The 230,686-nt window shown below is 57.3% G+C and carries 211 protein-coding genes, 1 tRNA gene and 1 riboswitch (2 of these 213 cut by a window edge); of the genes, 172 read left to right on the forward strand and 40 right to left on the reverse strand.

The window, feature by feature from the left end; all coding sequences use genetic code 11:
• Positions 1–315 carry the 5' end (the start) of a rod shape-determining protein MreC gene (gene mreC, locus K8I01_00355; GenBank protein MBZ0218871.1) on the reverse strand. 537 nt of this gene lie to the left of the window's left edge, so only the first 315 of its 852 coding nucleotides appear in the window; the start codon lies at positions 313–315; its stop codon lies off the left edge, out of view.
• Between the two features lie 57 nt (positions 316–372).
• Positions 373–1,404 carry a rod shape-determining protein gene (locus tag K8I01_00360; GenBank protein MBZ0218872.1) on the reverse strand — a complete coding sequence of 344 codons (1,032 nt, stop codon included), beginning with the start codon at positions 1,402–1,404 and terminating at the stop codon, positions 373–375.
• 168 nt (positions 1,405–1,572) lie between these two features.
• Between K8I01_00360 and K8I01_00365 the strand changes: the two genes are divergently transcribed.
• Entirely contained in the window at positions 1,573–3,492 is a 1,920-nt protein-coding gene (locus tag K8I01_00365) for a SurA N-terminal domain-containing protein (GenBank protein MBZ0218873.1), read from the forward strand.
• A 124-nt stretch (positions 3,493–3,616) separates the two neighbouring features.
• Positions 3,617–5,314 carry a proline--tRNA ligase gene (locus K8I01_00370; protein MBZ0218874.1) on the forward strand — a complete coding sequence of 566 codons (1,698 nt, stop codon included), beginning with the start codon at positions 3,617–3,619 and terminating at the stop codon, positions 5,312–5,314.
• 74 nt (positions 5,315–5,388) lie between these two features.
• On the opposite strand, the gene K8I01_00375 is transcribed toward K8I01_00370, so the two are convergent.
• On the reverse strand, positions 5,389–5,802 hold the full coding sequence (locus K8I01_00375) for a PEP-CTERM sorting domain-containing protein (GenBank protein ID MBZ0218875.1): 414 nt from the start codon (positions 5,800–5,802) through the stop codon (positions 5,389–5,391).
• A gap of 295 nt (positions 5,803–6,097) precedes the next feature.
• On the opposite strand from K8I01_00375, the gene K8I01_00380 reads away from it, so the two are divergent.
• The 3 genes from K8I01_00380 to K8I01_00390 all read left to right on the forward strand — a co-directional run bounded on the left by K8I01_00380 (position 6,098) and on the right by K8I01_00390 (position 9,166).
• Positions 6,098–6,568, forward strand: coding sequence for a DUF3015 domain-containing protein (locus K8I01_00380; GenBank protein MBZ0218876.1), 471 nt, complete (start codon positions 6,098–6,100; stop codon positions 6,566–6,568).
• A gap of 176 nt (positions 6,569–6,744) precedes the next feature.
• Entirely contained in the window at positions 6,745–7,230 is a 486-nt protein-coding gene (locus tag K8I01_00385) for a DUF3015 domain-containing protein (GenBank protein ID MBZ0218877.1), read from the forward strand.
• A 64-nt stretch (positions 7,231–7,294) separates the two neighbouring features.
• Positions 7,295–9,166 carry a DUF4105 domain-containing protein gene (locus K8I01_00390; protein ID MBZ0218878.1) on the forward strand — a complete coding sequence of 624 codons (1,872 nt, stop codon included), beginning with the start codon at positions 7,295–7,297 and terminating at the stop codon, positions 9,164–9,166.
• Between the two features lie 27 nt (positions 9,167–9,193).
• Here K8I01_00390 and K8I01_00395 read toward each other — a convergent pair whose 3' ends face one another.
• Genes K8I01_00395 through K8I01_00410 form a run of 4 tightly spaced genes read right to left on the reverse strand, consistent with a single transcriptional unit; the run spans position 9,194 to position 11,494 of the window.
• Entirely contained in the window at positions 9,194–9,562 is a 369-nt protein-coding gene (locus tag K8I01_00395; GenBank protein ID MBZ0218879.1) for a hypothetical protein, read from the reverse strand.
• 9 nt (positions 9,563–9,571) lie between these two features.
• Positions 9,572–10,396 carry an NAD(P)-dependent oxidoreductase gene (locus tag K8I01_00400; GenBank protein ID MBZ0218880.1) on the reverse strand — a complete coding sequence of 275 codons (825 nt, stop codon included), beginning with the start codon at positions 10,394–10,396 and terminating at the stop codon, positions 9,572–9,574.
• A 39-nt stretch (positions 10,397–10,435) separates the two neighbouring features.
• Positions 10,436–10,948: a nitroreductase family protein gene (locus tag K8I01_00405; GenBank protein MBZ0218881.1), complete on the reverse strand. Its 513-nt coding sequence runs from the start codon at positions 10,946–10,948 to the stop codon at positions 10,436–10,438.
• 9 nt (positions 10,949–10,957) lie between these two features.
• Positions 10,958–11,494: a TlpA family protein disulfide reductase gene (locus tag K8I01_00410; protein MBZ0218882.1), complete on the reverse strand. Its 537-nt coding sequence runs from the start codon at positions 11,492–11,494 to the stop codon at positions 10,958–10,960.
• 191 nt (positions 11,495–11,685) lie between these two features.
• Here K8I01_00410 and leuS point away from each other — a divergent pair, with 191 nt between their 5' ends.
• From leuS to holA, 3 genes are read left to right on the forward strand one after another with little or no spacing between them, the layout of a single operon-like run.
• A complete protein-coding gene (gene leuS / locus K8I01_00415) occupies positions 11,686–14,283 on the forward strand; it encodes a leucine--tRNA ligase (GenBank protein MBZ0218883.1) in 2,598 nt (865 codons plus the stop codon).
• Positions 14,280–14,780 (forward strand): hypothetical protein, encoded by a 501-nt coding sequence (locus K8I01_00420; GenBank protein ID MBZ0218884.1) that lies wholly within the window; start codon positions 14,280–14,282, stop codon positions 14,778–14,780. Before leuS ends, K8I01_00420 begins: the two co-directional genes overlap by 4 nt.
• On the forward strand, positions 14,781–15,746 hold the full coding sequence (gene holA / locus K8I01_00425) for a DNA polymerase III subunit delta (protein MBZ0218885.1): 966 nt from the start codon (positions 14,781–14,783) through the stop codon (positions 15,744–15,746).
• 74 nt (positions 15,747–15,820) lie between these two features.
• Here holA and K8I01_00430 read toward each other — a convergent pair whose 3' ends face one another.
• Together K8I01_00430 and K8I01_00435 are read right to left on the reverse strand one after the other, a co-directional pair.
• Positions 15,821–17,713, reverse strand: coding sequence for a hypothetical protein (locus K8I01_00430; protein ID MBZ0218886.1), 1,893 nt, complete (start codon positions 17,711–17,713; stop codon positions 15,821–15,823).
• Positions 17,700–19,283, reverse strand: coding sequence for an NAD(P)/FAD-dependent oxidoreductase (locus K8I01_00435; GenBank protein ID MBZ0218887.1), 1,584 nt, complete (start codon positions 19,281–19,283; stop codon positions 17,700–17,702). The genes K8I01_00430 and K8I01_00435 overlap by 14 nt, the downstream gene beginning before the upstream one ends.
• Before the next feature lie 357 nt (positions 19,284–19,640).
• Between K8I01_00435 and K8I01_00440 the strand changes: the two genes are divergently transcribed.
• The 27 genes from K8I01_00440 to K8I01_00570 all read left to right on the forward strand — a co-directional run bounded on the left by K8I01_00440 (position 19,641) and on the right by K8I01_00570 (position 47,215).
• On the forward strand, positions 19,641–21,224 hold the full coding sequence (locus tag K8I01_00440; GenBank protein ID MBZ0218888.1) for a peptide chain release factor 3: 1,584 nt from the start codon (positions 19,641–19,643) through the stop codon (positions 21,222–21,224).
• Positions 21,225–21,256: 32 nt separating this feature from the next.
• A complete protein-coding gene (locus K8I01_00445) occupies positions 21,257–22,231 on the forward strand; it encodes a deoxyhypusine synthase family protein (protein ID MBZ0218889.1) in 975 nt (324 codons plus the stop codon).
• 101 nt (positions 22,232–22,332) lie between these two features.
• Positions 22,333–23,970, forward strand: a complete 1,638-nt coding sequence (locus K8I01_00450; GenBank protein ID MBZ0218890.1) for a putative manganese-dependent inorganic diphosphatase — start codon at positions 22,333–22,335, stop codon at positions 23,968–23,970.
• Positions 23,971–24,274: 304 nt separating this feature from the next.
• A complete protein-coding gene (locus K8I01_00455) occupies positions 24,275–24,583 on the forward strand; it encodes a transcriptional regulator (protein MBZ0218891.1) in 309 nt (102 codons plus the stop codon).
• A 52-nt stretch (positions 24,584–24,635) separates the two neighbouring features.
• The gene (locus K8I01_00460; GenBank protein ID MBZ0218892.1) at positions 24,636–25,550 is read left to right on the forward strand and encodes an outer membrane beta-barrel protein; all 915 of its coding nucleotides are present in this window, start codon (positions 24,636–24,638) and stop codon (positions 25,548–25,550) included.
• A 235-nt stretch (positions 25,551–25,785) separates the two neighbouring features.
• Positions 25,786–25,903: riboswitch (SAM riboswitch) on the forward strand.
• Positions 25,904–26,003: 100 nt separating this feature from the next.
• Complete coding sequence (locus tag K8I01_00465) at positions 26,004–27,257, forward strand: threonine synthase (protein ID MBZ0218893.1); 1,254 nt, start codon at positions 26,004–26,006, stop codon at positions 27,255–27,257.
• A 133-nt stretch (positions 27,258–27,390) separates the two neighbouring features.
• Positions 27,391–28,341 (forward strand): 4Fe-4S binding protein, encoded by a 951-nt coding sequence (locus K8I01_00470; protein MBZ0218894.1) that lies wholly within the window; start codon positions 27,391–27,393, stop codon positions 28,339–28,341.
• A gap of 9 nt (positions 28,342–28,350) precedes the next feature.
• The gene (locus K8I01_00475; protein MBZ0218895.1) at positions 28,351–28,587 is read left to right on the forward strand and encodes a sulfurtransferase TusA family protein; all 237 of its coding nucleotides are present in this window, start codon (positions 28,351–28,353) and stop codon (positions 28,585–28,587) included.
• 98 nt (positions 28,588–28,685) lie between these two features.
• On the forward strand, positions 28,686–28,967 hold the full coding sequence (locus tag K8I01_00480; GenBank protein MBZ0218896.1) for a MoaD/ThiS family protein: 282 nt from the start codon (positions 28,686–28,688) through the stop codon (positions 28,965–28,967).
• On the forward strand, positions 28,964–29,200 hold the full coding sequence (locus tag K8I01_00485) for an NIL domain-containing protein (GenBank protein MBZ0218897.1): 237 nt from the start codon (positions 28,964–28,966) through the stop codon (positions 29,198–29,200). The genes K8I01_00480 and K8I01_00485 overlap by 4 nt, the downstream gene beginning before the upstream one ends.
• A 265-nt stretch (positions 29,201–29,465) precedes the next feature.
• On the forward strand, positions 29,466–30,419 hold the full coding sequence (locus tag K8I01_00490) for a cysteine synthase (GenBank protein ID MBZ0218898.1): 954 nt from the start codon (positions 29,466–29,468) through the stop codon (positions 30,417–30,419).
• Positions 30,420–30,488: 69 nt separating this feature from the next.
• Positions 30,489–30,944: a M67 family metallopeptidase gene (locus tag K8I01_00495; GenBank protein ID MBZ0218899.1), complete on the forward strand. Its 456-nt coding sequence runs from the start codon at positions 30,489–30,491 to the stop codon at positions 30,942–30,944.
• A gap of 188 nt (positions 30,945–31,132) precedes the next feature.
• Complete coding sequence (gene moeB / locus K8I01_00500; protein ID MBZ0218900.1) at positions 31,133–31,957, forward strand: molybdopterin-synthase adenylyltransferase MoeB; 825 nt, start codon at positions 31,133–31,135, stop codon at positions 31,955–31,957.
• Positions 31,958–31,985: 28 nt separating this feature from the next.
• Positions 31,986–33,176, forward strand: a complete 1,191-nt coding sequence (locus K8I01_00505) for a radical SAM protein (protein MBZ0218901.1) — start codon at positions 31,986–31,988, stop codon at positions 33,174–33,176.
• 24 nt (positions 33,177–33,200) lie between these two features.
• Positions 33,201–34,628 (forward strand): DASS family sodium-coupled anion symporter, encoded by a 1,428-nt coding sequence (locus tag K8I01_00510; protein ID MBZ0218902.1) that lies wholly within the window; start codon positions 33,201–33,203, stop codon positions 34,626–34,628.
• A gap of 1 nt (position 34,629) precedes the next feature.
• Positions 34,630–35,154, forward strand: coding sequence for a universal stress protein (locus tag K8I01_00515; protein ID MBZ0218903.1), 525 nt, complete (start codon positions 34,630–34,632; stop codon positions 35,152–35,154).
• A complete protein-coding gene (locus tag K8I01_00520) occupies positions 35,123–35,821 on the forward strand; it encodes a phosphoadenylyl-sulfate reductase (GenBank protein ID MBZ0218904.1) in 699 nt (232 codons plus the stop codon). Before K8I01_00515 ends, K8I01_00520 begins: the two co-directional genes overlap by 32 nt.
• Positions 35,822–36,010: 189 nt before the next feature.
• The gene (sat, locus tag K8I01_00525) at positions 36,011–37,174 is read left to right on the forward strand and encodes a sulfate adenylyltransferase (protein ID MBZ0218905.1); all 1,164 of its coding nucleotides are present in this window, start codon (positions 36,011–36,013) and stop codon (positions 37,172–37,174) included.
• A gap of 150 nt (positions 37,175–37,324) precedes the next feature.
• On the forward strand, positions 37,325–38,500 hold the full coding sequence (locus K8I01_00530) for a M20 family metallopeptidase (protein ID MBZ0218906.1): 1,176 nt from the start codon (positions 37,325–37,327) through the stop codon (positions 38,498–38,500).
• Positions 38,501–38,722: 222 nt separating this feature from the next.
• Complete coding sequence (locus tag K8I01_00535; protein MBZ0218907.1) at positions 38,723–39,871, forward strand: flagellar assembly protein T N-terminal domain-containing protein; 1,149 nt, start codon at positions 38,723–38,725, stop codon at positions 39,869–39,871.
• 119 nt (positions 39,872–39,990) lie between these two features.
• The gene (locus K8I01_00540) at positions 39,991–40,668 is read left to right on the forward strand and encodes a DUF799 family lipoprotein (protein MBZ0218908.1); all 678 of its coding nucleotides are present in this window, start codon (positions 39,991–39,993) and stop codon (positions 40,666–40,668) included.
• Positions 40,665–41,636 carry a hypothetical protein gene (locus tag K8I01_00545; GenBank protein MBZ0218909.1) on the forward strand — a complete coding sequence of 324 codons (972 nt, stop codon included), beginning with the start codon at positions 40,665–40,667 and terminating at the stop codon, positions 41,634–41,636. Before K8I01_00540 ends, K8I01_00545 begins: the two co-directional genes overlap by 4 nt.
• Positions 41,637–41,782: 146 nt before the next feature.
• Positions 41,783–42,979: an S-layer homology domain-containing protein gene (locus K8I01_00550; protein ID MBZ0218910.1), complete on the forward strand. Its 1,197-nt coding sequence runs from the start codon at positions 41,783–41,785 to the stop codon at positions 42,977–42,979.
• A 164-nt stretch (positions 42,980–43,143) separates the two neighbouring features.
• Positions 43,144–43,992: a hypothetical protein gene (locus K8I01_00555; GenBank protein ID MBZ0218911.1), complete on the forward strand. Its 849-nt coding sequence runs from the start codon at positions 43,144–43,146 to the stop codon at positions 43,990–43,992.
• Positions 43,993–44,220: 228 nt separating this feature from the next.
• Positions 44,221–44,967, forward strand: coding sequence for a hypothetical protein (locus tag K8I01_00560; GenBank protein ID MBZ0218912.1), 747 nt, complete (start codon positions 44,221–44,223; stop codon positions 44,965–44,967).
• Positions 44,968–45,413: 446 nt separating this feature from the next.
• On the forward strand, positions 45,414–46,154 hold the full coding sequence (locus tag K8I01_00565) for a tetratricopeptide repeat protein (GenBank protein MBZ0218913.1): 741 nt from the start codon (positions 45,414–45,416) through the stop codon (positions 46,152–46,154).
• Positions 46,151–47,215, forward strand: coding sequence for a response regulator (locus K8I01_00570; protein ID MBZ0218914.1), 1,065 nt, complete (start codon positions 46,151–46,153; stop codon positions 47,213–47,215). Before K8I01_00565 ends, K8I01_00570 begins: the two co-directional genes overlap by 4 nt.
• 11 nt (positions 47,216–47,226) lie before the next feature.
• Here the strand turns inward: K8I01_00570 and K8I01_00575 are convergent, their stop codons facing one another.
• Positions 47,227–49,236: a copper-translocating P-type ATPase gene (locus K8I01_00575; GenBank protein ID MBZ0218915.1), complete on the reverse strand. Its 2,010-nt coding sequence runs from the start codon at positions 49,234–49,236 to the stop codon at positions 47,227–47,229.
• A gap of 93 nt (positions 49,237–49,329) precedes the next feature.
• Positions 49,330–50,922 (reverse strand): L-aspartate oxidase, encoded by a 1,593-nt coding sequence (gene nadB / locus K8I01_00580; GenBank protein ID MBZ0218916.1) that lies wholly within the window; start codon positions 50,920–50,922, stop codon positions 49,330–49,332.
• Positions 50,923–51,382: 460 nt separating this feature from the next.
• On the opposite strand from nadB, the gene K8I01_00585 reads away from it, so the two are divergent.
• The 15 genes from K8I01_00585 to K8I01_00655 all read left to right on the forward strand — a co-directional run bounded on the left by K8I01_00585 (position 51,383) and on the right by K8I01_00655 (position 70,961).
• Entirely contained in the window at positions 51,383–51,985 is a 603-nt protein-coding gene (locus K8I01_00585) for a lytic transglycosylase domain-containing protein (GenBank protein ID MBZ0218917.1), read from the forward strand.
• 12 nt (positions 51,986–51,997) lie between these two features.
• Complete coding sequence (gene pgsA, locus K8I01_00590) at positions 51,998–52,567, forward strand: CDP-diacylglycerol--glycerol-3-phosphate 3-phosphatidyltransferase (protein ID MBZ0218918.1); 570 nt, start codon at positions 51,998–52,000, stop codon at positions 52,565–52,567.
• Between the two features lie 273 nt (positions 52,568–52,840).
• Positions 52,841–54,826 carry a PAS domain S-box protein gene (locus K8I01_00595; GenBank protein MBZ0218919.1) on the forward strand — a complete coding sequence of 662 codons (1,986 nt, stop codon included), beginning with the start codon at positions 52,841–52,843 and terminating at the stop codon, positions 54,824–54,826.
• A gap of 103 nt (positions 54,827–54,929) precedes the next feature.
• Positions 54,930–55,301 carry a response regulator gene (locus tag K8I01_00600; GenBank protein MBZ0218920.1) on the forward strand — a complete coding sequence of 124 codons (372 nt, stop codon included), beginning with the start codon at positions 54,930–54,932 and terminating at the stop codon, positions 55,299–55,301.
• A gap of 102 nt (positions 55,302–55,403) precedes the next feature.
• Positions 55,404–57,101 (forward strand): type IV-A pilus assembly ATPase PilB, encoded by a 1,698-nt coding sequence (pilB, locus tag K8I01_00605; protein MBZ0218921.1) that lies wholly within the window; start codon positions 55,404–55,406, stop codon positions 57,099–57,101.
• Positions 57,102–57,241: 140 nt separating this feature from the next.
• The gene (locus tag K8I01_00610) at positions 57,242–58,363 is read left to right on the forward strand and encodes a type IV pilus twitching motility protein PilT (protein ID MBZ0218922.1); all 1,122 of its coding nucleotides are present in this window, start codon (positions 57,242–57,244) and stop codon (positions 58,361–58,363) included.
• A gap of 3 nt (positions 58,364–58,366) precedes the next feature.
• Entirely contained in the window at positions 58,367–59,587 is a 1,221-nt protein-coding gene (locus K8I01_00615) for a type II secretion system F family protein (GenBank protein MBZ0218923.1), read from the forward strand.
• Between the two features lie 12 nt (positions 59,588–59,599).
• Positions 59,600–61,264 carry a PAS domain S-box protein gene (locus tag K8I01_00620; protein MBZ0218924.1) on the forward strand — a complete coding sequence of 555 codons (1,665 nt, stop codon included), beginning with the start codon at positions 59,600–59,602 and terminating at the stop codon, positions 61,262–61,264.
• A gap of 180 nt (positions 61,265–61,444) precedes the next feature.
• Positions 61,445–62,851 carry a sigma-54 dependent transcriptional regulator gene (locus K8I01_00625; protein ID MBZ0218925.1) on the forward strand — a complete coding sequence of 469 codons (1,407 nt, stop codon included), beginning with the start codon at positions 61,445–61,447 and terminating at the stop codon, positions 62,849–62,851.
• 316 nt (positions 62,852–63,167) lie between these two features.
• A complete protein-coding gene (locus tag K8I01_00630) occupies positions 63,168–64,919 on the forward strand; it encodes a hypothetical protein (protein ID MBZ0218926.1) in 1,752 nt (583 codons plus the stop codon).
• A 21-nt stretch (positions 64,920–64,940) separates the two neighbouring features.
• Complete coding sequence (locus tag K8I01_00635; protein ID MBZ0218927.1) at positions 64,941–66,071, forward strand: hypothetical protein; 1,131 nt, start codon at positions 64,941–64,943, stop codon at positions 66,069–66,071.
• 37 nt (positions 66,072–66,108) lie between these two features.
• Positions 66,109–67,347 carry a glycosyltransferase family 4 protein gene (locus tag K8I01_00640; protein MBZ0218928.1) on the forward strand — a complete coding sequence of 413 codons (1,239 nt, stop codon included), beginning with the start codon at positions 66,109–66,111 and terminating at the stop codon, positions 67,345–67,347.
• On the forward strand, positions 67,344–68,786 hold the full coding sequence (locus K8I01_00645; GenBank protein MBZ0218929.1) for a B12-binding domain-containing radical SAM protein: 1,443 nt from the start codon (positions 67,344–67,346) through the stop codon (positions 68,784–68,786). The genes K8I01_00640 and K8I01_00645 overlap by 4 nt, the downstream gene beginning before the upstream one ends.
• 2 nt (positions 68,787–68,788) lie before the next feature.
• A complete protein-coding gene (locus K8I01_00650; GenBank protein MBZ0218930.1) occupies positions 68,789–69,775 on the forward strand; it encodes a radical SAM protein in 987 nt (328 codons plus the stop codon).
• A gap of 31 nt (positions 69,776–69,806) precedes the next feature.
• Positions 69,807–70,961, forward strand: a complete 1,155-nt coding sequence (locus tag K8I01_00655) for a glycosyltransferase family 4 protein (protein MBZ0218931.1) — start codon at positions 69,807–69,809, stop codon at positions 70,959–70,961.
• A gap of 9 nt (positions 70,962–70,970) precedes the next feature.
• On the opposite strand, the gene K8I01_00660 is transcribed toward K8I01_00655, so the two are convergent.
• Positions 70,971–72,098 carry a hypothetical protein gene (locus K8I01_00660; protein ID MBZ0218932.1) on the reverse strand — a complete coding sequence of 376 codons (1,128 nt, stop codon included), beginning with the start codon at positions 72,096–72,098 and terminating at the stop codon, positions 70,971–70,973.
• 286 nt (positions 72,099–72,384) lie between these two features.
• On the opposite strand from K8I01_00660, the gene K8I01_00665 reads away from it, so the two are divergent.
• From K8I01_00665 to K8I01_00760, 20 genes are all read left to right on the forward strand, one after another.
• Positions 72,385–73,086: a glycosyltransferase family 2 protein gene (locus K8I01_00665; GenBank protein MBZ0218933.1), complete on the forward strand. Its 702-nt coding sequence runs from the start codon at positions 72,385–72,387 to the stop codon at positions 73,084–73,086.
• A gap of 92 nt (positions 73,087–73,178) precedes the next feature.
• The gene (locus K8I01_00670; protein MBZ0218934.1) at positions 73,179–74,156 is read left to right on the forward strand and encodes a trypsin-like peptidase domain-containing protein; all 978 of its coding nucleotides are present in this window, start codon (positions 73,179–73,181) and stop codon (positions 74,154–74,156) included.
• Positions 74,156–74,851 carry a hypothetical protein gene (locus K8I01_00675; GenBank protein ID MBZ0218935.1) on the forward strand — a complete coding sequence of 232 codons (696 nt, stop codon included), beginning with the start codon at positions 74,156–74,158 and terminating at the stop codon, positions 74,849–74,851. The genes K8I01_00670 and K8I01_00675 overlap by 1 nt, the downstream gene beginning before the upstream one ends.
• A gap of 342 nt (positions 74,852–75,193) precedes the next feature.
• Complete coding sequence (gene rsxC, locus K8I01_00680; GenBank protein MBZ0218936.1) at positions 75,194–76,528, forward strand: electron transport complex subunit RsxC; 1,335 nt, start codon at positions 75,194–75,196, stop codon at positions 76,526–76,528.
• A gap of 63 nt (positions 76,529–76,591) precedes the next feature.
• Complete coding sequence (locus K8I01_00685; protein ID MBZ0218937.1) at positions 76,592–77,647, forward strand: RnfABCDGE type electron transport complex subunit D; 1,056 nt, start codon at positions 76,592–76,594, stop codon at positions 77,645–77,647.
• 30 nt (positions 77,648–77,677) lie between these two features.
• Positions 77,678–78,310 (forward strand): RnfABCDGE type electron transport complex subunit G, encoded by a 633-nt coding sequence (locus K8I01_00690; GenBank protein ID MBZ0218938.1) that lies wholly within the window; start codon positions 77,678–77,680, stop codon positions 78,308–78,310.
• On the forward strand, positions 78,300–78,935 hold the full coding sequence (locus K8I01_00695; GenBank protein ID MBZ0218939.1) for an electron transport complex subunit E: 636 nt from the start codon (positions 78,300–78,302) through the stop codon (positions 78,933–78,935). Before K8I01_00690 ends, K8I01_00695 begins: the two co-directional genes overlap by 11 nt.
• A 10-nt stretch (positions 78,936–78,945) precedes the next feature.
• Complete coding sequence (gene rsxA / locus K8I01_00700) at positions 78,946–79,524, forward strand: electron transport complex subunit RsxA (GenBank protein ID MBZ0218940.1); 579 nt, start codon at positions 78,946–78,948, stop codon at positions 79,522–79,524.
• Between the two features lie 9 nt (positions 79,525–79,533).
• A complete protein-coding gene (locus K8I01_00705) occupies positions 79,534–80,379 on the forward strand; it encodes an RnfABCDGE type electron transport complex subunit B (protein ID MBZ0218941.1) in 846 nt (281 codons plus the stop codon).
• Between the two features lie 118 nt (positions 80,380–80,497).
• Entirely contained in the window at positions 80,498–80,917 is a 420-nt protein-coding gene (locus K8I01_00710; GenBank protein ID MBZ0218942.1) for a PCYCGC domain-containing protein, read from the forward strand.
• 26 nt (positions 80,918–80,943) lie between these two features.
• Positions 80,944–81,504: a tetratricopeptide repeat protein gene (locus K8I01_00715; GenBank protein MBZ0218943.1), complete on the forward strand. Its 561-nt coding sequence runs from the start codon at positions 80,944–80,946 to the stop codon at positions 81,502–81,504.
• Between the two features lie 21 nt (positions 81,505–81,525).
• The gene (locus K8I01_00720) at positions 81,526–82,941 is read left to right on the forward strand and encodes a cytochrome c biogenesis protein ResB (protein MBZ0218944.1); all 1,416 of its coding nucleotides are present in this window, start codon (positions 81,526–81,528) and stop codon (positions 82,939–82,941) included.
• Positions 82,942–82,960: 19 nt separating this feature from the next.
• Positions 82,961–83,848, forward strand: a complete 888-nt coding sequence (ccsB, locus tag K8I01_00725; protein ID MBZ0218945.1) for a c-type cytochrome biogenesis protein CcsB — start codon at positions 82,961–82,963, stop codon at positions 83,846–83,848.
• Between the two features lie 32 nt (positions 83,849–83,880).
• Positions 83,881–84,477, forward strand: a complete 597-nt coding sequence (locus K8I01_00730) for a TlpA family protein disulfide reductase (GenBank protein MBZ0218946.1) — start codon at positions 83,881–83,883, stop codon at positions 84,475–84,477.
• A gap of 33 nt (positions 84,478–84,510) precedes the next feature.
• Positions 84,511–85,248 (forward strand): cytochrome c biogenesis protein CcdA, encoded by a 738-nt coding sequence (locus K8I01_00735; protein MBZ0218947.1) that lies wholly within the window; start codon positions 84,511–84,513, stop codon positions 85,246–85,248.
• A gap of 29 nt (positions 85,249–85,277) precedes the next feature.
• Complete coding sequence (locus tag K8I01_00740; GenBank protein MBZ0218948.1) at positions 85,278–85,586, forward strand: glutaredoxin family protein; 309 nt, start codon at positions 85,278–85,280, stop codon at positions 85,584–85,586.
• A gap of 278 nt (positions 85,587–85,864) precedes the next feature.
• Positions 85,865–86,410, forward strand: a complete 546-nt coding sequence (locus K8I01_00745; GenBank protein ID MBZ0218949.1) for a DUF4390 domain-containing protein — start codon at positions 85,865–85,867, stop codon at positions 86,408–86,410.
• A gap of 6 nt (positions 86,411–86,416) precedes the next feature.
• Positions 86,417–88,654 (forward strand): PAS domain S-box protein, encoded by a 2,238-nt coding sequence (locus K8I01_00750; GenBank protein MBZ0218950.1) that lies wholly within the window; start codon positions 86,417–86,419, stop codon positions 88,652–88,654.
• Positions 88,651–90,024 carry a sigma-54 dependent transcriptional regulator gene (locus tag K8I01_00755; protein ID MBZ0218951.1) on the forward strand — a complete coding sequence of 458 codons (1,374 nt, stop codon included), beginning with the start codon at positions 88,651–88,653 and terminating at the stop codon, positions 90,022–90,024. The genes K8I01_00750 and K8I01_00755 overlap by 4 nt, the downstream gene beginning before the upstream one ends.
• A 186-nt stretch (positions 90,025–90,210) precedes the next feature.
• Positions 90,211–91,605 carry a sigma-54 dependent transcriptional regulator gene (locus K8I01_00760; GenBank protein ID MBZ0218952.1) on the forward strand — a complete coding sequence of 465 codons (1,395 nt, stop codon included), beginning with the start codon at positions 90,211–90,213 and terminating at the stop codon, positions 91,603–91,605.
• A gap of 16 nt (positions 91,606–91,621) precedes the next feature.
• Here K8I01_00760 and K8I01_00765 read toward each other — a convergent pair whose 3' ends face one another.
• Positions 91,622–93,073 carry a PAS domain S-box protein gene (locus tag K8I01_00765; GenBank protein ID MBZ0218953.1) on the reverse strand — a complete coding sequence of 484 codons (1,452 nt, stop codon included), beginning with the start codon at positions 93,071–93,073 and terminating at the stop codon, positions 91,622–91,624.
• A gap of 213 nt (positions 93,074–93,286) precedes the next feature.
• On the opposite strand from K8I01_00765, the gene K8I01_00770 reads away from it, so the two are divergent.
• The 36 genes from K8I01_00770 (at position 93,287) to leuB (ending at position 127,431) form a co-directional block, all read left to right on the forward strand.
• Positions 93,287–94,039 (forward strand): YebC/PmpR family DNA-binding transcriptional regulator, encoded by a 753-nt coding sequence (locus tag K8I01_00770; protein MBZ0218954.1) that lies wholly within the window; start codon positions 93,287–93,289, stop codon positions 94,037–94,039.
• Positions 94,040–94,204: 165 nt separating this feature from the next.
• A complete protein-coding gene (gene ruvC, locus K8I01_00775) occupies positions 94,205–94,726 on the forward strand; it encodes a crossover junction endodeoxyribonuclease RuvC (protein MBZ0218955.1) in 522 nt (173 codons plus the stop codon).
• Positions 94,723–95,334 (forward strand): Holliday junction branch migration protein RuvA, encoded by a 612-nt coding sequence (gene ruvA / locus K8I01_00780; protein MBZ0218956.1) that lies wholly within the window; start codon positions 94,723–94,725, stop codon positions 95,332–95,334. Before ruvC ends, ruvA begins: the two co-directional genes overlap by 4 nt.
• A gap of 4 nt (positions 95,335–95,338) precedes the next feature.
• Positions 95,339–96,370 (forward strand): Holliday junction branch migration DNA helicase RuvB, encoded by a 1,032-nt coding sequence (gene ruvB / locus K8I01_00785; protein MBZ0218957.1) that lies wholly within the window; start codon positions 95,339–95,341, stop codon positions 96,368–96,370.
• 34 nt (positions 96,371–96,404) lie between these two features.
• The gene (locus K8I01_00790) at positions 96,405–97,022 is read left to right on the forward strand and encodes an epoxyqueuosine reductase QueH (protein ID MBZ0218958.1); all 618 of its coding nucleotides are present in this window, start codon (positions 96,405–96,407) and stop codon (positions 97,020–97,022) included.
• A 45-nt stretch (positions 97,023–97,067) separates the two neighbouring features.
• Positions 97,068–98,270 (forward strand): methionine adenosyltransferase, encoded by a 1,203-nt coding sequence (locus tag K8I01_00795; protein ID MBZ0218959.1) that lies wholly within the window; start codon positions 97,068–97,070, stop codon positions 98,268–98,270.
• A 27-nt stretch (positions 98,271–98,297) separates the two neighbouring features.
• The gene (locus K8I01_00800; GenBank protein ID MBZ0218960.1) at positions 98,298–98,687 is read left to right on the forward strand and encodes a TraR/DksA family transcriptional regulator; all 390 of its coding nucleotides are present in this window, start codon (positions 98,298–98,300) and stop codon (positions 98,685–98,687) included.
• Positions 98,688–98,741: 54 nt separating this feature from the next.
• Complete coding sequence (locus K8I01_00805) at positions 98,742–99,656, forward strand: radical SAM protein (protein MBZ0218961.1); 915 nt, start codon at positions 98,742–98,744, stop codon at positions 99,654–99,656.
• 81 nt (positions 99,657–99,737) lie between these two features.
• Entirely contained in the window at positions 99,738–100,187 is a 450-nt protein-coding gene (locus K8I01_00810) for an NUDIX hydrolase (protein MBZ0218962.1), read from the forward strand.
• A 198-nt stretch (positions 100,188–100,385) separates the two neighbouring features.
• On the forward strand, positions 100,386–101,480 hold the full coding sequence (locus K8I01_00815) for a branched-chain amino acid aminotransferase (protein ID MBZ0218963.1): 1,095 nt from the start codon (positions 100,386–100,388) through the stop codon (positions 101,478–101,480).
• 4 nt (positions 101,481–101,484) lie between these two features.
• Complete coding sequence (gene purL / locus K8I01_00820) at positions 101,485–103,692, forward strand: phosphoribosylformylglycinamidine synthase subunit PurL (protein ID MBZ0218964.1); 2,208 nt, start codon at positions 101,485–101,487, stop codon at positions 103,690–103,692.
• 15 nt (positions 103,693–103,707) lie between these two features.
• Positions 103,708–105,114: an amidophosphoribosyltransferase gene (gene purF, locus K8I01_00825; GenBank protein ID MBZ0218965.1), complete on the forward strand. Its 1,407-nt coding sequence runs from the start codon at positions 103,708–103,710 to the stop codon at positions 105,112–105,114.
• A gap of 103 nt (positions 105,115–105,217) precedes the next feature.
• Positions 105,218–106,069, forward strand: a complete 852-nt coding sequence (locus tag K8I01_00830) for a formylglycine-generating enzyme family protein (GenBank protein ID MBZ0218966.1) — start codon at positions 105,218–105,220, stop codon at positions 106,067–106,069.
• Positions 106,070–106,077: 8 nt separating this feature from the next.
• The gene (locus K8I01_00835) at positions 106,078–106,728 is read left to right on the forward strand and encodes a hypothetical protein (GenBank protein ID MBZ0218967.1); all 651 of its coding nucleotides are present in this window, start codon (positions 106,078–106,080) and stop codon (positions 106,726–106,728) included.
• A 289-nt stretch (positions 106,729–107,017) separates the two neighbouring features.
• Positions 107,018–107,818: a 30S ribosomal protein S2 gene (gene rpsB, locus K8I01_00840; GenBank protein ID MBZ0218968.1), complete on the forward strand. Its 801-nt coding sequence runs from the start codon at positions 107,018–107,020 to the stop codon at positions 107,816–107,818.
• Positions 107,819–107,853: 35 nt separating this feature from the next.
• On the forward strand, positions 107,854–108,501 hold the full coding sequence (gene tsf / locus K8I01_00845; GenBank protein MBZ0218969.1) for a translation elongation factor Ts: 648 nt from the start codon (positions 107,854–107,856) through the stop codon (positions 108,499–108,501).
• A gap of 81 nt (positions 108,502–108,582) precedes the next feature.
• On the forward strand, positions 108,583–109,296 hold the full coding sequence (gene pyrH, locus K8I01_00850) for a UMP kinase (protein ID MBZ0218970.1): 714 nt from the start codon (positions 108,583–108,585) through the stop codon (positions 109,294–109,296).
• Positions 109,297–109,367: 71 nt separating this feature from the next.
• Positions 109,368–109,925, forward strand: a complete 558-nt coding sequence (gene frr / locus K8I01_00855; GenBank protein MBZ0218971.1) for a ribosome recycling factor — start codon at positions 109,368–109,370, stop codon at positions 109,923–109,925.
• 58 nt (positions 109,926–109,983) lie between these two features.
• The gene (locus K8I01_00860) at positions 109,984–110,733 is read left to right on the forward strand and encodes an isoprenyl transferase (protein ID MBZ0218972.1); all 750 of its coding nucleotides are present in this window, start codon (positions 109,984–109,986) and stop codon (positions 110,731–110,733) included.
• A gap of 18 nt (positions 110,734–110,751) precedes the next feature.
• Positions 110,752–111,567, forward strand: a complete 816-nt coding sequence (locus tag K8I01_00865) for a phosphatidate cytidylyltransferase (GenBank protein MBZ0218973.1) — start codon at positions 110,752–110,754, stop codon at positions 111,565–111,567.
• Complete coding sequence (locus K8I01_00870) at positions 111,564–112,718, forward strand: 1-deoxy-D-xylulose-5-phosphate reductoisomerase (GenBank protein MBZ0218974.1); 1,155 nt, start codon at positions 111,564–111,566, stop codon at positions 112,716–112,718. Before K8I01_00865 ends, K8I01_00870 begins: the two co-directional genes overlap by 4 nt.
• Positions 112,719–112,785: 67 nt before the next feature.
• Positions 112,786–114,087 (forward strand): RIP metalloprotease RseP, encoded by a 1,302-nt coding sequence (gene rseP / locus K8I01_00875; GenBank protein ID MBZ0218975.1) that lies wholly within the window; start codon positions 112,786–112,788, stop codon positions 114,085–114,087.
• A 3-nt stretch (positions 114,088–114,090) separates the two neighbouring features.
• A complete protein-coding gene (gene tsaB / locus K8I01_00880; GenBank protein ID MBZ0218976.1) occupies positions 114,091–114,780 on the forward strand; it encodes a tRNA (adenosine(37)-N6)-threonylcarbamoyltransferase complex dimerization subunit type 1 TsaB in 690 nt (229 codons plus the stop codon).
• 436 nt (positions 114,781–115,216) lie between these two features.
• The gene (locus K8I01_00885; GenBank protein MBZ0218977.1) at positions 115,217–115,447 is read left to right on the forward strand and encodes a DUF465 domain-containing protein; all 231 of its coding nucleotides are present in this window, start codon (positions 115,217–115,219) and stop codon (positions 115,445–115,447) included.
• A gap of 12 nt (positions 115,448–115,459) precedes the next feature.
• The gene (ilvD, locus tag K8I01_00890; protein ID MBZ0218978.1) at positions 115,460–117,121 is read left to right on the forward strand and encodes a dihydroxy-acid dehydratase; all 1,662 of its coding nucleotides are present in this window, start codon (positions 115,460–115,462) and stop codon (positions 117,119–117,121) included.
• 35 nt (positions 117,122–117,156) lie between these two features.
• On the forward strand, positions 117,157–118,851 hold the full coding sequence (gene ilvB / locus K8I01_00895; GenBank protein MBZ0218979.1) for a biosynthetic-type acetolactate synthase large subunit: 1,695 nt from the start codon (positions 117,157–117,159) through the stop codon (positions 118,849–118,851).
• 18 nt (positions 118,852–118,869) lie between these two features.
• Positions 118,870–119,355 (forward strand): acetolactate synthase small subunit, encoded by a 486-nt coding sequence (gene ilvN, locus K8I01_00900; GenBank protein MBZ0218980.1) that lies wholly within the window; start codon positions 118,870–118,872, stop codon positions 119,353–119,355.
• A gap of 55 nt (positions 119,356–119,410) precedes the next feature.
• A complete protein-coding gene (ilvC, locus tag K8I01_00905; GenBank protein MBZ0218981.1) occupies positions 119,411–120,427 on the forward strand; it encodes a ketol-acid reductoisomerase in 1,017 nt (338 codons plus the stop codon).
• A gap of 94 nt (positions 120,428–120,521) precedes the next feature.
• Positions 120,522–121,163 carry a phosphatidylserine decarboxylase family protein gene (locus K8I01_00910; protein MBZ0218982.1) on the forward strand — a complete coding sequence of 214 codons (642 nt, stop codon included), beginning with the start codon at positions 120,522–120,524 and terminating at the stop codon, positions 121,161–121,163.
• On the forward strand, positions 121,156–121,959 hold the full coding sequence (gene pssA / locus K8I01_00915) for a CDP-diacylglycerol--serine O-phosphatidyltransferase (GenBank protein ID MBZ0218983.1): 804 nt from the start codon (positions 121,156–121,158) through the stop codon (positions 121,957–121,959). The genes K8I01_00910 and pssA overlap by 8 nt, the downstream gene beginning before the upstream one ends.
• An 8-nt stretch (positions 121,960–121,967) precedes the next feature.
• Positions 121,968–123,509: a 2-isopropylmalate synthase gene (locus K8I01_00920; GenBank protein MBZ0218984.1), complete on the forward strand. Its 1,542-nt coding sequence runs from the start codon at positions 121,968–121,970 to the stop codon at positions 123,507–123,509.
• Positions 123,510–123,591: 82 nt separating this feature from the next.
• The gene (gene leuC, locus K8I01_00925; protein MBZ0218985.1) at positions 123,592–124,851 is read left to right on the forward strand and encodes a 3-isopropylmalate dehydratase large subunit; all 1,260 of its coding nucleotides are present in this window, start codon (positions 123,592–123,594) and stop codon (positions 124,849–124,851) included.
• A gap of 30 nt (positions 124,852–124,881) precedes the next feature.
• Positions 124,882–125,526, forward strand: a complete 645-nt coding sequence (locus K8I01_00930; GenBank protein MBZ0218986.1) for a methyltransferase domain-containing protein — start codon at positions 124,882–124,884, stop codon at positions 125,524–125,526.
• A gap of 52 nt (positions 125,527–125,578) precedes the next feature.
• Entirely contained in the window at positions 125,579–126,073 is a 495-nt protein-coding gene (locus tag K8I01_00935; GenBank protein MBZ0218987.1) for a 3-isopropylmalate dehydratase small subunit, read from the forward strand.
• Complete coding sequence (locus K8I01_00940; protein MBZ0218988.1) at positions 126,070–126,282, forward strand: DNA-binding protein; 213 nt, start codon at positions 126,070–126,072, stop codon at positions 126,280–126,282. Before K8I01_00935 ends, K8I01_00940 begins: the two co-directional genes overlap by 4 nt.
• Positions 126,283–126,351: 69 nt before the next feature.
• Positions 126,352–127,431: a 3-isopropylmalate dehydrogenase gene (gene leuB / locus K8I01_00945; protein MBZ0218989.1), complete on the forward strand. Its 1,080-nt coding sequence runs from the start codon at positions 126,352–126,354 to the stop codon at positions 127,429–127,431.
• A 225-nt stretch (positions 127,432–127,656) separates the two neighbouring features.
• On the opposite strand, the gene K8I01_00950 is transcribed toward leuB, so the two are convergent.
• Both K8I01_00950 and K8I01_00955 read right to left on the reverse strand, forming a co-directional pair.
• A complete protein-coding gene (locus tag K8I01_00950) occupies positions 127,657–129,945 on the reverse strand; it encodes a DEAD/DEAH box helicase (protein MBZ0218990.1) in 2,289 nt (762 codons plus the stop codon).
• Positions 129,946–130,001: 56 nt separating this feature from the next.
• The gene (locus K8I01_00955) at positions 130,002–131,099 is read right to left on the reverse strand and encodes a hypothetical protein (GenBank protein MBZ0218991.1); all 1,098 of its coding nucleotides are present in this window, start codon (positions 131,097–131,099) and stop codon (positions 130,002–130,004) included.
• 422 nt (positions 131,100–131,521) lie between these two features.
• Between K8I01_00955 and K8I01_00960 the strand changes: the two genes are divergently transcribed.
• The 3 genes from K8I01_00960 (at position 131,522) to K8I01_00970 (ending at position 134,076) form a co-directional block, all read left to right on the forward strand.
• Positions 131,522–131,830, forward strand: a complete 309-nt coding sequence (locus K8I01_00960; protein MBZ0218992.1) for a hypothetical protein — start codon at positions 131,522–131,524, stop codon at positions 131,828–131,830.
• A 57-nt stretch (positions 131,831–131,887) separates the two neighbouring features.
• The gene (locus K8I01_00965) at positions 131,888–132,622 is read left to right on the forward strand and encodes a metallophosphatase family protein (GenBank protein MBZ0218993.1); all 735 of its coding nucleotides are present in this window, start codon (positions 131,888–131,890) and stop codon (positions 132,620–132,622) included.
• A 239-nt stretch (positions 132,623–132,861) separates the two neighbouring features.
• Complete coding sequence (locus tag K8I01_00970) at positions 132,862–134,076, forward strand: HD-GYP domain-containing protein (GenBank protein ID MBZ0218994.1); 1,215 nt, start codon at positions 132,862–132,864, stop codon at positions 134,074–134,076.
• A gap of 34 nt (positions 134,077–134,110) precedes the next feature.
• On the opposite strand, the gene K8I01_00975 is transcribed toward K8I01_00970, so the two are convergent.
• The 3 genes from K8I01_00975 to K8I01_00985 form a co-directional block, all read right to left on the reverse strand.
• Positions 134,111–135,670 carry a tetratricopeptide repeat protein gene (locus K8I01_00975; GenBank protein MBZ0218995.1) on the reverse strand — a complete coding sequence of 520 codons (1,560 nt, stop codon included), beginning with the start codon at positions 135,668–135,670 and terminating at the stop codon, positions 134,111–134,113.
• A gap of 69 nt (positions 135,671–135,739) precedes the next feature.
• Complete coding sequence (moaA, locus tag K8I01_00980) at positions 135,740–136,732, reverse strand: GTP 3',8-cyclase MoaA (protein MBZ0218996.1); 993 nt, start codon at positions 136,730–136,732, stop codon at positions 135,740–135,742.
• A 9-nt stretch (positions 136,733–136,741) separates the two neighbouring features.
• Positions 136,742–139,120 (reverse strand): PBP1A family penicillin-binding protein, encoded by a 2,379-nt coding sequence (locus K8I01_00985; protein MBZ0218997.1) that lies wholly within the window; start codon positions 139,118–139,120, stop codon positions 136,742–136,744.
• Positions 139,121–139,259: 139 nt separating this feature from the next.
• On the opposite strand from K8I01_00985, the gene K8I01_00990 reads away from it, so the two are divergent.
• Together K8I01_00990 and K8I01_00995 are read left to right on the forward strand one after the other, a co-directional pair.
• Positions 139,260–141,443, forward strand: a complete 2,184-nt coding sequence (locus K8I01_00990; protein ID MBZ0218998.1) for a bifunctional (p)ppGpp synthetase/guanosine-3',5'-bis(diphosphate) 3'-pyrophosphohydrolase — start codon at positions 139,260–139,262, stop codon at positions 141,441–141,443.
• Between the two features lie 57 nt (positions 141,444–141,500).
• The gene (locus tag K8I01_00995) at positions 141,501–141,896 is read left to right on the forward strand and encodes a RidA family protein (GenBank protein MBZ0218999.1); all 396 of its coding nucleotides are present in this window, start codon (positions 141,501–141,503) and stop codon (positions 141,894–141,896) included.
• 49 nt (positions 141,897–141,945) lie between these two features.
• Here the strand turns inward: K8I01_00995 and rpmB are convergent, their stop codons facing one another.
• Positions 141,946–142,137 (reverse strand): 50S ribosomal protein L28, encoded by a 192-nt coding sequence (rpmB, locus tag K8I01_01000; GenBank protein ID MBZ0219000.1) that lies wholly within the window; start codon positions 142,135–142,137, stop codon positions 141,946–141,948.
• Between the two features lie 122 nt (positions 142,138–142,259).
• On the opposite strand from rpmB, the gene K8I01_01005 reads away from it, so the two are divergent.
• Both K8I01_01005 and K8I01_01010 read left to right on the forward strand, forming a co-directional pair.
• A complete protein-coding gene (locus K8I01_01005) occupies positions 142,260–142,871 on the forward strand; it encodes a YdcF family protein (GenBank protein MBZ0219001.1) in 612 nt (203 codons plus the stop codon).
• A gap of 280 nt (positions 142,872–143,151) precedes the next feature.
• On the forward strand, positions 143,152–143,511 hold the full coding sequence (locus tag K8I01_01010; protein ID MBZ0219002.1) for a VOC family protein: 360 nt from the start codon (positions 143,152–143,154) through the stop codon (positions 143,509–143,511).
• A 244-nt stretch (positions 143,512–143,755) separates the two neighbouring features.
• Here K8I01_01010 and K8I01_01015 read toward each other — a convergent pair whose 3' ends face one another.
• The 4 genes from K8I01_01015 to purM all read right to left on the reverse strand — a co-directional run bounded on the left by K8I01_01015 (position 143,756) and on the right by purM (position 146,673).
• Entirely contained in the window at positions 143,756–144,427 is a 672-nt protein-coding gene (locus tag K8I01_01015; protein ID MBZ0219003.1) for a metal-dependent hydrolase, read from the reverse strand.
• A 101-nt stretch (positions 144,428–144,528) separates the two neighbouring features.
• The gene (locus tag K8I01_01020) at positions 144,529–144,966 is read right to left on the reverse strand and encodes a DUF523 domain-containing protein (protein MBZ0219004.1); all 438 of its coding nucleotides are present in this window, start codon (positions 144,964–144,966) and stop codon (positions 144,529–144,531) included.
• Between the two features lie 4 nt (positions 144,967–144,970).
• On the reverse strand, positions 144,971–145,618 hold the full coding sequence (gene purN, locus K8I01_01025; protein MBZ0219005.1) for a phosphoribosylglycinamide formyltransferase: 648 nt from the start codon (positions 145,616–145,618) through the stop codon (positions 144,971–144,973).
• Complete coding sequence (purM, locus tag K8I01_01030) at positions 145,618–146,673, reverse strand: phosphoribosylformylglycinamidine cyclo-ligase (GenBank protein MBZ0219006.1); 1,056 nt, start codon at positions 146,671–146,673, stop codon at positions 145,618–145,620. Before purM ends, purN begins: the two co-directional genes overlap by 1 nt.
• Positions 146,674–147,024: 351 nt before the next feature.
• Here purM and spoVG point away from each other — a divergent pair, with 351 nt between their 5' ends.
• The 15 genes from spoVG to K8I01_01105 all read left to right on the forward strand — a co-directional run bounded on the left by spoVG (position 147,025) and on the right by K8I01_01105 (position 167,205).
• Positions 147,025–147,318 carry a septation regulator SpoVG gene (gene spoVG, locus K8I01_01035; GenBank protein ID MBZ0219007.1) on the forward strand — a complete coding sequence of 98 codons (294 nt, stop codon included), beginning with the start codon at positions 147,025–147,027 and terminating at the stop codon, positions 147,316–147,318.
• A 69-nt stretch (positions 147,319–147,387) separates the two neighbouring features.
• Positions 147,388–148,389 (forward strand): radical SAM protein, encoded by a 1,002-nt coding sequence (locus K8I01_01040; protein ID MBZ0219008.1) that lies wholly within the window; start codon positions 147,388–147,390, stop codon positions 148,387–148,389.
• A 293-nt stretch (positions 148,390–148,682) separates the two neighbouring features.
• A complete protein-coding gene (locus K8I01_01045) occupies positions 148,683–149,795 on the forward strand; it encodes a glycosyltransferase (GenBank protein MBZ0219009.1) in 1,113 nt (370 codons plus the stop codon).
• The gene (locus K8I01_01050; GenBank protein ID MBZ0219010.1) at positions 149,767–151,170 is read left to right on the forward strand and encodes an undecaprenyl-phosphate glucose phosphotransferase; all 1,404 of its coding nucleotides are present in this window, start codon (positions 149,767–149,769) and stop codon (positions 151,168–151,170) included. Before K8I01_01045 ends, K8I01_01050 begins: the two co-directional genes overlap by 29 nt.
• 162 nt (positions 151,171–151,332) lie before the next feature.
• Positions 151,333–152,697, forward strand: coding sequence for a UDP-glucose/GDP-mannose dehydrogenase family protein (locus tag K8I01_01055; GenBank protein MBZ0219011.1), 1,365 nt, complete (start codon positions 151,333–151,335; stop codon positions 152,695–152,697).
• A 53-nt stretch (positions 152,698–152,750) separates the two neighbouring features.
• Positions 152,751–153,140: a hypothetical protein gene (locus tag K8I01_01060; GenBank protein ID MBZ0219012.1), complete on the forward strand. Its 390-nt coding sequence runs from the start codon at positions 152,751–152,753 to the stop codon at positions 153,138–153,140.
• A 132-nt stretch (positions 153,141–153,272) separates the two neighbouring features.
• Entirely contained in the window at positions 153,273–153,806 is a 534-nt protein-coding gene (pyrR, locus tag K8I01_01065; GenBank protein MBZ0219013.1) for a bifunctional pyr operon transcriptional regulator/uracil phosphoribosyltransferase PyrR, read from the forward strand.
• A 13-nt stretch (positions 153,807–153,819) separates the two neighbouring features.
• Entirely contained in the window at positions 153,820–154,758 is a 939-nt protein-coding gene (locus tag K8I01_01070) for an aspartate carbamoyltransferase catalytic subunit (GenBank protein ID MBZ0219014.1), read from the forward strand.
• 12 nt (positions 154,759–154,770) lie between these two features.
• Entirely contained in the window at positions 154,771–156,063 is a 1,293-nt protein-coding gene (locus tag K8I01_01075) for a dihydroorotase (protein MBZ0219015.1), read from the forward strand.
• Positions 156,064–156,128: 65 nt separating this feature from the next.
• The gene (carA, locus tag K8I01_01080) at positions 156,129–157,256 is read left to right on the forward strand and encodes a glutamine-hydrolyzing carbamoyl-phosphate synthase small subunit (GenBank protein ID MBZ0219016.1); all 1,128 of its coding nucleotides are present in this window, start codon (positions 156,129–156,131) and stop codon (positions 157,254–157,256) included.
• A gap of 60 nt (positions 157,257–157,316) precedes the next feature.
• Complete coding sequence (gene carB, locus K8I01_01085; protein MBZ0219017.1) at positions 157,317–160,643, forward strand: carbamoyl-phosphate synthase large subunit; 3,327 nt, start codon at positions 157,317–157,319, stop codon at positions 160,641–160,643.
• 11 nt (positions 160,644–160,654) lie between these two features.
• Complete coding sequence (locus K8I01_01090; protein ID MBZ0219018.1) at positions 160,655–162,448, forward strand: KUP/HAK/KT family potassium transporter; 1,794 nt, start codon at positions 160,655–160,657, stop codon at positions 162,446–162,448.
• Positions 162,449–162,450: 2 nt separating this feature from the next.
• Positions 162,451–164,904 carry an ATP-dependent DNA helicase RecG gene (gene recG, locus K8I01_01095; protein ID MBZ0219019.1) on the forward strand — a complete coding sequence of 818 codons (2,454 nt, stop codon included), beginning with the start codon at positions 162,451–162,453 and terminating at the stop codon, positions 164,902–164,904.
• A gap of 262 nt (positions 164,905–165,166) precedes the next feature.
• Entirely contained in the window at positions 165,167–166,522 is a 1,356-nt protein-coding gene (locus tag K8I01_01100) for a DUF1015 domain-containing protein (GenBank protein MBZ0219020.1), read from the forward strand.
• Positions 166,523–166,527: 5 nt separating this feature from the next.
• The gene (locus tag K8I01_01105) at positions 166,528–167,205 is read left to right on the forward strand and encodes a methyltransferase (protein ID MBZ0219021.1); all 678 of its coding nucleotides are present in this window, start codon (positions 166,528–166,530) and stop codon (positions 167,203–167,205) included.
• Between the two features lie 24 nt (positions 167,206–167,229).
• On the opposite strand, the gene K8I01_01110 is transcribed toward K8I01_01105, so the two are convergent.
• Together K8I01_01110 and K8I01_01115 are read right to left on the reverse strand one after the other, a co-directional pair.
• Positions 167,230–167,718: a DUF721 domain-containing protein gene (locus K8I01_01110; protein ID MBZ0219022.1), complete on the reverse strand. Its 489-nt coding sequence runs from the start codon at positions 167,716–167,718 to the stop codon at positions 167,230–167,232.
• A gap of 1 nt (position 167,719) precedes the next feature.
• On the reverse strand, positions 167,720–167,959 hold the full coding sequence (locus K8I01_01115) for a hypothetical protein (protein ID MBZ0219023.1): 240 nt from the start codon (positions 167,957–167,959) through the stop codon (positions 167,720–167,722).
• Between the two features lie 310 nt (positions 167,960–168,269).
• On the opposite strand from K8I01_01115, the gene ffh reads away from it, so the two are divergent.
• From ffh to K8I01_01190, 15 genes are all read left to right on the forward strand, one after another.
• Complete coding sequence (gene ffh, locus K8I01_01120) at positions 168,270–169,601, forward strand: signal recognition particle protein (GenBank protein MBZ0219024.1); 1,332 nt, start codon at positions 168,270–168,272, stop codon at positions 169,599–169,601.
• Between the two features lie 48 nt (positions 169,602–169,649).
• Positions 169,650–169,895: a 30S ribosomal protein S16 gene (gene rpsP, locus K8I01_01125; protein ID MBZ0219025.1), complete on the forward strand. Its 246-nt coding sequence runs from the start codon at positions 169,650–169,652 to the stop codon at positions 169,893–169,895.
• A gap of 74 nt (positions 169,896–169,969) precedes the next feature.
• Entirely contained in the window at positions 169,970–170,200 is a 231-nt protein-coding gene (locus K8I01_01130; protein ID MBZ0219026.1) for a KH domain-containing protein, read from the forward strand.
• On the forward strand, positions 170,193–170,708 hold the full coding sequence (gene rimM / locus K8I01_01135) for a ribosome maturation factor RimM (protein ID MBZ0219027.1): 516 nt from the start codon (positions 170,193–170,195) through the stop codon (positions 170,706–170,708). The genes K8I01_01130 and rimM overlap by 8 nt, the downstream gene beginning before the upstream one ends.
• Before the next feature lie 185 nt (positions 170,709–170,893).
• Positions 170,894–171,640: a tRNA (guanosine(37)-N1)-methyltransferase TrmD gene (trmD, locus tag K8I01_01140; protein MBZ0219028.1), complete on the forward strand. Its 747-nt coding sequence runs from the start codon at positions 170,894–170,896 to the stop codon at positions 171,638–171,640.
• An 84-nt stretch (positions 171,641–171,724) separates the two neighbouring features.
• Positions 171,725–172,066 carry a 50S ribosomal protein L19 gene (gene rplS, locus K8I01_01145; GenBank protein MBZ0219029.1) on the forward strand — a complete coding sequence of 114 codons (342 nt, stop codon included), beginning with the start codon at positions 171,725–171,727 and terminating at the stop codon, positions 172,064–172,066.
• Between the two features lie 108 nt (positions 172,067–172,174).
• Positions 172,175–172,798: a ribonuclease HII gene (locus tag K8I01_01150; protein MBZ0219030.1), complete on the forward strand. Its 624-nt coding sequence runs from the start codon at positions 172,175–172,177 to the stop codon at positions 172,796–172,798.
• The gene (locus tag K8I01_01155) at positions 172,795–173,166 is read left to right on the forward strand and encodes a YraN family protein (protein ID MBZ0219031.1); all 372 of its coding nucleotides are present in this window, start codon (positions 172,795–172,797) and stop codon (positions 173,164–173,166) included. Before K8I01_01150 ends, K8I01_01155 begins: the two co-directional genes overlap by 4 nt.
• A gap of 149 nt (positions 173,167–173,315) precedes the next feature.
• Positions 173,316–176,000: a UPF0182 family protein gene (locus tag K8I01_01160; protein MBZ0219032.1), complete on the forward strand. Its 2,685-nt coding sequence runs from the start codon at positions 173,316–173,318 to the stop codon at positions 175,998–176,000.
• A gap of 33 nt (positions 176,001–176,033) precedes the next feature.
• The gene (gene cysQ, locus K8I01_01165) at positions 176,034–176,819 is read left to right on the forward strand and encodes a 3'(2'),5'-bisphosphate nucleotidase CysQ (protein ID MBZ0219033.1); all 786 of its coding nucleotides are present in this window, start codon (positions 176,034–176,036) and stop codon (positions 176,817–176,819) included.
• A 113-nt stretch (positions 176,820–176,932) separates the two neighbouring features.
• Positions 176,933–177,008 (forward strand) — tRNA-Gly (locus K8I01_01170).
• A 49-nt stretch (positions 177,009–177,057) separates the two neighbouring features.
• The gene (locus K8I01_01175; protein ID MBZ0219034.1) at positions 177,058–177,489 is read left to right on the forward strand and encodes a transcriptional repressor; all 432 of its coding nucleotides are present in this window, start codon (positions 177,058–177,060) and stop codon (positions 177,487–177,489) included.
• Between the two features lie 133 nt (positions 177,490–177,622).
• Positions 177,623–179,584 carry a ferrous iron transport protein B gene (gene feoB / locus K8I01_01180; protein MBZ0219035.1) on the forward strand — a complete coding sequence of 654 codons (1,962 nt, stop codon included), beginning with the start codon at positions 177,623–177,625 and terminating at the stop codon, positions 179,582–179,584.
• Positions 179,585–179,596: 12 nt separating this feature from the next.
• The gene (locus K8I01_01185) at positions 179,597–180,256 is read left to right on the forward strand and encodes a metal-dependent transcriptional regulator (GenBank protein MBZ0219036.1); all 660 of its coding nucleotides are present in this window, start codon (positions 179,597–179,599) and stop codon (positions 180,254–180,256) included.
• A gap of 64 nt (positions 180,257–180,320) precedes the next feature.
• Positions 180,321–181,937, forward strand: a complete 1,617-nt coding sequence (locus tag K8I01_01190) for a glycosyltransferase family 39 protein (GenBank protein ID MBZ0219037.1) — start codon at positions 180,321–180,323, stop codon at positions 181,935–181,937.
• Here K8I01_01190 and K8I01_01195 read toward each other — a convergent pair.
• Entirely contained in the window at positions 181,932–182,999 is a 1,068-nt protein-coding gene (locus K8I01_01195) for an NAD-dependent epimerase/dehydratase family protein (GenBank protein MBZ0219038.1), read from the reverse strand. The genes K8I01_01190 and K8I01_01195 overlap by 6 nt on opposite strands.
• A 171-nt stretch (positions 183,000–183,170) precedes the next feature.
• On the opposite strand from K8I01_01195, the gene K8I01_01200 reads away from it, so the two are divergent.
• From K8I01_01200 to K8I01_01340, 29 genes are all read left to right on the forward strand, one after another.
• Positions 183,171–186,647, forward strand: a complete 3,477-nt coding sequence (locus K8I01_01200; protein ID MBZ0219039.1) for a DNA polymerase III subunit alpha — start codon at positions 183,171–183,173, stop codon at positions 186,645–186,647.
• Between the two features lie 29 nt (positions 186,648–186,676).
• On the forward strand, positions 186,677–187,642 hold the full coding sequence (locus K8I01_01205) for an acetyl-CoA carboxylase carboxyltransferase subunit alpha (protein MBZ0219040.1): 966 nt from the start codon (positions 186,677–186,679) through the stop codon (positions 187,640–187,642).
• Positions 187,643–187,780: 138 nt separating this feature from the next.
• The gene (gene pheA, locus K8I01_01210; GenBank protein MBZ0219041.1) at positions 187,781–188,860 is read left to right on the forward strand and encodes a prephenate dehydratase; all 1,080 of its coding nucleotides are present in this window, start codon (positions 187,781–187,783) and stop codon (positions 188,858–188,860) included.
• 55 nt (positions 188,861–188,915) lie between these two features.
• On the forward strand, positions 188,916–190,013 hold the full coding sequence (gene hisC / locus K8I01_01215; GenBank protein MBZ0219042.1) for a histidinol-phosphate transaminase: 1,098 nt from the start codon (positions 188,916–188,918) through the stop codon (positions 190,011–190,013).
• A gap of 27 nt (positions 190,014–190,040) precedes the next feature.
• Positions 190,041–191,054 carry a 3-deoxy-7-phosphoheptulonate synthase gene (aroF, locus tag K8I01_01220; protein MBZ0219043.1) on the forward strand — a complete coding sequence of 338 codons (1,014 nt, stop codon included), beginning with the start codon at positions 190,041–190,043 and terminating at the stop codon, positions 191,052–191,054.
• A gap of 128 nt (positions 191,055–191,182) precedes the next feature.
• Positions 191,183–192,076, forward strand: a complete 894-nt coding sequence (locus tag K8I01_01225) for a prephenate dehydrogenase/arogenate dehydrogenase family protein (GenBank protein MBZ0219044.1) — start codon at positions 191,183–191,185, stop codon at positions 192,074–192,076.
• A gap of 14 nt (positions 192,077–192,090) precedes the next feature.
• Positions 192,091–193,392, forward strand: coding sequence for a 3-phosphoshikimate 1-carboxyvinyltransferase (gene aroA / locus K8I01_01230; protein ID MBZ0219045.1), 1,302 nt, complete (start codon positions 192,091–192,093; stop codon positions 193,390–193,392).
• Positions 193,389–194,072, forward strand: coding sequence for a (d)CMP kinase (cmk, locus tag K8I01_01235; protein MBZ0219046.1), 684 nt, complete (start codon positions 193,389–193,391; stop codon positions 194,070–194,072). The genes aroA and cmk overlap by 4 nt, the downstream gene beginning before the upstream one ends.
• Entirely contained in the window at positions 194,053–194,901 is an 849-nt protein-coding gene (gene ispH, locus K8I01_01240; GenBank protein ID MBZ0219047.1) for a 4-hydroxy-3-methylbut-2-enyl diphosphate reductase, read from the forward strand. Before cmk ends, ispH begins: the two co-directional genes overlap by 20 nt.
• Before the next feature lie 71 nt (positions 194,902–194,972).
• Positions 194,973–196,598 carry a 30S ribosomal protein S1 gene (locus K8I01_01245; protein MBZ0219048.1) on the forward strand — a complete coding sequence of 542 codons (1,626 nt, stop codon included), beginning with the start codon at positions 194,973–194,975 and terminating at the stop codon, positions 196,596–196,598.
• Positions 196,598–197,485 (forward strand): signal peptide peptidase SppA, encoded by an 888-nt coding sequence (gene sppA, locus K8I01_01250; protein MBZ0219049.1) that lies wholly within the window; start codon positions 196,598–196,600, stop codon positions 197,483–197,485. The genes K8I01_01245 and sppA overlap by 1 nt, the downstream gene beginning before the upstream one ends.
• 19 nt (positions 197,486–197,504) lie before the next feature.
• Complete coding sequence (locus K8I01_01255; protein MBZ0219050.1) at positions 197,505–197,789, forward strand: integration host factor subunit beta; 285 nt, start codon at positions 197,505–197,507, stop codon at positions 197,787–197,789.
• Positions 197,789–198,271, forward strand: a complete 483-nt coding sequence (locus K8I01_01260; GenBank protein MBZ0219051.1) for an HIT domain-containing protein — start codon at positions 197,789–197,791, stop codon at positions 198,269–198,271. Before K8I01_01255 ends, K8I01_01260 begins: the two co-directional genes overlap by 1 nt.
• A gap of 361 nt (positions 198,272–198,632) precedes the next feature.
• Positions 198,633–200,849, forward strand: a complete 2,217-nt coding sequence (locus K8I01_01265) for an NADP-dependent isocitrate dehydrogenase (GenBank protein ID MBZ0219052.1) — start codon at positions 198,633–198,635, stop codon at positions 200,847–200,849.
• A gap of 93 nt (positions 200,850–200,942) precedes the next feature.
• Positions 200,943–202,256 carry a carboxylate--amine ligase gene (locus K8I01_01270; GenBank protein MBZ0219053.1) on the forward strand — a complete coding sequence of 438 codons (1,314 nt, stop codon included), beginning with the start codon at positions 200,943–200,945 and terminating at the stop codon, positions 202,254–202,256.
• A 168-nt stretch (positions 202,257–202,424) separates the two neighbouring features.
• Positions 202,425–205,136 carry a CoA-binding protein gene (locus K8I01_01275; GenBank protein ID MBZ0219054.1) on the forward strand — a complete coding sequence of 904 codons (2,712 nt, stop codon included), beginning with the start codon at positions 202,425–202,427 and terminating at the stop codon, positions 205,134–205,136.
• 153 nt (positions 205,137–205,289) lie between these two features.
• Complete coding sequence (locus K8I01_01280; GenBank protein MBZ0219055.1) at positions 205,290–205,988, forward strand: SPOR domain-containing protein; 699 nt, start codon at positions 205,290–205,292, stop codon at positions 205,986–205,988.
• A gap of 204 nt (positions 205,989–206,192) precedes the next feature.
• Complete coding sequence (gene miaB / locus K8I01_01285) at positions 206,193–207,548, forward strand: tRNA (N6-isopentenyl adenosine(37)-C2)-methylthiotransferase MiaB (protein ID MBZ0219056.1); 1,356 nt, start codon at positions 206,193–206,195, stop codon at positions 207,546–207,548.
• A gap of 88 nt (positions 207,549–207,636) precedes the next feature.
• Positions 207,637–208,125 (forward strand): bifunctional nuclease family protein, encoded by a 489-nt coding sequence (locus K8I01_01290; GenBank protein MBZ0219057.1) that lies wholly within the window; start codon positions 207,637–207,639, stop codon positions 208,123–208,125.
• A 32-nt stretch (positions 208,126–208,157) separates the two neighbouring features.
• Entirely contained in the window at positions 208,158–209,126 is a 969-nt protein-coding gene (locus tag K8I01_01295) for a hypothetical protein (protein MBZ0219058.1), read from the forward strand.
• Positions 209,127–210,632 (forward strand): DUF4388 domain-containing protein, encoded by a 1,506-nt coding sequence (locus K8I01_01300; GenBank protein ID MBZ0219059.1) that lies wholly within the window; start codon positions 209,127–209,129, stop codon positions 210,630–210,632. It begins immediately after the preceding gene.
• 199 nt (positions 210,633–210,831) lie between these two features.
• A complete protein-coding gene (locus K8I01_01305) occupies positions 210,832–211,482 on the forward strand; it encodes a histidinol phosphate phosphatase domain-containing protein (protein MBZ0219060.1) in 651 nt (216 codons plus the stop codon).
• On the forward strand, positions 211,448–212,677 hold the full coding sequence (locus K8I01_01310; protein MBZ0219061.1) for a PQQ-binding-like beta-propeller repeat protein: 1,230 nt from the start codon (positions 211,448–211,450) through the stop codon (positions 212,675–212,677). The genes K8I01_01305 and K8I01_01310 overlap by 35 nt, the downstream gene beginning before the upstream one ends.
• Before the next feature lie 7 nt (positions 212,678–212,684).
• Complete coding sequence (locus K8I01_01315) at positions 212,685–214,901, forward strand: glycoside hydrolase (protein MBZ0219062.1); 2,217 nt, start codon at positions 212,685–212,687, stop codon at positions 214,899–214,901.
• Between the two features lie 213 nt (positions 214,902–215,114).
• Positions 215,115–217,694, forward strand: a complete 2,580-nt coding sequence (gene mutS, locus K8I01_01320; protein MBZ0219063.1) for a DNA mismatch repair protein MutS — start codon at positions 215,115–215,117, stop codon at positions 217,692–217,694.
• On the forward strand, positions 217,691–218,923 hold the full coding sequence (locus K8I01_01325) for an N-acetylmuramoyl-L-alanine amidase (GenBank protein ID MBZ0219064.1): 1,233 nt from the start codon (positions 217,691–217,693) through the stop codon (positions 218,921–218,923). Before mutS ends, K8I01_01325 begins: the two co-directional genes overlap by 4 nt.
• A gap of 20 nt (positions 218,924–218,943) precedes the next feature.
• The gene (glnD, locus tag K8I01_01330; protein ID MBZ0219065.1) at positions 218,944–221,583 is read left to right on the forward strand and encodes a [protein-PII] uridylyltransferase; all 2,640 of its coding nucleotides are present in this window, start codon (positions 218,944–218,946) and stop codon (positions 221,581–221,583) included.
• Positions 221,580–222,473, forward strand: a complete 894-nt coding sequence (gene xerD, locus K8I01_01335) for a site-specific tyrosine recombinase XerD (GenBank protein ID MBZ0219066.1) — start codon at positions 221,580–221,582, stop codon at positions 222,471–222,473. Before glnD ends, xerD begins: the two co-directional genes overlap by 4 nt.
• 486 nt (positions 222,474–222,959) lie before the next feature.
• Positions 222,960–223,448, forward strand: coding sequence for a hypothetical protein (locus K8I01_01340; GenBank protein ID MBZ0219067.1), 489 nt, complete (start codon positions 222,960–222,962; stop codon positions 223,446–223,448).
• Here the strand turns inward: K8I01_01340 and K8I01_01345 are convergent.
• The 14 genes from K8I01_01345 to K8I01_01410 all read right to left on the reverse strand — a co-directional run.
• On the reverse strand, positions 223,424–223,609 hold the full coding sequence (locus K8I01_01345) for a hypothetical protein (protein MBZ0219068.1): 186 nt from the start codon (positions 223,607–223,609) through the stop codon (positions 223,424–223,426). The genes K8I01_01340 and K8I01_01345 overlap by 25 nt on opposite strands.
• Positions 223,609–223,779: a hypothetical protein gene (locus K8I01_01350; protein MBZ0219069.1), complete on the reverse strand. Its 171-nt coding sequence runs from the start codon at positions 223,777–223,779 to the stop codon at positions 223,609–223,611. Before K8I01_01350 ends, K8I01_01345 begins: the two co-directional genes overlap by 1 nt.
• Positions 223,780–223,904: 125 nt before the next feature.
• Positions 223,905–224,384, reverse strand: coding sequence for a DUF882 domain-containing protein (locus tag K8I01_01355; protein ID MBZ0219070.1), 480 nt, complete (start codon positions 224,382–224,384; stop codon positions 223,905–223,907).
• Entirely contained in the window at positions 224,381–224,629 is a 249-nt protein-coding gene (locus tag K8I01_01360; protein MBZ0219071.1) for a hypothetical protein, read from the reverse strand. The genes K8I01_01355 and K8I01_01360 overlap by 4 nt, the downstream gene beginning before the upstream one ends.
• 9 nt (positions 224,630–224,638) lie before the next feature.
• Entirely contained in the window at positions 224,639–226,357 is a 1,719-nt protein-coding gene (locus tag K8I01_01365; GenBank protein ID MBZ0219072.1) for a glycoside hydrolase family 55 protein, read from the reverse strand.
• Positions 226,348–226,986 carry a hypothetical protein gene (locus K8I01_01370; GenBank protein ID MBZ0219073.1) on the reverse strand — a complete coding sequence of 213 codons (639 nt, stop codon included), beginning with the start codon at positions 226,984–226,986 and terminating at the stop codon, positions 226,348–226,350. Before K8I01_01370 ends, K8I01_01365 begins: the two co-directional genes overlap by 10 nt.
• The gene (locus tag K8I01_01375) at positions 226,983–227,522 is read right to left on the reverse strand and encodes a hypothetical protein (GenBank protein MBZ0219074.1); all 540 of its coding nucleotides are present in this window, start codon (positions 227,520–227,522) and stop codon (positions 226,983–226,985) included. The genes K8I01_01370 and K8I01_01375 overlap by 4 nt, the downstream gene beginning before the upstream one ends.
• Positions 227,515–228,078 (reverse strand): hypothetical protein, encoded by a 564-nt coding sequence (locus K8I01_01380; protein MBZ0219075.1) that lies wholly within the window; start codon positions 228,076–228,078, stop codon positions 227,515–227,517. Before K8I01_01380 ends, K8I01_01375 begins: the two co-directional genes overlap by 8 nt.
• 3 nt (positions 228,079–228,081) lie before the next feature.
• The gene (locus K8I01_01385) at positions 228,082–228,321 is read right to left on the reverse strand and encodes a hypothetical protein (GenBank protein MBZ0219076.1); all 240 of its coding nucleotides are present in this window, start codon (positions 228,319–228,321) and stop codon (positions 228,082–228,084) included.
• Positions 228,322–228,333: 12 nt separating this feature from the next.
• Positions 228,334–229,275 (reverse strand): hypothetical protein, encoded by a 942-nt coding sequence (locus tag K8I01_01390; protein MBZ0219077.1) that lies wholly within the window; start codon positions 229,273–229,275, stop codon positions 228,334–228,336.
• Positions 229,276–229,528: 253 nt separating this feature from the next.
• Positions 229,529–229,726: a hypothetical protein gene (locus K8I01_01395; protein MBZ0219078.1), complete on the reverse strand. Its 198-nt coding sequence runs from the start codon at positions 229,724–229,726 to the stop codon at positions 229,529–229,531.
• On the reverse strand, positions 229,704–230,303 hold the full coding sequence (locus tag K8I01_01400) for an ATP-binding protein (protein MBZ0219079.1): 600 nt from the start codon (positions 230,301–230,303) through the stop codon (positions 229,704–229,706). Before K8I01_01400 ends, K8I01_01395 begins: the two co-directional genes overlap by 23 nt.
• Positions 230,304–230,336: 33 nt before the next feature.
• Positions 230,337–230,684, reverse strand: coding sequence for a hypothetical protein (locus K8I01_01405; protein MBZ0219080.1), 348 nt, complete (start codon positions 230,682–230,684; stop codon positions 230,337–230,339).
• Positions 230,644–230,686, reverse strand: partial view of a hypothetical protein gene (locus tag K8I01_01410; protein ID MBZ0219081.1) — the 3' portion only. Its footprint extends 299 nt past the window's final position; the window shows 43 of its 342 coding nt (coding positions 300–342); the start codon falls outside the window, past its right edge — the gene reads right to left on this strand; the stop codon is at positions 230,644–230,646. Before K8I01_01410 ends, K8I01_01405 begins: the two co-directional genes overlap by 41 nt.

Here is a 230,686-nt window from a genome sequence, read left to right on the forward strand (position 1 = left end):
TATATCTTCACGTAGCCTGTTATTTTCCTCTTCGAGGAGCGAGACGGCATTTCTGAGCTCGCTGTTTTCCCGGTTCACGCCGACGAGGAGGACGTAGTCCGACCAGACGCCTTTTACGAGGGCCCCGGCGCCGAGGAGTGTTTCCTGGACGGGCGTCAGGGTATACGAGAGGGCCTCCTTCAGGATGTATCCCCGTTCGTATTCCTTCCTGTCAGTCAATGCGAGGTGAAGTGAAAAAAACGCCAGGACGGCGGAAATGAGAACAAGCTGGTGCCTTTTGAGAAATGAGTAGAAGTTACGTTCAGAGCCCCTCATTCAACCTGATTTCGCCTCCGTTAGCCGCGGCTGCCCGAAGCCAGGCAGCCGGCCGGGTCAGTTTGGTATTGTGACTTCCTTCAAAAGCCGTATCTCGTCGAGGACCTTCCCGGCGCCCTTCACGACGCAGGTGAGCGGGTCTTCGGCTATGGTGACCGGGAGCTGTGTCTCCTCGCGGAGTATGATGTCGAGGTTCTTAAGGAGCGCTCCGCCTCCGGCGAGCACGATGCCCTTGTCTACCAGGTCCGCGGCAAGCTCGGGGGGAGTCGTTTCGAGGACGTTCTTTACCGCCTCGACGAGCGCGTTTATGGGCTCGTTCAGGGCCTCACGAATCTCCCCGGATTCTATCTCAAGCGTCGTAGGGATGCCGGTTATGAGGTTCGAGCCCTTTATCTCGAGCTTCTGGGTCTTCTCGTCGGGCATTGGAAGGCCGAGCGTCATCTTTATTATCTCTGCGACCCCGGTGCCTATGGCGAGGTTGTACTTCCTCTTTATGTACTGGACTATGACCTCGTCGAGTTTGTCTCCGCCTATCCTTATGGACTTGGACTGGACTATGCCCGCGAGCGATATGACGGCTATCTCGGAGGTGCCGCCGCCTATGTCGACTATCATGTTGCCCGAGGGCTCGGTTATGGGGAGGCCCGCGCCTATTGCGGCGGCCATGGGCTCCTCGATGAGATAGACCTCGGCTGCGCCCGCCGAGTAGGCGGATTCCCTTACGGCCCTTTTTTCGACCTGGGTTATGCCCGAGGGGACGCCGACTATTATCCGGGGGCGGACAAGCAATCTCCTATTGTGCACCTTGGCGATGAAGTACTTGAGCATCTCCTCGGTGACCTCGAAATCGGCTATGACGCCGTCCTTCAACGGCCTTATGGCCGCGATGTTGCCGGGGGTGCGGCCCAGCATGGCCTTGGCCTCCCTGCCGACCGCGAGAACCCGTTTGCCCTTGCCGTCCTTCTTTACGGCCACGACCGAAGGCTCGTTGCAGATGATGCCCTTGCCCTTAACGTATATGAGCGTGCTGGCGGTGCCGAGGTCTATGGCCAGGTCGTTCGAGAAAAGGCCCAATAGGTAGTTAAGCATGGGATTTCCGTACTCCTTTGGAATTAATACCTAATTTAAAGAATTTTAACAGAAAACATTTCGCATAAGCAAGGAAAAAAGTTGAATTTACATGCGAATTTCATTATGATAGCTGTTTAATACACATTTCAGTGACCGGGAGCACACACCCGGGCCTTTCAAGGAGGCATGATGCTCGAAAGTATCAGGAAAAGGCGGAATTCCGCCGTCATACTCGTAGCCTTCGCCGCGATAATCCTCGTTTTCATATTCTGGGGCGTCGGGCCAGGCGGAGGCGGCGGGGACGCAAACACGGTCGCCACGGTAAACGGGGAGTCCGTATCCGTAAAGGACTACATGAACCTCTATAAAAGGGAGGTCGATTATTACCGGAGCGTTTTCAAAGAGCAGTTTACCGACGAAATGGAGCGCGAGCTGAACCTGAAGCAGAGGTCGGTCGACATACTGATAAACAGGCTCCTCGCCGTGAAAGAGGCGAAAAAGCAGGGCATTGAAGTGTCCGAAAAGGAGGTCCAGGACACCATAAGGGCCATACCGGCCTTTCATAATAACGGCGCTTTCGACAAGGAACTTTACTTCAAAGTGCTGAGCTCAAATCGCGTGAGCCCGGCCGAATTCGAGGATAGCATCGAGACCGACCTCCTGACCGCCAAGATACGGGAGAAGGTGCTGAGGGACATATCAGTAACAGATGAGGAGGTCCGGGCCAGGTACCTTAGAGAGAACAGGAAGATAGACCTCGATTACGTATCGGTCAACGGCGAGTCGCTGAAAAAGGGCATCGACGTGTCCGATGAGGAGGCGCTTGCCTATTACAAGCAGAACGCCTCCCGGTTCATGGTGCCGAGGAGCGTAAACGCCTTTTACGCCTTCGCCTCGTTCGCGGAATTCGCGAAGACCGCGCCGGTCAACTCCGAGGAGGTAAGCGAGTTCTACGAGAGGAACAAGGGGCAGTTCGAGACCCCGGCCGCCATCAAGGCCAGGCACATACTCGTAAGGCCCGGGCCGGGCGCGGCCGATAGCGAAAAGGCCAGGGCCGACGCGAAGCAAAAGATCGAGGGGTTGCTCGATAAGGTCAGGTCCGGCGGCGATTTCGCGGCACTCGCTAAAAAGAATTCCGAGGACCCCGGGAGCGCTTCGCAGGGCGGGGAACTGGGCTGGTTCCAGAAAGGCGTAATGATAAAGGAGTTCGAGGACGCCGCCTTCGCGCTCGGCAAGGGCGAGGTGAGCGGGGTCGTTGAGACGGAATACGGCTTCCATATCATAAAGGTCGAGGACAGGAAAGACCCGGGGCACATGCCCCTCAAGGAAGTTGAGCCTGCCATAAGGAAGACGCTCGGCGAGAGCAAGGCCAGAAACGTCGCAAAAGAGGCCCTTGCGGCGCTCGACTCAAAAATCGCGAAGGCCGGGACCGTCGAGGAGATGAAGAAGGAGGCCTCCTCCATCAAGGGCGTAAGGACCGCCGTAACCGGCTTTTTCACCGAGAGCGCGCCTCCTCCGGAGCTTGCCGGAAAAGAGGACCTCAGGAATACGATGCTTACCCTGCCGCCGGGGCAGGGAAGGACCGTAGAGGCTGAGGACGGCGTCTATCTCGTGAGGGTCCTCGAAAGGAAAGAGGCCAATGTGCCCGAGTTCAAGGATTCCGCGCCTGAGGTGAAGGACATACTCGCTACCGAGAAGGCCCTTAAAGCGGCCCGGGAAAAGGCCCTTCAGATACTCGAGCGCCTTAAGAACGGCGAGGATTTCAAGGCAATCGCGGCCTCGGAGAAACTTAATATCGAATCAACCGGCTATTTCAGCCCGGTCGACGGCTTCATGCCGAAGACCGGCATTTTCACCGGGGACAAGGACGGCATATTCGAGCTGAGCGAAAGCGCCCCGAATTTCCCCGAGGTCCTCGTGAACGATGGAAAGCACTACGTCTTGAGGTTCGCAGGCGCAAAGGAAGCCCCCGAGTCCGGGCTCGAGTTCAAGAAGGAAGAGATCAGGTCAAGGGTCCTTGCCGAGAAGCAGGAAGAGGTCCTGGGCGAGTGGCTGAACGGCCTCCGGCAGAATTCGAAGATAACCGTAAACCAGGACCTTCTTTAAAGCTGCCTGTCAGGACCGGGCATATCCAAATCGAGAGGACCTAAGAGGTCCTCTCGTCAATTTCCACTATTGCCGGAGCGGTCCGGCTCGTTAAGCCAATAACGGTACACGGAGAATAAAAGAGATGCGCTATTCGAGGATGCTGCTGCCTACCTTGAAGGAATCTCCGGCAGACGCCGAGGTCATAAGCCAGAAGCTCATGATACGGGCCGGGATGATAAGGAAGGTGGCCGCAGGCATTTATAACCTCCTGCCGCTCGGCCACAGGGTGGTAAAGAAGGTGGAGGCCATAGTCAGGGAGGAGATGAACAGGGCAGGCGCCCAGGAGGTGCTCATGCCCATGGTCGTCCCCTCGGAGCTCTGGCAGGAGAGCGGCAGGTGGGAGGCGTACGGCAAGGAGCTCCTCCGGCTCAAGGACAGGCACGAGAGGGAGTTCTGCCTGGGGCCGACCCACGAGGAGGTAATAACCGACATGGTGAGGAGGGAGGTGCGCTCATACAGGGAGCTCCCGCTGAACCTTTACCAGATACAGACCAAGTTCAGGGACGAGATACGCCCGAGGTTCGGGCTCATGCGGGGCCGCGAATTCATAATGAAGGACGCGTATTCCTTCCATGCCACTCCCGAAAGCCTGGACCGGGAATACGAGAACATGCATCGCGCCTACACGAGGATATTCGAGAGGTGCGCGCTGCAGTTCAGGGCCGTCGAGGCCGAGACCGGGGCGATTGGCGGAAGGTTCTCGCACGAGTTCATGGTCCTTGCCGACAGCGGCGAGGATTCAATTGCGAGCTGCACGAGGTGCGGCTACGCCGCCAATATCGAAAGGGCCGAAGTGCGGGAGCCGCACCCCGAAAGGCCAATGGGCGAGCTTCCGGTGGAGAGGGTCTCGACACCGGGCATGAGGACCATAGAAGAGGTGAGCGCGTTCCTGAAGGCCAGCCCTTCCGCCATGATTAAGACGCTTATATACGAGACGGACAGGGGTGTGGTCGCAGCTCTCGTAAGGGGCGACCACCAGCTTAATGAATTCAAGTTCAGGAACGCCGCCGGGGCTGCATGGGTGAAGCTCGCGGACGAGGCGGAAGTAGAGAAGGCGACAGGCGCGCCATCAGGGTACGCCGGGCCGGTGAAGCTTAAAATACCCGTATACGCCGACCACGCAGTTAAGAGGATATTCGACGGCGTGACCGGCGCGAACGAGAAGGACGCGCACCTCGTCCACGTGAGCGCGGCTCGGGATTTCACCGGCGCGTCCTACGCCGACATAAGGAACGCGCTGGCCGGGGACATGTGCCCGAGGTGCGAGGGCGCCTTCGAGATACGGCGCGGAATAGAGGTGGGGCACATATTCAAGCTCGGGACCAAGTATTCCGAGGCCATGGGCGCGACCTTCCTCGACGAAGAAGGGAAGGAGCGCCCGGCGATAATGGGCTGCTACGGCATAGGCATCGGCAGGACCGCGGCCGCCGCCATAGAGCAGAACCATGACGAGGCCGGGATAGTATGGCCGGGTCCGCTCGCGCCGTTCGACTGCGAGGTCCTGCCAGTGAACGTGAACGACGAGGCCACGAAAAAGGCCGCGGAGACGCTTTATGAAACGCTCGGGGCCGAAATGGAGGTGCTCCTCGACGACAGAGACGAGAGGGCGGGGGTGAAGTTCAAGGACGCCGACCTCATAGGCATTCCTGTCCGGGTGGTCGTAGGCGAAAGAAACCTCAAGCAGGGCAAGGCGGAGCTTAAGATGAGAAAATCCGGCGAGACGAGGCTCATCGGGATCGAGGAAATACCCGGCGAGGTCAGAAAGGCCATCGGAAGATAGCGCGTAAGGATCGGTTCAATAAAAAAAGGCCGCTGCCATCGGCAGCGGCCTTTTTATTGCGGCTCTTTCGGCGATTACTTCGCGGACTGCCTCTTCCTTATGACTATCGCGCCCATTGCGGCTGCGAGGAGGGCCATGGTGCCGGGCTCGGGTACGGCGTGGTTGTTGTTGTTCTCCTTCTTGCACTTCTTGCCGTTGTAATGCTTGCCGCCGTTGTAGTTGCTGCCATTATTAGCCAGAGGGTCTTTGACGTTGTTCCTGACGGGCTTGAAATGCTTCTTGCCGCCGTTCACCTTGATGATGTTCTTGATCTTTACGATGGTCGTGTTGGTTGCGGTTGCGACTGCGACATTGGTGTTGGTGTTGCCGCCGTTCCCGTTGAAAGGGGGGGGCGTAGGACCATTGTTCGATGCGTTTGCGGAGCTTACGGCAGGAACGAGGGCGAGGCATCCGGCGAGTACGGCTGCGGAGAGTAGGCTTCTCTTCATTGCTATTCCTCCTTTGGGGTTTTTTGATTCCTTTTTACTTAGCAAGAGCCGTGCCAGCGTGAATTGCCTGTATTCGGGTATGTTTTCGGACGGGTCGGGACCTGCGAAGTAAAGCTTTTTTACAGACCGGAAGAGCTTCTTCGCGTAAGCGCGTGTTTTTCCTGATTAGCGGGCCTGCAGTTTTTTTTACTTCGCGGAAGACCTCATGCGGCGTGCGCGTTTTTTTTGTCCATTCGTTTGACAACCCGGTTTTTTGAGCTATTCTTTTTTAAAAAACAACTCTGGAGGTGCTGGCATGAAAAGGCTTACCATATCGGGATGCGCCCTTGCCTTATTTATGGGGTTTGCGGCGCTTCCAGCCGGGGCGCAGACCTTCGACCAGAACGTCGGTTGCGGCCTTGGTAGCGTGCTGATGAAAGAGAGGGACGCAACACTCTTTCAGGTGCTTGCGATAACCACGAACCAGATACTCTTCAACCAGACCATCGGCATCACCTTCGGCGTCTTCGGGTGCCAGCAGCCGGCCGTGTTCGTCGAGAACGAGAAGCTTAATACCTTCGTGGCCGCCAACATGGATTCTCTCGCCCAGGACATGGCAGCCGGGAACGGGGAATCCATCGCGACGGTTGCCGAGCTCATGGGCGTGCCCGCTGAGAAGAGGGCCGAGTTCTATGCCGCGCTCCAGTCGAATTTCAAGGAGATATACGCTTCTGGTAGCGTCCAGTCCGCGGATGTAATAGAGAACATCTCGAAGACTTCGCTATAGCCGGCCCGGTCCCACCGGCATGATTCGAGAGGCCATGAGGCCCTTTTGAGACCTCGTGGCCTTTTTGAAATTATGTCTGTGACTTTGGTGTTTAATTCCGGCGTGTTCATTAAATATTTCGTTTGACATCCAGGGGCATTAGTTATAAAAGAAGAAAAACTCTCAGGAGGCCCTGGATGAAAAGACTCGTTGGTTTTGGTTCCGCGCTTCTCCTTGCGGGAGCGTTCATGCTCCCGGCAACTGCCGCTGCCCAGTCGTACGATACCAATGTGGGATGCGGCCTCGGTAACATGCTCTTCAAGGAAATCGGCCAGGACAAGACTCTTTTCCAGATACTGGCTGTCACCACGAACGGGTTTTTAGGTAACCAGACCTTCGGCATCACCTCCGGCACCCTGGGATGCGCGCAGCCTTCGATGATTGTCGAGAACGAGAAAGTGCTGAGGTTCGTCGCGGACAACATGGACACCCTCGCGCAGGACATCGCTGCCGGTAACGGCGAGGCCCTCTCCACCCTGGCCGAGCTTATGGAAGTACCGGTCGAGCAGAGGCCGGTTTTCTTCTCGAAGCTCCAGGAGAACTTCAACGGCGTATACGGCTCTTCCGCCGTTGAGTCGGCCGACGTGATCGAGGGCATCTACAAGATTGCTTCCAACTCGTAGCCGACATCCAAAAGAGAGTCCCAGGCCATGCCGGCCTTTTTGGCCGGCATGGCCTCTCTTTTTATTGGCCCTCGCCTTTTTCGCGCTCTCGCCGCGTGAGGCGGCCGCTTCCAATGGAGAGTACGCCGAAGAGCTCGCGGAAAAGGCCGTCTCTACGGGTCTCCATGACAGGCGCGAGTGGCATGTGCTCATCCATTACAGGCCTGAGCTCCTCGGCGGGTACACGAGCCTCGTGGACGACCCCGCCTTCTTCAATTCGCGTTCTGGAAAGAACGACCCCAGGGCAGAGCTCAGGGAGACCATAAATGCGTTCTTCAGGGACGACCTCGACGGGGATGCCCACCCCCAGTGCAGGTTCATAGCAAGATATCGGTGGCTCTCGAAGGAGCTATCCATCGACCGCTCGAAGCTTCCCGCGCCCGAGTGCAAGGGGTATGACGAGCTGATGGAGAACATGAACCCCCGCTCGGCGGTCCTCGTTTTTCCGGTATCGCACATAAACAGCCCCGCCTCCATGTTCGGCCACACGCTCCTCCGCATCGACTCCGACAGGGAATCGACCATGTTCTCATTCGCGGTCAACTACTCGGCCGTCACCCCGGAGACCAGCGGCATTCTTTTCGCGGTAAAGGGGCTTACGGGCGCGTACAAGGGGTACTTCGGCGTGCTCCCGTATTACGAGAAGATAAAGGAGTACAGCTTCCTCGAGAACAGGGACATGTGGGAATACAGGCTGGATTTCACACCGGAAGAGGTCGAGAGGATGCTCCTCCACCTCTGGGAGCTCAAGGACATCTATTCGGATTATTACTTCTTCGACGAGAACTGCTCTTATAACCTGCTCCTTTCGCTCGAGGCGGCAAGGCCGGAAACGGACCTCCTTCGGCTCCTGCCGCCCTGGGTGATCCCGATGGACACGGTCCGGGCGATCAAAAAGACCGGTATTAGCTCAGTCGAGGCCCGGTACAGGCCTTCAAAGGCCTCGAGGATAAGGCACATCGAGGGACTATTGGACAAGGGCCTCCGCACCGCCGCTCTGGAGCTCGCTTCCGGCGCGCTGGACCCTAATGGACTCGCCAGTGACGAGGCTATTCCGAGGGAAAAGAGGGCGATGGTCCTGGACCTTGCCTCGGAGTACGTCCAGTACAGGTATGCGAAGAGGAAGCTCGCCAAGGAGGAATACACGTCGAGGTATATAGGCGTTCTAGGCGCAAGGAGCACGCTCGGGCTCATACCGCCTTACGACATAGGCGCCCCGGCCCCGCCGGATGACGGCCACGGCCCTGCAAGGCTCTCCATCGGGGCGGGCCTCCGTGGAAGTGGCGAGTTCGCTTCAGTAAAGCTCAGGCCCGCGAACCACGCCCTCATGGACCCGCAGGAAGGTTATCTCCCCGGAGCCGCAATAACCTTTCTTGAAGGCGAGGCGAGGTACAACTTCGACGGAAGGGGGCTTGAGCCGGAAAGGCTCACGCTTCTGGAGATAATATCCATCTCGCCCAGGGACAGGTTCTTTAAGCCCGTATCCTGGCGGGTTACGGCAAATGCGCTTCAAAAGGAGTATTCAGGCGATGAGCCTAGGACCGTGGCGGGCGTCTCCGCGGCCGTCGGCTTGAGTTACGGAAAATGGCCGGGCGCGCTCCTCTATGCCTTTGCCGGGCCAGAGGCCAAGGCCGGACAAAGGCTCGACAAGGGATACGCGCTCGGCGCCGGAGTAAAGGCGGGCGCAATAGGCCGGATTACGGAGAGGTGGAAGGCGCAGCTCGAATTCACTGCCCTGGCCTTCGGCCCTGGCGACAGCCATGACATACTCACAGCCGAGCTTAATCAGACCTTTACTACCGGGAAAGAGAGCGCCTTGATGCTTAACCTTAAGCGGGAGGACTTCGACGGCTTTTACTCGACGGAGACATCCATCTCCCTGAACCTATATTACTGAGCAGCAGATTGGGCTTTTTCGGCAGCTCTACACGCGCTTAAGGTGGTAGAATGCCCACTTCGCGCATTCGTGGTCAGGCTGCCAACGGTGCTGTATGGAGTAGATGTGCTTAAGAAGCGTGTGCTTAACGAACATCCAGTCGTCTTCAAGCTCGCCTGTTTCGCCGGCGAAAAGCCGGAGTTCCGTAAGCGCGGCCTCCTTCTCGGCGCTGCCAATGAGCCTCTTGAAATATATCTTCCTGGCTATCTTCTGGCATTTCGAGGCCCTTAGCGGCTCGTCGGGGAATCCGTCGGTGAATTCGAGATTCGCGGGCCCGAACCCGTAATTCTCAAGGAGAGCCTCCATCTCCTCCCTGTAATCCTCCGTCCTTATGACATCTTTTGCGGCTTCCGGCACTTTACACCCTTAAAGATTTTTTACGGCCCTGTAAACGGCCGAGAAGTCCTCTTCCCCGGCCCCTTTTGATACGGCCGCGGCAAAGAGCTCCTTTGCGATGCTCGCCGTGAACACGGGCGACTTAAGCGCCGCGGCAAGGTCTTGTAGATAATGGAGGTCCTTGTACATGAGCGAGCACTTGAAGTGCGCCTCGAAGTCCTCGTTCAGGAGCTTCTCCTTCTTCGCGGAAAGGATTGCGGAGCTTCCCGCGCCGTTAGAAAATATATCGAGCGCGGTCGCCCTGTCAAGCCCGGCCTTTTCGCCAAGGGCGGTCGCCTCTGCTATAGAGGCCATGAATGTTCCGAGAAGGAGGTTGTTTACGAGCTTTATCCTGGTCGCAAGCCCCGGCTCCTTGAGGAAGTATATGGCGCTCCCGAGCTTTTCGAGGTAGGGGAGGGCGGCCTTGTACGGGTCCTCCCCGCCGCTTGCGAGTATGGTGAGGCTTCCGCTCATCGCGGGTATTACGCTCCCGATGAGCGGGGCCTCCAGATAGGCCCCGCCCCTCTCAGCTAATATCGAGTGGAAGGCGAGGACCTCTTTGAAATGGTTGGTGGTCATGTCGACCACCAGCTTGCCCCTGAGCTCTCCGGAGAGGAGGCCGTTATTCATGCTCAGGACTTCCCTTACCGAAGCGCTGTCAAAGAGACTGACGAAGATGATATCGGCCCTGGATGCGAGCGCCGCAGGGGTGTCGCTCACTATGACATCGAGCTCCCTTGCCCTGGTGAGGGTCCTGTTCCATGCGTGGACCTCCACCCCCTGGCCTTTTAGCCTTGTCGCTATGGCCTTGCCCATGCGGCCGAGCCCGATAAGCCCTGCCCTTAATGGAGCCACTCAGAACCTCTCGTAATGGATTTTCCCGGGGTCGAACTCGTCGTCGGTGTGCTCTCCGGGCTCTCTTACGGCGTATCCCAGAGGCATCATGCACTGGATCCTGTATTCTTCGGGTATGCCCAGGAGCTTTTTTACAAAAGGCTCGGCGCTCCCAGGGGGCTCACCAGCGTCGGCAACCTGCACGAAGCAGGAGGCGAGTCCCTGGTTTACGGCTTCAAGGTGTATGTGTTCCGCGGCTATCGAAGAGTCCTCCCTGAAGCGCCTTCCTGTTTTAATATTATAACAGATGACCACAACGAGCGGCGCGTTCCTTACGAAGCGGGCGTGTGCGGTGGAATTTGAGAGCGCCTTTTTCGCCTCCGGGTCGCTCACTACCACGAACTCCCATGCCCTAGTCCCCCAGGAGGTGGGCGCGCACATGGCGGCCTTCAAGACCTCCTTTAATTTCCTTTCCTCGATCTCGCGCTTGAGGAAAACCCTTACGGACCTCCGCTTTCTGATTACGTTGAGCATCGTCCACCTCTACTCTGAAAGGAGTTTTTCGAGGAGAGCCGTCCTCTCCACGCCCGTCCAGTCGGACAGGCCCTTGACGACGAGGGCGATATTACCGTCCCTTCCGATAATATACGCCTCGGGGGCCCGCATGACCCTGTACGCCTCTGCCACGAAGCCGTCCTCGTCCCTTATGTTCGTGAAGCTGAACTTTTCCTTGTCGAGAAACTCGCGCACCTTGAAGACAGGTGCGCTGTGCATGGAGTCTGCCCCGATCGCGGCTACAAGGAGCCCGCGCTCCCGGTACTTCCTCTGGAGGCCGTCAAGAGACTTAAGCTCCTCCTTGCATTCCTCGCATTTCATCCTCCAGAAGTAGAGCACTACTACCTTGCCCTTCTCCTCTGAAAGCCTGAACGGGTTTCCGCCCATTTCTTTATGCAGGAAGTCAACTGCGGGGCTTCCTTGTACGAGCCTGGGCTCATAAAGGCTGCCGTCGACCTTGCCAGACTGGTCGTTGCAGGCCGTAGCGATAAACGCAAGGATGATAATTAGCATGATTTTTTTCACGGCCACCTCCGGGGTTGTAATATTACCAGAAGAAGCAGGGATAAAGGAAGGGCTTATGCCAGCTCCACTACCGTGAATAACAGGAGGCAGTCATATTCTCTATTTCTCTATAACCCTTTCCCGTTGAAAGATGCTATAATTTCATGTTAAAAAAGCCTATTTAAAACCTATTTTTACCTTAGAGAGGGCAGATGGCAGAGAAGTCCGAAAGGTATGACCACAAGTCGGTCGAGGCCAGGTGGCAGGCCGAATGGGAGAAGGGCGGAGCCTTCAGGAAGGCGGGCGCCGAAGGCGATAAATACTACGTCCTTGAGATGTTCCCGTATCCTTCCGGGAAGATACACATGGGCCATGTAAGGAACTACTCCATCGGAGACGTGGTCGCCAGGTTTCTCATGATGAAGGGGAGGAGCGTCCTTCATCCAATGGGCTGGGACGCCTTCGGCCTCCCTGCCGAGAACGCGGCCATCCAGCACGGCATACACCCCGCGAAGTGGACTTACGAGAACATAGCCAACATGCGGGTGCAGCTTAAGCGCATGGGCCTCTCCTATGATTGGGAAAGGGAGGTGGCGACCTGCTCTCCCGAGTATTACAGGTGGAACCAGTGGCTCTTTCTCAAGCTCTTCGAGAAAGGGCTCGCCTATAAGAGGCGCTCATCCGTAAACTGGTGCCCGGAGTGCTCGACCGTGCTTGCGAACGAGCAGGTAGAGGACGGAAGGTGCTGGCGGTGCGGCACGCTCGTCGAGACGAGGGAGCTCGAGCAGTGGTTCTTCAGGATAACCGCGTACGCCGAGGAGCTCCTTGAGCATACATATAAACTCCCTGGCTGGCCCGAGCGCGTGCTCGTCATGCAGAGGAACTGGATAGGCAAATCCGTCGGGGCAGAGGCCGATTTCAGGGTCGAGGGCTCTGACGAGACGATAAGGATATTCACGACGAGGCCCGATACCCTCTTCGGGGTCACCTTCATGTCGCTTGCGGCCGGGCATCCTTTGCTAGAAAAGATTACCGCTCCCGACAGAAAGGAAGAGGTAGGGAGGTTCTCCGCAAGGGCCAGGAACGAGGCAAAGCGCATGGCCCTCAACCCCGACGAGGTCGAGAAGGAGGGGGTCTTTACCGGCGCGTACTGCATTAACCCGCTCACGGGCGACAGGGTCCCTGTCTATGCCGCCAATTTCGTCCTGATGGAGTACGGCACAGGCGCGGTCATGGCCGTTCCTGCGCACGACCAGAGGGACTTCGAGTTCGCCAAGAAGTACGGCCTGCCCGTAAAGGTCGTCATAAACCCGCCCGATTCAGCTCTCGATCCGGCGACGATGGAAGCGGCCTATGTCGAGCCGGGGGTAATGGTAAACTCGGGCCCTGTGAACGGGATAAATAGCGATGAAGCCAAGGAGGCGATAACGCGTCTACTTGAGGAGAAAAGGGCGGGGAAAAAAGCCGTAACCTACAGGCTACGCGACTGGGGCATATCGAGGCAAAGATACTGGGGCTGCCCAATTCCGATTATCTATTGTGAAAAATGCGGCGCTGTCCCGGTCCCGTATGAGGAGCTCCCGGTGATACTGCCCGAGGACGTCTCGCTTACGGGGAAGGGCTTATCGCCGCTTGCCTCGTCCGAGGCGTTCGTGAACGCGACCTGCCCCTCATGCGGCGGGGCTGCAAGGCGCGAGACCGACACAATGGACACCTTCGTAGATTCGTCATGGTATTTCCTCCGGTACGTGTCGCCAAGGGAAACCGGGGTCCCTTTCAGGGAAGAGGACGCCGCGTACTGGATGCCGGTGGACCAGTACATAGGGGGCATTGAGCACGCGGTAATGCACCTCCTTTACGCCCGCTTTTTTACAAAGGCGCTACGCGACCTCGGGCTCCACGGCTTTGACGAGCCCTTCAAAAACCTCCTTACCCAGGGCATGGTCTGCAAGGAGATAACGAGGTGCCCGGAGCACGGATATCTCTACCCCGAGGAGGCGGCGGGAGGGGTGTGCAAGTTCTGCTCAAAGCCGGTCATGACCGGGGCGGTCGAGAAGATGTCCAAGTCAAAGAAGAACGTGATAGACCCTGACGGCATAATAGGGAGATACGGGGCCGATACAACGAGGCTCTTCACGCTTTTCGCGGCCCCGCCCGAGAAAGACCTCGACTGGAACGAGGAAGGGGTCGAGGGCTCGTACAGGTTCCTCGGCAGGGTGTGGAGGCTCGTTACCGAGAATATCGAGTTTTTGAAGGAGGCCCGGCCCATGCAGCCCGGCTCCAACGCCGAAGGTGCGGCAAGGGAGCTCCACGCAGTAACCCACAGGACCATAAGGAAGGTCACCCAGGACATAGAGGAGAGGTTCCATTTCAATACGGCCATAAGCTCTATTATGGAGCTCGTGAACGCGCTTTACCAGTTTCAGGCCGCGCTCAATGGAAAGGGGCGGCCGGATTCCACTGAAGCAAGGGTCTTCAGGGAGGCAGTAGAGGCCGTTATCCTTCTCCTCGCGCCCTTCGCCCCGCACATCTCCGAGGAGCTCTGGGAAAGGCTCGGGAACGGCGAGCCTGTGTACAGGACCAGGTGGCCGGAATGGAGCGAGGAGGCCGTGAAGGAAGAAGAGGTCGAGATACCCGTGCAGGTGAACGGCAAGGTGAGGGGGAGGGTCCGCATACCAGCCGGAGCCGGAGAGGAAGAGGTGAGGTCGCTTGTGATGCAGGACGGGAAGATAGCCGAGCTTACTTCGGGGAAGGCGGTCAAGAAGTTCGTTTACGTGAAGGACAAGATAGTCAACATGGTGGTCGCATGAGGCCTTTTTTCGCGTTCCTCGTATCCCTTCTCGTCCTTTCGGGCTGCGGCTACCACCTTACCGGCAAGGCAGGGGATATGCCCGGAGGCGTTGAGAGCCTCTCAATCCCGGTCTTCACCAATGTCACCCTCAAGCCGGACATCGAAGCGGGCGTGACCGCCGCGTTCGTAAACGAGTTCCTTACTACCGTAAGCATCGCCGAGGACGCCCCGTTTGTCATGGAAGGGTCCATAACGTCATATAATATCGCTCCTGTATCGTATTCAAAGAGCGACGTAGTCCAGGAATACAGGCTTACCGTCGTAATGGACCTCCGGATCCAGAAGAGGGCTACCGGAGAGATCGTCTGGCAGGCGGGCGGGGTCGCGGACTCCGAGGACTTTACCGTAAACACGGGCAGCCCGTCTGAGACCAGTGACAGGGAGGAAGCGGCCCTGTTGAAATTGGCCAGGGACACGGCGAGGCTCGTAAAGGAACGCATGCTGGTGAGGTTCTAAGTGCTTTTAAAGCCCGTCTACTATATCTACGGCACCGACGACTATCTAATCGAGGATAGCCTCGGCAAGATAAAGAAGGAGGCACTTTCAGGCCCCTTCGCCTCAATGAACTTCCACGCCTTCGAAGGCAAGGGGCTGGATGCCGGAGAAATCATCTCGACGGCCTCGACCTTGCCGGCCTTTGCCGAGTGGAGGCTTGTCATCGTGAAGGGGGCCGAAGCCATAAAGGCGGCCGAGGAAAAGAAGCTCGCATCTTACGTACAAGACCCGTCGCCCTCCACATGCCTCGTGTTCATATCGAACGCCGCAAAGCTTGATAAGGGGTCGGAGCTCGTAAAGGCGCTCGAAGAGAAAGGGTATTTAAAGGCGTGCAATCGCCTCCGCGACGCGGAGCTCCTGAAATGGATAAGGGACGAATCATCGAGGCAGGGAAAATCAATAAGCGGCGAGGCCGCCAAGAGGCTCCTTGAGATTGCCGGGAACAGCCTTCGTGACATAAAGGGGGAGCTCGATAAAATTGTCCTCTTTATCGGAGACAAGCCCGGGATAGACGAGAAAGACATAGAGGAATCAGGCCTTGAGTGCAGGGAAGAGTCGGTATTCGGCCTTTCGGACGCGATCGGCAGGAAGGACCTGAGGGAGGCCGTGAGGGCCTACCGGAAGCTCTCGGACGAGGAGCCGATAAAGGTGCTTGGCGCGATAGCGAGGCAGATGAGGACGCTTCTCAGGATAAAGGCGCTCTTGAGGAAAGGCACGCCCGCGGCGAGGATAGCATCAGTTGCCGGGCTTTTCCCCAGGCACGCCGAGGATTATGTAAAGAGGAGCAGGCTATTTAATGAAGCGGAGCTAAAGTCCGCCGTATTGAAGCTCCTGGCAGCTGATACCGACCTCAAGTCCGGGAGGGCCCCGTCGGCCACGGTGCTCCCCAGGCTCATAATGGAGCTTTGCGGGAAAGCGGGGAGGTAATATGTTTCCCGATTCGTGGGCGATAGCAGTATTCTGAGCAAATGCTTTATAGAGACCGGTTCACTGGTTTTTTTCTAGTAGGCCGGTTTTGCCTTAAATACCTCTTCCGAAGCATCCTTTCTGATCCATATCTCGTTGTCATCTATCCATCTGAGGAATCTGTATTCCTTTCGGATATGATCAGTCAATATGGGGAGCCTGGTTTTTGTGCTTATCCCGTCTATGTAGTTTGCTCCATTGAAATTGGAAAAAATTATGTATTTGACCTTTTTTCGTTCAAGGTCGTAGGCGACCTCCTTCTGATAAAACTCAGGCGCTGCGAACCATATGACCGGGAAGCGCGTCATTGAAGGCTGGTTCAGAAAGTAATACCAGATGGCCTCAGAGGTCATGTTGAAAAACGTCTCGCCCCCGCCAATTTCTTTTTCAAGGAACGAGATGGTCGCTTTGTAATTGGCAGGGATGAATTCTTCATCCTTGATACTTACGGGGAAATTTTGGTGAATAAGGCCGAGGGCGTATATGCGATAGGCCCCGAACAGGACGGCAAATACGAGCACTATGGCTGCAAACGCGCCGGCACCTCTGAAAAAGCGGAATTTTCGGGGGAGATAAGTGCCGTAATGCTTTGTCATGATGTAGACAAAAAGCAGGCTGGCAGGATATATGCTGGAAGCGATGTGATCGAGGTCGGAGCGGCCAAGGGCGCCCCTGAATATGAATATCGAAAGCATAAAAAGCATGAGTTCCGGAAAATAACCTTTCAGAAAAGTCCCTGGCGCGCCTATTCCATTTGAATTAAGTTCCCCAAAAAACCTCTTTGTAATCCAGAAAGCATTGAATGCGCAAAGTACGCATGCCAGGAATGCCGACCAGACGTTAAAAGGATAAACGAGGCCGTCCATAAGCTCCTTGTACTTCGGCATGGTGAAGAAAACATATCCGATAAACTCGGCCGTTCCTCCCCGAAGCAGGAGAACCAGAAGAACAATCGACGTGAGTGCGCCGAATATTAGCGAGGTCAGAAATACCTTGTTCCGCCGCAACAGGAAAATGTATGCCAAAGGGGCCAGTACGACGAAAGCCGTGAAAAGATAAAAACCCCTATCAACCGAATAGGCGAAAGAAGCAATGGGTATAAAAGAGAATGCAAGGCCTGAAATGAAAACGACTATAGGCCTGGGCTTTTCGGCGTGTGCGAGAGTATGTATTGAAAGGCCGGCGATCAGAAAGCCGAAAATAGTTAAGTCACGAGGCATGATGAATGGAATCAGAATATATCCCAATACCTGGGAAGGAATCAGATGTATCGTCCAGTAAAGGCCGGCAAACAGTACCATTGCGGATGCGGCCAGCAAGGAACCCCTGAAAAGTTTGAGGACCAGGACTCCCAGGAGGACAAATGCAAGGACATTTTGAATGTTATCAAGGGTCCTGGCCGAGCTGATGGACCTGCCAAAAAGCTTGAAAGCCAATATCGACCGCAAGGGGTCCTGGTACACGCCGTGCGCGAAAATGAAGTCCTTGTACGGCGCCAGCCCGGCTTCGTAAGAAATACTGGCTCCGAGGCTCTCTCCCTCGTGAAAAATATCGAGTTCGCCCATGATAGAAGGCGAGTTGAGGGCTACGATTACGGAAAGCGCCATCACTATGAGCACGGCCCTCTTTTCCGTTTTCGCGTAAGCGGCCGGCGGGAGCACAGGTGGGGTGAAGAGAAATCCTCTTAGCCGTTTGGAGATCAGAAAGGCGAGCGTCAGGACTAGAGCGGGGGAGATGACGAACACCACGAACCTGAGGATATTGTTGCCCGGATTATATCCGAGAAGCGTCATGGGTCCGACGACCTTCCAGGGATTACTGAAAGGCAGTACGATCTCATCCCATAGAACGGTGCCGATCGTGATTCCGAGGAGGAAAAGCGCAGCTATGATTGCCAGCCTGGCTGCCGTTCCCCTATTTGGACTCATGGTATTCTTCTTCCGCGTTTACAGACCAGATGTTTTCTTTCGTGCTGATCCCGTTCTTTATGTTCTCTACCGCGACCATGGCCGTAAGCATGGAGTGGTCCTGGTTGTTATATCTGTGCATCCCGTTACGTCCTATCAGGAAAAGGTTTTCAAGGGTATCGGTGAATTTTTTTATGACCTCGAACCGCTCGTAGGAGCCGAAATAGCAGGGGTACGCCTTCGGCATGCGTATGACGGTGCTGTCCAGAATATCCTTGCCGGCGATCATCCCCAGTTTCTCAAGCTCTTTTCCTGCAAACCCGGCAAGCTCCACGTCGGGCTTCAGCCATAGTTCGTCGCCCTCATTGCAGAAGTATTCAAGGCCGATCCAGACGGCGCCGTCGTCCCTTACCATATAAGGGCTCCAGTTGTTGAAGATCTGGATCCTCCCGAGCTTCACGTCTTTTTCCTGGACGTAGATCCAGTTGTCAGGAATGGTGCCGGTAGGGGTGTTTATCGGGAGTTTTCTGAGAAGCAGGCCTACAGTAATGAAATCCCGGTAAGCAAGGCCGCCTGCAACGTCTCGCACTTCCCGGGGCGCATCCTGGCCCATCGCGGCTATCAGGTCCTTTATTGGCATCGAGGATATGAAATAATCTCCCATGACCGTCGTTGATTCGCCGGTCGATCCGTCGATAACCACCGCCTCGGATATTTTCCCGTTATTTACCTTCAAGCCCTTGACGCGGTGGTTCAAACGCACCTCGCCGCCCCGCTCCCTTATTATGCGCGCCGCCTCTTCCCACATCTGGCCGGGGCCGAATTTAGGGTACATGAACCTCTCGATCAGGCTCGTCTCTACGTCCTTTTGTTCGAGGGAGCTGTGTTTGGAGACTATGCCCCTTGCCGCGTGAAATAGCGCCTTAGTCACGGAGAGCCCCTTGATCCTCTGGGCGCCCCAGCTCGGGTCTATGGCGCTGCACGGCACACCCCATACCTTCTCCGTATAATCCTTGAAAAAGGTCGCGTAAAGCTCTTTTCCGAACCGGTTTATGAAGAAGTCCTCAAGGGATTTTTCCTCAATCGGCGCGAGCCTGGCCCTTAAATAGCTCAAAAGGATCCTGACCGCTCGGAGGACCCCGAGGTTCCGTAGCGTCTTCATATTGGCTGATATCGGGTAATCGAAAAACTTCCGCATGAAAAGGATACGGGAGAGCCTGCTTCTTACGAGCATTACCAGGTCGTTTTTTTCAGGATCCGAGACCGTATCGCTGGAGGGAGTGGAAAATCGTTCAAGATTACTTTTGCCGGCCAGGAAATTCGCATTTTCGGGAGACTCGTCTTTTGCCGGAGAGGTTTGAAGGGGAAGGATTTTGAGCCACCATTCGACCACCCTGTCGGACTTGGAAAAGAACCGGTGGCCGCCGATGTCTATCCTGTTGCCCTTGTAATTGACTGTCTTCGAAATACCGCCTATGTCGGCGGTCTGTTCGAACACAATGGGCTTTATGTCCGTCTTTTCAAGCAGCTCGAAGGCCGCGGTAAGGCCGGCAGGTCCGGCCCCGATTATAACGGCGGTCTTCTGGGTCATTGAGGCGGCGATTTTCCGAATGAAATCATTTATTTTCATGGCGAGAAATATCATACCGACGCCTAAAAGTCAATCTGCGCGTTTATTGTTCCGGGAACTGGCTCGGTATAGGCTGCGCCGCCTGGAGCGCTTTTATTCGAGCAGTCGCCCGCGATTCTTGCCGGAGCCAGCACGCTTGTCCGCATTGTGGCTTCCATAACTCGCCATGCGCGGGGGCTCTTTATCCGTTGACCGGCGCACTCCGATATTGTATAATCCTTTTTCGAATGGGCCTTCTTCCCAGGCCCATTTTTTTATTTTTTACCGTAGCGGCCCGGACCACGTAAGCCGGGGGCTTTCAGCATAAGACAGGAAAAAATGTCCAGGAATCTTCAAAAGGAAATCGAGAGGCGGAGGACCTTCGGCATAATAAGCCACCCCGACGCGGGCAAGACCACGCTTACCGAAAAGCTCCTCCTTTACGGCGGCGCCATACAGCTTGCCGGGGCGGTAAAGGCCAGGAAGGCCTCGCGCCATGCGACAAGCGACTGGATGGCCATCGAGAGGGAGAGGGGCATCTCCGTCACCACCTCGGTCATGAAGTTCAACTACAGGGACTTCGAGGTGAACCTCCTAGACACCCCAGGCCACCAGGACTTCTCCGAGGACACCTACCGGGTGCTTACGGCTGTCGATAGCGCCCTCATGGTCATAGACTCCGCAAAGGGAGTCGAGACCCAGACCGAGAAGCTCATGGGCGTCTGCCGCATGAGGAACACGCCGGTCATGACCTTCATAAACAAGCTCGACAGGGAGGGGATGAACCCCCTTGACATACTCGCCCAGATTGAAGACAAGCTCCAGATAGAATGCGCGCCCCTTTCCTGGCCCATAGGCTCGGGCAAGGCGTTCAAGGGCGTCTACAGCCTCTACAGGAAGGAGCTTCAGCTCTTTACCCCCGGCGAGGAGACGAGGTCTTCCGTCGGCGTGGTCATATCCGACATAGGTGATAAGCGCCTTGACGAGCTTTTAGGCGGCCAGGCAAGGGAGCTACGTCACGATATAGAGCTCCTAGAAGGCGCGGCAAACCCCTTTGACGTGGATGACTATTTAAGGGGGAGCCAGTCGCCTGTCTTCTTCGGGAGCGCCATAAACAACTTCGGCGTACGGGAGCTCCTCGACGCCTTTGTCGAGCTTGCGCCGCCGCCGGGGCCGCGGGCAGCCGTCGAGAGGATAGTTTATCCGCAAGAGGAGGCCTTCACCGGTTTCGCTTTCAAGATACAGGCGAATATGGACCCGGCGCACAGGGACAGGATAGCTTTCATAAGGATATGCTCGGGGAGGTTCCAGAGGGGCATGAGGGTCATGCACCACAGGACCGGGAAGGAGCTTATCCTCTCGAACGCGACCATATTCATGGCCCAGGACAGGACCAATGTCGAAGAGGCCTACGCTGGCGACATTATAGGCATCCACAACCACGGAACAATAATGATAGGGGACACCTTTACCGAGAAGGAGCCCCTTAAGTTTACCGGCATCCCAAGCTTCGCGCCCGAGCATTTCAGGAGAGTGATCCTCAAGAACCCCATGAAGGTAAAGCAGCTGCAGAAGGGGCTTGAGCAGCTTACCGAAGAGGGGGCTGTGCAGGTCTTCAGGCCGGTTGCCGGGAACGACTACATACTCGGAGCGGTCGGGGCCCTCCAGTTCGATGTGACAATGGCGAGGCTCAGGGACGAGTACGGCGTGGACGCGGCCTACGAGCCGATTGAGGCGCAGCGCGCCAGGTGGATAGACGGGGAGAGAAAGAAGATAGAGGAGTTCGAGAAGAAGAATTCCATGCGCCTTGCCCGGGACACCGAAGGCAACCTTGCCTATCTCGCGCCGAGCGAGTGGCAGCTAAACTACACGATAGAACAGTGGCCGGACATAACGTTTTACAGGACGAGAGAGCATAATTGAGCGTTTATAAAGAAGCTGCAAAGGGGGTAGAGATGAAGAAAGGGGCCGTATCCAGGTTTATCGAGGAGCACTATCTGCATTTCAACGCGGCCGCGCTCCTCGACGCGGCAAAGGCCTACGAGGCCCACATGGACAAGGGCGGCAAGATGATGGTAACCCTTGCCGGGGCCATGAGCACGGCGGAGCTCGGAAAATCGCTTGCCGAGATGATCCGCAAGGACAAGGTGAGCATAATCTCCTGCACGGGCGCGAACCTCGAGGAGGACGTCTTCAACCTCGTGGCGCACGACCATTACAAGCGCGTGCCGGGCTACAGGGACCTTTCCCCTGCCGACGAATGGGAGCTCCTCGAGAAGGGCTTCAACAGGGTCACCGACACCTGCATACCCGAGGACGAGGCCATAAGAAGGATCGAGTCCCACATATTCGACCTCTGGAAGGCCGCGAACGGCAAGGGCGAGAGCCGCCTTCCACACGAGTTCTTCTACGAGCTCATAAAAAGCGGAGTGCTGAGGCAGTACTACCAGATAGACGAGAAGGACAGCTGGCTTGTCGCTGCCGCTGAAAAGAACCTTCCCATAATCGTCCCCGGATGGGAGGACTCGACCCTCGGCAACATCTTCGCCTCCTACTGCATAACAGGGGAGCTCAAGGCCACGACGGTCAAGTCCGGAATAGAGTACATGGTCGCGCTCGCGGACTGGTATAAGAAGAACAGCCCGGGACAGGGCGTGGGCTTTTTCCAGATAGGCGGGGGCATAGCCGGGGACTTCCCCATATGCGTCGTCCCCATGATGAGGCAGGACCTCCAGATGAAGGATATATCGTTCTGGACCTACTTCTGCCAGATATCCGATTCGACCACAAGCTACGGCTCGTACTCCGGGGCCGTGCCCAACGAGAAGATAACCTGGGGCAAGCTCTCTATCGACACCCCGAGGTTCGTAATCGAATCCGACGCGACCATCGTTGCCCCCCTGATATTCGCGTGGGTGCTCGGATGGTAGCTTCTTAAGGGCTTCGGGATTCCCGGTGCCTGTCAGGTTCCGTCAGTCCTGCAGAACGCGAGTTGAGAGATTAAACCGAATCCAGCCTGGAGATTGATGAAGTGAGCAAGGAAGCGATATACGTAATAGGGCACAAGAACCCGGATACAGATTCGATATGCTCGGCGATAGCGCTCGCGGAGCTTAAGAACGCGCTCGGGGAGGGCGACTTCCTCCCGGCCAGGGCAGGGGACCTTAATCCCCAGACCGAGTTCATTCTCAATTACTTTAACGTCCAGCCGCCTAAATACATATCCGACGTCCGCCCCAAGGCAAGTGACATCATGTCAACAGGCGTCGTAACAGTGAACGAGGATACCCCCTTCCACAGGGTCCTGGAATTGATGAGGGAAGAGGAGGTTCGGTTCATGCCGGTCCTCGACGGGAACGGGAGGCCCAAGGGGGTATTGACCCTCATGGAGCTCGCCAAGAGGTATCTCGAGGCCGAGCACTCGATAGAGGTGACCACGTCCCTCAGGAACATAGTCCAGACCCTCGGAGCCAGGGTCAGGAACGACTCGCTCGGTACGAGTGAGATCACATTCACCGTCTATATCGGCGCCATGTCCGAGGAGGCCTTCCTGTACATACTCGGACAGGAAGATCCAAAGAGGTGCGCGCTCATAGTGGGCGACAGGGTCGAGATACAGAAGAGGGCGGTAGAGAAGGGAGTAGGGCTCCTGATAATATCCGGAGGCTTCGACGTGGATGAAAGCCTCGCCCAGGAGGCGTCGAGGCGCGGCGTAAGCATAATAGTCTCGCCTTTCGACTCGGCCACTACTTCCATACTGGTGAGGGTCAGCACCCCGGCGTCCATGATATGCGAGACGAGCTTCGATACCGTCTCCCCCGACGACCTGGTCGATGATTTCAAGTTCAAGGCCGCCTCGGCCGCGGGCCTCATTGTGCTCGACTCCGAAGGCGTGATGCAGGGCGTCATAACGAAGACCGACATCCTGAAACCCCCGTCGACAAGCCTCGTACTCGTGGACCATAACGAGCTTTCGCAGGCCGTGGACGGCGCAGAGGCCGTTAACATAATGGAGGTCGTGGACCACCACAGGATAGGTAACTTCACCTGCACCCAGCCCATACCCTTCATTTGCGAGCCGGTCGGCTCAACCTCGACGCTCGTCTCCGAGCTATATAAAAGGACCGGGGCTCCGATAAAAAAAGAGACCGCAGGGCTGCTTCTTGGCGGCGTGCTCTCCGACACCGTTATGCTCAAATCCCCGACGACGACCGCCAGGGACAGGGAAATAATCAAATGGCTCGAGGAGAAGTCGGGACTCGACCACGCCGCATTCGGCTCCGAGGTCTTCGGCTCGAGCGCGAGCCTCAGGAAGAGGGGCGCGGAGGCAGTGGTTGCCGGCGACTTCAAGGTGTTCGAGGCCAAGGGCAGGAAGTTCGGCATAGGGCAGGTCGAGATAATCGGCTTCGACGAGTTCCACGAAGAGGCGGCAAGCCTTACAGGTGTGCTCTTGAGGAAGAGGGAGGAAAAGGACCTCAAGCTCGCGGGGCTCCTTGTTACCGACATATCCCTGGGCACGTCGCTCCTTCTGGCCGTGGGCGAAAACGAGGTGCTCTATAAGCTCAACTACCCGAAGGTAAAGGACGGGGTATTCGAGCTTAAGAACGTGATATCCAGGAAAAAGCAGGTGGTGCCGCATATACTGAGCGTCTTTAACGAGATATTCTGACACAGGCCGCTCAAGAAGCTCAATCTGCGGCGTACAAAAAAAGTACGCCTCATACCTCATTTTTCGACTCCTTGCATCTTGAACTTTTTGAGCAGCATGTGATTAGAGTTTTTCAGCAGCCTTTTCAAGACAGGGAGAAAGAAAGTCCCAAAGCGGTCCAGGCCCGGCCTGGACCGCTTTTTCTTTGCCGCTCTTCAGGGCGGCTGAATAATTTTGATTCATTTACCCGGCCTGTGCTATACTGCCTCCTAAGTGGAAGGTCTTTCTATTCAATGCGCCTCCTGAAGCATTTTCCCATTGCCCCGTGGACCGAAAAGACCTGACCATACGGCAACTGATAATCGAAGCGATAAGCGGACGAATGCTTACCTCGAAGGAGATATCCGGCGCGGTCGGCATCCGCGAGAAGGACGTCCTTGAGCACCTTGAGCATATCGCAAGGTCGTTCCATAAGGGAAAGCAGGGAGGACGTGAGTTCGTTGTCGAGCCTTCCGAGTGCCTTGACTGCGGCTTCGTCTTCAGGAAAAGGGAAAGGCTCAGGACTCCTTCAAGGTGTCCGGTATGCAAGTCCGAGGGGATAACCGAGACCAGGTTCGGCATAAAAGGCGGCTGACCTGTTATAACTTGCCATTTTTAATTAGCCCGTGCGGATTTCCGTTCATTTGATGAGAAAAATCTTTTTCGTAATAGCCGCCGTCCTCCTATGCAGCATCCCCCAGCCTGCGCTCGCCGCTAAAGAGGAAGTAAAAATTTCCTTCTCAGCCGGGAAGAGGGTAGATAACCTCGACTGGTCGATAGCCGGCGGCGGCGTCAATATCCTCTCAGAGCTTACCTGGAAGGACCTTGAGAGCTATCAACTCAAGGGCAGGGCCCGCATATACATCGGCCGTGTCTACCTGAGGGGGCAAGCAGCCTACGCCTTTATAGTCAGCGGGGAAAACCAGGATTCCGATTACGCCGGTAATAACAGGACCAATGAAATATCGCGCTCCGAGAACAGGTCGGACAGCGGCGACTTCTGGGACCTCTCGGGCGGGGTCGGGTATGTATTCAGGCCAGCTCTCACAGGCGGCAGGCTGGCCATCGCACCGATTGCCGGCCTTTCATATCATCGGCAGAACCTCACCATAACCGACGGCTTCCAGACCGTGACCTCGCCGGGCTTTCCCCCCCTGGGGCCTTTCCCCGGGCTCGACAGCACCTACTCCGCATCATGGGCCGGGCCGTGGGCCGGGGTCGATATCGAATACGCCTACAAGAGGCTTACGGTCTCGGGCTCGTTAGAGTACCATGTCGCCTACTACAACGCGGTCGCAAACTGGAACCTCCGGGCCGATTTCGCCCACCCGAATAGCTTCGAGCACTGGGCCGACGGCAGTGGGGTCGTAGTGAGCCTCGGCGCGGAATACGCCCTGGATGACAGGTGGTCGTTGGCAGGCTCCTTCGACCTCCAGGACTGGAGCACTTCATCGGGGACCGACAGGACTTATTTCGCCGCGGGCGGGGCCGCCGATACGCGGCTTAACGGGGTAAACTGGGATTCCAGGGCCTTCTCCCTCGGCCTGAACTACAGGTTTTGAAAAATAGCTGTGCTATAATCATATCAATAGGAGAGAGCTTTTGGCAGGGCGCGTTCGGTCATTTGCCCGCCCCCGCCCGGGCAAATAGCTCTTGACAAGGGAGAGTAGTTGTATTATAAGTCTGGACTGTAAAATTCCTTCCATCCGTCAAAAGCCGTCAAGCTGAGACCCTGGAGGAAAAGACCGGCATCAACCCGCGGACACAGCCACGCGGCCCAAAATTGAATATTCGATGCTCTTATCGAGAGTGGCAGAGGGACTGGCCCTGTGAAGCCACAGCAACCGGTTCCGTTTTCAAAAACGGAACGCCAGGTGCTAATTCCAGCAAGGCTTGAAGCCTTGGAAGATAAGAAAAGGTCATGAACGGCGCCTCTTCTTATCAACCAGAGAAGGGGTTTTTTTTTGGCCTGTTCAAACCGAACCGCTCGCACAGAGATTAAAGGAGGGTACCAGATGAGCTACATGAAGGCGTTGAAATGCAGAGAGTGCGGGAAGGAGTACCCCAAAGAGGCGCTCCACGTCTGCGAGCTGTGCTTCGGCCCGCTTGAGGTCGCATACGAGTACGACAGGATGAAAGGCGTTCTTACGAGGGAGACGATCGAGAAGCGCGCCCCGAACATGTGGAGGTACAAGGAGCTCCTCCCGATAGACGGCGAGCCCACGGTGGGCGGCCAGGTCGGGTACACGCCCCTCGTGCGCGCGTCGAACCTGGCCAAGGCGCTAGGCGTAAAGGAGCTCTACATCAAGAACGACGCGGTGAACTACCCGACCCTCTCGTTCAAGGACAGGGTCGTCTCTGTGGCCCTTTCCAGGGCCAGGGAATTGGGCTTCACCGTGGCCTCCTGCGCCTCGACAGGGAACCTCGCGAATTCGGTCGCCGCTAACGCCGCCGCCTGCGGCATGGAGAGCTTCGTCTTCATCCCGTACGACCTCGAGCAGACCAAGATACTCGGCACGCTCGTCTACGGCGCGACCGTCGTCAGCATAAAAGGGACCTACGACGAGGTGAACAGGCTCTGCAGCGAGATAGCGGGAAAATACGGCTGGGCATTCGTTAACATCAATATCAGGCCCTACTACGCCGAGGGCTCCAAGACATTCGGCTACGAGATAGCCGAGCAGCTCGGCTGGAGGACCCCGAAGCATGTTGTCGTGCCCATGGCGGGCGGGTCTCTCATAACCAAGATACACAAGGCCTTCAAGGAGTTCCACACCCTGGGCCTCATCCCGGAGAACACGGCCAGGATCTACGGGGCACAGGCCGCGGGGTGCTCCCCGATAGTGAACGCCGTAAAAGAGGGGAGCGAGCTCATCCGCCCGGTGCGCCCCAATACGATAGCCAAGTCGCTGGCCATCGGGAACCCTGCCGACGGCTACTACTCGGCCAAGGTCATGAGGGAGACGGGCGGCTGGGGCGAGAACGTGACCGACGAGGAGATTATAGAGGCCATGAAGCTCCTGGCTGAGACCGAGGGCATATTCGCCGAGACCGCCGGAGGGGTGACGCTCGGGGCCGCAAAGAAGCTCATCGAGTCCGGCAGGATCCCGAGGGACGAATCCATCGTCGTCTCCATAACCGGGAACGGCTTGAAGACCCAGGAGGCCCTCTACGGGAAGCTCAAGGAGCCCACGGTCATAAACGCCAGGCTCCAGGAGTTCGACGACCTCGTTAAGGCCGGGGGCAGGGAATACGCCGTAAAGGCATAGGATTTTTCGCTTCTATTTCCCGTGTTTTTTCTGGTATCATAGTACCTGTCGCGCCCGGATTGTCGCAAAGGGGTAGAGCCCCGTTCATGGGAACGGCCCCATACCAAGAGAAGGGAGAGTTCTTTTAACAGTCATGACCGACCATTTCATTCAGGATAAGACAACCAAGGTAACGGTAAACCTGGAAGGCGCCCAGCAGAAGATGGACTTTAACGACCTTAAGTCCGGCGGCTTCATAAAGCAGAGACAGAAGGACCTCTTTACGGTGCGTCTGCGCTGCCCGGGCGGCAAGCTCACCACCGAAAAGCTGATAGAGATATCGAAGATTGCCCACAAATACAGCAAAAAGGGCGTCGTCCACTTCAGCTTCCGCCAGTCCCTTGAGATACTCTATGTTGACTACAAGGAGTTCAACGCGATAGTCGCGGAGCTTGAGAAGATAGGGCAGAAGGTCGCCTCCTGCGGCCCGAGGGTCAGGGTCCCTACGGCCTGCGGCGGGTGCGAGTACAACCCGAACGGCCTTACTGACACGCAGAAGATGGCGGAGATGGTCGACCAGACCTTCTTTGGCACTCCGACCCCGCACAAGTTCAAGACCTCTTTTTCTGGCTGCCCGATAGACTGCGCCAGGACCAAGGAGATGGACCTGGGCTTCCAGGGCGTGGTCGACCCGAAATGGGAAGAGGAGGCCTGCACCGGTTGCACCATCTGCTCGGAAGCCTGCAAGGAAGGGGCGATAGAGTCTGACCCGGACACCGGAAAACCCATATTCGACCCCTTGAAGTGCATCTACTGCGGCGATTGCATCAGGGCGTGCCCGACCGAGGCTTGGAGGCCCAAGAGGTACGGTCATATAGTCAGGATAGGCGGCAAGCACGGACGACACCCCATGGAAGCCGTGGAGGTATGCAGCTTCCTTCCGGACGAGAAGGTCGCGGACGCCATAAGGATGACCATAGAATGGTACAACGCGAACGGCAAAAGGGGCGAGAGAATAGGGAACACCCTTAAGAGGGTGGGGCTTGATAATTACCTCAAGTTCATGGAGCCGGTATTTCAGAATAACGAAGCCGTTAAGGCTTAAGGCGGGGTGATGGCTGAATCCAGGACAGACGCAACGATAGACTTGAGGGGTGTCATGTGCCCCATCAACTTCGTAAAGACCAAATTGAAGCTCGAGATGATGAACCCCGGCGAGGTCCTGGAAGTGATACTCGATTCCGGCGAACCCATACAGAACGTGCCCAAATCCATCAAGGAAGAGGGGCACAGGATAATTGAGGTCAAGAAGGAAGGGGACTTCTTCAGGCTCAAGGTCGAGAAGAGCTGAACGGGCGGGCCTTTCCGGAAGTCGCGGACGTCCTCTGCCCTTGACGCTTAAGCGGGAAGCCAATACAGCAAGGAATTCCGATAGGAGGATTGGAGAATATGGTTATCAAGGTCAGGATACCGACCCCGCTCCGCAAGCTCACCAACGGCTCGGATGAGGTCACCGCAACGGGCGCGAACATCGCAGAGATTATCGAGGACCTGGAAAGGAACTACCCCGGCCTTAAGGAGAGGATCTGCGAAGAGGACGGCAAGCTCAGGAGATTCGTGAACATCTACCTGAACGACGAGGACATCAGGTTCAAGGAGAACATGGACACCAGGCTCAAGGAGAATGACGAGCTGTCCATAATCCCAGCAATCGCCGGAGGCGCGCTTTGAAAAAGAGGGTCTATCTCACCTATCCCAAGGAACAGGTAAAGGAGCCACTCCTTTACCATGTCGGCAAGAAGTTCGAGGTAGTAACGAACATCAGGCAGGCGACCGTTTCCGACAAGATAGGGCTCGTCGCGCTCGAGCTGGAAGGAGAGCCGGAGGAGATAGAGAAGGCGATACAGTATTTAATCGAGAAGGGCGTCAAGGTAGAACCCATAGAGCTCGATATTATCGAATAGCGCGGGCGCTGGCCTTTTCCCCTGGACCGGGGCTGGCCCCGGTCTCATCGGCGAGCCTGAACGGCTTTTAAAAACCTGAACCCCGCCCCATGAGGACGGGGTTTTTTTTATGTCCTGATATGGTTTTTTTCAAGGTTTGCCGGCCTAAATATGTTGACAAATATACTAAGGTATTATAAACTTGAGAAGCTTACTAAGGTATTCACCGCTAGCCGTACCGGTTCATTTTGAGCGGAATTTCACCCCCCTTGGGGAGGTATAGTCAATGAGAGGACAACGGCTTCTGGAAGCGCTGCCGGAAAAGGCTTTCTCCATGGCAAAAAACTCGGTTCTTGACCTGGTCGGCAACACACCCCTTGTAAAAATCAACAATATCGCCAGGGACCTTCCTCCCGAGGTCGAGGTATACGCCAAGCTCGAGGGCTACAACCCCGGCGGCTCGGTAAAGGACAGGGCTGCCCTTAACATGATAGAGGACGCAGAGGCGAGCGGCAGGCTTACGAAAGACAAGGTCATCCTCGACTCGACCTCGGGGAATACCGGCATTGCCTATGCCTGGATAGGGGCCGTGAAGGGCTACAAGGTCGAGCTGGTCGTGCCCGCTAACGTGAGCGAGGAAAGGAAGAAGATACTCCACGCCTTCGGGGCCAAGGTCATCTTCTCGAACCCCCTCGAAGGCTCGGACGGCGCGATAAGGCTCGCCTGGAAGCTCTACGTGGACGACCCCGAAAAATATTGCAAGCTCGACCAGTACAACAACCCCTCGAACCCGCTCGCTCATTTCAACGGGACCGGCGTTGAGATATACGAGCAGACCGGCGGCAGGGTCACCCATTTCGTCGCCTCCATCGGCACCGGCGGCACGGTCATGGGCACCGGCAGGAGGCTAAAGGAGTACAGCAAAGACATAAGGGTCATAGCCGTCGAGCCCGCGACCCCTTTCCACGGCCTCGAAGGTTTGAAGCACATGGCCTCCTCGATAGTGCCGGGCATCTACCATGAAGAAGAGCTCGACGAGAAGATACCGGCCCCGACGGAAGAGTCTTATGAGATGGCAAAGAGGCTTGCCAGGGAAGAGGGCTTGCTCGTGGGCCAGTCCTCTGGCGCGGCCATGTGGGCCGCCCTGGAGGTCGCTAAAAAGCTTAAGAAGGGTGTCGTGGTAGCGATCTTCCCGGACGGAGGGGACAAGTACCTCTCAACGCGTCTCTGGGAAGCCTGATAGATAAGACAAGTCTAAAACAGTAGACTTTTTAATTAATTATAGGTAATACTTAAAGGAGAATCTCAAGTGCTTTCATTCCTCGGCATAGGGAAGAGCGTAATCCATATATCCAGGTCCGCCTACGACGAGATAATAAACCACGCCAAAGAATCCTACCCGCACGAGTGCTGCGGGGTGCTGGTGGGGACCACCTACACGGCCCGGAGGATATTCGAGGCGCAGAGGGCGTCTAACGTCAATACCGAGCGCGCCCATGACAGGTATATCATAGACCCCAAGGAGCTTAACCTCATAGATAAGATAGCAAGGACCCAGGGCATGGACGTGATGGGCTTCTATCACTCCCATCCCGACCACCCGGACAAGCCTTCCGAGACCGACAGGGAATGGGGCCAGCCCGGCTACTCGTATTTCATCATATCCGTCAAGGGCGGCAAGGACGTATCGGTAAGGAGCTGGATGATAGAGGACGAGAAAGGGCCTTTCAAGGAAGAAAGCATCAAGATAAACGAGAAAGGCTGAGGGCCGGTGGCGGATAAGGGTTTGGTTCCCGCCGCCGCGCCAATGAGTCGTCTGGGGTTTTTTCCTGTCGAGCCCTGAATTAGTCCTTACTGGATGATTAAGTCTAGCCGCCCGGCTTAAAAGGCGCACTCTGCCCCGCGAGGGGTTTTTTTGCATTACGGACATTGCAGAGGAGGGTTTTTGGGAAGATGGATTTCAACGAGGAACAGATAGAGCGGTACTCAAGGCATATCATACTTCCGGAGGTCGGCGGCAGGGGGCAGGCGAAGCTCCTTAAGAGCCGGGTCTTTGTGCTCGGCGCGGGCGGCCTCGGCTCCCCGGCACTTCTTTATCTCGCGGCCGCGGGCGTGGGCACTATCGGCATGGCCGACGGCGACTGCGTGGACCTGAGTAACCTCCAGCGCCAGGTCATCCACAATACCGAGCGCATAGGGAAGCCCAAGGTGCATTCGGCGAAGGAGACCATCGGGAAGCTCAACCCGGACGTCAAGGTCGTGCCTTTCCACGGTCGTCTTACCGAGGACAACATAAGGGAGATAATAAGGGAATACGATGTCGTCCTCGACGGGAGCGACAACTTCCCGACCAGGTTCCTCATGAACGACGCCTGCTTCTTCGAAGAGAAGCCGCTGGTCTCCGGCTCCATGTTCAGGTTCGACGGCCAGGTCTCGGTCTTCCATCCCGCGAAGGGCTTCCCGTGCTACAGGTGCCTCTATCCCGAGCCGCCGCCAAAGGGGCTCGTTCCGAGCTGCCAGGAGGCCGGGGTTCTCGGGGCGCTGGCTGGCGTAATAGGGGTCCTTCAGGCTGTCGAGGCCATTAAGCTCCTCCTCGGCATAGGCGACCCCCTGGAGGGGCACCTCATGGTATTCGACGCCCTCAAGATGACCTTCAGGAAGGTAAAGGTCAGGAAGGACCCGGAGTGCGCGCTCTGCGGGGAGCGGCCGACGATAACAACGCTCAAGGCCTATGAGGAACAGGCCTGCGAACTGAGGCCGGCCACCTGCGAGAAGTAATGGCTTCCGCCCCGAGACCGGATGGTGAATGGGAAAGTACCTGGATAAACCTGCGTCCCTCAAGATAGACCTCATGCTCCGGGGGATAAGGATAAACGACCCCGTGGTCCAGGCGTGGGCGTGCGGCTCCTCGGGCATTGACATACTGCTCCCGCAGGACACGCTGGTAAACATACCGTGCAGGGAGGTCTTTACCAGGAACTCGCCCTACACCATAAGGCGGTCGGGGGAGGACTATTTCATAACCGACGGCAAGGGCGAGGTCCCGGTTAAGCTCGTTCCGAAGCCGGCCTTTTGCGGCGGGAGCACCTCCACAGGCGTTCCCTTCCGGGACATAGCCGCCTCGCACGGGAGCTACACGGTAGTTACGCCTTCAAAGCGGTGCGACTTTTTCAACAGGAGCATAGAGTGCAGGTACTGCGCCGGAAACTTCAACGTGGCCGGCGGGCCGGACCGGGTATATACGGTCGACGAGGTCCTCGAGACAGTCGGCGCGATCTTGAATGAGAAGGCCTCCGGCATAATATACCTCTCCATAGGCTTCAGCCCCGGCGACGACGGCGGGATAGAGTTCCTCAGGCCCTATATAGCGGCAATAAAAAAGAGTTACAACTGCCTCGTGGCGGTAGAGGCGCTTCCCCCGAAGGAGAACCGCTGGATAGACGAGACATACGCCCTGGGTGCAGATTCGGTCCTCTATAACCTGGAGATATTCGACAAGGAGCTCTTTGAGATTATCTGCCCTGGCAGGGCGGCCCTCATCGGGAGGAAAAGGTACATGGAGGCCCTCGGGCACGCGGCGAAGATTTTCCCGAACGGGACCGTCGCCTCGCACCTCATCGTGGGGCTTGAACCGCCCGGGTCGACCTGCATGGGGATAGACTACCTGACCGACATGGGCGTCGTACCCGTGCTGCCCATATACAGGCCTTCATCCGAGAAGGACTTGAGGATAGAGCCGCTTACGACGGAGATAATACTCCCGGTCTACAAGCACCTCTACAGGGCGGTCAAGAAAAAGAAAGTAAACCTCAACTGGGTGAGGGACCTGAGCATGGTCACGACCCCGGCGGAGATACGGGACCTTGTCGATGACTCGAAAGGCGGCCTGATGGACAGCTTCTACAAATCCAGGCTCGGCATGAAGACCGCCTGGGGGCTATCGTCACTCAGAAGGAAGTTGAGGGTCGTGGACAAGGACCCTGATTCAGAGCACTGAAGTCTTTTTTTCCGGAGTTTTCCGTTGAGCGTCAAGATAGACACGCGGCCCATATGGCTGATACTGGCGCTTAGGGCCCTGAGGCCTCTTTTCTTCTCGGTCCTGGCCCTCCTTTTCGTCCTCTTTCTCCGGATGCCGGTGCCCGAGGGGCTTACCCCGGTCGGCCAGAGCGCCATAGCCGTTTTCCTCCTCTGCCTCGTACTATGGATAACCAACGCGATACCGCTTGCCGTGACCGGCATACTGGCCATGGTGCTTGTCCCCGTCCTCGGCGTGCTGTCGAGGAAGGAGACCTACTCGCTTTTCGGGAACGAGGCCGTCTTTTTCATACTCGGGGCCTTCATACTCGCCGGGGCCGTCATGCACTCCGGGATAGCCGCGAGAGTAGCGCTCTTCATGATGAGCAGGTTCGGGAGCTCGCCCAAGCGCCTTGTGCTGACCATATTCCTGTTGGCCGCGGGGCTCTCGTTCGTCATGTCCGAGCACGCCGTAGCGGCCATGCTCTTCCCCATAGTCCTCGAGATATCGAAGAGCCTGGGCCTTAAGCCGGGGAGGTCCAGCTACGGGAAGATACTCTTTTTCGCGCTCGCGTGGGGCTGCGTCATAGGCGGGGTTGCCACTTTCCTCGGCGGCGCGAGGGTGCCTCTCGCGGTCGGCATACTGCAAGAGACGACCGGGAGCCGGATAGGGTTCCTAGAATACTCGGTGGCGGTCTTCCCGCTGGTGATGGTAATGCTCCTGGCGGGCTACATCATACTCAAGTACTTCTTTCCCGTCGACATCGATAAGGTCGAGAGCGCGCAGGGCATCGTGACGAAGAGGCTCAAGGGACTCGGGAAGATGACCTACTCCGAGTACTCGGTGGGCACCGTGCTGCTCGTGACAATACTCGCATGGGCTTTCCTGGGCGAGTCCTTCGGCCTTTCGGCGGTCGCCCTTATCTCGGTGGTGGCCATGTTCGTCCTGAGGCTCGTCAGGTGGAAAGATGTAGAGGAAAACGTCAATTGGGGTATAATACTCATGTACGGCGGGGCCATAGTGCTCGGGTCGGCGCTCGACAAGAGCGGCGCGGCCAAGTGGATGGTCTCCTCGCTGGTCGCAAACTGGACGGGCGGGCCGTGGACTGTATTCGCGCTCTTCTCTTTCCTGTCCATACTGCTTACAGCCGCCATCAGCAACGCCGCGGTCATAGCCATACTGCTGCCGGTGAGCATCGGTATGGCCCAGTCCCTCTCTATCGACCCGGTGCTGCTGACCTACGCGATAGCCGTCCCAGCCGGACTCGATTTCATGTTCCCGATGGGCACGCCGGCCATAGCCATAGCCGCGTCCTCGAACTACATATCCATAAGGGACAGCGCGAAAGGCGGCTTCATAATGTTCGTGCTGGCATGGCTGGCCTTTAATCTCGTAGCGGCCCTTTGGTGGCCGCTCATAGGCATGGGGTATTGAGTTGAAGAGGCTGCTACTTGTGCTCCCGTCCAATGTGGCCTCTGAGGAGGCCGTAGAGTTCGCCGTCAGGAGGGCGAAGGAGGAGAGGTCCACGCTAGTGGTCCTCTACCTCATCGCCGCCGGCGCCGCTGACGACGTATTCGACACCTTCTCGGATATCGGTTTCATCGGCGACAGGCCTTCATCACAGGTCTCCGAGGCCATAATGAAGGAGTACAGGCAGAGGGGCTACGAAGAGCTCGGGAAAGTGCAGATAAGGACTATGGAGGAGGGGGTGGCTTTCGAGCCGCTCATGGAGGCCGGGGAGCCGGTCGAAAAGGTGCTATCCACGATAGAGGGGATGGGCATAACAACGGCAGTGCTCGTGAAGAGGAAAGAAAGGGCGATATTAAGGTACTTCCAGCGGAGCTATGCGGACGAAGTGGCCGAAAAAGCGCCGTGCGAGGTCATCGTCTTTACGGGCGGCCAGGGACCTATAAAGGAGGATAAAAAAGATGTCAAGGAAGTGGACAGAGGAAGAGCTTAAGAAAGTCAGCGACAGCCTCGAAGGCAAGTCGCCGGAAGAGGCGATCAGGTGGGCCGTCGAGAACTTCTCGACGAGCGAACTCTCGCTCGCCTGCAGCTTCGGGGCCGAGGACGTGGCCCTTGTCGACATGCTCGTGAAGATCAAGCCCGACGCGAGGATATTCTATCTGGATACCGATCTGCTCTTCAAGGAGTCCCTCGACGTAAAGGACAGGCTCATAGCCAAATATGGGATAAAACCCGAGAGGTACGGGGCCAAATCCACGCTTGAGGAGATGGCCGCCGAGCACGGGCCCGAGCTCTGGAAGAAGCAGCCGGACAAGTGCTGCGATATAAGGAAGATGATACCCCTGGCAGAGGCCCTTTCAGGCTTGAAGTGCTGGATAACCGGCATACGTAGGGACCAGGCCCCCACCAGGGCTAACGCGCCGGTCGTATCCTGGGACGCCAAGTTCGGGCTCGCGAAGGTCAACCCGCTCGTAAGGTGGACCTCGGAAGACGTCTGGAAATACATAAAGGCCAACGGCGTGCCTTATAACGTGCTCCATGACCAGAACTATCCTTCCATCGGATGCGAGCCCTGCACGAAGCCGGTCGCGCCGGGCGAGGACCCGAGGGCCGGAAGGTGGGCTGGGTTCCAGAAGACTGAATGCGGGCTGCACAAGTAACTGAATAGCGAGTTGACAAAGTCCGATATGCAGTGGTCACTGCTGTCCTGTTGAATTCCCCCTTTTCTAAAGGGGGGAAGGGGGGATTAGAGCAGAGCATTTGAAATCCCCATCTTATCCCCTTTTTCAAAGGGGGAGGACTTAATCAAGCAGGCTATAAGCGTAATTACTCCAAGGAGGTAGCAGGAAGTGGAAGGACTCATAAAGCCGCACGGCGGCGTTCTGGTGAACAGGGCGCTTGAAGGGAAGGAAAGGGAGGAGCTCGCCCGTAAGGCCGGGGGGCTTAAGAAGCTCACACTGAACGACAGGGAGATCTCCGACATAGAGATGATCGCCATAGGCGCGTTCAGCCCGCTCGAGGGCTTCATGTGCAGGGACGACTACCACTCTGTCATGGACACCATGCACCTTAAGAACGGGCTTCCCTGGACCATGCCGATAACCCTCTCGGCAACGAAGGATGAGGCGGCTTCACTCAAGCCGGGCATGGAAGTGGCCCTCGCAGCCGGGGACGGCGACATACTCGCCACCCTCAATATCGAGGAGATATTCCCGCACGACAAGGAGAAGGAGGCGCTCCAGGTCTACGGGACCGCGGAGGACAAGCACCCGGGCGTAAAAAAGGTCTACGAGATGGGCGACATGCTCCTTGGCGGAAAGGTCTCGCTTGTGAAGAGGCCCGTGCACACGCAGTTCATGGAAGAGAGGCTTGACCCGAAGGACACCAGGGCCCTTTTCAGGGAGAAGGGGTGGAAGAGGGTCGTGGGCTTCCAGACGCGGAACCCCATCCACAGGGCGCACGAGTACATACAGAAATGCGCCCTCGAGATAGTCGACGGCATCCTCATACACCCGCTCGTCGGGGAGACCAAGGGCGACGACATCCCGGCCGCGGTCCGCATGAAGTGCTACAAGGCGCTCATTGAGAACTACTACCCGAAGGACAGGGTCGCGCTGGTAGTGAACCCCGCGGCAATGCGGTACGCCGGACCCAAGGAGGCCGTCTTCCACGCGCTCATAAGGAAGAACTACGGCTGCACGCATTTCATAATCGGCAGGGACCACGCCGGGGTGGGCAACTACTACGGCACATTCGACGCGCACTACATCTTCGACAATTTCGACCCGCAGGCCATAGGCATAACACCGCTCTTTTTCGACCACACCTTCTACTGCAAGAGGTGCGGGGGAATGGCTTCGTACAAGACATGCTCCCACGACGCCTCAGAGCATGTTACCCTCTCAGGCACCAAGGTAAGGGAGATGCTCCGTAGCGGCGCATATCCTCCGCCGGAGTTCAGCAGGCCGGAGGTCGCGAAAATACTGATCGAGGCGATGCAGGGACAGTCATAAGGTAACCTCTAAAAAATTGATCTTTTCCCCGGACTCCTTGATTACGGGAAAAATCTCCAGTTTTTAGTGGGTTACCAGGGCCGCCATTGAACGGGCGGCCCCCTTTCAGGGCTTTACGGCTGCAAAACGAAATGCTAGAGGGGTCGGAGTATGCGCGAGACAAGGGAAGAGTTCCTGGCCGCCGCCGAGGGGCTAAGGAAAAAACTGACCGGGTTAAGCGATGATTTCTACAGGAACCCGGAGCTTGGTCTTAAGGAGGCAAGGACCTCCTCGATGATGCAGGCGCTCCTTAAGGAGCACGGCTTCCATATTGAATCCGGCATCGCGGGGATGGAGACCGCCTTCAGGGCTTCCATCGGCTCGGGCGGGCCCGTCATTGCGCTTCTCGCCGAGATGGACGCGCTACCCGGCATAGGCCACGCGTGCGGCCACAACCTCGGCGGCACGGCCTCTATCGGCGCGGGAGCGGCCCTCGCAAAGGCCCTTGCAGGTAAGCTTTCGCCGGGCAACGGCACGCTCCTTGTCCTCGGGACCCCCGCGGAGGAACTGGGCAAAGGGAAGATAGAGATGATAAAGGCCGGAGTTTTCGACGGGGTGGACGCGGCCATGATGGTGCACGGCTCGTCAGGGCGTAGGGTCGTAAAGCACTTTTTGGGCCTTGTGCGCCTAAATTTCACCTTCCACGGTAAATCCAGCCACGCATCCGCCTACCCCGAGGAGGGCATAAACGCGCTCGATGCCGTCATACTCCTTTTCAACTCAATCGGGCTTCTCCGCCAGCAGATGAGGGGAGATGTCCGGGTCCACGGCATTATAACGGACGGCGGAAAGGCCCCGAACATAATCCCGGAGAAGGCCTCGGCCTGTTTTTACGTAAGGGCAAAGGACCTCAAGGAACTCGACTCCATGAGGAAGAGGGTCATCGAATGCGCAAGGGGCGCGGCCGTCTCGACCGGATGCTCGCTCGAAGCCGCCGAAGGCGGCGACCTCAACGCCCCCATGAAGATAAACATGGTCTTTGCCGGCGTATACAGGCGCGCATTGGAGCAATTGGGGCTCAAGGAGGACGGAGAGGCCCCTGAAAAGAACGTCGGCTCATCCGACATCGGGAACGTATCGCAGATCATACCCACCATCCATCCCCACGTGCCCATAAGGAAGGGCATCAATATCCACACCCAGGACTTTGCCGACGCCACCATAACGCCCGACGGACACAGGGCGCTCATGGAAGGCGTGAAGGCCTTGGGCCTCACCGCGATAGAGCTCTTCTTCAACACCGAGGCGCTCGAAACCATAAGAAAAGACTTCAGGGAAAACGAATAAACCCGAGCGTAGCCCCAGGGCCGCGAAAAGACTGCAGTTCACCCTGACGGAGCTACAGCAATTGGATTTTATCCCCCATATGTGATATATACGGGTAAGTACCGTTGCTTCAACCGCTTTCGCGGACTTTTTGCGGCCCGTTAAAGGGAGGGTTTCATGTTTAATGGGACATGGGGCGTTTGCTTGAGCCGCAAAGCATTCCTCCGAGCCGTCTCCGCGCTTATGTTACTCGTCTCCGTTTCTCTCGCCTCCTTTTCAGATGCGGAAGATGATATTCCAATAACCATAGAAGCAATCGGCACGGCGTCAGTTGCAGACTCTGATATCTCCTCGGCAAGGGACGGCGCGATAGCCGACGCGCTCCGAAAGGCGGTCGAGCAGGCGGTCGGAATGGTGGTCTCATCCGAGACCGTGGTCGAGAGCTTTGAGGTGCTTCGCGATTCCGTTTACACCAATGCCACCGGCTACGTGAAATCCTATGACGTCCTGGAGGAGTCAAGGTCTGGAGGGACATACCAGGTAAGGATAAGGGCCGTTGTCTCGGCGGCGGGCCTTGAGGGCGACCTGGACGCCATGGGCCTCCTGCAGCGGAAGGTGGAGCGGCCAAGGGTGCTCTTTATGATATCCGAGCAGATGCCTGGCGATAGCGGCTTCACCTCTTGGTGGCGGCCTGAGGCTTACCTCGGAAGGGATAGCGGGGAACGCAGGGTGGGGGCGGCTACCGCGGCCCTCATGGAGCTGTTCCTTCGTAAGGGCTTCAACGTGGTGGATATTGCCGGCAGCCCCGAGGCGGTAACACCGACAGACCCGTACTGGCCGTCAGACATTTCAGGCGAAAGCGCCAGGGAGGCTGCAGGCAAGGTAAACGCCGAGATCGTGGTCTTCGGGAAGGCCGTCGCGTCGGAGGGACCGAGGACCGGCGGCACCGCAATGGTCACCTGGCTCGCCGACATCACGGCCCAGGCCGTCAGGGTCGACGACGGCAGCCTCCTCGCTTCAGGAAGGGGGCACGCTACCTCAAGGCACATATCAGCGGAAAAAGGGCCGTTGGATGCATTTTACGGGGCCTCGGAAGAGCTTGCGGAGGGGCTCGTACGGGATATAAGCTCGAAATGGGCAGGCCCCGTCTCCTTCACGATCAAGCTTAAAGTGGCCGATTACGCCGGGGCTGTCGAGTTCAAGAGGCTTTTGAGGACCGCCGCAAGGGGGGTCCTCTCAATCTACCAGCGGAGGTTCGAGGGCAACGAGGCCTTTTTTGAAGTCGAATCGAAGGTGCCGGCCCAGGCGATAGCCGACGAAATATCAAGGCTACGGGGCTTCAGGGTTACGGGAGCGGCCCAGAACGCGATAGAGGTGGAGGCGTACGACTGAGAAACTTATTCAACCCAAGATGGGCGCTTCTTCCGGTCCTCCTCCTCTTCCTGGCATCATGCGCCGCTCACGTCCCGAGATATCCGCCGAACCTGTCGACACCGGTCTACACGCTTGCCGTGCTCCCGTTCTACAACGCTACAAACGACGTAGGCGGGCCGATGGCCATAAGGGAGGAGTTCCAGAGAAGGGCAGCCCAGATGCACTACATGCCCATGCCGCTTAAGGAAGTGGACTCTCTCCTCCTTGACCGGATGGGCATAACGCTCGGAAGCCAGCTTGAGCTTACGGATCCGGCGAGCCTCGGCGAGCTCCTGGGCGTCGACGCCCTTGTATACGGTTACGTCCTCAATTTCGACAACGTGACCACCGGGGTATACAACGTAAAAAAGGTCAGGGCCGGGTTCAAGATGGTGGATGCCCGGACCGGGCTGGTGATATGGTCGAGGGGCCTGGGCGTAAAGAGCTTCATAGCGGGCAGCGAAATAGGGGTCGGCGTGACGATTTTGAAGGAAGCAGCGGATGACGGTCTTGACTCATACGCCGCAATAAAAGGGATCGAGGGCATAGAGGGGCTTGAGGACTGGCACGTGCTCATCGCGGGGGCCACGAAAAAGATTGAGGAGGCCGCGATACTCTCGTTCGGCGAGAAGCTCCTCACAAAGGCCTTCGGGCTGCACCTCTGGCTCGAGACAGACAGCATGATGAGAAAGGTCATGGCAAGGATGCCGTCCGGGCCCGGAAAGCCGGTAAGGCTCGAAAGCGTCAAGGACAACGAAGGAGGAAACCGAGAATGAGGGTAAGCGCAACAAAGGTCGTTTTTCTGATATGCGTGTTCATGGCTGGCGTTATAAGCGCTGGCTGCGGCGTAAAGACAGCCGGGGTGGTGAAGGACGATGTCACCCTCACCGGCCAGACCAAGAAGCTCGAAGAGGCCGGGGCGACTTACAGGGGACCGGAGTATAACGTAGCGATTCTCGAGTTCGACAACAAGACCCCGGCGAAGACCATCGGCGTGGGCGAGGCCGCTACCGACATCCTGAGGACGCTTGTAAAGCAGACCGGGCTTGAGCCCGTAGTGCTTACCAAGAGCGAGATAGGCCAGCAGGAGAGGCTCATGGAGCTTGAGCAGACCGGGGCGCTCAAGAAGGGGATAAAAGACACTTCCGGAGGCTTCGACCCGGTCGATTTCAGGATAACAGGCTCCGTAACCGCTTACCATGAGCTTGAGGAATCGATGGACACGCTCGTCACCCAGCGCAAAAAGCACATAGCAAGGGTGCAGGTAGACTACGCCCTGGTCGATGTCGCTACCGGCAAAAGCCTTCTGGCCGAGTCCGGCATGGGCGAGTACTCGAAGACCACCGGCGGGGTCTTCGGCCTGGGCGGCAAATCGACCGCAGACCCCGGGCTTCGGGACGGCGCATTGAGGGACGCGCTTTCAAAGGCAATGACCAAGATGGCAGAGAAGCTTGGCCAGATGCCCTTCCAGGGAAGGGTGCTCCATGTGGACGGCCCGGAAATTACGATACGTGCGGGGACAAGGAGCCGCCTTGCCTCAGGCACCGTCTTTTCGGTATACAGGCCCGGCGAGGACCTCGTCGACCCGGATACCGGCAGGGTCATCGGAAAAAGAGAGAAGCTCATAGGCGAGGTCACGCTCGATTCGCACCAGGGCGACAGGATATCGGTTGCCCGTACGACCTCGGGCGACGGTTTCAAGGCAGGGGACGTGATAAGGGTAAAGGCAACCTCTAAAAATTGATCTTTTCCCCGGACTCTGCATCAGGCCATGAATAAAAATGCTCACATATTTACCATATATGCTCCGCTTTTTATTCCCGGCCTTCCTTGATTTCGGGAAAAATCTCTAATTTTCAGTGATTGCCTTAAAAGAAAACAGGAGGCCCAATGCGCTGGTTCGCCGTTCTTTTCCTTGTGTCGTCTATTTTTGCGGTCTCAGGGTGTTCGAAACCCGAGATGAGGTGTACATCCCCTGAGGATAACCCCATGCACCACTACCTCGCGGGGATGGAGCTTCTGGAAAAGGGAAAGACGGACGCCGCCCTTGAGAAGTTCTCCCGCGCCTCATTGTGCGACGATAGGTACTCGCAGGCGCACTCAGGCACGGCGATAGCGGCGGCAATGAAGGCGGGCGCGCAGAAAGACGAGGAATACAGGCGGACGGACATTAAGAGGATAAACGAGCACCTTGAAAAGGCAAGGAAGTCATCCTCCTCGCCTGAGAGCTCGTTCACGGTCAGGCTCGCGGAGATGCGGATTGCGGCTGCCCTCAAGGAGAAGAATTGGCTCAAGGAGGCGGAAACGTCATACAGGGCCGCTCTCCGGCTCAAGGTGAAGGAAGGGCAGGGGCTTGTATTCTACCAGGGGAGGGAGGCCGCAGACTACTTCATGGGCGCGGCCTATCTCGAAGCGAGGGAGTTCCAGCCTGCAGCCGAAAGGTTCAAACATGTCCTCGACTCCAAAGGCGAGGGCAAATGGCACGGCCCAGCTGACCAGGCATGGAAGAGGACCGATAAGATAGTAAGGGCCCTTTCCGGGGTGACCTTCGGGGACGTGGGGAAGGAAATAGCCCTTCGGGATACGGTGAGCAGGGCCGGGATGGCGGCGCTAATCATAGACGAGCTCAAGGCCGAAAAGCTATTTGAGGGGCGGATACCAATCAAGTCGAAAGAGGCCGGGTTTATCCCTGCCGACATGCTGGGGAGCCCCTTGAAAGAGGAGGTCTCGATGCTCGTCAGGCTAGGCGTAAGGGGCCTTGAGCCCGTATACGACGAGACGACGAGGGCGTACCTCTTCAGGCCCGAAGAGCCGCTTAAGAGGAAGGAGCTGGCACTGGCGCTCGAGGATATCGTCATAAAGCTTTCAGGCGACGAGAAGATTGCGACGGCATTCCTGGGGCACCGCCATTCGCCTTTCCCGGACGTCGAGCCTTCTTCGCCGTGGTACAACGCCATCATGAGCGTCACGACCCGGGGGCTAATGGAGACCGCCCTTTCAGGAGAGTTCAGGCCGGATGAATATGTTGACGGCGCAGAGGCTATAATGGCGGTTAGGACGCTAAAGCATCATCTCAATGTACATTAGCAGGCTGCTGAAAAAGCCCAATCTGCTGCGTCGTATTCAAAATTGGACACTCCGGCGTACAAGTAAAGTACGCCTCATTCCTCATTTTTCTACTCTTTGCATCTTGAGCTTTCTGAACAGCCTGGGATTTTATTTTTTTTCGCAATCTGTTAAAAAGGAGGCGCATGAAGAAAATATTTTTCTTTTCACTTTGGTGCGGCCTGCTGGCCATATCCCTCTTCGCATTGCCTTTGGAGGCCGGGTCAACTGATGCCGCCCTCCCTGAAGAAACAACCGGGGCCAGGGAGGCGTTCATCAAAGGCGTAATGACGGTAAAGGGCGAGGGGGTTGCCCCTGAGGGGAGCTTCTCCCATGCCCAGAAGCGTCTCCTTGCCCTGAGGGCCGCAAAAATAGCCGCATACCGCGAGATAACCGAGCGGCTCGACGGGGTAGCAATTTCAGGCGAGACGACTATCTTTAACGCTTCCGCCTCCTCAGACCAGGTACGGACGTCAGTCCAGGGCGTAATAACCGGCGCAGAGGTCGTAAGGGAGGTATACGACCCAGAGACTGGCATCGGAACGGTATATCTTTCACTCCGCTTACCCGACGCCTTCGGCTCCTTTCTCCCGGTAATTTCAGGGACAATACCGCCGCTTCCGGAATACCACGGAATCGCCATAGCACAGTCCGGACCTGACGGGCTCATCATAGACGCGCGCGGCACCGGTTTCAAGCCAGCGCTTCTCAATAGGATCGTGACCGCCGGAGGCGAGGTGGTCTATGACCCTTCAAGGCTCTCGCGCGAAACGGCGGCCCAGGGCAACGCTCCGGGGTATACGAGCGACTTGGAAAAAGCAAAAGAACTCCTTCTTCAAAAAGGCTCGACGAACCCCCTTTTGGTAAAGGCTGGCAGGGTATCGAAATTTTCGACCGACATAGAGCTTGACCCGACGGAAGCAAGCATAGTCTTCGCCTCCAACCAGTCCGGGAGGTTCCTGGAGGCCGCCCGGATAATATTCATCCTCGACTGAATACCTAATAGGCTGCTGAAAAAAGTCCATCTGCGTCGAAGGCTACGTCGCTTGACACTCCGGCGTAGACTAAAAGTACTCCTCATTCCTCGCTCCCCTGTTCCAATGGGGGCCTCGCATCTGGAGCTTTTTGAGCAGCCTGAATAAAACGGAGTTTTTCAGCAAGCTGCTAAAGCTCACCTGTGATAACGCCGAAATGAGAAAATGACTGTTAAAAGGAGGTAGTTCGTGAAAAAGCTGGCTGCGTTCTTTACGATGCTATTCGTGTTTTTGGGTGCTGCCCCGGCCTCCGCGCTAGTTGACATCGAGGGGAGGTACTGGTTTTCCGACATCGACGGGAATATAAGGTTTGTAGACGGAGGTGTCGGGACGGATATCGACCTTGTCAACGACCTCGGGATGGACGACGAGGACTTCATCGACGCGCGGATAACCCTAGAGCTCGGGAGCCACAGGCTTCGGTACGGCTTCATGCCGCTTAAGTGGGAAGGTCAGAACACGATAACGCGGAACATAACGTTCGGCGACCAGACATTCTCGGCATCAACTGACGTGGAATCCGAACTTCGGATCGACTACCACCGTCTGGGCTATCAGTACAATATAATCGACACTCTCGATAACCACCTTGGCGTGATATTCGAGTTGAAGTATTTTGACACCGAGGCGTCACTCAAGGCCCCAGCTGTCCCGCTAGACGAGACCGAAACCTTCAAGGCGCCCATACCGACTATCGGCATAGCCGCGCAGGCCTCTCTCCCGCTCCTTTTTAGCGTCGGCGGCGAGGTAACCGGCATCACTTTGGGAAGCGATGCATACCTCGTGGACGCAGAGGCTTCAATCAACTTCGAGCCTGTACCGTTCATCGTTATATCCGGAGGATACAGGTTATTCAGGCTTCATGTTGAGCACGATTCCGACCTCGCGGACCTTACCCTAAAGGGACCGTTCGTCATGCTGAGGGCGGATTTTTAAACAGGGACATCGTCTCTCACTGATTATAACCGGTCCTGTTCGCTTCCACTTTACTTGCCCCCTCCCCGGATGGGGAGGGGGTTTATTGTTCTTTCCTGCGATGTTCTCTTTCGCGCTGTAATCCTTGCGAGTCCTCGAAAAAACAGGCACTTACGTCCGTATCATCGCAAAAAGCCTCTTGACTGGCGGCCATAATGGGTGTAAGTATTGCCCGGGGGCTTTACAAATCAGGCGCTTATGGCGAAAATGGATTATGAAGTACGAGAGCTCGTTTTAAGGATGAGATGAGGACCGACTTTCTCAGGTTAGTATTGCTGCTTTCCTTCTTGTCTTTTTCTTTTCAGGCCTGCGCTCACAGGACTCCGGGGGCGGCGGATCAAACCCGGGGCCCGATCCTTGATGGCGGCGATCTCGGCGCTATAGACGGCCTTCGGAAGGCATTGGAAGTGAAAAGGAGTACAGGCGACAAGCAAGGCGAATTGTCCTCGCTCCTGGATATCGGCAGGGCCCTCGTATCAACCGGGAACTATGGGGAGGCCGAAAAAACGTCGAGGCAGGCAGTAAGGCTTGGGAAGAAGCTCAAAGAAGAGAAGGGGCTTTCAGCGGCTTATGACCTGCAGGCCGAGGCCTTGCTGCTTTCGGGCAAGCCCGAAAAGGCGCTAAAGGTCCTGGATACGGCGGAAAGGGAGTCGGGGCAGTCCTCAGGCGTCCGGCTTAATTTGAGGGGGCTTGCGCTCATAAAGATCGGCAAAAACGGGGAAGCCTTCAAAGTCCTCATGTCCGCTCTCGATGCGAACCGTGGCTCGGGCGACAAGGCCGGCCTTGCAAGATCATACAGGGCGCTCGGCCTTGCTGCAATGGCTTCGCAAAGCCCTGACGCGCTCTCGTTTTTCAGGGAGGCCTACCGGCTGGACAGGGAAGCTGGCGACATGAAAAACGTGGGGTACGGCCTCGGCAAGATGGCCGAGATAAGCCTCGAAAAAGGAAGACAAGAGGAGGCGGTCTTCCTTTTCGAGCGCTCATATGCAGCCTACATGGAAGCAGGCTCGAAAGAAGGCGCGTTAAGCGGGCTCGATAGCCTTATTGAGGCCCTTCGCGCGCTTGGCCAGGACGAAAAGGCCTTATATTACTCGGCAATCAAGGAGGATATTTTGAAGAAAATGGAAGGCGGCAGGCGGGATAGATGAAACCCCGTGTGCTTGCCGTTGACGATGACGAGCGGAACCTTGCGCTCCTTTCCGCCAAGCTCGAGCGGGAGGGCTATGAGATCGAGACCGCCGGCAACGGGCTCGAGGCGCTCAAGAAGGTTAACACCTTTCATCCCGACCTGGTCATAATGGACGTTATGATGCCGCAGATGGACGGGTACGAGGCGCTCAGGCACCTGAAGTCGAGGGAGGAGACGAGGTACATCCCCGTTATCATGCTCACCGGCAGGGCCGAGGTCGAGGACAAGGTGCTCGGCTTCGAGGTCGGGGCCGAGGATTACATAAACAAGCCTTACAGCCTCCAGGAGGTGGCGGCAAGGGTGAAATCGCTTCTCCGGATGCGTGCCCTCCAGACCAAGCTCAGGGACACCGAAAAGGTAGCGGCGCTCGGCGAGATGGTCGACGGCATAGCCCACGAGATAAGGAACCCGCTTACCGCCATAGGCGGCATAGCAAGGCGGCTCTACGAGCACGAGACCGACCCCCAGCACAGGGAATACGCCCAGTGGATAATCAGGTCGGTCGAGCGGCTGGAGCGAATGCTCGGGAGGATAGACGAGTACAAGAGGATACTCGTCTCCACCCTCGTGAAAGGCGACATAAACAAAGTTGCCGGGGACGCGGCAAATGACATAAGGGAGTACATAGATGGGCTCGGCAGAAAGATTGACGTGAAGGTCAGGCTCATGCCGGACCCTCCGCCGGTGAGCTACGATTACGGCAACATGAAGACCGCCTTATTCAATGTCCTCCAGAACTCGGTGGAGGCGATAGAGGGTGAGGGGACTATAACAGTCGAGACGGCCCCGGCTCCGGACGACGCCATTGCCATACGGGTCACCGACACCGGCGTTGGCATGACCAGGGAGGAGATAAGGAAGATATTCAACCCTTTCCAGTCCACCAAGTTCGAGGGCGCGGGGCTCGGCCTTACCATCACCTACCGCATAGTCCAGGACCACGGCGGCGAGTTAGATGTCGAAAGCGAAAAGGGGACGGGTACGGCCGTGACCATAAGGCTCCACCCTGCAAGGGGATAGGGCCCGGGTCTTCAGCCCGCCTCCGGCATCTTGAGGCGCCTGGCGTTTATCGCGACTATGACAGTGCTGAGAGACATGAGTATCGCCCCGAAAGCGGGGCTAAGGAGTATCCCGTATCCGTAGAGCACCCCGGCGGCGAGCGGTATCGCGAAGAGGTTATAGCCGGTAGCCCAGGCAAGGTTTTCAGCCATCTTCCTCCGGGTCGCCCTGGCAAGCCCGATTATCGAGACCACATCCAGCGGGTTGTTCCTTACGAGGATTATCCCGGCCGCCTCTATGGCCACGTCGGTCCCGGCGCCTATCGCGATGCCCACGTCTGCCTCTGCGAGGGCGGGCGCGTCATTGACGCCGTCTCCGACCACCGCCACCTTCAGGCCCCTTGCCTGGACTTCCCTGACTTTTTCGGCTTTTTTATCCGGCAGGACTTCCGCGAAATATTCGTCCACGCCTATTTCCCGGGCTACCACGCCTGCCACTTTCCTGTTATCGCCGGTGACCATCATCGGCGTAATCCCCATCTGCCTAAGCCTCCGAACGGCCTCCATTGACTCCGGTCTTATCTTATCTGCGAGGGCTATGGCCCCGATGGCCTTCCCTTCCGAGACGACGAAGACGACGGTCTTCCCTTCGCCCGTAAGCCTCTCATAGGCTGTTTCGTCGAAGCCTAGGCCGTTCTCCCTCATGTAGCCCGGGCTTACGACCTTGACGTCGCGGCCCCGGACCTTACCTTCGGCGCCCTTTCCGGGGATGGACCTGAAGCCTTCGACAGGCAGCCGGTCCTCAACCGATTCGGCTATTGCCCTGGCTATGGGATGGGAGGAGTTTGCCTCGACTGAGGCGGCGAGCAGGAGCGCTTCTTTTCCGTCGAGTCCGCCGAAGCCCATGGATTCGGTCACGCCGAACCTGCCTTCGGTGAGGGTGCCTGTCTTATCGAATATGATGGTCTGTATGCCCCTTGCCTCCTCGAAGGAGATGCGGTCGCGTATGAGGAGCCCCTTTCCGGCTGAGAGCGCGGTAGATACGGCCACTACGAGCGGCACGGCAAGGCCGAGCGCATGAGGGCAGGATATGACCATGACCGTCACCATGCGCTCTATGGCGAACGAGGCCTCCTGGCCGAATACGACCTTCCAGGCAAGGAACGTAGCCCCGCCTACGCCGATTGCTATGAAGGTAAGCCATCTTGCGGCCCTGTTCGCCAGGTCCTGGCTCCTCGACTTACTCTCTTCAGCGCTCCTTACGAGCTCCATTACATTTGAGATGTACGACTCGTCCCCGCTCTTCTTGACGCTTACGGTGAGCGAGCCCTCGGCGTTTATGGAGCCGCCTATCACATTGTCTCCCGGAGCCTTTCCCACTGGCATTGATTCGCCTGTCAGCATGGATTCGTCAACCGAGCTCTCCCCGCCCGTTACCGTCCCGTCCACCGGGACCTTTTCCCCGGGCCGCACCAGTACCCGGTCGCCGGGCCTGATATCCTCTATCGGAGAGTCATCTGTACTCCCGTCAGGGCCTATCCTGTGCGCAACCGAGGGCATTAGACGCGCGAGCGCGTCCAGTGCGCTTGAGGCCCCCATGAGCGATTTCATCTGTATCCAGTGGCCTAGGAGCATGATATCCACAAGGGTGGCGAGTTCCCAGAAGAGCGCCTCTCCCTCAAAGCCGAATACCACGGCGGCGCTGTAGAGAAAGGCGACCGTTATCGCGAGCGCTATAAGGGTCATCATCCCAGGGTTCCGGGCCCGGAGCTCCTCCCTGCTCGACAGGATGAAAGGTGAGCCGCCGTAGACGTAAATCGCGGTCGAAAAGGCGAGGAGGAGAAATGTATCGCCGGGAAACCTGAAGATAAGCCCTGTCCATTCTTGGAGCATGGGGGAGAGTATGAGGACCGGGATGGTGAGGATGGTGCAGGCTATGAAGCGCCTGCGGTAATCGGCGGTCATTCCGGCATGGCTCTCCCTCTCTGCCCGCTCCGGCGGCATCATTTTCTTCCCGTGCCCGGCATGGACGTGTTCGTGCATCCGCCGCACCTCCTCTTCTGAGGATAGCAGTTTTCAAGCCGGTTTGAGGCGAGGTACTGCGGTTTAAGGCGACTAGCCGGAAAGGCAGATATTTCAGATAATTAGGATGGTATCTTGAAGGAACTTTTCATCCCTCTCGGGGTGGTCGAGGTTATAGTGGAGCCCCCTGGATTCCTTTCGCATGAGGGCGGATTTTATGATGAGCTCTGCGACTGTTGCGATATTTCTAAGCTCAACAAGGTTGTTGGTGATGGTGAAATCCCAGTAATACTGGTTTATTTCGTTTTTAAGGAGCTCTATCCTCCTCTCGGCCCTTTCAAGGCGCCGGTCAGAGCGGACTATGCCGACATAGTTCCACATGAAACGCCGTATCTCGTCCCAGTTCTGCGTTATCACCACGGCCTCTTCGCTCACGACGGCTTCTCCGGTCTGCCATTGCGGTATGGATGGGAGGCTTTGCAGTTCAGCCTTTAAAAGTTTACCGGCGTCATCAGCTGCCCTGTGCGCGAAAACCAGGGCCTCGAGGAGCGAGTTAGAGGCAAGGCGGTTGGCCCCGTGAAGGCCCGTGCAGGCGGTCTCGCCTATGGCGTAGAGCCTCTTTATGCTGCTCCTTCCGAAGCTATCTGTCCTTATGCCGCCGCAGGTATAGTGGGCGGCCGGGACGACCGGCAGGGGCTCCATTGTCATGTCGAAGCCGAATTCGAGGCACTTTCTGTATATGTTCGGGAATCGCTCCTTCACGAACTCCTGGGGCTTGGAGCTTATGTCGAGGTAGACGCAGTCGTCCCCGCTCTTTTTAAGCTCGTAGTCTATGGCCCGCGCGACTATGTCCCTGGGTGCCAGGTCGGCCATCGTATGGTGCTTCTTCATGAACGGGGTACCGTCCTTCAAAAGAAGCACCCCTCCTTCACCGCGGACCGCCTCGGATATGAGAAAGCTCTTGGCCCTGGGGTGGTAAAGGCAGGTCGGGTGGAACTGGACGAACTCCATGTCGGCTATCTCGGCCCCGGCCCTGTAGCCCATGGCTATACCGTCGCCCGTTGCAACATCAGGGTTGCTCGTATAGAGATAGACTTTCCCGGCCCCGCCGGTCGCGAGTATCGTTGCGCCAGCGAGGAAAGTCGCTATCTCGCCGGTCTCCTTGTTGAGGACGTATGCGCCCCAGACCGTCTCCTCGGGGGCAGGGCCGACGAATTTCGTATGGCAGATGAGGTCTATCGCTATGTGGTTCTCGTGGACCGAAATCCGGGGGTGGGACCTTACGGCCGAGACAAGGGCCTCCTCGACTGCCCTGCCCGTCAGGTCTTCGGCGTGGACTATCCGCCGCTTCGAGTGGCCGCCTTCCTTCCCCAGGTCCAGCTCGCTCCCGTTCCCTTTCCTGCTCGAGAACTTCACGCCGAGCTGGATGAGCTCCTGTATCCTTGCCGGGCCGTCCCTCACGACCATCTCGACGATCTCGCCTTTGCATAGTCCGGCCCCGGCGTCCTGCGTGTCCTTTATGTGCGCGTCAAAGGTGTCCTCGGCGCTAAGGACCGAGGCTATCCCGCCCTGGGCATAGTAGGTGGCCGACTCGCTGATATTTCTTTTAGTTACGAGGGAAACGCTCCCGGCCTCGGCCGCCTTAAGCGCGAAGGTAAGGCCGGCTATGCCGGTCCCTATGACAAGAAAATCGGATTTGAATTCCAAAATAAACGGCTCCTTGAATTCAACCTCATAAAAAGGTCTGATTAATTCCGTTTCTGCCATTCTGAGGGAGCGTAAGCGACCGAAGAATCTCGTAACCAGCTGATTCCTAAATACGAGATTCTTCGCTTCGCTCAGAATGACAACATTTGCGAATTAATCAGACCTTCCCTAAAAATAATACCGTGCCGGGGAGGGCCCGACCATGCCGGGTCCGCAAAAAATTATTAAACCTTTCCGCGCCTTCCAGCGATATTCTTACAGAGACGATTTCAGATTAAGACAAGACGGATTTTTTGTCAAATTCAAATGAGCGCGGCCAGCGCCGCCATAAAAAAATCTTGCCCTTTTAAGACCTGCATTGTAGACTGTTCAGGGCAGAAAGTACCCTTTCCGGCGAGGCATAATGCTGTCCGGCCGCGGATTTAGGCGCGCCCGCTGCCTGGAATGAGGTAAGACCCTTATGAAGCTACGACATCTTGTCATCCTGTCGGCCGCCCTGGCCTTCGGCTCGCCGCTTATGGCGCTGGCCGATTTCTACCAGTACACGGACGAGAACGGGGTCGTCCACATCACTAACGTACCGACCACGGCAGAGTATAAATGGATGATGAAGGAGAGGGTCCCGTCAGTCCTCTCTCCCTCCAATCCCGCCTTCAAGAACCTCCCCGAGGGCAGGTTCGAGGAGATGATAAAGAGCACTGCCGAGAAGTACGGAGTTGACCCGACGCTGGTAAAGGCGATAGTGAAGGCCGAGTCCGATTTCGACCCGGCCGCGGTCTCCAAGAAGGGGGCGACCGGCCTCATGCAGCTTATGCCTGCAACTGCGTCGAGGATGGGCGTAAGGAACATACACGACCCGGTCGAGAACGTCGAGGGCGGGATAAAGTACCTTTCCAAGCTCCTTCGGATGTTCAATTGGCAGGTGCCGCTCGCGGTGGCCGCCTACAACGCGGGCGAGAACGCTGTCCTTAAATACGGCGCGATACCGCCTTACTCGGAAACCCAGACCTATGTCAAAAGGGTGCTCCATTACCATAACCTCTACAGTTCCGGGTCGCGGTAGGCTGGTCTCGATATGGGCGCGGAACGGCATGAAGGCTTGAACCTACCGAACAGCATATCTCTCGTGAGGATCGGGGCGGCCCCGGTCCTTGTGATCATGCTTTTATCGCCGGGCAGGGGCATGAGCCTCGCGGCGGCAGTCTTTTTTGCGCTCGTCTGTCTAACCGACTGGCTGGACGGGTATCTTGCCCGGAAACGGGGCATCATAACCTCGCTAGGCAAGTTCCTGGACCCGCTCGCCGATAAGCTCCTCATCACGACCGCGTTCATAATGCTCATACCGCTCGGCAGGGTCCCGGCCTGGGTCGTAGCGCTCATGATCGGGCGTGAGATGGCGGTTACGGGCCTACGGGCGGTTGCCGCCGATTCGGGTGTAGTCATCGCGGCGAGCCGGCTCGGGAAATGGAAGACCATGGCCCAGATAGTCGCCCTTGTCCCGCTCATCATCCATTATCCCTATTTCGGATTGGACTTCCACCTCGTCGGCTCAGGCCTGCTGGTCATAGCCTTCATACTCACGATGTGGTCGGGTATCGATTACTTCATGGCCTTCTTCAGGTCCGGGCGCTCCGCCGGAAATTGACAACCTGGCCCGGGACAGATAGAATTTACACGGACGAAATCATCCAGGCTTATCCCATCGCCTCCACTTTATCCCAGGCTTTCAAAAAAAAATAAGATGCAGCGGCCCTGAGGGCGTCTGAACGGACCGGCACGCGCGTCTTAGCGAGATGCTGAAAAAGACTTTGGGGGAAACTTTTTGCAAGGCCCTCTCAATATCTTTTCAGCGCCAGCTAGGACCCGAAGGAACGCCCGTCCGGACGCTCTTTAATGATTACCGCAGCCCCTTTACCCTATGCGCATCAATCTTTCAAGGCGGTTCACATTTTACATCGGCGGCATACTTCTCGCCGGCATTTCAGCCTTTCATCACATGGAGAAAAGGTCCCATTCCGCCCTTATCGAGGAGATGGGAGCGGGAGAGGCCAGGAAATTATCCGCAGCCGTTTTCGATCAGCTCCACACATCCATGAAGCTCGGTGGAGGAAATGACGAAAACAGCGCAGTCCTCGAGCGATTCCGCCGCATCCCCGGCATCGAGGAGATACGCGTCATACATAACCAGGCAGCAAATTCAGCCCATGCAGCCGGCGGACATATGGAGGCAGGCTTTGACAGGACGGATATGGGCGGGGCTCCGGCTGACGAGCTCGAAAAGCTGGCCCTTGCCGGTACCGCCTCGGAGAGGACCGAGATTTCCGGGGAGGGGCACAGGCTGGCCCGGCATGTGTTACCTGTTCTGGTAACAGGCGAATGCCTGGCCTGCCATGGCGGCTGGGAGGCCGGGAGCGTCACAGGAGCGGTCTCGGTCTCCGTCTCGCTAAGGGACCATGAAAGGGTGATCGAATCGCATAGGGACGTCTTCATGATATGGGGCGGCGGGATATTCCTGGCCGCAACGCTTGCCGTCTTCGCCCTTGTAAAAAAGCGCCTCCTCATGCCGCTTACGAAGCTCAGGGAAGGGGCTGAGGCCATATCGAACGGCAGGCTGGACTTCAGGGTGGGCTTGAGGACCGGGGACGAGTTGGAGCAGGTCGCCGAGTCCTTCGACCGCATGGCGGAGACGCTCATTAAGGCCACGGCCGATTTGAGGGACCTGGGAGAGAAATACTCGAAGCTCGTGAGCACGGCTGCCGACACCATCGTGCTCCGCGATATGGAGTCAGGGAAGTACACCGACGCTAACCCTGCGGCCTCGGCGCTCCTCGGGTACTCGAAAGATGAGCTGCTGGGTATGGCGGCGGAAGACCTTTTCCCGCCGGAGGACATCAGGCCTTATTTGAGCTCCGATTACGGCTGGGCAGACGGGGGCGGGGGGCGCTTGAAAGAGCTCCTCGTGAGGCGCAAGGACGGCGCCCTGGTCCCGGTCGAGGTCGCAGCCTCTATTCTCGAACTGAACGGCAGAAAGTACATACAGGAGATATGGAGGGACATATCCGAGAGAAGGGCCCTGGAAGAGACGATAAAGAGGCACGTCCATGAGCTTGAGGAGACGGTGCGGAGCCGCACTTCAGAGCTCGACTGCTCGCTCCGTGAGCTCAGGGATGCCTATGCGAAGCTAAAGAGCTCGGAGCAGAAGTTCATCCAATCGGCGAAGCTTATAAGCCTGGGCGAGATGGGCGCAGGCATTGCCCACGAGCTAAACAGCCCCCTTGCCGGGATACTCAGCATAACCGAGGTCCTCATGAGGAGGACCGGGAAGGATGACCCGAAATATTTCCTGCTGGATAAGATAAGGGACGCGGCCGTGCGCTCGAAGTACATCATTATGGACGTCCTCACCTATTCCAGGCCCTCAAGGGCCGATTATGCCCCGATGTTCCTTAACGAGGCCATACGCGCAACCCTCACTATCTTCATATCCGAGATAAAGACGAGGTCCATCGAGATAATCGAGGACTTCGACCCGACGCTCCCGAAGGTGTACGGCAACAAGGGGCAGGTCATGGAGGTTGTGCTCAACATACTCAAGAACGCAAGGGATGCGATAGGCGGCAAGGGCAGCATATTCATATCCACCAGGACAGTGGAGGCCGACGGGAAGACGTACTCGCTCGCCGAGTTCAGGGATACCGGTCCGGGAGTGCCCGGGGATATGAAGGATAAGGTCTTCGACCCTTTTTTCACCACCAAGGAGAAGGGCGGGGGAAATAACATCGGCCTGGGCCTTTCCATCTCCCAGAGCATATTAAAGGAGCATGGCGGGAGGATAGAGGTGGACAATAACCCATTCGGAGGCGCCGTTTTCAGGGTCTATCTCCCTGTTTTCCTAGAAAAATAAGGATATAGCCGCGCTCCGGGCGGAACGGATGAGTTCCCTCGGAAAAAATGAAAAGTGGTTTCAAGGTATTTACCGCAGTGCCGATATATAAGGAGGGTCTTCTATGGGCAAATCGAAACGGGTCCTTGTGGTAGACGACGAGGAGACCGTCGGCATTGGGATGTCCGAGATGCTAAAGGACGCGGGGTTTGAGGCCAATTATGTGACCAGCGCCCCACAAGCCCTGGACGAGATTAAAAAATTTGAATATTCGCTGGTTTTCCTCGATATGGTAATGCCCGGCATGAACGGCCTCGATGCCTTCAGGGAAATTAAAAAGCTCCGGCCGGGGACCAATGTGGTGCTCTTTACAGGGTATTTCAAGGACGCGGACATGGCTATTTTCGAAGGAGTGAAGGAAGGCATGATAGACGTTTACATAAGAAAGCCCTTTTTTTCCGAGGAGATAGTGAGTACCGCCATGAAATACGCCTGATATTTTCGAAGGGTACGCGCCCGGACCAGGCGTCTTCTTGACTTCGTATTTCTAATCTACTAACATAGGCTGACAAATTTTGTCACCAGCTAATCGGGGACGATGACAGACAGAATAGGCGAGCTCTTATTACGAGAAAGGCTCATAACGCCGGACCAGCTCAATAAGGCGATAGATGAGCAGAAAAAAGGAGGCGGGAGGCTCGGCTATAACCTCTCGAAGCTCGGTTTCATATCCGAGAAGGACCTGACCTCGTTTCTGAGCAGGCAATACGGCATACCCACCATAGACCTTTCCACGCAGGAAGTCGACCACGAGGTAATAAAGCTCATCCCCGAGGACGTGGCCAGGAAGTACCAGGTCATACCGATCAGCAGGACGGGTTCTACCCTGGTGGTCGCGATGGCCGACCCTTCGAACATCTTCGCCATTGACGATATAAAATTCCTGACCGGCTATAACGTGGAGCCGCTCCTTGCCTCCGACGCCGCGATAAAGAACGCGATAGAGAAGTATTACGAGACCCCGGAGATGGGGCTCGACGGCGTCCTCACCGAGTTCGACGAGAACGAGATGGAGGTCGTGAAGGAAGAGGAGGAGGTCGACCTCTCGGACTTGAAGAAGGCCGTCGAGGACGCCCCTGTCGTCAAGCTCGTGAACCTCATCCTGACCGACGCCATAAAGCGTGGCGCGAGCGACATCCATATCGAGCCCTATGAGAAGCATTTCCGCGTAAGGTACAGGGTCGACGGGGTCCTCCAGGAGATGATGAAGCCCCCGATGAAGCTCAAGAACGCCATCGTCTCGAGGCTCAAGATAATAAGCAACCTGGACATAGCCGAGAGGAGGCTTCCCCAGGACGGCAGGATAAAGCTCAAGCTCTCCAAGAACAAGGAGATGGACTACAGGGTCTCGGTGCTGCCGACCCTCTTCGGCGAGAAGGTCTGCTTAAGGCTCCTCGACAAAAGTAACCTCCAGCTCGACATGACCAAGCTGGGCTTCGAGGAGAAGGCCTTGAAGGACTTCATGGGTGCCATCCATAAGCCCTGGGGCATAGTGCTCGTCACCGGCCCGACCGGCAGCGGAAAGACGACCACCCTTTACTCGGCTCTATCAGAGCTCAACAAGGTGAGCGAGAACATCTCGACCGCAGAGGACCCGGTTGAATTCAACCTCATGGGCATAAACCAGGTGCAGATGCACGAGGACATAGGCCTGAATTTCGCCGCCGCCCTCAGGAGCTTTTTGAGGCAGGACCCCGACATCATAATGGTCGGTGAGATACGGGACTACGAGACCGCCGAGATAGCGGTGAAGGCGGCCCTGACGGGCCACCTGGTCCTCTCGACGCTTCACACGAACGACGCGCCCTCGACGGTCAACAGGCTCCTAAACATGGGCATAGAGCCGTTCCTGGTCTCGTCCGCGTGCAACCTGATACTCGCCCAGAGGCTAGCGAGGAAGATTTGCAAGGACTGCAAGGCAAAGGTGCAGATAACGGAGAAGGTGCTATTGGACCTCGGCGCAACGCCGGAGGAGGCGAAGCGGATGGAGGCCTCCAAGGGGAACGGCTGCGCCACGTGCGGCGGGACGGGCTATAAGGGCCGGATCGCCCTTTACGAGGTCATGCCCTTCACCGAGGGCATCAAGGACATGGTCCTTAACGGCGCGTCCTCGGCTGAGATAAAAAGGGCTGCCATCAAAGAGGGGATGAAATCGCTCCGTATGAGCGGCATAACCAAGGTCGCCGAGGGCGTAACGACGGTTGAAGAGGTCCTCAGGGTGACGATGGCGGACTGACGCCGGCCACCCCGCGTGTAACTTTTGTCCTTACGCGCGGCAAGCGCCTGATTATAGAATTTCACGAAAAGAAAGCCGTGCGGCGCCGGAGACTGCGGCTTGCGGGTCCGGCACCGGCATAATGAGGAAAGGAGATCCCGATGGCGGTAGAAGGCAACAAATACAACATGCAGGAGCTCCTCCGCGTGATGCTAGAGCAGGGCGGGAGCGACCTGCACATAACCGCCGGGTCGCCGCCGAGGGTGAGGGTCCACGGCAAGCTCGCCCCCTTGAACATGCCCGTCCTTTCCGGGATAGACTCGAAGCAGCTCTGCTATTCCATACTGACGGACGTGCAGAAGCACAAGTTCGAGGAGGAGAACGAGCTCGATTTCTCCTTCGGCCTGAAGGGCTTGAGCCGCTTCAGGGGCAACCTCTTCGTCCAGAGGGGTAGCGTCGCCGGGGTCTTCAGGACCATCCCCTTCAAGATAAAATCTTTCCAGGAACTGGGGCTTCCGCCCATAATGGAAGAGCTTTCAAAGAAGCCGCGCGGCCTCGTTCTCGTCACGGGGCCGACCGGGAGCGGTAAATCCACTACCCTGGCCTCGATAATAGACAAGATAAACTCCGAGAGGGCGGAGCACATAATCACCATAGAGGACCCCATAGAGTACCTCCACGGCTCCAAGATGGCCCTCGTGAACCAGAGGGAGGTCGGGTACGACACCTTCGCCTTCAAGAAGGCCCTCAAGTACGTGCTCAGGCAGGACCCGGACGTGGTGCTCCTCGGAGAGCTACGCGACATGGACACGATAGAGACGGCCCTTACCATAGCGGAGACGGGCCACCTCTGCTTCGCGACTCTCCACACGAACTCCTGCGTCCAGACCATAAACAGGATAGTGGACGTCTTCCCCTCGAACCAGCAGCCGCAGATAAGGGCGCAGCTCTCGTTCGTCCTCGAGGGCGTGCTCTCGCAGCTCCTTATCCCGAGCGCGGACGGCAAGGGCAGGGTCATCGCGATAGAGGTGATGGTCCCCAACGCCGCCATAAGGAACCTCATAAGGGAGGACAAGCTCCACCAGATATACTCGCAGATGCAGGTCGGCCAGACCAAGTTCGGCATGCAGACCATGAACCAGAGCCTCATAAACCTGTATTCGAGGAGGCTTATAACCCTCGAGGAGGCCCTCGGAAGGAGCTCCGAGCCGGACGAGCTCCGCCAGATGCTCGCCAATGCGGGCGTGCTGAGGCCAGGCGCGCCGGCAGGGAGGACAATGTAAGCCATGCCTACTTTCGTCTATAGCGGAAAAACGCTCGCCGGGGAGCCGAGGAGGGGCGAGATAGAGGCCGCCAGTGTCGCGCAGGCGACGGCATCACTCAGGCGCCAGCAGATAGTGCCCGCCTCCATAGGGCCCAAAAAGGCCAAGCGCTCTCTCTCGGAGATAAAGATCCCGGGCCTCGGCGGAGGGATCAAGACGAAGGACATCGTCATATTCAGCAGGCAGTTCGCGACAATGATAGACGCGGGCCTGCCGCTGGTCCAGTGCCTCGACATCCTTGCCGGCCAGCAGGAGAACCAGGAGTTCAAGAAGATACTCCTTGACGTCAAGTCCTCGGTCGAGGGCGGTTCGACCTTCGCGGACGCCCTCAGGAAGCACCCCAAGGTCTTCGACGACCTGTACGTGAACCTCATTGCCGCCGGAGAAGTCGGCGGCATACTCGATACCATCCTCAACAGGCTCTCGGGTTTCATGGAGAAATCCGAAAAGCTCAAGGGCAAGATAAAAGGCGCAATGACCTATCCGGTCGCCGTCATAGTCATCGCCTGCCTCGTCGTCGCCGGCCTCCTCCTCTGGGTCGTCCCCATATTCGACGACATGTTCGCCGACTTCGGCCAGGCATTGCCCGCGCCGACGCAGCTGGTCGTCAACATGAGTAACGCGCTGAAGAGCTCGTGGTATATCATCATCGGCGTCCTGGTGGGGACTATCATAGGGCTCAACAGGCTATATAAGACCACCAAGGGGCGTAGGGTCATGGACCAGGTCTTCCTCAAGGCCCCCGTAATCGGTGATTTAATCAGGAAGACGGCCGTCGCGAGGTTCACAAGGACGCTCGGCACGATGCTTTCAAGCGGTGTGCCCATACTTGAAAGTCTCGAGATAGTCTCAAAGACGGCCGGAAACGTGATAATCGAGGAGGCGGTCGTAAAGGCCAGGACGAGCTTGAGCCAGGGCAAAACGCTTGCCGAGCCCCTTTCCGAGACGAAGGTCTTCCCGGGCATGGTCACGCAGATGATAGCGGTCGGAGAGTCGACCGGCGCGCTTGACGCCATGCTCTCCAAGATCGCTGATTTTTACGAGGAAGAGGTGGACCAGGCGGTCGAGGCCCTTACCTCGCTAATAGAGCCTATGCTCATGGCCTTCCTCGGTATAGTCGTAGGCGGCCTTGTTATAGCCCTTTACCTGCCGATATTCCAGATAGCAGGCGCTGCAGGAGGCTAGGCGGTCCGGATAATGCAGGCTTACCCGAAGGATGCTCTTAGGGCCAGGCTGCTGGCCATGATGGTCTTGAGGGTGGTGCTTGCGCTCTCATTCCTGGGCGTAACAGCCTGGTTCCAGGTGAGGGGAGCATCTCTTGCCCTCCTCAACTTCTATCCGCTCTACGGCGTTGCAGCGGCTGTGGGGCTCCTTACGATCTTCTACGCTCTCCTCCTGGGCAGGGTCAGGAATCTCAAGCTCTTCACCTACGCCCAGGTCACCATAGACATTGCCCTCGCCACCGTAATAGTCTACATAACCGGCGGCACCGAGAGCTACCTGCACGCGCTCTATCCGCTTATCGTGATAGGCGCGGCCATACTCCTCGGCAAACGCGCGGGTTTCTACGCGGCTTCGGTTTCAAGCATAGCCTACGGGGTCCTCATAGACCTCGATTTCTACGGGATGCTCCCCGCGGAGTACAAGCTCGTCTCCCCGGCCTTCGCGCCGCCCTGGAAGTACGTCTTCGTCACGGTCTCGACCAACATACTGGCGTTTTTCACGGTCGCCTATCTTACGGGCTATCTCGCCGAGAGGGCGGCCCGGGTGGAAAGGGAGCTCGAAGAGAAGGAGATCGACTACGAGAAGCTCGAGGCCCTGAACAGGCAGATAATCGAGAACATAACGAGCGGCATAATGACGCTCGACGACAGGATGAGGATTACCTCCTTTAACCGTGAGGCCGAGAGCGTCACAGGCTATACGCTCCGGGACGTCTATTACAAGGACGTCGAGGAGATATTCCCGGGCATGATAAGGAAAGGCCTCATGGCCCCGCAGGGCGGGAGGAGGGTGGAGGAAAGGTTCAGGAAAAAGACCGGGGAGGAGATATACCTGGGCTTCAGCATCTCGCAGGGGCAGGGCGGCGAGGTCGGGAGGATAATAATCTTCCAGGACTTGACGCGCCTTAAGAAGATGGAGGAGGCGCTCCGGAGGGACGAGCGCATGAAGGCCCTTGGCGAGGTCTCCGTAGGCATCGCCCACGAGATACGGAACCCGCTCGCCTCGATAAGCGGCTCCATACAGCTGTTGCGGGCAGAATCCGCCGAGGGAGAGAACAGGCGGCTCATGGACATAATACTCTCGGAGACGGACAGGCTGAATAGCCTCATAACCGACTACCTGCTTTTCGCCAGACCCGCAAGGGAGGCGGAAAGGGAGCTCGTCGACCTCTCGGCCGTGATCGACGAGACGGTGAGGCTCATAAGGAACTGCCCTGAGGCCTCGAACATACGGATAGAGTCGAGGGTCGGCGAGCGTTTTAACATCATGGGGGACCACAGGCAGCTCGGCCAGGTCTTCTGGAACCTATTCCTTAACGCCCTCCACGCAATGGAGGGCGGAGGAACGCTGATGGTGACAGCGAGGCGCTGGCCGGAAGGCGGGCTAAAGGACGACACCGGCATGGGCTTCGTCGAGGTCACGGTCTCGGACACCGGCAAAGGCATAAGGCCCGAGGACGCAGGGAAGATATTCGACCCGTTCTTCTCGACGAAGGAGAGGGGCACGGGGCTGGGCCTTGCCATAGTCCACAGGATAATCGAGAGCCATAACGGCACTATCGAGGTCTCGAACGCGGATGGCAGGGGCGCGGTCTTCAGGATACTCCTTCCGGTCGAGAGCGAAGGGATAAGGGTTTAGGGCGGGCTTCGGTTCGAAACGGAAGAGACCGCCCCTTGTTCCTTGACCGTCCCATTTTTCCAAATAGAGGGTAGTGGATTATAGCAAAGTCGTTTATAATCCACTTTATCCCGTTTTGGAAAGGGGAAGGTTCAGGCTTCAGCGCAGCGCGCCATCACTGAAATCAGCGCAGGACGGCTTATGGGCAGGCAGAGGATAATTATCGTAGACGATGAGAAGAGCATGAGGGAGTTCCTTGAGATAATGCTCGCAAAGGAAGGCTATGACGCGGTCGGGGCCGATTCCGCCGCGATCGCCATCGACGAGATACGCGAGAGGGGGGCTGACCTCGTAATCTCGGACGTAAGGATGCCGGGGATGGGCGGGGTAGAGTTCCTGAAGGCGCTGAAGGAGATGGACCCCGAGGCGCTCGTCATAATGATAACGGCTTACGCGTCGGTAGAGACCGCGATAGAGGCAATGAAGGCCGGGGCGCACGATTATTTCATAAAGCCCTTCAACATAGACGAAGTGAAGCTTACGATAAGGAAGGCGCTGGAGCTTAAGAAGCTTGCGCGCGAGAACAGACTCCTTAAAAACGAGATCAAGACCCGGCTCGGGTTTTCGAAGATAGTCGGCACTAGCCCCAGGATGGCCGAGATATACTCGCTTATAATGAGCGTCGCGAAAACAAAGGCCAATGTCTTCATAACCGGCGAAAGCGGGACCGGGAAGGAGCTCGTGGCCAGGGCCATACACGAGGAGAGCGACCGGAAGGACCGGCCGTTCGTGGCCGTGAACTGCGGGGCTATCCCGGAGAACCTCCTTGAGAGCGAGATATTCGGGCATGTGAAAGGCGCCTTTACCGGGGCGGTAGCCAACAGGGAAGGGCTTGCCGACCAGTCTGACGGGGGAACGCTCTTCCTCGACGAGATAACCGAGCTGCCGCTCCACCTGCAGGTGAAGCTCCTGCGCTTCATACAGGAGAGGCGCTTCAGGCCGGTCGGCGGCTCATCGGACAGGACGGTCGACATACGGCTCATCGCGGCCTCGAACAGGGACGTGGAGGCCGAGGTCAGGGAGGGGAGGTTCAGGGAGGACCTCTTCTACAGGCTGAACGTCATAAGGATTGCGACCCCGCCATTGAGGGAGCGGAAGGAGGATGTCCCGCACCTCGCAAGGCACTTCCTCGAGAAGTACAATAAGGCGCTCGGGAAGAAAGTAGGCGGCTTTTCCGGCGAGGCCATGCTCGCGCTCATGGATTATGATTATTCCGGCAACGTAAGGGAGCTCGAGAATATAGTTGAGAGGGCCGTTACGCTTGAGGAGGGCCAGGAGATAGGGGCCGGGAGCCTCCCGGCGCACGTAAGGGCCGAGAGGCCAGAGCTCCATACCCTTCTGCCGGCCCAGGACGGGCAGGCAAGAGTGCCGGAGACCGGGATGGACCTCGAAAAGACCGTTGAGGATTTCGAGAAGGCTATAATCGCCGATGCCCTCAAAAAAGCAGGCGGAGTAAAGAAAAAGGCGGCCGGTCTCCTGGGGCTTTCCTTCAGGTCCATGAGATACAAGCTTGAAAAATACGCGATAGACGGCGGCAAGGACGAGTAGCTTAATGCAACTCTAAAAATCGATCTTTTCCCCGGACTCTGCGTAGTTACGGGAATAAAAATGCTCACATATTCTCAATATATGCTCCGCTTTTTATTCCCAGCCTTCCTTGATTACGGGAAAAATCTCTAATTTTTAGGGTTGCCTTAAACCTCTTCCAACGTTTGCCTGGCTGGCATACTCCTGTTCCAATAAGCCGAGCCGTTCTGGAATACAGGGATCAAGGATAGACCGGATGCGGTTCGCGCCTTCGAAAAACATAATTGCCGGAATTCTTCTGATATTCGCAGTTTTCTCACTGACCGTCGGGATAACGATGGCGCGGAAAGATGCTTTTTACGCGGCCGGCGGACCGGCATGGAAGGCAGGCACCATTTCAGCTCCAGAACCGGCGCAAGATGAAGCCGCCGCTAAAGCCCGGCTCGATGTGATAGAGGCCGACTTTGACGGGCCAGGCCCTGCCCGAATCGCTACCGGTATGACAAAAGATGCTGCAGCCTATAAGACAAAAGGCACGACACCCATTCGAGGTGTCGAGCTCATAGGCACTTCCATCGGCGATACCGGCCAGGCCAGCGCTTTTTTTCTGAATATCGAGACCGGCGAGCGTGAAGGCTTCCATATAGGGGATAGCGTATTCGGAGCAGGCGTCCTCAGAAGAATCGAACCAGACAGTGCGGTAATTGAGACCGGCGACGGGGAGTTCGCTCTTACTCTGCACAGGGCGGCCCCGCCTGACGGAAAAAGAAACGAAATGGCGGGTACTCCCGAGTGCGGAGTATATCTCCTTGCCCAGTCGTTAAGCACCTATAACAGCAGCAAATACGGCGCAATAAGCACGGTTGAGGAGGCTGACGCGATATTCACCGAGATAAAGGGGCGGGTCGACGGCGTCGAGTATGAGACGCTCTTCTACTCAACGGACGACCTCAGGGCCCACCGCGAAATAGCGGGGCGTGCGAAATCGTATGGCATAGAGCTCTGGGCGACCTCGTGGAGGCTCATCGAGAGGATACGGGCCTTCGTAAGGATTACCCCCGAATACCAGGCCCGGAGGATGCTCGAGGACGGGACGATAGTCCCTGCCGAGATAAACGGAAGACCGCTCTTTGATGTCCTGAACCGGGAGGCGGTGTCTCATTTCCTTGCCGAATACGAGAGAAAGTATCTTGAGCCGTTCAAAGGACTCCTTGACGGGTATTTTTTCAACGAAGACGTCCTCGTCTATTTCGGGGAAAGGGTAAGAGGGAACAACTACAGGTTCGATTACTGGAACAACCCCACATACAGCCACGCAGTGCTGAAGGACTGGAAAGAATATTGCAGGAGGAATAACGTAACATTCGACGGCAGGCTCGTCGAGAGGTTCCCGGTGCACAGGACGGAGATGGTACAAAATGGCGGCGGGCTGACCTCATATTTCCCGGGCTATAACGTCCCTGAGGTGGTCCGTCCGGGGCAGCCCTTCAGCGGACTTCCGAGGGCAGAAGGCGTTTGGAAGCATTGGCAGAAATTCACGACCGCTCTGTTCCAGTCGGCATGGATAGACCAGGTAGCAGCCTTGGCGAACGAAGTGAACGCCGATAACCCGGAGTGGAAGGGCGTTATCTATTTCGGGCTCCACCAGTGGAGCCTTTCCTATGAATCCATAGAGGACAAGGACTTCACCGTCCCGTCCGCGCGCAAATGGGGCGCATGGGGGATGCAGCGCGGGGTAGACCTTGAGAAGATGGCCGCATCCCCGCACATAGACGCGATAATCTGCGAGACCTATCCCCCTGTAAGCGCGAACATAGAGTTCTATGTGAACGCGTTCAAGAAAATCGCGGAGAAGAACGGAAAAAGGTTCGGGGTGATGCTCCACAGGGATGACGATTGGGAGATGGATATGAGGGAGGAGCGGATGAGATGGAAGACCATAAATGACTATTCCCCCTCGATTGTGGCAAGGTATCCCTTGAAAAACATGCTCCCTTGGGATAAAAACTTCTCCGGAGAGGCTGAGTCCCTGTTCGAGAGGAATTTAGAACAATACAGGGAGAACAGGTGCGCTTCAGCTAGGCGCTGATTAATTCGACAAGGTGAGCTTATGATCATTGAATACGGCCCCCTGAAAATAGGTTTTTCCGGGGGAGGCCCGATTGCCGAAATAATATTCCAGGAGTTCTCTTCCTACAGGAAAGCGGATGGCAGGCCTGATGTGGTCTTTAATTTCACAAAGAGGCTTGAGCACGAAGGTTTTTTCCGGGACGAACCTTTCGTAAGGGTCGGCACTGCCAGGTTTTCCGAAAAGAGGGCCTTCCTCGACCGCATATCCCAATGGGACTGCTTCATGGAGCGCGGAGACGGGGCAATTTCCGTGTACTGCGCGTCGAGTCCGAACCTCAAGAGGCGGGCGGCAGGACTTTTCCCAGGCCCTGTCCAGCGCTTTTCAAACATGTATTATAAGACGATCGACGAGTTGCAGGCCCTCGATTTCATGTACGCCATTTTCCAGCCGGTCATAGAGCTTTATTTCCTCAAGAAAGGCGCTTCGTTCATCCATGCCGGAGGCTTGCAGGACGCAGACGGAAAGGCCGTCCTCTTCGCCGGATGGGGAGGGTGCGGAAAGACGAGCACATGCTCGACACTCATCCTCGGGGGGCCCCGGCGCTGGTCGTTCCTCTCCGACGACATGAGCGTTCTCAATAAGTCAGGACACGTCAGCTATAACGACATGGGCATACACATATACCCCTATAACCTTGAGGGGGCGGGCGAGCTTAACGGCAGGGTCTTTTCGAAGATGACCGGCATGGACAGGCTCCACTGGATGATAAGGAGCAAGGTCTTCGGCAGGGAAGGGGTCGTGCGGAGGCACAGCCCTAAGGCGATTTACAGGTCGACGTCCGAGGGGGCCCCTCTCAAGGCTCTCATATACATGGACAGGCATAATGGGCGTGAATTAGTAATCGAGCCTGTCACACCCGATGAAGCGGCGCGGAGGGCTGCGAGCGTACTCCTTTTCGAGCTCAAGCTGTTCCTTCCGCAGCTCCTTCATATGGGCGCATCCGGGTCGCGCGCCTTCGGCTTGCCTGACTTCGGGGAGCTTGCGGCAAGCGCGAAAGGCGTATTTATCGAGGCCTTTTCGCGTTCGAGGAATTACAGGGTCTCGGTGCCGGTATCCGGCATGGGACCCTCGGAAGTTGCAGGCGAGATAATGAGGAAGGTCCTGGATTAGAGGTGTTTTCTCCCGGCCGGAAAAGAAGAAATACGCGATGAAGGTGCTTCTTTGCAACAAGTTTTTCTACCGGAGGGGCGGGGCCGAAAACGCCTTTTTCGATACCGCGGATCTCCTTGAGGAGAACGGACATGAGACCGTTTTCTTTTCCATGCAGGGTGAAAGCAACCTGCCGACACGGTTTTCCAGATACTTCGTCTCCAATGTAGACCTTAACGATAAGGGAGGGCTTTTCAAAAATTTTCGATCGGCAGGGAGGGTGATCTATTCCCTCGAGGCCAGGAGGAAGATGCAGGGCCTTGTCATAAGCGAGCGCCCTCATATAGCCCACCTGCATAACATCTGCCACCAGCTCTCGCCCTCGTTCATCCCGGCGTTGAAGCGGCTGGGCGTGCCGGTCGTAATGACGCTACACGACTACAAGGTCGCCTGTCCGGTCCAGACGCTCCTCTCGAACGGCAAGGTATGCGAGGCGTGCGGGCACGGGCGTTATTACAACGCGGTCGCCCGGCGGTGCACAAAGAATTCGGTCCTCAAGAGCGCGGTAAATTCCGTCGAGATGTACCTCCATAAAACGGTCCTCGGCACATACGGCCACATCGACGCGTTCATATCCCCAAGCAGGTTCCTGATTACGAAGGTGAGGGAAATGGGTTTCTCCGCTCCGGAGATCGCATACATACCCAATTTCGTTGATTCATCGGAATACGCGCCCTCATACGAGCCGGAGGAAAGGTCGGTGGTGTTCGTTGGCAGGCTCTCCGAGGAAAAGGGTCTTCTTACGCTTATAGAGGCGGCCAGGGGCCTTGAGGGAATCACCTTCAAGGTCATCGGGGACGGGCCCATGAGAGAAGCTTTGGCCTTGAAAGTCTCGCGTGAAGCAATCTATAATGTCAAGTTCCTCGGGTACATGTCGGGAAACGAGCTCAGGCAGGAGATAGCCAAATCGCTCTTCGTCGCTGTCCCGTCCGAATGGTACGAAAACAATCCCAGGTCGATAATCGAGGCCTTTGCCCTCGGTAAGCCTGTCGTAGGCTCGCGCATAGGCGGGATACCGGAGCTCGTCAGGGACGGCGAGACCGGCTTAACATTCGAGCCGGGCAATGCCGCGGACCTGAGGGAGAAAATAAGCCGGCTTGCGAAAGACCGCCGGAGGATAATCGATTTCGGCAGAAACGCCCGCGCACTCGTCGAGACCGAATTCGACTCGAAGAAGCATTACGAAAAACTCATGGCAGTCTATGAAGGCGCCATGCGAAAAGGGAAATCCGGATGAAAATAATGCTCCTCAATGCGCCTCCTTTGAAGACCCTCGGCGTGACGGGCCAGATATATCCGCCCCTCGGGATTCTGTACCTTGCGTCCTACGCGAGGGAGAAGAGGAAAGACCTCGAAATATGCGCCTGCGACGGCTACAAGGAAGAGCGCGAAACGCTCGTAAGGAGGATAACGAAATTCAATCCGAAGGTGCTCGGGGTATCCTTCACCACCCAGGCGGCTACAGGCGCATACAGGCTCATAAACGAGGTCAAGGCTGCCAACCCCGGCATCTTCATCGTGGCCGGCGGGGCGCATCCCACCATAGTCCCCGAGGACCTCTTTGAGCAGACCGGTGTCGACATGGTCGTGACCGGCGAGGGCGAGGTGACATTCCATGAGATACTCGAGAAGATAGACGGCGATGAAAAGGACCTGGACTCGATCCTGGGCACGGTTGTAAAGCGTAACGGCAAGATAAAGAGGAACCCCATCAGGCCTTTCATAGAGGACCTGGACACCATCCCGTTCCCGGCAAGGGACTTGATAGACCTCAAGAGATACCCCGGCTACATGTACAAGCGCTTCAGCCACGATACCGACATCGTCTCCGCGCGCGGCTGCCCGTTCAACTGCGTATACTGCTCGAACCCGATATGGAAGCAGCAGAAGCCCTGGTACAGGCTCAGGTCCCCGAAGAACGTCGTGGACGAGATGGAGCACATAATCGAGGCCTACGGCATCAGGGAATTTTTCGACCAGACCGACGAGTTCAACGGGAACAAGCAATGGGCGATGGACCTCTGCGACGAGATACTCAAAAGGAAACTCGACATAGCGTGGAAGGCCCAGATGAGGGTGGATAACATCGACGAGGCGCTTGCGGAAAAGCTCAAAAAATCGGGTTTCTGGATGGGCCTCTTCGGACTTGAGAGCGCGAACCAGAGGACGCTTACAGGCATAAGGAAGAAGCAGACTATCGAGCAGATGGACAAGGCGCTCGACATCATGAAAAAGAACGGTCTCAGGTGCTTCGGGCTTTTCATGGCCTTCAACGTCTGGGAGGAGAACGGGAAGCTCTGCTTCGAGGGCAGGGATGATTCGCTCAGGACATTGGCTTATCTGAAAGGTTTGCTGAAAGACAAGAAGCTCCATCTATTCGGCTGGTCGATGACGACCCCGTATCCAGGAAGCGAGCTATACCGCATCGCGGCCAAGCACAACCTCATAGACAAGGAATACGTCGGGAAATGGGAATACTTCGACTCGGGTTCGAATTTCCTCATGAAGCTTCCGGGCGTTAGCGAGAAGGACTGGCTGCAGGTCATGAACGCCGGGAAAAGGCTCCAGGCCATGTCGCTTTTCAGGAGCGGCACATTCAATCTCAGGGCCATGCCGCTTTACCTGAAAAAGGCATACTACGTCGCTGGAAGAAACCTGAAGAGGTTTTTCAATTAATCATGGAAGCATCAGTTATAGTCACCTACAGGTGCAACGCCCGCTGCCATATGTGCAATACCTGGGAGTATCCCACTAGGCCCAGGGAAGAGATAAAATCCCGGGTCCTTGAGAAACTTCCGCCGCTCGCTTTCTGCAACATCACCGGCGGCGAGCCCTTCCTGCGGGACGATATCGATGAGATAGTCTCAGTCCTCAGGAAAAAGGCGAAGCGGGTGGTCATAAGCACGAACGGCTATTTTACCGAAAAAGTCCTTGCCGTGGCGAGGCGTAACCCCGGCATAGGGGTGAGGATAAGCATAGAGGGCCTCCCCGCCGCAAACGACGAGCTCCGTGGCCTCAAGGACGGCTTTGACAGGGGCCTCCGGACGCTACTTGAGCTCCACAGGATGGGCGTTAAGGACATAGGCTTCGGCATTACAGTTTCCGACAGGAACGCCAGGGACATGATAGAGCTATACGAGCTCGCAAAGGCAATGGGCCTTGAGTTCGCCACCGCCGCTGTCCATAACTCGGATTACTTCCATAAATACGACAACACGATAAGGAACGAAAAGGAGGCGCTCGCGTGCTTCGAGGAGCTTATCGGCGAGCTCCTTTCATCCGGCAGGGTAAAGGACTGGTTCAGGGCCTATTTCAACTACGGCCTCATGAACTATATAAAGGGGAGGCCGAGGCTACTGCCCTGCGAGGCCGGGACCGAGAACTTTTTCGTTGACCCCTTCGGCGAGGTCCTTCCCTGCAACGGGGTGGAAAAAGACGTATGGGCCGGGAGCATGGGGAACCTCGCTACCGATGATTTCGATTCCATCTGGAACGGCGAGAAGGCAAGGGCGCTCCGCGAAAAGGTCAGGACTTGCCCGAAGAACTGCTGGATGATAGGGACAGCCGCGCCTGTGATGAAGAAATACATCACAAAGCCGCTTTCGTGGGTCGCAAGGAACAAGGTGAAAAGCCTCCTCGGGAGAAAACCCTGCCTCGATTGTTGAGGCCGATGGTTTCCGGAAGGAATAATTCGAATTGAGAATAGTCGTCCTTGGAACGAGGGGCTTCCCCGGCGTGCAGGGCGGGGTTGAAAAGCACTGCGAGGAGCTTTATCCGAGGCTTGCTAAACTCGGGTGCGACATTACCGTCATCACGAGGGCCCCTTACATCTCACCTGGAAAAAGAAATGACGAGTGGCGCGGCCTCAAATTCGCGCACCTCTGGTGCCCTAAAAAGAAATCATTCGAGGCCATTACGCACACCCTGCTCGGCCTTTTCGAGGCGAGGAGGCTTAAGCCCGACATATTGCATATCCACGGGATCGGCCCTGCGCTCCTTGCCCCTGCGGCAAAGAGGCTCGGGCTGAGCGTCGTCATGACCCATCACGGCCCCGACTACAAACGCGCCAAGTGGGGGAGGGCCGCCCGGCAGGTGCTTAAGCGCGGAGAAAGAAACGGGGTCCTCGCGAGCGACGCCGTCATATCCATATCAAACGGGATAAGGGAAGACCTCAGGGCGCTTTACGGCAGGGATTCTTTTCTCATACCGAACGGTGTTACCGTTAGAAAGCCGGCGCCCCCCGGGGCAGGGCTCGGGCGCTTCGGCCTCCTTCCGGGAAAATACATGTTCCTTGCCTGCAGGTTCGTCGAGGAGAAGGGCATTCACGACCTCATCGCCGCCTATTCCGCGCTCAAGGCCCCCGGCCACAAGCTCGTCATAGCCGGGGACGCTGACCATGAGACAGAGTACAGCAAGAGAGTAAAGCAATTGGCCGCGTCCACGGAAGGGGTAGTCCTTGCAGGGTTCCAGACCGGCGAGACCCTTTCAGAGCTTTTTTCAAACGCGGCCTGCTTCGTCCTCCCCTCATATCACGAAGGCCTTCCGATTGCGCTTTTAGAAGCACTGAGCTACGGACTTCCTTCGCTCGTTAGCGACATCCCGGCTCACAGGGAGCTTCCGTTAAACGGCGAGGTCTACTTCAAGCCCGGGGACCGGGAGGCGCTCGCAAAGGCGCTTTCAATCGCGATGGAAGGCGGCTTCGAGGCGGAAAGGCGCAAATACACAGGCATCATCGAGGCCAGGTTCGATTGGGACTCCATAGCCGCGAGCACCCTCGATGTCTACAGGGAGGTACTGATAGGCTCCGCGTCCGCATCGAAAAGCGGGCATCCCGTCCTCGGCCTGCGGTAGGTTTCGTCCTTATTTCCTCTTAAGCGCTCCTCCAGCACCCTCTGCCACCGGTCTCGAATGGCAGCGGTTGCAGTCCGCGAACTTGAACGCCACCTTCTGATGGCATGCGCCGCAGGATGCCCCGCCTGCCATGTCCTTCATGCTTGCCGCGTTCGCGCCGAGCGCGTCCTTGAAGAAAGACTGGTGGCAGGACGAGCACACGACCCGCTCTGAATGGGTCTTGTGGCTGAAGACGACATTATTCACATACGGCATGGGGGATTCGAACAGTATCTCATTGTCTCTCGTCTCGTCGGCTTTCTCGACGGGCGCCCCTTCAAGCGATACAATGGGCTTCCTGGCCTTTCCCAAAAGGCCCCAGTCTATGTTGCCGAACCTGTCGAAGGGCAGGGCCTTCTCCGGGAAGAGGTCGAGATTAAGCCCGGTCCCGAGCCGTGCAGATGTCTCCCTGAGCTTCGAGGTGTCCGCCTTTTTCGGGTCGAGAAGGTGGGCCTCGCCTGGCGTACCGACGCTATGGCACCTGTCGCAGCTCTCGGCGGCGCTGAACGCTGTCGTGCCGTTGTGGCACTGCCCGCAAAGCCCCCCGCCGAATATCTCCGCCATCCCTATGGTGCCGGTCTTTTTCATCTCGAAGAGAGCGGGGTGGCAGGCCTTGCACTCGAAATTGATCCTGTGGACCCAGTGTGGGAAGATGACCGGAGCCATCCCGGCTGCCTCGGCCTTTTCCCTCATCAGTATGTTTCCGGGAAAGGCCTCGTATTTTTTCCATTTCTCCAGCTCGGCCTTCCTCTCCTCCTCTTTCTTAAGCTCCTCTTTCTGTAGGGTTTCTATCTCGTCGATGAAGCCGTCCTGGCCGTGCCATTCGCTGTACATGGTCGCCATCGTGGCCGCGATGTCAAGGATGGTCATTTTCTTCTCAAACCCCTCAGCCGCCCTGGCCTCGTCGATTAGGGAGCGTATCTCGCCGGGTATTATGTCCTTGTTCGTCTTTACGAGAAACCCGAGGGCGTCGAACCTGTTCTGCTCGTAGCTCGTCCTGAAGCTTTTCATGAACTTGCTTTCAGCGGACGCATCTCCGGCTGCAAGCGGCCCTGCGGACAATAACGCAAGCAGGATAAGAAGTAGTCTGGCTTTCATCTGAACCTCTCGTAACTGGATTTTAGGCCGGACAGGGGCGTTTTCAAGGAAGTGCTTTTATTCGAGCGTCCTTTCAAAGCCCGTACGGCTGCCCGGTCTCCAAAAACGGAACCGGTCGGAGCGGCTCGATTATACCAATTCAGGCCGCAATATCCAATAATTCCGTTAAAGAGGCAGAGGAGTGGATTTCAGAGCGCTTTTATTGTATAAGGTCAAAAGACCCGCAACACTTCATAGCGGAACCAAAAAGTACGAGCCGGGAGCCCTGGACATGCCGACAGGCAAGATGAGCGTATCGATAGTGATGCCGGTTTATAATGAGAGGGAGTATGTCTCCGAGGTCGTAAAACGGGTGCTCGTTACCGGAATACCTTCGGAGCTCGTCATAGTGGACGACTTCTCGAAGGACGGCACCAGGGACGTTCTGAAGGGCATAGAGTCCGGCTGGAACCATACGGGAGTGAAGCTCAGGCTACTCATGCACGAAAGGAACCAGGGCAAGGGCGCGGCCTTGAGGACCGGCTTCGCCCATGTGACCGGCGACATAACCATCATCCAGGACGCCGATTTCGAGTACGACCCCAGGGACTACCCCAAGCTCCTTCAGCCCATATTCGACGGGAAGGCCGACGTCGTGTACGGCTCAAGGTTCATAGGCGGCGAGTCCCACAGGGTCCTCTTCTTCTGGCACTCGGTCGGAAATAAGGTGCTTACCTTCTTCTCCAACATGCTCACGAACCTGAACCTCACGGACATGGAGACCGGGTACAAGGCCTTCAGGACCGAGGTCCTTAAGGGCATAAGGATAGAATCCGACAGGTTCGGCTTTGAGCCCGAGATAACGGCCAAGGTAGCCAAGAAGAAGTGCCAGATATATGAGACCTCTGTCTCGTACGCGGGCCGAACCTACGACGAGGGTAAAAAGATAAACTGGAAGGACGGCATTGCCGCGTTCTGGCACATAATCAAGTTCAACCTGCTGAGATGACCCGGCGAACGAAAACCCTTTTTCTATCTTTTCTCGCGCTCGCCCTTGTCCTAATTTCCCTCCCGCCTGCGGTTTTTCCAAACGATGAGGAGATGAACATCCGCATCTACGAGGAGGCGGGCTCCTCGGTCGTGAACATCATAACCACGACGTTATCGTACGACTTTTTCTATAATCCCATTTCAGCCACAGGCTCGGGCTCCGGAGTGATAGTTGACAGGCACGGCCACATAGTAACGAACTACCACGTCATAGAGGGCGCGAGAAGCCTCGAGGTCACGCTCTTCGACGGTTCAAGGCACAGGGCAGAGGTCGTCGGCGTGGATGCCGGAGACGACCTTGCCGTCATAGCCGTCAAGGCGCCCCAGTCGAAGCTCAAGCCCATAAAACTCGGCGATTCATCGACGCTCAGGGTCGGCCAGAAGGCGCTCGCCATCGGGAGCCCCTTCGGACTCGAAAAGACGCTCACGGTCGGCATCGTAAGCTCGCTCGGGCGGACCATGCGGGCGCGGAACGGCAGGCTCATGAGCGGCATCATACAGACCGACGCCGCGATAAACCCGGGGAACTCTGGCGGGCCGCTCCTCGACAGCCAGGGCAGGATGATAGGCCTGAATACCGCCATCTTCAGCCCGGTGAACGGCTCAATCGGCATAGGTTTCGCCATACCGGTGGACACCTTAAAGAAGGCTGTCCCGTCGCTTGTCGAGAAGGGATACGTGTCGAGGCCGTGGCTCGGCATAGCTGGCCAGACCCTCGACGCATACGACGCCGGGGCTATGGGCCTTCCCTCGGGCGGGGTGCTCGTCGCGGACGTATTCAGGGGAAGCCCGGCCGACAAGGCAGGGATGAGAGGCTCGACCGGCACCAAGCGTATCGGCAACATCATAATAGCTTCCGGCGGGGACCTCATAACCGGGGTAAACGGAAAGTCTGTAAGCTCGATGGACGAGCTTAACCATGAGATAGACCAATTAAGGCCGGATGATACGGCTTCCGTAAGGGTCCTCCGGGGCGGAAAGAATGTCGTCATCAAGATCAAGCTCGAAGAGATGCCGAGGAATTACTGATGAAGAGAAATGAGACAAGACGTGAACTGAAGGCTGTGGGAATAGGTCTTTTGCTCGGGCTTTCGTGCGTTGTCTTCGGGGTCTTCTGGGCGGTTTACATAACAGTTTACCACGAAGAGATACACATGGAACTGAGCCTTGCCGAAAAAACCTCCATCGAGGAGAAGTTCGTCCTGAGCGGCGGGGGAGGGCACGGTGCGCACGGCGCGGGGCAGGGGAACGTACGTTCGCATGCGGAGGGCGGACACGACCTTCACGGACATGATGGCAATGACATGGCTTCCGTGCCGGACGGAATGGATGCTCACGCCGGGCATGAGCCGCATGGCGGATACGCGGATGCGCATGCCCATTCAGCTGAGAGCCGCGACATGAGGGCCGCGCATGAAATGCTCGGACGGGCGCATGTGCACGCAATGGGCCTCGGCGTGTTAACGATAAGCATATCCCTCATGCTGGCCTTCCTTCCGGTCAGCTCGTGGGTCAGAGCCGTGGCGGCAGCTTCGCTCGGGACAGGAAGCTTCTTCTATCCGCTCGCGCTTATAATATCGGGCCTCAGGACGACAGCGCTAGGGGAGGCGGGGGCCGCCCAATCCGTTTTCCCCATGACCGCCCTGAGCATATTGCTTGCCGGAGCCGGCCTCCTCATGGCGGCGGCATCCCTTATAATGTGGCTCTTCAGGGGTAATGACTAGAGGTTTCAAGCCAGTGAAGTTTCGGTCTCTTATTTTGTCGAATATCCTTGACAAGACAGGCGGTCCTGGATTAATATGTTTGTATTATTCCCCATAAAATTTTCCCGTAACTGACGGAATCAAGGTGGGCTACCACCGGGGAGCGGGAAACAAAAGTGCGCTTGCCGACCGTCTGGGCGAAACATTCAGCAAAAACGTTTGCTGAATGCGGTGCCGTGACGGTTTTTTTTATTGTGAGTTGGTCGAGCAGGGCCGGCACTGGCGGGAATGGTCCCGGATCCTAAGCTCTAATTATCTTGACCTCGCAAGGCAAATATTAGAATCTGTGGGACCACTTTGAGAATGGGACACAGGACGTTTGAAAGAGGGATACATCCCTCTTATTATAAAGAGCTTACTTCCGGCAAGAGGGTCGAGCCGGCTGCCCTGCCCAGGACGGTAGTCATACCGTTGCAGCAGCACGCCGGAACGCCCTGCGAGCCCCTTGTCAAGAAGGGCGAGTCTGTCCTGGAAGGACAGAAGATAGGCGACGTCAAGGCCTTCGTCTCCGCCCCCGTCCACGCGAGCATCTCCGGAAAAGTAAAGGATATCGAGCTGGCCAACCACCCCAATGGCTTGAGGTGCGCCTCGGTCATAATAGAGGGCGACGGCTCTGCAAGGGAGTGGGGCGCGGACAATAAAGGCGCTGACATAGGCACGCTCCAGCCCGAGGCTGTGCGCCAGGCCATAAGGGAGGCCGGGATAGTCGGCATGGGAGGGGCGGCTTTTCCCTCCTCCGTGAAGCTTTCGCCCCCCAAGGGCAAGGCCGTGGACACGGTCATACTCAACGGCTGCGAATGCGAGCCTTACCTTACGGCCGATCACAGGATAATGGTGGAGGAGCCGGAGAAGGTGGTCTGGGGGCTTAAGGCCCTCATGAAGGCGTCGGGCGCAACAAAAGGCTTCATAGGCATTGAGGAGAATAAGCCCGATGCGATCGAGGCTCTTACAGGGGCCGTATCCGGCTCCCCTGAGATAAGGATAATAGTCCTCGAGGCCAAGTACCCGCAGGGCGCGGAGAAAATGCTGATATCGGCGGCGATCGGGAGGAAGGTGCCCCCGGGGAAGCTCCCGTTCGATGTGGGAGTCCTCGTCAATAACGTCGGCACGGCGGTCGCCGTATTCGAGGCCCTTAACTGGGGAAAGCCCCTCTTTGAGAGGGTGGTCACAATAAGCGGCAACGGCGTAAAGGAGCCCAAAAACCTCAAGGTCCGCGTGGGTACCATGTTCGAGGAGGTCATCGCGCAGTGCGGCGGGCTCGCCGGGAAGGAGATAGAGGTCCTTAACGGCGGCCCCATGATGGGCATCTCGCAATCGACCCTGGCAGTGCCTGTTACTAAGGGCACAACCGGCATCACAGTCATTTCCGCGGATGAGATAAAGGTGCGGCCTTACGAGCCCTGCATAAAGTGCGCCAGCTGCGTCGAGGCCTGCCCCATGGGCCTCATGCCCTACAGGCTGGGGGATTACGGTAAGCTCCAGATGACCGCCGAGTTCAACGCCCTTGACGGGCTTAGCTGCATAGAGTGCGGCTGCTGCTCTTACGTGTGCCCCGCGAAAAGGCCTCTTATCCAGTGGATACGGGTCGGGAAGCTCAAGCTCCGCCAGGAGGCCCGCAAGGCCCAGGGCGCGAAATGACCACTCTGGAGGATATTGACCATAAAACCCCGGCTCGTTCCGGGGCGGAATTATAAAGAGGATATGGACCAGAAGACGACAACGAAAACGCCTGATACCGAAATAGGTAAGCCTCCTGTCAGGGAAGCGGCCGTTGCCGAGGCCCCGGCCGCAGCGGCGAAGCTCATAGTGTCCTCTTCGCCGCACTTCATGGCAGAGGAGAGCATACCGAAGATCATGCACACGGTCGTCATGGCCCTCATGCCAGCGGCCGCGGCAAGCGTCTATTTTTTCGGGTGGAGGGCCCTCCTTCTCATAATCGTATGCATCGCGTCGTGCCTCGCGACTGAATACGTCTTCCAGAGGATAAGGAGGAAGCCCGTAAAGATACACGACGGGAGCGCGGTCATAACCGGGATGCTGCTTGCCATGACCCTTCCGGCGGGCTTTCCGGTATACGGCGCTGTGCTGGGGTCCGTCTTCGCCATAGGTGTGGGAAAGGAGCTATTCGGCGGCCTCGGCTACAACATATTCAACCCGGCGCTCCTCGGAAGGGCTTTCCTAATGGCGACTTACCCCGTGCTTACGACGACATGGGTAGAACCGAGGACCGTGGAGAAGGCCGTGGACGCCGTGACCGCCGCGACACCGATAGCCCTCTGGAAGTTCGAGGGCAACATGGATTTCAACCTGCTTGACATGTTCCTCGGCAATACGGCTGGCTCGCTCGGCGAGACCTCGGCGCTGGCTATAATAATAGGAGGCCTGTACCTCAGGTACAAGGGATATATAAACTGGAAGCTCCCGCTGGGCTATCTCGGCACCATAGCCGCCTTCTCGGCCATATTCTGGCTCGTGAACCCGGCGAAGTACCCGAGCCCGCTCTTTCATCTCTTTGCCGGCGGCGCGATGCTCGGGGCATGGTTCATGGTGACCGACATGGTGACCTCGCCCACGACGTCGCTCGGCCAGTGGATATTCGTCATAGTGGCAGGGGTTATGGCAGTGGTCATAAGGATATTCGGCGGACTTCCCGAGGGGGTCATGTATTCGATACTCTTCATGAACGCCTTTGTGCCGCTCCTCAACAAGCACACGAGGCCGAGGGTATTCGGCACGGTAAGGGCCGGTAAAGGCTAAGACAGCCTTTCGGCGTACTGGAGGTTTTATTTGAACGGCGTAACAAAAATGCTCCTCAACCTCATAATCGTCGGCGCCCTTTCCGGGGCCGTCCTCTCCGGCGTATTTACGGCGGCAGACCCGCTCATCAAGGCCAACAAGGAGCAGGAGCTCCGGGAAGCGGTCTTTTTCGTCCTCCCCGAGGCAAAGGACTTCGTGAAGGTCGAGAAGACCGTCGGGCAGGAGAAGCTTATTGTCTACAAGGGCGTAAACGAAAACGGGGAGCCTGTCGGCATAGCGTTCAAGGCCGACGGGAACGGTTTTCAGGCCAATATAGGCCTCATGGTGGGCCTTGACCTCGATTATCTGAAGCTCAAGGGCATAGAGGTGCTTGATCAGCTCGAGACCCCGGGCCTCGGGGACAGGATACGGGACGAGTCGTTCAAGGACCAGTTCAAGGGACTCGAAGTGAAGCCCAGGATAGAGTACATAAAATACAGGAAACCCGAGCAGCCGAACCAGATACAGGCCATAACCGGCGCAACGATATCGTCCGAGGCGGTCATAAAGAACATAAACAAGGCCATAGAGAAGGTGGTCGCGAACTTCCCCCGCGAGGAGATGATGAAGTCGGAGGACGGGCCGCGCCCGGCCCCCGCCAGGGAGGGACAGGATGCCAAATAAGAGCCTCTTTTACGAGTTCAAGAAGGGCCTCTGGCAGGATATCCCGCCGTTCAGGCTTCTTCTCGGCCTCTGCCCCGCGCTCGCGGTCTCGAACTCGGCCCTGAACGGCCTCTCCATGGGCCTTGCGACACTTTTCGTCCTTTTCACCTCCAACATGGTGGTATCCTTCATAAGGAGGACCATATCGGCGAAGGTGAGGATACCGGCATACGTGGTCATCATAGCGACGCTCGTGACCGTTACCGACATGTTCCTGGCAGCGGTCTTCCCGGCCGTCTCAAAGGCGCTCGGGCCGTACATACCTCTTATAGTCGTGAACTGCATAGTGCTCGGAAGGGCCGAGGCCTTCGCGCAGAAGAACCCGCTACTCCCGACCGCTATGGACACGCTCGGCATAGGAACAGGATTCGCCATGAGCCTCACACTCATGGGCTCGATCCGTGAGGTCCTCGGCTTCGGGAGCGTTTTCGGCGTCCAGCTCCTCGGGAAGTGGTTCGAGCCCTGGATCGTGATGATACTCCCGGCAGGGGCGTTCCTCGTGCTCGGCGGGCTTGTTGCGCTCGTAAACTTCATATCGAGCAGGAAGGCCGCCAAGGCCGGGGCGGCTGAGACCGCAGCGCACTAAGGAGATAATCTTGGAACTGATACTAATATTCATATCGGCTTCCATCGTAAACAACTTCGTTCTCGCCTATTTCCTGGGCATCTGCCCGTTCATAGGCGTCTCGAACAAGACCGAGAACGCGGTCAACATGGGGCTTGCGACCACGTTCGTCATGACCCTTACGGCTGCCGCGACCTGGCCCATATACCACCACGTGCTCGTAAGGTTCAACGTGCCGTTCCTGCAGTACGTGGCGTTCATCATAATAATCGCGTCCCTGGTGCAGCTCGTGGAGATGTACGTGAGGAAGGCGAGCCCGGCCCTCTACCGCGCATTGGGCATATTCCTTCCGCTCATAACCACCAACTGCGCGATACTGGGGCTTGCCCTCTTTATGGTCCTCAGGGACTACAATTACCTCGAGTCCATCGTCTTCGGCTTCGCGACCGGCGTTGGCTTCACGCTCGCCATCGTCATGATGTCCGGCATAAGGGAGGAGCTTGAATTCGCGGACGTGCCCGAGCACTTCAGGGGCGCGCCCATCACCTTCATAGTCGCCGGGATGCTGGCGCTCGCCTTCATGGGCTTCGCCGGTCTCATAAGGGGTTAGTGTAAGACAATGTTAGAGACTCTAATAATATCGGCCGTGAGCATGGGCGCAATAGGCGCGGTTATGGCGGTCTTCCTCGTCTACGCCGACAGGAAATTGAAGGTCGAGGAGGACCCCAGGGTCGAGGCCCTCTCCAGCGCGCTCCCCAACACCAACTGCGGCGGCTGCGGTTACCCCGGTTGCAGGATGTTCGCCGAGGCCCTCATGAAGGGCGAAGCGCTCCCCACGGCCTGTGTGGCGGGCGGGAACGACACGGCTGCGGCTCTTGCCGGTATACTGGGCGTCGAGGCCGGGAGCGCGAAGAGGATGCTCGCCGTTGTCCTCTGCAGGGGCGGGAACGCCGAGGCCGAAAGGCGGGCAGAGTACAGGGGAGAGATGACCTGCACGGCTTCGCACTTGACCGGCGGGGACAAGTCCTGCACATACGGCTGCCTCGGGCTCGGCGAGTGCGTGGACGCCTGCAAGTTCGACGCGATGGCCATGAACGACAACGGGCTTCCTGTCGTCTTCTACGACAAGTGCGTCGGGTGCGGGGCCTGCGCGAGGGCCTGCCCCAGGGACATAATAGAGATGCACCCGGAGGACAGGAAGCTCTTCGTCTACTGCAAGAACCTGGACAAGGGCGCCTACGCGAGAAAGGTCTGCAAGGTGGCCTGCGTGGCCTGCGGCCTCTGCGTAAAGGACTGCAGCGTCCCCGGCGGCATAGTGATGAAGAACAACCTCGCGGCCGTGGATTACTCGCTCGCGCCCCAGACGGACGAGTCCGTCAAGAGGTGCCCCACCAAATGCATCCTCTGGGGCGAGGAGGAAAAGTCCACCAGGGATGCCTATTATTCCGGCAAGCCTAAGAGCTGAACCCCCTCTCTAGCGAACTATTTCCTAATATAAAGTTAATGCTTTTTTAATCGTTTTTTGCTATATTGGACCTGCTTAAATCGTCCTGAATCTCCCCTGACGAGCACCAGACCGGCTTATGGCAATCGGCGTCTTAAGAGGCGGAGTCTTCCTCGCCCTGACAACCCTCTTCATGCTCGGCCTTGCTTCGTGCGAGTCCGGCGAGGGTACAACAACCGCGGACAGCCTGAGGGGAGGCGAGACCAGGCCCACGCTCGACCCGGCCAGGTTCACCGGCCTCTCGGCCGAGGCGTATCAGGCCGCCAGGGACATACCGGAGATAATAGACAGCCTTTATTGCTACTGCGACTGCGAGAGGCATTTCGGCCATAAGAGCCTCTTGACCTGTTTCGTCGACGAGCACGCCGTATACTGCGACATCTGCATATACGAGGCCCTGATGGCGCGCGACCTTCACAGGCAGGGCATGGACACGGCGGCCATCAGGAAGGCCGTGGACGAGAAGTTCTCGCGTTTGAGGCATAACGGTTCGCATTGATATTGAATCCTCATAAGGAGGCACCCTTGAGAAGAAGAAACCTTTTAACGGGAGCGGCCGCAGTGGCGATAGCCTCCGTCATCGCCCTTGGCGGCTGCTCCAAGGACGAACCAGCCGGCCCCCAGAACCAGAATACCGCAGCGGAACAGGCAAGCGCTCCGCACCCTCCGGTGAATACAATGCTCATAACGGACCTGGAGAGCAGATTGAAGGAGAGCCCCGGCAACCCGGACCTCATGTGGAGGCTCGCCGACGCCTACTTCGAGTCCAGGCAGTTCGAACAGGCCGCCGCCAACTACAAGAAGGTGCTTGACTCGGGTTCCGGCGAGACCGACGTCTACAACGGCCTCGGCATATCGCTTCATTACATGGGCAAATCGGCCGAGGGCCTTACCTTCATTGAGGAAGGGATAAAGAAGAACCCGTACCACCAGAGGATATGGCTCACGAAGGGCTTCATACTCGCGTATGGCATGGGGGATATGGAAGGCGCAAAGGCCGCATGGGAGAAGGCCACCGTCCTTAACCCCGAGAGCCAGGTGGGCAAAGCCGCCTCGGAATATCTCTCCGCGCTTACAAATAAATAAACAGGGAAGCAGGTTCCTACGATGGCAGAGAAAGCAAAGGAGGCGGCGGAAGGCATGGACGCCAGGTGGTACAGGACCCTTGGCTCCGGTATCTGGAGCTTTCTGAACTCCCTCAAGCTCACTATCTTCATACTCATCGCGCTGGCGGTCACCTCGATTTTCGGCACCGCCATCGAGCAGAACGCCCCGCTGGAGAAGTACATCGCGGAATACGGCGAGACCTGGGGCAACCTGATCATCTACGCCAACCTCAACGACATGTATTACTCGTGGTGGTTCAGGGGACTGATAGTATTCCTGGCCATCAACATCGTAGTCTGCACCCTCGAGAGGTTCCCTCCCAAGTGGAAGTCGCTCCTTGACCACAAGCAGGAGCGTTTCGACCCGAGGCTGATAGAGAAGTTCGCGCACCACGAGACCCTGAGCATCAACGCGAGCCCGGAGGCCGTGAGGGACAGGCTCCTTCAGGTCCTGAAGAAGAAGAGGTTCGGCACGGTGAGCTCCGGGGGCGGGAGCGAGTTCTTCATATACGCATGGAAGGGTAGGATCGGCAGGCTCGGCTCCGACATGACCCACATAAGCCTCCTCCTTATCCTCCTCGGGGCCCTCATCGGGAGCATCTACGGGTACAGGGACTCCATCCTCATGAACGTCGGCAACACGGTGAAGTTCAATAACGAGACCTTCATGCTCAGGCTCGACAAGTTCTGGATAGACTACTATGACACCGGGCATATCAAGCAGTACAACTCGCTCGTTACCATCATCGAGGACGGCAAGGATGTGATGCAGAAGCAGATCTGGGTGAACGAGCCCCTCGACTACAAGGGACTCAAGTTCTACCAGGCGAACTACGGCCTCTCCTGGAACAAGCTCGAGGAGGCGCAGCTTAGCTTCAGGCACAAGGTGAAAGAAGGGACCGAAATGTCGTTCCCCGCAAAATGGAACACCCTCACGGACGTGCCGAACAGCAAATATTCCGTAAAGCTCATAGGATACACCGCCGATTTCGCCTACGACGAGGAGAACAACTTCGTCTACTCCAAGTCCGAGAAACCTGACAACCCGGCCATAAAAATAGAGGTATACGAGGGCGAAAAGCTCGTATCCTCGCCGTGGCTCTTCATGAACTACCCCGGGATTTTCCCGGCCATACCCGATTCCGACCAGGACTTCGTATACACCGGCCACAAGGGGGCCTGGTTTTCGGGCCTGCAGTACAGCAAGGACCCCGGCACCAACATAGTCTGGCTCGGCTCCGCGGTCATGGGAATCGGGTTCATAATGGCCTTCTTCATATACCACAGGAGGGTCTGGATCCACATAAAGGGCAGCGGTCAGTCCACCGAGATGAAGATCGGCGGCACCATCAACAAGAACACCTTCGCGTTCGAGCGCGATATAAGGGAGATAACCGAGTCGGTGTCTTCCAAATGAGAGGCCGTAGGGGGAGAAGATGATACTTTCTCTTGTCTTTTTCACATTCGCGTTCATTTTCTACATACTCACGACGACAGCGTACGTGGGCTTCTGGGTATTCAGGAAGAAATGGATAGGGCAGATAGCCACGGCGCTGGCCTTCATCGCCCTGGGCTCCACCACGATGGTCCTCATAAGCCGAGCCGGCGAGTCCGGCCACGGCCCGTTCTCGAACCTATGGGAATCGATGGTGCTCTTCATATGGGCCACCAACGCCGGCTATCTCCTGATGGAGTACAGGTACAAGTTCAAGGCCATAGGCGCGGTAGTGATGGCCATCGAGACGCTCGCCATGCTGGCGGCCTCGCTCCTCCCTTACAGGTTCAAGGACGTTGAGCCGCTCAACCCGGCGCTCCAGAGCAAGTGGAAGTGGATGACGAGCCTCCTCTCAAGGTGGGACCTCCAGAACTACGCCATAGGCTGGCTCGACTTCCACGTTGTCACTACCTTCATCGGCTATGCGGCCTTCGCCATATCATTCGGGCTTGCCCTCCTTTACCTCCTCAAGAACAGGTACGAGAGCAGGCAGCAGAAGGTGAAGCTCCTTGACGCCTTCCCGGACTCGAAAATGCTCGATGAGATGAGCTATCGCGCCGTCGCCTGGGGCTTCCCGTTCCTTGCGGTGGGGATCGTGTCAGGAGCCATATGGGCGAACTACGCCTGGGGCGGCTACTGGAGCTGGGACCCCAAGGAGACATGGTCACTCATAACCTGGTTCATATACGCGGCCTATCTCCACGCGCGGGTCACGAGGGGATGGAGGGGAAAGAGGGCGGCATACCTCTCGATACTCGGCTTCGCGGCCGTCGTATTCCTCTACTGGGGCGTGAGCTTCATACTCCCTGGCCTCCACGCCTACGCGTAGGGTCGGCAGAATAAAACAATACGGGTGCGGTGATGAGCGTAAAGACGAATGCAGAGGAAAACGAAAAAGGGCTGCCCGCTATAGCGCTGGCCGGGATAATCCTGGCCGTGGTCGCGGCGGTGGCCCTCATATTCATATTCGGGCAGCGCCAGAAGTTCGAGCCGGTGGTCGCGAATGCCGAGATGATAGATTTCGAGCTCACGGACCTTTCGGGCAAGACCCATAAATTGAGCGACTATAAGGGCAAGGTCATATTCCTCAATTTCTGGGCCACATGGTGCAAGCCTTGCGAGGAGGAGATGCCGTCCATGCAGGCGCTCTCCGACAACCTTTCCTCGTTCCCGTTCGTCATCGTGGCCGTGAGCGTCGATAACGACAGCCCGGAGAACGTCGGGAAGTTCGTTGAAAAGCACGGCCTGACCTTTCCGGTCCTCCATGACAGGAAGGGGAAGGTCAAGGAGACTTACAAGACAACGGGCGTGCCTGAGACCTTCATCATCGACCAGAACGGCGTAATAGCCGAGAAGGTCAGCGGCCCCAGGGACTGGACCGAGCCCGCCGCTTCCAGGGTCCTTATGGATCTCGTCCAGTTCGGGCCCAAGGAAAAGGGCGGATACTCCGCCAGATAACTCCGTAATAAGGCATTCGATCCGGCGCTTAATATGACCACTGAGGTTTCCATACCGCTCGCGTTCATGGGGGGGATACTTTCCTTCATCTCCCCGTGCGTGCTGCCGCTTGTGCCGTCCTACATCTCCTTCGTTACGGGCATATCCTTCGAAGAGCTTACGGGTGACGGCGGGGAGGAGAAGAAGCTCAAGAAGGTAATACTCTTCAACTCCCTCATGTTCATACTCGGCTTCTCGACCGTTTTCGTGGTCATACTCGGCTCTTCCGCCCAGCTCCTCGGGAACGTCTTCATGGAATACCAGGACATCGTCCGGAAGATAGGCGGCCTGGTAATAATACTCCTCGGAATACACATCATAGGTATCATCAACTTCAGGATCCTGCAGAGGGACAAGCGCCTGCATTTCTTCCGTGAAAAGCCGGCCGGGCTCCTGGGTTCTTTCCTCGTGGGAATAGGCTTTGCCGCCGGCTGGACCCCCTGCATAGGGCCGATACTCTCCGCGATATTCGCCGTTGCAGCAACTACCGAGAGCCCGTGGTCGGGGATCATCCTCTTCATAGCTTATTCCGCGGGACTCGCCATACCGTTCCTTCTCACCTCCCTCGGCATCAATACCTTTCTCAGGCATTTCAACAGGCTCAAGAGGCACATGAGGACCGTCTCCATTGTGACCGGCGTCTTCCTCATAATAACTGGGCTCTTGATATTCACGAACTCTCTTGGTATCATAGCCGCATACATAAACAGCGTAATACCGAGCATAAGCTGATTTTCCGACCCTTACCTTAGCGCCGTGCCATGACCAAGCCTACTACCGTTGAGCTTTATGCACTGGAGGATTGCACCCTCTGCGCCGTTGACGACTGCGCCCTCTGCAAGGACGCCCGGAGCATCATAGGGAGGGCCAGCCGGGAGCTGCCTTTTGAATTCAAGGAGGTCGGCATAGATTCTAGCGAGGACCTCCTCAGGCGCTACAAGGGCGAAATACCGACTGTTTTCATTAACGGCAAAAAGGTGTTCAAGTACAAGGTCGACGAGGCGGAGTTCAAGAAAAGGGTCAGGAAGGAAATAATCAAGGCTGGAATATCCCGCATAGCCAAGAAGTAACCGCCCCGAAGCCGCCCTGGCCCAAAACCTCGCAAAACGTTTCTACCTGAAACCCCCATTCATAGACCACGCCCTGTGTTTTTTTAGTCAGTCCCTCACACGGCGGGGCTACGCGACAGGCGCTCATCCCTGCTCCGCGCAGGCCGCTGTCATTGCTTTTGATAATGGAATCCGGTATCATTCTTCTCTGACCGGAGTACCCGGTAAGGATTAGATGATTCTTATTTCCCTGGATGTTTTCAAGCCCACTTGATAAAGCTGCAAAGCCTGGTACTTTCATGAAAAAGCTCATATTGATCCTTGTATTTGCGGTCTGGGTCTTTCCGGCCGGCCTTCTTGCCGATACGGCAATCATAACCGGCCTGGAGGTCACCAGGCCGCCGCTCACGGTTTCGTTCAAGGTCAAGGACGCCTTCAGCAAGAACATCGAGGAGGCTGTAAGGAGCGGGCTTCCGACCTCCTTCAATTTCATAATCGAGCTCAAGAAAGTGAACAGGTTCCTGCCGGACGAAAAGGTGGGGAGGTGGGAGTTCAGGCATACGGTCAAATACGACAGCCTCAGGAACGAGTACGAGATCGGCCTTGATGAAAAGGGTGAAAAACCGCTACGGACCAGGGACTTCGACGAGATGAAGGAGGTCATGGCCGCCTGTTCCGGCGTGACGGTCGCCCCCGCCCACCTCATCCCCGGGAGCCTCTACGAGCTCAGGATAAAGGCAGCGATGGACCCGGTGGAGCTGCCTTTCCTCCTCAACTATATATTCTTCTTTCTTGAGTTCTTGAACTTCGAGACCGACTGGCATGTGTATACTTTCACGGCCTGACAAGAGATGAGCGAAACCCGGAACATAGAGTCCCAGAGGACCGAGGCCGAAAGCAAAAGGCGCCGGAGAGAGCTTTTCCTCATCTTCCTCGTCGTCCCCGCGATAATAATCCTCACACTGGTGGAGTCGCACCTCTCGGCCTTGAGCGGTGACGTGCCGATCGCCACCAACATACTCATCTTCGGGCTCATAAACGTCAACATAATACTCCTTATCCTGCTCGTCTTCCTTATCCTCCGGAACACCGTGAAGCTCTTTATGGAGCGGAAACGGCAGGTGATGGGCTCGAAACTACGGACCAAGCTCGTCACATCGTTCGTGGCCCTCTCCATAGTGCCGACGGTCCTCCTATTCGTAATCGTCATCGGTTTCATAAACAGGTCGATAGACGGGTGGTTCGGCATAAAGGTCGAGGACTCGCTCCAGGAGTCGATGGAACTCGCCCAGAACTATTACAAGGACATGCACGACAGGGTGGAGGCGGCCTCGAGGGCCCTTTCCGACTCCATGGGGGCCGGGAGCGCGGATATCGACGCGCGGGAGGACTTTATAAAGCGGAAGATGGTCGAGTGGGACCTCTCCACGGTTGAGGTCTTCTCTTCGGACGGGAAGAGGGAGCTTTATACCCTGGCCGACAAGATAACGAGGAACATGGTCCCGGACACGGACGAGGAGGCGGTCCGGAAGGCGCTCGCGGGAGAGTCGTCGAGCTACATACAGACCCTCAAGGTGGGCGACGTGGTAAGGGTGGTTGCGCCGCTTTCACCCTCGGTCGCCGGGAGCCGCCCTTCAGGGGCTGTGGCCGTGAGCTACTATGTCCCGCGCAGCCTGATGGACAAGATGAAGGAGATATCGGCGGCCTTCGAGGGCTACAAGCAGCTTAAGCTCCTGAAATATCCGGTCAAGGCTAGCTATTTCACCATACTCCTAATAATAACCCTCTTCATAGTATTTTTCTCGATATGGATAGGCCGGTACCTCGCAAAGGAGCTTACCGTCCCGATTCACGAACTCGCGGAAGGGACCCATGCCGTCGCGAGCGGGAACCTGGACTACAGGATAAACGTCGAATCCGACGACGAGATAGGCCTGCTCGTCAAGTCCTTCAACAGAATGACCGAGGACTTGAAGACCGGCAAGTACAAGATAGAGGCCGCCAACCTGGACCTCCGCCGGACCAACATGGAGCTCGACCAGAGGAGGAGGTACATAGAGATAGTCCTCGGGAACGTCCCCGCCGGGGTGATATCGATCGACAAGTCAGGCAGGATAGTCTCCATAAACCGGGTGGCCGCCCAGATGCTCGGGGCGGGCGAGGAGAACATAATAGGGAGGAACTACAGGGAGGTGCTCCGCGAGGAGGACAGGGAGGTGCTCCGCGAGATGATACGCGGCATGACCGAGATGGGCCTCGAATCGATGGAAAAGCAGATGAGGGTCGAGGTGGACGGGAAGGTCATGACGGTACTTGCGAACCTCAATGCCCTTAAGGACGACTCCGGCAACTACCTCGGCATGGTCGCGGTGCTCGACGACCTCACCCATCTCGTAAAGACCCAGAGGATGTCCGCCTGGAAAGAGGTCGCAAGGAGGATAGCGCACGAGATAAAGAACCCGCTTACCCCCATAAAGCTTTCGGCGCAGAGGCTCCGTAAGAAGTACCTTGACAGGTTCCCGGAGGAAGATACCGTCTTCGACGAGTGCACCATGACCATAATAAAGCAGGTCGATGAATTAAAAGCCCTCGTAAACGAGTTTTCGAGCTTCGCGAGGATGCCCGCGGCCAACCCGAGCCCGAACGACTTGAACGAGGTCGTCCGCGAGGTAATGGCGCTTTACAAGCCCGGGCAGAGGGCCGTAAGCTTCGAGTCGTCGCTCGATGAGCGCCTTCCGGTCCTTGATATTGACAGGGACCAGATAAAAAGGGTACTTATTAACCTGATGGACAACGCTATAGCCGCAGTCGGCGACGAGGGCGGCATTGTCCGCCTGGAGACCGCCTACATGCCGGACCTGCTGCTCGCGAGTCTCGAGGTCATAGACACCGGCCCGGGCATACCCCCCGAGGCCAAGCAGAAGCTTTTCGAGCCGTATTTCTCGACCAAGAAGACCGGCACAGGGCTCGGGCTCGCGATCGCAAGCAACATCATAGCTGACCACAACGGGTACATCAGGGTAAGGGACAACCACCCCAGGGGCACCCGGTTCGTAATAGAGCTTCCCGTGAAGACCGTGACCATATGAAGACGACAGTCCTGGTAATCGACGACGAAAAGGATATAAGGGACGCGCTCCAGGGGGTCCTCAAGGACGAGGGGCACGAGGTAGTTACCGCCGGGAGCGCCGAGGAGGGGCTAAGGAAGCTCGAGGTCAGGCAGCCGGACGCCGTGCTCCTTGATATATGGCTCCCCGGCATGGACGGGGTCGAGGCCCTGAAGGAGATAAAATCCAGGCACCCGGGTCTGCCGGTCATAATGATCTCCGGGCACGCCAATATAGACACGGCCGTAAGGACGACCAAGCTCGGGGCCTATGACTTCATCGAGAAGCCGCTTTCGCTTGAAAAGGTCACACTCACTGTCGAGCACGCCATAGAGCAGAAGAGGCTTACCGAGGAGAACAGCAATCTAAGGCAGAAGGCCGGCGCCAGGTTCGAGATAATAGGCCGCTCCCAGGCCGTCCAGTCGCTCAAGGCCGACATAAGGAAGGCGGCCCCTTCCAACTCATGGGTCCTCATAACCGGGGACAACGGCACTGGAAAGGAGCTTGTCGCCAGGAACTTACACCTCCTTTCAGCGAGGTCGGGAAGGCCTTTCATCGAGGTCAACTGCGCGGCCATACCCGAGGAGCTTATCGAGAGCGAGCTCTTCGGTCACGAGAAAGGCGCGTTCACCAACGCCGTCGCCCAGAAAAAGGGCAAATTCGACCTGGCCGACAAGGGCACCATATTCCTGGACGAGATAGGCGACATGAGCCTCAGGACCCAGGCCAAGATATTGAGGGTCCTGCAGGAGAAGAGCTTCGAGAGGGTGGGGGGTACCGAGCTCATAACCGTGGATACCCGGGTCATCGCGGCCACGAACAAGAACCTGAGCGAAGAGGTCGCAAAGGGCCGCTTCAGGGAGGACCTCTACTACAGGCTCAATGTTATACCGTTCCATGTCCCGCCTCTAAAGGAAAGGAGGGAGGACATACCGCTGTTGATGGAGCATTTCCTTAAGGAGTTCGCGCGCGAGACCGCCAGGGAGGTCCTGTCGGTCAGCCCCGAGGCCAGGGAGATGCTCTATTCGTACGACTGGCCGGGGAACGTCCGTGAGCTTAAAAACCTTGTCGAGAGGCTCGTCATAATGACCCATTCCCATGCCATAGCCGCCAACGACATCCCTTCCTATATAAAGGGCGCCCAGACTGCCCAGTCCGGCCTTTTTTTCAGGAGCAATCTCTTGAAGGAGGCCAGGAAGGACTTCGAAAAGGAGTTCATTTCCAGGAAACTCAAGGAGTTCGGGGGCAATATCGCCCGGACCGCCGAGGCCATAGGTATAGAAAGGAGCCATCTTTACAGGAAAATAAGGAGTTACGGGATAGAGAACGAAGACGCTTCAACCGAAATATAGTCTTAAAAGCCCTCCAACATCGATAACCCGCACCTCGCCTTGGGCGCTCAATCGACTTTTAAATAAATGATTGATTTTGCCTTGACATGGAATCACAATATGTTACTATTGTATTGCTAGTACATTATTTGTGAATAGTCAGGGCAAATGGCGCGACTCCTCAGAAAACAGGCGACGGCAGCTTATATGAGAAAACCACTTGTCCTCGTTGTGGACGACGACGAATTTATCACGGGTACGCTTGAAATACTCTTGAGGGAAGCCTATGAGGTCATAAAGGCGAGGACCGGCCCGGAGGCCTTATTGCTGGCGCGTTCAAGGCCGGTAGAGATAGTGCTCCTTGACCTTAAGCTCCCCGGCATGGACGGGCTTGAAACGCTCGGGCGCTTGAAGGAGCTCGACGGCTCCATCGAGGTCGTAATGCTCTCCGCCCTCGACAGCGCCGAGCAGGCGGTATCCTCCCTGAGGAAAGGGGCGTACGATTACATAACAAAGCCCTTTGACGGAGACGAGCTCCTTGCCACACTTTCGAGGCTCTCCGAAGGCCTTAAGCTCAAGAGCGAAATTGAGTTCCTGAAGGAGGAGCTTAACGAACGGACCGGACTCAGGTACTTAAACGGCGAGATGATAAGCAAGTCGCCTGCGATGCGGAAGGTCTTCGGGCTCATGCAGGCGGTAAGCCGGACCTCATCAGGGGTGCTTATAACGGGTGAGAGCGGCACAGGGAAGGAGCTTGTCGCCAGGGCCATCCATTTTATGAGCGACAGGAGGGAGAAGCCCTTCGTGGCCGTGAATTGCGGGGCCGTCCCTTCGGAACTGATGGAAAGCGAGCTCTTCGGGCACGAGAGGGGCGCTTTCACCGGAGCGCACCAGAGAAAGATAGGGAAGTTCGAGCACGCCGACACAGGCACGCTCTTCCTTGACGAAGTATCCACCCTTCCCATGCACCTCCAGATAAAGCTCCTCCGGGTGCTGCAGGAGAGGTCCTTCGAAAGGGTCGGCTCAAATTCCTCCATCAAGGTGGACATAAGGGTGATCGCGGCATCGAACGCGCGCCTTGAGGACGAGGTCGCGGCGGGCCGCTTCAGGGAGGACCTCTTCTACAGGCTCAAGGTCGTGCCCGTAGAGCTTCCGCCCCTCAGGGAAAGGAAGGAGGACGTGCCCTTGCTGGTAGAGCATTTCCTCGAAAAGCTCTCAAAGAAGTGCGTAAAAAGGATAGAGGGCGTCCATCCCGAGGTCATAAGGGCGTTCATGGATTATTCCTGGCCCGGAAATATAAGGGAGCTTGAAAACCTGATGGAAAGGCTCGTGGTGCTCGCCCCGGAAAGGGGCCTGATCAGGGCCGACGACCTGCCGATAGGCATGCTCACACTTCCGGAAGAGGCCGTTCCAGGAAAGGAAATGCCGGATTTCAAGGAGGCGGTCAAGGCCTTCGAGAGGCATTACATAAAAGGCGCTCTGGACAAGGCCAACTGGAACAGGGCTGAAACCGCAAGGGCGCTGAAGATACACAGGAATACGCTCCTCCTTAAGATGCGGGAGCTCGGCATAAAGGGGCCAGGGGGTGCCGGTCGGGTTTGAAGAGAGGGTAGGGCTATCAGGCCGCCTTGTCCTCTTCATAAAGCTTTCTCTCGCAGTCGGGGCAGAGGCTGTGTGTGAATTCGGCGGCGGAGCGGTCTTCTATGTATTTTTCTATCCTCATCCAGTAGCCCCTGTCGTCCCTTATTCTCTTGCAGTTCGCGCATATAGGGATGAGGCCGCTAAGGGTCTTTATGCGGGAGAGCGCGTCCCTCAGCTCGTTCTCCGTCTTCTTCCGTTCCGTAATGTCCTGGACCGTGCCCCTTACGGCGACAGGCTTTCCGTTCCTGTACTCCGTCCTGCCGATGGCCTGGACGTATTTCAGGGCGCCTTTGACCTCGACCCTGAAGTCGAACTCGTACCCGCCGCCCCTTTCAAGGGAATCCTGGATGGCGTTCTTGAGCGCCTCCCGGTCTTCCCGATGGACCATCTTCATGAACTCCTCCATGTTCATGGGCTGCCCTTCCCTGAGCCCGAAAATCCTGTACGCCTCGCTTGAGCCGCACATCTGGTCCTTTTCCGGGTCCCATATCCAATTTCCGAGGCGTGCTATCCGCTGTGCCTCATCGAGCATCCTTTCGCCCAGCTTCCTTGCGGTTATGTCCTGGTTTACCGTGACCGCCCCCAGAATACGGCCCCTTTCGTCCGTAAGGGGCACAGCCGAGTTCATTATGAAGCGGCGCACCCCGTTGAAGCCCTCTATCTCTACTTCTTCGTTTAATGAGGTCTCGCCCTTTTCAATGGCCCTCGCGCCAGCCCACTCATGGGGAGCTATCGGTTTTCCTGTTTCCGCCCACCAGGCCTTGTATTCGCCGTATTCCTCGATGCCGACGCGCCTCACGCCGCCCCATATCCTCTGTCCCTCGTCGTTTCCCTCCACAATGTTGCCGCTACAATCCAAGATCCACACGCCCACGGGAAGTAAGGCGAGCACCTTACTTAGTAGCCCCCTTTCCCTGAGTACGGCCTGCTCGGCCCTCCTCCTCTCGGTTATGTCCCTCCATGAGACTATCGCGCCAAGGAGCTTGCCTGCATTATCAAAGACCGGGCCAGCGTTGGCCAGTACGTATGTCTCGCTCCCGTCCGGCTTCCGGAGCGTGAACTCCCGGTCGCTTATGACCCGGCCCTCCCGGAGCGCGATGTAAAGCGGGTTTTCATCATCCCTGAGCTTTCTTCCGTCCGGATGGTAGACAGGGCATTTGCCGGCAAGGTCCTTCAGCTTAAGCCCCTCGATGCTTTCCGGGCCGTTACCCGACATGCGGAGCGCTTCCCTGCTTGCCATCCTTACCGTCTCGTCAGGCGCTGAAACGATGATTATGCCCTCGGGTATGTACTTCATAAGGGCCTCTATCGTGGCGGGGTTTTCTTCGAGATTGCGTCTTCGCTCGGCCTCTTTTTTTTCCAGTTCCCTTATTCGTTTTCTGAGGCTTTCCAATTCTCCCATTATTCCGTGGCGGTCGGCTTGGTCCATAAGCGCGCTCCTTTACCGGTCTTTGACGATATGCGCGTTATGCGGAGTGCCATATATTGGAGTGTCCAGATCCTATTTTCAGTATAACAGAAGGAACAGGAGCGCCTGGAATGCGGTCCGGGCGCTTATATTGTAAATTGAAAAACCGGTCCTTTTGTGTTATGAAACGTATGTTTCCTATTAATAACAAAAAAGTCTCAACGGAGCGGTTTAATGGCAGGGCATTCAAAGTGGGCCAACATCAAACACAAGAAGGCCAAATCCGACGCTAAGAAGGGCAAGGTCTTTACGAAACTGGTGAAGGAGATAATGGTCGCGGCCAAGAGCGGGAGCGACCCCGGGGGGAACCCCAGGCTCCGCCTCGCCGTCGAGAAGGCCAAGGCCGAGAACCTCCCGGCCGACAATATCGAGAGGGCCATAAAGAAAGGCGCTGGCGAGCTCGAAAACGTGGTCTACGAGGAGGGCGCATACGAGGGCTATGGGCCTGGCGGGGTCGCCGTTATCGTGAACTTCATGACCGACAACAGGAACAGGACCGCCTCGGAGGTGAGGCACGCCTTTTCGCGCTTCGGCGGAAGCCTCGGCCAGAGCGGCTCGGTCGCTTACATGTTCGAGAAAAAGGGCGTCTTCACCTTTGACATGGGCTCGATAACGGAAGAAAGGCTCATGGAGGCCGCGCTCGAGGCCGGGGCCGAGGACGTAGCAGCTAACCAGGACGACAGGGTCTTCGAGGTATATACCGAGCCCACGGACTACGCCAGGGTCAAATCGGCCTTCGACCAGGCCGGGGTCCGCTATGCCCATTCAGACATAGCAATGGTCCCGAAGACGACCGTAAGCGTCGAGGGTAAAACCGCCAGGCAGGTGCTGAGCCTACTTGAGGAGCTCGAGGACCTGGACGACGTCCAGTCAGTGTACGCGAACTTCGATATTTCGCCCGAGGAGATGTCGAGCATAGCCTCCTAAAATAATCTATCTGGACGGCCGCGAGTTCGCGCGGTATCCGGGTGTGATTCTAACAGGTTGCGGAAAAACGTAAAATTCGCTCAGGCTGCTCAAAAAGCTCCAGATGCGAGCGACTAAGACAACGAAGCAGATGGGCTTTTTCAGCAGCCTACAAAGGTGAAAACGATGGTGCTGGGAATAGACCCCGGAAGCGTCTCTACAGGCTACGGCATAGTGGAGAGGAAGGGCAATGCGCTGGTGCGCGTCTGCCACGGGGATATCTCTCCCGGAGCCGGGCTTCCGCTTTCCTCCCGACTCCTCTGCATATCAAAGAGGCTCAGGGAGATAATAGAGGAGTTCAGGCCAGAAGCCGTCTCGCTCGAATCGGTCTTTTACGCGAAGAACGCCAGGAGCGCCATAATACTCGGGCAGGCGAGGGGGGCTCTGCTAGTCACCGTCGCGGAATTCGGAATACCCGTATACGAGTATTCTCCTTCCTCGGTCAAGCAGGCTGTAACAGGGAACGGCAGGGCCGCCAAGGAAGACGTGCAGAAGATGGTAGGTCTCCTGCTGAAAGCCGGGCTGATAGAAGGCAAGAAGGACGCAACCGACGCGCTCGCCCTTGCCATCTGCCACCTTAACAGCCATTCTTCCGGACTCCGCATAAAGGGGGAGGCCGCGCTCCTTTCCACCAGGCGCACGATATGATAGCCAGCATAAAGGGGCGCATAATACACAAGACTACGGAATCGGTGGTCATCGAGACTGGCGGGGTGGGCTACGAGGTCTTCATCCCGCTTTCCACGTTCTATACCCTTCCTCTTGACGGAGAAATTGTAAGCCTCCGGGTCCATACCCATTTGAGGGAGGACGCCATACAGCTATACGGCTTTCTGACTCAAGAGGAGAAGGAGGTCTTCCAGCTCCTCATAAGCGTTTCGGGCGTGGGTCCGAAGCTTGCCCGGAATATCCTTTCAGGGGTCGCGGTAGGAGACCTCATACAGGCCATAAGCTCGTCAGACAAGGCGCGGCTCGGCTCAATCCCGGGTATAGGCGCAAAATCGTCCGAGAGGCTCATCCTGGAGCTGAAGGACAAAATAGGCTCAATATCCTTCAGGGGTGCGCCTCAGGAAGAGCCCGCTTCCGGCAGGGACCCGCTCGTAAGCGACGTTGTCTCGGCACTTGAGAACCTCGGCTACAGGAGCGTGCCCGCGGAGGAGGCGGCCAAGAAGGCGGCCCGGTCACTCGGGGACGAGCCTGCCTTTGAAGAGGTCCTGAAGGAATCGCTCCGGCTCATTTCGAAGACAAGGACATGAACGCATGGAAGACGAGCGCGAAATAACGCCCGCGAAGCTTAAAGAGGACGAGTTCGAGGCAACCCTCCGGCCCAAGCTCCTCGACGACTTCATAGGGCAGGAGAAGCTCAAGGAAAACTTGAAGGTCTTTATCCAGGCCGCCAAGGGCAGGGGAGAGGCGCTCGACCACGTCCTCTTCTACGGCCCTCCGGGGCTCGGGAAGACCACAATGGCCATGATAATAGCCAACGAACTCGGGAGCCAGATAAAGGCCTCCTCAGGCCCGGTCATAGACAAGGCCGGCGACCTGGCGGCAATGCTCACGAATATCGAGGACCGCGACGTCTTCTTCATAGACGAGATACACAGGCTTACCCCGGCCGTGGAAGAGATACTCTATCCGGCAATGGAGGACTATCATATTGACATACTAATCGGGCAGGGGCCTTCGGCAAGGTCGGTAAAGATAGAGCTTCCGAAGTTCACCCTCATTGGCGCGACGACAAGGGCCGGGCTCCTTACCTCGCCTTTGCGGGACAGGTTCGGGGTGATGCTGAGGTTCGACTTCTATGCGGCCGATGAGCTTAAGACCATAGTCACGCGCTCAGCCTCCATACTCGATGTAGAGATCACGCCCGACGGCGCCGAGGAGATCGCAGGGAGGTCTAGGGGCACTCCGAGGGTAGCTAACCGGCTCTTGCGGAGGGTGAGGGACTTCGCCCAGGTCAAGGCAAAGGGCGTGATAACAAGGGATGTCGCGGCCGGCGCCCTTTCCATGCTCGAGATAGACTCAAAAGGGTTCGACAAGATGGACAGGAGGATGCTCCTCACCATAATAGACAAGTTCGGCGGAGGGCCGGTGGGCATAGAGGCACTTGCCTCGGCGCTCCACGAGGAGAAGGACGCCATAGAGGACCTCCACGAGCCCTACCTCCTGCAGGAGGGGTATCTCAACAGGACCCCCAGGGGCAGGGTCGCTACGGAGCTTGCGTACGCGCACCTGGGCCGGCCCTGCAGAAAGACGGCGAGCGCAGGGAAGCAGGAAGGGCTTTTTTGATCCAGTCCCCCCAACCTCCAAATTAATGTCACGAATGAAAGAGGTCATATCCATAAAGGACCTCCCGGCCGTATCGGCCCCCGGCAGGAACACTCCCGTTTTGGCGCACATCTGCTGCGGCCCCTGCTCGATCATGCCGCTTAAATCTCTCCTTGATGGAAAGGCCGAGGTCTCCGGCTTCTTCCATAACCCGAATATCCACCCGTTATCGGAGTTCAGGAAAAGGCTCGCCGCCGCAAGGGAGCTTGCCCGACACCTCTCGCTTAACGTCATATTTGACGAGGAATACAGGCCCTCGGCATTCCTTAAGGGCTTGAAGGAGCACGCGGGCCCCGGTTTCCCGAAAACGGGAAAGAGATGCGAACATTGCTACTATCTCAGGCTTGAGGCTACCGCACGGGCCGCCAGCCACCTCGGGTTTCCGGTCTTCACCTCGTCTCTTCTATACAGCAGGTACCAGGACCACGATGCCATAAGGAGCGCAGGCATTGAATTAGCCGGAAAGTACGGCATACTCTTCCTTTATGAGGATTTCAGGCCTCTGTGGCAGGAAGGCATCGACGCCTCCAAGGCCCTCGGACTCTATAGGCAGAAATATTGCGGCTGCATATACAGCAAAATGGAAAGGTACTCGAAGAAGTCAAAAAAATAATGAGGGGCCGCTTCGAATAGAAATCCCCTCCGGGGCCGGTTAACGATGCAGAAGACTGTCGAGGTCTCATCAAATATGGCCGTTGCCGAGCAGGCCGTGGAGATAGTCGAGAGAAAGGGGACCGGGCATCCGGACTCCATCTGCGACGCTGTCATGGAAAGGATCTCGGTGGCTTTGAGCCGCGAGTACATGGAAAGGTTCGGCGCCGTCCTCCATCATAATATCGACAAGGGCCTCCTCGTAGCCGGGCAGGTGGAGAAGGGCTTCGGGGGAGGTAAGGTCCTGAAGCCGATGGAGCTCATCGTAGGCGACAGGGCATCTTTCGGGACTGACGAGTCTCGCGTCCCGGTCGAGGATATAGTAAAGCGGACAGTCCGTTCCTGGGTCACTGAGAACCTCCCGCACGTGGACCCTGACGAGCACCTTAAGGTCAGGGTCGTACTGCAACCGGGCTCCGAGGAGCTTGCGGGCATTTTCGAGAGGCGCGGCAGGGTTAGGGTCGCGAACGACACCTCTGCGGCGGCAGGCTATGCCCCGCTCACTCCCACCGAGCGCGCGGTCCTGGCTACCGAACGCTTTATAAATTCCGAGGCCTTCAAGCTCCGCTTCCCGGAAGCAGGCTCGGATGTGAAGGTGATGGGCGTAAGGACAGGGAGCGAGCTCGGCTTGACGGTCGCCTGCCCGCTTTTCGCGGGTCTTATACAGAGCGAGTCCGCCTACTTTAAAAAGAAAAAAGAGATGCACACCGCAATCAAGGACTTCCTCTCGGGCTTTCCGTTTTCTGATATTGCTCTCAATCTCAATTCTCTCGACATGAAAGGGCAGGGCACCAGGGGCGTGTACCTCACGCTTCTCGGCACGTCCGCCGAGGACGCGGACTCGGGCCAGGTTGGAAGGGGAAACCGCGTAAACGGCGTTATCTCTCTAAACCGCCCGATGGGCACCGAGGCGGCAGCAGGGAAAAACCCGGTGAGCCACGTGGGGAAAATATATTCGATAATGTCGCACATAATGGCATCCGAGATATACGGGCGCGTCAAGGGCGTGAAGGAGGTCTCTGTCTGGCTCCTGAGCGAGATCGGGAGGCCCATAGACGAGCCCAAGCAGGTCTTTGTGCAGGTCATACCAGAGGGCAGGGCCGGCAGGGACCATTACGAGAAGGGAGTAAGGAAGATAATCGACGAGTTCCTTTTACGGATTTCTTCGTTTACAGAAGAGCTCGCAAGGGGCGAGCACCCCGTATGCTGAAGAGGCCAGAAAGGAGGTCTGCGCCAGATGAACCGGAACAATAACCATAAGGCAAGGCATAAAAAGCTCCTCCTCGACAGGAAGCGCAAGGTGTGGAACGACCTGAGGGAGGAGATATTCAGGAAATTCGGAAAGGACTACAGCGACCAGTTCGACATACCGCACGACCTCGAGGAGATGTCGGTCCTGGACCTTGTCGAAGACCTCGGCCTTTCGGTCTCGGACTTGAGGAGGCAGGAACTGGAGAGCATGGAGGTGGCCCTTCGGAAACTGGACGAGGGCACATACGGCACATGCAGCCGGTGCGGGGCCGAGATCGGCGAGGAGAGGCTCAAGGCCATGCCATACGCCGAGCACTGTTTGAGGTGCCAGACCGAGCTCGAAGAGCTGTCCGGAGGCAAGAAACCCACTATCTGAAGCCCCGCTTTTTGGGTTCCTGCCAGGGAGCCGTTCCTGATATAATGTCCGTGTATGGGTTTCCGTCCGGGCTACATAAGGCTTTACGAGACCGGCGAGCTTTTTACCCGCATAAGGGAGCTCAAGGCCATGCTCTCCCCGTGCAGGGTGTGCCCTTTAGAGTGCGGCGCGGCTCGCCTTGAGGGGAAGGCCGGCGTCTGCCGTACCGGCTCGTTTCCGCGAGTTTCCGCCGCAATCTCGCATTTCGGCGAGGAACCGCCGCTTGTAGGCAGCTACGGGAGCGGCACGATCTTCCTTTCGTACTGCAATCTTAAGTGCGTATTCTGCCAGAACCATGAGATAAGCCGTTCCGGAGACGGGAGGGAAGTGACACCCGAGGGTCTCGCTTCGATGATGCTCCGCCTCCAGAGAGAGGGCTGCCATAACATAAACTTCGTTACGCCCACGCACCAGGCCCCGCAGATAGCCGAAAGCCTTCCCCTTGCCATAGAGAACGGTCTTGATGTGCCGCTCGTCTACAACTCAGGCGGCTACGACTCGCTCGAAACGCTAAAACTCCTTGAAGGCATATTCGACATATATATGCCGGATATCAAATACGGCTCTGACCGGAGCGGTCTCGAGCTTTCAGGCATCCACGGATATTTCTCGAAGGCCAGGGAGGCGGTAAGGGAGATGCACAGGCAGGTCGGAAATCTCGAGACCGGGCCGGACAATATCGCCCGCCGGGGCCTCATCGTAAGGCACCTCGTCCTCCCGGACGGCCTTGCTGGTACCGAGGAGGTAATGCGCTTCCTGGCTGAAGATATATCTACAGACACCTATGTCAACATCATGGACCAGTACAGGCCCGTATACAGGGCTTTTGAGGACCCGCGCCTCTCAAGAAGGGCTACTGTTGTGGAGCTTGAGCAGGCAATCGAGACTGCGCGTAAAAAGGGGCTCAGCCGCATAGAGGGACGTTGCTGAAGGCTCAAGTCATTCTGGGCGGAGCCAAAGTGTGACAGTGCAGCCAATATTGCTTTCGGTTCGTAAATATCGGAGGGGCACGTGGCGGAGCGCCGGATCTCGGCCGGGGGTGTGATATTCAGGAAAAAAGGCGGGCTGGTCGAGGTCGCGCTTATTTCCGTCCGCGGCGGCAAGGTCTGGGGGCTTCCCAAAGGCACGGCGGAAAAAGGCGAGAACCTCGCGAGGACCGCGCACAGGGAGGTCAGGGAAGAGACCGGCCTTGACGGCAGGATAATCGAGAAGATCGGGCATATAGAGTATTTCTTCACCATGAAAGAGGGCGGGGAGACCAGGAGGATATTCAAGATAGTATATTTTTTCCTCATGGAGTATACGTCAGGGAGGGTCGAGGACCACGACGAGGAGGTCGACGAGTGCAGGTGGGTCCCCATAGGCGAAGCTGCCGGCATGATGAGGTTTAAGGACGAGAAGGATATCATTAGGAAAGCAAGGGAGATGATAGAGATGCTCCTTTCGAGCGAGGGCGCCTGAAGGGGCGCTTCACCGCCGTGCCTACCCATCAAAATACGATTCCACGCCTCTTTTCGCTCTTGTCATTTGTGCTGTTTTAGGTTATTTTAACTTTTCTTCGGATAGCCGGAGAAAGCTCGCTTTTCGGCCCCTGTGCGGAAAAACCCCTTTGAAAAACACGGGTTTCCGAAGGGAGCCGTCAGGTCCTCGCAAGGGAAAATGTCCAACAATATGCCGCTCCTAAAAAATGTCGAGGTAAGGAGGGTGAAAGAGAGCAGGCTCACCCCTGGTATCCTCGAAAACCCGGTCTTCGGCACCGTTTTTTCCGACCACATGCTCTCGATGGACTTTAGAGACGGCATGTGGGGCCCCCCGGCTGTCGTGCCCTTCGGCAATATCGAGGTCTCGCCTGCCCTTACTACCCTCCACTACGGGCAGGCCATTTTCGAGGGGCTAAAGGCCTTCCGCGCCCCGAACGGCTCCATAAACATATTCAGGCCCGAGAAATACCACGAGAGGATGCTCCGCTCCTCGAAGAGGCTCTGCATACCCCCGGTCTCTTATCAGGACTTCCTCGCGGGCCTCCACGCGCTTATCAGGACCGACAGGGGGTGGGTCCCGCCGAAAAGGGGCTGCGCCCTCTACATAAGGCCCTTCATATTCGCTACAGACAACTACCTAGGCGTGAAGGTATCGGACACATACAAGTTCCTCATCATAACCTCGCCTGTGGGCGCGTACTATAAAGAGGGGATAAACCCGGTAAGGCTCACGACGCCCGGAGAGTATGTCCGGGCCGTGAGGGGCGGCCTCGGCGAGGCCAAGACCCCGGCGAACTACGCGGCAAGCCTTTTGCCTGCCGAGGAGGCCAAGAAAAAGGGTTTTACGCAGGTATTGTGGCTCGATGCCGTCGAGAAGAAATACATAGAAGAAGTCGGCACAATGAACATGTTCTTCCTTCTCGAAGACGAGCTCGTGACACCCGCACTCGGCGGCTCGGTCCTCGCGGGCGTGACCCGCGACTCGGTCATGACGATCGCGCGGGACTGGGGCCTGAAGGTGTCCGAGCGGAAGATCTCAATAGACGAGGTCTTTGCCGCCTCTGAAAAGGGGAGCCTTAAGGAGGCCTTCGGAACGGGCACGGCCGCTGTCATATCCCCGGTCGGAGAGATACACCACCAGGGCGCGTCCATCACCATAAATCGCGGCGAAACCGGCCCGCTCGCGAAGAGGGTCTACGACCATATAACAGGCCTCCAGTACGGAGAGATAGAGGACAAGCGCGGGTGGATATACTCCATCCCGGCGGAATAGGGAAATGAGGATAACCGAAGAAGTAGTAAAGGAACACGGGCTCGCCCCGGACGAGTACCAGAGGATAGTGGCCTCCCTCGGGAGGGAGCCGAACCTCCTCGAACTCGGCATATTCTCGGTCATGTGGAGCGAGCATTGCTCCTACAAGTCGTCGAGGAAGCACCTCCGGGGCTTCCCGACAAAGGGCGAGTTCGTGCTACAGGGCCCGGGCGAGAACGCGGGGATAGTGGACATAGGCGACGGGCTCGCCGTGGCCTTCAAGATGGAGAGCCATAACCACCCTTCTTTCATAGAGCCTTACCAGGGCGCGGCGACCGGGGTCGGCGGCATCTTGAGGGACATATTCACAATGGGCGCAAGGCCCGTTGCCTCTTTAAACCTCCTTCGCTTCGGCGCCCCGGATAACCCGAGGACCAGGTTTCTTGTCGACGGGGTCGTCTCCGGCATAGCCGGGTACGGGAACTGTATCGGCGTCCCGACGGTCGGCGGAGAGGTGAGCTTCAACCCCTCGTATAACGGCAACTGCCTCGTGAACGTAATGACCGCCGGGGTCGTGAAGAAGGACCGGATATTCAGGGGCAAGGCCTCAGGGGCAGGTAACCCTGTCATGTACGTGGGGAGCAAAACCGGCCGCGACGGCATACACGGCGCGACAATGGCCTCTGACGTCTTCGGAGAGGGCGGCGAGGAGAGGAGGCCCACGGTCCAGGTCGGCGACCCGTTCGCCGAGAAGCTACTTCTTGAGGCCTGCCTCGAGCTGTTCAGGACGGATTACGTAGTCGGCATCCAGGACATGGGCGCGGCAGGGCTCACTTCGTCCAGCGTCGAGATGGCGTCCAGGGGAGGGGTCGGAATAGAGCTCGACATGGACAGGGTCCCCAGGCGCGAAGAGGGCATGACCCCGTACGAGATAATGCTCTCCGAGTCGCAGGAGAGGATGCTCATGGTCGTCCGGAAAGGCGTCGAGGACGAGGTAAAGAAGATCTTCAGCAAATGGGACCTCGACTGCGAGGTCATAGGCAGGGTCTTCGAAGGGAACGAAATAAGGATACTCGAAGGCGGGAAGGCCGTTGCCGAGATACCTGTCCCGCTTCTTACCGACGACGCCCCGGTTTATGACAGGCCCTCGAAGAAACCGGCATGGCAGGACGAGCTTAATTCGTTCGATGCATCGTCAATCCCGGAGCCGGGCGATTATAATGCCATACTTTTTAAGCTCCTTTCATCGCTCAATATAACGAGCAAGCAGTGGATATACCGCCAGTTCGATCACATGGTGAGGACGGATACGGTCGTCCTGCCCGGGTCTGATTCTGCCGTAGTAAGGATTAAGGGGACGGACAAGGCCCTGGCCCTGACGGTCGACTGCAATTCCCGGTACTGCTACCTTGACCCGAGGGCAGGAGGGAGGCTCGCCGTAACCGAGGCCGCCCGTAACCTCGTCTCAAGCGGCGCGCAGCCCATGGCCCTTACCGACTGCCTGAACTTCGGGAACCCCGAGAGGCCCGAAGTCATGTGGCAGATAAAGGAAGCCATAGAGGGCATAAAAGAGGCGTGCCTCGCGCTCGGCATACCTGTAGTAAGCGGGAACGTAAGCCTCTATAACGAGACCTCTGGGGTATCCGTGCATCCCACCCCGGCCATAGGCATGGTGGGGCTTATCGAAAAGGCCGCCTGCCACACGAGGCAGTGGTTCCTTGCTGACGGCGGCCTCATAGCGCTACTCGGCAATGAGGGGCCGGGCCTCGGCGGAAGCGAATACCTCTACGCTATCCACGGCATGGAGAAAGGGGCGCCGCCGGAGCTGGACCTTGCCCTTGAGAAGGCGGTCCATGAGGCTTGTTTGAAGGGCATCAGGGCTGGTATAATATCCTCCGCGCACGACGTTTCGGACGGCGGGCTGGCCGTGGCACTGGCCGAGGCCTGCCTTAACCCGGACGGCGCGGTCGGCGCGGAGGTCGAGACAGGCGCCGGGGGCCTCAGGGCCGACGACGCGCTATTCGGCGAGTCCCAGTCGAGGATAGTCATAAGCCTCGCGGAGGACGACCTTAATGAAATGAAGGCCATTGCGGAAAAGGCCGGGGCCCCGTTCAAGGTGATAGGCAGGGTCGGCGGGACGTCCCTCAAAATAGGAAGATTCATCGATATAGGCCTGGACAGGGTCAGGGACGCCTGGTCCGGCGCGTTTGAAAAATTCATGGATTCCAAGTAAGGTTCAGGTTTCTCGATGGGCCCTTTCAGAAAAGACAGGTTCAATGACGAGTGCGGGGTCTTCGGCATCTACGGCCACCCTGAGGCCGCCAACCTCGCATATCTCGGGCTTTATTCGCTCCAGCACAGGGGACAGGAGAGCTCCGGCATAGCCTCGACCGACGGCGAGCGGATATATTCGCACAAGGGCATGGGCCTCGTGGCCGACGTCTTTACCAGCGAGGACATCGAGCGCCTCCACGGCAGCGCGGCCATAGGGCACGTCCGGTACTCGACAACCGGAGAGTCCCATATAAGGAACGCGCAGCCCTTTGTGGTCGAGTATTCGAGGGGCGGAATAGCGGTCGCCCACAACGGCAACATCGTAAACGCGCAGATACTCAGGGCCGAGTTCGAGGCCTACGGCTCGATCTTCCAGTCATCGATGGACACCGAGATAATCGTCCATCTACTGGCCTCGAGCAAGGAGAACTCGCTCGTAGACAGGATTACCGCCTCGCTCCGGAGGGTGCTAGGCTCGTACTCGCTCCTTTTCCTCACGGAAAAAGTCATGATAGCGGCCAGGGACCCGCACGGCTTCCGGCCCCTTTCGCTCGGGAGGCTCAAGGGCGCGTGGGTCGTGGCATCCGAGACCTGCGCCTTCGACCTCATAGAGGCCGAGTATGTCCGGGAAATAGAACCCGGCGAAATAGTCGTGATCGATGGCAGCGGCATAGCATCATATAAGCCTTTCCCGGCGGTCAAGTATACCCCTTGCGTCTTCGAGTTCATCTATTTCGCCAGGCCCGACTCCAGGATATTCGGGGCCAACGTGCACGCCGTGAGGAAAAAACTCGGCGCCAGGCTCGCAATGGAGCATCCGGTAGAGGCCGACGTGGTCGTCCCGGTTCCGGATTCCGGCGTCCCGGCGGCAATAGGGTATGCGGAGGCTTCGGGCATCCCTTTTGACAAGGGCATCGTGAGGAACCATTACGTGGGCCGCACCTTCATAGAGCCCAAGGACTCGATACGCCACTTCGGGGTGAAGATAAAGCTCAACGCAATAAGCGACATAATAAGCGGCAAGAGGGTGGTCGTCATAGACGACTCGATCGTCCGCGGCACCACGAGCAGGAAGATAATAAAGATGATAAGGGCCGCAGGCGCGAAAGAGGTCCACATGAGGATAAGCTCGCCGCCGACCATATGCCCCTGCTACTACGGCATAGACACGCCTAGGAGGGAAGAGCTCATCGCCGCGGTCCAGGGCGTGGAGGAGATAAACCGATATATAACGTCCGATACCCTGGGATACCTTAGCGTCGAGGGCCTGTACCAGGCCGTACGCGAGGCGGGCGGAAGCTTCTGCGACGCATGCTTCACAGGCAGATACCCGGTTGACGTCCTGAGCGCCCAGGCGCCGCAGCTTGCGCTCTTCAAGTGACCGCTTTAGACTGGCGTTTGGTTTTTTTCCATTTGGAAAGGGAGATCTTTTTTTGTTTGACGCCCTCGATAGAGGACGGAAATAGGAAGGAGGCAGGAGAGAGATGAAGAAATTCAGGAATCTCGCCGTTACACTTGTTCTGGCCCTTATGATGGCAGGCTCCGGCGCATTGGCACAGGACCCCATGAACATGAAAGATGATGACCTCGGCATCGACGACCATCTGCGGCACGAAAAACCGGCGGAGAAGGTCGTCACGAAAGAGGACGTAGAGCCCCTTATCGAGATGGTGTACGTAAAAGGCGGCTGCTTCGAGATGGGTGACTTCGTCGGGAACGGCGATGAGGACGAGAGGCCTGTCCACGAGGTCTGCGTAGACGATTATTACCTGGCGGAGACCGAGGTGACCCAGCAGCTCTTCGAGCTGGTGATGGGGTTTTCGCCGATAAAAAAATACAACATGCTCATGGCCGTTGACCCTCAGGCCCCTGTCGTCTACGTCAGCTTTTCGGCAGTGCAGGAATTTATAAAGAAGCTCAATGACCTGGTCGGCGGCTATTACCGCCTCCCGACCGAGGCGGAGTGGGAGTATGCCGCGAGGGAGCGCGGAAAGAAGATGGTCTGGTCAGGGACCGAGAACGAGGCGGAACTCGGCGACTACGCCCTCTTCAGCGATAACAGCGACAAGATAGGCCCGGTCAAGTCCAAGAAACCCAACGCGCTCGGGCTCTACGGCATGTCCGGTAACGCGACCGAGTGGACCGAAGACTACTTCGATTTCGATTACTACCAGGTGAGCCCCAGTAAAGACGTCTACGGACCGGAGCACGGGCTCTGGCGCGTGGCGAGGGGAGGCTCCTATATGGATGCGCCCTATAAGCTCCGTACGACCTACAGGTACGGCCTCGAGCACAGTAGCAGGCTCATAAACCTCGGCGTCAGGCTAGCGGAATAGGCGGAGGGATGCTTACGCTTACGCGAATCGTCAATACGGGAATAACCATGCCTGGGGGCAGGGCCCTTTTAACGGGCCTTTTCCTCCTGGCCTTGACCCTCCTTTTCCAGGGATGCGCAAAGGGGCCGGCCCCTGAGCCGCCCTACCACAAGGTCCTGGACCGCTGGTCCGGAGGCGTCAGGGTGCACGAGATGCTCGAAGCCAGGCTCTACCTGAACGCCACCTATAAAAGCGAGGGGTTCAGGAGGGCTTATATAAGGAAGTACAGCGAAAGCTACGCGCTCGGCCCGGAGCGCGAGGAGGCGCTCCTCACCCGGGAGCTTGAACAGGCCGAAAAGTATAATGAGATCTTTTTTACCGCATATACCCCGGATGCGGCCCTGAACGACTTCGACCGAAAGGATTCGGTCTGGCAGGTCTATCTCGAGGACGGGAGCGGCAACCGGACCAGGCCCATTTCCATTTCCAGGGTCGAGGGCACCGAGGCTTTCATAAGGGAGTTCTTCCCCTATTTCGACCTCTGGAGCAGGGCTTACCTAGTGCAATTCCCGAAGTTTTCCGAGGAAGGCACGGAGCTGCCCGGCCCAGATGGCGTTTTGAAGCTCGTGGTGACCGGTGTTATGGGCAGGGGCGAGATAGGCTGGCGGACGGGGGAATAGCGGCCGTCAGTTAACGAAACGGGTTTTTAAAGCCCTCTTCCTTCCGGAGATAACCATTATTTCCCTCGCGTCGTATCGCATTTAATTTCAACAATTCTTATGGTTTTCGCCGCTTATTTCTGTCCTCAAACGGCATGCGGCAGCCTTTTTCTTCTTGCAACAACCGCTTTATTGTGCTAAATATCTTCGATTAACTACGCACGCGGATCTCTAAGACCGGCGGTGCCCGTCCAGGGTTCCGGTCCCATGCGCCGCGGAGGAAAAAAACCAAAATGGAGGAGAATCGCAAATGGCTTATCTTTCAATGAAGCAGCTTCTTGAATCCGGCGTCCACTTCGGGCACCAGACCAAGAGATGGAACCCCAAGATGAAAACTTACATCTACGGGGCCAGGAACGGCATCTACATCATCGACCTTCAGCAGACCGTCAAGCTCTTCAAGGAAGCATACGACTACATCAGGAACACCGCGTCCAAGGGCGGCAGGGTCCTCTTTGTCGGCACCAAGAAGCAGGCCCAGAACGCGATACAGGAAGAAGCCGCAAGGGCCGGGATGGGGTTCATAAACAACAGGTGGATAGGCGGGTTCCTCACCAACTTCGCCACCGTCAAGAAGTCGATAAACAGATTGAAGGAGCTCGACACCCTCGAGACCAACCCGGACTTCGCCTCGGCCACGAAAAAGGAGCTCCTCCTCCTCAGAAGGGAGAGGGAAAGGCTCGAGAAATACCTGGGCGGCGTTAAGAACCTCGACAAGGTCCCCGACGTCCTTTTCATAATCGACTCCAAGAAGGAGTCCATCGCCATAAAAGAGGCCAACCGGCTGGGCATCAAGGTCGTTGCCATTGTGGACACGAACTGCGACCCGGACGAGGTCGACTACGTAATACCCGGGAATGACGACGCCATAAGGGCCATAAAGCTCTTCTCGGCATCCATGGCGGACGCTTGCCTCGAAGGCAAGGCCGCATACGAGGAAGCGCTCCAGGCAAAGGCCGACAAGAAGGCTGTAAAGGCCGAAGCGGGGGCTGAGGCGCCTCTGCCGGCCCCCGGGGCCGGAGCGGCCGCCGAGGGAACGGCCCAGGGCTGAACCGGATAGAATAATATCAGGGGGTTTTTCGGATAATGGAGATTTCCGCGGGAGCAGTAAAGGAATTGAGGGAAAAGACCGGGGCCGGTTTCATGGACTGCAAGAAGGCCCTTGCCGAGACCAAGGGAGACGTGGCGGCCGCGGTCGAGTTTCTCCGCAAGAAGGGCCTCGCCGCAGCCGAGAAGAAGGCGGCCAGGGCCGCGACAGAGGGCATAATAGGGAGCTATATTCACGGCGGAGGCAAGGTGGGGGTACTCGTGGAGGTTAACTGCGAAACCGATTTCGTAGCCAAGACGGACGGCTTCAGCGCCCTGGTCCGCGAGATCGCGCTCCATATAGCGGCTATGAGCCCGTTATACGTGAACAGGAAGGAAGTCCCGGCCGAGGTCATAGAGGGCGAAAGGCGGATATACGAGGCCCAGGCAAAGGAATCCGGCAAGCCCGACCATGTGGTAGCCAAAATGGTGGACGGGAAGATAGAAAAGTTCCTGAAGGAGACCTGCCTTCTTGAGCAGCCTTTCGTGAAGGAGCCCGAGAAGACGATCGAGCAGGTCATTATCGAGAACATAGCGAAGCTCGGCGAGAACATCTCGATAAGAAGGTTCGCCAGGTTCAAGGTCGGCGAGGGGCTCGAGAAGAAACAGTCCGATTTCGCCGCCGAGGTGGCGGCCGCGCAGAAGTAATGACCGAGAGCGGGAGGGTCCCGGCCCCCCGCTCTTTTTTGCATATCTCACCTTCAGGCCGACGGCCTACCCGTGCGTGACATGCCAGAATACAAATACAGCAGAATACTTTTGAAGCTCTCGGGCGAGGCCCTCATGGGCAGCAAGGAGTTCGGGGTAGATACATCCGTCATAAACTCCATAGCCCAGGAGATTAAGGATGTGCATAATCTCGGGATCCAGGTGGCGGTGGTCATCGGGGGCGGCAATATCTTCAGGGGAGTGTCCGCGAGCGCCAAAGGCATGGACAGGGCGACAGCCGACTATGTCGGCATGCTCGCCACAGTCATAAACTCCCTCATGCTCCAGGATGCGCTTGAGAAGAACGGCGTCTTCACCCGCGTCATATCGGCCATAGAGATGAAAGAGCTCGCCGAGCCCTACATACGGAGGCGCGCGGTGCGCCACCTTGAAAAGGGCAGGGTCATAATCTTCGCTGCCGGCACGGGAAACCCTTACTTTACGACCGACACGGCTGCTTCGCTCCGGGCCATGGAGATACACGCGGACGTTATCCTCAAGGGGACGAAGGTGGACGGCGTCTACGACAAGGACCCGATGAAGGAGACGGACGCGGTCAAATACGATACCCTCAAGTTCATAGATGTACTCAAGGACGGCTTGAAGGTCATGGACTCGACGGCCATTTCCCTCTGCATGGACAATAGCCTGCCGATAATCGTCTTCAGCATAAAGGAGTCCGGGAATCTCGTAAAGATAGTGAAGGGCGAGCGGATCGGCACCCTCGTTTCCTGAAGAGGGCCCGGAGCTCTGCCGTGCCGCTCACGCGGAAAAAGATGCGTAATCCCGATTGAACGGAGCAGGAGATGAAGGAAGAGATATTTTCCGATTTAAGGAAACGGACGGACAAGGCCCTCGAGGCGCTCACGCACGAGCTCGGAGGGCTCCGCACCGGGCGCGCCTCGCTTGCGATACTCGACCATGTGAAGGTCGATTATTACGGCACGCCCACGCCGATAAAGCAGATAGCGACCCTCTCTGTCCCCGAGAGCAGGACCATAACCATTCAGCCGTGGGATATCTCGCAGCTGCACGCGATAGAGAAGGCCATAATGACCTCTGACCTAGGGCTTACGCCTTCGAGCGACGGCAAGCTCATAAGGATAAATATCCCCCCTCTTACGGAGGAGAGGAGGAAGGACCTCGTAAAGCTCGCAAGGAAGTACGCCGAGGAGTGCAAGATAGCCGTGCGGAACGTGAGGAGGGACGCCAACGAAGGCCTCAAAAAGCTGGAGAAGGACAAGGCCATCTCGGAAGACGACCTTAAGAAGCTCCAGAAGGAAGTGCAGGACGTGACCGACAGGCAGATACACAGGATAGACGAGATGGTCGTCCAGAAAGAGGCCGAGATAATGGAGGTATAGCCATCCTCCCGCCGGCAGGCTTTTCGACCCCACTTGAAAGAAGGCTTCGCATTTCCCGATGAGCGATATTTCCAGGGACAATCTCCCCAGGCACATAGCCGTGATCATGGACGGCAACGGAAGGTGGGCGCGTAAGAGGCTCCTCAACAGGATAAACGGCCACCGGAAGGGCGTGGAGGCCGCCAGGGAGACGGTCCGCCACTGCAGGGAGATGGGCGTCGGTTACCTTACCCTGTACACCTTCTCGAAGGAGAACTGGAACAGGCCCGCCCGCGAAGTCCAGATGCTCATGAAGTTCCTCGAAACCCACTTGAAGGGCGAGAAGAAGAGCCTCATGGAGAACAATATCCGTTTCAGGGCCATAGGCTGCATCGAGGACCTCCCGGCCGGGGTTAGGGCGGTGATATCCGACCTGGAGGAGAATACGAAAAAGAATACCGGCATGGGCCTCCAGCTCGCCTTGAGCTACAGCGGACGGGAAGAGATAACCCGGGCCGCAAGGAACATAGCAAGGCAGGTCTCCGAGGGAAGGCTCATGCCCTCGGAGATAACCGACGAGACTGTCCAGTCGAACCTGTATACGGCAGGCATCCCTGACCCTGACCTCCTCATAAGGACGAGCGGCGAGATGAGGATATCCAACTTCCTCCTCTGGCAGCTCGCGTACACCGAGATATACATTTCAGACGTGCTCTGGCCCGATTTCACGAAAGAGCACCTGGAGGCCGCAATAAGGAATTACCAGAAGCGGGAGCGCAGGTTCGGCCTGGTGAAGGAAAAGGAAGTTGGCGCGGCCGCCAGAAGGTAGCCAGGCGCGATTTTCTGATTGGAGGGAAGTCTGAAAAGGGTAGCAACCGGGGCCGTACTTATCCCGATTATCGTCGCGATAGTCCTTTACGCCGGCCCTTACTGGATACTCGCGGTCTCCGCCGTAATCGCCGTGCTTGCCTTTTCCGAGTTCAATGCGCTCGCCCGGGTGGATGCGAGGGACAGGGTCCTCGACTGGCTCGGCATAGTCTCCGGCTTGATAATCATCCTTGCCGAATATTACCTCGGGCCGGTCTTTCTGGCCCCGGCCCTTCTCGCCTTCGTATTCCTGTTCTTTTTCTATTCGATGGTATCCGGCCGCACTATCGGGGATTCCTCCATCGATACGGCCCATAAGACGCTGGGACTTTTGTACATAGCCCTGCCTATCTCTTTCATTACCCCGCTAAGGGAACTTCCTCAAGGCCAGTGGTGGCTCCTTTTTCTCCTCGTGGTGGTCTGGGCGAACGACACCTTTGCCCTGTCCGTCGGGAAAACACTCGGAAAACACAAACTCTCTCCCGAGATAAGCCCGAAGAAGACGGTCGAGGGCGCGGTTGGGGGCATAATCGGGGGTATCATCGCGGCGTTCGTCTTCGCCCGTCTGGCCGGGCTTGGGCCCGATTACCTTGGCATAACCGCTCTCTCAGCCGGCATAGGCCTTATAGCCATCGTTGGCGACCTGGCCGAATCGGTCCTAAAAAGGAGCGCCGGGGTAAAGGACTCGGGCGCTATAATACCGGGGCACGGAGGGATGCTCGACAGGATTGACAGCCTCATTTTCAATATACCGTTTGTTTACTTTTACCTGACCTTCAGGGCGATGCACATATGAAGCGAAAGGGAATCTCCATACTCGGCTCGACAGGATCCATCGGGACGAATACCTTGCACGTGGTGCGCTCGCATCCGGAGAGGTTCAGGGTGGTATCCCTGACAGCGGGCCGGAACGTGTCACTTCTTAAGGAACAGATCGAAGAATTCGGGCCCGCATTCGTCTCGGTCGAGAGCGAGGATGCGGCAGCAGCCTTAAGGAACTCGCTTTCCGTTCCGGTTTCGATAGAAGCCGGAACGGATGCGGCCATGAAGGCCGCCTCCTTCGAGGGAGTGGACATGACCGTCGCCGCCATATCTGGCGCGGCCGGTCTCCTCCCGACCATGGCCGCGGTAAGGGCCGGGAAGGACATAGCGCTCGCCAATAAGGAATCTCTCGTGCTTGCCGGGCGGCTCGTGATGGAAGAGGCGGCGAAGCAAGGCGTGAGCATAATACCTGTAGACAGCGAACATTCGGCGGTCTTCCAGTCGCTCCTGGGGCACAGGCGAGAGGACCTTAAGCGGATAATACTCACGGCCTCGGGCGGGCCGTTCCTCAAAACGCCGCTTGCCGACCTCGAAAGGATGGGGCCGGACGAGGCATTGAAGCATCCGAGATGGAAAATGGGCAGGAAGGTCACTATAGACTCTTCCACGCTGGTCAACAAGGGGTTCGAGGTCATCGAGGCAAGGTGGCTTTTCGGCCTCCCGCCTGAGAAGATATCGGTTGTAATACACCCCCAGTCGATAGTACACTCGATGGTCGAATATATCGACGGCGCGGTAATGGCCCAGATGAGCGCCCCGGACATGCGCTCGCCCATCTCATACGCCCTTGCGTACCCTGAGAGGATCTCTTCAGGGACCGAGCCGCTGGATTTCAACCGTCTTTCCCTCGAGTTCAGCGCCCCGGAGCCGGAGAGGTTCCCGTGCCTGGGGCTCGCTTACGGGGCTCTCAAGACCGGGGGCACTGCCCCCGCCGCGCTCAACGCGGCTGACGAGGTCGCTGTAGAGCTTTTCCTCGAGGGCAGGATCCCCTTTACAGGCATTTCAAGGATTATCGGCGAGGTGCTCGGGGCGCACCTGTCGAAAGAGCCGGGGTCGATTGAGGACGTTCTTGAGGCCGACCGCAAAGCAAGGGAGCTCGCGAGGTCGGTCGCCGCTTCCGCCTGAGGGCGACATCTGCCGATAATTAATGTATAATGGGATTTTGCCTCAAAATTTACGCCTGAGATAGAAGATGACAACGATAATATCCTTCATAATCGTCCTCGGCATACTGATTTTCATACACGAGCTTGGCCATTTTCTCGCCGCAAAGGCCAGTGGAGTTGGAGTAGAGAAGTTCTCACTGGGCTTTGGCCCGAAGCTTGTCGGCATCCGGAGAGGGGAGACCGAGTACAGGATCTCGCTTCTGCCGCTCGGAGGCTATGTGAAGATGGTGGGGGAAGCGCCCGGCGAGGAGATAACCGAGGAACTCAGGGCAAAATCTTTCACGCACAAGCCCCTCTGGAAGAGGGCATCCATCGTGGCCGCTGGGCCCGCGATGAACCTGGTCCTCGCCATAGTCCTAATGCCGCTCATCTTTATGATAGGCATACAGGTCCCGGTCTATCTCGAAAAGCCAGCGGAGGTAGGGTATGTCGCCCCCAATGAGCCGGCAGACAAGGCCGGCATCAAAAGAGGCGATACCATTGTCTCGGTTTCCGGCAAGGAAACCGGGAACTGGGAGGAACTCCTCATGGGCCTCGCCATGAGCCCCGGGAAGGAGCTCAATGTCGCATATCTAAGGGACGGCTCGCGTCATGAGACTACCCTTGTGCCGGATGTCTCCGAGGCGACAGGCGCTGGCTACGGCGGGATGTTCCCGCCCATGGAGCCCGTAATAGGCGGGGTCGCCCCGGGATTTCCGGCAAAGGACGCCGGGCTTAAGGCAGGGGACAAAATACTCTCGATAAACGGAACGCCCATAGCCCATTGGGCGGAGCTTGAAAGCGCGATACACAAGAGCGGCGACAAGAAGGCCATAAAAGTGGCGAGGGGAGGCGAAGAGCTTATCTTTGAGATAACCCCTGTCTACAACGAAGAGGCCAAGGCCTGGCTCGTGGGCATCTCCCGCCAGGAGGAGCAGGTCAAGAGGCAATACGGCTTTATCGAGTCTATTCAGAGGGGGGTAGCCTCTGGAGTTGACATGACCTACAAGCTCTTCGTGGTCGTAAAGGGGCTTATAGTCGGCGACTACTCGCTTAAGACGCTCGGCGGCCCCATAATGATTGCGCAGGTCGCTGGCAAGGCCGCCGAGTCGGGAATAGCCGACCTCCTCTCCCTCATGGCCTTCCTGAGCCTGCAGCTAGGCATAATAAACCTCTTTCCAATACCGGTCCTTGACGGCGGCCACCTCGTCTTTTTCGGGATGGAGGCCGTAAAGGGCAAGCCCTTGAGCGAAAAGTTCATGACCGCGGCCCAGCAGGTGGGCATAGCTCTCCTCATCATGCTCATGCTCCTTGTGACCTATAACGACCTCTTCCGCATATTCGGATAGGCCTTGAAGATACTGGCAATCGACACCTCGTCCCAGTCAGGCTCGATAGCCCTCCTCGAAGATAGAAGGCTCATTTCCGAATGGACGGTAGGAGACGCCGGGACCCATTCCAACTGGCTCCTCAAATCGCTTGAGGCCCACCTTAAAAACGCCGGGCAGAAGCTCGACGAGATAGACCTTTTCGCCATTGACGTCGGCCCCGGTTCCTTCACGGGCCTACGTATCGGCATATCGGCCCTCAAGGGGCTTGCATGGCCGCTCGGGAAAGATATTGCCGGTGTATCGACTCTCGCCTCGCTCGCCATGAACCTCCCGTATTCCGCGAGGGTCGTCTGCCCGGTCCTGGACGCCCGTAAGGGCGAGGTGTACACGGCCCTTTACGAGACAATGTCCGGGCTCCCCAAGGCGGTAATGCCGGATTCGGCGATGAGGCCCGAGGCCCTCTTGAAGGAGATAGAGGGAAGGGGGCTTGAGGGGGAAATAGTATTCCTCGGGAGCGGACTTTCCGTCTACATGGAACTGCTCGTCGAAACGCTCAGGGACGCATACGCGGCCCCGCCCCATCTATGGCACATAAGGGCCTCTAACGTAGGGCTTCTTGCCTTCGAGCACGCCGGGGAGGCCGTCTCTCCCGCGGAGCTCGTCCCGGTATACCTGCGGAAATCCGAGGCCGAGCTTAAAAGCAAGCTCTAAAGCATTAATTAATATGAGAGAGGAATTGGTCCGGACCGGCCTTAATAACCCGGCCTTCCCACCTCTTCATTCTATTTCTTGGGGTCTGATACCCGATGCAAGCTTCGGGTAGTCCATTAAAGGGCAGCCTCAAAAATTCTCTACCGTTCGTTTTCCTTCCGGGACAGCCAAATCCCTGTTTTTTCCGTTCTATTGCTTGGTTTTTTATGGACTTGGGCGCTGGAATGGGTTATAAGAAATTATTTTTCCCGCCAATACAGGCGCAAAAAGCCTTTTTGGTAACAAATTGACAAGCTCTTCGGGTTGCGATATCATGAAATTTGGCTTTGTCCTTGAAAAACAAGCACTTTTTTTAAACGTCATGAGCCTGTTTCCTGAGAGGGGAGAAATGCGGAAAAACCCGAAACAGTGACCTCAAAGTGGAAGGGAGGCTTGAATGGAGAGACGCGAAGAGATTCTGAAAAAGCTTCTCGAAGAGGACGAGGGTTTCAGGAAGATCTACAAGAGCCATCAGGACTATGAGAACCAGGTCGCGAAGCTCGAGAAAAAGCCGAGGCTCACAGCCGACGAAACGATGGAAAAGAACAGGCTCAAGAAATTGAAGCTCGCCCTGAAGGACGAGATGGAGAAGAGGGTTTCAGATTTCGCTGAGGAGAAGGGGGCGTAGCCGCAGCCGTAGATGCCGAATAGAAGTGACAGAGTAAAGAAAGGACTTGATAGGGTCCCGTCGAGGGCCCTCCTTTACGCGACAGGCATACCCACCGGCGAGATGAAGAAGCCCTTCATCGGCGTTGCCACGAGCTTCTCGGACCTCATACCCGGCCACATCGGCATGAGGGACCTCGAGAGGTTCATAGAGAAGGGCGTCCACACCGGCGGCGGCTATCCCATGTTTTTCGGCCTGCCCGGCATATGCGACGGCATAGCCATGGGGCACAGGGGGATGCATTATTCCCTTCCTTCGAGGGAGCTCATCGCCGATACAATCGAGAGCGTGGCCGAGGCACACGCCTTTGACGGGCTCATCCTCCTTACCAACTGCGATAAGATAACGCCCGGCATGCTCATGGGCTCTGCGCGCCTCAATATCCCGTCAATAGTCGTAACCGCCGGACCCATGCTGACCGGAAGGTACAAGGGGAGAAAGACCTCGTTCATAAGGAACACCTTCGAGGCCATGGGCCGTTTCCGGGCCGGCGAGATAACCAAAGAGGAGCTTAACGCCTGCGAGACCGGGGCCTGCCCCGGCGCTGGCTCCTGCCAGGGCCTCTACACCGCGAATACGATGAGCTGCCTGACGGAAGTCATGGGCATGAGCCTCCCTTTCTGCGGCACGGCCCTTGCCGCCTCTGCGGAAAAGCGGAGGATCGCCTTTGATAGCGGCGTGCGCGCCGTAGAGCTCGTAAGGAAGAACATCACCCCGAGGAAGATAATGACGAGGGCGGCCTTCGAGAACGCCATAAGGGCTGACCTCGCGCTCGGCGGCTCGTCCAATACTGTCCTCCACCTCCTTGCCATAGCGCACGAGGCGGGCGTAAAGCTACCGCTGGACGTCTTTAACGACTTGAGCCTCACGACCCCGCACATAACCTCGCTCGAGCCGGTCGGGGAGTATTACATGGAGGACCTTCACTGGGGGGGCGGCATAAGCGCGCTCCTTTTGAGGCTTAAGGACCTCATAAAGGACAACCCGACGGTTTCGGGCAAGAGGATAAAGGCGATAATCGACGGTGTCGACTATGTCGACGAGCGCGTCATCAAGCCCCTCTCCGAGGCCTACCATAAGGAAGGCGGCATAGCGGTACTCAAGGGGAACCTCGCGCCGTTCGGGGCAGTGGTAAAGCAGTCCGGCGTTAGCGAAAAGATGATGCGCTTCACCGGCACTGCCCGCGTCTTCGATTCCGAAGAAGCCGCAATGAAGGCGATAATAGGCCGCGATATCAAGGCGGGTAGCGTAATAGTGATAAGATACGAAGGGCCCAAGGGCGGCCCCGGCATGAGAGAGATGCTCGCGCCCACGGCGGCCCTCATGGGCATGGGAATGGGCGAAAGCGTAGCCCTCATTACCGACGGGAGGTTTTCCGGCGGCACAAGGGGGCCGTGCATAGGCCACATATCGCCCGAGGCCATGGAGGGCGGGCCCATAGCGCTCGTAAAGGACGGCGACACAATCGAGCTCGATATTCCCGCAAGGAAGATGGAGCTCAAGGTGTCCGATAATGAGCTTGAGGCGCGAAAAAAGGCGTGGAAGACGCCGCCTCCAAAGATAAAGGACGGCTGGCTTGCGAGATACGCGAAGTCAGTCACCTCCGCCTATACCGGGGCTGTATTAAAGGCTTAGGTCCAAACAGCACTTTTAAACGGGATATCTTCTGCATGAACAGGAAAAACGGCGCTGAGATCTTCATCGAATGCCTCCTTAAGGAGGGCGTGGACACCATATTCGGTTTCCCGGGCGGGGCGGTGCTGCCCATCTACGACGCCCTTTACGATAGCCCCCTGAGGCACATCCTCGTAAGGCACGAGCAGGGCGCGGTGCACATGGCCGACGGTTACGCGAGGGCCTCCGGGAAGCCGGGGGTCGTGGTCGTGACCTCTGGCCCCGGCGCGACCAACACCGTAACCGGCATTGCAACAGCGTACATGGACTCGATCCCCATGGTCGTCTTTACCGGCCAGGTGCCGACGCCGCTCATAGGGAACGACGCCTTCCAGGAGGCGGATATCGTAGGCATCACCAGGCCGTGCACGAAGCATAACTACCTCGTAAAGGACATAAGGGACCTTCCGAGGATAATAAAGGAGTCTTTCTACATAGCGACGACCGGAAGGCCGGGCCCGGTGCTTGTCGATATTCCGAAAGACGTGCTTACGGCTACGCTGCAGGATTGCAAGTACCCGGAGAAGGCAAGCATAGAGAGCTACCAGCCCAACTACAAGGGCCACCCCGGCCAGATAAAAAAGGCCCTGGAGCTGATACTCGCCTCCAAGAGGCCGGTCGTCTACGCCGGGGGCGGGGTGGTCTTGTCCAATGCCTCTGCCGAGATGAAGGCCTTCTCGGAGAAGCTCGGGATACCTACGACGACCACGCTCATGGGCCTCGGCGCGTTTCCCGGCACGCACCAGCTCTTCATGGGCATGCTCGGCATGCACGGCACCTACGCGGCCAACATGGCTGTCATGAATACCGACTGCCTTGTGGCAGTGGGCGCGCGGTTCGATGACAGGGTCACCGGCAAGATTGACGAGTTTGCGCCTTACGCGGGGATCGTGCACATCGACATAGACCCTACCTCGATAAGCAAGAACGTCAAGGTCGATATCCCGATAGTCGGGGACGTAAAGACGGTCCTGAAAGACCTCTTGAAGGCCTGCCCGCCCGCCAGGGAGTTTAAAAAAGGGATACAGCCCTGGAGGGACGAAATCGAGGGATGGAGCGGAAGCCACAGGCTGTCGTATAAGCAGGACCCCAAGGGGAAGATAAAACCCCAGTTCGTCATAGAGAAGCTCTATGAGCTTACGGGCGGGGACGCCATAATAACGACCGAGGTCGGGCAGAACCAGATGTGGGCGGCCCAGTTCTTCAAGTACGACAAGGCCCGGACCTTCCTTACCTCCGGCGGCCTAGGCACCATGGGCTTCGGCTTCCCGGCGGCGATCGGCGCCCAGATAGCGTTTCCGGAGAAGACCGTCGTGGACATAGCCGGCGACGGGTCGCTCCAGATGAACATACAGGAACTCGCCACAGCCGTGCAGTACAAGCTCCCGGTAAAGGTAGTGATACTCAATAACATGGTCCTCGGGATGGTCAGGCAGTGGCAGGAGCTCTTCTTCCAGAAGAGGTATTCCCACACCTGCATCTCCGTCGCCCCGGACTTTGTCAAGCTCGCGGAGGCATACGGGGCAGTCGGCCTCCGGGCGACCAAGCCCGGCGAGGTCGAGAAGGTGCTGGAAAAGGGCCTGGCAGTGAAGGACAGGCCGGTTTTGATGGACTTCAGGGTCGACCAGTTCGAGTGCGTCTACCCCATGGTCCCTGCGGGCCAGCCCTTGAACAAGATGCTGTTGGTCTAACTTCGGAGGTCCAAAAGCGTGCGCCATACGATATCAGTCCTTGTCACGAACGAGTTCGGCGTGCTCTCGCGCATATCCGGTCTTTTCTCGGGAAGGGGCTTCAATATAGAGAGCCTCTCGGTGGCCGAGACCTTTGACCCGAAGATATCGCGGATGACCATCGTCACGAGCGGCGACGACAAGGTCCTCGAGCAGATAAACAAGCAATTGAACAAGCTCGTGAACGTCATAAAGGTCTACGACTTCACGGGCGAGGAGCATATCGAAAGGGAGCTCGCGCTCATAAAGGTGAACCTCACGGCCGAGACGAGGGCCGAGATACTCTCGATAGTCGACATATTCAGGGCCAAGGTCGTGGACGTAAGTTCCCGGACCTACACCATAGAGATAACCGGTGACGAGGAGAAGATACGGGCCATTACCGAGCTTCTCCGTCCCTTCGGCATAAAGGAAATCGTCCGGACCGGAAGGGTGGCCATGGCCAGGAGCCCCAAGCAGAGATGATCGAGCGTAAAGCGACTATACGGATTGCGAAAAATAGAAGGGGAGGATTCTGTTGATGAAGGTCTATTATGACAAGGACGCAAGCCTTGAGAAGATCCGGTCCAAAAAGGTTGCGGTCATAGGTTTTGGAAGCCAGGGGCACGCGCACTCGCTGAACTTGAAGGACAGCGGCGTCGACGTCGTCGTCGGTTTGAGGAAGGACGGTAGTTCGTGGAAGAAGGCCGAGGCGGCCGGAGTGAAGGTGCAGAACGTTAGCGACGCCGTGAAGGGCGCCGACATAGTTATGATACTCGTTCCGGACGAGCTCCAGGGCGACCTCTACAAGACCGAGATAGGCCCGAACCTCAAAAAGGGCGCGTACCTCGCCTTCGCGCACGGCTTCAACATCCACTTCGGGCAGATTACTCCGGATAAGTCTGTGAACGTATTCATGGCGGCTCCCAAGGGGCCGGGCCACCTCGTAAGGCACGAGTTCACGAGGGGCGCTGGCGTCCCGGCGCTCGTGGCCGTTTACCAGGACCCGTCCGGCGACACGCTCCAGATGGCCCTTGCCTACGCGAGCGCCATAGGCGGCGGAAGGGCCGGCGTCATAGAGACGACCTTCAAGGACGAGACCGAGACCGACCTCTTCGGAGAGCAGGCGGTCCTCTGCGGCGGCGTTAGCGCCCTCATACAGGCGGGCTTCGAAACGCTTGTAGAGGCAGGCTATCCGCCCGAGATGGCCTACTTCGAGTGCCTGCATGAGATGAAGCTCATAGTGGACCTCATATACGAGGGCGGCATATCGAACATGAGGTACTCGATAAGCAACACGGCGCAGTACGGCGACCTCACGCGCGGCCCGAGGGTCATTACCGACGAGACCAAGAAAGAGATGAAGAAGATACTCCGGGAGATACAGACCGGAGAATTCGCCAGGGACTGGATGCTCGAGAACAAGGCAAACAAGCCCGTATTCTCAGCCCTCACCAGGCTCGGCCAGGAGCACCAGATAGAAGAGGTCGGCGGGAAGCTCCGCGACATGATGCCCTGGCTCAAGAAGGGGAAGATAGTAGACAAGGAAAAGAACTGAGGTCTTTCCGAGGAGAGGCCCCCCGCTCTTTGACGATACCCTCCCCATGTGGGAGGGTATTATCGTATTACAGGGGGAGTAGCAGGAGGCGTCATTGGCAAGGATTCCGGTTGCCAGGGAAGGTTATCCCTTTATCCTGGCCGCTTTTTTTTGTATAATTGTGGTGTGGCTGGCGGGACTCCGCTGGCTTGAGGCGCTTTTTATACCGCTTGCCGTATTCGTGGTCGCGTTCTTCAGGGATCCTGAGAGGGAGACCCCGCCTGACCCCAAAGCGATAGTCAGCCCCGCGGACGGCAGGGTGATAAAAGTCGAGCGTATAAGGGACGATAAGTTCCTCAAGGCCGACGCGCTCCGCGTCTGCATATTCATGAACGTATTCAATGTCCACGTGAACAGGGTCCCTGCCCAGGGCAGGGTGGTGGACGTCTTATACAACCCCGGCAAGTTCTTCAACGCCTCCCTTGACAAGGCGTCGCTCATGAACGAGCAGAACGCCGTCGTAATGGAGGACCGGGGCGGCAGGAAGTTCGCCTTCAACCAGATAGCCGGGCTCATAGCGAGGAGGATAGTCTGCTACGCAAGGCCGGGCATGAGCTACGGCAAAGGCGAGAGGTTCGGCATGATACGTTTCGGGTCGAGGGTGGACGTATACCTCCCGGCCGGAGCGTCGCCGAATGTCAAGGTTGGGGACAAGGTCAGGGCAGGCTCCTCAATAATAGGAAAATGGGATGCTTGATAACGAAATAAACCTGGATAGCGAAAAGAAGAAGGTCAAGAGGGGGGTGTACCTCCTTCCGAACCTCATAACCTCGGCGAGCCTTTTCGGCGGTTTCTACGCCATCATCGCCTCGTTCGACGGCAAGTACGAGTACGCGGCCATAGCGATAATCATCTCCGCGGTGCTGGACGGGCTTGACGGCAGGATCGCGAGGCTCACCGGCTCGACGAGCAAGTTCGGGGTCGAGTACGACTCGCTTTCGGACCTCATCGCCTTCGGCCTCGCCCCGGCGGTCCTCATATTCACATGGGCATTGCGGCCATTCGGGAGGTACGGCTGGCTCGCGGCGTTCCTGTATGTCGTTTGCGGCGCACTCAGACTGGCCCGGTTCAACGTGCAGGTGACGACAGTCGAGAGCAAGCGCTTTAACGGCCTGCCGATCCCCGCTGCGGCGGTGCTCGTGGCGTCGACGGTACTCATGTTCTTCCACCTGGGCCGGGGCGACGAGACTGTAAGGCACGTGACCATACTCGTCCTCGTGTACACGCTCGCGTTCCTCATGATAAGCAACGTGCATTACTACAGCTTCAAGGAATTGAGCCCCTCGCAGAGGATGCCCTTCAGGCTTCTGGTCGGCATTATATTCCTCCTGATAGTAGTGGCATCGAACCCGCCTGTGATGCTATTCATACTGAGCCTGGGATATATGCTATCCGGGCCCATAACGACGATAGTGGACAAGCGGAGGAAGGTGTCGCTCAAGGCGCCTGCCAAGGACAGGAAGGAAGCGAAAGAAGCCGGGTCAAAGGGATAGGATACAGCATGGATAACAGGGTCAGGATTTTCGATACTACATTGAGAGACGGGGAGCAGTCGCCGGGCGCCTCGATGAACGTCGAGGAGAAGATCGCCGTAGCAAGGCAGCTTACGAAGCTCGGCGTAGACGTCATAGAGGCGGGGTTCGCATTCAGCTCGCCCGGGGACTTCGATTCGGTCCGGAGGATAGCGCTTGAGGTCGAGGGGCCGGTCATATGCAGCCTTGCCAGGTGCAAGCCCGAGGACATAGACGCGGCCGCAGGCGCGCTTAAGGGCGCGGCCAGGGCCAGGATACATACCTTCATTTCGACTTCGGAGATACATCTCAAGCACCAGTTCCGGCTCACCAGGAGCGAGGCCCTTGAAAGGGCCGTCGAGATGGTCAAGAGGGCGCGGGGCCACGTCGACGACGTCGAGTTCTCGGCAATGGACGCGTCGAGGACCGAGCCCGCATACCTTTACGAGATGATCGAGGCCGTTATCGAGGCCGGCGCAGGGACCGTGAATATCCCTGATACCGTCGGCTACGCGCTCCCGGACCAGTTCGGAGCGCTCATAAAGGGCATACGCGACAACGTAAGGAACATCGACAGGGCGATAATATCAGTGCACTGCCATAACGACCTCGGGCTTGCGGTAGCGAACTCCCTTGCCGCTGTCGTGAACGGCGCAAGGCAGGTCGAGTGCACCATAAACGGCATCGGCGAGAGGGCGGGTAACGCCTCCCTCGAAGAGATAGTCATGATACTCAGGACCAGGAAGGACGTCCTCGGCCTTGAGACCGGCATCGCCACGGAGCAGATATATCCCGCGAGCAGGCTCGTAAGCGGCATAACCGGCATAATGGTGCAGCCCAACAAGGCCATCGTAGGCGACAACGCCTTCGCGCACGAGTCGGGCATCCACCAGGACGGCCTTCTCAAGGACAAGTCCACCTACGAGATAATGCGGCCCGAGTCGGTCGGCATATCCCGCTCGAAGCTGGTGCTCGGCAAGCACTCCGGCCGCCACGCCTTCAAGACGAGGCTTTCGGAGATGGGCTACGACCTTTCACAGGAGAACCTCGAGAGGGCCTTCGAGACCTTCAAGAGGCTCGCTGACCTTAAAAAGGAGGTCTTCGACGAGGACCTCGAAGCCATAGTGCAGGACGAGGTGCTGAGGGTCGAGGTGCCAGACAGGTACAGACTCGTCAAGCTCAGGGTAGAGAGCGGGACCGACACGTCCCCCAGGGCAGAGGTCGAGATGGAGGTCGACGGCAAGACCTCCGTAAGCTCGGGGACCGGGGACGGCCCGGTTGACGCAGCCTACAACACCATAGCGTCCATTACCGGGACAAAGAGCAGGCTCCTCAAGTACTCGGTAAACGCCATCACCGGCGGCACCGACGCGCAGGGAGAGGTCTCGGTCAGGGTGGAGGAAGGCGGGCACATTGTGCTCGGCCAGGGCTCACACACCGACATAATAGTCGCGAGCGCGAAGGCCTACATAAACGCGCTCAACAGGCTCGAGCACATGAAGAAGGAGAAGCGCGACACCCCGGTCCTGTAGTGGCGCGCGTCATTCAGGAGTTCAAGCCCGCCAAGGGTTATCCCATTCAGAAAGCGAGAGGTTCTGGAAGAGCATGAGGCAGATGACGATTACGGAGAAGATCCTTGCGAAGCACGCCGGGCTTAAGGAGGTCGCGCCCGGCGAGCTTATAAACGCCAAGGTGGACATCGCGCTCGGGAACGACATAACCGCGCCCATAGCAATACACGAGTTCAGGAACGTCGGCGCAAAGAAGGTCTTTAACAGGAACAAGGTCGTACTTGTCCCCGACCACTTCACGCCTAACAAGGACATAAAGTCCGCCGCCCAGGTAAAAATACTCAGGGAGTTCGCGAAGGAGCAGAAGCTTAAGCACTATTACGAGGGCGGTGATGTGGGCGTTGAGCACGCGCTCCTTCCGGAGAAGGGGATAGTCGTGCCGGGAGACGTCGTCATAGGCGCGGACTCCCATACCTGCACATACGGCGCGCTCGGGGCCTTCTCGACCGGAGTCGGCTCCACCGACCTCGCAGCCGCGATGGTAACCGGCGAGGTGTGGTTCAAGGTCCCGGAGTCCATGAAATTCGTCTTCGAAGGGAAGCTCAACAAGTGGGTGAGCGGCAAGGACCTGATCCTCCGCGTAATAGGCGACATAGGAGTCGATGGCGCGCTCTATAGGGCCATGGAGTTTACCGGCAAGTCCATAGAGAAGCTCTCTATGGACTCTCGTATGTCGATCTGCAACATGGCAATCGAGGCGGGCGCAAAGAGCGGGATAATAGCTCCCGACGCGGTCACTAAGGAATATGTGGACGGCAGGGCCGAAAGGCCGTACAAGTTCTATTCGAGCGACCCCGGCGCAGCATACGTGGAAGTAAGGGAGTACGACTGCTCGGGTATAGAGCCGACGGTAGCCTGCCCGCACCTCCCGGAGAATACTAAAAAGGTATCCGAGCTTAAGAACATTACAATAGACCAGGTCATAATCGGCTCTTGCACGAACGGCAGGCTCGAGGACCTCAAGGTCGCGGCCAGGGTATTGAAGGGGAAGAAGGTCGCGAAATACGTGCGGCTCATCGTAATACCCGCCACCCCGTTCATATACAACGAAGCCATGCGCCTGGGCTACTTCGACATATTCCTCAAGGCCGGGGCCGTCATAAGCCCGCCGACCTGCGGCCCGTGCCTTGGAGGCCACATGGGCATACTCGCGGCCGGTGAGAGGGCGCTTGCGACCACGAACAGGAACTTCGTCGGCAGGATGGGGGACCCGAAGAGCGAGGTCTACCTCGCGAACCCCGCCGTCGCCGCGGCCACGGCCGTAAAGGGGAGGATTGCCCACCCGGACGAGGTATCGAAGTAGGCCCGGAGGGCCGGGCCTCGCGAGACCGCCATGAAAAAGCCCCGCCCCCCGCATTTTTACCTTTACGATTGGCTGGCCCCTCTTTACGATCTGGGGGTCAGGCTCGCGGCCCTTCCTTTCGGCGGAGAGGCCCGCTTGAGGGCGAGGGTCCTTGACGAGGCGGCCGTCAAAGGCGGGCAAAGAATACTGGAGATATTTTCAGGGACGGCGACACTCTCTCTGATGGCGGCGCGGCGCGGGGCTTCCGTATTCGCGCTAGATATTACGGAAGGGATGCTAAAAGCCGCCCGCGAAAAAGCAAGAAACGAAAACCTCGGGATATGGCTCGTAAGGGGAGATGCTGAAATCCTGCCCTTCGCTGACGGGTCTTTTGACAGGGTAATGGCCTCCATGGGGGTCCACGAGGCGAGACCCGAGGCGCTCAGGGGAATACTCTCAGAGGCCGGGAGGGTGCTTAAGCCGGGCGGACAGCTCGCTATATTTGATTTTCACAGGGCCGAGGGGCTTGCAGGCCTTTTGCAGTCACTGGTCTTTACCTTCTTCGAGGGCGAGACGGCCAGGGCATGGGTGAGGGCGGACATCCAGTCGCTCATCTCAAGCCTGGGGTTCAGGGACTTCAGGCGCGTTTTCCTGGCACATAGGTCCTTGCAGCTTGTAACCGCGAAGAGGGCATAGGGCAGCGGACGGCAGGACGGACCTGAATACAAATTTTTTTAGAGGTGAGATGATGAAGCTTAAGGGCAGGGTCTGGAAATACGGAGCCGACATAGATACGGACAAGATAATACCTGCGCGTTATCTGAATACGTCCGATCCGGCGGAGCTTGCGAAGCACTGCATGGAGGACGAGGACCCCTCGTTCGCCTCGAAGGTGCAGCCCGGGGATATGATCCTCGCTGACAAGAACTTCGGGTGCGGCTCATCGAGGGAGCACGCGCCCATCGCCATAAAGGCAGCCGGGGTGGCCTGCGTCATCGCCAAGAGCTTCGCCAGGATATTCTACAGGAACTCATTCAACATGGGGCTTACTATTCTCGAATCGGACGAGGTATACGGGGCTACCGACGACGGGGACGTCCTTGAGATAGACGTCTCGACAGGCTCCATCGTAAACCTCACTAAGGGGAAGAGCTTCACGGCCAGGCCGGTGCCTCCGTTCATGCAGGAGCTTATAAAGGCCGGCGGGCTCATGGAGTCTATAAGGAAGAGGGGGTTTGTATGAAGAGGGAAGGCGCAAAAAGCAAGGTCCTTTCCAGCGAGAAACTGCATATAGAGAACAAGACCCTGTTCGTGGACTTAAAGGAGAACGATGGCGGGAGGTTCCTGCAGGTCGCCGAGCTCTCGAACGACAGGAGGAGCACGGTCGTCATCCCCATAAGCGGCCTGGCCGCCTTCATGGAGGTGCTCCAGAAGGTCGCGAACACCCTGTAAGGTCTCCGCGCAGGCTGCTTCAAGCCGCTCAATCGTCTATCGACTCTAAAACACCGAAGGAGCTTGCAAGTGAAAAGGTTCAATGTCGCTGTATTGCCAGGGGACGGCATAGGCCCGGAGATCGTCGCAGAGGCGCTCAAGGTCCTCAAGGCCGTCGGTTCGAGGTTCGGGGCGGAGTTCAATCTGACCGAGGCCCTCGTGGGTGGCGCGTCCATCGACGCCAACGGCGTGCCGCTTACGGATGAAGTGCTGAGCATCGCCCTCGGGAGCGACGCCGTTCTTCTGGGTGCGGTCGGCGGCCCAAAATGGGAGGGGCTCGATTATTCCGTAAGGCCCGAGAGGGCGCTTCTTGCCTTGAGAAAAGAGCTCGGCCTATTCGCAAACTTGAGGCCCGCGAGGATATACAAGGAGCTCATAGAGGCGTCGACCCTCAAGCCCGAGGTAATAGAGGGCGTGGACCTCGTCGTGGTAAGGGAGCTTACCGGCGGGCTTTATTTCGGCTCGCCGAGGGGTGTCGAGAAGCTTCCGGACGGGACCGAGCGTGGCGTTAACACGATGGTCTATACTACCTCTGAAATAGAGAGGATAGCACGGGTGGGGTTCGAGGTCGCAAGGAAGCGGAGTAAGAAGCTCTGCAGCGTCGACAAGGCCAACGTCCTCGAGGCTACCGAGCTCTGGAGGAAGGTGGTCGTAAGGGTGTCGAAGGATTACCCGGATGTTGAACTGAGCCACATGTACGTAGATAACTGCTCCATGCAGCTCATAAGGAACCCCAGGCAGTTCGACGTTATCGTGACCGAGAACACCTTCGGCGACATACTTTCTGACGAAGCTTCGATGCTTACCGGCTCCATCGGGATGCTGCCTTCCGCGAGCCTCGGCTCGGGAAAGGGGAGGGCCATGTACGAGCCCATACACGGGAGCGCACCGGACATAGCCGGAAAGGGCATGGCGAACCCCATTGCGACCATACTATCCGCGTCCATGATGCTCCGCTACTCCTTTGACATGAACGAGGCCGCTGACTCGATCGACATGGCTGTCGAGAAGGTCCTAAGGAAAAACCTCCGGACCGCCGATATCATGCAGCCCGGCATGACCCGCGTAAGCTGCTCCGAGATGGGAGAGGCTGTATTGAAGGAGCTTTGATTTATGGCAACCTCTAAATGATCTTTTCCCCGGACTCTGCGTCAGGCGGGAATAAAAATGCTCACATATTGACATATATGTTCCGCTTTTTATTCCCGGCCTTCCTTGTTTGCGGGAAAAATCTCTAATTTATAGAGGTTTCCTTATTTGGTATTAACAAAAAAAGCCCTGCCGTTTGGCAGGGCTTTTTTAATTTCAAAAGAGCATTCTTTAAACCCAGTGATCTCATCGACCCAGCCAGTCCCTGATTATAATGGACGCCCCTCTCTTATCCAGCGGCTCGTTATTATTGCCGCACCTCGGGTCCTGAGTGCAGGACGGGCAGGCCACCTCGCAGGGGCAGTCCTCCATGAGGTCAAGGGCCGAGGCTAGCCAGTTCCTCAGGCAATCGAAACCCCTCCGGGTAAGTCCCACCCCGCCCTCGTGGCCGTCATAGACGAATATCGCGGGGCTCTGAAGCTCCGGGTTCATGGTGTAGCTCACTCCGCCGAGGTCCATCCTGTCGCAGAGGGCATATAGAGGGAGCGCCGCTATCATCGCGTGCTCGGCGGCATGGAGAGCGCCGCCTATGCTGAACCCGCTATCGCGCACTTCTTCAAGAACGCTTCCGCCGACCTTCATCCAGACTCCCTTGGTAGTGAATACCGAGGGCGGCAGGTCGAGCGGGAACTCGCCCATCGGGGCCTCGGTGAATATGTGCTTTTTCCTGTATCCGAGCACCCTTTCAGTGATTCTCAATGTGCCGAACTTAACGAGCGCGTTCCTCAAGGGCATCGAGTCGTCCTCGGAGAGTATCTCGGATTCCTCCTCGGTCATGGGCCGCGTGTAATAGGCTATCTCGCCAGCCGGCCTGCAGACGGCCACACGGTCGCGCATGTCGAGAGTGACGACCCTGTACTGGAGGCCCTTGTGGAGGTATATCGCGCCGGGATGGAGGTCATAGAGGACCCTCGTCGAGCTTGACTCGCCAAGCAGGCCGCCGCCGTCTTTAATAATAGCGTAGGCCTCTCCGGCCTCCCGTATGGAGGTCTCCATCTGGGGCCGCCTTTTCCTGGCGAACCATACGTCGAGCCTGCCGCGCCTGAGCTTGCCTTCGGATTGCAGTTCCTCGAGGACAGGCTCAAGTCTCGCCATATCATAGACCTGGTCGTCGCCCCTTAGATACCGCTCCGATGCCGCGGATAGGAGATGCGATTTTACTATGGGCCTGTTGAACGGGTCCAGGACCGCGGATTCGGATGAGCGCCTGAAGAAGTCCGGGGGGTTACGCATGAAATGCTGGTCGAGCGCGTCAGCGAGGGCTACCATGACGATGAGCGAGTCGCGTCCGCTCCTGCCGACCCGGCCGCTCCTCTGCCATGTCGAGCTTATGGTCCCGGGATAGCCCACGAGAATGCAGACGTCGAGGCCTCCTATATCGACCCCGAGCTCGAGGGCGCTCGTCGATATGACCCCGGATAGCTCGCCTTTAAAAAGCCTTTTTTCGATATCGCGCCTCTCCTCGGGAAGGAAGCCTGCCCTGTAGGAGCTTACAACCGGGCTTATATCAGGGCAGCCGTCGAGTATCCAGGAGTGCATTAGCTCGGTCACCTTCCTGGCCTTTGTAAAGGCAATGGTCTTGAAACCTGCCCGGACCGAGGAGGCCAGAAGCCTTGTAGCAGTTGTATAGGGGCTTCCGCCTGAAGCGGGGTTGAGGAAAAGGAAGTGCCTCCTCCCGGCTGGCGCGCCGCTTTCGGTTATGGCCTCGAAGTCCTTGCCAATAAGGCCCTCGGCCAGCTCTTTCGGGTTTGCGATGGTCGCCGAAGAGGCTATGAAGACCGGGTCGCTCCCGTAAAGATTAGCTACCCTCCTTAGTCTCCTTAGGACGTTAGCCACATGCGAGCCGAATACGCCCCTGTAGGCGTGTATCTCGTCGACTATTACGAACCTCAAGTTCGAAAGGAACCTCTCCCACTTCCCGTGGAACGGGTTTATGGCGAGGTGTATCATGTCCGGGTTAGTAAGGACGACACGAGGCGGCTCCTCGCGCATCTTCTTTCTCCTGTATGGGGAGGTATCGCCGTCGTATATCTCGGATATGCCGGGCTTGAAGGCCTTTCTTTTCCCTTTTTCCTCCTTTATTTCCGCTTCAATGGGGAGCCTTGCTGTAAGCTCCCTGAAAGCACCGAGCTGGTCCTGCTCGAGCCCTTTTAGCGGGAAAATGTACATTGCCCTTGCCTCAGGATCCTTGAGGATGGCCTCTGCCACCGGCACGTTGTATATGAGGCTCTTCCCGCTGGCGGTAGGGGTCATGACGACCACGTTTTTCCCTTGCCTTACGAGGTCTATTCCTTCGGCCTGGTGCGTGAAGAGCCTCTCGACCCCGATCGACGCGAGGGCCTCCTTTACCTCGGGCAGGAGTGGCAGGGCAGGTTCAGCGTAGGCAGGCTCCCGGGAGGGGAGTTCCTCGTGGTGTACTATCTCCCTCAGGTCGGCCCTTGCCTTTATCTCTGCTATGAACGAATTGATGTCCATCGGAAAATGATAACACTGCGGGGTGGTTTTTGCCAACTGAGAGGTGGGCTGGAATATCAGTCCGGGAGAGCCTCCAGCCTCAGGTCGTCCTTGGTAAGGAGGCGCACTATCCTGTTGAGGAGCTTCTCCCTTGAAGCGAATGCCCCGCCTGTGGATGCGAAGAGATCAAGGCGGACGATCTCACCGGAGTCATCTATCCTGTAGGCCAGAAAATAATAAGGCCAGCAGAGCTTGAGCATAATGGTGAGGACCGTAATAAGACCGCCCGCAAGAAGGACCGCTCGACCGGGGTCGTAGCTGTACCGGATGACCGCCGTCTCCCTAACATCGGCAAGAGAAACCAGCGCGCCGTCGACTATAACCGGCTCGCCGGGCCGGAGCGTTGCCGGCTCCCCTGACGTCCCTTTTTTCCTTACGGTAATATGGGGCTTAAGCTCCTCCCGGGAGCCGTCGATTTTCGCGACAACGCCGTTCCTGAACTGACCGAATAAGAGGGTCGAAAGGCTCCCGGGTATGAGGGCCTCTGCGCCGGGCCGTGCGTTAATGGGAATGGGGCTGTCGTCTATCCTCAACCTGAGCGTCTGCTCCAGTTCCATCAGGCTGAATGCAAATCCCCCGTATTTGAACGGCTCTCTCGTGCCCGCAAGCCCCTCGAGAGCGGACCCGTCCCGCGTAACCTTAAGCCTCGCCTTCACCTCTACCGGCCTGAAGGCCTCTTCAGTAGCTACGGTCTCGACATATTCTGATTCGGAGCCCTCGAAAAGGAGGCGTATATCACTTTCCCCGGCACCAGCCCAGAAAGGCCTGAGGATGCCCCGGTCTTCAGGCGTGAACGCCGCCGGGGAGCCTGACTTAAGCGTTATTGTGCCCTCGAATGCGAAAAGGACTGCCAGGAGAGCTCCTATGATGATTGTGAAAAGCCCGGCAAGGAACGGCAGCGCAAGCCTCCGGGGGGGCAGGCCCTTCTCCATGATGGTCCACCCGTTCTTTTCATCCATGTGCCTCAAGTCGAGTAATTCGCCCATGACCCGCCTTGCGTCAGCATGGGCCAGCTCCGGCGTCTGCGTAAGAAGGACCGACATCGACGGCTCAAAAAGATCATTTGGCGGCCTTACCGCGCCGAGCTTCAAAAGCGCCGCGCATGGTCCGGCCATCCTTTCAAGACGGCTGCTCAGTTTACCTCCGATTTTCAGGAGACAGGAAAACGGCATCGTGCTCGTCCTATTTGATTGACAGAGTCCCGGAGACAGGCAAGCCGGTCCGGGCAGAATGACGCCGTGCTGACGCTTGCGGGCCCGGGCGCGTTGAACAGGGGCGGCGGGGGCGCGGGAGAGGCCATGGGCTCCGCCGATAAGATGAAATCGCACTGCATCCGCCAAAATTACCATGCCCCATTTGGTTTGACAAGCGGCATCTTTAGGGTTAAGATTTAGCAAGCCTTCATACTTATTATTACTTAATAATTGCGTCCGGCGGGTTTCGCCGGCAAGTCCCGGTCGAGGGCTGAATCCCAAAGATTCCTCGTCGCAAACGGCTGCCCCGAGCGCGGACTCCCCCGGAAAGGGACAAGCTTCCGATGAAAAAACTTAGATGCCATTGCTGCGGCAGGGAACTGCCCAAAGGCAATCTCAAATATATACTCGAAATAAGGAGCTTTGCTGATTTCGACGGCTACCTTGAGGACTTCGAGGGGGATGTCGAGGAGGGCATAAACGACCTCCTTGACGCCATGGAGAGCATGGACCCCAAGGCCCTCGAAGAGGACGTCTCAAAAGAGCTCATCTTCATACTTTGCAAGTCCTGCCGCGACAGGTTCACGAGCGACCCGTTCCAGACCGGCAAGGCCGTGTTCGAGGGAGAGGATATCAAGGGCACAATACACTGAGGCCGCTAAAAACAGACGGCCTTATCTCCAGGCCGCGCCGGCCCCCGCCCGTAAGCCATGCTTTACGCCGTAATCTCCGATATCCACTCGAACCTGGAAGCCCTGACCGCCTTCCTTGGCGAAGCCGAACGCCTCCGCGTAGACAAGATCATCTGCCTCGGCGACATCGTCGGCTACAACGCAAACCCCAATGAATGCATAGAGCTTCTGAGGGAGAGGGGAGCCGTTTGCGTCATCGGCAATCACGACTCGAGGGTGGCCGGGTTCGAAGAGCCGTACAACTTCAACTACCACGCGGCGGCTGCCGTGTACTGGACGAGGGATGCCATAAAACCGGAGAACCTCGAATTCCTGAGGGGGCTTCCCAAAAGTTTCACTGTCAAGGGGCGGTTTACGGCCGTCCACGGCTGGGTAAACGATATCGACAGGTACATAATGGGGGCAAGGGACGCTGAGAGGAATTTCGAGCTCATGGAGAGCCTTGGCGCGCCGGATATCTGCTTCTTTGGGCATACGCACGTTCCGGCCGCCTACTCGGAGAAGGACGGAGAGGCGGTACTTCTCCATGAGAATCCCCTGAAGCTCGGCAAAGGCGCCAGGTATCTCATAAACCCTGGCGGGCTCGGCCAGCCCCGCGACCGAGACCCCAGGGCCGCATTCCTGGTATTCGACTCGAGGAAAAACCAGGCGGTTTTCCACAGGGTCGAGTACGACATCCGCTCCGCCTCGGAAAAGGTCCTTCGGGCCGGTCTTCCTGACAGGCTCGCCGAAAGGCTCAAGCTCGGGTGGTGAAACCCGTTATTGCCCGGGTACATGGAAGCGCTCTATCATCAACATCGGCATATCTCGAAAAAGACTAAAGGCCATCCACTCTCCAACCGAAATCAAGACTGATACCATCCATATTTATTTGAATCCTGTTCCTGGGCGTGCATCTCAAGATGCCCGGCTGGCTATTACTCGAAAACCCTGTTTTTTCAAGCGCTTATAGGCAATTCTTAATGTAATTACTTCCGTTCTCGGGGGCGTGGATGTTCAGAAAGATACCGATGGACGAGCTTAAAAAGGGGATGAAGCTCTGCGCCCTTGAAAAAGACGATACCGGCAGGCCGTCTTTTTTCATGAACTCGCTCCTGGTTAGAAGCGATGCCGACATAGAAACCTTCCGGGGCAGGGGGTACGGCATTGCCTATGTTATACCGGACGATTGCGCAGCAGGACCGGCCGGAGAGCCTGACCCTCAGGATGCGGCGCATCCCGTTCTGGACGCGGGCGCAGCGCTTCCGGAGGCCGTGGAATTCGAAGAGGAGATATACAGGGCAGCCTCCCTCAAGGACGAGGCCATAGCCCATGTGATGGGCTTCCTTACAGACATCAGGGCCGGAAGGAGCATTGATGCGGAGGCCTTCGGCCTGATCGTCGTCAGGATGATAGACAGCATATTCAGAAACCCCGAGGCCCTGACCTGCCTCGCGTGGCTGAGGGACAACGACGACTGCACATTCCGGCATTCCCTCAATTCCTGCATACTGTCGATTGCCCTTGGCAGCGAGCTGGGCTTTAACAGGGAAAAGCTAATCGAGCTCGGCATGGCGGCGGTCCTCCATGACATAGGAAAGCTCCTTGTCCCAGGAGCCCTGCTTAAGAAAACAGGGCGGTACACTGAAAGCGAACTCGCTCAGATGCAGAGGCATTCCGAGCTTGGCGCCGACCTGCTCCACAAGACCGACGGCATAAAGCGCTCCTCGATAATCACTGCGCGCCAGCACCATGAGAGGATGGACGGCAAGGGATATCCTGAAGGGCTCTCAGGCACGCGCATACACGAGTTCGGGCGCATAGTCAGCGTTGCCGAAGGCTACGAAGCAATGACTTCGGAGAGGGCTTACAGGAAGAGCTTCACGCCGCACGAGGCCCTGCAGGTAATGTCCTTCGGGAATAACTCCGTCTACGACGCCCGCTTCCTGCAGGGCTTTATCCGGTGCGTAGGCATATATCCGATAGGAAGCGTGGTTGAGCTCTCAACAGGGGAGATAGCCGTTGTTAAATCGAACGACCGCGAAGACCCGCTAAAACCCGCAGTGCTGGTCGTATTGAACAGGAACGGCCAGTCCCTCGCGCCCCCTGTGGAGTTGGCCCTTTCTGAATGTAAAGGCCTCTGCATAAAAGGCTCTGCAAGCCCGGGAAAGTACGGCATTGACACGAACAGGTTCATCCTCGGGGAGCACGGCCGTCCCCTCGCATGAAGTCCTGCCTCCTAAGGGCCGGGTATCAGGGCGCCTACTGGCCCGCGGCAAAACCGAGCCGCTCTATCTCCCTGAACCTCTCGACCCTTTTCCTTGCGAACTCCTTCTGCCTTTCGTACCGGGATGGCGCGTTCCTTGAGAAGATATCGTAATAATATACGGCCTGGTCGAAGCGGCCTGTCTTCTCAAGATTGAGCGATATGTTATAGTAGGCTTCGATGTTGCCGGGGTCGAGCGCTATCGCCTTTTTGTATTCCTCTATGGCCTCAACGGGCCTCTCCAGAAGCATGTAGCAGTTCCCGAGGTTGTTGTGCGGCCTGGATTTCATCGGTGATTTCATTGCAACGTCCAGCCACATCGAGAGCTTCGTCCGCCATACCTCATTTCTCTCGTATGTAAGCCCTGAAAGCAGGAGCATGAGGACGAGGGCACCTGAAATCGCCAAGGCCCGGCCGCGGGCAGGCCGCCTTTTCCATGCCCATGAAAGCCCGGCCCACATCGTATCCGAAAAGATGAAAAAAACGCCTGCCGAGGCGAGATAGACCCTGTGCTCGAATACCGGGTCTACCAGGGGGATTATGCTCGAAGTGGGCGCGAGTATGATAAAGAACCAGAGTATGAAGAACGAGGAGGCCCGCGCCCTCCTTAAGAGGAATAGGGCGGAGACGAAAAGCGAAAGAAGGAACAGGAATGAAAGGAGTGTGTCAATTTCAAAAAGGCTCCTGCTTATCCTGAAATCGTAATCGAGGTTCTGCCAGGCAGGGAGGAATAGGAGCCTTATGTAGGTTACGATCGCCCTGAACTGGGTTAAAAGGTATTCCCAGGGCGTGAAGCCCTGGACAGAGAAGCCGGCGTCGGCTCCCTTGAGCCCCTTTATGATGATCAACCCGGCAACTGCCGCAAGGGCCAGGAATATCAAAGGCCCGGCCATCCTTTTCAGGGAGGGCTTTTCGTTAAGGAAATAAAAATCATAGAGCATTATCATGAGCGGCAGAGTTATTGCGCTTTGCTTGCTGCCGAGCGCCAGTATTCCCGCGGCTACGGACAAAGCATAGAAGGTGTATCTCCGAGGCACTCCGGCTGCCTGCCGCGCCTTTATGAACGCGATGAGGGAGGCGAGGTAGAATAGCGAAGCGAGCGATTCATACCTCTGCGATATATAGCTTACGGACTCGGTCTGGACCGGATGGAGGAGGAATATGGCAGAGGTGAGAAAGGCTATGAAAAGGGAGCGGTTTTCATCGTAAAGTAGCCCTGGCGAGCGCGCGGTCAATAACGCCAGATAAAAGACCAGGAGTCCGCATATGGCGTGAACGGCGAAGTTGGTTACGTGGTAGGGCAGAACGTCGAGGCCCCAGAAATAATAATTTACGGAGAAGGTGAAGGTCGCTACCGGGCGGATGCCGTCAACGAAGGATTTCGCCAAGGTCAGACCACGGAAATTACCGATATCCGTGACATAGGGGTTTTCCGCCACGGTGCCGTCGTCGTCGAACTGGAATTCGCCGGTAAAGGTGTTCGAATAGGCGAGTACTGAGAGGATTAAGGCAATTGCGAGGAGTATCGCAACGCGGGTTCTTCCGAACGTCGTCATCTCAAAACCGTTCCCACCATGGACGCTCAACGCGGGCCGACAGGCCCCGAATGATAAGGATGAGCCGGACTACCCGCCTATGAGGCTCATCGTCCTGCTGCATTTTTTGAAGATGTTCTCGTTTATCGCGTGCCCCTTGGGCTTTTCCCGGACGGCGGCAAGGAATATCCTTTCGATGGCCTCGTCCGTTGAGCCGTCCCGAAGCGGGGTGCGGAGGTCCGCTTCGGTATCCGAGAAGAGGCAGGTCCTGAGCTTCCCGTCAGAGGTAAGGCGGAGACGGTTGCAGGAGCCGCAGAAGTGCTCCGATACCGGGCTTATGAGGCCTATTTCACCGGGAGCGCCCTTGAACCTGAACCTCCTCGCAGGCCCTGCGCCGTCTTTGGAGTCGATGACGGGCTCCAGCGGTCCGAGCGCGGCCTCTATGCGCTCCTTTATCTCCCTGGCGGTCAGGCACTTCTCCCTCTGCCAGCCCTCCTGGGTGTTGAAGGGCATGTACTCGATATACCTTACATGGTAGGGCTTCTCCTTCGAGATTAGGGCGAAATCTATTATCTCGTCGTCGTTGAATCCCTTTATGACGACCATATTTATCTTGACCGGGGTAAGCCCGGCCTTCTGGGCCTCATCGAGGCCTTCGAGCACCTCCGAGAGCCTGTCGCCGCGGGTCATGGCAGCGAACCTTTCGCGCTTCAATGAATCGAGGCTCACATTGACCCGCCTGAGCCCGGCCTCCCTGAGCCTCCTGGCGTATTCCTTGAGGAGCACGCCGTTAGTCGTAAGGCTCAGGTCTTCTATGCCCGGTATTGAGGCGAGGTCCTTGAGGAAATCGATGATGCCTTTCCTTACGAGCGGCTCCCCGCCTGTTACCCTGACCTTAGTAACGCCGCCCCTAGCCGCAATCCTCGCAAGCCTCAATATCTCCTCATACCTCAGGATGTGCTCGGGCTCGGCTAGGTCTATGCCTTCCGGCGGCATGCAGTAGACGCAGCGGAGGTTGCAGCGGTCAGTGACCGAAATCCGGAGGTACTCAATACTACGCCCGTATGCGTCGACAAGTGGCATCATAAAAACTCAGTCCAGGAACTCGGTTTCATCGGGCCTGGTCCTGGGGGCCGGGGCCTGGTCCGTGTCTATCATGAAGAAGTCCGAGGGCCCGCCGATGTTCCGGGCGGGCGATAACTCTATCGGCGCCGTCCCGGCCTTGAAGACCTCGAAGACGGCGTCCTTTGTGGAATCGTTGGCCAGGAGGCCCGTCGCCGGGTCGATCCGGGCGAATTCCAGGCCCTCAGGGACCGGGAACCCGTTCGCCGGGGTCCCTGCAATCGCCTCGGACATGAAGCTCAGCCAAATGGGGAGAGCGGCCCTGGAGCCCGTCTCTCTCGTTCCGAGGGGCTTTTCATCATCATACCCCACCCAGGCCCCTGCCGCAAGCCCCGGCACATAGCCTATGAACCATGCGTCGTTCAGGTTGTTGGTAGTGCCGGTCTTTCCGGCGACGGGCCGCCCTAGGGCCCGGGCCCTCATGCCGGTTCCGGACTCGACGACCCCCTGGAGGAGGCTCGTCATGATATACGCCGTCTGCGGGCTGATGACCGACGTCGAAAAAGCCCCTGTCTCCTCGAGTACGCGGCCCGTCCGGTCAACGACCCTTGTAACGAGCAAGGGGGCAGGCTTTACGCCGAGGTTCGCGAGGGTCGAGAAGGCGACAGTCAGTTCCTGGAGCGTAACCGCGGATGAGCCGAGAGCCAGCGAAAGGTCGCCCGCAAGCGGCGAGTTTATGCCCAGGAGCCTTGCGTAATTGAGCGCCTGCTTTACGCCCATCTGCTTGAGCACCTTGATGGTTATTACGTTCCTGGACCTCGCTATGGCCTCCCTGATGGTAGTCGGGCCGTAGAACTGCTCGTCATAGTTCCTGGGCCTCCAGGAGTCCTCCCTTTCAGTGTCCTCGAATACGACAGGGGAGTCCATTACGATGCTCGCGGGAGTAAGGCCGCTGTCCATTGCAGCCGTGTATATAATGGGCTTGAAGGCCGAGCCCGGCTGCCTCATGGCCTGCATGGCCCTGTTGAACTGGCTCTTGGAGTAATCGAAGCCGCCGACCATCGCCTTGACGGCCCCGGTCTCCGGCTCCATTGCGAGGAGCGCGGCCTGCGCAAGCGGCTCCTGTTCGAGCCTGAGCTCAAGGGGGGCAGCCGCGCTCTCCGGCATCGCCTTTACCGCGACCTGCACGACGTCTCCGGCCTTGAGTATCTTCCGGAGGTCCTCCTGCCTTCCGCCGTCAGGCTCGCGGGTGGGGTTATAGAGCCTTGCCCATTGCATGTCCTCAGCCGAGATGACGCCGGGCTTTCCGCCTATGTCGACCGAGAGGCTCCGGTCCCTGCCGCTGAACGACTTGACCACGGCAAGATAGTATTTCCCGGGCCCGGGCTGGTCGTGTAAGAGCTTCTTTTCCATTTCCTTCCTGAAGGCCTCGGCTTCCTCTTTTGTCTTGAGCGTTTTAACAGGGCCCCTGAACCCGCGCCGCTTGTCGTGCTCGCGGAGCCCCAGGTCCACCGCCCTGTTCGCGGCCCTCTGCATCTCGACGTCAAGGGTCGTATGCACCTCGAGGCCGCCCCTGTAAAGGAGCTCTGCCCCGTACTTCGCCTCCAGGTGTTTCCTGACCTCCTCCGTGAAATAGGGGCCCACCCAAAGGCTTTCAGAGCGCCTCGGCACGAGCTTGAGCCCCTCGGCATAGGCCCTGTCCGCCTCGCTCCGCGTGAGGTAATTCGTTTCGACCATCCTGTCGAGGACGTATTCCTGCCTTTTCCGGGCAAGCTCCATGCTCTCGTATGGCGAATACTTGCTTGGCGCCTTGGGAAGCCCGGCGAGGAGGGCCGACTCGGCAAGCGTAAGCTCGCTTACGTCCTTGCCGAAGTAGGCCTCGGAAGCGGCCTGGATGCCGTAAGCGCCGCTCCCCAGGTATATCTGGTTCAGGTAGAGATGGAGTATCTCCTGCTTATTGAGGTTTTTTTCTATCCTGAAGGCCATTATGGCCTCGCGGACCTTCCTCGAGATCGTCTTCTCCGAGGAGAGAAAGAAGCTCTTCGCGACCTGCTGGGTTATGGTGGAGCCGCCCTGGACGACCCGGCCGGCCTGGAGGTTCTTAAGGAATGCCCTGAATATGCTCGAGTAGCTTATGCCCTCGTGCTCGTAGAACCCGGCGTCCTCGGCGGCTATGAAGGCGTTTATGAGGTGGGCCGGAACCCGGTCGAGGTCTACTGCGACTCTCCGCTCTATATAGAACTCGCCTATGAGCCTGCCGTCATGCGAGAGGACCTTTGTCACCAGGTTGGGGTTATAGTCCTGGATGGTGTCGAGCGGCGGGAGGTCGCGGGTAAAGTACCAGTACGTCCCGAAGCCAAGGATTACCGCGGCCAGGACGAAATAGAGCGATTTCCTGAGGAACTTCATAGGAGAAAATAATAACAGAAAAGAGGGAAGGAAGGCAATCGCAATCACCCCGGCCGGGACGCCGTAACGGCCGCTTGAGCCTCAAGCGGCGCCCCTTGTCTATTGAAAAAGGGAGTTTATTGGGTTAAATTGTTACTATATGGTCAGGCTCGAGAACATATTGGAGAAGGTGGCTTCCTACAGCCCTAAGGCCGACCTGGAGCTCATAAAAAAGGCATACGTGGTCTCCGGCGTCCTGCATCAGGGGCAGATAAGGCAGTCAGGGGAGCCCTATCTCACGCACCCGCTTGAGGTGGCGAATATCCTCGCGGATATGAGGATGGACTCGCAGAGCGTCGCTACCGGGCTCCTCCACGACACGGTCGAGGACACTCACACCACCATCGAGAGGATAGACGAGCTTTTCGGCCCTGAAATAGCCGGCTTGGTGGACGGGCTTACAAAATTGAGCCGCATGACTTTCGAGAAGAAGGCCGACCACGAGGCCGAGAACTTCCGGAAGATGGTCCTGGCCATGGGCCGCGACATCAGGGTCATCCTCATAAAGCTCGCGGACCGGCTCCATAACATGAGGACGCTGGGGTCGCTCGACCCGGCCAAGCAGAGGAAGATAGCCCAGGAGACGCTCGATATATACGCGCCGCTCGCCAACCGACTCGGCATCGGGTGGATAAAGACCGAGCTCGAGGACCTTGCCTTCATGTACCTCGAGCCCGAGAGCTACGCCGACCTCAAAGAGAAGCTCGCGAGCGCCCTGAACATCAAAGAGAACTTCATCGAGACGGTGAAGGAGCAGATCGAGGCGAAGCTTAAGGAGAACGGCGTCGAGGGCGATGTGAGCGGCAGGCCGAAGCACCTGTTCAGCATCTACAAGAAGATGAAGGAACAGGACGTCGAATTCGACAGGATATACGACATAATGGCCTTCAGGGTGATCGTTAATACCCTGAAGGACTGCTACGGCGTCCTCGGCATCATACACTCCACATGGAAGCCCGTGCCCGGTAGGTTCAAGGACTATATCGCCATCCCCAAGCTCAACATGTACCAGTCCCTCCATACGACCGTCGTCGGCCCCTTTGGGGTGAGGATGGAGGTGCAGATACGGACCGAGGAGATGCACAGGATTGCCGAGTACGGCATCGCCGCCCACTGGAGGTACAAGGAGGGGAGGGAACCCGAGGGCAAGGACGACAAGAGCTTCGCGTGGCTCAGGCAGCTCCTTGAGTTCCAGATGGACTTGAAGGACTCGGACGAGTTCATGGACTCCCTCAAGGTCGGCCTCTTCCCGGAGGAGGTCTTCGTCTTTACGCCAAAGGGCGATATAAAGCAGTTCCCGCTCGGCGCTACCCCAGTGGATTTCGCTTACTCGGTCCATACCGACATAGGGAACACCTGCTCCGGCGCCAAGGTGAACGGCAAGATGGTGCCACTGAAATACAGGCTCCGGAACGGCGACATCGTCGAGATAATCACTTCCCAGAGCCACAACCCCTCGAAGGACTGGCTTAAGTTCGTCGTAAGCTCCAGGGCCAAGGCCAGGATACGGCAGTGGATAAAGACCGAGGAGAGGGCAAAGTCCATCGCCCTCGGGAAAGAGATACTGGATAAAGAGCTTACGCGCCACAGCCTCGAACCGGGGAAGTTCCTCAAATCCGAGGAGTTCGAGAAAATCGCCGCCGGGTTCGGCGTGCAGGGCGCCGAAAGCCTCCTTGCCTCCGTCGGCTATGGGAAGATATCGGCGAACCAGGTGCTCGGAAAGCTCCTGCCGCCCGAGAAGCTCCGCGACCGCCAGAAGTTCTCCTTCAGGAGGATGTTCGACAAGTGGAAGCCCGGGGAAAAGGACAGGAGCGCGATAATCGTGAGGGGCGTGGAGGACGTGCTGGTCCGTTTCGCCAAGTGCTGCAACCCTCTTCCCGGCGACGAGATAGAGGGCTACATCACTCACGGCCAGGGCGTTGCCATCCACGCGGTTGGCTGTCCCACCCTCCTTCATATCGACAGGGACAGGAGGATAGAGGTCGCGTGGGACCGGAAGATCAAGTCCATGAGGCCGGTCAGCATACAGGTGGTCTGCAGGAACGAGAAAGGGCTTTTGGCCGAGATGACGAACGCCATAAAGACCGCGGACGCCAACATATCGAGCGCGGACATAAGGACGAGCCAGGACAACAAGGCCGTTTGCACCTTCGAGGTGGAGGTGAGCGATTCGAACCACCTGAAGAACATCATATCCGCGCTCAAGAGCATAAAGAAGGTGACGAAGGTCGAAAGGATAAAGAGCGGAACCCCAAGGGAAGCAGAGGCTGAGAGCGTTCCCTGAGCCCCTTACGGTTCTTATGGAAATCAAATGCGGCGGCGTGGCGGGAAGGGATAACGGATGAAAAAAGAAGAAATAAAGACCGGGCAAGCGCCCGCGGCAATTGGCCCCTATTCACAGGGCGTAAGGGCAGGGGACCTCATCTTCGTCTCCGGGCAGATACCTATAGACCCGGCCACAGGGAATGCAGTCGCAGGCGGCATTGTGGCTGAAACCAGGCAGGTGCTCGAAAACCTAAAGGCTGTCCTCGAGGAGGCAGGCGCAGGGCTTAAGGACGTCGTAAAGACGACTGTGTACCTTTCAGACCTGGCCAGGTTCAACGAGATGAATACCGTTTACGGAGAGTTCTTTTCCAGGCCTTTTCCGGCCAGGGCGACAGTCGGGGTGAGCGCTCTTCCCAAGGGGGTCGGGGTGGAGATAGACGCGGTAGCGGTGGTCGGCAATAAGGTGAAATAAAAAAAAGCCTGCCGCATAGGCGGCAGGCCCTGTCAATAAGACGCGGTCGTCAGGCGGCCTTTACTACGGCCCCCGAGCGGATGCACCTGCTGCAGACCTTTATCTTCCTGACCCTGCCGTTATGGACGGCCTTTACGGGCTGGAGGTTGGGGTTCCATCTCCGCTTGGTCTTGTTATTCGCATGGCTTACGTTGTTGCCGAACGAAGGGCCCTTCCCGCATATCTCACATGTGCCTGCCATGTTATTACCTCCAAAAATGTTTGAATTAATATATTTATCATAAGAGAGCGGGTTTTGCAAGTTTTTTTTAGGCAGGTACATGGGTTAGAATGGCAATGGGCCGCGTCCTGGCCGGAAGCGCTATGAAAAGAAGGGGCACTATCATATTAATAGCCGTTATCGCGGCGTTTTCCGTGGTCACCTCGCTTTTCCTCGATTTTGTCGACGACACGAGGGCCTACAGGCAGGCAGGCACAGGGGCCGACGCGATAGTCGTACTTACCGGAGGGCGCGGGAGGACGGCCGAGGGATTGTCGCTTTTGAGGAAAGGGAAGGGGGCGGTTCTTATATTGAGCGGGGTCCACGCGGACGCGGACCTCGACTCCATATACCTGAACCAGGTGAACCTGGTCGAGCGCCCGAGCATAGTGCTTGAAAAATTCTCGAAGAGCACATATGAGAACGCCCTTGAGGTGAGAAGGATAATGGAGGAGAAGGGGCTTAAGTCCATGGTCCTTATAACCTCCGGCTATCACATAAAGAGGGCCCATTACACCTTCAGCAAGGTCATGCCTGACCTTCGGATAGAGCCTTACAGCGTATCTACTTCCAACTTCGAGATAGACAACTGGTACGGCGGAAAGGGGCTCGGCCTTCTAGCGATCGAGTTCATGAAATACTACTGGTACATGGGCAGGTTCGCCATCCTGGGAGAGCCGGGCCTTGCCAGGGCCGTCGCATCGAGGAGCGTGTAGCAGGCTGCTCAAAGCCCGCTTCAAGGCGTCGTCTTCATGCAGGTACTATAAAAGTACGCCTCATTCCTCACTTTCCGACTCCTTGCATCTTGAGCTTTTTGAGCAGCCTTATGTGATTTTGAGTTTTTCAGCAATCTGTTAGGACTAACAGGTACAACCATTACGGCGGCGCTTGAGCGAAGTCATTTCATCTCCGTGCCCCGCCGACCTCAATGGTTTGTTGACAAGGCAGGTTTTCCGGTTAGATTTGTATTATGGCTTTATGAAAGGGGGGCTGCCTATGCCCACGGTAGTGCATTTCGAGATCCCCGCCGACGACCCTGACAGGGCGCGGAGGTTCTATTACGACATGTTCGGCTGGCAGATCGAGAAGATACCCGGAATGGAATACTGGCTCATAAATACGACCGGCGAGCACCCCATAGACGGCGGCCTTATGCGGAGGGAAAGCCCGAAGCAGACGATCACCAACTACATTGACGTGAGCTCAATAGACGAATTCATGGAGAAGGCAAAGGCGCTCGGCGGGAAGACGCTGGTCTCGAAAAAGGCCGTGCCCGGAATGGGCTACTACGCCATATGCCTCGACACAGAGGGAAATACCTTCGGCATATGGGAGGACAGCAAGGAAGCGAGATGAGTGCCGGAAGGATAGAACCGGCAGAATAAGAAAGGCCCTGTCCGGATTCCGGACAGGGCCTTTTACCTGAGAAGGTTTGATTGATTTTCCTTTTTTGCCGCCATTGCGGGGAGTGAAACGACGAAGCAATCTCAAAGCACCTGATTTTCAAAGATTGCTTCCCGCCGCGCTTCGCTCGCGGCTTCGGCTCACACGCTCGCAATGACGAACAATGAATTAATCAATCTTCCCTGAAAATAGCGGCTTATATCTCCGTACTCTCGCCGGGCTTCATTATCCTCACCTCGACTGGCTTGCCTTCGAGCCCCTTCCTGAAGGCCTGCGGGTCCTGCCGTATGAGGTCGAATGTATTATAGTGCATAGGGACCGCGACCCTGGGCTTAAGGAACCCGACGGCCCTTATCGCGTCCTCGATCCCCATTGTGAAGTTGTCGCCTATGGGAAGGAGGGCGCAGTCTATGGAGTTCGTCTCGCCAATGAGGGCCATGTCCGTGAAAAGCCCGGTGTCGCCGGCATGATAGAGGGTCTTGCCGTCCATGCTCACTATGAAGCCGCAGGGATTTCCGGTGGCGCCGGCCTCGGTCGATGAGCCGTGGTGGGCTATGGTGAGCTTTACACTTCCGAATGGAAAAGAATGGCTTCCGCCTATGTGCATCGCATGGCCGGTTGCGCCCTTTGAAGTGCAGTAGTTCACGAGCTCGAAAGTGCCGATAATCGGGGCCTTGTTGGCCCTGGATATCTCTACCGCGTCGCCCAGGTGGTCGCCGTGGCCGTGCGTTACGAGCACCGCGTCGACCTTCACTTCCGACGGCTTTGCCTTTGCCGTCGGGTTGCCGCTAAGGAACGGATCGATTATGACGCTCTTTCCTTGAGCCTCCACTATGAAACACGAGTGCCCATGCCAGGTGACTTTCATACCGCGGCCTCCGCTTATCTTGGTGATTTTTTAGTCGGGTTAATTACAATCCGCGCGAGGGCGGCTGGTATCGAAGCAAGGGTGAAAGGGCCGCATGAAACCTAAAAACCAGTGAGCGTAAGCCCCTCCCGCTTAAGGAGCGAGGCGGTAACTCCAGTCCCGTTTACGCAAAGACTGTCCCTGCAGATGGTGCCGACCCCGCACGAGGGGCTTCTCTCCTTCAGGAAGGCCTCTTCCGAGCCGGTAATCTTGGCTATCTGAAGGACGTCCATGGCGCCCTTCATGAACTGTAGCGTGACGTCTGCACCGAACTCGTCAATGACCTTTGCAGAGCCGGTCAGGACAGCCGCCCCGTCGCCGTCGAGTATTTCGGATGCGGGGCGCGGGGTAGGCAAGCCCCCCAGCTGCTCCGGGCATACCGGGATTATCGTCCTCCCATCGAGCCGGGTTACGGCCTCGATGGAGTAGGCGTCCTTCCCGTCGTAGCGGGTCCGGAGGCCCAGAAGACAGGCGCTCACTATGACCGGTCCGTTGTACATCCCTTTAATCTTCTCCGGGATTTTCCATCGCCCCTGACGTCGCCTTACCGTTTCTTACGAAAACCCTCCTGCCCCTTACCTCGATTCTTCCTTCGCTATAGAGCTGTACGGCTCTCGGGTAGATCCTGTGCTCTTCCGCGAGTATCCGTTTTGATAGCGACTCGACCGTGTCCTCGTCCTTAACGGGCACGACCGCCTGGATTATTACGGGCCCCGTATCCACGCCGTCGTCAACGAAATGGACGGTGCAGCCCGAGAACTTGACACCGTACTCGAGAGCGGCCTTCTGCACCTCTAATCCCGGAAAGGCAGGAAGAAGCGAGGGATGTATGTTCATAACCTTCATGTGGAACGCGTCCAGGAGCACCCTGGTTATTATCCGCATGAAACCCGCAAGCACCACAAGCTCCACACCGTGCTCTCTTAAGACCCGGAGCACCTCGGAATCAAAGGCCTCTTTCTGGGGGAAGTCCTTGACCCTGACGACCGCGACAGGGATGTTGTGCTTCCTTGCGCGCTCGAGGGCATAGGCGTCGGGTTTGTTCGAGACGACCACCCTTACGGAGGCGTCGAGCCTTCCGGCCTCTATTTCGTCTATTATCGACTGGAGGTTCGTGCCGCTCCCGGATACGAGCACCCCTAAGTTGACCATTAAATCATACCCGCTTTTCCGGCGAATTCAACCCGGGGCGCGCCTTTGCTCCGGGCAATTTCGCCTATGGTCCAGGCCTTCTCGCCGAGTGCCGCAAGCTTCTTAAGCGCACGGGCCTCGTCTCCGGCCCTCACGATGATGACGAGCCCTATGCCGTTATTGAAGGTCCTGAACATCTCGCTCTCATCGACCGGGCCGCCATCCCTGAGGAGCCTGAATATGGAAGGCACGGGCCACGAGCCTTTTTCTATGACCGCGATAGTACCTTTCGGAAGCACCCTCGGTATGTTCTCGGTAAAGCCGCCGCCAGTTATGTGCGCCATTCCGAGGACCTCGCAGCCCTTCATGAGCTTCAAGACCGGCTTCACGTATATCCGGGTCGGCGCAAGGAGGGCGGTCCCGATATTGGTTTTAAAGCCCTTCGGCCTGTCGGTCACCTTGAGCCTGAGGGATTCGAAGATTACCTTCCTTGCGAGCGAATAGCCATTACTATGGAGGCCGCTCGAAGCAAGCCCGATTATCCTGTCTCCCGGCCTTATCCGGGAGCCGTCCACCATCTTTTTCCTCTCGACCACGCCGACCGCGAAGCCCGCGAGGTCATACTCTCCCGGCCTGTAAAGGCCCGGCATCTCGGCCGTCTCGCCCCCTATGAGGGCGCATCCGGCGAGCCTGCAGCCTTCCGCTATTCCCTTGACCACTTCCGCGCCCCTTTTTGCGTCGAGCCTGCCGGTTGCGAAGTAGTCGAGGAAGAAGAGCGGCTCTGCCCCGCTAACGAGTATGTCGTTCACGCTCATGGCAACGAGGTCGATGCCTATCGTGTCGTGCCTGTCCGCGGCAAAGGCCACCATGAGCTTGGTGCCTACCCCGTCGGTGGAGGATACCAGCACCGGGTCTTTCATGCCCCTGAACTTTCCCGAGAAAAGGGCGCCGAACCCGCCGATGTCTCCCATCACCTCTTTCCGGTAGGTCGAGCGCACCGAGGGCTTTATGAGAGTGACGAGCCTGCCGCCTTCGTCTATATTAACGCCGGCTTTCTTATAGGTAAGTTTTTTCATGCGCAATAGATTAATGCAAAGCCTTTTTGAAGTCAACGGGTATGCTATCCAAGTCCGCGCATAACCGTTTTCTTCGGCCCCGCCCAATCCCCCGGATTTTTAAAACCGCATGTTCGTATGGTGCACAAATCCATATGCGCCTTGCACATTAAGCTGTGCGTATATATTCAGGTAAGCAACAGGTCTTATCCGAATCCCGTTAATTGTATTAAATATTTTTTTACATCAATCGTTGGCACATCGGTTGCAATTCAAAACAATGCCTTACGGACTGTCGTCAGGCATCGGCCCGGCTCAAAAGGTTTGCAGTGAAAACACATAGTCATCACACTATCAGGGGGGAGGAAGAAGATGCGCATTACCGAGATCAAGGTGCTTCCGGTGGACGGGGATGAAAAGCTAAAGGCCTATGTGACTATCAAGCTCGACGACTGTTTCGTTGTGAGAGACATGAAGGTGATAAAAGGCAATACCGGGTATTTCGTGGCCATGCCCGCCAAGAAGATGAAGGACGGCACCTACAGGGACCTTGTCCATCCGCTGGATAAGCCCACAAGGCAGATGCTCGAGGAGCAGGTCATGAGCGAGTTTAATAAGGTGCTTGCGGAGGGAGATAGCGCCCAGGCCTTTTCCAATGCGGTCTGATGGGAGATATCTATTATAGTGCGGTCGCAATCGGGGCAATTGGCAGGATCACTCTGGTCCCATGGTCAGTTGAACAACTCGCGAGGTAAGATACGAGCCGTTGCCAGGGCAGCGGCTGCCAGGCTCTCAGGCAGGAGGGTCCCGCTCTCGGTCGCCTTCATTACGACGTACAGGTGCAATTTCACCTGCGAGTATTGCGACATATGGAGGCTCAGGGAAGAGGACCTCTCGACGAGAGACGCCCTCGGCATGATAGACGAGTTCTCGTCAATGGGGATGCAAAGCTTAAGCTTTACAGGCGGCGAGCCCCTTATGAGGGACGACCTCGGCGAGCTCATATCCCATGCCTCGGGCCGGGGCGTGAATACGGTAGTCTTCACCAACGGCTCTCTGGTCGAAAAGAGCATACGGAGCCTCAGGGGGCTCACGACGCTCGTTGTAAGCCTTGACGGCCCGCCCGGCGTACACGACAGATTGAGGATGGAAGGGACATACGGGGATGTCGTGGCCGGGATACGGGCCGCAAGGCGGGCCGGGCTCAGGGTCCTGACCAATACCGTACTGACAAGGGAGAATCTCGACCATATCCCCTGGATCGTGGATGAGGCGGCAAGGCTCGGTGTAGGGATGATGTTCCAGCCGGTCCTCCCTTATCCATTCTCCTCTATCGAGGCGAGGATAGGCGCAATCGCGCCGAAAGCGCCTGCTTACGCCGAAGCCCTGAGGAAACTCAGGGAGCTCAAGAGAAAGAAGAGACACATCGTCAACTCGTCCGAGTACCTTTCTCATATAAGCATACCTGCATGGGAAAGGAACAGCCGTAAATGCCTTGCAGGAAGGCTCTACTGCGCGGTCACGCCCGCGGGGGAGGTTGCGCCGTGCTACACGGTCTTCGGCTCGCGAAACTGGCCGAGCGGGCTTGATCTCGGTTTCGGCTCGGCATTCCGGGAAATAGGGGATTTCAGCTGCAACGGCTGTTACTCATCCCTTGCTGAGAGCGATTTCCTTTATTCGCTAAGGCCAGGCCCGCTCCTTCGGGCCGTGGTGTCGGGTATGCCCTGGGTCTCCTGATTCCCTGATACCAGTATTTACGTAAAACCCCTCCTTAACCCCGCTCTTTTTCCAATTCTCCTGAATCCTCCCCCTTTTTCATCCTGAACCCGCCCTCCGCTCGCCTTTCCTGGGAGCCGGGCCCTGCATTTGACGACCCAGGATTGTGGATTATACTTTTCAGGGGGCGCGCACGCCCCTGAATATTCAACCTCCTGATATTAAAAATCCGTAAAGAAAAAGAGAACAGTCCAAGGCGTTCGCATGGAGGTCTTCTTGTGAGAGTCGCTCTCGTACACGATTGGCTGACCGGCATGCGCGGCGGGGAAAAAGTCCTTGAAGTCTTCTGCGAGCTCTTCCCCTCGGCTGACCTCTATACCCTTTATCATGACCGGGGGTCTGTCTCCGGGGTCATCGAGGGCAGGCAGGTGAGGACCTCCTTCATACAGGGCCTCCCGTTCGCGCGTAGGGCATACAGGCGCTACCTGCCGCTCTTCCCGGCCGCAATCGAGGGGTTACGGCTTAAGGGCTACAGGCTCGTACTATCGACAAGCCACTGCGTCGCAAAGGGGGTATTGCCCCCGCCCGGCTCCCTGCATATCTCCTATATACACACTCCCATGAGGTATGTCTGGGACATGTACCACGAGTATTTCGGGCAAAAGAGGGGAGTGCTGGCGCTTGCGTACCGGTCCGTCGCTCATTACCTGAGGCTCTGGGACGCCGCGTCCAGCGCAAGAGTCGATCACTTCATAGCGAACTCCGCCAATGTCGCGGAGAAGGTCAGACGGCTTTACAGGAGGAGGGCGGATGTCATACACCCGCCCGTCGACTGCTCTAAATTCGCAATAGGCCGAAGGCCGGGAAATTATTACCTCATCATTTCCGCCTTTGCCCCATACAAGAGGATAGACCTGGCCATAGAGGCCTTCAATGCGTCGGGGAAAAAGCTCGTAATAGCCGGCTCGGGGCAGGAATGGAAGAGGCTCGTAAAATCGGCCCGGCCGAATATCGAGTTTCTGGGCTGGAAAACAGACGATGAGCTCAAAGGCCTGTATCAGGGATGCAGGGCCCTCATTTTTCCCGGGGAGGAGGACTTCGGGATAACGCCGCTTGAGGCCATGGCGTCAGGCAGGCCAGTTATAGCCTTTGGCAGGGGGGGCGCTATTGAAACCATCGTCCCGCCTGGCAGGGGGCGGAACGCGACCGGGGTCTTCTTCATGGAGCAGGCCCCGGCGGCGGTTAACGATGCCGTTGAGATATTCGAGAAGGCGGAGGGAATTTTCAGCCCGGAGGCCATAAGGGGCCATGCGCTCGCCTTTGACAGAACCGTCTTCAAGGAAAGAATCAGAAAGTATTTAGAATCGAAGCTGATCGAGTTCAGGGGCGGGAGGGGAAATGCTCAAAAAGCACAGTCAGCTCTTTGAGAGCCTCCTTCTCATATCAGACCTCGTCATAATCGCCTTCTCGTGGGCGCTGTCCTTCCATATCCGCTTTCATTCAGGGCTCTTAAGCGTGCCCAGGGGCGTGCCCGATTTCTTCGCTTACAGCCTTCTTCTTATACCCATAACGATAATCTGGGCGGTCGTCTTCAAGGTCTTCGGCCTGTACCGGCCCAAGAGGATAGGGACCCCCCTTTCCGAGGTGATTGACATCGGGAAGGCGTGCGGGATCTCCATGCTCATATTCATCGCGGTCACCTTTTTTGCCAAGCAGTACGAGTATTCGAGACTCGTCTTCGTCCTCTTTACAATCATAAATATCGGGGCATTGAGCCTTGGAAGGTTCGCGTTCAGGAAAGCGCTCCGGGCACTGAGGAGGAGGGGCTTTAACCTGCGGTACGCACTGATCGTCGGGACCGGCGGGCAGGCAAGGAGGCTTATTGAAACTATCGAGAACCACCCGGAAGTAGGCATTAAGGTAGAAGGGCTCGTCTCCCCGGAAGAGGGGCAGGCCGGGAGGCAGGTGTCCGGGGTAAGGGTTGTCGGGTCCATAGGCGACTTGAGGGAGCTTCTGGGGCTCAGGCGGATAGACATGGTCTTTATCGCGCTCGGCTGGGACCAGCACTCGAAGATGGCGGAAGCTGTCAAGTACATCGGGGACGAGGCCGTGGACATAAAGGTCATACCGGATATGGTGGAGTTCATGACCTTGAGGGGCGGGGTCGAGGAGTTCGAGGGCATGCCCATATTGAATCTTCAGAACTCGCCCCTTTACGGCTGGAACATCGTCCTTAAAAGGGGCTTTGACATCGTGCTCTCGGTCGCTGCCCTCGTAATCCTGTGGCCCGTCATGCTCACAATCGCCATGCTCGTAAGAGCTACGTCCCAGGGCCCCGTCCTCTACAGGCAGGAGAGGATGGGCATAGGCGGGCAGCCCTTCCAGATACTCAAGTTCAGGACCATGCGGACGGGGGCCGAGGACGATACGGGCGCGGTCTGGGCAAGGCGCGGAGACCCCAGGCGCACCATGCTCGGAAGGGTCTTGAGGGCCACGAGCCTTGACGAGCTTCCGCAGCTCATAAACGTCTTGAGGGGAGACATGTCGCTTGTAGGCCCGAGGCCCGAGAGGCCGGTCTTCATACACGAGTTCAGGAGGGAAATACCGCGGTACATGCTCAGGCACAAGATGAAGGCCGGCATCACCGGATGGGCACAGGTGAACGGCTGGAGGGGGCATACTGACCTTAAAAAAAGGATAGAGCATGACCTTTATTACATAGAGCACTGGTCTCTGGCCCTGGATTTCAAGATACTATTCCTCACCCTCTGGAAGGGGTTCGTAAACCGGAACGCCTACTGAGGGTGGAAGGCACTTTTTGCGTCCTTGACATGGTACCTGCCCGCGTTTATACTGACCTTACTCTATGATTTGACGAAGTTTTTCCAAAGCGACGGAGATGACGCGGCCGGTCGCAAAGAACGCGGAATACATCCCCGCAGACATCCGGAGGTTATCGACCACATGAATATCTGCGTAATCGGTACGGGCTATGTGGGCCTTGTGACCGGCACCTGCTTCGCCGACTTCGGTGTGAACGTCTCTTGCGTCGACAAGGACGCCGGGAAGATAGCGATGCTCAAGAAGGGGGAGATCCCGATCTTCGAGCCGGGCCTTAAGGAACTCGTAGACAAGAACATAAACGAGACGAGGCTGACCTTCACAACCGACCTTTCCGAGGCTATAAAGAAATCCCTCGTCATATTCATAGCAGTGGGCACGCCCCCAAAGGGGGACGGCTCGGCGGACCTCTGCTACATCGAGGAGGTGGCCCGCACCATCGCACAAAACCTCAACGGCTACAAGGTCATAGTCACCAAAAGCACGGTCCCTGTGGGCACCGGGAAGCTCATCGAGGGCATAATCGAGAAGGAGCAGGACGGGGAGCACAAGTTCGACGTGGTCTCGAACCCCGAGTTCCTGAGGGAAGGCTCCGCTGTCGAGGACTTCATGAGGCCAAACAGGGTGGTCCTCGGCGCCAGGAGCGAGCAGGCCATAGCCATAATGAAGGACCTCTACTCGCCGCTCTACCTCATCGAGACCCCCTTCGTCATAACCGACATCGAGACGTCCGAGCTTATCAAATACGCCTCGAACGCTTTCCTGGCCACCAAGGTCTCTTTCATAAACGAGGTGGCCAACATCTGCGAGCGCGTAGGCGCGGACGTAAAGATGGTCGCCAAGGGCATGGGCCTCGACAACCGAATAGGGCCCAAGTTCCTCCACGCCGGCCCTGGCTACGGCGGCTCCTGCTTCCCCAAGGACACCATGGCGATTACGAAGATAGCGCGCTCGCACGGCTATACCTTCAGGATAGTCGAGGCGGTAATCGAGGTGAACCGCGAGCAAAGGGACCGGATGATCGAGAAGATAAAGGGCCTTGCCGGGGAGCTTCCTGGCAAGCAGATAGGCATACTCGGCCTTGCCTTCAAGCCCAATACCGACGACATAAGGGAGTCGCCGGCAATGGACATAGCCGAAAGGCTCATGGCTGAAGGCGCTTCCATAAAGGCATACGATCCGGCGGCCATGGAGAACGCCGGAAAGTCCATGCGCGGGCCGGTCACCTTCTGCACCGACGCATACGAGGTCGCTGACGGGAGCGACGCGCTCGTGATACTTACCGAATGGAACCAGTTCAGGAAGCTCGACCTCAACAGGGTCAAGGGGCTCCTGAAGGCCCCGAAGATACTCGATTTGAGAAATGTGTACGACCCGTCGGCCATGCGGAAGATGGGGTTCGAGTACGTCTGCGTCGGAAGGGGCGAGAAGCACTCGGAGCTCTCGTTTGCGGGGCCCCTGAAGGCCCCGGCCGCAAAAGCCGATTAGCCCGGAATTATTATATTGACTAAGCCCGGCCGAAATTGTATATCTTTCAGATAGTGAAAAGGCGGCGGGTAGATAAAGCCGGGTACGCAACGGTCAGGGCTTTATTCTGGATAACCCTGCTTTCGTCTTTCGCGTACGGCGTGTATAAGCTCGCGCCTCCCTACATCGGGTACATGATGCTCAAGTCCGACGTCGGCGAGGAGGCGAAGTTCGCCCACATGCACACCGACGAGGCGCTGGCGGAACACATCCTTGCCAAGGCCGCGGCCTGGGACTTGCCGCTGGACGAAACCGGGCTTGTTATAGAGCGGGGACGGGAAAACATTTACATCTACGCCGAGTACACTGTCGTAGTTAATTTCCTGAACAGGTACGAAAAAGAATTTTTTTACAACATAGAGGTGCAGAGGCCGCTTAAGCAGCCCGGAGAGCCCCTGCACTAAACAAACCAAATAAACCCTTTTAATTTAATCCTGAGAGATTAAAAACGGGGAGATAGTGGCACAACACATAAAAAGAACCCTTTTGCCTCCGCGTCCGTTCCGGCGCGGAGGTATTTTTTTGTCCAGCCCGCGATGAAAAGGACCGTACTCGACGATAAGGCCATAGAAAGGGCCCTTGCCAGGATAGCCCACGAGGTAATCGAGAGGAACAAGGGCACCGAGGGGCTCGTCATCCTCGGAATACCCACGAGGGGGTACCACCTCGCGCTTCGGCTCCAGAAGAAGATCGAGGAGATAGAGGGGGTAACGCTCCCTGCCGGGGCCGTTGACGCGACGCTCTACAGGGACGACCTGGGGATAAAGAAGGACCAGCCCGCGCTCAAGAAAATGGAGATACCCATACCCATAGACGGTAAAAAGGTAGTGATGGTCGACGACGTCCTCTTTACCGGGAGGACCATAAGGGCGGCCATGAACGCGCTCATGGACTTCGGTCGGCCCCTTGCCATACAGCTTGCGGTCCTCGTGGACAGGGGGCACAGGGAGCTTCCCATAAAGGCCGACTACGTGGGAAAGAACCTGCCCACCTCGCAGAAGGAGGGGGTAAAGGTGCACCTTGCTGAAATAGACGGGGTAAACGAGGTCGTAATAGAGGCTCAGCAGTAGGACGAATATCCGTATGAAACTTAAAAGAAAAGACCTCTTGGGCATTGAGGGGCTCGACAAGGAAGAGCTTCTGCTCCTCCTCTCGACGGCCGAGTCGTTCAAGGAAGTATCCGAGAGGGAGATAAAGAAGGTTCCCACCCTGAGGGGCAAGACTATCATAAACCTCTTTTATGAGCCTTCCACTCGCACCCGGACCTCATTCGAGATAGCCGCCAAGCGCATGAGCGCTGACGCCGTGAACATATCGGTATCGACAAGCTCGGTTTCAAAGGGCGAGACCCTCAGGGACACGGCCATGAACCTCGGCGCCATGCGGCCTGACTGCATTGTCGTGAGGCATTCCTCATCCGGCACCCCCGAGATGCTCTCAAGGTATCTATCCTGCCCGGTCGTGAACGCCGGGGACGGGGCGCACGAGCATCCCAGCCAGGCGCTCCTCGACATGCTGACGGTCAGAGAGCGGAAGGGAGCGATAGAGGGGCTTAAAGTCTCCATAATTGGCGACATAGCGCATTCGAGGGTCGCGCGCTCGAATATCTACGGCTTCACGAAGATGGGGGCCGAGGTTACCGTCGCCGGCCCGCCGACCATGCTCCCCGTCGGCATAGAGAGGCTCGGCTGCAGGGCGACATCCAGCATGGAAGAGGCCATAAGGGGCGCTGACGTCATCATGATGCTAAGGATCCAGCTCGAACGCCAGAGCGAGTCGTTTTTTCCGAGCGCAAGGGAATACTCCAGGCTATACGGCCTTGACGAAACGAAGCTCAGGGGCGCGAAAGAAGGCGTTATCATCCTCCACCCGGGCCCCATAAACAGGGGGGTCGAGATATCGCCGGAGGTGGCGGACGGCCCGTATTCGGTGATACTGGACCAGGTGACCAACGGGGTCGCCGTGAGAATGGCGATATTCTATCTGCTTGTCGGCGGCGCAAGGGAAGAGCATCATTTCTGAGGTTAAGGCGATATGAACAGGCTCATTATAAAAGGCGGAAGGCTCATAGACCCGGCGGCCGGGATAGACGGCCTCTACAATATCTATGTCATGGGCGGAAGGGTCGCTTCGGTAAAGAAAGCCGAATCCGACACCTCAGAGGCAGGTCCGGGTGTGGAGGTAATTGACGCTACCGGGCTTGCGGTAGTCCCCGGCTTCATCGATGCGCACGCGCACCTGCGCGAGCCCGGTTTCGAGTACAAGGAGGACATACGCACAGGGACGCTCGCCGCGTCGGCGGGCGGATATACGGCCGTGATGTGCATGGCGAATACCAGGCCCGTAAACGACAACGAATCGGTAACGAGATATATCTTGAAGAAGGCCGAGGGCGCGAGCGCAAGGGTCTACCCGGTCGGAGCCCTGAGCGTGGGGCAGAAGGGTGAGCGCCTTACGGAAATGGCGGAGCTTAAGGCCGCCGGTTGCGCTGCCGTATCGGACGACGGGATGCCGGTCGTCCATAGCGCCCTCATGAGGCGGGCCCTTGAATACTCGCAGATATCGGGGATGCCCGTCATAAGCCATGCCGAGGAGCCTGGGCTTGTCGGCGCGGGTGTCATGAACGAGGGGCCTGTTGCGACAAGGCTCGGCCTGAGGGGAATCCCGAACGCGGCAGAGGACGTGATGGTTGCAAGGGACATACACCTTGCAGAGCTTACCGGAGGGAGGCTCCATATAGCCCATGTGAGCACCAGGGGGGCTGTCGAAGCAATAAGGGCGGCAAAGGCAAGGGGCGTGAAGGTCACAGCGGAAGCTACCCCGCACCACCTGGCCCTTACGGATGAGGTAGTAGCAGACTACGACACCAACGCCAAGATGAACCCGCCGCTACGCTCCCGCGAGGACGTCGAGGCATTGAGGGAGGGCCTCCGGGACGGCACCATAGACTGCGTAGCCACCGATCACGCCCCGCATTCGACTATTGAGAAAGACATAGAATTCGACAAGGCCTCAAACGGGATAATCGGCCTTGAGACGGCCTTTTCAGTCATATACGGCCTGGTTGAGGACGGGGCCCTGAGCCTCGTACAGGCTTTGGCCGCCATGTCCGCGAACCCGGCTAAGGCCTTTGGAGTCGAAGGCGGAAGGCTCACTGTCGGGAGTCCGGCTGATATGGCCATACTGGACCTCAGCGCCAAATGGAAGGTCGAGCCGGCCAGGCTCAAATCAAAATCAAAGAACACGCCCTGGGCCGGGAAAGAGCTCAAGGGTGTGGTGGTAAAGACGGTCCTTGCCGGGAATGTCGTCTATAGCAGGGAAGGATAGCCTGAGGATTCTTATTAAGTTTATTATATAACTTACTGGATTTAAATACTTATTGAGGTGATGAATTGAGAAAGGCTTATCTTGCGCTCGCCGACGGCACCGTTTTCGAGGGCTCGTCATTCGGCGCTGAGGGCGAGGCGACCGGCGAGGTCGTTTTCAATACCTCCCTTACAGGATACCAGGAGGTTTTGACCGACCCTTCCTACAAGGGGCAGATGGTCGTAATGACCTACCCCCAGCAGGGGAACTACGGCATAAACCCCGAGGACGTGGAGTCGGTCCGGCCCTGGGCAGAGGGCTTCATCGTAAAAGACCCCTGCCTCTATCCTTCGAGCTGGCGCTCCAGCGAAAGCCTCATGGGATACCTCATGAGGAACCGGATCGTCGGCATCTCGGGCATAGACACAAGGGCCCTTACCCGGATAATAAGGGACAAGGGCGCCATGCAGGGGGTCATCTCCACAAAGGACGGCGACCTCACCAGGCTTGTAAAGAAGGCGAGGGAGCTTCCGTCCCTTGCGGGGCAGGACCTCGTAAAGGAGGTCACCTGCCAGAAGCCGTATGAGTGGCTCGGCGGCCTTTGGGAGCTTGAAAAAGGCGGATACCCGGCAGTAGAAAAAGATGAAAAGAAGAGGTTCAGGGTAGTCGCCTTCGACTTTGGCATTAAGAAGAACATACTACGTAACCTTTATTCCGCCGGATGCGCCGTGACCGTCGTGCCCGCGTCCTTTCCCGCAGAGGACGCCTTGGCCATGGACCCGGACGGAATATTCCTCTCGAACGGCCCCGGCGACCCGGATGCAGTGACATACGCGAAAGAGACCGTCAGTAAGCTCATCGGCAAGAAGCCGGTCTTCGGCATCTGCCTCGGACACCAGATACTCTCCCTTGCCCTCGGCGGCAGCACCTATAAATTGAAGTTCGGCCACAGGGGAGGGAACCAGCCGGTCAAGGACCTTACCACCGGAAAGGTAGAGATAACATCCCAGAACCACGGCTTCGCGGTAGACCTCGATTCCTTGAAGGGCAAGGCCGAGCTTACGCACATAAACCTGAATGATAAAACATGCGAAGGGATTGCGCTTAAGGACAAACCCGTCTTCTCGGTCCAGTACCACCCGGAAGCTTCACCAGGTCCGCACGACTCGCAGTACCTCTTCAGGAGGTTCGTCGAGATGATGGAGCGCGCCTGACAAGCGAATTTTCTTTTTTTATTAACACTCGATATTCAATAGATTTAAGGAGACCGGTAATTGCCTAGAAGGACTGACATCAAAAAGATACTCATCATCGGCTCGGGCCCGATAGTAATCGGGCAGGCCTGCGAATTCGACTACTCAGGCACGCAGGCCTGCAAGGCCCTTAAGGAGGACGGCTACGAGGTGGTGCTCGTGAACTCCAACCCGGCCACCATCATGACAGACCCCACGCTCGCTGACAGGACCTACATAGAGCCCATCACCCCGGAGATGGTCGAAAAGATAATAGAGCGGGAGAGGCCGGACGCGCTCCTTCCGACCATGGGCGGCCAAACGGCATTGAACGTCTCGGTGAAGCTTGCCGAGAGCGGAGTCCTCGACAAGTACGGAGTCGAGATGATAGGGGCGAAGCTACCTGCCATCAAGAAGGCCGAGGACAGGGAGCTATTCAAGCAGGCCATGCAGAAGATAGGCCTTGAAGTGCCGAAGAGCGGGACGGCCAGGGATTTCCAGGAGGCGCTCGCCATAATGGAGGGCATGGACTTCCCGGCGATAATCCGGCCCTCTTTTACGCTCGGCGGCATGGGCGGCGGCATTGCCTATAACATGGAAGAGTACGAGAGCATGGCGAGGTTCGGGCTCGAGTGCAGCCCAGTCTCAGAGATACTCGTAGAGGAGTCGGTAATAGGCTGGAAGGAGTTCGAGCTCGAGGTGATGAGGGACTGTAACGACAACGTCGTCATCATCTGCTCGATAGAGAACTTCGACCCCATGGGCGTTCATACCGGCGACTCCATCACGGTCGCCCCGGCGCAGACCCTGACCGACAAGGAATACCAGGAATTGAGGGACGCGTCTTTAAAGATAATACGTGAGATAGGCGTCGACACCGGCGGGTCAAACATCCAGTTCTCGGTAAACCCGGAGAACGGAAAGATATACGTCATAGAGATGAACCCGAGGGTATCGAGGTCGTCGGCGCTTGCGAGCAAGGCAACGGGCTTCCCAATAGCAAAGATGGCCGCGAAGCTCGCGGTCGGCTACTCCCTCGACGAGATACCGAACGACATAACGAAGAAGACGCCTGCGTCCTTCGAGCCCACCATCGATTATGTCGTAGTCAAGATACCCCGGTTCGCCTTCGAGAAGTTCCAGAAGGCAGACCAGACGCTTACGACCCAGATGAAATCGGTCGGCGAGGCAATGGCAATGGGGAGGACCTTCAAGGAGGCGCTCCAGAAGGCGATGCGCTCCCTTGAGACCGGGAACCACGGCTTCGACAGGGTCGTCAGGAAGACACGGCCCGAGCCGGTCTTCAGGCCCACCGAAGCCGAGCTCGACTCCATAAAAGCCATGCTCAAGACCCCGAGGGCCGAGAGGCTATGGTACATAGGAGAGGCGCTTCGGGCCGGGCTGCACGTCGACGACATACACGCGCTAACCGGCATAGACAGGTGGTTCCTCAACAACATAAGGGAGATACTCGAGATCGAGGAAGGAGTTTTCTGGCAGGGCAAACAGGGCAGCCTGTCGAAGGAGATACTGAGGAAGGCGAAGGAAGCCGGGTTCTCCGACAGGATGCTTTCGTCCCTTTCCGGCATGGACGAGGCCGGGATACGGAAGGCGCTCAGGGAAGCGGGAGTCGAGCCGGTATTCAAGACCGTCGACACCTGCGCCGCCGAGTTCGAGGCATACACCCCCTATCTATACTCCTCCTACGAGCGGCCGTTCTTTAATATTTTATCGGGCACTGAGGAGAAGCTCGCCTGCGAAGCCGCCCCGACGGACAGGAAGAAGGTCATGATACTCGGGAGCGGGCCGAACAGGATAGGACAGGGCATAGAGTTCGACTACTGCTGCGTGCACGCGAGCTTCGCGCTACGCGAGGAGGGCATCGAGTCGATAATGGTCAACTGCAACCCCGAGACCGTCTCGACCGACTACGACACCTCTGACAGGCTCTACTTCGAGCCCTTGACATTCGAAGACGTCATGGCCATAGTCGAGAAGGAAAAGCCCATGGGCGTGATAGTCCAGCTCGGCGGGCAGACGCCCTTGAAGCTCTCCGTACCCCTTGAGAAGGCTGGCGTGAGGATCCTCGGCACCTCGTCGGATTCAATAGACATGGCCGAGGACAGGGAGCGATTCGACAAGCTCCTTGACAAGCTGGGCTTGAAGAGGCCCGCGAGCGGAATAGCCCGCTCCATAGACGAGGCTGTCTCTGTTGCTGGCGCGGTCGGCTACCCGGTGATGGTGAGGCCCTCTTACGTGTTGGGCGGCAGGGCCATGGAGACGGTCTACGACGAGATGAGCCTCATGGACTACATGTCGCGGGCCGTCGAGGCCTCCCCGGAGCACCCGGTATTGATAGACAGGTTCCTCCAGAACGCGGTCGAGGTGGACGTGGACTGCATAAGCGACGGAGAGACGGTCGTCGTCGCAGGCATAATGGAGCACATAGAGGAAGCGGGTGTGCATTCCGGCGACTCGGCCTGCTCCATCCCTCCGTATTCTCTCGGGGCAGACTTGCTGGATTCGATAAGGGAGCAGTCGGTCCGGCTCGCGAGGGAGCTTAAGGTCATCGGGCTCATGAACGTCCAGTACGCGGTGAAGGACGGGGAGATATATGTCCTGGAAGTAAACCCGAGGGCGTCGAGGACAATACCATTCGTCAGCAAGGCAATAGGCGTGCCGCTTGCGAAGCTCGCTACCAAGCTCATGGCCGGGAAGACGCTAAGGGAGCTCGGCTTTACCTCTGAGGTGCAGCCTTCCTATACTTCCGTAAAAGAGGCGGTCTTCCCATTCATAAAATTCCCGGGCGTTGACATACTCCTCGGCCCGGAGATGAAGTCAACGGGCGAGGTCATGGGCATCTCCCGCGACTTCGGCGGGGCGTTTGCAAAGGCCCAGATAGCGGCGGGGAACAGGCTGCCGCTATCCGGGACAGTCTTCATAAGCGTCCGCGACGCGGACAAGCCGGACATCGTCGGGGTGGCCCGGAGCCTGAAGGAATCGGGTTTCCACATAATCGCGACCGGGGGAACCGCCAGATTTCTCGCGGCACAAGGCGTTGAGGTCGAGCCGGTCCTGAAAGTCACGGAGGGCAGGCCCAATATAGTGGACCTCATAAAGAGCAGGAAGGTGGACATGGTCATAAACACCTCCTTCGGGGCAAAGAGCGTTGCCGATTCCTACTCCATAAGGAGGTCTTCTGTCGAGCTTGGGCTTCCGCACGTTACGACCGTCGCCGGCGCCAGGGCGGCCGCCCAGGGCATAAAGGCCATGCTCAAGGGAGGGCTTGAAGTGAAGCCGATTCAGGAGTATCATCATGAGCTTAAGCCTGCATTGAAGATAGCGACTCAAATCCCTGGTCCCGCCTGACGGCTGGTGAGATGCGAAGCATACTCAAATCCCTCGGCATAGTATATGGCGACATAGGCACCAGCCCCATATACACGATTACCGTAATCTTTCTCCTCCTTGAGCCGACCTACGATAACGTAAGGGGCGTCCTTTCGCTCATCGTCTGGACCCTCATAACGCTCGTGACCATACAATACGCTTGGCTCGCCACAAGTCTCGGCAAAAAAGGCGAAGGCGGCACGATAGTCCTTCGGGAGATACTTGTCTCCTACCTTAAGGGCGGGCGAAAGGTCGCGTTTATAAGCCTCCTTTCCTTTGTAGGCGTTTCGCTCCTTATAGGCGATGGCGTAATCACCCCTGCAATATCAATACTCAGCGCAGTAGAGGGTTCGGTCCTTATACCGGGTTTTGAGGACCTGAGTCAGACCCGGATCGTCATAATAGCGGGACTTATCGCGGTTCTTCTGTTTTATTTCCAGAAAAGGGGAACTGAAAAAGTGGCCTGGGCCTTTGGCCCGATAATGGTCATATGGTTCTTGTCTTTGGCGATTTCAGGAATTGCCGGGCTGGTGAACGCGCCGGAGGTCTTGCTGGGGGTAAATCCGTATTACGGCATAAGGTTCATGACGGATAACGGCCTCCTCGCGTTTTTTATTCTCTCGGAGGTGATACTCTGTGCTACAGGCGGAGAGGCCCTTTACGCCGACATGGGGCACCTGGGCAGGGCCCCGATAGTGAAGGGATGGTTTCTGGTCTTTATCATGCTCGTACTCAACTACATGGGGCAGGGCGCGTTCCTCCTGACCCATCCCGGTACCAAGAATGTGCTCTTCGAGATGGTTTTCAACCAGGCGCAGGTATTGTATATCCCCTTCCTACTACTCAGCATAGCCGCCACTATCATCGCCTCACAGGCCATGATAAGCGCCATGTTCTCGATAGTGTACCAGGGCATCACGACCCATGTCATGCCGCTCTTCAGGATCTCGTACACATCCGCTGAAATGAGGAGCCAGATATACATACCTTTCGTCAACTGGTTCCTGCTTGCGGCGGTCCTCTTCGTAATGTACATATTCCAGGAATCGCACAAGCTGGCGGCGGCTTACGGCCTCGCTGTCACCGGGACGATGCTCCTCACGGGCTTCATGATGACATGGATATTCCTCATAAGGAAAAAATACATCCTGGTCGGGATTTCGGTGCTTGTTACCTTGATCGACCTCGTCTATTTCCTCTCCAACACCTTCAAAATACCTCTCGGAGGCTACTGGTCCATCATTATCGCACTCCTGCCGTTCAGCCTTATCCTCATCTACACGAGGGGACAGAAGAGGCTATACAAGGCCATGAGGCCGCTTAACCTGGAGGCTTTTCTCATAGGATATAACCAGATATACAAAGCGCTTCCCAAGATAAGCGGCACGGCCCTCTTCTTCGCAAAGGAATCAAAGGTCATAGCGCCATATATCGTGCACACGATATTCAAGAACAACATCATATACGAGGACAACATACTCGTCTCGCTCATAAGGACCGAGAAGCCCTTCGGCGTGGAATATCAGTTCAAGGAAGACCTCGCACCCGGCCTCCGGGTCTTCGAGCTCAGGCTCGGCTACATGGAGGTGGTGGACGTGGAGTCCATATTGAAGGAGGCCGGCATAAACGAGAAGACCATCTTCTACGGCCTCGAGGAGATAACCACCTCCAATTTCATCTGGATGATATTCTCGGTAATAAAGAAGCTCACCCCGTCCTTCATCGTGTTCTATAAGCTCCCTGCCAACAAGCTCCACGGCGTCATAACCCGCGTAGAGATGTAAGGATGGAGAGGAGGCTCGCTGAAATCCTCGAAGCGGTCCTTAAGCCCCTGAGGTTCGCATCAAAGGACGAGTTCAGGCACCTTGGGACGCTCAAGTCGCTTGAGCCGCTCGTTGCCTCTCTCATAAAGGAAGCCCTTTCCCTAAAGAACCCGCCCTATGTCCTCGCCCGGCTTGAAGAGCTCACGTGTATCCTCGCCGGCTTCGATTCGCTCGGCGAATCCTCGAAGAGGGAAAAAGTACTCGCCGCCCTCGAACTGATTGGCTCGATAAGCAAGGAAGGGCCGGTGCAAGCTTTACCCGTATCTCCTCCGTTACCTCCGATAGATCCTGCCGAGGCCGAAAGAAGGCTTAAGGCGCTTAAGACCCCGATCTCTTTCGTGAAGGGCATAGGGCCGAAGCTCGCGGAGAGGCTCGCGAAGAAAGGACTTACGACCGTCGAGGACCTGCTCTATTTTCTTCCGTTGAGATACGAAGACAGGAGCCGCCTTAAGCGCATACGCGAGCTTACGCCGGGCCTGAGCGAAAGCACCACAGGAGAGGTGCTCGCCATAGGAGAGGCGCGCTACGGGAGAAGGCGCGTCCTCGAGATGGCCGTGGGGGACGGTAGCGACATACTGAAAGTCAAATGGTTCAATTTCGGCCCCCATATTAAAAAAAGGTTCAAGAACGGGCAGAAGCTCATCATCTTCGGGCAGGTCTCGATTTTCGGGGGCAGGAAGGAGATGGTGCACCCGGATATAGAGCTTGCCGATAAAGATGACGAGGCCGGGGCCGCGGCCTCGGCCTCGGATGGTATCGGCAGAATAGTACCAGTATACTCGCAGGTGGAAAACTTCCACCAGAAGACAATAAGGAAGATCGTCCTGTCGGTTGTGGATGACTACGGCGGAAAGGCCGTGGCCGGGGTGCCTTTCGGGATCTCGGAGAGGCACGGGCTAATGGACCTCGGGCCGGCCATGAGGGAGGCCCATTTGCCGTCAGGGACCGGCACTGCTATCCTGGCGAAAAAGAGCCTGTCGTTTGACGAGCTATTTCTGCTTGAGACCGGCCTTTCTCTCCGGAGGGCAAGCATCAAAAGGGAACGGGGCATATCGTTAAGGCCTGATGGCAGGCTTGAGAAGGGACTACGGAAGATACTCCCGTTCACGCTTACCGGCGCGCAGGAGAGGACGCTTTCGGAGATACGGAAGGACATGGCCGCTCCCCATCCCATGAACAGGCTCATCCAGGGCGACGTGGGCTCCGGGAAAACTGTCGTGAGCCTCATTGCCTCGCTCATGACCGCCGAGTGCGGGTTCCAGGCCGCGATAATGGCCCCGACCGAAATACTCGCGGAGCAGCATTATCTCTTTACGAAGAGGTTCGCGGAGCCGCTGGGCCTTAAGCCAGTCCTCCTTACCGGGAGCGCAAGAAAATCCGAAAGGAACAGGATGCTTCAGTCCGTGAGTGAGGGGGAGGCTCATCTGGTCATAGGCACTCATGCACTCATACAGAAGGACGTCAAGTTCAGGAAGCTCGGGTTGGCGGTCATAGACGAGCAGCACAGGTTCGGGGTCGTGCAAAGGGGGATTTTGAAGAAGAAAGGCTTCGGCGCAGGCGAAGGCGTCTCGCCCGATATCCTCATAATGACCGCCACACCAATCCCGAGGACCCTCTCCATGACGGTATTCGGGGACCTCGACGTATCGATAATTGACGAACTGCCGCCAGGGAGGAAGCCGGTCTATACGAAGGTGCTCAGGGAAAAGGAAAGGCAGAAAGCCTATGAAGCAATTCAGAGAGAGCTTGCTTCAGGAGGACAGGCGTATATCGTATACCCGCTCGTCGAGGAATCGAAGGAGCTGAGCCTCAGGGACGCGACCAACATGAGGGCGCATCTCGAAAAGGACATCTTCAGGGACCGTCGGGTTGGCCTCCTTCACGGCAGGCTCAAGGCCGAGGAGAAGGAATCGGTGATGCGGGACTTTAAGGAAAGGAAAATCGACATCCTCGTCTCGACTACCGTAATAGAGGTGGGGGTGGACGTGCCCAACGCCTCAGTCATGATCATAGAGCACGCCGAGAGGTTCGGCCTTGCCCAGCTCCATCAGCTCCGGGGAAGGGTGGGAAGGGGAGAGAGAAAGTCCTTCTGCCTTCTCATTGCAGGCTGGACTAACTCGGAGGACACCTATAAACGCCTCAAGGTCATGGAGGAGACGAACGACGGGTTCAAGATAGCGGAAGAGGACCTTAAGATCAGGGGGCCCGGGGACTTCCTCGGGACGCGGCAGGCGGGGCTGCCGGATTTCAGGACGGACGGCGCGCTTTCAGACCTTAAGCTCCTAAAGACGGCGAGGGAGGAGGCGATCGACTATTTGAAGAGGAACCCCGGCCTAAAGGGTCCCGAAGGAGAAGTGATAAGAAGGGTGCTCAAGGCCAGATGGCAGGACAGGCTCGAGCTCGCGGAGATAGGATAACATAGCTAGCGATCAAAGATTTGACACTCAACATGAGATTTATGCCTTAATTGATTGATTTGTGTATGTTATTTGGTCAAATCTCGCAGGGCACTCGTTTAGGCCGACTCCTTTTCTTCCCCGTAACGGGTGTTTTTTGCCTCGCGGAACGCCCGCCCGACCTCTTCCCTTTTCCCGTTGACAACGGGGTTCGCCTGATAGTAATCTTATAGATTCCTGATTATTTCATGACTGATACAACTCTAATATCCGGGAGCATGTGATGGCAGCAATAATACCGTTCAGGGGCGTACTCTACAGCCCTGCAAAAGTCGGGGATCTGAACAAGGTCATGGCCCCGCCCTATGACGTGATACCGCCAGCCAAGCAGGATGAGCTCTACGAGCGCCATCCGAACAACGTCATAAGGCTCATCTTCGGGAAGGTATTCCCTGAGGACAGGGAAGGGAGCGACAGGTACTCCCGCGCCGCGTCCGACTTTCAGAAATGGCTGAACGAAGGCGTTCTCGTCCAGGACGAGAGGCCCTGCATGTATTATTACACACAGACGTACTCGGAAAAGGACGGGACCAGAAAGACCAGGAAGGGATTTATAGCCCTTTCCAGGCTCATGGATTTCGGCAAGGGCATCCACCCCCACGAGAGGACGCTCTCGGGGCCGAAGGCCGACAGGCTGAGGCTCATGCAGGCTTCCGACGCCAACTTCTGCTCCATATTCTCCCTCTATTCAGACCCGACGCTCAAGGCGAACAAGCTCCTTGATGCTGCCGCCGCCGGAAGGAAGCCGGATATCGACGTCACTGACGACGACGGCACCGTCAACAGGGTGTGGAGGGTCGACGACCCTAAGGTCCTTAATACCATCACGGAGTCCATGAAGGAAAAGTCCCTCTTCATTGCCGACGGCCACCACAGGTATGAGACGGCCCTCAATTACAGGAACATGATGAGGGAAAAGGCCGGTAACTATACCGGGAACGAGCCCTATAATTACGTAATGATGTACTTCAGCAACATGGACGACGAGGGCATGACCATATGGCCCACGCACAGGGTCGTGCACAGCCTTGCCGATTTCAACCCGGACGGGTTCCTCTCAACGTGCGCCGAGTATTTCGATATTAGGGAGTTCCGCTACAATAATTCGGACGAGGCCGCGGTGCGGGAGAGCTTCCTTAAGGAGCTTAACTCGGCAGGGGAATCGACCGTTGCCCTCGGGCTCCACATACGCGCGCGGGACATATATTACCTCCTTAACATAAAGTCCCCGGACACTATGGACAGGGTCTTCGGCGGCGCCATACCGGAAGTTTTCAAGCGCCTCGACGTCACGGTCCTCCATTCGCTCATATTCGCCAAGATTCTCGGCATGACTCAGGAGGCGCAGGAGAAGCAGGAGAACCTCCTTTACGTGAAGAGCTATGGCGAGGCCATCGCAGCCTGCTCGAATGATAAGAACCAGCTCGTCTTCCTCCTGAACAATACCAAGATAGAGCAGGTGAAGGCGGTCGCCGAGGCCGGGTTCGTCATGCCGCAGAAATCGACCTACTTCTACCCGAAGCTCCTTTCAGGGCTGACCATAAACTTCCACGGTTCAAAGGCCGCTCTCAAGGCCTGAAGCCATTGGGAATACCACATATCTCTAAAGACGAAACGCTCGAAAGGCTCGGCCCGTACTTCTTCGTTCAGAGGAAGGCGGGCCAGAGACTTACGGGCGATTCGGTCGAGCTCGCCGAATTCGCAATACCCGCCCTCCATGAAGACGACAGTATAATCGACATCGGCACAGGGACCGGGGCCATCCCGCTTATACTTGCGTGGAAGTCCAGGGCCGGAAAGATAACCGGGGTCGAGATCGACGAGGAGGCGGCCGGGACCGCGATGAAGAACGTCGAGTCCAACGGGCTTGCCGGACGGGTCGATATAGTGAACCGGGATTTAAGGGAATTGAGGGAGGCCTACGACGAGGGCTCGTTCACTGCAGTCATAGGCAACCCGCCTTACGGCAAGACCGGCGCCGGGAGGATAAGCCCGAAAAGGGAGAGGGCCGCGGCAAGGGCCGAGGTCCACGGCGGCCTCTCCGACCTCATTTCAATCTCAGCATATCTCACCGGCCGCAAGGGCCGGGTCTTTTACGTCTTCCCTACGGCAAGGCTCCCGGAGATGCTTTCCGAGCTCGGCAAAGCCGGTTTCAGGCCCGCGCGCATGAGGTTCCTGGGCGGAAAACAGGGCCGCCCGCCGAAGCTCTTCCTCATAGAGGCGGGTAAGGAGGGCGGCATGGAAATTGAGCAGCCCTTGTGATTTGAAGAAAACCCTGAGAGCCCCCTATGCGCATCCCTTCCCTTTTTTCATCACTTTCTCTACTAGGGTCTTCAGCTTTTCATCCTTTATCGGGCAGGTCGTCTCCCTTATGAAGGACTCCTCTTCCGGGGTAAGATGCCTGGGCGGGAGTTCCGGCGCGGCGGCTGGTCTGCGGCTTTTTACCGCGCCGCTCCTGAAGGCGATGTCGGTTATTGAGCCGGGGCCGAGGGCCTCGTTAAGCCGGGAGATAATCGAGGCCTTCTGGTAATTGAGCTCGGTCATCCAGGGAGAGCTGTCGACCGAGCAGAAAAGGACCGTCCCTATGAGCCGCTCGGGGTTTGTCCTACGCGAAATGGCCTCTCCAACGCAGCCGTGCCAGAGCTTTTTTGCCCTGTACTCCATGAGCTTGGCTCCGAGGTTAAGGTGACCCAGGGTCGAGCCGAGCACCGAGCTTATGACTGAAGGCGAACTGCGGGCTGGGGACCTCCGTCGCTCTCTGCCGCGGCCGGCCATCTTAAGCGCCCTTTCGATTGAGCTTCCCGCCTATAAGCTGTCCGGCCACCGCGCCGATAATCATGAGCGGGATGAATTTGTAGCCGAGGCCTGCCATGGTCCTTAATAGAAATATGAAGGGGATCGGCAGGTGGATATAGAGGAACCACTTGACCGAGAACTTTTTCGTCTTGACCCTGAAATACCCGAAAGGGAGGTTCAGGACCAGGGCGGCCAGGGTCAAAAGCGTCAGCAGGACCATTAATTCCAGGGTCGTCATCCTCAGTAAAGTAACAGAATAATCTCCTGCGTGTCAACGGACTACTTGTTTATCCCTCTTTCCGGTTTTGCATCGAGATGGCCGTTTCCCTTTTTGAAAATACGCTCAGTCTCCAGTAAATGTATTGACATAAGAACGCCAAAACCTGTATATTATTAGAATTTGCGTCTTTCCAGGCGCACATTATCCGCTGTCCAGCCAGGCAGAAGCGGATTATAATATTTAAGGTATAATTGAACAAAGGGGACCTGCCGGGCTGTCCGGCGGCCTTTCTTTTTCAGGTAAATAGGCGATGTTCGAGTCACTTTCAGACAAGTTCAGGAAAATATTAAAGGATGTAAGGGGCCAGGGCACTCTGACGGAATCGAACGTCCAGGCCGTCCTTAAAGAGGTAAGGCTCGCCCTTCTGGAAGCCGACGTAAACTTCACGATCGTCAAGGATTTCGTGGCGGCCGTGAAGGAAAAAGCCATGGGCAAGGAGGTCCTCGAAAGCCTTTCCCCGGGCCAGCAGTTCACGAAGATAGTCTACGACGAGCTTGCGGCGCTCCTGGGCGGCGAGGACGCAGGGCTGGAATTGAAGGGCAGGCCCGCGGTCATAATGCTCGTGGGCCTTCAGGGCTCCGGAAAGACGACGACGACCGCGAAGCTAGCTCTTCACCTCAAGAAAAAGGGGAGGAACCCCTTTATCGTACCTGCGGACCTCTTCAGGCTCGCGGCGGTACTGCAGCTTAGGAAGCTCGCTTCCGAGATAAAAATAGACTGCTTCGACAGCGAATCCTACTCGTCTCCGGCCGACATATGCAGGGAGGCGCTCCGGATCGCCGGGCTCAAGGGATATGACATATTGCTCGTCGATACAGCCGGAAGGCTCCATATAGACGATACACTCATGACGGAGCTCAAGGCCATGAGGGAGATACTATCGCCAAGTGAGGTACTCTTCGTAGCCGACTCCATGACCGGACAGGACGCGGTCAATACGGCCAAGGGCTTCAACGAGTCCATAGGCATAACCGGCGTGATACTCACGAAGTTCGACGGAGACGCCAGGGGCGGCGCGGCCCTCTCCATGAGGGTCACGACGGGCCGTCCGATAAAGTTCATCGGCACGGGCGAGAAGACGGACGCACTGGAGGTATTCCATCCATCGAGGCTCGCGGGCAGGATCCTCGACATGGGCGACGTGCTTACGCTTATCGAGAAGGCCCAGGCCACCTTCGACGAGAAACAGGCGAAGGAGCTCGAGAAGAAGCTCAAGCGGGACGAGTTTACGCTCGAGGACTTCAAGGAGCAGCTCCAGCAGATCAAGAAGCTCGGCTCGCTCGATTCCATACTCTCGATGGTCCCGGGCTTCGACGCGATAAAGAAGTCGAAGGACATAAGCATAGACGAGAAGGAAATCGTCCGGATAGAGGCGATAATAAACTCCATGACAATGGGCGAAAGGTTCAATCCATCCATCCTTAACGCCAGCAGGCGCCAGAGGATAGCGAAGGGGAGCGGCACCAGGGTCCAGGAGGTCAATAAGCTCATAAACCAGTACGCGGACATGCGGAAGATGATGAAGAAATTGAAGAAGGCAGGCCCCAGGGGGCTTAAGGGCCTTTTCAACAGGATGATGTAAGCGTTTCTCAACAAGTCTACATTAAAAAAACGGAGGTAATACTGCGGCATGGCTGTAAAGATCAGGTTGACAAGACAGGGAGCCAAGAAAAAGCCTTTTTACAGGATAGTAGTGGCCGACTCCGAGGCCCCGAGGGACGGTGATTTCCTCGAGGTCGTCGGCACCTACGACCCGATGGTAGAGCCGGCCCGCGTGGCCCTGAAAGGCGACAGGGTCTCCTACTGGCTCAGCAAGGGCGCGGTCCCCACTGATACCGTGAGACAGCTCCTCAAGAAGGCCGAAAAAGCGGCCTGAGACCCGGAGAAGCAGGTCGGACAGCTGGATCGATAAAAGCCGTCACCTACGCCAGAACTTCTCGGAGGTATCGCATGAAGGACCTAATCGAGTTCATCGCAAAGGCTCTCGTCGATCGTCCGGAGGATGTCAGGGTCGTGGAAGTAGAAGGTGAGAGGACTTCAGTCATCGAGCTGTCAGTGGCCAAGGAAGACCTCGGCAAGATCATAGGGAAGCAGGGCAGGACCGCGAGGGCCATAAGGGTGATACTGACCGCGGCCTCGACGAAACTCAAAAAACGCTCTGTTCTGGAGATAATTGAGTAAGGAAGAAGAGCTCGTCCCAATCGCGCGGATAACGGGCGCCCACGGGATAAAAGGCGAGGTCAAGGCCGCTCCTTACGGCGACCTCGATGACATGGACTGGAAAGCCGTCTTCCTCGTCGGCAAGGGCGGCGCGAGGCCGGCCAGGGTCACCCGGGTGCGGAGGCACAAGGGTGTTTTCATCCTCGAGCTCGATGGCGTTGCCGACAGGAACGCGGCAGAGGCGCTTTCGGGCTTTGACATCTCTGTAAGGCGCTCCGACCTCCCTGAGACCGCCGAGGACGAATATTATTACTTCGAGCTCGTCGGCATGGACGTTTATTCCGAGGACTCGAAGCACATCGGCCGGGTCTCGGATGTCATGGAAACGGGCAGTAATGACGTCCTTGTGGTAGACGGCCCTCACGGCGAGGTCCTCGTCCCGGCAATAGAGCAGGTGATAGTCAGGGTCGATCCGGACGAGAAGAAGATTACAATCCGGCTCATAGAAGGTATCCTGCCCGAAGAGTGATTACATGGCTACCTCTAAAAGTCGCTCTTTTTCCTGACCTATTTGTCAGGGCGTAAAATAAAATGCTCACATATTTTCATATATGCTCCGCTTTTTATTTCCGCCCTTCCTCGACTTCAGAAAAAATATCTGAGTTTTAGAGGCAGCCTGAAAAGCGATTGTGCGGCTAATCTTCCGGTACCCTCATGGTCTTCGACATACTCACCCTTTTCCCCGAGTTCTTTTCCTCTACGGTGCGCCACGGCGTCGTCGGCAGGGCCGCGGCAAGCGGGCTCATAGAGGTCACCGCCCGTAGCCTCCGGGACTATACCGAGGACAGGCACAGGACGACCGACGACTACCCGTACGGCGGCGGCCACGGCATGGTGATGAAGGTCGAGCCTGTCGTAAAGGGCATAGAGGCCATGAAGGAACGCGGCGGACCCGCTAGCGTTGTCCTCACGACCCCCCAGGGCAGGCTTTTTTCCCAGCCCCTTGCGGCGGAGCTCGCGTCAAAGGGCCGCCTTATAATCGTATGCGGCAGGTACGAGGGCTATGACGAGCGCATACGGGAGTTCGCCGACTACGAGATATCCATCGGCGATTACGTGCTCTCAGGCGGCGAAATACCGGCCCTCGTCATAATAGATGCCGTCTCCCGGCTCGTTCCCGGTGTGCTCGGAGAGCCTGAATCAGCCAAGTCGGATTCCTTTAGCAAAGGCCTCCTCGAATACCCGCAATACACCCGCCCCGAGGAGTTCAGGAATATGAGGGTCCCGGAGGTGCTCCTTTCCGGGAACCACGCCGAGATAGAAAAATGGAGGCGCAGGGAGAGCATAAGAAGGACCTGCCTTCGCAGGCCCGACCTCCTTGAAAAGGCGGAGATCCCTGAGGGCGATAGGGCATTTTTTGAGGAGATGATCAAAAAGGGGGGCGGACCAGGCAGTAGTTGACTTTTTTTGTTGCAATTCCCCTTTTTCTGACGCATAATTAGCGTTTAAAAATTTTGAAACTGTCGAGTAATCGCGGAGGATACCATGGGAGTCATGCAGGATATCGAGAAGGACTATATCAGGACGGACATGCCGGAATTCAACCCGGGCGATACCCTTCTCGTCAAGGTCAGGATCAAGGAAGGCGACAAAGAGAGGGTGCAGCCTTTCGAGGGCATCGTCATAAAGAAGCGCGGTAGCGGCGTAAGGGCGACCTTCACGCTCCGGAAGGTCTCCTACGGCGTAGGCGTCGAGAGGATTTTTCCGGTGAACTCACCGGCTCTCGAATCGGTGAAGGTCCTTTCCAAAGGAGTCGTGAGGAGGGCGAAGCTCTACTACCTCCGCGAGCTCAAGGGCAAGGCCGCCAGGATCAAGACAAAGAGGTAAACGGCAAATCCGACAAAGCCCGGCCCACAAAGGCCGGGTTTTTTTATTGGTGCCTGGCGTGATATAGGGGTTTACACGCTTTTATTCCAATCCGATTTCGGCCTCCTCATGGATTTATACGAAAGAGACGCCCGTTCAAAGGGCCTTACGAACGTCGCCGGGGTAGACGAGGCCGGGCGTGGCCCGCTCGCCGGTCCCGTGGTAGCGGCTGCCGTCATATTCCCGTTCCCGCCCCCTCTTGACCTCGGCATAAGGGACTCGAAGACAATGACGCACCAGGCCCGGATAGAATCCCTTTTTGGCATATACAGGTCCGCCAGGGCAGTGGGAGTCGGCATCGTCTGGCCGGATGAGATTGACAGGATAAATATCCTCAAGGCGTCGCTTAAGGCGATGGAGATCGCCATAGGGAAGCTCGGCGTAAGGCCGGATATACTGCTTGTTGACGGCAGGGTCCCGGTCGATATGGACATCCCGCAGACGCCGATAGTAAAGGGAGACTCTCTTAGCGTCTCGATTGCAGCCGCCTCTATCGTAGCCAAGACGACGCGAGACGCGATAATGGACGCCTACCACCTCCAGTACCCCCGCTACAACTTCATCTCAAATAAGGGTTATCCCACGAGGGAGCACCTGCTTCTGCTAGAAGAGCACGGCCCGAGCCCCATCCACAGGAAGACCTTCCGGGGGGTGATCAAAGACCTCTTTGCCGGGACCCCGGGGGCAGGATGAGGAAGAAGGCCTTTGGTAACGCGGGCGAGGACGAGGCCGTCCGTTTCCTCGAGAAAAAGGGCTACAGGGTTATCGAGAGGAACTTCAGCTGCCGCTATGGCGAGATAGACATAATAGCCAGGGACGGCGGAGCGATGGTCTTTGTCGAGGTAAAGACGAGGAGCGGGGACGCCTTCGGCCCTGCTGCCGCAAGCGTGGACGAAAGGAAGCAGCGGAAGATGACAATAGCCGCCCAGTTCTATCTCGAAAAGGCCGGGGCCTCCGATTCCGAGGTCCGTTTTGACGTGGTCTCAATAGAAAAGAGGGAGGGGAGGTTTGAAATCGAGCTTATAAGGGACGCTTTCGAGGCCGCCGAAATAGGGTGGTAAAATAGCGGCTCCGCCCGGACATTCCCGCCATATCCGTATCCCCTTCACATAATCCCTTCACATCTTCCGGTTCCTGCCGGTTTCTATTGTATCGACCCCTTCATAATGCTATAAAAGACTGCTTAAAAGAACGGTAGAAGGGAAAGGAAATGCAGGCAAAAAAGACCAGGATAGTAATCATAGGGCTCATCGGCTTACTCGCGATCCTGTCGCTCTCGCTTCTTAATATTTATACAGAGTGGCTCTTCTTCAAGGAGGCGGGATACACCGGCATATTCACGAAGACGCTCTCCGCAAAGATAGCCCTTGGCGCTGCCTTCGGGCTTTTTTTCCTCGCCTTCACGACAATCAATACGATAATAGCAAACCGTGCAAGCTTCAGGCCCGTGAAGCTCCACCTTGTCGACAACCTCGCGCTCCAGGTGCAGGGCCTCGAAAGCATTGTAAAGACAGCGGCCCTGGTCGCCGGGGCCGTCTTCGCCTTTTTCGCGGCGCAGTGGGGGGCGCTCAGATGGGAGGAGTTCCTAATCTTCACGAATTCCGTCCGCATGGACATGGCAGACCCGGTACTCGGGAAGAACATCGGCTTTTACCTTTTCAGGCTCCCGTTCATAGAGTCGCTTAAGGGGTTCGCCGGTTTCACGCTTGTAATGACCTTCCTCATCGTGGGGGCCAATTATTTCCTGAGGGGCGGCCTAGTCCTTTCCAACGCGGGGTTCTATATCGACAGGAAGGTGAGGGCGCATTTCGGGGTCCTCGGCGGCCTCTTCCTCCTGCTTGCCGCCTTCGGCTTCTACATAGACACATTCAATCTCCTCCTTACCAAGAACGGCGCCGTCTTCGGCGCCGGCTACGCCGACGTAAATACCAGGCTACTCTTCTACAGGATACTCATGGCAGTCACCCCCATAGCGGCGGTGGCGTTCGGAGCCGCCATGCTCAGGGGCGCATTGAAGGCGGCCCTGGTCTCGGCGGGCGTCGTAGGCGTCCTCTATTTCGGCGGGCTCGTGCTCTATCCCGCGTTCGTGCAGAAGTTCAAGGTCGAGCCAAACGAGCTTGTCCTCGAAACACCCTATATAGAGCACAATATAAGATTCACGCGCATGGGATACGACCTCGACAGCATAGAGGTCATACCGTTCGACGTGGGCTACGGCCTCACGGCCGGGAATATCGAGGCGAACGACGCGACCATCAAGAACATCAGGCTCTGGGACCACGTGCCGCTCCTTCGGACCTACAGCCAGCTCCAGCAAATAAGGACCTACTACAAGTTCGCGGACGTTGACAACGACAGGTATACGATAAACGGCGACTACATGCAGGTCATGCTCTCGGCAAGGGAACTCTCCTACGCAGACCTCCCGAGCAGGTCATGGATAAACGAGAAGCTCACATTCACCCACGGCTATGGCTTGGCCCTCGGGCCCGTAAGCAGGATAACCCGCGAAGGGCTCCCTGAGCTCATGGTCCAGGACATACCCCCTGTGCGCCACGGGAACCTCGCCGTCACAAGGCCCGAGATATACTACGGGGAGCTATCGAGCGACTACGTGGTCGTCAACACCAAGGTGCAGGAGTTCAGCTATCCTACCACCGAAGGGAACGTCTACACCTCCTATGAGGGAGAGGGCGGCGTAAGGCTCGATTCGCTCCTCAAAAGGGCGCTTTTCGCGCTCAGGTTCAAGACCGAGAAGATACTCCTTTCATCAGATATAAAGCCGGAGAGCAGGATTCTCTATTACAGGAACGTGCTCGAAAGGGTACGGACCATAGCGCCGTTCCTCATATTCGACAAGGACCCGTACCTCGTCCTCTCGGACGACGGAAGGCTCGTGTGGATGATAGACGCGTACACCACTTCGAGAAGGCTCCCATATTCTACGCCCATTGACGGGCGGACGAACTACATAAGGAACTCGGTAAAGGCCGTCGTCGACGCGTACGACGGGTCGGTAAAATTCTACGTGAGCGACCCTGAGGACCCGGTCCTAAGAGTCTACTCCGGGATATTCGAAGGCGCATTCGAGCCGCTCGAAGTCATGCCCGATGACCTAAAGAGGCATATAAGGTATCCGCAGGGGCTACTGAGCGTGCAGGCGGCCATCTACTCCTCGTACCACATGACCGACCCGCAGGTCTTCTACAACAAGGAGAACCTCTGGGAGATACCGGTCTTCTCCGAAAGGACTATGGAACCCTACTACACCATAATGAGGCTTCCCGGGGAGGAGATGGAGGAGTACATACTGCTTCTTCCGTACACCCCTGCCAAGAGGGACAACCTCGCGGCCTGGCTCGCGGCCAGGTGCGATGTCCCCAATTACGGCAAGCTCGTGGTCTATACCTTCCCGAGGGACAGGCTGATTTACGGGCCCAAGCAGATAGACGCCAGGATAAACCAGGACTCGTACATATCCCAGCAGCTCACGCTCTGGGGGCAGAGGGGCTCGCAGGTCATAAGAGGGAGCCTCCTTGTAATACCGATAGAGAATTCGCTCCTCTACGTCCAGCCCCTGTATCTCGCGGCAGTGGACAAGGCCGGCCTGCCGGAGCTCCGGAGGGTCATAGTCGCCTACGAGAACGAGGTCGTGATGGAGGAGAACCTCGAGCTTGCGCTCGAACGCCTTTTCGGCGGCAGAAAAGCCGCCCGGACGCGCGCCGCCGGGACCGCTCCAGCTGCGGGGCCGAACGAGACCAGGACAACCGAGATGGCGAAGGAGGCAATGCGAACCTTCGAGCGGGCGCTCGAGAAGCAGAGGAGGGGCGACTGGGCAGGGTACGGCGAGGAGCTTGAAAAACTGGAAGAGTTATTGAAGAGGATCGCGAGATAGGGCCTTGTTGTTAAGCCCTTAAGGAGGATGCGGATGCTTTCAGAGGTAGTCGAGCTTGCGAGAAAAGCCGGGTGCTCGATCATGGAAATCTACTCCCGTCCCTTCTCGGTTGAGTACAAGGAGGACTCATCGCCGCTAACAGAGGCCGACAGCGCCTCTCACCGCGTGATAGCCGCTGGACTTCCGGCAATCGCCCCGGGCGTGCCTGTAATATCCGAGGAAGGCGATAGCGTCCCGTTCGAGGCGAGGCGGGGCTTTGAGCGGTTCTGGCTTGTCGACCCGCTCGACGGCACAAAGGAGTTCATAAAAAGAAACGGGGAGTTCACGGTCAACATAGCCCTTATCGAGAACGGGGCTCCTGTCCTGGGGGTCGTCTACGCCCCGGCTGCGGGCCTGATGTACTTTGCCGAAAGGGGCAGAGGCGCTTTCAGGGAAAGGGCAGGGGAGGCCCCGGCAAGGATACGTTCAGGGCTTGCGGGCACCGGGATCCGCGCGGTCGTCAGCAGGTCGCACCCGGACGCCCATGTGGAGGCATTCCTCAAGGGCTATGATGTTTCGAGCCGGGTGGAGGCTGGAAGCTCCCTTAAGTTCTGCATCGTGGCCGAGGGCAGGGCAGACCTCTATCCGAGGTTCGGCGAGACATGGGAATGGGACACGGCCGCGGGACACGCCGTCGCAGCAGAGGCAGGGGCGTCGGTAGTGCTCCCGGACGGTAGCCCGCTCCTTTACAATAAGGAGAGCATCAAGAACCCGGGGTTCATCGCGGCTTCGGCCGGGCTTGCCGTCAGGCCGTATACGGCGGCACAAATAAGCTCTTGACAATTTTGATGACTATGATAATTATATTCATGTCATCGGAACCAGTACGGCATTTGATGCCTTTCCGGTCCCCCCGATTGAAATAAACATAAAAAGCAGGGCGTTTTCTTCACGCGGGAGTAGCTCAGTTGGTAGAGCGCAACCTTGCCAAGGTTGAGGTCGCGGGTTCGAGACCCGTCTCCCGCTCCATTTCTTTTGTGCCTCCTGATCGATCCTCTTGCCCCAAGGTGCGTGCTTTATGCAGCCTGAAAACAAAATGGAGATCCTCAAGTCCTACATCGAGGCCAAGGGGCTTAAGTCCACGTCCCAGAGGGACTTCATCGCAGATACCTTTTTCAGGACCAACACCCACATCTCGCTCGACGAGCTGCTGAAGAAAGTAAAAAGGAAGACGCCGAATATCGGCTATGCCACCGTGTACAGGACCATGAAGCTCCTGACCGAATGCGGCCTCGCCATATCCAGGCAGTTCGGAGACGGGCAGACGAGATATGAGAACCTCCCCGAGGACGGGCACCACGACCACATCATCTGCATCAAATGCTCACGGATCGCCGAGTTTCACAACCAGAAGATAGAGCAGCTCCAGGCCGAAACTGCAAAGAAGCTCGGGTTCACGGTCGTAAACCACAAGCTTGAGCTCTACGGCTACTGCCCTGACTGCGCCTGACCCCGCCTTTTTCGTTCCGGTCCGCTCATTTCATCCGGTTCGCCCCAATTTTCTGAGAATTTCAAGAATTAGCTTGCAACTGAAAATGGATGTTATTATCATCTAAGGTATGCATCAAGGAAGCGAAAAGGTAATGGCCCAGGCCCAAGCCGGAGGCTCGCTGGTCCTTGTCGGCAACCCGAACGTGGGAAAAAGCGTCATCTTCGGGGCGCTGACCGGCAGGTACGCCACTGTCTCCAACTACCCAGGCACCTCGGTTGAGATATCAAGGGGCATTGCGCGTTTCGGCACAAAAAGGCTCGGCATCATAGACAGTCCGGGCGTTAACAGCCTGGTCCCCATGTCAGAGGACGAGCTGGTCACAAGGGACATTCTTATGACCGGTGAGGTGTCCTCCGCGCTCCAGGTCATGGACTCCAAGAACCTCCGAAGGAGCCTCCTCATAACCCTCCAGTTGATGGAGATGGGCCTTCCCGTGACGCTCGCCCTCAATATGTACGACGAGGCCGGGGAGCGGGGCATAGGGATAGATACCGCTGCGCTCGCCTCCAGCCTCGGCTTAAAGGTCATACCCACCATAGCGACCCAGAGATGGAATCTCGATAAGCTCGAGGCCGCCTTCTATAACCGTGAAAAACCGGCGAATTCCCCCGTTAAATACCCGCAGCAAATAGAAGAGGGCATACGGGCTATCGAGCCGCTTGTGCCGAAGGCCAGCATATCGGCAAGGTCGATTGCAATAATGCTCCTTTCCGGGGACACGACCCTCAAGCCCTGGCTCTCAAAGACCTTCGGTCAGGGCGAGATGAAGAGAGTTGAGGACATAAGGACGTCGGTCCAGGCAAGGTTTAAGGACCCGGTCGGGTACATAATAAACCGCGCAAGGCTAAAGGCGGTCGATTCGCTTGTATCGAAGGTCGTGACGACCGAAACACCCGGAAAGGGAAAAGCGGCCGCCTTTATAGGCTCGATCACCATGCACCCTGTCTGGGGCATCCCCATCCTCCTCGCCGTGCTTTTCATCATGTACGAGTTTGTCGGCGTGCTCGGCGCGGGCGTAAGCGTTGATTTCTTCGAGGAGGTCGTCTTCGGCGAGCTCGTGAACCCCTGGGCCGAGCGTGTGGTCGGATATGCCTTCGCGCCGGGGAGTCTTGTCTACGACCTTCTGGTAGGCGAGTACGGCGTCTTTACAATGGCCTTTACCTACGCTATCGCCATCGTCCTCCCTATCGTGAGCTTCTTCTTCATTTTCTTCAGTTTCCTGGAGGACTCTGGCTATCTACCGAGGCTCGCGGTCATGGTCGACAGGATATTCAAGGCGATGGGACTTAACGGCAAGGCCGTCCTCCCGATGGTATTGGGGCTAGGATGCGACACAATGGCCACCATGACGACCAGGATACTGGAATCCCGGAAGGAGCGGGTAATAGTGACTCTACTCCTCGCACTCGGGGTACCGTGCTCAGCTCAGTTAGGCGTCATACTCGGCATGCTCGGGGCTGTCTCGCTCACGGCATCGGTCCTCTGGGCCGTCATAGTCCTCCTCGTGCTCTTTCTGGTGGGCATTCTGGCCTCGAAGGTGCTGCCCGGACAGCCTTCGGACTTCATCCTCGAGATACCGCCAGTAAGGATCCCGCAACTCTCGAACATGCTCCTTAAGACCCTCGTGCGTGTCCAGTGGTATCTGAAGGAGGCAGTGCCGCTTTTCATCCTGGGCACGCTTGTGCTCTTCGTGCTCGATAAGCTCAATGCCCTGAACGCGATCCAGAGGGCGGTATCTCCGGTCATAGTGGGGCTACTGAGCCTCCCTGCCGAGACTACCGAGGCGTTCCTCATAGGTTTTCTAAGGAGGGACTACGGGGCCGCCGGCCTCCTGGCGCTCCAGAAGGAGGGGATGCTGGACCCGGTCCAGGTAGTCGTAAGCCTTGTGACAATGACCCTCTTCGTCCCTTGCATAGCGAACCTCTTCATGATAGTTAAAGAGAGGGGGCTAAAGACGGCCGTTTTGATGTCGGCCTTCATATTCCCGTTCGCGATACTAGTGGGGGCCGTAGTGAACCTGGCCCTCAGATTGACAGGGATAATGCTCCAATAAAGGCGGAGAAAGATGACCAAAGACAAGGCAGTCGACGAGGTACTCGAGTTCATATGGTCCCAGAGGGAGCTGGGCTCGAGCTCGGTAAAGCAGCTTATGGGTATCAAGGAAGTGGCCGAGGAGGCCGATACCGCCACGATCGAGCGCATGATGAAGGGCGGGCTCGTTACCATAGCCGGCGATACCATCACGCTTACGTCGACAGGAGAGAGGCTCGCGGAGGCCGCGATACGCCGCCACAGGCTCGCTGAAAGGCTCCTTACCGAAGTGCTGGCCATGAGCGATGAGAACCTCGAGCAGAACGCATGCTCATTCGAGCACACCCTCTCGCCCGAGGTGACGGATTCCATCTGCACGCTTTTAGGGCACCCGCCGACATGCCCTCACGGCCTCCCGATCCCCAGGGGCGCATGCTGTAAAAAGACGAAAGACGAGCTTAAGCCGATAGTGCAGCAGCTTAACGTGCTCGAAGTGGGCGATACCGGCAGGATAATATTCATAGCCTCCAATGCGCACGCGAGGCTAGACAAGCTCGGCTCGCTCGGCATAGTCCCGGGAAGCACCATAAGGGTGCACCAGAAAAGGCCCGCTTTCGTAATCCAGCTCGGCGAGACCACCCTTGCCCTCGACCCCGAGATAATAAAGGAAATATACGTAAGGAAGATCGAGTAGGGCGACACATCTGCATTTTATTCGTGCCTAATCCATAAGAGAGCCATATGGAGACGACCGTGCCATGAGCGGGTCAGGTGAAAATCGCGCTTATCTGGCGTGGTTTGTCGTGATAACAGCCGCCGTGATCGGGGCCCTGATAAGGTCCCATCTCCTCGATGTTCCGCTTGAACGGGATGAGGGGGAATACGCATATGCGGCGCAGCTACTGCTCAAAGGCATCCCGCCCTATGAGTTCATGCACAGCCTCAAGCTCCCTGGGGTTTTCACCGCGTACGCGTTAATCATGCTCGCGTTCGGTCAGACCGCCGCGGGCATCCACCTTGGGCTCCTGGCGGTCAACTTTCTTTCCGTAGTCCTCATGTACCTGCTGTCCAGGAAGTTTTTGCCTCCGGTCCCGAGCGCCTTGTCTGCCTCATTTTTCGCGGTACTCTCTCTAAGTTCGTCGTTCCTCGGGCTCTCCGCCAACACTGAGCATTTCGTGGTCTTTTTCGTGATAGGCGGCCTGCTCTTTCTATTCAGGAGCGTGGAATCACGCAAAACCCTGCTCTTTTTCCTCTGCGGCCTGTTTTTCGGGTTCGCTTTCCTGATGAAGCAGCACGCCATTATTTTTACGGCGTTGCCTGTCTCCTATGTGGCCATCCTGCAGCTTCGCGAAAGGGTTTACATCCGGGGAGAGTTGCTCCGTTTTTCAGCGATGTTCTTCCTGGGGGCGGCCCTGCCTTTCGGCCTAACGGCGCTGATTTTCTGGGTCTGGGGCGTTTTCGACAAGTTCTTCTTCTGGACTTTTCTGTACGCTTCCAAGTACGTTTCGAGGGTCGATTTCCCGACGGGCCTGCAAATCCTGAAAAGCGCAATTTACCAGATGAAGGGCTCGGTTCTTCCGCTGATTGCGGTATCCTGCGCAGGATTGTTGTTCCCGCCTGCCCGCAGGGATTCCCGAAACCGCTTTATATTCCTCTGGCTGTTTTTCATCATCTCCGCATTGGCCGTATCGCCAGGCTTTTATTTCCGCGAGCATTATTTCATATTGCTCCTTCCCGTTCTTTCCATGCTCTTCGGTGTTGTCGTCTCGCGGATTATGGATGGCATGGAAAAATTGAGAATCATGATGGCGGACTGGGTCTTGATATGCGCTTCATTCCTCTTCTTGGCGTATCCTCTTTTCAAGGACCGAACAATCCTTTTCTTTTCAACTCCGGACGAGGTCTCAAGGACCTTATACGGCGCGAATCCCTTTCCCGAATCCGCCGAGATCGCGAGATATATAAGAAATAACTCCGGGCCTGACGACACGATTATCGTACTGGGGTCTGAACCGCAGATATATTTCCTCTCCGACCGGCGTTCGGCAACCCCTTACATTTATATGTATCCGATAGTCGAACCGCACGAATATGCGAAGCATATGGACGTGGAACTCAGGGCCGATATCGCGCAAAACAGGCCTTCTTTTCTCGTCTACGCGAACATACACAGGTCCTGGGGAATTTCGCGTGGCAAAATGCATGTGGTTACCGATTGGTTTTCACAATTGGAGCTGGGAGATTACGAGCTCGACGGCATCGTGCACATAAAGCCTGCCGGGACGGAATACAAATGGGGCCCGCAGACTGAATTTGACTATAATGCTCTTAACCCTTACAATAACTGGCTACTCGTGCTGAAGAGAACTTCATGACATTTGTTTCTGGGTCCGTCGGCACCATGCCTCCGCAATCTCCATGATCACCCCTTTAAGGTCCTTTCTGACCTCCCAGCCAGGGTAGTGCGCCTTCGCCTTCGACAGGTCCGAGATGTAGCAGATATGGTCGCCTGAGCGGTTTCCTTCCGAATATTCCCAGTCCATCGGTATGCCCGAGATCGACTCCATGACGCCGAAGGCCTCGATTATGGATACAGAGTTGCCTCTACCGCCGCCGAGGTTATAGACCTCGGCTACTCTTGGAGAAGCGAGAAAACACATTATGAAATCGACCACGTCGTCCGAGTGGATATTGTCGCGGACCTGCTTCCCCTTATACCCGTATACCCTGTATGTCTTTCTCTCGATATTGCATTTAACCAGATAGCTCAGGAAGCCGTGGAGCTCCACCCCGGAATGGTTGGGCCCGGTGAGGCAGCCGCCCCTGAGGCATACTGTCGGCATCCCGAAATACCTCCCGTACTCCTGTACCATAAGGTCTGCGGCGGCCTTGGACGCGCCGAAGAGCGAATGCTTGGACCTGTCTATCCTCATGTCTTCTGAAATGCCGTTTTTAAACGCCGGGTCCGCATAGTCGTATCTCGTCTCTGTCTCGAAAATCTCAAGCTCGTTGGGCGCGTCCCCGTAGACCTTGTTGGTCGATAGATGGATGAAAGGGGATTCCGGGCAAGCAAGCCTAGCCGCCTCGAGGAGATTAAGCGTCCCTCCGGCGTTGACGTCGAAGTCGTCGAACGGCCTCGAAGCGGCGAGGTCGTGGCTCGGCTGAGCGGCCGCGTGGACTATGGCCGAAGGCCTGAGGTCGCTGACCACTTCCATCACCTTCCGCCTGTCCCTTATGTCGGCCTCGATGTGCCTGAACCCGGGGTGCTTCCGGACTAGCCTCGACTGGTTCCAGCGTGTGTCTCCGGCAGGTCCGAAGAACTCGGCTCTCATGTTGTTATCTATGCCAGCCACATCCCAGCCCTCCTCTGAAAAGCGCCCGACGACCGCGCTCCCGATCAGGCCGCTCGAACCTGTAACAAGGAGTTTTTTTTTCATTTGTGTGATCCTGGGACCGGGAAATTGTCGCCCTTTGTACGATTTTTGCCCTACAATGAAAAGGTTAGCAGAACTTGCCGTGTGCGCAATGGACGCTAGGAGCGTCGCTTCACTGAAACTGATTTAAAACCCCTACCCAAACCCCTTGAAATATGGTAATCTTTCCTCCCTATGCACCACGCCAATTTCGTACACCTCCATCTCCATACCCAATATAGCCTCCTTGACGGCGCAATAAGGCCGGAGGCCCTCATTGCGCTCGCAAAGGAGCATAAGATGCCAGCGGTCGCGGTCACAGACCACGGCAACCTTTTCGGGGCAGTCGAGTTCTATCAGAAGGCCATGCAAAAGGGAATTAAGCCCATAATCGGCTGCGAGCTCTATGTGGCGCCAGGGAGCCGTCTTGAAAAGACCGCGATAAAGGGCGAGTACGCCTTTCACCTGGTGCTGCTGGTAAAGAACCTCAAAGGCTACCAGAACCTCTGCAAGCTCCTTTCAAGAGCGTACATAGAGGGGTTCTACTACAAGCCGAGGGTGGATAAGGAGCTTCTCCGGGAGCATAGCGAGGGGCTCATAGCCTTGAGCGCCTGCCTTCACGGCGAGGTCGCCTACAGCATCTCCATAGGCCAGAAGGATGCGGCTGAAAAGGCAGCCTCCGAATACAAGGCCATGTTCCCGGACAGGCGCTTCTATCTGGAAATACAGCATAACGGGATAGACGAGCAGGAGAGGGTGAACCGAGAGCTCATAGCCCTAGGAAAGAAACTCGATATCCCGCTCGTAGCGACAAACGACTGCCATTACCTGAGGAAAGAGGACGCAAGGGTCCATGACGTCCTCCTCTGCATACAGACCGGCACTACCGTGAACGCGCCGAACCGGATGCGGTTCTCCACCGACGAGTTCTATGTGAAGTCCCCGGAGGAGATGAACGAGGCCTTCAAGGACACGCCCGAGGCCATCGCCAACACAATAGAGATAGCCGAGAGGTGCAACTTCGAGCTGACGCTCGGCAAGAACCACCTCCCCGAGTTCCCGGTGCCCGAAGGCGAGACCCTTGATTCGCTGATAGACTCGAGGGCCAGGGCAGGGCTGGAAAAGCGGCTCGACGCCATGCGCAAAAGGGGCGTCGATGTAGAGCCGCTCAAATGGCAGTACTACGACAGGCTCGAAAAAGAGCTCAAGGTCATAAAGGGGATGGGATTCCCCGGCTACTTCCTAATCGTGACCGACTTCATCGATTACGCGAAAAGCATGGACATCCCGGTCGGCCCTGGCAGGGGCTCCGCGGCAGGCAGCCTTGTTGCGTGGTCCCTCGGCATCACGAACCTCGACCCCATAAAATACAACCTCCTCTTCGAGAGGTTCCTCAACCCGGACAGGATATCGCTCCCTGATATCGACATCGACTTCTGCTTCGAAAGAAGGGACGAGGTCATAAAGTATGTCACCGAGAAGTACGGGGCGGACAAGGTCACCCAGATAATCACCTTCGGCCAGATGAAGGCCAAGGCCTGCATACGGGACGTGGGGAGGGCGCTTGATATGCCCTACGGCGACGTGGACAAGATCGCCAAGCTCGTCCCTAACACCCTGAACATCACCATACAGGAGGCCGTCTCGCAGGAGCCGAGGCTCAAGGAGCTTTACGAGAAGGACCCGAAGATAAAGGACCTCCTTGATACGGCTGTCGCCCTTGAGGGGCTTCCGCGCCACGCCTCGACCCATGCCGCGGGTGTGGTCATATCGAACAGGCCGCTTGACGAGTACATGCCCCTCTATAAGCAGCAGAAGGACGACTCCGTAACGACCCAGTTCACGATGAAGGACGTCGAGAAGGTCGGGCTCGTGAAGTTCGACTTTCTGGGCCTCAAGACCCTGACGGTCATAGACAAGACAATAAAGCTCGTGAAATCCAACAGGGGCGTGGATATCGACATCGAAAACCTCCCCCTGGACGATTCAAAGACCTATGAGCTTGTGGCGAGCGGAAATTCCAACGGCATATTCCAGCTCGAGAGCTCGGGCATGAAGGAGCTTCTGAGGAAATTGAAGCCCACGACCTTCGAGGACATGGTCGCGGCGGTCGCGCTCTACAGGCCGGGCCCCCTTCAGAGCGGCATGGTGGACGATTTCATAAACAGGAAGCACAAGAGGACGGCCATTACCTACGAGGTGCCGGAATTGAAGGGCATACTCGAGAACACCTACGGCGTCATGGTCTACCAGGAGCAGGTCATGGAGATCGCCAAGGTGCTCGCCGGGTACACGCCCGGGGACGCTGACGTCCTCCGCAAGGCAATGGGAAAGAAGCTCCCCGAGGAGATGCTCGACCAGAGAAAGAAGTTCCTCGACGGCTCGAACAAAAAGAAGATAGACCAGAGAAAGGCCGAGAAGATATTCGACCTCATGGCAAAGTTCGCCGGGTATGGCTTCAACAAGAGCCACAGCGCGGCCTATGCCCTCATAGCCTACCAGACTGCGTATCTAAAGGCCCATTACACGGTCGAGTTCATGGCAGCGCTCCTCGGCTCCGACATGGGCAATACCGACCAGGTCGTCAAATACATAAACGAGTGCAAGGAAATCGGAATAGCCGTAGCCCCGCCCGACCTGAACGAGAGCTCGATGGAGTTCACCGTCTCCGGCGACCGGATAAGATTCGGCCTCGCGGCCGTAAAGAATGTCGGCGCGTCCGCCATAGAAGAGATACTGAGGGTCAGGGAGGAGGAGATGTTCACCTCCTTCATCGATTTCCTGTCCAGGGTCGATTCGAGGAAGGTAAACAAGAAAGTTGTCGAGAGCCTAATAAGATGCGGGGCATTCGACTTTACCGCCGAGAAGAGGGCCGCTCTCGCCGCGGGGCTCGATTCCGCAATGGACGCGGCCCAGTCCATGCAGCGCGACAGGGAACAGGGGCAATCGTCCCTTTTTGACACAATGGGCGGCGGCGCGCCTTCTCCCGTAAGGGCGGCTCCCGGCGCGCCGAATGTTGAGGAGTGGGGGAATAAGGAGCTCCTTGCCTATGAAAAGGAGACCCTGGGCTTTTACTTCTCCTCGCACCCGCTCGCCGGGTACAGGCGCGAGCTCGCGCTCTATGCCCTGCCGATCGAGGCCCTTTCCGAGAAGAAGAACGAGGACGAGGTCACGGTGGGCGGCATAATAGCCGAAATGAAGGAGATAACGACCAAGAAGGGCGACCGCATGGGGTTCGCGAGGATAGAGGACCTTACCGGCTCGGTCGAGGCCGTCATATTCTCGGACCTTTACAGGAAATCAAAAGAAGTCATATCCGGCGGATCGCCCCTTATCGTGACAGGCCGCCTCGACAAGGAGGAGGAAGAGATGAAGCTTATCGCCTCGGATATCTCTTCCATCGAGGACGCCGCGGCCATGGAGAAGAAATTGAAGGCCAGGAACACGCACATACACGCCCCGGCGGACGGCCTTTCGGGAGAAAAGCTCAAGGAGCTTAAGAAGATAATACAGGATAACCCCGGCACATCGCAGGTCATACTCCATCTCGTCTACGAGGACAACGGAGAGGTGATAATCGGGGTGAACGAGCAATTGAGGCTGAGCCCGCTCGACCCCGCCATTTTGAGGATAAAGGAACTTATAGACGGGGCCGAGGTAAAAATAATATAGTATCGCGGAAAGGAGACTGGGCCAAGACCATGTACAGGCATTGGCTTGAATTTGAAAAGCCCGTTGAGGAGCTCGAAAAGAAGATTGACGAGCTGAGGGCCTTCGAGGCTTCCGGCAACGCGCGGTCCTCCGAGGACATAGCCAAGCTCGAAAAGAAGACCAAGGCGCTCTTGAAGGAGCTCTATGGGAAGCTCACGCCGCAGCAGATAACGCAGGTGGCGAGGCACCCGTACAGGCCGTATACGCTCGACTACATCCAGAACGTCTTCGAGGACTTCATAGAGCTCCACGGCGACAGGACCTTCAGGGACGACCCGGCCATAGTAGGCGGCCTAGCGCGGCTCGAGGGCGAGGCCGTGGTGGTACTGGGCCAGCAGAAGGGCCGGAACACCAAGGAAAAGGTCCATCGTAATTTCGGGATGCCTAACCCCGAGGGCTACAGGAAGGCCAAGAGGCTTTTCGAGCTCGCCGAGAGGTTTAATCGTCCGGTATTCACGTTTATCGACACCCCCGGCGCATATCCCGGGGTGGGCGCTGAGGAGAGAGGGCAGTCCGAGGCCATAGCCACTAACCTCATGGTCATGTCCAGGCTCAAGGTGCCTGTCATAGCGACGGTCATAGGCGAGGGCGGGAGCGGCGGCGCGCTCGCCATAGGGGTCGCCGACCGGGTGAACATGATGGAGTTCTCGACCTATTCCGTCATATCCCCGGAGGGCTGCGCAGCCATACTCTGGAAGGACGGAGCCAAGGCAGACCTCGCTGCAAAGGCCCTGAAGATCGACGCCGGGGAGCTGCTTAAGCTCGGGGTCATAGACAAGGTCATAAAGGAGCCGGTCGGAGGCGCGCACAGGGAACCGGCTGCCGCGTTCAAAAGCCTCAAATCGGCCATATTGCCCCAGTTGAAGGAGCTTAAGGAGATGGGCGCGGACTCGCTGGTCGAGGCGAGATACAGGAAATACCGCTCCATGGGGTTTTTCTCGGAGCCCAGGAAATAAAACCGGCTTGGGCTTTTGCGGCCAATCAATATCGGGCCGACAGGGATTACGAAGCAATTTTGAAGAATAAATAATATTTGATTTTTTTCAGGGAATACATTACGCTATCCACTTAAAATCCAGGAATTTCAAGCATATATGCCTGTAACCAAAAGCATACAGGAACTCAGGAACGAAATAGACGCCGTCGACCTCGAAATACTCGCGCTCCTTAACAGGAGAGCGGGTTTCGTAATCGAGGTCGGCAAGCTCAAAGAGCGCGAGGGGAAGGACTTCTACGTGCCTGAAAGGGAACAGGAGGTCCTGAGGAAGCTCATGGAAATGAACACGGGCCCCCTCCCGGAGCAGGCCATAAAGAACGTCTTCAGGGAGATAATGAGCGCGTCCCTTTCGCTTGAAAAACCCCTCCGGATCGCCTTCCTGGGGCCCGTGGCTACATTCACGCACCAGGCCTGCATACAGCATTTCGGCCTCTCCGGCGAGTTCATCCCGAAAAAGGACATAGCCGACGTCTTCGACGACGTGGAAAAGGGAAGGGCCCTATTCGGGGTCGTGCCCATTGAGAACTCTACCGAAGGCGTCGTAAGCCACACCCTCGACATGTTCGTGGGGTCGAACCTCAGGATATACGCCGAAGTGATGCTCGAGATATCTCTTGCGCTCCTTAATAAATCCGGGAAGATCTCGGACATTGCGAAGATATGCTCGCACCCGCACGCGATAGCGCAGTGCAAGAACTGGGTCAAGGGGAACCTCCCGAACGCGCTGGTCTTCGACGTCTCTTCCACCGCTCTGGCGGCGCAGATGGCCGCCGAGGACCCGTCCACGGCCGCTGTCGCGTCCATCGCGGCCGCAAGCCTCTACGACCTCCGGGTCATTGAGAAGAACATCGAGGACAGCCCGAACAACTTCACCCGCTTCCTCGTCATAGGCAAGAACAGCGCGAAAAGGACCGGACGCGACAAGACCTCCATCATGTTCGCCATAAAGGACGCGCCCGGGGCGCTCTACACGATGCTCAAGCCCTTCGCGTCAAGGGGGATTAACCTCACGAAGATAGAGTCCAGGCCCCTCAAGACAAAGGCCTGGGAGTACGTATTCTTCGTGGACCTCGACGGCCATATATCCGACGAGCCGGTAAGGGACGCGATAGCCGAGCTCGAGAAGTCGTGCTCGTTCCTTAAAACGCTCGGCTCGTACCCGAGATCAAAGTCGTGATTCGCGCGTAACTTCGAAAATAAACCGGAGGCCTTCACTGAGCTCTCTAATCGACATGCGTAAACTCAACTTACAGGTCCCTCTGAACATAAGCTCCCTCGTCCCATATCCTCCCGGCAAGCCGATAGAGGAACTCGAGCGAGAGCTGGGCATAAAGGGCTCGATAAAGCTCGCCTCGAACGAGAACCCGCTCGGGCCTTCCAAAAAGGCGATAGATGCCGCTGCCGGGGCGCTCGCAGGGCTCCACAGGTATCCGGACGGCTCCTGCTACTATCTGAAAGGAAAGCTCTCGTCCATGCTCGGGGTATCCGGCGAGATGATAACCTTCGGGAACGGCTCGAACGAGATAATAGAGCTCCTCATTCGCGCGTTCCTCCGGCCCGGCGACGAGGCCGTCATGGGAGAGCCCTCCTTTGCCGTATACCCGATAGCGATAAAGGCCGCTGGCGGAACGGCAAGGCCAGTGCCTCTTAAGGATATGAGGCACGACCTCAAGGCGATGGCCTCCGCCATCGGGAAAAAGACAAGGCTCGTCTTCATCGCCAACCCGAACAATCCGACCGGGACGATGGTCTCGGCTGCCGAATTTGCCGAGTTCATGGAGAAAGTGCCGGAGGACGTCGTCGTATGCGTTGACGAGGCCTATTACGAGTTCGTGAGACGGGAGGACTTCCCGGACACGCTTTCGTACATAAAAGAGGGCAGGGCCGTTGTGATGCTCCGCACCTTTTCCAAGGTGTACGGCCTTGCGGGCCTCCGGATAGGCTACGGGGTCGCGCACCCGGAGCTAATCGGTTTCATGGACAGGGTGCGCCAGCCCTTCAACGTAAACACGCTCGCCCAGGTTGCCGCCATGGCCGCCCTCGACGACCGGGAGCACCTGGAGAGGACGCTGGAGAATAACGCGCGTGGGCTCCAGCACCTGATGAGTGAGCTCCGGGGCATGGGCTACGAGTGCGTTGACACGGAGGCGAACTTCTTCCTCGTAAAGGTCGGCGACGGGAAGGGCGTCTATGAGTCGCTTCTCGGGAAAGGCGTTATCGTCCGGCCGATGGCAAGCTACGGCATGCCCGAGTATATCAGGATAACAGTCGGCCTTCCCGAGGAGAACAGGAGATTTCTTGGTGCTTTCAGGGAAGCAGTCTGCCGTTAGGCGCATAAATGCATGGGGGAATTCGCTATGATAATCGTTCTTAAAAAAGACGCTACAGAGGATACCGTCGAGCACGTGGTCGAGAAGATAAAGGGGGCCGGCCTCTCGGTCCACATATCCAAGGGCAAGGAGAGGACCATTATAGGCGCAATCGGCGACGAAGCGCTCCTTGCAGGCATCTCCCTCGAGGCCCTGCCCGGAGTCGAGAGCGTGATGCCGATACTTAAGCCCTACAAGCTCGTAAGCCGCGAGTTCAGCAAGGAAGGCACGGTCATAGACGTAAACGGCGTAAAGATAGGCGATACCGAGCTACAGGTCATAGCCGGCCCGTGCAGCGTCGAGAGCATCGAGTCCATAGTAAGCTGCGCAACCGCGGTCAAGGCCGCGGGCGCAAGGATACTCCGCGGCGGCGCGTTCAAGCCCAGGACCTCGCCTTACGACTTCCAGGGCCTGGGCGCGGACGGCTTGAAGCTCCTTGCCGAGGCCAAGAAGAAAACAGGGCTTCCCATCATAAGCGAGCTCATGGACCCGAGGGACACCGAGCTCCTCTGCGAATACGTTGACATAGTGCAGATAGGCGCCCGGAACATGCAGAACTTCCGGCTCCTTACCGAGGTGGGCAGGGCCAAGAAACCGGTGCTCCTTAAAAGGGGCCTTTCCGCGACCATAAAGGAGTTCCTCATGTCCGCGGAGTACATAGCCTCTCAGGGCAATTCCCAGATAATACTCTGCGAGCGCGGTATAAGGACCTTTGAGACCTCGACAAGGAACACCCTGGACTTGAGCGCCGTGCCCGTATTGAAGGAGGAGACGCATCTCCCGGTCTTCATCGACCCTAGCCACGGAGCGGGGAGATGGGGCCTCGTGGCCCCGCTCGCGAAGGCGGCCATCGCGGTCGGCGCGGACGGGCTCATGATAGAGGTGCACACTGACCCCGAGAACGCGCTCTGCGACGGCGCCCAGTCGCTTAAGCCCAGCAAGTTCGCCCTTCTCATGGACGACCTGAGAAAAGTAGCGGTCGCGGTGGGAAGGACTCTCTAAACTGAAGCGGAAGGGGCCGGCGGCCCCAGCTTCCTTCCTTTAAAAATATTCAGAAGCCAAAGAGCGCCCCGGAAGGCACAGGCCTGATTTCGCCGGGCGCTTTTTGGATTTGTAAGGGATCGATTTATATGGGTCTGCATTTCAGGAAAGCTGCCATCATCGGCGTCGGGCTCATCGGCGGCTCCCTTGCCATGGTCTTGAGGCAAAAGGGCATAGCCTCCGAGATAGTCGGCATAGGGAGAGGCCTCAAGAACCTCGAGACGGCCAGGAGGCTCGGGGTAGTGGACTCGTTTACTACGGACCTCGCTCAGGGCGTGAAGGGTGCGGGCCTCGTGGTCGTCGCGGTCCCGGTATTGAAAATAGCCGAGACGGTCAGGAACGCGGCTCCGGGGCTCGAGCCCGGCTGCATAGTCACCGACGCGGGGAGCGTTAAAGGGGCCGTTATCAGGGAGGTCGCGCCCCTCATACCAGAGGGCGTGCATTTCGTCCCCGGCCATCCCATAGCCGGGACCGAGCACTCGGGCGTTGAGGCCGCCTTCCCGGATCTCTATATCGATAGGAAGTGCATACTTACACCGACGCCCGAGACCGACAGGGACGCCCTCGAAAAAGTAAGGGCCATATGGGAGGCGGCAGGTTCGACGGTCGTCGTCATGGACGCGCTCGTCCATGATATGATATTCGCCGCCGTAAGCCATCTCCCGCACATGATAGCCTACACGCTCGTGAACGCGGTCGCTGACATGGACGACGCATCCTGCGCGGGCGTAATAGGCTACTCGGCAGGCGGCTTCAAAGACTTCACGAGAATAGCTTCGAGCTCTCCGGAGATGTGGAGCGACATCTGCGCCATGAACCGGGCGGAGATACTGAAGGCCATAGACGGCTTCACCGGCAGGCTCGCGAAGCTCCGCGCCCTGATCGAGAAGTGCGATCAGGAGGGCTTAAGGGCCGAGTTCGAGAGGGCCAAGGGAATAAGGGACTCCCTTGTGAAAGGTGCCTTGAAAGGAGAAAAGGAGTGATACAGGCAAAGGACATATTCTCCGGGACCGAACGCGCGCTCCCGGGTAGCGGCCTCAGGGGCGAGATAACCGTTCCCGGCGACAAGTCAATATCCCACCGGGCCGTCATACTCGGGTCCATAGCCGAAGGTCCGACCGATATAGAAGGCTTCCTGGAAGGCGAGGACAACCTCTCGACCATCGAAGCTTTCCGGCTCATGGGCGTCAGGATAGAGAGGGACGGCGGAAGGGTAAGCGTGGAAGGCAAGGGGCTCGACGGCCTCTCGGAGCCCGGTGACGTCATAAACGCCGGGAACTCAGGGACCACCACGAGGCTCCTCCTGGGGCTTCTTGCGGGAAGTCCCTTCTTTTCGGCAATAACCGGGGACGCTTCACTTCGTAAGCGCCCGATGAAAAGGGTCGTAGACCCGCTCAGGAAGATGGGCGCGGTGATTACAGGAAGAAAGGACGGCGGCCTTCTTCCAATCGCCATCTCCGGGAAGAGGCTTAAGGGCATCGAATACAGGACGCCTGTCGCCAGCGCGCAGCTTAAGTCAGCGCTCCTCCTGGCGGGACTTTCAGCGGACGGCGAGACCGTCATCGAAGAGCCGGAGAAGAGCCGCGACCATACCGAAAGGATGCTCAAGATCTTCGGCGCGGATATAAAAAGCTCCGGCAATTCGGTCTCCCTCAAGTCGACAAACCGCCTCAAGGGGTGTAAAATAATTGTACCCGGGGACATCTCGTCAGCCGCTTTCTTTTTGACAGGAGCAACTCTGGCGCCCGAGTCGGAACTCCTTATCCGTCAAGTCGGCATAAACCCCACCAGGGTCGGCATTATAGATATCCTCCGAAAGATGGGCGGCTCGATAGAGGTGGACGCCGGAAGCGCAGCTTCGGGCGAGCCGGTGGGGAATATCCTTATCAGGGGCTCGCGCCTCCGTGGAGTCGAGATAACGGGCCCCGAGCTCCTCCCCGCGATAGACGAGTTCCCGATACTGTGCGTTGCCGCCGCTTTCGCCGAGGGCACGACAAGGATAAGCGGCGCGGCAGAGCTCAGGGTCAAGGAGAGCGACAGGATCGCGGCCATGTCCGAGTGCCTCTCGGCCATAGGGGTCCGTAATACTGAAACGGAAGACGGCATGATAATCGAGGGCACCGGCGGAAAGAAGGCGAGAGGCGGCGTAATAAAGAGCAGGGGAGACCACAGGATCGCGATGGCAATGGCGATAGCAGCCCTCATGACCGAAGAGGGCGTGAATATAGAAGGGGCCGGGAGTGTTGACGTCTCCTTCCCTGGCTTTTTCGATCTCCTCGGAATGACGAGGGTCGGATGAAGAGGGGGCCGGTAATAGCCATAGACGGGCCGGGCGGGGTCGGGAAGACGACGGTCTCGAAGAGGGTCGCCGAGAAGCTCGGTTTTACTTACGTTAATACGGGCGCGATGTACAGGGCGCTCGCGCTCGCGGCAAAGGAGTCGTGGGTCGACCTTTCGAGCGACGCGGTCTTGAAGGAATTCTGCACGGGCATTGACTTCAGGTATGATATCGGGAGCGGCAGGGTGGTAGTCGACGGAGTCGATTATACCGAGAGGCTCTGGTCCCAGGAAGCGGGGGAGCTGGCCTCAAAGGTCTCCGTGAAAAAATCGGTACGCGATTTTCTGGTCTCTTACCAGAGGGGCATTGGCGAGGCTGGCCGGGTCGTCATGGAAGGAAGGGACATCGGCACCGTCGTATTCCCGGACGCGGACGTTAAGATATTCCTCGACGCCTCACCTGGGATACGGGCCGAGAGGCGCCGCCTTGAGCTTGCCGAAAAAGGCGCTCAAGTGACAGGGGAAGTCGGTAGGGAGCTGGAAGAGAGGGACAGGCGCGATACAGAGCGGGCTGTCTCTCCCCTCAAGATGGCTGAGGACGCAGTGAGGGTCGATACGGGCGCGATGGGCATTGAAGAGGTTGTTAAGCATGTACTTGGCGCCATAAATGAAAGGTTGAAGGTTGGAGATACTCGTAGCTAAGTCTTCGGGCTTCTGCTTCGGCGTAAAGAGGGCCATAAACATGGCCGGCAAATGCGCCTCTGAAGAGGAAAAAGATGGCGGTATCCACACGCTTGGCCCGATAATCCACAACCCCCAGGTAGTGAAGATGCTCGAGGAATCGAGGGTCTATGCGAAAAACGACCTTTCCGAGATAGACTCGGGGACAGTCATCATAAGGTCCCACGGCGTGACCTTCGAGGAGTACAAGGAGGCGAGGGAAAAGGGGCTCAATATCGTAGACGCCACTTGCCCGTTCGTCAAGACCGCGCAGGAGCTCGTCTCCCGCCTCACCGGGGAGGGCTATCAGGTCATAGTGGCCGGGGAAAAGGACCACCCCGAGGTCAAGGGGCTCATGAGCTACGGCGATAACAAGGTGCGGGTCGTAAGCGGCATCGCCGAGCTGGTGGACATGCCGAGGGTTTCCAAGCTCGGCATAGTCGCGCAAACGACGCTCCGGATGGAAAAACTCGAGGAGATTGTCAGTTTTTGTTTACACAAGGCTTCGGAACTAAAGGTATTCAATACCATATGTAATGCCACGTCGACCAGGCAGACCGAAAGCGCCGCGCTCGCGAAGGAGGTCGATATCATGGTGATAGTCGGCGGGAAGAACAGCGCGAACACGAGAAGGCTTGCCGAGGTCTGCAGGGCCATTCAGCCCGAGACCTATCATATCGAGACGGCTTCCGAATTGAGCCCCGAATGGTTCGCCGGGAAAAGGCGCGCCGGGGTGACTTCCGGGGCCTCCACGCCCGAGTGGCTGATAGAGGAGGTCGTTAAGCGGCTGAGAGAGATTTCTTCGAAATGATTTGCACTTTGAAACGCTGTATGATATGGTTTTTATTCAAAGAATAAGAACGGGGGAGGATCGGCATCTAAATGATAGGGAGAGAGGAAAAGTCCCGCGCGGGTGATACTTCCAGGTCGGATTTCGAGGAGCTTTTCGAAAGCCGGCTCAAGGAACTTCAGGAAGGGGACATCACCAAGGGCAGGGTCGTCCAGATAACCCAGGACTCGGTCATGATAGACATCGGGTACAAGTCCGAGGGTCAGGTGCCTCTGCGCGAGTTCCTGGACAAGGACGGGCAGCCCACCATCAAGGTCGGTGACGAGGTCGCCGTGCTTATCGAAAGGCGCGAGGACGAAAACGGCATCGTCCGCCTCTCCAAGGCAAAGGCCGACCATTTCAAGGTCTGGGACAGGATCGTCGAGGCCTGTGAAAAGGGCGAGCCCATGGAGGGCACCATCTCCCAGAGGATAAAAGGCGGCTTTTACGCGGAAATAGAAGGGGTTACGGCGTTTCTGCCCGGCTCCCAGGTCGACCTTAAGCCCGTACGGAACCCTGATAAGCTCATAGGCCAGAAGTTCAAGTTCAGGATACTCAAATATAACAGGCGCAAAAACAACGTCATCGTCTCAAGGAGAGTGCTCCTCGAAGAGGAGAGGGAGTCCCTCCGGAAGACAACCCTCGAAACCCTTGCCGAGGGAGCGATCATTGAGGGAACAGTAAAGAACATAACCGACTACGGCGCCTTCATTGACCTGGGCGGCATTGACGGGCTCGTCCATCTTACGGACCTCTCCTGGGGCAAGGTCACCCACCCTTCGCAGCTCCTGAAGATAGGCGACACCGTGAAGGTGATGGTCCTTAAGTTCAACAGGGAGGAGAACAAGATCTCCCTCGGAATGAAGCAGACGGTCGAGGACCCCTGGATAAAAGCCGGGGAGAGGTTCTCCCAGGGCACCAGGACCACCGGGACGGTCGTTAACATCACGGATTACGGCGCCTTCGTCGAGCTCGAGCCGGGGCTCGAAGGCCTGGTGCACATTTCCGAAATGTCATGGACCAAGCTCAAGCACCCATCCCAGAAGGTCAAGGTAGGGGACAGGATAGATGTCGAGGTCCTTGACCTTGATCCCGCAAGCAAGCGGATATCCCTCGGCATGAAACAGACCGAGTCCAACCCGTGGATAGAGGCAGAGGCGCGCTATCCCAAGGGCTCCAGGGTCTCGGGGGTGGTTAAAAATATAACCGACTTCGGCGTCTTCATCGGCATAGAGGAAGGCATCGACGGCCTCGTCCATATATCCGACCTCTCATGGAAGAAAGTGAAGCATCCCTCCGAGCTCTTCAAGAAGGGGCAGGAGGTCGAGGCAGTGGTCCTCAACATAGACGCCGCTAACAGGAGGTTCTCCCTCTCGACAAAGCTCCTTGAGAAGAACCCCTGGCAGGGCGTTGAGGAGCGCTACAAGCCCGGCATGATAGTCGACGGCAGGGTGACGAGTGTGGCCGATTTCGGCGCGTTCGTCGAGCTCGAGGCAGGGCTTGAGGGCCTGGTGCACGTATCGGAATTGAGCCGCGGCAAAAAGCGCGGGGCCGACATAAAGGAAGGCGACATCGTCGAGGTCGAGGTGCTTAACGTAGACCCCGAGGACAACAAGATCGGCCTCTCCGTAAGGGAGATTAAGGAGCAGGCCGAGCCGGCAGGTGAAGGTAATCCCTGATGCCCGGGCGGAGAGGGGAGTTCTTGAGGAACCTGCTTGCGGCCTTCGGGGCCGTTTTCGTAGCCATAATCCTCATCTCCATAGTCGTGGGCGTCATCGCAGGTCCGGGCATAGGCGCTGACAAGGTCGCGGTAGTCGAGCTCGAGGGCATAATAGCCGAACCGACCGATTTCACCCGTGAGCTCCGCGAACTCGGGGAAAGGGAAGACGTAAAGGCCGTGGTGCTGCGAATAGATTCACCAGGCGGCGCTGTGGGGCCCTCGCAGGAGATACACAGGGAAATAGAGAGGCTCAGGGAAACGAAGACGGTAGTCGCATCGATGGGGACGATCGCCGCCTCGGGCGGGTACTACGCGGCGGTCGCGGCCGAGAAGATTGTGGCCAACCCGGGGACCATAACGGGCTCGATAGGCGTCATAATAGAATTTTTCAACGTGCAGGAGCTCCTTGGGAAGCTCGGTCTCAAGGGGTATGTCGTCAAAAGCGGCAGGTTCAAGGACGTAGGCTCCCCGCTCCGCGAGATGGACGAGGAGGAAAGAGAACTCCTCCAGGCGGTCATTGACGACGTAAACAGCCAGTTCGTAGAGGCCGTCGCCGAGGGCAGGGGGCTCGCCCCCGAGGCGGTCAAGAGGCTCGCCGATGGCAGGATATTCACGGGCGCGCAGGCCAAGGCAGAAGGGCTCGTGGACGAGCTCGGGAGCCTTCACGACGCGATAGAGCTCGGCGCCCGCCTTGCGGGCATAGAGGGCGAGCCCGAGGTAATATATCCGAGGAAGAAGAGCGTGGGCTTCTGGAAGGCATTGATGGGAGACGCTTCGGTGGACACGCTCACCGAGCTTCTCTCGGGCCTTAGGTTGATGTATCTGATGCCAAATCCAGCCAGGTGAAAAGGAGGCATAAAGCAACATGACCAAGAGTGAGCTGATCGAGGCCGTAGCCGCAAAGATCACCAACTTCTCGAGGAGGGACGTCGAGATAATAGTAGACACCCTTTTCGAGTCAATGGCCCAGAGCCTTTCCAAGGGCGACAAGGTGGAGATTCGCGGGTTCGGCAGCTTCAAGATCAAGGAGCGCGACGGCAGGCAGGGCCGGAACCCCAAGTCAGGCGAAAATATATTCATAGACGCCAAGAAGGTGCCCTTCTTCAAGGCCGGCAAGGAGATAAGGGAAAGGATTAACGACGGAAACTGATGAAACGCCTGTGGGCTCCCTGGCGCCTCGAGTACATAAAGTCCGCTAAGGAAAAGGGCTGCGTATTCTGCAAGGCCGGGACCGGCAGGCCAGGAGAGGGGCTTCTGCTTTACAGGGGCAGGCATTCCCTGGTCGTACTGAACAAATACCCTTATAATAACGGCCACCTCATGGTAGCGCCCCTCCGCCACGCCGCTGATATCGAGTCGCTTACGGGAGAAGAGTCCGCTGACATATTCCGCCTCCTGGCCCATTCCACAAGGATACTCACGGAATCCATGGCCCCCGGCGGCTTCAACATAGGCATGAACATAGGGAAGGCGGCAGGGGCCGGTATAGACGACCACCTGCACGTTCACGTAGTGCCCAGGTGGCCGGGAGACGCTAATTTCATGCCGGTCCTCGCCGACGTAAAGGTCATGCCCGAACACCTCACGGACACCCTCGCAAGGCTCCTCCCGCACTACGAATCCATAGACTGAAAAAGCCCGACTTTGCTACGGAAAAGGCAGGCAAAAAAGGCTTGACAAAAACCCCTTCTTGTCCTACACTTCTCAAGCCTTGGAAATAGACCTTAGGGTCAAAATCCCGTAACTGACGGAATCAAGGTGGGCACCACCGGGGAGCGGGGTTTACGAATATGAATGCCGACCGTCTGGGCAATGGACTCGGGTCTGAAGACCCGCATCTATTGCCTTGGCGGTTTTTTTATGCCGCGTTCGGGCCAGGAACCAAACTCTTTGACAACACGGCAGGCAGCAGGACCGCAGAAAAAAACTTCAATTTCAGGCCTATATACAGTACTATCTTAAAACCTTTTTCAGAAGGAACAGGAGGGATACCATGTCCAAGATCATCTATACCGCGATCGATGAGGCGCCAGCGCTGGCAACATATTCCCTGCTCCCCATCATCCAGGCCTTTACCGGGGCGGCGGGGATTAAAGTCGAGACAAGGGACATATCCCTCTCGGGAAGGATTATCGCCAACTTCCCCGAAAACCTGACCGAGGGCCAGAGGATCCAGGACGAGCTCTCCGCGCTCGGAGAACTCGCGAAAAAGCCCGAGGCCAACATCATAAAGCTTCCGAATATCAGCGCGTCCATCCCGCAGCTCAAGGCAGCCATAAAGGAACTCCAGGAGAAGGGCTACAAGCTCCCGGACTACCCCGAAGACCCCAAGACCGACGCCGAGAAGGAGATAAAGGCCAGGTACGGCAAGGTGCTCGGAAGCGCCGTGAACCCGGTGCTACGTGAGGGTAACTCCGACAGGAGGGCCGCGGCTTCAGTCAAGAACTACGCCAGGAAAAACCCCCATAAGATGGGCGCGTGGACAGCCGACTCCAGGTCCCACGTGTCGCACATGGAGGGCGGCGACTTCTACGGGAGCGAGAAATCCGTAACTGTCGACAAGGCCGGGAACGTAAGGATTGAGTTCGTAGGGCAGGACGGGAAGACCACGGCCCTCAAGGAGAAGACCGCGCTCAAAACCGGAGAGGTGCTCGATACGGCGGTAATGAGCCGCGCTTCACTCCGTAAGTTCTTCCAGGAACAGATAGAGGACGCGAAGAAGCAGGGCGTGCTCTTTTCGCTCCACTTGAAGGGCACGATGATGAAGGTCTCCGACCCCATCATGTTCGGCCATGCGGTCTCGGTCTTCTATAAGGACGTATTCGAGAAGCACGCCGCGACCGTAAAGGAGCTCGGGGTCGACGTCAATAACGGCCTTGGCGACCTTTACGCCAAGATACAGAAGCTCCCCGAGGCCAAGAGGGCCGAGATCGAGGCGGACATCAAGGCGGTGTACGAAAAGCGCCCAGCCATCGCCATGGTGAACTCCGACAAGGGTATCACCAACCTGCATGTCCCTAGCGACGTCATCATCGACGCGTCCATGCCCGCGATGATAAGGGAATCAGGCAAGATGTGGGGACCCGACGGCAAGCTCCATGACGCAAAGGCCGTTATACCTGACAGGTGCTACGCCGACGTTTACCAGGCTGTCATAGAAGACTGCAAGAAAAACGGCGCATACGACCCGAGGACAATGGGGAGCGTGCCTAACGTCGGCCTCATGGCCCAGAAGGCCGAGGAGTACGGCTCGCACGACAAGACCTTCAAAGCCCCGGGTAACGGCGTGATCCGCATAGTGGACGAGTCCGGTAACGTCCTTATCGAGCAGAAGGTCGAGGAAGGCGACATATTCCGCGCCTGCCAGACCAAGGACGCCCCCATACAGGACTGGGTGAAGCTTGCCGTTACGAGGGCGAGGGCCACCGGCGCGCCTGCCGTCTTCTGGCTCGATAAGGGGAGGGCCCACGACCTGGAGCTCATAAAGAAAGTCGAGAAGTACCTCAAGGACCACGACACCAAGGGCCTGGACATCAGGATAATGCCGCCGGTCGAAGCGACACGCTTCTCGCTTGAGCGCATAAGGAAGGGACAGGACACCATTTCCGTCACCGGGAACGTTCTCCGCGACTATCTTACCGACCTCTTCCCCATACTCGAGCTCGGCACGTCCGCGAAGATGCTCTCCATAGTCCCGCTCATGGACGGCGGCGGCCTCTTCGAAACCGGCGCGGGCGGCTCGGCCCCCAAGCACGTGCAGCAGTTCCTCGAGGAAGGGTATTTGAGGTGGGACTCCCTCGGCGAGTTCCTTGCTCTCGGCGTCTCGCTTGAGCACCTTGCCAATACGCAGAAGAACGCCAAGGCCCAGGTCCTGGCCGACACGCTCGACCAGGCCATAGGGAAGATACTCGACAACAACAAGTCGCCCGCGAGGAAGGTCGGCGAGCTCGACAACCGCGGGAGCCACTTCTACCTCGCCATGTACTGGGCTGAGGCCCTGGCCGAGCAGACGAAGGATACGGAGCTTAAGGATCGTTTCGCCAAGCCCGCAAAGGAGCTTGCCGCTAACGAGGCGAAGATAGTGGCGGAGCTCAACGGCGCGCAGGGCAAGCCCCAGGACATCGGCGGCTACTACCGCCCGGATGCTGTGAAGACCGCGAAGGCGATGCGCCCGAGCGCGACCCTGAACGCGATAGTCGATTCGATATAAATACCTGATCGATCCAGATACCGGGCCGCCCCTGAAAACGTTTTACTTTTCGGGGGCGGCCATCAACCCTATCGGCAAAGAACGGAGGTAGTTATGCAGCTCACAGGCCTTTACTGGGGCCACAAGCTCCTTAAGAGGGTCGAGTACCCGCACGCCGAGGTCCTCGGGCCTGAAGCGAGCGTGGACGAGATAAAGGACCTCATCAGGAAGTGCGGCCAGGTCTTCATAAAGCCCATATTCAAGGGCGGCGTCGGCAAGAAGGGGAAGGCCGGCCTCATCGGCAGGGCCAAGGACATTTCGACCGCCCTCAAGGAAAAGGAGAGGCTCTATTTCATAGAACACACCTTCGGGACCAGCTCGGTCAAGGCCGACGGGGTCACCTTCGAGGGAGGGGTCCCCGCCGAGCACGAGGTCTATTTCTCGATAACCGACTCGACGCTCTACCGCGCCCCGATGATGACCATAACGCACCACGGCGGCATGGATATAGAAGAGCTCCCGAAGGACAAGATACGGGAGATACCCTTCGACCCGCTTACTGGCCTTAAGAGCTTCCACATATCGAACGCCCTTACCGAGCTCGGGGCGCCGGGCGAGATAATAAGCCCGCTCGTTCAGAACCTCCCGAAGCTCTGGACGCTTTACAATAACTACGGCCTGAGCACGCTGGAGCTCAATCCCATAAGGATGATGCCCGACAGCAAGGGGCGGCTAACGCCGGTCGCCTGCGACTTCAAATGCTCCTTCGACATCGACAACCCGTCCTGGAAGAGGCTCGACCTGCCGGCCCACCTCTTCGCCTCGGACTATTCCGAGTTCGAGCAGGAAATAAACCAGCTCCGGACCTACCAGGGGCAGAGCGACGTCTTCGTCATGAACCCCAAGGGCACGATAACCGCGCCTACCTTCGGCGGCGGCGCAAACGCGCTCGTGACGGAGCTCCTTGGCGAGAGGGCCACCATATCCTCGGACTTCGGCGGCAACCCGCCTTATGAAAAGATGTTCCAGATATCGAGGATAGTCTTTAAATACTGGCTCAAGCAGTCTAACGTCCTCTTCATTATCGGCGGCAAGGCCAACAACACCGACATATTCGAGACCTTCAGGGCCATGGCCGACGCTTTAAGGGACTACTTCAACACCAAGGGCGCAACACCCCTCTATGTCGTAATAGGCAGGGGAGGCCCGAACCTCATCCGCGGCATGGCATACATGAGGGACACCCTGGAGAACCTCAAGCTCCCCTACAAGATATTCGGCCACGACAGCGCCATGAGCGAGGTCGTGAACTACGCCCTCAACGTCGACAAGTGGATGGAGAAGGAGGGGAGGGCGCTCGTAGCCCAGGCACTCGGAATTGAAACGGCAAAGGCCGGAGCAATGAAGACGGCTGCAGCGGCGAGGTAACTGAAAACAAAAGGCTGCTTCTAAAAATCAGTTATTTTTTCTGAAGTCAAGGAAGGGCGGAAATAAAAAGCGTAGCATATATACGAATATGTGAGCATTTTATTTACGTACCTAAAGCAGAGACCAGGAAAAAGAGCGATTTTTAAAAAACAGGACAAGGTGAGCGATATGCACAAGCAAGGCGTAAAGGACTTCCCGTACTACGTGGGTATAAAATCGCTTGGCGAGATAGCCACGCGCGAGGACCGCGTTTGCGTGCTGAACATACTCGGAAACGAAAGCCGGACGGTAACGCCGGTGAGCCACATCTATTCCGGCGGGAACGTGGTCTTCGGGACCATGCCAGGGAGGTCGGGCCAGTCGCTCGAGACCAAGCTCGGCAACATCCCGGTATTCAACTCTGTAAAGGAAGGCCTCAAGGCCGGGCACAAGTTCAATACCGCGGTCATATACCTCCCGCCCTCGGGCGTGAAGGACGGGGTCGCTGAGGCCGTAAAGCACAACCCAGACCTCAAAAAGGTCGTGATACTCACGGAAAAGGTCTCGGTCGCGGACGCCCGGGTCATAAGGGCCATCTGCCAGGCCAACGGGGTGGACGTATTCGGCGGCAACTGCCTCGGCGTGGCCGACGCCTGGAACCAGGTGAGGATAGGCGGCGCGCTCGGCGGCAACAAGCCCGAGGAGTCTCTCGTAAAGGGCTCCATTGCCATTTTCTCCAACTCCGGAAACTTTACGACCACTATCGCGGTCTACCTCCTTACCAAGGGCTGGGGCACGACCACTTCCATATCGAGCGGCAAGGACGTTTACATCCATTACTCGCCGAGGGAGTTCTTCCACGCCCTTCATAACGACGACAGGTCCAAGGGCGCGGTAATCTACACGGAGCCGGGCGGGTACTACGAGCACGGGCTGGACATAAAGAAGCCCACGGTAGCGTGCGTGGTGGGCCGCTGGAAGGCGAGGCTCACCAAGGCCTGCGGACATGCCGGAAGCCTCGCAGGCTCGGGCGACGACGCGATGGCCAAGGAGAAGTGGTTCATGGAATACTTCGGGGTGGACGGAATATACACGCCACAGACTCCGCATTTCTCCAAGAAGGGAGCGGTCGTCACGAACATCGCCCACATACCCGAGGCGCTCTCGAAGGTAATGGAGATGAACGGCGTAAAGTCGGACTTCGAGCCAAAAGGCGACCTCTCCTTGAAATGCTGGTTCGGGAGCAACGCTTCCGTCCAGGTCCCGAAGGAGCTCGACATACAGGCCGTCAGGGCCGTTTCTCCGTATGATGAGCAGATAGAGCACATAAACAGGCAAATTGGGGCGCAGTTCCCGAGGCAGGCCATGAAGGACGCCTCCGGGGCTTCGATGATGGACCCAAACACCCAGGTGACCAAGGTCCATAACGTCTCCATTCTCGATTCCTCCAAGCGCTCGCTCGAGGAGAACCTGGTCTTCTCGCTCATAAAGAGATACCCGGACGCTTACGGGGTCGAGCTTGCCAACGCTGCCTTCAACGCGCATCTCAACCACGACGGAGACGGGGCGCTCCTGGCAGCCCAGGCGGCACGGGAGGCCGAGAGCTCTCCCAATAGCGTCCTTTCGGCTGCCATCTCCATCATCGGCAAGGGCAAGGTGAACGGGGCGCTACGCGCCTCCAACATACTCCTTCAGGCCTTCCAGGCATCGGGGCTCCAGTCGGGTTACGGGAAGTTCGATTCCTCCGCTATCCTCAAGGCGCTCTCGGCCGACGACAAGGCGGCGCTCACGGCCGGAAAGGAAGACAAGTCCGCAAAGGCCGTCCTAAAGAGGGTCGAGAACGCGGGCGGAAACTCCATTTTCGTCGATTTCGTAAAGGAAGCGACGAAAGGCAAGCCCTCGACCGACGCCCTCGTCGCAGCCATATGGATGACCCTCGGGTGGGAGCCCCTCATAAAGAGGAGCATCTCAAAAGTCACGCTCGCGGCCCTTCCCTGGTACTCGAGGATATTCTCCTCGTTCGTCGGGTGCAGCGTGGACGTATCGAAGCATAAGAAGGACAGCTTCTGCGGCGTCAAGAACGACGAGCTCGTCGAAAAGTGGTCCTTTACCGACGCGGCCTTCCTGGCCCTCATAGGCAGAAAGCCCACGGATACCGAGAGGTTCGAGTTCTCGATGCTCCTCGGCCTCATCATCTCGAACGGCCCAGGCACCATCTCGGCCCAGGGCGCGAAGGGCGCGGTGAGCGCGGACGGCCCCGAGGACCCGGCCAGGGTGCAGATAAACAAGGGTTTCGTGGGTTTCCTCACGCACACCGGTTTCGCGCACGGCGGGAACGGCTACGAGGCTATCGCGTTCCTCATCGAGAGGTTCTCAGGCAAGGGGCTTAAGGACCCGTCGAGCAAAAAGCACGGGCTTGACCTGAAGGCCATAGCCGACGAATACTCGAAGGGCTACGCCAAATACAAGGCTGATCAGAAGGCGCTCGGCAATATCGAGTACCTCAAGATCCCCTGCGTGAACCACCCGGTCTTCAAGGGCAAGGAAGTGAACTACGACCCGAGGGAGAGGTTCGTAGCCGCGCTCTTCGAGGAGAAGGGCGTATACAACGTCTTCCTCGACTTCTATCACAACCTAGTAAAGTCCCTCTTCGATTGGAAGGTGAGCAAGAACGTCTACTGCGTAAACATAGACGCGGTCATAGCCGTTATTCTCTTGAAGATAGTCTGGGAGGCCTACAGCTCCGGGAAGATGCCGGACAGGGAGGTAGAGAGCGCGGCCTTCACGACCTTCCTCTTCGGCAGGATGATAGGCTCTGCGGCCGAGATAGACGACCACCTGAACAGGGGCCGCAACATGGATACCAGGACAGCGGCTTCCAAGTGCTCCTTCGTAGGGTGATATTGAGTCATGCCTAATGAAAAAGGGCCCGGCAGTTCTGCCGGGCCCTTTTTTTATTTCGCCGCATATGCGCACCAAATGCTGTTGATATGGGCAGGGCTCGTGTTATATACTTCACCCTGAAAAGGCCCTGCTTCAAAAGGAGGTATTGAATTGAAGGACAGGAAGGTAATCATAATCGGAGCGGTTTCGGCGGTAATCGTGATCGCGCTTATCCTCATCTTCATGCCCTCGGGCCAAGAGAGCGATAGTGAGCACGAGGTCATCTCCAAAAGAGCCAAGCTCGTCGAGGAGACTGTCGATGAGACTCCGACAGCAGAAGTCCAGGATGCTCCGGTTGAGGTAGCGGCTGTGCCAGTTGAAACGGCCCCCGCAGCGCCTGTTGAACCGGCTGCCCCTCTCAAGGAAACCCAGGCCGTGACCCCTCCGGCAGTGAAGGCAGTGGCGCCTTCTATGCCCGCTGCTGAAAAGAAGGAACCGGTCCAGGCCAGGAAAGAGCCTGTTCCAGCGGCACCGGTCGAGAAGGCGATTGAAAAGGAGCGGAAACCGGCAAGGACCGCAAAGGCCACCCAGCCCAAAAAGCCTGAGACAAAGCCGTGGGCCATAAATGTAGCTTCTTTCGCAAGCCTCCCCGAGGCCCAGAACCTTGCGATCTCCTTGAGGAAAGCAGGCTATAAATCGTATGTAGCCGATTTCACGAGGGATTCGGTCCAATGGCACAGGGTGAGGGTGGGTTTCTTCAGCACGAGGGCAGAGGCTGAAAAGGCGGGCAGGGACATCCAGTCCAGGTTCCGCGTGGATACGCCCTGGATAGTCAAGCCGGAAAGCGCAGAACTGAAATCTCATTTTTAATCGAATAAAGCGCCTCTCAAACCCGATTCAATACCCCGCCGTAAGCGGGGTATTTTTTTTTTACCTCAGGTAAATCCCGACCGCAAGAAACGATGCTTTCCGGCTATCAGCGCAACAGGGCCTTGAAGTTGCGACTTGACTGCAGCCTCCCAAAAACTTAAAATGTTTCTGGGCTTTATCTCCATTTGCGAGGCTTTATACCTTATGGCTGAAGGGCTTCATGGCAGGGAAAAGCTCGTCTTTCTGGAGACCTTCGGGTGCCAGATGAACGAGAACGACTCAGAGCGCATGCTGGGCGTCTTGAAGGGCTTGAGCTACACCCGTACAAAAGACCCCTCGGAAGCGGACCTTATTCTTATAAATACCTGTTCCATAAGGGATAAAGCCGAACAGAAGGTCTACTCCATCCTGGGGAGGTTCAAATTACTTAAAAAGGAACGCCCGGGGCTTGTCATAGGGGTCGCCGGCTGCGTAGCCCAGCAGGAGGGGGAGAGGCTCCTTAAGAGGGCGCCCCACCTCGATATCGTATTCGGCCCGCATAACGTCCATAAATTGAAGGAACTGCTTCTTCAGGCCGACACGGGCAGGAAAGTGGTCGTTACCGAGCAGACCGGGGAAATAAGCCCGGAGGAGTATGGGATAGAACCGGTCGAGCTCGAAGAGAAGGCCTTCGTAAGCATCATGCGGGGGTGCAATAACTTCTGCTCCTACTGCATAGTCCCGTATACGAGGGGCAGGGAGGTAAGTAGAAATAGCGCCGACATATTAAGGGAGATAGATGGTCTTGTAAAAAAGGGCGTAAAGGAAGTGACGCTCCTTGGCCAAAACGTCAACTCCTACGGGACTGGCGGCGGAGGTGACGTATCCTTCCCGGAGCTCCTCCGGAAGGTCTGCCGGGTCGATGGGCTTTCAAGGGTGCGCTTCATAACTTCCCACCCGAAGGACATATCAGACGAGCTCATCCATCTATTCGGGGAGGAGCCCAAGCTCTGCCGGCATGTGCACCTTCCGGTGCAGTCCGGCTCGGATAGCGTACTCTCGGCCATGGGCCGCGGCTATTCGGTTGAAGAGTATCTCTCGAAGGTGGGGCTCTTAAAAAAGCTCTACCCGGATATGGCGATAACGACCGATATCATAGTCGGCTTTCCAGGAGAAACCGGGGCCGACTACGAGGCGACGATGGGCCTCCTCCGGACCGTGCGGTTCGACAACATATTCTCTTTCATGTACTCGCCAAGGCCCGGCACCAGGGCGGCCGGCCTGCCGGACCAGTTTCCGCTGGAAGTGAGGTCCGAGAGGCTTCAGCGCCTTCAGGAAGAACAAAAGGAAATAACGAACGAAAAGATGAAGGCCCTGGTCGGAAAGACCCTGGAGGTGCTCGTCGAAGGCGGCAGTAAAATCGACCCAACAGAGCTTTCAGGAAGGACCTCCTGCAACAGGATAGTGAACTTCCCGGGCTCGGCGGGACTTCAGGCCGGGCCCGGCTGCCTTATCGAAGTGACCATAACTGAAGCATACCAGAACTCGCTCCGGGGGGAGGTCCGGGCGGCTGGCCGCTGACATGTTCGCCGGAAAATCAAGAGAACAACCGGGCTGCAACAAGTTTCATTTTTTGGCGCAGCCTCCCAAGCAAGGAAGGAGAAATGCCATGTTCTTGAAGATGAAGGTCTTCGGGCTTACGATAGATCCCTTCACCAACGTGCCCATAGTGATACTCAAGGACGACGAGGAGAAGAACGCGCTCCCGGTCTGGATCGGCGTGCTCGAAGCGAGCGCAATAGCCTCCGAGCTCGAAAAGGTGCAGTTCACGAGGCCGATGACGCACGACCTCCTGAGAGACGTCCTTAAGCAGGTGGGCGCGATCGTCAACAAGGTCGAGGTGACTGACCTTAAGGACAACGTATATTACGCTACCATCCACATGACCGGCAGGGAAGGTGAGTTCACAATAGATTCAAGGCCAAGCGACGCTATAGCCCTGGCCCTCCGGACCAACGCCCCTATCTTCGTCGAGTCGGGCGTGCTCGACAAGTCGAAGAGCATGGAGCTCAAGGGCGAGGGCAAGGATACGATGAAGGACGCATCCGCGTCGCTCGAGGATATCCCGATGGGAGATTTCGGGAAATACAAGATGTAGCAATCCTTAATCCGGCCCCCTTGGAGTCTCTTTTGGATACGGAAATCGGAACAGCCCTTGCAAAGGGGTTGAACGTAGAGCGGTTCTATGACAGCTTCTTCCTCGGCGAATACGGCCGCCTTGAGACCGCGCGCGCGAAAAGATATAACGCCCAGTTCTCTCTCGTAGCCTTAGATCTCGGCGAAGGCGCTATTGAAGCCGGTCTCATCGAGGGGCTGGCTACCGGCGTGGTCGCGGCAACGAGGGACTGCGACGTTGCGGGTCTCTATGACGGGAGCCGGGTGATTGTGATCCTTCCGGAGACCGACTATTTCGGCGCGGCCGTGACTGCAAGGAAACTCGCGAAGGCTCTTGACGGCCTTGAGGATTGCCGGAACGCCGTAATAACTCACGCCACCTTCCCGAGGGACGGAAGGGCGTTCAGGGAGCTTGCGGGCGCGGCGATCAGGAGGGCCGAGGAGAAAAAGGCTTCCATCTGGGAGAAGGAGGGTCTCGGTAAAAAGCTCTTCTGGGAAATACTCGGAGAGCTTACCTCCAGGAACTACAAGGGATACGAGTATTCAAGCTTTGATGCGGGCGCGGGCCAGGACCTCTCGGAGTTCTTTCTCGACCAGGTGAACGAGCTCATAATCCGGGAGATAGCAGGGGAGCCCGCGAGGCGCGGCATAATGTACTACGCCGCGAAGAGCCTCTCCTCGTCGCTCCCCGTGGTCAAGAACCTCGGCTCCGCCGGGCAGGTCGCGACTAAAGTCTTCCTGGTCGGCGAGGGCGAGGGAAGTATCTGGGACGTAAGGAACGCGCTGCCGCTCCTCCTGGACGACCCGAGGCTCCGCGAGACCTTCTTCACTTTCTTCCTCAACGAGGAGACGGCTTACGCCATAATCTGCAAGGAGAACTGGGGGGCGACCTTCTCCTGTTTTCATACCTCCGACTTCGGGCTGGTAGAAGGGCTTATTACCAAGTTCCAGCAGGAATACTCTCTCCAGGAGCAGCTCGGGTAAGTGAAAAAGACTAAGGTCCTTATCGGCCTCATTGACGAAGAGCAGGCAAACGCGCTATCGGTATTTCTCTCCGGCATGGGCATGGAGACCATCATCGCGCCGGACGGAGCGCGAGTCCTCGAGCTCGCGATAGAGGAGGGGCCCTCGTTCATAGCGGTGGACACCGCGCTCCCGGTCATCAGCGGCGAGCGTCTCTTTCACACTCTGAGGAAAAACCCACACACCTCGCGCGTGCCGTTCCTATTCGTATCCGACGCGGCGGCCGAGATAAGGGGCTTCAGGGCCGGGGTTGACATATTCCTAAAGCGCCCGCTCAACTTCGAGGAGACGTACGCCAGGATGCGGCAGTCGCTCCTTGCCGCCGGGAGCGAGGCGTCAAAGGAGATAGAGGGCACCTTGAGCCATATGTCCCTTGCGGACCTCCTCCAGTTCCTTCACCTGAACAGAAAGGAAGGGGAGCTCAAGGTGACCTCCGACGGAAGGACCGGGAGCGTATTCATAAAGGAAGGGGACATACTGAACGCCGCGCTCGATAACGCCGAGCGCGAAAAGGCGCTCTTCAGGATGTTCCACTGGACAGAAGGCAGGTTCGAGTTCATCCCGAAGCCGGTGGCCGCGCCCAGAAAAATAAAATCCTCGACCGGGAACCTCCTGATGGAGGGGATGAGGCAGGTCGACGAGTACAGGAGCAAAAAGGACCAGCTCCCTTCTCCAGGTTCGGTGCTCAAGATCAACCCTGCCGCGGAGGCCGTGCCAAAGGGCCTTCAGCCGATAGTATATGACGTAGTCCAGCTTGTAAAGGCGAATGCCAGGGTCAGGGACGTCGTCGAGCGCTCGTCATTTCCGGACTACGAGGTATACCAGACGATTGCCGCCCTCGCGGCAAAGGGTATTTTGGCCGAGGTCAAAGGCAGCGGGGCTGAGGCGAGGAGGGAGTTCCTGAGCGCCGCCGAGGTATTGAGCATCCGCGAGAAGATATCGAGCGGTTCCGGAGGCTCGGGGCACGGAAAGATACTCCTCCTTTCCACGTCAGCGCCGGTCGTTGCCGAGTTCATAAGGGAGTGCCGGGACCTGCCAGGTTTCAGCCTGAACACAAAGTCGGCCTTCCCGGAACTTTCAATGGTTAACCCGCTCGGCGAGGTAGGCTCGTTCAGGCTTAACGGCGGCATCGACCTCTCGCTTTTTTCCGTTCCTACGGTCAAGAATACCGGCCCGCTCTGGCGGGCCTTCTCCGGGAACCTCGTCGGAGTCGTTATCCTGGTGGACGAAGAGGGGACGTCGGAGCTTAAGGAGCTTTCCGCGGCAAAGCGCGATATACTGCTTAAAAAGCAGACGCCGTCGGTACATGTCATAAAAGGCGTCCTTGACGAAGCCGCATGCAGGAAAGGGCTAGGGCTTACCGACGCGGAGCCCCTTTACAGGCTCGGCAAGGATGGGGAAGAGACGGTTGCCGCTGCCTTCCATTCGCTTTTCGAAAGCTTTTTAACGGAAGAGAAAGCGGTTTAAAAAACGGCCAAGGCGCAGTACGTATAACAAGGCAACCTCTAAAATCAGAGATTTTTCCCGCTTTTCCCGGAAGGCCGGGAATAACAAGCGGAGCATATATGAGAATATTTGAGCATTTTTATTCAGGGCATGACGCAGAGTCCGGGGAAAAGATCATTTTTTTAGACGTTGTCATAACGAGCAAGGAAAGGACTGCCCGATGATAGACTTCCACACGCACAGCATACTGAGCGACGGGGCCCTAATCCCCTCCGAGCTGGTCCGGAGGGCGAGGGTTGTCGGTTATACCGCCATGGCCATAACCGACCATGTGGACGACTCCAACATCGAGACGGTCGTAAAGCAGATCAAAAAGGCGGCACGCCAATTCAACGCAGGGAGCGGCTTCAGGCTCCTACCCGGAGTGGAGCTTACGCACATACCTCCGGCGCACATACCGGCCCTTGTAAAAAAGGCGAGGGCGCTTGGCGCGCTTATTATAGTCGGCCACGGCGAAACGCTTGCCGAGCCGGTCGAGCCAGGCACTAACATGGCCTACATAAAAGCCGGTGTGGACATACTGGCGCACCCCGGCCTCCTGACCGAGGAGGAGTGCAAGGCCGCCGTCAAGAAATCGGTTCACATAGAGGTCACTTGCAGGGCGGGGCACAGCATCTCGAACGGACACGTAGCGGCGCTCGCCAAAAAGACCGGGGCGCGGATGCTCATAAATACCGACGCCCACGCGCCGGGCGACCTCGTATCCGACGAGAGGGCCGGAAAGGTAGCGCTGGGCGCCGGGCTCGGCATTAAAGATTTCAGGAGAATACAGGACAATGCGCTGGAACTCGTCAAAAAGAAGCTGGGCTGAAGCCGGAGCCTTCGTCTTTGCCGCCATCATACTCGCCGGGTGCGCGGCGAAGCCGCTGGCTGATACCGCGCCCTGGAGCACCCATCTTTTCAGCGATTCGAGATCGAACCTTTCCCCGGCCGAGGTAAGCCTCCCGCTCGCGGTCTCCTGGGAAAAAGACGTATCGGATTTCAGGCTCCTCAGGCCGTTTCCGAAGGAGCAGCTCTCTTCTCCAGCGCTCCACGGCGGCATTCTTTACGTCGGCTCCACAAACGACAGGTTCTACGCGGTGGACCTCTCTACCGGGAGCGTCAAATGGAGGTATCATGCAAGGCAGCCGATCGAGGCCTCGCCGGCGATAACCGGCGAGATGGTCTGCTTCGGCTCGGCCGACGGCGTCATGCGCTGCCTCGACCACTCCGGCAAGGTCCTTTGGGAGTACCAGGCCCGCTCGGAGATTCTCTCATCTCCTGTCGTAAGCGGCGGAAGGCTCTTTTTCAATTCGCAGGACGACCGCGTGCACGCGCTCAATGCAATGACAGGCGTGCGCGAATGGACGTATAGCAGGGCCACCTACACGGTCGTGAGCCCGAGGATATACGGCTCTCCCGCGTACTCCGGCGACGGCTCTCTCTTCTTTCTTTTCTCGGACGGCAATATCGTTTCGCTGGACGCGGAGACGGGCAGCGAAACCTGGTCAAAAAAGGTGATCGGGAGCTTCGTCAAGGCCGGGAAATGGCGGAGATCGCCGCTTTATCAGGACGGTACGGTCTATGTGATTGACGGTAACGAGGCCGTACAGGCCCTGGATGCCGCTACCGGCGAAGTCAAAGGGGTATACGGCATCATCAAGACTCGCGATTTCATCATCCCCGACAGGCGGAGCATAGTCCTTGTCGGGGAGACCGACATTGTCGCCCTCGACAGGCTGTCCGGGGCGATATTGTGGAAAAAGAAGCTATCGACAGGCGCCACCTCGAGCGTCTTCGCGGCCGGAGAGGAGCTTTTCGTGCTTTCAAGCTTCAAGAAGGCCTTCCTGGGGCTCGGCTTCCTTTCCAGGGACAAGGGACACATAGAGGCGATAAGCCTCAGGGACGGCTCGACCTCCTGGACGACTACGCTCGGTTCGGATGTCACCGCAAACGCCTCTTCCGCCTACTCAAGGGTCGCCCTCCTTACTAACAAGGGAAAGCTTACCGTATTCGAACCTAAGTAGGATTGGAATGGATAACAGACTCAATGTAGCCTTCCTCTGGCACATGCACCAGCCTTTATACAAAGACCCCTTGAACGGCGAGTACACGCTCCCATGGGTCCTCTTCCACGCAACCAAGGACTATTACGACATGGCGGCGATACTGGAGGAGTTCCCGGACGTGCACCAGACCTTCAACCTGGTGCCATGCCTCATAGAGCAGATAAACGAGTACGCTTCCGGGAACGCCAGGGACAAATACAGGCAGATAAGCGAAAAAAAAGCCGAGGAGCTCGGGGCCGAAGAAAAGGTCTTCATGCTCCAGTTCTTCTTCCAGGCGAACTGGGAACACATGATAAGGCCGCTCCCGAGGTTCTGGGAGCTCCTCAGGAAAAGGGGCGTATCGAACGATAAGGACGAGGTCATTCATTCCCTCAGGTACTTTAACGACCAGGACTTCCTCGACCTCCAGGTACTTTATAACCTCGTCTGGATAGACCCCTCGATAAGGGAAAAGGACCCGTTCCTCAGCGCCCTTTACTCGAAGGGAGGGAGCTATACGGAAGGGGAAAAGTCGGCCCTGCTAAGGATGCAGACGGAGATCGCCGGCACCGTCATACCGAAGTACGCTGAGCTTATGGCGAAGGGCATAATCGAGGTCTCCACCTCCCCGTATTACCACCCCATACTGCCCTTACTTTGCGATAGCGACGCGGCAAGGGAAGCAATGCCCGGAGCGACCCTCCCCAGGGCCCGGTTCCAGCACCCCGAGGACGCGAGGGAGCAGGTGAGGAGGGGGCTTAAGCTTTTCAAGGACACCTTTGGCGCGATGCCCAGGGGCATGTGGCCGTCGGAGGGCTCGGTTAGCATGGACGTCCTGCCGATAGTCGCATCCGAAGGTGTAGAATGGCTCGCAACCGACGAGGAGATACTCTCCAATACGCTGAGGCGCCCCATAAGGCGCGACCACACGGGGAATTGCTACGACACGTTCCTCTACAGGCCCTACGAGATAGAGGCGGACGGCGGAAAAGTCGTACTCTTCTTCAGGGACCACGTCCTCTCGGACCTTATCGGCTTCGACTACTCAAAAATGGATGCTGAGCACGCGGCCTCTGACATGGTCTCGAGGCTTACGCGCATACACGGGATTCTGGAAAATCCCGGCGAGCACGTTGTCCCCATCATCCTCGACGGCGAGAACGCGTGGGAGCATTTCAGGAACGACGGCAGGGACTTCTTGAAGGCGCTCTATTCCAGGCTGTCAGGCCATCCCGCCTTGAGGTGCGTTACGATAAGCGAGTTCCTGGATATGAAGACCAGGCGTGAAAAGATTAACTGGCTCTTCCCCGGCTCGTGGATAAACCATAATTTCAAGATATGGATCGGCCATGTCGAGGACAACACCGCCTGGGACTACATATCCGAGGCGCGGGACGCGCTCGTCAAGTACGAGGAAACGCTACGCGGGACCCCTGAGGAAAAGCGCATGGAGGAGAGCGTGCGCGAGGCATGGGAAGAGGTCTATGCGGCAGAGGGGAGCGACTGGTTCTGGTGGTACGGGGAGGAGCATTCCTCGATGAGCGACGAGGATTTCGATTCACTTTTCAGGCGGCGCATAAAGAGGATTTATCAGCTTATAGGGAAGGAGCCGCCGGACTACCTGGAGATGCCCATCTCATCCGAGATAAAGGGCTACAGGCCGCCTTCCGAGCCGAGGGCCCTCATCTCTCCCAATGTGGACGGCATCATCTCCGACTACTTCGAGTGGCTCTCGTGCGGCAAGCTCGAACGCACCTACTTCGGGAGCGCGATGCATAAGGAGCTTCAGGGCGGGCTCATCGACTCGATATCCTACGGCTTCTCAAAGGAATCGCTCTTCTTCCGTTTCGACTATATCGAGGAGCTCGGCCGTTTTGAGGGCCCCTGGAGCTTCACTATAACCTTCATACAGCCCAGGCAGGTCAAGGCCGCCGCAATGATAAAGGGAAAAAACGCGGACGGGACGGTATCCGTAAGGTACGGTGACAAATGGGGAGACGAGACCCCTATCGGCATAGCCGCGGATTCGGTCGTTGAGGTGGAAATCCCGCTCTCGACCCTTCGCGCCGGAAAGGGCGAGGAGCTCAGGCTCTACATAAACATAAACGCGGAGGAGAGGGGCATAGAGCGCTGGCCCGTAAAGGGCTACCTTATTTTCACCGTGCCGCCTGAGGACTTCGAGCAGCAGGACTGGATAGTTTGAGAGGCTGCTGAAAAAGCCCGCTTCAAGGCGTCGTCTTCAAAATGGACACTCCGGCGTACAAGTAACGTACGCCGCATTCCTCATTTTTCGACTCTTTGCATCTTGAGCTTTTTGAGCAGCCTGAACGTGCTTCGAATTTTTTTCAGCAACTTCCTGAAAGAAACGCAGGACCGGCAGCACAGAATCGAACCTCCATTTGCGGCGGGATTTCCGATGACAAAAAGCGCCACGACCCCGGCCATGCGCCAGTATCTCGAGATAAAGGCCGGGCACCCCGACTCCGTCCTCTTCTTCAGGATGGGGGACTTCTATGAGATGTTCTTCGAGGACGCGAAACTCGCCTCGTCGGTCCTCGGCATAGCCCTTACATCCCGCGACCGCGACCGCGAGATACCCATGTGCGGGGTCCCCTACCATGCGGCTGCGGGCTATATAGCAAAGCTCGTCCGTGAAGGTTACAAGGTCGCCGTCTGCGAGCAGACGACCGACCCGGCGGAATCAAAAGGCATCGTCGAGAGGGCCGTGACCCGCGTGATAACGCCGGGCATAGCGCTCGATGACGAACTCCTCGACCCAAAGGCCAATAACTTCATAGCGGCGGCGTACGCAGACCGCAAGGCCTCAGGGTTCGCGTATATGGACGTATCCACGGGCGAGTTCAGGCTCACCACCCTTCCCGGTCCGCATTCGCTCATCGAGGAGATAAGGCGCCTTCGGCCGCTTGAGCTCGTCATACCCGAGGGCTTTCACGACGCCTTCGCCTTCCCGGATTCGCCGGTAAAGAAGGTAACCGCCGTCGAGGCACGTGGGTTTTCCCTCAGTGATGCCGAGGCCCGCCTGAACGCTCACTTCGGGACCGCAACCCTCGACGGCTTCGGCTGCGCGAATATGCCCCAGGCAGTAGTGGCCGCCGGGGCGCTCCTCGAATACATACGCTCAAACCAGAAGGCGGAGCTCAGGCACGCGAGAAAGCCCGAGCCATATTTTCCGGACGACTTCCTCGTCCTCGATTCATCCACCAGGCGGAACCTGGAGATAACCCGGAATATGAAGAGCGGGGGCCGCGAGAATACGCTTCTTTCCGTTCTCGACAGGACCAGGACCTCAATGGGAGGAAGAAGGCTTAAGAGCTGGCTCCTTCACCCGCTTAAGGACGCGGGCGCAATAAGGGAGCGGCTGGAATCGGTCGAGGAGCTTACCCGTAACCGCGACATCCGTTCAGCCCTCCAGGAGTCCCTTTCCCGCGTCCACGACCTTGAGAGGCTTACGGCACGGCTCTCTCTCGGGGCCGCAGGGCCGATGGACCTCTCATCCCTCAGGGAATCCCTGAGCACCATACCTGATATCAAGAACTCGCTCGGGCCTTTCTCCTCCTCCCTGCTTAAAGGGCTCTCCCTCGACGAAGTAGCCGAGGCCGCGGAGGCGATAGGGCGGGCTATCTCCGAAAACCCTCCGCACTCGATAAAGGACGGCGGGGTCATTCGCGAGGGGTACTCGTCTGAGCTCGATGATCTCCGCAATATCGGCTCCGGCGGCAAGGACTGGATCGCGTCGCTCGAAACAAAAGAGAGGGCGAGGACCGGCATAAGCTCGCTTAAAATAGGCTACAACAGGGTCTTCGGCTATTATATAGAGGTCACGAGGACGAACCTCGCCAACGTGCCTGCCGACTACATACGGAAGCAGACGCTCGTGAACGCGGAGAGGTTCATAACCCCGGAATTGAAGGAATGGGAGGAAAAGATCCTTACGGCGGAGGAAAGGGCGCTTAAGCTCGAAACGGCCCTATTCGCATCGCTCGTTGAGGAGCTTAAAGATTATACCGACAGGGTGCTTGGGACCGCGGATTCGGTCGCCACACTCGACTGCCTGTCGTCCCTTGCGGAGGCTTCCGAGCGGCACGGGTATTCGAAACCAGAGATACACGATGGCTACTCTCTTATGATAGAGTGCGGCAGGCACCCGGTCGTAGAGGAAGGCGCCGAGGATTTCGTCTCAAACGACTTGAGGCTCAATGAGGACGAGAGGGTCATTATCCTTACCGGCCCGAACATGGCGGGTAAATCGACCTACTTGAGGCAGAACGCCCTTATTATCCTCATGGCGCAGGTCGGCTCCTTTGTCCCGGCTTCACAAGCATCCATCGGGGTCGTGGACAGGATATTCACGAGGGTCGGGGCCTCTGACGACCTTTCAAGGGGGCATTCGACCTTCATGGTCGAGATGAGCGAAACAGCGAACATACTGAACAACGCGACCCCGAGGAGCTTCATCGTGCTGGACGAGATAGGGCGCGGCACCTCCACCTTCGACGGCCTTTCCATAGCGTGGGCCGTGGTCGAGCACATACACGATAACCCCTCACTAGGCGCAAAGACGCTTTTCGCCACGCATTATCACGAGCTCACCGAGCTTTCCTTGACAAAGGAAAGGGTCAAAAATTATAATATGGCGGTCAAGGAATGGAACGAACAGATAATCTTCCTCCGGAAGGTCCTTCCCGGCGGCGCGAACCGGAGCTATGGAATACAGGTAGCGAGGCTCGCCGGCGTCCCTGACGAGGTCATATCAAGGGCCAGGGAGATACTCAGGAACCTTGAGACCGGAGAGCTTACCGAATCGGGCATGCCCCGGCTCGCGGCCCGAGGAGACAGGCCCGACGGACGGGGGCAGATGAGCCTCCTCGGGGAGAGGGACTCGCTCAGGGAAGAGCTAAGGCGCGTTGACATCGACACGATGACCCCCATCGAGGCCATCACCGCTCTCCATAAATTGAAGGAGATGCTTGATTGAAAAGCTCCTCAGGCAGGCCCGTCCTTTTATTTTTCCTCGCGCTGGCCCTGCTACTCATATCGGCTGGAAACTCTCAGGCCGCGCCAAAGGCAGTAACCGACATCCGCCACTGGTCCAACCCCACTTACACCAGGATCGTCATAAACGTAAGCGGCAAGGCCTCGTTCACGCACCGCCTCCTCCGTAAGGACCCCTCCATAAGCGTCGAATGGAGGCGGCTCTACGTCGACATATCGGGAGCCGTGCTTTCGCCTGAACTCGCGCGCTCCATACCGATAAACGACGGCCTCCTCAAGGCCGCAAGGGCGGGGCAGTACGACCACGACACCGTCCGCGTGGTCCTCGACATAGAATCCATACAGGATTTCAAGATATTCTACCTCACCGACCCGTACAGGATAGTCATCGACGTGACCGGCGAGAAGCCCGCCGGAAAGGACGAGGTCATAAGGCAGGCCAGGGACAGCGCCGGGAAGGCGATTCCCGAAATACGGCAGGACCCCAGGGGCCTGCCGCTTTCAGACCCGAGCCTTACGCAGCAGCTCGGATTGAAGGTCAGGAAGATAGTCATAGACCCCGGGCACGGCGGCAAGGACCCGGGGGCTGTCGGCAAGACCGGCCTAAAGGAGAAGGACATAACCCTCAAGCTCGGGCTCATGCTGAGGGACAAGCTCGAACGCGAAGCCGGCGCGGCGGTCGTCATGACCAGGGACAGGGACGTATTCATACCCCTCGAGGAAAGGACCGCCATAGCTAACAGGGAGGAGGCCGACCTCTTCATCTCCATCCACGTGAACGCGGCCCCGAGGAGGGCCGCCTCCGGCATCGAGACGTACATCCTCGGCATATCGAATGACGAGGAGGCCAAGAGGGTGGCTGCGCGCGAGAACGCGACATCGACCAGGTCGGTAAGCGACCTTGAGTTCATATTGAACGACCTCATAAAGACCGCGAAAACGAACGACTCGGCAAGGCTCGCGGGCGTCGTTCAGGACAGCCTCGTATCAAGGCTCCGCGCCAGCTACAGGAATATCAGGAGCAACGGCATCAAGGGCGCTCCGTTCTATGTCCTTATAGGCACAAAGATGCCAGCAGTTCTCGTCGAGGTCTCGTTCATCAGCAACCCCCTCGAGGAGGAGCGCCTTAAGGACCAGAAGTATTTGAAAGAGGCCGTGGACGGCATAGCAGCCGGCGTGTTGAGCTATATGAACGGCCCGGGCGAGACCTGATATTTATGCCGCACGGACTGATGCCAGATTCGATCCTCAAGGCCGGAGGGCCGCTCGCCCCGGTCGCGAAGGAATACCTCTCGAAACGCGAGGCGGATATCCGTCAATCGCACCTCTCCGGCGCCACCGGCCGCGAGGTCTGCCGCGCGTACACGGCCGTAATCGATGGCCTCCTAAAGGCCCTTTTTGCCCGCAACTCCGGCCGGCTCGGCCCATCAAACAAAGCCGCTCTCGTCGCCATGGGCGGGTACGGCAGGGGCGAGCTAAACATCCGCTCCGACATAGATCTCATGCTCGTCCACAAGGGACGTCTCACGAAGCCGGTGGAAGAGCTCACTCAGGAGATGCTCTATGTCCTCTGGGACACTGGCCTCGATTTGGGCTTTGCGATCCGCTCAGTGCCCGAGTGCATTACGCTGGCGAGGGACGACTTGAAGACCATGACCGCGCTCCTTGACCTGCGGTTTCTCACAGGCGACACAGACCTCTTCGAGTCCCTCCGTAAAAGCGTGAGAAAGAACCTTTTCAACAGGGCCAGGTCCGCCTCGTTCATAAACGAGAAGCTCGAAGAGACGAGGCAGCGCCACGCCAGGTTCGGCGGCTCGGTCTACATACTCGAACCCAACGTCAAGGAGGGGGAGGGGGGCCTTCGCGACCTGCATACGGCCGTATGGGCCTTGAAGGCCAGGCACGCGAGCCCAGTCGAGCCATTCTCTCTCGGGCTCCTCAGCGAGCGCGACAAAAAGGCCCTCGAGGCCTCGCTCGATTTCGTGCTATGGGTCAGGAACGAGCTCCACTTCTCAACCGGCAGGAAGACCGACCAGCTCACATTCGACCACCAGGAGAGGATAGCCAAGCTCCTCGGGTTCGAAAGCACTGATAAATGCCTTGCGGTAGAGGCGTTCATGCAGCGCTATTACCGCCACGCATCCGACATAAGCCATTATTCTGGGCTCATGCTCTCCAGGGCGTTGCATAGAGAGAAAAAGACTCTACAGTGGCCGAGGAAAAAGGCCCGGATAGACCGGAACTTCTATGTTTCGGGAGGGCTCCTCTTTACGAAGGCCGAGGATATCATCCATCGCGAGCCTGCGATGGCGCTTAAGGCTTTCGAGTACGCGCAGGCGTTCGACGTGGAGCTCGATCAGTCGGCCAAGGACCAGGTCCTCGAGGGGCTCGTGAACGCAGGGGAGGACTTCCGCACCTCGAAGGAGGCCTCGGCGTCTTTTTTCAAGATACTAAGGGGCAAGGACGTACACAAGACGCTCAGGGAGATGCACCGCCTGAAGCTCCTCGACAGGTACATACCCGAGTTCGAGGAGATAAGCTGCAGGGTTCAGCACGACCTCTATCACGTGTACACCGTCGACGCCCACACGCTTTTCGCGGTCAGGGAGATCGAGAGGCTAAGGGGGCAGTATAAATCCGATTTCCCGCTACTTTCGAACCTCTTCGAGGAGATTCCTAACCCCGAGGTCCTTTACCTCGCGGTCCTCTTCCACGACATAGGGAAGGCGCACGGCAAGGGGCATGCCGATAAGGGCGCGGCCATGATGCCGGAGATATGCAGGCGCCTCAATCTTGCGGAAGAGGACGCGAATCTCGTAAAGTTCCTCGTGAAGCATCACCTCCTGCTTGCGAATACGGCCCAGTACAGGGACCTGCACGACGAAAAGCTCATAATCGAGTTCGCGAGGAAAGTGGGCGATATCGAGAGGCTGAATCTACTCTATCTCCTTACCTTCGCGGACGTGCGCGCCGTGGGGCCGGATGTCTGGAGCCAGTGGAAGGGCGCCCTTTTCCAGGAGCTTTATTTCAAGGCGCTTACTGTACTCGATCGCGGCACATTCGAGCCCGAGGAATCGGAGGCAAAGCTCAGGAAGGTGAGGGAGAGGGTGGTTGCGCTACTTGAGCCCGAGGGGCTGGGGAGCGCGGCGGTCGAGAATTTTTTCCAGCTCCTTCCGACGAATTACTTCCTCTCGACCAGCCCCGACTTCATCGCCGAGCACCTGAAAATACTGACCGATTTCGGGAACAAGACCTACGCGATGAGGGTCAGGCAGGACACCTTCAGGGAATATACCGAGCTCATCATATGCACCCATGACGTCCACGGGCTCTTCTCGATGATAACCGGGGTCATGGCAGCCAATGGGGTGAACATCCTGGGGGCGCAGATAAATACGCTCCGTAACGGCATTGCGCTCGACATACTCCAGGTGACCGGCACCTCCGGAGGCTTCATAACCGACGAGGCAAGGCTCGGCAAGATAGAGAGCGACCTTGCGGAGGTCTTGTCCGGCCGCGCAAAGGTCGAGACGCTTGTGAGGAAAAGGAAGCCGTCGATACTCGACAGCAAGGCGAAGCCCAGGGTCAAGACGACCGTCGAGATAGACAACGAGGTCTCGGATGCCTACACCGTGCTGGACATACATACCCAGAACAGGATCGGCCTCCTCTATGACATCACGAGCACCCTCTCCAAGCTCGGCCTCTACATATTCGTCGCCAAGATATCGACCAAGGGCGAACAGGCCGCGGACATCTTCTATGTGAAGGACATATTCGGGCAGAAGATATTCTTCAAGGACCGCCTGAACGATATAGCTGACAAGTTGTATAAGGTCCTTACCGAGCCCGCGGCGCCGGAGGCGAAATGAGGGACCTGGGGAGGGACCCTGTACAGGCCTTCCTCGACCACATCGTGGTGGAAAAAGGCCTCTCTGAAAATACCCGCCTCAGCTATAAAAAAGACCTCTCGAATTTCCTCGAATACATGTCAGGAAAGGATCTCCTTGAGGCTACCCCGGAGGACATATCCGGATTCCTCAGGCACTTGAGAGAACGGGGCCTTTCAGCCAGATCGTACGCCCGGGCCCTCGTAACCCTGAGGGGATTTTATAAGTTCCTTGCCGGAAAAGGGGCCGTGGGTGAATCCCCATGCTCCAAGGTGGACATGCCCAAGCTCGGGAAAAAGCTTCCTGAGTTCCTCTCTGTCATGGAAGTGGAAAAGCTCCTTTCAGCCCCATCGCCCGATACCGCCCTGGGTCTACGCGATAAGGCCATGTTTGAGACCCTGTACGCCACCGGCCTCCGTGTATCTGAGCTTACGAACCTCCGGAGCAACAATATAAGCCTCCAGGGAGGCTATCTCACGGCCTTCGGCAAGGGGTCAAGGGAGAGGATGGTCCCGCTCGGGGACGCGGCAATGCATTGGCTCAAGAGGTATATCGACGAAGCCCGGCCCTCGTTCCTCGGCAAGAGGAAGACAGGGGTGCTCTTTCTTACATCAAGGGCCGCCGCCATGACCCGCCAGAACTTCTGGACGATGATGAAGAAGTACGCCATTCTGTCCGGGATCAGCCGGGCCAGGTGCAAGCCCCACATAATACGCCACTCGTTCGCCACACACCTCCTTGAAAGGGGTGCCGACCTGAGGATAGTCCAGGCCATGCTGGGGCACGCCGACATATCCACCACCCAGATATACACCCACATAACTAACGAACGCCTTAAGAACCTGCACAAGGGAAAGCATCCGAGAGGATAGACCGAAGGAATCATGTAACTCCGCAAGGCCGCCTCGAAAACCATAAGACTCTTTCTCAATAACAATTCGCAACACATTGAGATAAAAAAACAAATCTAAAGCAGAGCATGGACTTTCCGCAGGGGAGTCTCAACCATGCGATAACGGCCTGGAGAACCATATGCAATTTGACATAATATCCATTATGCGACATGGCTCCGTGCGTGGTTCCAGCGCTTTTTCAGGCGGTGTCAACTGGCCCCCTGTCCGGTTTAGGCGGGGCCGCCCCATGCCGAAATCAACTCTGGCCCTCATTCTCTTGGGCTTTATTGCCGGACAAGTTTTTACAATTATATTCATTGGTTTGTGGGATTATCTCATTAAACGCTTTACGGATAATCTCACAAGCCTTCTCGCCGCCCTCTGTGTGGCAATCCTACTCCTTGCGGTACTCTGCCGATGGTCTTTAACGTAGACATTCGGAATCAAGGTGTCACTTCAAATCAAGTGACAGCCGTCCTCGAGGTCGATGAGGCTACCTGTTTCCTTATCGCTCAGGTCTTTCAGGACCTCGGAGCGGCCCTCTCACGCGCCAGAATCGGCTACAAGGCCGCTCGCCGCTGGAAAGCGACCGAAGACCAGCGGAAAGCGGCTCAGGAGCGCCTACGGACCGATATAGCGGCCACCATGCGGGGCCTTGCTGGTCTGCCCGCTAATCAGATCGTCTCGGGCGTAGCAAGGGCCCACGGGTTGAAGTGGGATTCAGCCGCCATCCATGTGAAGGAAATAAGGCAGGCAGAGCGGCGCAAGGCCGCTCTTGAGCGTGACAGGGAGATTATGCGGTTGTCAAAGAGCGGATTGACTGCGGGTGCTATCGCGAAACGGCTGCATCTTTCAGCAGGGAGCGTAAGGAACATTTTATCCCGGCGTAAAAAAGCCTCTGAGCCCCCGGAAGCCGCCGAATCCACGGCCTATAGGCTATCTGCCGTACTATGAACCAGCGGAGCCTTGCTTTCATTCTGGCCTTTCACATGCGGGCATTTGGTCAACAGGGCCTTTATGGTCGCTATGTCCTCACGGGTCTTCGTGTAGGACTTCACGATTGCATAGAGGAGCCCCGCGCCCTGGACTATTATGGCAAGGGTCTGCGCGTCCATTACTGAAGGACTTTCCCACCCGTGACGTTCATGTCCTTAGCGAAGAGGCCTATGAGGAAGAGGCCCAAGGTGCTTACTGCATGCCCTACCTCGACAGGAACCCCGAAGAACGGCAAGAACTGCCCTGCTCCGGCTAAAACACCTGACAACGTTGTTTTCCAGTTTTTCACGAGAACCCCCCTCTTGAGTTTTTTTTATCTCACGCGCCTTCTGTGCGTCTTGACTGTAGTCCCTTTCCTGTAATAGCCCTTGCGCTTATGGGCTTTGACCAGAACTGTTTTTTTCTTCTTCCTCTTCACGCGAGCCCCCTTTCAACCGAGGTATAGAACTGCTTGCCGTCAGGCCCCTTGAGCCCCGCCCATTGTGCGGGGCTTCCGGGCTGCCTGTCCGGTCTTACGTCGAGGTGAAGGCCCTTGTAGGGCTTCCAGTGAGGGTAAACCCCTATCCCGGTGAAACCGACCTCTCTGGCAACGCTGTACGCCTGGACAAGCGTTGTATCGGGAATCATCACGTCTGCCGCCCGCCCGTAGACGTGCTGGCTTTCGTTATCCCCTGCCGGACGAATCAAAGACCCCGGCGCCGGCGAGATTATGACCCGGCTTCCGAGCCTGTGCCTGAATTCGTCGAGCTTTTCAAGGAGAGCCGGATTGAGCAACGGCAAGGAGGCCCCAAACTCGGACGGCTTAAAGTACCTCAGATTGAGCGTCACAGCTTTAACCCCCCATCCCCCGGCATACAGGGCCGCAAGGCCCAAAAGGACATGCCAGCGGTTCACTTCTTAAACATCCTCAGAGCGTAAACCGCCGCCAATGCCAAAGCCACAATAAGCCCGAGCTGTACAACGTCGAGGACGCTTGCGGTTTGGCTCCCGGTAGTGGTTCCGTCCCCGACTGCCTTGAGCTGATTTATGGCGTCAAGGTATTCGCGTGTAGTGATCTGACGAGCATCGTGAAGCCGCTTAAGCTCCGCAAGCCGCGCCTCTTCTTTTGCCAACTCCGCTGTCTTGTAGAATATCGCCATAACTGCCCCTTAAGCGTCTATCGCGCCGAACGTCTTCCATGTTCCCGGCGCTCCGGCCGCTGTGCAAACCCTGCCGATTTTGCCGCCAGCGGCAGGCGTGCTCGAATAGATGGTATCAGCGGCCTTCCATGTCCCGGCAGAAGGGCTTGCCGCAAGACCTTTCATCTCCAGATGAGCCCCGGCCCACTTCATCGAGACAGGGTCCACGAAGAGCGTATCGACCGCGCCAGCGGCCCGAGCTTGCCACGGATACCCGTTGACGTAGGTTCCATCGTCGTAAAGCCTCTCTATCGCTATCAGGGGAATGTCAACGTACTTGTCATAGCTCCCGGTTGCCGTCCCGCGATAGAGCCTCAGTATCGCGTTCCGCTTCCGGGTTGCAAACCCGACCGTCATAAGAGCGCCGTTCCCGGCGTTCACCAGCTCAAGGATGGACTCTCCGCCGAGGTCGTTCATGCCTACCATCCGGACCGGGTCATAGATGAGCTGGAGGCGGTAATAATACGTCGCAGTGGCTTCTCCCCACGTGACAGTGGCGTTTGTTGCCAGCCCCGCTATGGCGAAGATAGCCCCGCTCCCGCAATCGAGGGCGTGGTCAAGCTCCGGCGTTTCCCTGTAGCCGATAACCCCGCGCTTGCTAAGGAGGTGCGAATAGCTGTTCCAGGAGGCCAGAGCGTTCCCGGCGCTGTCCTTGACCAGCATGCCGCCCACGTCCGCAAGGGCAATTTGCCCTTTCTTGGTTGCGACCTTCACGCAGTTTTCGACAGTGACCAGATAATTCGGGTGCGTCTGCAAATCGTACTGGTCATAGGCTCCCGGCATATCGTCGTGGTTGACCACGAAGTTCACGCCCCGCATGGAAACTGTATGTTGGTGGTCGGACGTTGAAAGGAGCTTAACCCTCGGCACGCTCCCGGCCCAGAAATACCCTCCATCGATGATTACAGAGCTGTTCTCGATGATGAGATGTTCCGCAGCCTCTGCCTCGCCATGCCAGCCCGAGCATACAACGCCAGCGCTGTCCTGGACCTTGTGATAGCCGCCTATGATGTTCCGAAGCTGACCGCCGTTACACCCGGTCAGATATATGCCCTTAGCCTCGGGAGTGCTTCCTGTCGAGTCGATGGTTATGACCTGAGAGACATCGAGGCCGTCCCCGAGGTTCGAGATTTGAATTTGGTAATCCGCTCCCCTCGCGTAAGAGCAAAAGATGCGTCTGAGCGTAAGGAGGTCAAGATAATTGGAGGTGGTCTTAAGGGCCTGATGGAGGTTCTCGGTCCTAAAGTCAAAGACCTCGGCAGACGCGCCCAGGAATATGCCCCGCCCCGTTACAGTGGCATGGTTATCGTTTTTGATTTTGAAGTTCCCCAGGCGATTGCAAGGCACGTTAGGATAGGCCGTAACCCATCCAGCCGCATCCTCGCTGTTGACCAGAAAAACGAACCCGCCCGTAAGGACCGCGCCGGGAAGAATCGAGATAACAGTACCCCTGCCATGCCCTATTACGTCCACACCTACAGGCGTAACTACAGAGCTTAAGACCCCGTGATTACGTCCCAGGCGCACAAGGCCCCCGCCGAGGCTGTAGATATAGTTCATTGCGGCTTGCAGGGCCGCTGAATCGTCTGAGCCGTCGTCTTTGGCCCCGAATGAGCGCACGTCAGCCCACGGAGCCTTTGTCCTTATATCGTTTGCCCTTATATCTTTCAGACTTGGAGTTATACCCATGCGATTATCTCTGCGTCTGTCCCGGCCTGAGAGCTCTGGAAATAGAGCGTCTTCCCGGTAAGGTTTACGTTGTCCTCGAAAAGGGCCTGTCCATCTGTCAAAAGTACATACGTTACGCCGCTCTGCCCGTTCGAGAAACAGACCTGTAAATCCCCTCCCCGCGCCTTGATGGAAAACTTTTTGGTCCCGCCCGGAAGGGCTTGGCTGTACTCCGTCCCGGCAAGCGGGCAGTCAACGTTGTATATCGCCGGAGCGGTTGCTACCTCAACAACGGCCTCGGTTATTTCGACCGCGCCGCTGAAGACCACTTCAACCTGAGCTATGGCCTCGATAGGCGTATCAGAAACGCCGTAGATGAGCGTAAGCGTCTTTCCGGGCTGTGCCGCATTGGTGAGGTACACCCGATAAAACGGAAGCCTTACGCCCCGGCTCTTCGTGAGCGTGAGCGCGTCCATGTAAACTTCATTGAACCGGACGCTTAGATTCGAGCCGAAGTCCGTTGCATCGAAAACAAAGAGATAGGTTCCCTCGATGGTGAGGACTTCGTTATTCCTCGCCGTCGAGAGGTCTATCACCTGTGTCTTGTAGAGAAACGCGCCTTGTCGGGCCTGTTGAAGAGCTTTAATCATGGCTTAGCCCCCAGGAATACCAGCGCACCTACCGCGATCGCTACAGGCAACCAGCTGCCGCCACCCTCTGAGGCTTCTGCGGCGGCCTGATAATCGGACGCAAGAGGGTAACTACCGACAGGCCCGGAGCCCGGAGGAAGGTCAAGCGGAGCCCCGCCAGTGTACTCCGCGCCGCCAGCGAAAAGACCACTCAACACAGAGCCGAGCGCACCAGAGGTGAACCGATTATCGGGAAGCCGAGGCCCTACGTCCCCCGGCTTTGCGGCATTGAGAAAATTGAACGCCGTCGAGGAAAGGGGTTTATAAGTGAGCCCACCTATTGAGGTAGTATCCCCCTGCCAGTCCAGCGAGCGGGCAAGGTAGCCACCCACGAATCCCGCTCCCGCGCCGATTGCCGCGCTCTTTAGCGGTTTGAATTCTCCACCAGTGACGGCGGCTGCCGTCCCGCCTGTAAAACCGCCAGCCCAACCGCCTGTGGGCATACCGCCCACGAAGCCGAGCGCGAATTTACGGAGAACATCTTTCGCTTTAGCCATTTCTTATAACTCCTATCACCAGCAAGGCCCCGATGCCGATTAGGAGGAGATGGTTTGTTGAAAACCCCCCTCCTTGCGCGGGCTGCCCGGAATTTGGCGGCGGGACATACTGGAACGAAAGAGGATTAGGAACCGCCTCAGCTACGGGCTGAGGAACGTACTGATATGCAAGAGGGTAATCCATCGAAACCGCCTGAGTTTGTGAGCCGGACTGCGGCAAAAGCTGAGTTGCCGTAGTCGCAAGCGATTTAAAAAAGGAACTCCCCCCCCCTCCAGGCGCGGACATATACGCGCCCGTAAACTCGCCGGTCACAGGGTCAAGGGCCGCAGAAGTGTTCACGGGAGCCGCAGTCTTGAGAACGCCGGAAGCCATGCCACCAGTGGCAATCGTAGCCCCCATAGCCAACCCCTTCATTGCGTTCTCTCGCTGTTTCTTGCCGCCGATAGGGGCCATGACCGCAAGAGGCGGGATATACGTTGTGGCGTTCGTAACCTCACGCTTGACATCTTTGGCTACTCTCTTAACTTCCTTCACTACTTTAGAGAAAAAGCCCACTCCCTACCCCTTGCGCCAGTAGTAATAGAACGCGATAAGGAAGACCGCCGCGCCTATGGCAAACTTCTGTCCGTCCGAGAGAGTAACCCTGTGGTCAACTATCGCCTTTGGAGCCTCGCCGCCCTCGCCTTTCGGTAATGCAGCGACAAGGGCAGATGCAGCGGAACTCTGCACCTGACCCTTGACCTCTGCATACTGTTCATTGCCAAGAAGGCGGCGGCCAACGTATGATAAATAGCTCATGCGGACCGCTCCTTAGACGATGAGTTCCACGGGGTAGACCCTTATTTTGTTCGTGCCGCCCTGCTTGGTCACGTCGAAAAGGAGTTTCAGATCGTTCATGCCTGCAGAGTTGAGGGACTGAGACATAAACCCGTCCGGGCACATGTCGAGGAAGGCCCACCCTGCGGGTATGGCCGCCAGCTTGTGAACGCTCAGGTTATTGTCCTGAAGGTGCGCCCACTTCCTGTGCCGGAAAATGTTCTGGCCATCCTTGAGCTGGACAGAGTTGATTACCGAGTTGTTCGGGTTGCCGTCAACGTCTGCATTGATGAGGAAGCCCCTGTAACGGGTTACGCCGTTAAGCGGTATGCTGAACTCGGACGTAGAGGCCGTTACCTCTTTTTCGAGCATGTGGACCTTGTGGACGGAGCCGCCGAGGACCTTCTCGCTTGTCTCTTCGAGGCTTTCTATCGCCACGTCCGCGCTGTTTATTGTGGCATTGGCGGCGTTCGCGCTGTAAACGTCGTTTTCCGACCCCCAGAGGATATTGAGGTCGAGGCTCGAAAAGAGCGGCGCATTGAGAAGTGAATCGATAGGCTTCACTGAGCGCGGCATGGCGAAATGAACGGGCAGATAGGCCGTGAGGCTCTGGTTCGCGCCCTCTGCGTTCGGAACCGCCGAGTAGTTGGGGAGCTTTTCATCGAGGAACTGGGCCATCCTGCCGAGGCCCGCGCCGTCGATTGACTTGATGATGCTGTTGCCGTTGGCTACCACCTCGACCCTCTTGAGGAGCTTCCAGAAGCCCTCAGTGAAGGGAGTTGCGCCGCCTGCGGCGATGGATATATCGGCCTTGAGCCGGAGCCTCAGCTCGTAATACTCGTAGTTACGAGGAAGGCCGTTTTCAAGGCTCTTGAGCTTGTCTTTTGCGAAATCTATTGTGCCGAGCACGCGCTCAAGCGTAGTGGGTAACGGCATGGGTCTTGTCTCCTTTTGGTTTATTTTCGTGTCCGGGATTAGCCGCCTATGATGTACTTACGGGCCAACGGGACACGGTACGAAACCATCAGGACCACCGCCGCGATGCCAGCGACTATTGCTATGTTCCTTCCGTTGAGAACCATTTTAAATTCCTCCTGTCTGAATTGTTGAACGTCGAAATCAAACCCTTTCGACGCTCAGGATACAGGAGGGAAAAGCGAATGTATCCACTACAAACCCCTATAATTCCCTATAATTCCCCATCAATTTCATCCCCGAGAACCGGGTCAACGCCTTTCGGGATTAAAACAATCCAGCCGCGCCCGCCGCGCTCCTTCACGGCCTTATACTTGTTTGAGCGTATCCGGTCACGGATGGTTTCCTCTGTCCTGCCGGTGAGGTCCGCAAGACGTTTGACTGTGTACTTATCGAAAAGAAGTTCTGCCACGAACCAATCCCCCCTTAGCGTCCCAACAGAAGTATTCGAGGTCTTTGAACGTCTTCAACTTCTCTGCCGCTTCCTTGCCGATAAGGTTCGATAAATATTTCAGGTCGTCTTTCTCCGAGCAACGTAAGACGTAAATCTTGTTTGCGTTGGCCCGGAGCGTCTTCCAGAGGTCAGGAGGCCGCCGCGCAATGCAAATCATCCCGACTGCGGCATGGCGGCCATAACGTACCAGCCATTCCATTGCCTCAGGTGCCTCCCACGCATTCGAGTACATATCTATTTCGTCCACGATGAGCAGGCAACGTTTCGCGGCGTTAGCGACCTTACAGGCCCACTCGAATCCCTCTTGAGCGCGTTTAAAGCGCACCCGGATAGTAAACTCCGGCTTGCTCGCGGCGTTGATGAGGTCAAGCGGCGTCGAGGCAATGACGCCGCTTGAATGCTCACCCAACGTATCCACGATAATGCGCCGCTTGATAGGGCTCTTCCGGAGAAGTTCTTTCAGGAGCGTTGTCTTCCCCGCGCCCTGCATACCGAGAATGAGGATTATTTCACGCTTCTTTTCCGACGCTTTCAACGTTTTGCCCCTTCACCATTTTTCCGGCTATTATCATCCCGGCAGTTGCCAACAGACAAAGCTCCTCGCCGTACTACTCATAACGGCGGGCATGTATTTCGCCAGGACAGGCTTGGTCATAAGGCCGATCTGTTTTTCCTCTTCGTCCGTGAGCTTCCAGTGGGAGCCCGCGCCAACGGCTACCCGGTCGAATACCAGCGCCCACACTTTCCCTATGAGCGCATCATCTACCGGAAAGGCCGCCCCGGACTCAGCCCGAGGCCCGGGATCTGAAATGCCTACACCCGCCCCGAGAGGTTCATACCCCGCCGCCTCTTCCCTGAGGGCTTCAAGTTCCGGGTTAACGTCCGTTCCAGAGGAAGGAGAGAAACCCCCTTCCATCT

The organism is Deltaproteobacteria bacterium, assembly GCA_019912665.1.
Lineage (GTDB): Bacteria > Desulfobacterota > GWC2-55-46 > GWC2-55-46 > GWC2-55-46 > UBA5799.

Bases quoted from the DNA above. Each gene is read 5' to 3' on its own strand.
- K8I01_00360 (MBZ0218872.1), bottom strand. From the start codon at position 1,404: ATGCTTAACTACCTATTGGGCCTTTTCTCGAACGACCTGGCCATAGAC.
- K8I01_00365 (MBZ0218873.1), top strand. From the start codon at position 1,573: ATGATGCTCGAAAGTATCAGGAAAAGGCGGAATTCCGCCGTCATACTC.
- K8I01_00370 (MBZ0218874.1), top strand. From the start codon at position 3,617: ATGCGCTATTCGAGGATGCTGCTGCCTACCTTGAAGGAATCTCCGGCA.
- K8I01_00375 (MBZ0218875.1), bottom strand. From the start codon at position 5,802: ATGAAGAGAAGCCTACTCTCCGCAGCCGTACTCGCCGGATGCCTCGCC.
- K8I01_00380 (MBZ0218876.1), top strand. From the start codon at position 6,098: ATGAAAAGGCTTACCATATCGGGATGCGCCCTTGCCTTATTTATGGGG.
- K8I01_00385 (MBZ0218877.1), top strand. From the start codon at position 6,745: ATGAAAAGACTCGTTGGTTTTGGTTCCGCGCTTCTCCTTGCGGGAGCG.
- K8I01_00400 (MBZ0218880.1), bottom strand. From the start codon at position 10,396: ATGGGCAAGGCCATAGCGACAAGGCTAAAAGGCCAGGGGGTGGAGGTC.
- K8I01_00405 (MBZ0218881.1), bottom strand. From the start codon at position 10,948: ATGCTCAACGTAATCAGAAAGCGGAGGTCCGTAAGGGTTTTCCTCAAG.
- leuS (MBZ0218883.1), top strand. From the start codon at position 11,686: ATGGCAGAGAAGTCCGAAAGGTATGACCACAAGTCGGTCGAGGCCAGG.
- K8I01_00420 (MBZ0218884.1), top strand. From the start codon at position 14,280: ATGAGGCCTTTTTTCGCGTTCCTCGTATCCCTTCTCGTCCTTTCGGGC.
- K8I01_00430 (MBZ0218886.1), bottom strand. From the start codon at position 17,713: ATGAGTCCAAATAGGGGAACGGCAGCCAGGCTGGCAATCATAGCTGCG.
- K8I01_00435 (MBZ0218887.1), bottom strand. From the start codon at position 19,283: ATGACCCAGAAGACCGCCGTTATAATCGGGGCCGGACCTGCCGGCCTT.
- K8I01_00440 (MBZ0218888.1), top strand. From the start codon at position 19,641: ATGTCCAGGAATCTTCAAAAGGAAATCGAGAGGCGGAGGACCTTCGGC.
- K8I01_00445 (MBZ0218889.1), top strand. From the start codon at position 21,257: ATGAAGAAAGGGGCCGTATCCAGGTTTATCGAGGAGCACTATCTGCAT.
- K8I01_00460 (MBZ0218892.1), top strand. From the start codon at position 24,636: ATGAGAAAAATCTTTTTCGTAATAGCCGCCGTCCTCCTATGCAGCATC.
- K8I01_00465 (MBZ0218893.1), top strand. From the start codon at position 26,004: ATGAGCTACATGAAGGCGTTGAAATGCAGAGAGTGCGGGAAGGAGTAC.
- K8I01_00470 (MBZ0218894.1), top strand. From the start codon at position 27,391: ATGACCGACCATTTCATTCAGGATAAGACAACCAAGGTAACGGTAAAC.
- K8I01_00475 (MBZ0218895.1), top strand. From the start codon at position 28,351: ATGGCTGAATCCAGGACAGACGCAACGATAGACTTGAGGGGTGTCATG.
- K8I01_00480 (MBZ0218896.1), top strand. From the start codon at position 28,686: ATGGTTATCAAGGTCAGGATACCGACCCCGCTCCGCAAGCTCACCAAC.
- K8I01_00490 (MBZ0218898.1), top strand. From the start codon at position 29,466: ATGAGAGGACAACGGCTTCTGGAAGCGCTGCCGGAAAAGGCTTTCTCC.
- moeB (MBZ0218900.1), top strand. From the start codon at position 31,133: ATGGATTTCAACGAGGAACAGATAGAGCGGTACTCAAGGCATATCATA.
- K8I01_00505 (MBZ0218901.1), top strand. From the start codon at position 31,986: ATGGGAAAGTACCTGGATAAACCTGCGTCCCTCAAGATAGACCTCATG.
- K8I01_00520 (MBZ0218904.1), top strand. From the start codon at position 35,123: ATGTCAAGGAAGTGGACAGAGGAAGAGCTTAAGAAAGTCAGCGACAGC.
- K8I01_00530 (MBZ0218906.1), top strand. From the start codon at position 37,325: ATGCGCGAGACAAGGGAAGAGTTCCTGGCCGCCGCCGAGGGGCTAAGG.
- K8I01_00535 (MBZ0218907.1), top strand. From the start codon at position 38,723: ATGTTACTCGTCTCCGTTTCTCTCGCCTCCTTTTCAGATGCGGAAGAT.
- K8I01_00545 (MBZ0218909.1), top strand. From the start codon at position 40,665: ATGAGGGTAAGCGCAACAAAGGTCGTTTTTCTGATATGCGTGTTCATG.
- K8I01_00550 (MBZ0218910.1), top strand. From the start codon at position 41,783: ATGCGCTGGTTCGCCGTTCTTTTCCTTGTGTCGTCTATTTTTGCGGTC.
- K8I01_00555 (MBZ0218911.1), top strand. From the start codon at position 43,144: ATGAAGAAAATATTTTTCTTTTCACTTTGGTGCGGCCTGCTGGCCATA.
- K8I01_00570 (MBZ0218914.1), top strand. From the start codon at position 46,151: ATGAAACCCCGTGTGCTTGCCGTTGACGATGACGAGCGGAACCTTGCG.
- K8I01_00575 (MBZ0218915.1), bottom strand. From the start codon at position 49,236: ATGCACGAACACGTCCATGCCGGGCACGGGAAGAAAATGATGCCGCCG.
- K8I01_00585 (MBZ0218917.1), top strand. From the start codon at position 51,383: ATGAAGCTACGACATCTTGTCATCCTGTCGGCCGCCCTGGCCTTCGGC.
- pgsA (MBZ0218918.1), top strand. From the start codon at position 51,998: ATGGGCGCGGAACGGCATGAAGGCTTGAACCTACCGAACAGCATATCT.
- K8I01_00595 (MBZ0218919.1), top strand. From the start codon at position 52,841: ATGCGCATCAATCTTTCAAGGCGGTTCACATTTTACATCGGCGGCATA.
- K8I01_00600 (MBZ0218920.1), top strand. From the start codon at position 54,930: ATGGGCAAATCGAAACGGGTCCTTGTGGTAGACGACGAGGAGACCGTC.
- pilB (MBZ0218921.1), top strand. From the start codon at position 55,404: ATGACAGACAGAATAGGCGAGCTCTTATTACGAGAAAGGCTCATAACG.
- K8I01_00610 (MBZ0218922.1), top strand. From the start codon at position 57,242: ATGGCGGTAGAAGGCAACAAATACAACATGCAGGAGCTCCTCCGCGTG.
- K8I01_00615 (MBZ0218923.1), top strand. From the start codon at position 58,367: ATGCCTACTTTCGTCTATAGCGGAAAAACGCTCGCCGGGGAGCCGAGG.
- K8I01_00620 (MBZ0218924.1), top strand. From the start codon at position 59,600: ATGCAGGCTTACCCGAAGGATGCTCTTAGGGCCAGGCTGCTGGCCATG.
- K8I01_00625 (MBZ0218925.1), top strand. From the start codon at position 61,445: ATGGGCAGGCAGAGGATAATTATCGTAGACGATGAGAAGAGCATGAGG.
- K8I01_00630 (MBZ0218926.1), top strand. From the start codon at position 63,168: ATGGCGCGGAAAGATGCTTTTTACGCGGCCGGCGGACCGGCATGGAAG.
- K8I01_00635 (MBZ0218927.1), top strand. From the start codon at position 64,941: ATGATCATTGAATACGGCCCCCTGAAAATAGGTTTTTCCGGGGGAGGC.
- K8I01_00640 (MBZ0218928.1), top strand. From the start codon at position 66,109: ATGAAGGTGCTTCTTTGCAACAAGTTTTTCTACCGGAGGGGCGGGGCC.
- K8I01_00645 (MBZ0218929.1), top strand. From the start codon at position 67,344: ATGAAAATAATGCTCCTCAATGCGCCTCCTTTGAAGACCCTCGGCGTG.
- K8I01_00650 (MBZ0218930.1), top strand. From the start codon at position 68,789: ATGGAAGCATCAGTTATAGTCACCTACAGGTGCAACGCCCGCTGCCAT.
- K8I01_00660 (MBZ0218932.1), bottom strand. From the start codon at position 72,098: ATGAAAGCCAGACTACTTCTTATCCTGCTTGCGTTATTGTCCGCAGGG.
- K8I01_00665 (MBZ0218933.1), top strand. From the start codon at position 72,385: ATGAGCGTATCGATAGTGATGCCGGTTTATAATGAGAGGGAGTATGTC.
- K8I01_00670 (MBZ0218934.1), top strand. From the start codon at position 73,179: ATGAACATCCGCATCTACGAGGAGGCGGGCTCCTCGGTCGTGAACATC.
- K8I01_00675 (MBZ0218935.1), top strand. From the start codon at position 74,156: ATGAAGAGAAATGAGACAAGACGTGAACTGAAGGCTGTGGGAATAGGT.
- rsxC (MBZ0218936.1), top strand. From the start codon at position 75,194: ATGGGACACAGGACGTTTGAAAGAGGGATACATCCCTCTTATTATAAA.
- K8I01_00685 (MBZ0218937.1), top strand. From the start codon at position 76,592: ATGGACCAGAAGACGACAACGAAAACGCCTGATACCGAAATAGGTAAG.
- K8I01_00695 (MBZ0218939.1), top strand. From the start codon at position 78,300: ATGCCAAATAAGAGCCTCTTTTACGAGTTCAAGAAGGGCCTCTGGCAG.
- K8I01_00705 (MBZ0218941.1), top strand. From the start codon at position 79,534: ATGTTAGAGACTCTAATAATATCGGCCGTGAGCATGGGCGCAATAGGC.
- K8I01_00710 (MBZ0218942.1), top strand. From the start codon at position 80,498: ATGGCAATCGGCGTCTTAAGAGGCGGAGTCTTCCTCGCCCTGACAACC.
- K8I01_00720 (MBZ0218944.1), top strand. From the start codon at position 81,526: ATGGCAGAGAAAGCAAAGGAGGCGGCGGAAGGCATGGACGCCAGGTGG.
- ccsB (MBZ0218945.1), top strand. From the start codon at position 82,961: ATGATACTTTCTCTTGTCTTTTTCACATTCGCGTTCATTTTCTACATA.
- K8I01_00730 (MBZ0218946.1), top strand. From the start codon at position 83,881: ATGAGCGTAAAGACGAATGCAGAGGAAAACGAAAAAGGGCTGCCCGCT.
- K8I01_00735 (MBZ0218947.1), top strand. From the start codon at position 84,511: ATGACCACTGAGGTTTCCATACCGCTCGCGTTCATGGGGGGGATACTT.
- K8I01_00740 (MBZ0218948.1), top strand. From the start codon at position 85,278: ATGACCAAGCCTACTACCGTTGAGCTTTATGCACTGGAGGATTGCACC.
- K8I01_00745 (MBZ0218949.1), top strand. From the start codon at position 85,865: ATGAAAAAGCTCATATTGATCCTTGTATTTGCGGTCTGGGTCTTTCCG.
- K8I01_00750 (MBZ0218950.1), top strand. From the start codon at position 86,417: ATGAGCGAAACCCGGAACATAGAGTCCCAGAGGACCGAGGCCGAAAGC.
- K8I01_00755 (MBZ0218951.1), top strand. From the start codon at position 88,651: ATGAAGACGACAGTCCTGGTAATCGACGACGAAAAGGATATAAGGGAC.
- K8I01_00760 (MBZ0218952.1), top strand. From the start codon at position 90,211: ATGAGAAAACCACTTGTCCTCGTTGTGGACGACGACGAATTTATCACG.
- K8I01_00765 (MBZ0218953.1), bottom strand. From the start codon at position 93,073: ATGGACCAAGCCGACCGCCACGGAATAATGGGAGAATTGGAAAGCCTC.
- K8I01_00770 (MBZ0218954.1), top strand. From the start codon at position 93,287: ATGGCAGGGCATTCAAAGTGGGCCAACATCAAACACAAGAAGGCCAAA.
- ruvC (MBZ0218955.1), top strand. From the start codon at position 94,205: ATGGTGCTGGGAATAGACCCCGGAAGCGTCTCTACAGGCTACGGCATA.
- ruvA (MBZ0218956.1), top strand. From the start codon at position 94,723: ATGATAGCCAGCATAAAGGGGCGCATAATACACAAGACTACGGAATCG.
- ruvB (MBZ0218957.1), top strand. From the start codon at position 95,339: ATGGAAGACGAGCGCGAAATAACGCCCGCGAAGCTTAAAGAGGACGAG.
- K8I01_00790 (MBZ0218958.1), top strand. From the start codon at position 96,405: ATGAAAGAGGTCATATCCATAAAGGACCTCCCGGCCGTATCGGCCCCC.
- K8I01_00795 (MBZ0218959.1), top strand. From the start codon at position 97,068: ATGCAGAAGACTGTCGAGGTCTCATCAAATATGGCCGTTGCCGAGCAG.
- K8I01_00800 (MBZ0218960.1), top strand. From the start codon at position 98,298: ATGAACCGGAACAATAACCATAAGGCAAGGCATAAAAAGCTCCTCCTC.
- K8I01_00805 (MBZ0218961.1), top strand. From the start codon at position 98,742: ATGGGTTTCCGTCCGGGCTACATAAGGCTTTACGAGACCGGCGAGCTT.
- K8I01_00815 (MBZ0218963.1), top strand. From the start codon at position 100,386: ATGTCCAACAATATGCCGCTCCTAAAAAATGTCGAGGTAAGGAGGGTG.
- purL (MBZ0218964.1), top strand. From the start codon at position 101,485: ATGAGGATAACCGAAGAAGTAGTAAAGGAACACGGGCTCGCCCCGGAC.
- purF (MBZ0218965.1), top strand. From the start codon at position 103,708: ATGGGCCCTTTCAGAAAAGACAGGTTCAATGACGAGTGCGGGGTCTTC.
- K8I01_00830 (MBZ0218966.1), top strand. From the start codon at position 105,218: ATGAAGAAATTCAGGAATCTCGCCGTTACACTTGTTCTGGCCCTTATG.
- K8I01_00835 (MBZ0218967.1), top strand. From the start codon at position 106,078: ATGCTTACGCTTACGCGAATCGTCAATACGGGAATAACCATGCCTGGG.
- rpsB (MBZ0218968.1), top strand. From the start codon at position 107,018: ATGGCTTATCTTTCAATGAAGCAGCTTCTTGAATCCGGCGTCCACTTC.
- tsf (MBZ0218969.1), top strand. From the start codon at position 107,854: ATGGAGATTTCCGCGGGAGCAGTAAAGGAATTGAGGGAAAAGACCGGG.
- pyrH (MBZ0218970.1), top strand. From the start codon at position 108,583: ATGCCAGAATACAAATACAGCAGAATACTTTTGAAGCTCTCGGGCGAG.
- frr (MBZ0218971.1), top strand. From the start codon at position 109,368: ATGAAGGAAGAGATATTTTCCGATTTAAGGAAACGGACGGACAAGGCC.
- K8I01_00860 (MBZ0218972.1), top strand. From the start codon at position 109,984: ATGAGCGATATTTCCAGGGACAATCTCCCCAGGCACATAGCCGTGATC.
- K8I01_00870 (MBZ0218974.1), top strand. From the start codon at position 111,564: ATGAAGCGAAAGGGAATCTCCATACTCGGCTCGACAGGATCCATCGGG.
- rseP (MBZ0218975.1), top strand. From the start codon at position 112,786: ATGACAACGATAATATCCTTCATAATCGTCCTCGGCATACTGATTTTC.
- K8I01_00885 (MBZ0218977.1), top strand. From the start codon at position 115,217: ATGGAGAGACGCGAAGAGATTCTGAAAAAGCTTCTCGAAGAGGACGAG.
- ilvD (MBZ0218978.1), top strand. From the start codon at position 115,460: ATGCCGAATAGAAGTGACAGAGTAAAGAAAGGACTTGATAGGGTCCCG.
- ilvB (MBZ0218979.1), top strand. From the start codon at position 117,157: ATGAACAGGAAAAACGGCGCTGAGATCTTCATCGAATGCCTCCTTAAG.
- ilvC (MBZ0218981.1), top strand. From the start codon at position 119,411: ATGAAGGTCTATTATGACAAGGACGCAAGCCTTGAGAAGATCCGGTCC.
- pssA (MBZ0218983.1), top strand. From the start codon at position 121,156: ATGCTTGATAACGAAATAAACCTGGATAGCGAAAAGAAGAAGGTCAAG.
- K8I01_00920 (MBZ0218984.1), top strand. From the start codon at position 121,968: ATGGATAACAGGGTCAGGATTTTCGATACTACATTGAGAGACGGGGAG.
- leuC (MBZ0218985.1), top strand. From the start codon at position 123,592: ATGACGATTACGGAGAAGATCCTTGCGAAGCACGCCGGGCTTAAGGAG.
- K8I01_00930 (MBZ0218986.1), top strand. From the start codon at position 124,882: ATGAAAAAGCCCCGCCCCCCGCATTTTTACCTTTACGATTGGCTGGCC.
- K8I01_00935 (MBZ0218987.1), top strand. From the start codon at position 125,579: ATGAAGCTTAAGGGCAGGGTCTGGAAATACGGAGCCGACATAGATACG.
- K8I01_00940 (MBZ0218988.1), top strand. From the start codon at position 126,070: ATGAAGAGGGAAGGCGCAAAAAGCAAGGTCCTTTCCAGCGAGAAACTG.
- K8I01_00950 (MBZ0218990.1), bottom strand. From the start codon at position 129,945: ATGGACATCAATTCGTTCATAGCAGAGATAAAGGCAAGGGCCGACCTG.
- K8I01_00955 (MBZ0218991.1), bottom strand. From the start codon at position 131,099: ATGGCCGGACCATGCGCGGCGCTTTTGAAGCTCGGCGCGGTAAGGCCG.
- K8I01_00960 (MBZ0218992.1), top strand. From the start codon at position 131,522: ATGAAAAAACTTAGATGCCATTGCTGCGGCAGGGAACTGCCCAAAGGC.
- K8I01_00965 (MBZ0218993.1), top strand. From the start codon at position 131,888: ATGCTTTACGCCGTAATCTCCGATATCCACTCGAACCTGGAAGCCCTG.
- K8I01_00970 (MBZ0218994.1), top strand. From the start codon at position 132,862: ATGTTCAGAAAGATACCGATGGACGAGCTTAAAAAGGGGATGAAGCTC.
- K8I01_00975 (MBZ0218995.1), bottom strand. From the start codon at position 135,670: ATGACGACGTTCGGAAGAACCCGCGTTGCGATACTCCTCGCAATTGCC.
- moaA (MBZ0218996.1), bottom strand. From the start codon at position 136,732: ATGCCACTTGTCGACGCATACGGGCGTAGTATTGAGTACCTCCGGATT.
- K8I01_00985 (MBZ0218997.1), bottom strand. From the start codon at position 139,120: ATGAAGTTCCTCAGGAAATCGCTCTATTTCGTCCTGGCCGCGGTAATC.
- K8I01_00990 (MBZ0218998.1), top strand. From the start codon at position 139,260: ATGGTCAGGCTCGAGAACATATTGGAGAAGGTGGCTTCCTACAGCCCT.
- K8I01_00995 (MBZ0218999.1), top strand. From the start codon at position 141,501: ATGAAAAAAGAAGAAATAAAGACCGGGCAAGCGCCCGCGGCAATTGGC.
- rpmB (MBZ0219000.1), bottom strand. From the start codon at position 142,137: ATGGCAGGCACATGTGAGATATGCGGGAAGGGCCCTTCGTTCGGCAAC.
- K8I01_01005 (MBZ0219001.1), top strand. From the start codon at position 142,260: ATGAAAAGAAGGGGCACTATCATATTAATAGCCGTTATCGCGGCGTTT.
- K8I01_01010 (MBZ0219002.1), top strand. From the start codon at position 143,152: ATGCCCACGGTAGTGCATTTCGAGATCCCCGCCGACGACCCTGACAGG.
- K8I01_01015 (MBZ0219003.1), bottom strand. From the start codon at position 144,427: ATGAAAGTCACCTGGCATGGGCACTCGTGTTTCATAGTGGAGGCTCAA.
- K8I01_01020 (MBZ0219004.1), bottom strand. From the start codon at position 144,966: ATGTACAACGGACCGGTCATAGTGAGCGCCTGTCTTCTGGGCCTCCGG.
- purN (MBZ0219005.1), bottom strand. From the start codon at position 145,618: ATGGTCAACTTAGGGGTGCTCGTATCCGGGAGCGGCACGAACCTCCAG.
- purM (MBZ0219006.1), bottom strand. From the start codon at position 146,673: ATGAAAAAACTTACCTATAAGAAAGCCGGCGTTAATATAGACGAAGGC.
- spoVG (MBZ0219007.1), top strand. From the start codon at position 147,025: ATGCGCATTACCGAGATCAAGGTGCTTCCGGTGGACGGGGATGAAAAG.
- K8I01_01045 (MBZ0219009.1), top strand. From the start codon at position 148,683: ATGCGCGGCGGGGAAAAAGTCCTTGAAGTCTTCTGCGAGCTCTTCCCC.
- K8I01_01050 (MBZ0219010.1), top strand. From the start codon at position 149,767: ATGCTCAAAAAGCACAGTCAGCTCTTTGAGAGCCTCCTTCTCATATCA.
- K8I01_01055 (MBZ0219011.1), top strand. From the start codon at position 151,333: ATGAATATCTGCGTAATCGGTACGGGCTATGTGGGCCTTGTGACCGGC.
- pyrR (MBZ0219013.1), top strand. From the start codon at position 153,273: ATGAAAAGGACCGTACTCGACGATAAGGCCATAGAAAGGGCCCTTGCC.
- K8I01_01070 (MBZ0219014.1), top strand. From the start codon at position 153,820: ATGAAACTTAAAAGAAAAGACCTCTTGGGCATTGAGGGGCTCGACAAG.
- K8I01_01075 (MBZ0219015.1), top strand. From the start codon at position 154,771: ATGAACAGGCTCATTATAAAAGGCGGAAGGCTCATAGACCCGGCGGCC.
- K8I01_01090 (MBZ0219018.1), top strand. From the start codon at position 160,655: ATGCGAAGCATACTCAAATCCCTCGGCATAGTATATGGCGACATAGGC.
- recG (MBZ0219019.1), top strand. From the start codon at position 162,451: ATGGAGAGGAGGCTCGCTGAAATCCTCGAAGCGGTCCTTAAGCCCCTG.
- K8I01_01100 (MBZ0219020.1), top strand. From the start codon at position 165,167: ATGGCAGCAATAATACCGTTCAGGGGCGTACTCTACAGCCCTGCAAAA.
- K8I01_01110 (MBZ0219022.1), bottom strand. From the start codon at position 167,718: ATGGCCGGCCGCGGCAGAGAGCGACGGAGGTCCCCAGCCCGCAGTTCG.
- K8I01_01115 (MBZ0219023.1), bottom strand. From the start codon at position 167,959: ATGGTCCTGCTGACGCTTTTGACCCTGGCCGCCCTGGTCCTGAACCTC.
- ffh (MBZ0219024.1), top strand. From the start codon at position 168,270: ATGTTCGAGTCACTTTCAGACAAGTTCAGGAAAATATTAAAGGATGTA.
- rpsP (MBZ0219025.1), top strand. From the start codon at position 169,650: ATGGCTGTAAAGATCAGGTTGACAAGACAGGGAGCCAAGAAAAAGCCT.
- K8I01_01130 (MBZ0219026.1), top strand. From the start codon at position 169,970: ATGAAGGACCTAATCGAGTTCATCGCAAAGGCTCTCGTCGATCGTCCG.
- trmD (MBZ0219028.1), top strand. From the start codon at position 170,894: ATGGTCTTCGACATACTCACCCTTTTCCCCGAGTTCTTTTCCTCTACG.
- rplS (MBZ0219029.1), top strand. From the start codon at position 171,725: ATGGGAGTCATGCAGGATATCGAGAAGGACTATATCAGGACGGACATG.
- K8I01_01150 (MBZ0219030.1), top strand. From the start codon at position 172,175: ATGGATTTATACGAAAGAGACGCCCGTTCAAAGGGCCTTACGAACGTC.
- K8I01_01155 (MBZ0219031.1), top strand. From the start codon at position 172,795: ATGAGGAAGAAGGCCTTTGGTAACGCGGGCGAGGACGAGGCCGTCCGT.
- K8I01_01160 (MBZ0219032.1), top strand. From the start codon at position 173,316: ATGCAGGCAAAAAAGACCAGGATAGTAATCATAGGGCTCATCGGCTTA.
- cysQ (MBZ0219033.1), top strand. From the start codon at position 176,034: ATGCTTTCAGAGGTAGTCGAGCTTGCGAGAAAAGCCGGGTGCTCGATC.
- K8I01_01175 (MBZ0219034.1), top strand. From the start codon at position 177,058: ATGCAGCCTGAAAACAAAATGGAGATCCTCAAGTCCTACATCGAGGCC.
- feoB (MBZ0219035.1), top strand. From the start codon at position 177,623: ATGGCCCAGGCCCAAGCCGGAGGCTCGCTGGTCCTTGTCGGCAACCCG.
- K8I01_01185 (MBZ0219036.1), top strand. From the start codon at position 179,597: ATGACCAAAGACAAGGCAGTCGACGAGGTACTCGAGTTCATATGGTCC.
- K8I01_01190 (MBZ0219037.1), top strand. From the start codon at position 180,321: ATGAGCGGGTCAGGTGAAAATCGCGCTTATCTGGCGTGGTTTGTCGTG.
- K8I01_01195 (MBZ0219038.1), bottom strand. From the start codon at position 182,999: ATGAAAAAAAAACTCCTTGTTACAGGTTCGAGCGGCCTGATCGGGAGC.
- K8I01_01200 (MBZ0219039.1), top strand. From the start codon at position 183,171: ATGCACCACGCCAATTTCGTACACCTCCATCTCCATACCCAATATAGC.
- K8I01_01205 (MBZ0219040.1), top strand. From the start codon at position 186,677: ATGTACAGGCATTGGCTTGAATTTGAAAAGCCCGTTGAGGAGCTCGAA.
- pheA (MBZ0219041.1), top strand. From the start codon at position 187,781: ATGCCTGTAACCAAAAGCATACAGGAACTCAGGAACGAAATAGACGCC.
- hisC (MBZ0219042.1), top strand. From the start codon at position 188,916: ATGCGTAAACTCAACTTACAGGTCCCTCTGAACATAAGCTCCCTCGTC.
- aroF (MBZ0219043.1), top strand. From the start codon at position 190,041: ATGATAATCGTTCTTAAAAAAGACGCTACAGAGGATACCGTCGAGCAC.
- K8I01_01225 (MBZ0219044.1), top strand. From the start codon at position 191,183: ATGGGTCTGCATTTCAGGAAAGCTGCCATCATCGGCGTCGGGCTCATC.
- cmk (MBZ0219046.1), top strand. From the start codon at position 193,389: ATGAAGAGGGGGCCGGTAATAGCCATAGACGGGCCGGGCGGGGTCGGG.
- K8I01_01245 (MBZ0219048.1), top strand. From the start codon at position 194,973: ATGATAGGGAGAGAGGAAAAGTCCCGCGCGGGTGATACTTCCAGGTCG.
- sppA (MBZ0219049.1), top strand. From the start codon at position 196,598: ATGCCCGGGCGGAGAGGGGAGTTCTTGAGGAACCTGCTTGCGGCCTTC.
- K8I01_01255 (MBZ0219050.1), top strand. From the start codon at position 197,505: ATGACCAAGAGTGAGCTGATCGAGGCCGTAGCCGCAAAGATCACCAAC.
- K8I01_01260 (MBZ0219051.1), top strand. From the start codon at position 197,789: ATGAAACGCCTGTGGGCTCCCTGGCGCCTCGAGTACATAAAGTCCGCT.
- K8I01_01265 (MBZ0219052.1), top strand. From the start codon at position 198,633: ATGTCCAAGATCATCTATACCGCGATCGATGAGGCGCCAGCGCTGGCA.
- K8I01_01270 (MBZ0219053.1), top strand. From the start codon at position 200,943: ATGCAGCTCACAGGCCTTTACTGGGGCCACAAGCTCCTTAAGAGGGTC.
- K8I01_01275 (MBZ0219054.1), top strand. From the start codon at position 202,425: ATGCACAAGCAAGGCGTAAAGGACTTCCCGTACTACGTGGGTATAAAA.
- miaB (MBZ0219056.1), top strand. From the start codon at position 206,193: ATGGCTGAAGGGCTTCATGGCAGGGAAAAGCTCGTCTTTCTGGAGACC.
- K8I01_01290 (MBZ0219057.1), top strand. From the start codon at position 207,637: ATGTTCTTGAAGATGAAGGTCTTCGGGCTTACGATAGATCCCTTCACC.
- K8I01_01305 (MBZ0219060.1), top strand. From the start codon at position 210,832: ATGATAGACTTCCACACGCACAGCATACTGAGCGACGGGGCCCTAATC.
- K8I01_01310 (MBZ0219061.1), top strand. From the start codon at position 211,448: ATGCGCTGGAACTCGTCAAAAAGAAGCTGGGCTGAAGCCGGAGCCTTC.
- K8I01_01315 (MBZ0219062.1), top strand. From the start codon at position 212,685: ATGGATAACAGACTCAATGTAGCCTTCCTCTGGCACATGCACCAGCCT.
- mutS (MBZ0219063.1), top strand. From the start codon at position 215,115: ATGACAAAAAGCGCCACGACCCCGGCCATGCGCCAGTATCTCGAGATA.
- glnD (MBZ0219065.1), top strand. From the start codon at position 218,944: ATGCCAGATTCGATCCTCAAGGCCGGAGGGCCGCTCGCCCCGGTCGCG.
- xerD (MBZ0219066.1), top strand. From the start codon at position 221,580: ATGAGGGACCTGGGGAGGGACCCTGTACAGGCCTTCCTCGACCACATC.
- K8I01_01345 (MBZ0219068.1), bottom strand. From the start codon at position 223,609: ATGGACGCGCAGACCCTTGCCATAATAGTCCAGGGCGCGGGGCTCCTC.
- K8I01_01360 (MBZ0219071.1), bottom strand. From the start codon at position 224,629: ATGGCGATATTCTACAAGACAGCGGAGTTGGCAAAAGAAGAGGCGCGG.
- K8I01_01365 (MBZ0219072.1), bottom strand. From the start codon at position 226,357: ATGGGTATAACTCCAAGTCTGAAAGATATAAGGGCAAACGATATAAGG.
- K8I01_01370 (MBZ0219073.1), bottom strand. From the start codon at position 226,986: ATGATTAAAGCTCTTCAACAGGCCCGACAAGGCGCGTTTCTCTACAAG.
- K8I01_01375 (MBZ0219074.1), bottom strand. From the start codon at position 227,522: ATGGCTAAAGCGAAAGATGTTCTCCGTAAATTCGCGCTCGGCTTCGTG.
- K8I01_01385 (MBZ0219076.1), bottom strand. From the start codon at position 228,321: ATGAGCTATTTATCATACGTTGGCCGCCGCCTTCTTGGCAATGAACAG.
- K8I01_01390 (MBZ0219077.1), bottom strand. From the start codon at position 229,275: ATGCCGTTACCCACTACGCTTGAGCGCGTGCTCGGCACAATAGATTTC.
- K8I01_01405 (MBZ0219080.1), bottom strand. From the start codon at position 230,684: ATGGAAGGGGGTTTCTCTCCTTCCTCTGGAACGGACGTTAACCCGGAA.